The sequence below is a fragment of the Vibrio sp. 1CM8B genome, from assembly GCF_023161685.1.
In the GTDB taxonomy this organism is placed as follows: domain Bacteria; phylum Pseudomonadota; class Gammaproteobacteria; order Enterobacterales; family Vibrionaceae; genus Vibrio; species Vibrio coralliirubri.
The window spans coordinates 173,015-403,700 of the sequence record NZ_JALNTU010000002.1 but is presented as its reverse complement, the minus strand read 5'-3'; the positions used below and the strand labels follow the sequence as shown (position 1 = coordinate 403,700).

The window sequence follows — 230,686 nt, the reverse complement described above, 5'->3', positions numbered from 1 at the left end:
CACCACCATCGTGTTTACGCTGGTCGTTAACTTCAACTGTTTTTACACCGTCTTCAGTCACTTTCTCTAAGCGGTAGAAATCTTGAACACCCGCGCCAATGTCGACACGAGTCCAACCTTGGCCAACAATACCGTTACCATATTCTGGATCTGATAGCTGAGGCATATCAGCAGGCTTTAAGTGCTCTTCGATGAAGTCTTTGGCTGCAGCAATCTTAGAGCCGTCGAAGTGTTTCCAATCACCACCATTAACGCTGACATGAACACCACCGTCATGTTTACGCTGATCGTTTACTTCAACAGTCTTAACCCCATCTTCCGTCACTTTTTCAAAGCGGTAGAAGTCTTGAACGCCAGCGCCAATGTCGACGCGAGTCCAACCTTGGCCAACAATACCGTTACCATATTCTGGATCTGATAGCTGAGGCATATCAGCAGGCTTTAAGTGCTCTTCGATGAAGTCTTTGGCTGCAGCAATCTTAGAGCCGTCGAAGTGTTTCCAATCACCACCATTAACGCTGACATGAACACCACCGTCATGTTTACGCTGATCGTTTACTTCAACAGTCTTAACCCCATCTTCCGTCACTTTTTCAAAGCGGTAGAAGTCTTGAACGCCAGCGCCAATGTCGACGCGAGTCCAACCTTGGCCAACAATACCGTTACCATATTCTGGATCTGATAGCTGAGGCATATCAGCAGGCTTTAAGTGCTCTTCGATGAAGTCTTTGGCTGCAGCAATCTTAGAGCCGTCGAAGTGTTTCCAATCACCACCATTAACGCTGATATGAACACCGCCGTCATGTTTACGCTGATCGTTTACTTCAACAGTCTTAACCCCATCTTCCGTCACTTTTTCAAAGCGGTAGAAGTCTTGAACGCCAGCGCCAATGTCGACGCGAGTCCAACCTTGATCAATAATATCGTTACCAAAGTCAGGCGTATCGCCCCAGTCTGGAATGTCTAAGTCCGGACGGCTAACTTGATCTACTCGGTAAAGCTCGTCTCCATTGATTCCTACTATAAGTTTGCGATCGTTCACGACAATGGTTGCTGTACCATCGTTGTTAAGTGTCACATTGCTTGAATCAACATAAACCTCTTGCCCAGCAAGAGTCACAATATATCCACTGTCATTATCCGCGACTTTCCATGTACCAACACTGTCCATTGAAGTAGTGACTGGAAGTTCTGGGGTTGTATTACCGTTGTCAGATGAACTGGAAGATGAAGAGCTACTTAACAGCCCTGCAACCAACGCAGCCGAAGCCGCACCAACAGCAGCCCAAGTGCCGTTAGATTGTTTTTCGTAAGTGACGTCATCGATTGTGGCTGTCGTGCCCGGAGTTGCATTCGCGTATTGTTCGTTTAACTTATACTGAACAGAAGCATCAACCGCTTTCATTTGTCCATCAATGAGCTGAAGGGTTTGCTGATTTGCTAGCTCTACGTCTACTTGAGGAGCAGTAGCAAAAGCTGGTGCAACTAACACGCTAGAAATTGAAATGGCTAAGAGTGATGCTTTCATAATGTAGGATCTCGTCGTTTAATTAGGCGTCTTGCTATCGGTGCCTCCTTGGCAAGTGCGGCTATTATTTGTTCTGATGAGATTTTCAACAATATAGCCAGCTAGTGTTAATGTATAAATTGGATTTATGCTTTTATGATATTTTGGCTAATCATTAGGCTTTTAAATGATTTGTATGTGTAGTTTGAGTTCTCTACTTTATGTGTTGGCTTTTCATAAGTATTGATAGAAGGCGCGAGGTAAATATGTTCGGTTGGATAAAAGCTTGGGTTAAAAGATACGATAAGTGGTGTGAAGAGCTTGGCTTAACGCCTGAGAACAAGCGCAGTTGTGTTGCTTATCGTCGTGATCCTCAAGGGAAACAAACGGAGAGCAGGGAAGATGACACAGCAAATAAGTGACTTTCCGCTGTTTGATACTCATTGCCATGCGGATTTTGAAGCGTTTGAGCAAGGTTTTGCACCTACTCGAAGTATTGAAGGTTACGTTAAAGAAGCGAAACAAGCCCAAGTTGAGAAGCTGCTGATTCCTTCTATTGGTAAAAGTAACTGGAAAAAACTCGACAAAATCGCTCAATCTCACCCCAATGTTTACTATGCATTAGGCTTCCATCCTTACTTTTTAGAGCAGGCCAATGACGAACAATTTTCGGAACTTCGCCAATTACTCTCTTCAAAAAACAGCCAATGTGTTGCGATAGGTGAGTGCGGACTCGACTTTTTTGTGGGCGTTGAACGAGAGAAACAAGAGCGCTTTTTCATCCAACAAATGGAACTTGCCAAGGCGTTTGAGCTGCCTTTAATCATCCATGAGAGGAAGTCTTACAACCGACTTATTGAGTTGTTAAAGCAACACAAGTTTACTTTTGGAGGGGTGATTCACGGTTTTTCAGGGAGTGAACAGCAAGCTTTAGCGTGGATCAAGCTCGGTTTCTATATTGGCGTCGGTGGAACGATAACTTACCCAAGAGCGCAAAAAACACGCACAACCATCGCAAAATTGCCCCTTGAATGTCTGGTATTGGAAACGGATGCTCCGGACATGCCCATGTATGGAAACCAAGGAAATGTTAATCATTCCAAATATTTAGTTACGATCTTAAATGAACTTTTTTTGCTTAGAAAAGAGCCAAAGCAATCGATTGCAGCGCAAATTTGGCAAAATAGCCATCGCGCATTCGGTATATGTGAATAAAATCGAAGGTTTTTGTTTATCGTTTGCGTAAATTGCACTGAGCTTGTGATATGGGTCACATTTGTGTGTGAATGGTACATGAATCTTCTACGAAAGTGTGAGGACGGCATTACTTTATTAGTGGTCGCATGAGTATAATTGCCTCCGCTTTATAGCCCCATTTTGTAACACGCCAATAAATAACTAATAAGGAAGTCATAAACTATGAGCCTGTTTATGAGCCTAGTCGGAATGGTTGCACTGATCGCAATCGCAGTACTACTATCTGACAACCGCAAAGCTATTAATCTAAGAACAGTGGGTGGCGCTTTCGCTATCCAATTCGCACTTGGTGCATTCGTACTTTACATCCCTTGGGGTCGTGATCTACTTGCAGGTTTCTCTGCTGGTGTAGCAAACGTGATCGACTACGGTAAAGACGGTACTGGTTTCCTATTCGGCAGCCTAGTTAACTTCTCAGTTGACGGTATCGGTTTCATCTTTGCTTTCCAAGTACTACCAACTCTGATTTTCTTCTCTGCACTTATCTCTGTACTTTACTACATTGGTGTTATGCAAATTGTAATCAAAGTTCTTGGTGGTGGTCTTCAGAAAGCTCTAGGTACTTCTCGCGCCGAGTCTATGTCTGCAGCAGCAAACATCTTCGTAGGTCAAACTGAAGCACCTCTAGTTGTTCGTCCATTTGTTCCTAAAATGACTAACTCTGAACTATTCGCAGTAATGTGTGGTGGTTTGGCTTCTGTAGCTGGTGGTGTACTAGCAGGTTACGCATCTATGGGTGTACCTCTAGAGTACCTAGTTGCAGCGTCATTCATGGCAGCACCTGGTGGTCTACTATTCGCTAAAATCATCAAGCCTGAAACAGATACGCCAGACGACAACATCGCTGACGAAATGGACGGTGGCGATGACAAACCAGCTAACGTTATCGACGCAGCAGCAGGTGGCGCATCAGTTGGTCTACAACTAGCACTTAACGTTGGTGCAATGCTACTAGCATTCATCGGTCTAATTGCTCTAATCAACGGTATCCTAGGTGGCATCGGTGGTTGGTTCGGTATGGAAAACCTAACTCTAGAACTTCTTCTAGGTTGGATCTTCGCACCGCTAGCATTCATCATTGGTGTTCCATGGGAAGAAGCAACTATTGCTGGTTCTTTCATTGGTCAGAAGACAGTTGTTAACGAATTCGTTGCATACCTAAACTTCGTACCATACGTTGGTGAAAACGCTCAAGTTGTTGCAGCAACTGGTCAAGTGATGTCTGAGAAGACTCAAGCTATCATCGCATTCGCACTATGTGGTTTCGCAAACCTTTCTTCAATTGCGATTCTTCTAGGTGGTCTAGGTGGTATTGCACCAAGCCGTCGCCACGACATCGCACGTATGGGTGTTAAAGCGGTAATTGCTGGTACTCTATCTAACCTGATGGCAGCAACAATTGCTGGCTTCTTCCTGTCTTTCTAATTAGTTAGAAATCGATATATAGACGCCATAATAATATCGCCCCGTAGCAAGAAATTGCTGCGGGGCTTTTTTGTTTTTAGGCCTAGTGTTTCTTTGGCATAAGCATCAGCTTGAAGTCGATTAATGGGTCTAGAATTTTTTTTGAGATACAAACCGTTTGCGTTCTAAGGAGCACTACAATTTATTGATGGATACCTATAATGTATAAGCTAAAGGGATAGGATGTCTCTGTTGGCAAGAAAGTAACCTCGAAATCAACTCGAACGTTATTCTTCTGGGATTAAGCCAAAATTAGCGATACGCTATAGATGTTAGACACAACATGACTGATTTGTTGTGCCATAGACCAAACTGGTACTGTGCGGTGACAAGGATTGCAATTGGTAGCGAAAGTTATCAAGTCTTCAGGGAACCAAGTCCGTTCATTTGTGGCTACTGAGCATTACTAAAATATCCATCTATACTGGATGGAGGGCGAAGTAGTTAACTATTTGAATATATTGATCGGAGATAGAAATGAGCGATTTAAAAGCAGCAGCTCTACGTGCACTTAAACTTATGGACCTAACTACGCTAAATGACGACGACACGACTGAAAAAGTAGTGGCGCTTTGTCATGACGCGAAGACTGCAGTAGGCAACACCGCTGCAATCTGTATTTACCCTCGCTTTATCCCAGCAGCTAAGAAAGCGTTGCGTGAGCAAGGTACTCCAGAAGTACGCATTGCGACTGTAACTAACTTCCCTCATGGTAATGACGACATCGAAATTGCTGTTGCAGAAACAAAAGCAGCGGTAGCGTACGGCGCAGACGAAGTTGACGTAGTATTCCCATACCGTGCTCTTATTGCTGGCAACGAAGAAGTTGGCTTTGAGCTAGTTAAACAGTGTAAAGCAGCTTGTGGTGACATCACGCTTAAAGTGATCATTGAAACAGGTGAACTGAAAGAAGAAGCACTGATCAAGAAAGCTTCTCAAATCTGTATCGAAGCAGGTGCTGACTTCATCAAAACTTCAACAGGTAAAGTGCCAGTAAACGCGACTCCAGAGTACGCGCGCATGATGCTTGAAGTTATTCGTGACATGGGCGTTGCTAAAACAGTTGGTTTCAAGCCAGCTGGTGGCGTACGTACTGCTGAAGATGCAGCTCTATACCTAGCAATGGCTGATGAGCTACTAGGCGCTGAGTGGGCAGACAACATGCACTACCGTTTTGGTGCTTCAAGCCTACTAACTAACCTTCTTAATACATTAGAAGTGACAGACCAGACTGCTGATCCAGCAGCATACTAATATCCCAATCGGGTGTAACAAGATTTAGTCTGTTTGATGGAGTGGCGTTAAGTCACTCCACATTACCTCTTTCCCTACAAACCATACTCACTAGAGTTTGGGAGGAACTAATGTATCTACCTCAAGAAATTATTCGCAGAAAACGTGATGGCGAAGTCCTAACAGCTGAAGAAATTAACTTCTTCATTCAAGGTGTCGCTAAAAACACGGTTTCTGAAGGTCAAATTGCAGCATTTGCAATGGCTATCTTTTTTAATGAAATGACGATGCCAGAACGTATCGCACTAACGTGTGCAATGCGTGATTCAGGCATGGTGATTGACTGGAGCCACATGAACTTTGATGGCCCAATCGTTGATAAACACTCTACTGGTGGTGTTGGTGACGTTACTTCTCTAATGCTTGGCCCTATGGTGGCAGCATGTGGCGGTTTCGTTCCAATGATCTCTGGTCGTGGTTTAGGCCACACTGGCGGTACGCTAGACAAGCTAGAATCTATTCCAGGTTACAACATTACACCAACCAATGATGTGTTCGGTGAAGTAACGAAAGATGCTGGCGTGGCTATCATCGGTCAAACAGGCGATCTAGCTCCTGCTGACAAGCGTGTTTACGCGACTCGCGATATCACAGCAACAGTCGATAACATCTCGCTAATCACTGCTTCAATCCTATCTAAGAAACTGGCCGCTGGCCTTGATTCTCTAGTGATGGATGTAAAAGTAGGTTCAGGCGCATTCATGCCGACTTACGAAGCATCTGAGGAGCTAGCGAAATCTATCGTTGCAGTAGCAAACGGTGCAGGCACTAAGACAACAGCAATCCTAACGGACATGAACCAAGTTCTGGCTTCTTCAGCGGGTAACGCAGTAGAAGTTCGTGAAGCGGTTCAGTTCCTAACGGGTGAATATCGTAATCCTCGCTTGTTAGAGATCACTCTAGCATCGTGTGCTGAAATGTTGGTGCTGGGTAACCTAGCTAAAGATTCAGACGAAGCGCGCGAAAAACTGATGGCAGTACTGGATAACGGTAAAGCAGCAGAGTGCTTCGGTAAGATGGTAGCGGGCCTTGGTGGTCCAGCTGATTTCGTAACGAACTACGATAACTACCTAGAAAAAGCAGACATTATTAAGCCAGTGTACGCGCTAGAAAGCGGTGTGGTATCAGCAATGGATACTCGTGCAATTGGTATGGCTGTGGTTGGTATGGGCGGCGGTCGTCGTGTAGCAACTGACAGCATTGATTACGCCGTCGGTTTTGATCACTTCATTCGCCTAGGTGAAGTAGCAAGTGAAGATAAGCCATTAGCAATGATTCATGCTCGCAACGAACAACAGTGGCAAGAAGCTGCAACTGCATTACAAAATGCAATCACTGTGGGCGGAGAATATACAGCAACGCCAGACGTTTACCGTCAGATTCGTTCTGAAGACGTGTAAATAACAGATATCGGTATGCCTCGCGTATACCGATAAACAGAGTTCTGGTGCAAAGAGCAATAAGTTGGTGAAGAAAATGAAAAGAGCATTTATTTTAGTTTTAGATTCATTCGGTATCGGTGAAACAGCGGATGCGGACAAATTTGGTGATGTAGGTTCTGACACTATGGGCCACATCGCAGATCATTGTGACCAAGGTCTTGCAGACAATGCAGATCGTAAAGGTTCACTGACACTGCCAAACCTGTCTAAGCTAGGTCTAGCGATGGCTCACAAAGAGTCTACAGGTCGTTTTGCTCCTGGTATGGATGCAGACGCTGAGATCATTGGCGCTTACGGTCACGCTGCTGAGCTGTCTTCTGGTAAAGACACGCCATCAGGTCACTGGGAAATCGCAGGTGTTCCGGTACTGTTTGACTGGGGCTACTTCACCGACAAAGAGAACAGCTTTCCAAAAGAACTGACTGACCGCATCCTTGAGCGTGCGGGCCTGTCTGGTTTCTTAGGTAACTGCCACTCATCTGGTACGGAAATCCTAGATAACCTAGGTGAAGAGCACATGAAGACTGGCTTGCCTATCTTCTATACTTCTGCAGATTCTGTTTTCCAGATCGCTTGTCACGAAGAGACATTCGGCCTGCAAAACCTATTAGACCTTTGTCAGATTGCTCGTGAAGAGCTAGAAGACTACAACATTGGTCGCGTTATCGCTCGTCCGTTCATTGGCCCGGGCAAAGGTCAATTCGAACGTACTGGTAACCGTCGTGACCTTTCTGTTGAGCCACCTGCAGCTACCATTCTTCAGAAGTTGGTTGATGAGAAGGGCGGTAACGTTCACTCAATCGGTAAGATCTCTGATATCTACGCGGGTTGTGGCATCACTCAGAAAACCAAAGCAACAGGTATCCCTGCGCTATTTGAAGCAACCAAAGAAGCGATCAATGAAGCGGGCGACAACACTATCGTGTTCACTAACTTCGTTGATTTCGACTCAGCTTACGGTCACCGCCGCGATGTTGCTGGTTACGCAGCGGCACTTGAGTACTTCGATGGTCGCATCAATGAAATCATCGATATGATGAAAGAAGACGATGTGCTTATCCTAACCGCTGACCACGGCTGTGATCCGACATGGCCAGGTACAGACCATACTCGTGAGCACATCCCTGTGATTGTTTACGGTCAGAAGGTTCCAGCCGGTTCTTTAGGCCGTCGCGATACGTTCGCTGATATCGGTCAAAGCTTAGCGTCTTACTTTGGTACATCGCCAATGGGACACGGTACAAGCTTTCTATAATAGTTAACGAAGAGAGAGGGAAACCTCTCTCTTCTTTTTTTGTTTTGAGATTAAGGATATTTTCAATGGCTACTCCACATATTAATGCTGAAATGGGTGATTTCGCTGACGTAGTTTTAATGCCAGGCGACCCGCTACGTGCTAAATACATCGCTGAAACCTTCTTAGAAGAAGTGGTTCAAGTGTGCGACGTTCGCAACATGTTTGGTTACACCGGTACTTACAAAGGTCGTAAGGTTTCGGTAATGGGCCACGGTATGGGCATTCCATCTTGTTCTATTTACGCGACTGAGCTGATCAAAGACTTTGGTGTGAAGAAGATCATTCGTGTGGGTAGTTGTGGTGCAGTGAGCGAAGATATCAAAGTGCGTGATGTGGTGATCGGCATGGGCGCATGTACTGACTCTAAAGTGAACCGTATTCGCTTTAAAGATCATGACTTTGCGGCTATTGCGGATTACAAAATGGTGCGCGCGGCAGAAGATGCAGCCAAAGCTCTCGGTGTCGGCGTAAAAGTCGGTAACCTGTTCTCGGCTGAGTTGTTCTACACGCCAGATCCAGAGATGTTCGAAGTAATGGACAAATACGGCATTGTTGGCGTAGAGATGGAAGCAGCTGGCATCTATGGTGTATGTGCTGAATACGGCGCAAAAGCTCTAACGATCTGTACTGTTTCTGACCACATCAAGACTGGTGAGCAAACGACATCAGATGAACGTCAAACTACTTTCAACGACATGATGGTTATCGCACTGGACTCTGTGTTGCTTGGCGACCAAGAATAATCTTGATTTGTCTTAGCTTGATAAGTTAACAGATAACAAAAAGCCCCGTTGCTGCCTGAGCGTCGGGGCTTTTTATTGGATTGCGATATTTATTCTCAATCTAGTGTCTTTATTGTCAGCCTAGTGTGATTATGAGCTTACATTCTTCAACAGTAAGTTCTCACCAGACTTAGTCGGTCTTCTGCGAATCAGCATGATGAACAACACGCCACTCACAAACCCCATCAACACCATACCGATCATGTAGCGATCACTTTTTCGGTAGTGGTGATCAGAAATCGCCGTCATCTTCCCGGTTTCAAAAGTCACTCGAATAAAGCCGATGATCGTCTTCTCTGGTGAATAAATAGGTTCAACTAATTGTTGTCTGCCGATACTTGCTGTTGAAAGTGGCGTATCTAAGCCAAGAACCTCACGTACCGAGAGGGCTTTTTCACTCGAAGCCAGTCGAATACCCTCTGCATCATAGATGGTGGTATCGAACACCAGTCGGTCTTGAGATAGCTGGTTAGTCAGATCAAGCAATCGCTCTTGGTCTTGTTGCGTGATCATCTTGCTGGCTGAAAGTGATGCCTGAGAGATAAGCAGCTTGGTAAGAGTTTCCAACTGTTTTGCTTGGATCTTCTCGTTACCTTTACTGATCACGACCGTATTTTTAATCGTTACAACGAACATGGTAGCCAACAAAATGAGGGCTAGCATTCGTAAAGCGTTACGTATTGAGAACAATGATTCATTCATGTTTCACGAAGCCTGAAATAAACAAATGTTATGATTAAGACATATTGAGACTTGCGTTTTCAAATTGCAATAGGTTAACGTTTAGCATAGTTAATTAGGAATCATACACATGGACGCTCAGAAATATCTGCCGATAAAAAGGCATACGACATTATTAACTCGACTCCCCGAGACTCGTTTCGCTTCTCAACTCGCTAAATCCAAAGCCAATTGGATTGTGTTTGGTGAGTACTTATCTCCACAATCTTTCGATGACATCGACTTTTTTACTGGCACTTACAACACCATCCTCGATACGTGGAAGGTTGGGCATTATGAAGTGGCTTTGATGTCAGGCAATCTAACACCAGCACACGAAGAAATCCTCCAAGCGCTAAAGCTTGATTATGCTTGCCTTAGCGAGGTCCCAGACTTATCTAAGCCAGGTTTGATCGTGATGGATATGGATTCTACAGCGATTCAAATTGAATGCATTGATGAGATTGCTAAGCTAGCTGGAGTGGGAGAGTTAGTCTCTGAAATCACAGAACGAGCGATGCAAGGCGAGCTCGACTTTGAACAGAGCCTGCGCCAACGAGTAGGAGCACTGAAAGGTGCGGATGAGTCGATATTAGAGCAAGTGCGTCAGTCTTTGCCATTCATGCCAGACTTGGTCGGGCTGGTGAATACTCTGAATAAGCTTGGCTGGAAAACAGCGATTGCATCAGGCGGTTTTACTTACTTCTCTGACTATTTGAAAGATACCCTTGATCTTGACCATGCTCAGTCGAACACGCTTGAGATCGTTAATGGTAAGTTGACGGGTGAAGTCTTAGGTGATGTTGTTTCGGCGCAGACCAAAGCGGATATCTTGGTAGAGTTGGCTGAAGAGTACGAATTGGAACTGCACAATACTGTTGCCGTTGGTGATGGTGCCAATGACTTGGTGATGATGGGCTCTGCAGGTTTAGGCATTGCCTACCACGCAAAACCAAAAGTAGAGCAGCAAGCTCAAACCGCTGTGCGTTACGCAGGTTTAGGCGGGGTGCTGTGCATCTTGTCGGGTGTATTAGCTAAGCAGCAGAAGATCAGCTGGCAAGCAAAACCTTAGGAGTTCTACCTAAGTGCTATTAGCTATGTATCTTATTTAGCAATAGTGGCTCAGACACAAAAAAAGCAGGCTATCAGCCTGCTTTTTCTATTTTCATGCTTAAGTTAAGGCGCCACTCGAAGCTAGCGTGTTAGCTCTAATCGAATCAGCACTTCATCGGTAATGTCTTCTATCTCGCCATAACCGATAAACGCCGTCACCTCATTCTCTAGCTTCTTAGCTTGATGCATACTGATGCGTGAAAGCTCTTCTAAATCCGACTGGAATAAACTCGTTAGCGGATTAAAGATAGGTGCCGTGGTTACTCGCAATACATACACATCACCTAAGTGCTGCGCTTTCTTAATGAATAAGATGCGTTCCTTTGCTGAGGCGAAGTCTTTGACTAACTTGGTGTGTACCGATTGGATCTTGTCACCAAACTTCACTGCGGCAATGTACACGTCATGATGCTTCGGTTCTGCACCTTCAATTCTTTTCAGTGGTTCAGCCAACAGCGAGTTGGTGTGACCCTTAAAGATTGGCTCCAGTGAGAATTTTTGGTTGTGACCAAGTTTAGCGAGTAACGCTAGATGCTTATTCAGTGGGAAATTCACACCAATGATCTTACAGCGCAGCGTTGAACTTGGCTTATCAATGAATATTGGGTTACTGACCATCTTGCTCAACAAAATGTTGTGCAGTGATTCGAGCAGCGAATGCGTTGGCAGTATCTCTTGCTTCTTAATCAGCTTACTTTGGTTTTGATCGATAAGCCCATTAAGGAAAGCGATAGTACGCATTGTCTTGGCGTTCTCGGCAATAACCAACTGCACGTTGCGGCCATTCGGACTCACTCGAATTACGTGGTAAGGCACGGTGCTCAGTGGCAGGTTCTTGTCATAGAGCTGCAGTTCATTGAAGTTCACTAATACCGGATCATTAATCTTGAGTACCATTGGGTGCTCAAGGCTAATGCTTAGTCCACGTTTCGAGATATCTAAGGTGTGCCCGTTCGCCGCTGCGCCATCTTGTGATGTAAGTTGCAACGGTGACTTAAATTGGTATCTCGGCTCTTTACGACGAGTCTGAGAGTCAAAGTAGATGCTTTGAATATTACCGACGACAGTACGCGGGTGACGGAAGCGGTTCAATTCACTGCTTGGAATGCGTGGCTTTTCACTCAGAAGATAATCAGCCGCACTTTCGTGATCGCCAATCTCTTGCAAGATTCCGCAATGCGTCAGTTGAGCTGAGCTTTGAGCTAGCGTATCCGAGTGTTTAGCTAATGCTTGTCGTTCTGTGTCTGACAGTTCGAAAACCGAGAACTTGAACGCCTTCCAACTTTTACGCTTACCACCGATATGCCAGAACAGTTGTCTTTGTTCACGAGAGGCTTCAGGTAGCATCATTGAATAGAACAAGGTCTTGTTTTGGTGTTCATGGGTAAAAGAGTAGATAACGTTACTGGTTCCCTTCACTCCTGGTTTCGCCAGCAGGTTCATACGTTGCTCGTTGAACAGGGTGCCCAGCGCTTGTTGATTACGCTCGTCGTGCCAGTATTGCCATAAAGGATGGTTATTATCCGTCAGTAGGGCAAGCTTGAGTTCGCTGCCGCTGAAAAACAGGGGAAGGTTACAAGTGTGCTTTAGATAGGTGTGTTCGATTCCTCGAGTACGAGTTCGAATGACCCTATCTTGATTCTCATGGCTGGTTTTCTTGCTGGTGCTATTTAAAGACTCATCGAGTAAGCGAGCCACAATATTGTTGTCGCTTACCTTGATGGTTCTTAGAAATTTGACCGCGTTGTTCTCATAAGATTCGTCGATACCCAAAACACGAAATTCAACCGCTTGGTTAACATCGTTTTCTTGGGACTTTTCGATAAGCTCTGAGAACTTAACGCTGATGATCTCGCCGAGGTTGTATCTAAAGGCACTCGGTACCTTGAACTTTGCACCCGACGGGGAGATATCAACCGTTACACCATGTAGGCTTTGACCTTTCGATGTGGTGATCTCGACCTGCGAGCTAATCTTGAGTCTGTTCTCTTGGCGCTTTAAATCGTAACCTAGGTTAATAGCTTCTGCTTCATACGGGCTATTGGCGCTAGTAATGTCGTGGTTACCTTGAGAAGATGTTTTAACAATGCTCAGTGGCTGAGCTCGCGGAGTCATTACCAACTCCCATGCGCCTTCTGTGTAACCCTTAAACTTTTTCGTACCACGTTGATACGCGTTTAACGCGATGTCATCGAGCCAGTGCTTACGGCCGTCTAACGTGAACTGACGACATTCATTATCAATGCGCCCACGTAAATCAATGCTCTTTGTACACGGAGCCATGATACGATTCAGTTCCATTTTAACCAGCAGTTTTAGAGACGGAGATTCGCCTTCTGTCATTTGAGAAAGAAGGAATTCGAAATCTTCGGCGTGGTAGGCCGGGATAAGACGTTCTGCTACAGATAGAATTTCAGATTGCTGCATACTTTTCTTGTTAGAATGGACGGTGCATTTATGTTATCGACTAGTTTAAATCGATCTTTAAGTATAAGTGGTATGACTGCAACGTTTATTTTCACCCGTACGGTCAAATAAGTCACAAATTGACAACATCATTGTGTAACTGAGTAAATTATTGAGGTTTTATGGCTAAGGCAAAACGAGCTTATGTGTGTAATGACTGTGGTGCTGACTTTCCACGTTGGCAGGGGCAGTGCAACGCATGTGGTGCTTGGAACACGATTACAGAAGTTAGGTTAGCCGCTTCACCTCAAGTAGCGCGCAATGAAAGATTATCTGGTTATGCAGGTGCAGTAACAGAATCGAGCGTTCAGACATTATCTGAAATTAATCTACAAGAAGTACCACGCTTTAGTAGTGGCTTCAAAGAACTCGACCGCGTACTCGGTGGTGGTGTTGTCCCTGGTGCTGCGATCCTGATTGGTGGTAACCCAGGCGCGGGTAAATCAACACTATTATTGCAGACCATGTGTCAGCTCTCTTCTCAACTGCCGACTCTTTATGTAACAGGTGAAGAATCCTTACAGCAGGTTGCAATGCGCGCCTCTCGACTTGGATTACCAAAAGAGCACCTAAAGATGCTCTCTGAAACCAACGTAGATAAGATCTGTCAGGTTGCTGAAAAAGAACAGCCAAAGATCATGGTTATCGACTCCATCCAAGTTATGCACGTTGCTGATGTTCAGTCTTCACCGGGCAGTGTTGCTCAGGTTCGTGAATCGGCAACCGCATTAACGCGCTACGCAAAACAGAATAACGTTGCTGTGTTCTTAGTTGGACACGTAACTAAAGACGGCACCTTAGCCGGGCCAAAAGTGCTTGAACACATTATTGACTGTTCTGTTCTATTGGATGGCGGAACCGATAGCCGCTTTAGAACACTGCGCAGCCACAAAAACCGTTTTGGTGCAGTCAATGAGCTTGGCGTGTTTGCCATGACAGGCCAAGGACTAAAAGAAGTCAGTAACCCATCGGCGATCTTCTTGTCTCGTGGTGAAGAAGAAACCTCGGGCAGTTCGGTGATGGTTGTGTGGGAAGGCACTCGTCCATTGCTTGTTGAAATCCAAGCGCTGGTGGATTATTCCCAGCTGGCTAACCCGCGTCGTGTCGCTGTCGGCCTAGAGCAAAACAGGCTTTCGTTGTTATTAGCGGTGCTGCATAAACACGGCGGCTTACAAATGGCTGACCAAGATGTGTTTGTGAATGTCGTCGGTGGTGTTAAAGTAACCGAAACCAGTGCTGATCTTGCGTTGGTGATGGCTCTACTTTCAAGTTTCAGAGATCGCGCATTGCCAAAAGATGTGGTGGTATTTGGAGAAGTAGGCCTAGCGGGTGAGATTCGACCGGTACCAAGTGGGCAAGAGCGTCTTAATGAGGCATTTAAACACGGCTTCAAGAAAGCGATTGTACCGGCGGCTAACATGCCTAAAGGTGGTATTCCTGGAATGCAGATCCATGGCGTAAAAAAATTATCAGAAGCAATTAATGCTTTTGATGAGTTGTAATTGAGCTCACTTCAGCTACTCTATACAGCAGAAATTCAGTCTAACTTAAAACGCCAATTGCGCTTTAGATTAGCACTAAACTAAACAATCATTTAGATTGTTTCTACAGATTGCCTTTTTCTATATGTTAGAAAAAGGCAAAGTTTTTTAGTCCCAAATGCATGCAAAGCTATCAGTCTTCACAGATTGTGATATACTCTGCGCGCATTTTATATCCTATTAACAGAGTAAGACAATGGCAGATTTATCGAAATACAGAAACATTGGTATTTTCGCGCACGTTGATGCGGGTAAAACAACTACCACTGAGCGTATCCTTAAGCTAACTGGTCAAATCCACAAGACTGGTGAAGTACATGATGGCGAATCAACTACTGACTTCATGGAACAGGAAGCTGAGCGCGGTATTACTATCCAATCAGCAGCTGTAAGCTGTTTCTGGAACGGTCACCGTCTAAACGTTATCGATACTCCTGGACACGTTGACTTCACAGTTGAAGTATACCGTTCTCTTAAAGTACTTGATGGCGGTATCGGTGTATTCTGTGGTTCTGGTGGTGTTGAACCTCAATCAGAAACTAACTGGCGCTACGCTAACGAATCAGAAGTATCTCGTCTGATCTTCGTTAACAAACTAGACCGTATGGGTGCAGATTTCTACAACGTTGTTGACCAAGTTAAAAACGTTCTAGGTGCTACTCCTCTAGTTATGGTTCTACCAATCGGCCGCGAAGATGAATTCGTGGGTGTTGTAGACCTTCTAAGCCGTAAAGCATACGTTTGGGATGACACTGGTCTTCCTGAAAACTACGAAATTCTAGATGTTCCTGCGGACATGGTAGATGACGTTGAGCAATACCGTGAAGAGCTAATCGAAACTGCTGTAGAGCAAGACGATGACCTAATGGAAGCTTACATGGAAGGTGAAGAGCCTTCTATCGAAGACATCAAGCGTTGTATCCGTAAAGGTACTCGTGACCTAGCGTTCTTCCCAACTTTCTGTGGTTCTGCATTCAAGAACAAGGGCGTACAAATCGTTCTTGACGCTGTTGTAGATTACCTACCTTCTCCAACTGAAGTTGATCCTCAACCTCTAATGGACGAGAACGGCGAAGAAACTGGCGAACACGCTATCGTTTCTACAGATGAAACTTTCAAAGCGCTTGCATTCAAAATCATGGATGACCGTTTTGGTGCTCTAACTTTCGTTCGTATTTACTCTGGTAAACTGAACAAAGGTGACACGATTCTTAACTCATTCACTGGCAAAACAGAACGTGTTGGCCGTATGGTTGAGATGCAAGCTGATGACCGTAACGAACTAACTAGCGCACAAGCTGGTGACATCATTGCGATCGTTGGTATGAAGAACGTGCAAACCGGTCACACTCTATGTGATCCTAAGCACCAAGTAACGCTTGAGCCAATGGTATTCCCAACTCCAGTAATCTCAATCGCTGTATCTCCAAAAGATAAAGGCGGTTCTGAGAAAATGGGTATCGCGATCGGTAAAATGGTTGCAGAAGATCCATCTTTCCAAGTTGAGACTGACGAAGAGACTGGCGAAACTATCCTGAAAGGTATGGGTGAACTTCACCTAGACATCAAGGTAGATATCCTTAAGCGTACATACGGCGTTGACCTAACTGTAGGTGCTCCTCAAGTTGCTTACCGTGAAACTATCACTCAAGCAATTGAAGATAGCTACACGCACAAGAAGCAATCTGGTGGTTCTGGTCAATTCGGTAAGATCGATTACCGTATTAAACCAGGCGAAGCAGGTTCTGGCTTCAAGTTCAACTCTGTAGTTGTGGGCGGTAACGTTCCTAAAGAATTCTGGCCTGCAGTTGAGAAAGGCTTCGCATCTATGATGGAAAACGGCGTACTAGCTGGCTTCCCAACTCTAGACGTTGAAGTTGAACTTTTCGATGGTGGTTTCCACGCAGTCGATTCATCTGCAATCGCATTTGAAATCGCAGCGAAAGGCGCATTCCGTCAATCTATGCCTAAAGCTGGCGCGCAACTTCTTGAGCCTATCATGAACGTTGACGTGTTCACTCCAGACGATCACGTTGGTGATGTTATCGGTGACCTTAACCGTCGTCGTGGTATGATCAAAGATCAACAAGCTGGCGTAACTGGTGTTCGTATTAAAGCTGACGTACCTCTTTCTGAGATGTTCGGCTACATCGGTCACCTACGTACTATCACTTCTGGTCGTGGCCAATTCTCTATGGAATTCGCACAATACGCACCATGTCCAACTAACGTTGCTGACGAAGTGATTGCAAAAGTTAAAGCAGAAAAAGAAGCTGGTAAGTAATTAGCCCTTTTCTCAAGTAACTAAAAAAGCCCTGCAAGTGAAAGCTTGCGGGGCTTTTTATTGCTTGTAACATACTGCGAGAGATGCGAGATGTGATATGGTCCCTAAAAAGTAGACACAGGGGTTGTCCCGTATTTAATCAACACGGGACTGATAAAGCAGGGAGAGACTAACGCTTTAAGTCGATGTAAATCTGCTCTACCTTGGTGCGAGCCCAATCTGTTTTACGCAAAAATTTTAAGCTCGATTTAATGCTCGGGTCTTTTTTAAAGCAGTTGATGTTTACCATGTAACTCAACTCTTCCCAACCGTAATGTTCAACCAATTCAGTCAGTAGCTTCTGTAGAGTGATACCGTGAAGTGGATTATTGTCTTGTGTCATGAGATGTTCTCGCCATTTATTTGAGCTAAGTATACCAGTTTCGCTTTATGAATTATCCGACCATTTTAGTTCGTAATCGGTGTGGATAATCGACAGCTCTTCTCTGCCTGTATCACCAAATAATTTAACTTGAGCCTGCATCCATTCTTCGAATCGTTTTATCTTTTCTCGATGGAAGTAACCTGGAGGTGCACATAAAAAATAATTGTATTTAGGCTTCAGTGCTATGTTTCCGATTCGGACGAGTTTCTTTTCCTGCAAGTAGCGATACACCAAGCTGTGCTTAACCAAGGCTACGCCTTGAACGGATAGCGCACCTTCTAACACAAAATGAGAGCCATCAAATTGCAATGATGTGCGGCCAGCTTTTACCCCTGCGACTTGTAACCAGAGATTCCAATCCATATCAGGCCAACGGTCTTCAATCAGTTCCGCTTTATGCAGATCGTCGATGTCATAGATACCGTGTTTGTCTTGATAGATAGGGTGGCAAACCGGGTAAATGACCTCGTCCATCAACCAGCGTGATTCGATGTTTGGGTAGTTTCCATGACCGTATCGAACGCAGATATCGACATTAGAATCTTCAAATGTGACTAGCTTGTTGGTCGGCTCAATTAGCATGGATAGATCAGGGTGGCGATCGCGAAAGTCGCCAATTCTCGGTACGAGCCAATGCTGAGCAAAGGAAGGCACGGTAGAGATCGACAGCTGAGTCGGGTTAGGATCTTGGTTGATGCGTCTCACCCCATCTTGAATATGGGCAAAGCCTTTCTTCGCTTGCAGGTACAGTACTTCGCCTTCATGGGTTAATACTATTTTTCGGTGCTGACGAATAAACAAGTCTGCACCTAACCACTCTTCAAGTTGGCGAATTTGCTGGCTGACAGCCGCAGCCGTGACAAATAGTTTCTGTGCGGCGAGTTTAAAACTGCCTGTTTCAGCCGCCGTGTAAAAGTAATAGATCCCTTGGAATGGTGGAGTTCGTTCTCTCACATTAGTTTTCCTTAACTGAATGCCAGTATCTATCGTTTGTCGATGTTGCTCTGTTGGTCGATTATTGACCATAACAAAGCAAAAGATCAACAGGAGAAAGGCTATGAATACGATCACAGCAACAGGAAATACCAACCATTCATTTTTATCATCATTATCAATTAAGAAATTCTATTCTAAAATATGCCTGTATTTTCAAAATCGTAGAACCAGAAAGCAGCTGTCTGAGCTACCCGATTATTTGCTGAGAGATGTCGGGATTACGTCGGAACAAGTCGAGAAAGAACTGAAGAAGTCATTTTGGGAGTGATTCAAGGCAACGTGGCTTTTAACTCGACGTTGCTTTAACTCAACATAGTTTTGTCGGTGTCGGGAGGTTTACGTTACCGTTCTATGTTGAGTTAGGCACATTGCTTATTTAAGCCTATTCCTTGTTTAAGAAATTAGTAGTTGAGATCTAATTATCCAATAGCTCGTTTACTTCTTCGTGCAACCAATTAGTGAACGCAGTAATACGCTCTTCTCTTGGGGAGTTAGGATCAAAGCATAGGTTGACTTGAACACCAGGTGTCATGCCAATATCAAAGGGCTTCACTAACAAGCCGCGTTCAATGAAGTCACCAGCCAAGCTGTCTGTTGCCAAGCAAACCCCATGCCCCGCCATGACCGTGGTTAACCCCATATCAAAGGTACCGACTTCCATCCACTGAATGGTGCTGCTTTGAGTTGATATGTTTGCTTGCCTAAACCATTCCTCCCACGGGAAACAACCGCTATCAAACTGAATCAGCCAACATTTGAGGAGTTGTTCAGGTGATGTGAAGTTCAAAGAGTTTGCGAGTTCAGGGGAACAAAAAGGGTAAACCGGTTCGTTGATTAGCATCTCAAGAGTCAAGCCTTCTTCAACGCATAGATCTTCGCCCTGCAGAATAGCCACATCAATCTCGCCATGTTTTAAATTTGGGGTATCAGACCCTGTTAGCACCTTAATTGGGATTTCTGGGTGCTTTACCGAGAACTTCCACAGCCTAGGCAGTAACCAACGAGAAGCAAAAGAAGGGGGAGTTCTAACAACAAGCAGCCCTTGAATAGGTTCTGATTGGATCTTGTTTAACCCCAGCAGAACCTCTTGAAATCCATCAGAGACATGTCTAAAAAGTGTGTGCCCTTCATGCGTCAAAGTCATTGCACGCCCCTTACGAATAAAGAGCTTACATCCAATCTGTTCTTCTAACTGTCGAATCTTCTGGCTGACGGCTGCTTGAGTGACGAACAGCTCTTCAGCCGCTTTGCTGTAATTGCTCAAGCGACCCGCAACTTCAAAGTAACGGAGACCTGAAAGGTGACGCAGTCTATTGTCCATAATCTCAGCTTATAGTCCTTGTTAATAATGGTTGTTCGATTATCGAACAGGTTGTTTTCATAATAGCGATAAATAAACAGGGAATACAAGAGAGAGAACATGAAAGCAATAACCTGCTGGGTCGGTATATTTGTTACTCAGGTACTTAAAATCAATGATAATACTAAGGTGAGGAAGCCGACTAAATCTAGACAAGTTGTTTGCTTGGAATCGTTAAGTCATCGAATGAGAAAGGATGTCGGCTTAGATTACGAGAGTAGTGATGCTGCGGATTATACTAAGTACTTATAATGTGAGCTTACAAAAAAAGGAGCCATAATGGCTCCCTCTCTATTTTGGTTACTCTTCCCAAACTACCAATTTATCTTTTGGCCAGTTGTGTCCGACTTCGTGGTACTTTTGTTCAAGTATGTGTCGCTTTATCTTGAGAGTAGGGGTAAGAACACCATTATCGATGCTCCATGGTTCCTTAATCATTAGTACGCCTTTGATCTTCTCATGAGAGGCAAGCTGCTCATTCATTTTCTCGATGACTCGCTTTGTGGTTCTTTCGTAGCGAGCTCGATCAAAATTAGGGAAGTCATGCGGTACGACAAGTAGGATTGGACCTGGTAGGCCAAGCCCTATCAAACACATCATTTCTACACGACTATACTCAAAAAGTTTGTTTTCGATTGGCACAGGAGCCACAAACTTACCTTTCGCGGTTTTAAAGGTATCTTTTTTACGTCCACGAATCGTTAGGTAGCCTTCGCTGTCGATATCACCAATATCACCAGTATGCAGCCAGCCGTCAGAGTTAAAAGACTCTTGGGTTGCAATGTCATTTTTGTAATAACCGGAGAACATGCCTTTGCTTCGAACCAAAATCTCTTCGTCCTCAGCAATTTTGAGTTCGATCCCCGGGCCTGCGTTACCTACAGTACCAATTTTGTCAGCTCTAAAAGGGTGATTAATCGTGCTGTAGGCGAAAGACTCTGTCATTCCCCATGCCTCGGTAATGTGTAGACCAACACTTTCATACCATGCAAGTAGAGCGGGTGATACAGGCGCAGAGCCACATCCAAGAACACGAGCTTGATCCAAGCCTAGGCCATCGGCAAGCTTCTTCTTAATGATGTTGTTGATAAACGGAATCTTAAGTAAGAAGTTCAGTTTCTTCTGTGGCAATTTGTCTTGGATTCGCTGCTGGAACAGCGTCCATAAACGAGGAACTGAAATGAACAGAGTGGGACGATGCATTTTCACATCATCAATAAACGTGTCTAAAGACTCAGGGAAAGCCGTGACCACGCCACCCATTACTGAAGAACCAAAGATATAAACGCGTTCTGTAATATGAGCAAGCGGTAGGTAAGAAAACAGGCGATCACCGGGTTGGATACCAATATGGTCGATCAGCCTTTGAACTGACCATGTAAAGGCGCCGTATGTAAGCATTGCCCCTTTTGGTAATCCAGAGGTGCCTGATGTATACACTAATGACATTAGCTTGTCGTCGTGATGTTGAGGACGTTTAGTGGATGGTTCATGTGTATCGATCAGCTGTTCAAATGTGTGTTGGCATTTGGCTGCCGTATCGTATGGTAGAGAGATGCTGATCAAGTTCGGATTGTCATCCAATACCTTTTGGGTAGCAGTAGGATCATCTAGTTTACCTGCAATCACTATTTTACTTTCACTATGCTCAATACAGTATTGGATGGTATCTGCACCAGCTGTTGGAAAGATTGGGACGCTAACAAAATCTCCTAACATCATGGCAAGATCGCAGATAAACCACTCTGCACAGTTTTTCGAAACGAGAGCGACTCGATCGCCGGGTTGGGCTCCGAGTCCTTCTAACGCTGACGCCAGTTTCAGTGCTTTGTCGGCTACTTCTTTATAAGTAAATTCGACAAATTGGCGGTTAATAATTTGTTTTAAATAGACCTCATTTGGGCGTTCTTGTGCCCATTTTAGGATCATTTCATTTGGTGTTGGGAGAGCTGTTGCGTTTTCTTGGCTAAACTCGTTAGGCTGAATCATTGTCTAACTCCATGTTTTTCGCTAAGTTATTTTTGTTAAAATCATGTTAAATGTACCATGATTTTTTCTTTTAGGGAGTAAAATTAGCGTTTTCTGTTATCTGTGCAGGCACGCCTGTAACTCGCTGGGGTTACACCTGTCCTTTTCTTAAAAATTCTCGAAAAATACGACACATCCTTGTATCCACATTGATAGGCAATTACAGCTATTTTTGACTCGGTATCCGCCTCAATCAACTTTTTAGCTAGTAGAACTCTTTTGTCACAAACAAAGTCTCTAAAGCTTACCCCAAAGTGTAGATGAAACTTTTTCGAAAAGTAGGTTGTTGAACAATGGCACTTCTCGGCGATCTCCGTTTCTCTGATTTCTTTGTTTATGTTATCCATAACATAGTTAACAACCTCAGAAGTAAACAATTTGGTAGGCAGTTGATTGTTGTTATTTATGTCTCTGTCGAGATCGAAGTGGGATTCGAAGATATGCTGTGTTTTACGCTTGAGTTCTTCGAATATACTGGTCAGATGATTACTGTTTGTTTCGATAATGAAAAATATATTCTTATGATTTCGAACGATATTAGGTAACTGATCCGAGCAAATAATGACTATTCGCTTGTTCAAGTTTTCACAAATAGATAATGCCATTGTAAGTAGTTGAAGTTTATCCGGTCTATTCAAGATAAAAAATACCAGTCTGACATCTAAGTTACTGATTATAGATATATCTTGCTTATGATTTTCAATGAGGAAGTAGTGGCTTATTTTATTGATAATAACAGTATTAAATTCACTGTCTTTATCTGATAATAAAGGTGTGACTACTTTCATATAAATACCAACTCTATTTCATATTAAATTGTGAGTTAAAAAATAGATAAATTACGAAGCATAATAATTAGATTAGAAGTACCACAAAAAAGTGCAAGTAAATGGCAAGAAAATCCTAACCTAATATATCTCTCACCTCTAGATTTAGTTTACAGGTAAACAAAGCCTGATATGTAAATCAAGGAGAGGTTCTCATGGATAAGTTTTTGAATAATTGTAAAGAATTCATGAAAGATGAAGAAGGGTTGACTGTTATCGAGTATGTAATCGGTGCAGCATTATTAGTATTAGGTATGACAACTGTATTTTCTGGTTTAGGGAATACCCTTGCAACCAAACTGAATACAATCGTTAGTGGTTTATGACCGAAAAGTAGTGAAGCAGCAAAGAGGGCTTACTTCGGTTTCCTACATTATTGCTGCTGCTTTACTTGTTATTGCAATCGGGTTGGTTTTTTCTGGGATGGCAACAGCCTTACTAAGTAAAATCCAGAGCATTTTTTCGAGTGTATGAATTGAATATATGATTAATGAGCCTTCGGTTTTTTGGGCATTGCTAATTGCAGTTTCGGTATACGATGTTGAGAAACATCGTATACCAAACAAAATATTGATATTGTTTTTGTTTGTGTACTTTTTATCAATGTTTAACAGCAATTACACCTTTAATGTTTTTTTAATGTCCTTAGTTGGATTCGTGGTGTTTTTTTGTTTTGGATTACTCTTATATTTTGTAAGAGCTATGTCTGCAGGAGATGTGAAGCTATTAGGTATTGTGGGGATGTATCTCGGGTGGGGGAAATTACTTGATGCATCGTACTTTATCTTACTTTCTGCTGGAGTGATCGGGACTTTCTACTTGCTATATAACTTTTCCAACTCGAACAGTCTTAGTATCAAAGGCTATTTTGAAAATAAGCTAATTGTGCTTGGTGGAGTAGCACCAGTATCAAATGAAAGTACTAGTTTGCACGCTAGGTATTCAAATAAGGTGACAATGCCTTTTGCACCCTCTGTTGTTATGGGATTAGCGATGTATAGCTACTTTACTTAAACCTGTTGTTGGTTAGCTTTGTGGAGAGGAATAATATATGGATATTATAGGGCGTACTGCTCCAACAACTTTGAAGCCTCAAATTTCAGCCCCGGCCGTTCCTACATCTATTGATATGTTGGGTGTTCCTGAAGTCGTTATTGAAAACCTCGTACTCAAGCATTTGTCTGCTTACCCTAAGTCAGATGTGTTAGAGCTTTCTAATTATTTGTGTGTTGTTACCCATATAGTGGAAAGTGCTCTAGCCGTTTTGAGGAAGAAGTCATTAATTGAGGTGTTTCAACCTACCTCAGACCTTTCTCTTTCATCAGTCTCCCATAGTCATGTCCGTTACTCCCTTTCTGAGAAAGGACTTGAAGAAGCTGATCTTGCCTTTAAACGTGATGCTTATTTAGGGCCCGCGCCAGTTTCGCTTGACCAATACAGTGATGTGGTCAAACAGCAAGACCTGAGAGTAGAGCTAGTCACTAGACCACATGTCGAAGCTGCTCTGGATGATGTATATGGTGTCGACAAAATGATTTCAGTGCTAGGGCCTGCAATCAATTCTGGACGTGCTTTGTTGTTATATGGGCACGCTGGTACTGGTAAAACCTTTGTCGCGAGCCGTATTGTGAATGCTTTGCACACCTCTGTATTTATTCCTTATGCAGTCTATGCATTAGGTAACATTATCAAGGTGTTCTCGGCGCAACATCATAAACCGTTGGATAGTAACGGCAGCGATCAAAGCATTTCCCTCAAAGATCAGTACGACAAGCGTTGGCTTAATTGTGAAAGGCCTAATATTCAGGTTGGGGGAGAACTAACTATGGATATGCTTGAAGTTAATCATTCAGAGAATAGTCGTGTCTGGTTAGCCCCAGTTCAAATGATGGCAAATAATGGGATCTTTATCATTGATGACCTTGGTCGTCAGCCCATGCCGGTGGATGCGCTTCTTAACCGTTGGATTGTACCGATGGAGTACTCATTCGACTATTTGTCGCTGCCTAATGGTCAGCAGATAACGATGCCATTTGTATTAACTCTTGCCTTTTCTACCAATCTAAACCCCAAGAAAATAAGCGATCCTGCCTTTTTACGTCGTTTGGGTTACAAGATTGAATTCAAGCCACTTAATCAGCGAGATTATGAAGCTTTATGGATGAGTGTCGTTGCTGATAAAGAGGTAGAGCTTCAAGACGGGTTTTTTGAGCGTTTGTCTCAAATGCACACGCTTCTAAAAGTGCCACTTTTCCCATGTTTACCGAAAGATCTCGTTGGTATAAGCAAAGACATTCTTTCGTTTGAGCAACTCCCACCTGTTATCACATTCGATATTCTTTCCATGGCATGGGAAGTTTATTTTACCTCTGATGGACACGAGGAAGAGAATAATGAATAAGAGTCAAGTTTTCCTACTGTTTTTGCTGTCCGTAGTATTCGGCTTAGCGGCTGTATTTTTTGCTAAGCAGTGGATGGATGATCAAGTTCAGCCAACCGTTGAAGTTGAAACGGTCGAGCGTCACCCCGTTGTTGTCGCATCACAAGAAATTGAAGCCGGAACTATTATCGAGGATCAGTTTTTAACCACCAGATTGATGGAAGTTGATTGGATTAATGAAAATAACTATTCGGATAAAGCAGAGCTGATTGGCAAGGTTGTTGCGAATACTGTCTATGCGGGAGAGGTGCTTCACAAGTTACGATTTACTGTACCAGGAGAAGGGTCAACGCTTGCAGCTCTTATCCCTGAAAATAAACGTGCGGTAACGATACGTGTTGATGATGTTATTGGTGTGGCGGGTTTCTTATTACCGGGTAACAAGGTTGATATTCTTAATACGGTTTCTTACGGGAAAAATTCTGCAGCGACTCAAACAGTATTAAAAGACATTAAGGTTTTGGCTGTCGACCAAACGGCTAAAACGAAAGAAAACAGTCCGATTATTGTACGAGCGGTAACACTTGAGATGACGCCGAAAGAGGCAGAGAAACTTCTCACGGCTAAAAGCAAAGGCGATATTCAGCTGACTTTGAGAAACCCACATGAAGTTGAGAAAAAAGTGGTTCGTCGATATGTGCCTAGACCGAGTGTCACCATTATCAAAGGTACAGAAACATCTAATGTGCGCGTCAAGGATTGAGGTGAAATATGAGAATATTAATTGCGTGTGTTTTGAGCCTGATTTGTATTTCGACGGCCAGTGTGGCGGCGTTACAAACGGGAAAAACAGTCACGGTTCCACATCATAAATCTACGCATGTCGTGCTGTCGGGAAAAGCGGCGAAGGTTTCTCTTGGTGATCCTGAAGTTTTAGATATTGTAATTTTAAAATCAAATGAAGTGTTTTTAATTGGTAAAAAATTAGGTGCGACAAACCTAATGGCTTGGGACTCTCGAGGTCGGTTAATTGAGTCTATTAACATTGAGGTTACTCATGATCTTAATAGCCTTAAAGCTAAATTATATGAGTTCCTTCCTGATGAAACTATCGAAGTGCACAGTGCGCAAAACCGTCTATTATTGAGCGGTCAGGTCAGCAACCAACAACAAATGAATGTGGCAATGCGAATCGCAGAAACCTATTCGTCAGGGCAGGCTGCTGACGCATCAAAAGAAAGCGGAAGTGAACAAGCTGCAGCGACAGGTGTTATTAATTTAATGTCGATCGGAGGGGCTCAGCAGGTCATGTTAGAGGTGACGGTTGCCGAGGTTCAAAGAAGCTTGGTAAGAAAGTTCGATGCGAACTTCCATTTCTTCCAAACCAGTGGGTCTGACTTTTCTTGGGGGGCGTCTTCAGTCCCTGCCGGAGTGTTAGGTGCAACCCCAATTTTCAATATTCCTACCTCTACCGATTACGGCATTTTAGGTTCTTTCATTGATAGCAATACATTGTTTACTTTCGCATTGGACGTAGCAAAACAAAATGGTGTGGCAAAAGTCTTGGCTGAACCGAACTTAACCGCGCTAAGCGGTTCAAAGGCTGAGTTTTTAGCGGGGGGAGAATTTCCCATTCCGGTGCCTGACGAAGATGGTATTACCATTGAATATAAAGAATATGGTGTGGGTTTAAAGTTCATCCCAACGGTACTGAGTGACAAAAAAATCAACCTAAACTTAGCGGTTGATGTGAGTGAGATTGCCAATAGTAGCTCGTTAACGATTGATCCTGGTACCACCAATGCGACTTACTTTATCCCTCCAATTACCCGAAGAAGTGCATCGTCGACGCTTGAGTTAGCCGACGGTCAAACCATCGGTATTGCGGGGTTGTTGAGTGAGAATGTTAGGGACATCAGTAACAAGATGCCAGGCTTTGGCGATGTGCCGATTTTAGGTCAGCTTTTCAATAGCCAAGAGTATGTATCTGGTGAAACAGAGCTCGTTATTCTTGTTACTCCTCGACTCGCTAAACCTATTGACCGAACGAAAGTAACGTTACCAACTGATGCCTTTGTTGATCCTAATGATTTGGAATATTACTTGTTAGGCCGAAGCGCTTACATCGCTGAACCGTCTGAATCTGATTCAGAACAATCTCAAGCTTCACAGGATATATCACCGACCGATGGTGGTAGCGAAGGCTCATTTGGCCATGATTTATAAGGGGATAGATATGACTAAAATAATGATGATCTTTCTCGCAATGTTATTGGTTGGCTGTGCGAACGATGCTCGTTTAGGGCATTCGGTAGCACTAGTGAAAACAGAGCAAACGTATAACCCTAATGCGACCCAAGAGAATTTACTCGAAGTACCTGATGGTACAGGGGAGCGGATGCAGACTGGTTACGACAGATATGTTGGCAGAGGTGAAAATGATCTGTCCGGAAGTAGTAGCCAGATCTTAGAAGATTTTAACTAAATCTGGAGGTACTCATATGTTGTATCGAGTATCACAAAGCCCTAAGAAACAACAAGGCTTAGTTGCGGTGATGATTACCGCTGCCTTGCTGGTTTTTTTAGCTGTCTCAGCGCTAGCTGTAGACATAAACCATATGGTTGTAAATAAAACGCGCTTACAAAATGCAGTCGATTCTGCAGCGTTGGCTGCCGCAACCATATTAGACAATAGTAAAGATAAAGATGCTGTAGACGCAGAAGTGGGTACGGCACTCAATGCCATGGCAGCTTCAACTGGGAATCAAGAAATTGATTTCTCTACTGCTTCTATAAACATTGATTATTCCAATGATCCACAGGACTTCACTGGCAGTGCAACTTTTGGTGCAAATAATGATGTTTATGTGCGTGTTCGTGTAGATGCACTAGAGATGGATGAATTCTTTATTCAACTGTTTGGTCTTGAAAAAGTGGTATCGGCAAGTGCTGTTGCAGGTCCGAGTTCAGGCTTAGCTTATAATAATGTTGTACCCATTGGGGTGTGTATTGGTGATGGCACCTCAGATAACGACATTTCCCCAGAAGACGGCTTTCATGATGAGACCGGTGAAGAGATAACCAATGTATTTGGCTATGAGGTAGGGACGGTTCATGCCTTGAAGGTGGGAGATAATAGCTTATCTGAAATGGGCAATGGTAATTACCACCTGTTGGACTTTGGTTCCGGTGGTAAAACAATCAAAGAAGGCTTAGGTGGTAGTTATGATCAGCCAGTTAAAATTGGTGAAGATATCACAACCAAACCAGGTGGTACGGTTGGCCCGACAGGTGATGGTTTGAATACTCGTTTTGGTGATTATGGCGGTGGCTTATCGGCATCCGATTACCCTTCTGATTATGTGACCACAGAACCTACCAATGAAATAACGATTGACGCCAATACCGGAGAGATAACTTTCGACGAGAGCTACGATTACGCTCAATATAAGTTAGATACTAATGCTTGTATAGCAAGTGGCGGTTCTGGATGCGCATCTAATGGTGTTGCTTGGCGCAGAATTTTACCTATACCTATGGTGGATTGCTCAGGTAAAAGTGGCGGTGCTACGGAATTTACAGTGAATAAAATTGGCTGCTTTTTCTTGCTGCAAAAAGCACCGACCAGTAACGCAGGTACACCCGCCGTTTTTGGTGAGTTTATACATTCTTGCAGTGTCACTGGTGGCTCTGGTAGTAATCAGTCGACAACCGAAGGGGCTTACAGGATTGTTTTGTATAAAGATCCTGATAGCGGGGAGTCGTAATTATGACACTATCTAATAAACATCAACGTGGTTTTGCTGCTGTAGAGATGGTCATTGCGACCCCCGTGTTACTGTTTTTTTTGGGTTTGGTGATCGAGCTTGGCAATGTTCTGATTCACTACAATGTTATCTCTAAATCTGTGCAAAATGGCGCACGATATGCTGTTAGTGAGGTTTACGATACTAAAGGTGGCACTATTGCACCAACTTCGGAGATTCAAAATGTGGTGGTTTACGGTCAGAGCAGCGTGGGGACGGCAGTACTATCTACATTGACGACATCAGATGTAACAGTAACACCACCCTCTATTGACAGCTATGTGCGAGTAAGCGTGACATATGACTATGTGCCGTTGTTTCTGTCTATTCCTTTATCCGCCACAAGTTTTTCTATTCCGTTAAGTGTCACTTCGGTGATGAGGGTATTGTGATGAAAAGGCTTAAAAGACGAATCAAAGGGCTGGCCATTATTGAGTTCACTTTAGTCTCATCGTTAATTTTTCTATTGCTCTTTCTCATTTTAGCGTTGGGTGCCTATATATTTTCGCTGCAAATGGTCAGTGAGGCGACTAGGAAGGCTGCTAGGTTAGCGACGGTCTGTTACGTCTTAGATAGAGATAATATTGCCGGAATGGTGGTGGATGATATTCCTCTTGTTGGGTTTACTAATGCGAACTTAGAAGTGGCTTACTTAGACGCGAGTGGGGGAGAGATTGCTTCTGATTTTGAAGCGAACTTTGGTGATATTAAATTTGTGCGTGCTAGGGCTACGGGCTATGGCATTCAGTTAATCAGTAACCTAAGCTTTTTAGGAAATAATGGACTTCTTGCAGCCCCTGCGTTTGAAACAATACTACCAGCAGAAAGTTTGGGAGTGGTGAGGCCTCAAACTGAAACCAGCCCTAACATATGGAATAGATGCCCATAAGCGGTTATTTAAAAGGAGATAAATGTATGGGGGAAGCGATCAAAATAACGCCGAATGAAAACGATAAGGATATGACTCGTTTAAGAACGAATCTAAAGGTTTGGTTAGTCCATAGTACTGACGGTTTTCACTCGCATATGAGTCAAGAGCTAAAAAAATGCCGAAATGTTCATGTGACGTCGTTTTCTCTTGCGGCAATGAGTGAAGAGTACTTAAAAAGTGCGGATGTTCCAGAGCTTATTTTCGTTGAAGCTCACGGGAATTGGGCGCAAAAAATGGTTGAGTTGCAAGGGTATGATTTGTCTTTAGAAGACAAGGACTTGTCTTTAGTTGTGCTCGGTGATGAAAGTGATAATGGGTCACTAAAAATCGCACTGCGTTTAGGAGCTTCAGATTTTTTGTCTCACAATGTGACCCTATCAGACCTACTGCCACTCTTGAAGAAAACGGCCTCTGAAAAGCTTGAGAACTCCAGTTACGGAGAGTTTATCTTGTTTTTGAACACTAAGGGAGGGATGGGAGCAACCACCTTAGCGTTAAATACTGCCATTGAAATGGCCACGCAACATCCTAACGAAGTGCTTTTACTCGATATCGATCTTCAATTTGGCGTGATACCTGATTATTTGAACATAACCCCCACTTATAGTGTTTCGGATGCGATCAACAGTTCTAATGATTTGGATGAAATGTCTTTGGGGTCATTGGTAAATAAACACGAATCGGGTCTCCATGTTCTAAGCTTTAAGCATGAAAATAACGCAGATGATTTCGAACAGGCTCAGAAAATTGGCAGATTACTTCCAATTCTGCGTCGTTTTTACCCTTATGTGATCATTGACCTGTCTAGAGGCTTAGACCACGTGTTTGCATCAGCAATATCACCTGCGACGAAAGTGCTTTTGGTTTTGCAACAAAGTTTAGTCTCAGTCAAAAACACCAGTCGATTAATTAAGTCTTTGAAGTTTGAATATGGCCTACAAAGCGACTCAATAGAGGTCATTCTCAATCGTTATGAAAAGCGACATTCAATTAAGTTAAAAGATGTAGAGCAGGCGGTGGGTAATCACAATATACATCTTATGCCTAACGATTTTAAAGTTGCGCTGGAGAGTGCCAACTTGGGGCAGCCGTTAGTTCAGTCGAGAAAGAAAAGCTCTATTACTCGCTCTATCATCGATTTGTCTCATGTTCTATCACCACCAGAACAAGAAGAGAAAGGGTGGCTGAAAAAGTTGTTTTCATAATGGGTTGATGAAAAGTAAACACGAGGGATTGTGATGTTCTTTAAACGAAAAAATGTAAATCCAGAGTTTGAAAAAAAAGTAGAACAGATTTCGCATGATTCAGAAGATGCCAATCCTGTTGACCGCTTATCCAATGTTGAGGTGTCTAGTCACTCTAGGAATACTGAAGCGAGCGTTGAAAAGGAAAAGGCGATTGATGAGGCTCGAAAGATTTTAGAGCAGGAACTGTCAATCAAACACTTCTTTCATAAGCAGTTGCTTGAGACATTGGATTTAGGATTACTTTCGAGCTTGGAGAAAGAGCGTGCGAAGTTAGATTTGCACGAAGCTATCGTACAGCTAATGGCTGAAGATGGTAGCCATGCTCTGAGTGCAGAAGGTCGTAAGCGGGTTATCAAACAGATAGAAGATGAGGTTTTTGGCCTGGGTCCGTTGGAGCCTTTATTAGCCGATCAAACCGTGTCAGATATATTGGTCAACGGCCCTAAAAGTGTTTACGTGGAGCGAAAAGGTAAACTTGAAAAAACACCCTATACTTTTCTTGATGATCGCCATTTAAGAAACATTATTGACCGTATCGTCAGCCAGGTTGGCCGTCGCATAGATGAAGCGTCACCTATGGTAGATGCCCGTTTAGTTGATGGTTCACGTGTTAATGCGATTATCCCACCTCTCGCACTTGATGGTCCTTCTGTTTCTATCCGTCGTTTTGCTGTCGATCGTTTGACTATGGATAACTTGATTGACTATAACTCAGTGTCTCCTCAGATGGCTAAGTTTGTCGAAGCTGCGGTTAAAGGTGAATTAAATATCTTAATCTCTGGAGGGACTGGCTCTGGTAAAACGACAACACTTAACATCTTTTCTGGCTTTATTCCTAGAGATCAACGAATTATTACCATAGAAGACTCGGCGGAATTACAACTTCAACAACCTCATGTCATTCGTTTAGAAACTCGCCCTGCAAACCTAGAAGGTAAAGGCGAAATCAGCCAGCGAGAGCTCGTAAAAAATACCCTGCGTATGCGCCCTGACCGAATCGTGGTTGGTGAGGTTCGTGGTAGCGAAGCCGTTGATATGCTGGCTGCGATGAACACGGGCCATGACGGCTCACTTGCTACCATTCATGCGAATACCCCTCGTGATGCCTTGAGTCGTGTCGAAAACATGTTCTCGATGGCTGGGTGGAACATATCAACCAAAAACTTACGAGCTCAAATAGCTTCGGCTATCCACCTTGTTGTTCAAATGGAACGCCAAGAAGATGGTAAGCGTCGCATGGTGAGTATCCAAGAGATCAACGGCATGGAAGGTGAAGTGATTACGATGTCTGAAATATTCCGTTTTCAGCGTAAAGGTATTGATGAAGATGGCAATATTATCGGTTATTTCACTGCAACGGGGGTTGTGCCTCAATACCACGACCAGTTAGTCAAACGTGGACTCGATCTGCCTTTCGAGCTCTTTAGTGAGACCAAAGGTTAAGGAGAGATTATGGACAATGTAAGCGTTTCATTAGGTCTATTGTTTATCGCAGTACTTTTTATTTCCCAAGCGTTGTTGTTACCTGCTGCAGGTAAGAAAGCGAAGCATAAAGAGCTGTCTCGCCGCTTGAAAGAGACGCAACGTAATATCGATGCAGAGAGTTTGTCATTACTCAAAGAACACTATAACAAAGAACTTTCCCCGCTGGACCGTAAGCTCATCGTCATCTCTTTTTTCGCGGGCTTGAAAAAAATGTTGGAACTTGCAGGAATGAAAGTGGCATTAAGCCGATTCTTACTGATTATTTCTCTTTGCGCTGTGCTGCTCTCATTGATATCGATAATGACTAACCAAGTGTGGTTCATAAGTGTAGCTGCATTCATTTTCGTTTGGGTTATTGCTTACTTGTTTGTGCAAAACCGAGTGACCTACCGAATGGCTCGATTTGAAGAACAACTTCCTGAGGCGTTGGATATTATTCGACGTGCCTTACAAGCAGGGCAACCGCTCGTTCAATCATTTAATGAGGTTGGCGAAGAGCTTCCTGACCCAATAGGTACCGAATTTAAGAACACCTATAACTTACTGAATTATGGTTATGACTTACGTTTAGCGATTTTACAGATGACAGAGCGAGTACCCACCGTATCAATGTTGGCTTTTTCTAGTGCCGTAATGTTGCAAAAAGAGACCGGGGGTAACTTATCTGAGAACCTGCAAAAGGTATCAGAAGTACTTAGAGCGCGTTTCAAACTGGAAAGGAAGGTAAAAACACTCTCTGCTGAAAGTCGTTTATCAGCATGGATATTAACGTTATCGCCTTTCGGTTTGTTTTTCGCATTGAGGGTAGCTAGCCCAGAGTATATCGAGCCACTTTATAAAGACCCACGCGGTTTATCGATGGTCAGTGTCGGTATTGTTCTTTTGGCCATCGGGGCCTTGTGGATTAAAAAGATCATCAGCATAGAGATTTAACTTATGGAACTACTCAATATTGAAGTCTGGAAGCAGATGTTAGAAGAGTTTGGGATCAGCTCTCAAGTAGTTATTTATGCGATGATTTTGCTCACTACTGTCTTGTTAACATTGACTGTTGGGTTTCTGTTTTTAGGTGCTCGATCTCCTTTAGACAAGAAGCTAAGACAAATATCTGAAGAGGGAAGTGTCGGTGGCCGAAAACCCTATGATTTCTCAAATACGCTTGAATCATTAAGCCCTTTTTTAAGTAAAGGTAACAAAAAGGATAATGAAACTTACTCAGAAAAGCTGATGCATGCTGGGTTCCATGAGAAGAGTTCATTATCAGTTTTTTATGCGTTGAAGGTTTTATCTAGCTTAATAGGCATCGTCGCTGCTTTTATGGTCTATTACATATCGTTGGGCGGAGATTACAATAATTTGCTCATCATGACTTGTGTTTTTCTCGGAACATTCACGCCAAATATTGTTCTGAACAAGTTACAAAAAGAGCGTCAGAAAAAAATAAGAAATGGTGTCCCTGATGCGCTTGATCTTCTTGTTGTGTGTACTGAGTCTGGGCTTGGTTTTAATGCAGCCCTTGGCCGTGTCGCATCTGAGCTCTATGTCTCTCAGCCGGAGCTTGCAGATGAACTAGAGACTGTGTTTGCTAAAATCCAAGCGGGTGTCACTATGCCTGATGCGCTTAGGCAGCTTATCGAACGAACCGGTTTAGTCGAATTAGAAGGCTTGGTTTCTTTGCTTTCCCATGCGTCGAGAATGGGGGGGAGTTTAGCGCAAACACTCCGTGATTATACAGAAGACTTTAGAGATAAACGTCAGCAAGCCGCTGAAGAAATTGCGGCGAAAATACCGACTAAGATGTTATTCCCCATGTTGATATTTATTTGGCCTTGCTTTTTCATTGTCGCACTTGGCCCAGGACTATTGATCGTAATGGACGCATTAACTGCGCCGGGAGCAAGTTTATGATGTTATACAATAAGTTTCTTCTACTACTGTTGCCAATTTTGCTACTTGGTTGTGCTTCTTCGGATGAACCGACCAATCAATTTGATGCAGAATTGTATTCTGGCAAACCAATCGATTCTTTAACTAGTGATGATCCACCGCTAAATGAAAAAGAAGCAATTATGCGCGGTGACATTGCTCTGCGAGACAACAATATAGACTTGGCCTTATATGAATATATACGCTCTTTGTCCTTCCCTGAAAAAGAGTTTCACGATAAAACCTTGTTCACTATTGGCCAAATACATTCGTCTCGCGGTAATTATGCGTTGGCCGAGAAAGCTTACCTAGCAGCGCTAGACTTTAACCCAGCCCACACCGAAGTATTGGAGCAGTTAGGTGTTTTGTATACAAAGCAACGCCGTACCGATGAAGGTCGAAGCTATTTCTTTAAAGCGATAAATTCAGACCAAGTTCGTTTAAAAAGTAGTGAAACAATCCAAAATTACCAAGCGTTGAGCCAAAGTGAAGTGGCCAGTTTGAAGGTAGACAGCATGTCTCCAGCATTAGCTTATATGGGGATTGGTGTACTGGAAGATGTTGACGGAAAGCATCAGATCGCACAAGAGTACTTCAAAAAGTCACTAACGATAGATAAAAGCTCAGTCAAAGCTTTGTTGAATATGGGCTACTCCCACTACATGTATGGTAACTACAAGGAAGCGTATCAGTACACGCGTTCAGCTTTAGAGTTAGAGCCGAATAATGAAAAGGCTCAGAATAATCTGGCGCTTATTTACTTGGCCTCAGGGGATATTAAGAAGGCAACCAACGTATTCATGAGGCACATGGACGCCCCAGAAGCGTTGAATAATGTCGGTTATTTCCTGATCTTACAAGGAAAGCCCGATCAGGCTGTTCCTTATCTACAGCAGGCCATAGATAAAAAATCATCTTACTACAAAGTAGCGAATGAAAACTTAAACCGAGCACTAGCGGAAGTGAGAGAGATGGAGCAGTAGTAACTATATGTTGGCTCAATGAAAAGGATATTCATATTGCCTAAAAATGAGAATTTTAACAAAGATACCATTGTTATTTCTGTAGTTTGGCTAATTTGTGCCACTGTGATTTTTATTTATAAATGGGAGAGTGTTTCAATACTGAACCTGAATGATAACGATGATTACATGCGTTTTGTTCAGTTTCAAGAATGGATGAAAAGTGGCCATTGGTATCTTGAGCCGATGAGTAATTTCAATGCCGAGGATGGCCTGATTATTCATTGGTCTCGATTTCCTGACTTAATGCTCTCTTTCGTTGCCTTCCCATTGTTATTTATGGTTGATGATAGCCTTGCTTATACTATCTCAATTTCAATTGTTCCATTGTTTTATTTATTGCTGTATGCATTGTCATGTTTCTATTTATGTGAACATTACTTTGGAGGGAAGTATCGTTTCATAAGCATGATGTTTGCAATTTCCTCGCCTTCAATTATTCATTTCTTACCCGGTTCTATTGATCATCATAATATTCAACTTATTTTAGCAACGCTCTTCTTATCGGTAACACCGACTTCTATCGACAACCTAAGGCAATCATGGCGAGTGTATGCTCAGGCCATTTTTCTGTCTCTATCTCTATGGACTGGGATGGATAATGTTTTGTTGTTTATGATTTTCTTAATTATTTATACAGTGTATTACTGCTTCATTCGTGACGAGTGGTTTAGTTATATCTCTAAGCTATATGTAACTTGTATGATTTTTGGAACCTGTGCAGTTTTATTAAATAGACCTTATGATGAGTTTTTTGTTTTTAAATATGATGAAATCTCATTTATTATCATTATTCTATTTTTTAGTGGTTGGGTTTTTGTCAATGCTTACAACCGATTGACTAATAATATAAAAAACTCAACTCAAAGATTTTTTTTGTTTGTTTTTCTTGGTTTGTTTTGTTTACTTCCGGTTGTTATTCTTTATCCATCACTGACAAGTGCTTTGCTTATTGATTACCCTCCGGTACTTAAGCTGTACTGGCTAGATCAGGTCACCGAGGCCAAATCTGTAGTTGATTATATAGCCATTAAAGGTTTCTTCTCTGTCGAGAACTATGCCTTATTATTGGTCCCCGCTATTTTATACCCAGTTTTTAGGATTAAAAATCACCACTGTGCAATCTTATACCTCATATTTATTTTTAACTTAGCCCTTGCGATTTTTTGGCAGGTTAGAGTAATACGATTGTGCTTTGTTTTAGCGGCACCTTTTCAAGCGTACTTTATTATTAAAATATCTGAATATGTTAGATATCCACTACTGAAAGCGCTGGTTATTCTCTCAGGTGCCCCATTGACGTTAGCGTTTGTCATTCTCGTTTTGTCTCCAGCAGAGGAAGTGACTACCAAACCTGATGAGAGCGACAAGCTACCAGTCATTTTTAAGGTGTTAAAAGATAACGGTATTAACTCTCATACAATTCTTTCAGGAATAGAAACGGGGGCACCTGTATTAGCTCAAACGAACAACAGTATAATCGCCGCGCCTTATCATCGAAATATTGTGGGTAACCAATTTTTAATCGAAGTGATGTTAGAAGAGGACATGCTTCTAGCAAGAAACAAAATAGTCGATAAAAAGGTTGATTATATATTGATCGGTAATGACCCTCATTTAACTCTCCTAAAGGATTCTGGAAGCGAGGACTCTTTAGTTAGAAGACTTCATGGGGATAATATTCCGGCTTGGTTAGACGTTACATATGATGGGATTGAGGATGGTTATCGAGTTTTTAAAGTAAGGAGTGAGCATGAATAAACAGAAAGTAGCAATATTACTCCCATGTTATAACGAAGCCGGAGCCATTGGTGAAACCGTAACGTCTTTTCAACAAGCCTTACCTGATGCATCAATTTATGTTTACGACAACAATTCAACCGACAACACGGTCAACGAGGCGTTACAAGCTGGGGCGATTGTGCGACATGAGCCGCGCCAAGGTAAAGGGGAGGTTGTGAGGCGGATGTTTTCTGATATCGACGCCGATATCTATGTGATGGCTGATGGTGATGATACTTATGACGCCTCAATATGCCCCGAGCTGATCGACCAACTAAATAATGAAAAGCTCGATATGATCATTGGCAGTCGCGAGCGAACTTCAATGGCTTATCCCAAGGGACATATCCTTGGGAACAAGATGTTTTCATCTCTGATTAACTTAGCATTCAATGCGCAATTGAATGATGTGTTTTCTGGCTATCGAATTATGAGCCATAGATTTGTCAAAACCGCACCTATCTTCAGCGATGGTTTCCAGATAGAAACAGAACTTACCGTGCATGCGTTACACCATAATATGTCAATCAAAGAAGTCTCGACTCAATACCAATCTAGACCTGAAGGGACTACCAGCAAACTGAACACCTTGAGCGATGGTCTCAAGATTCTAAATTTTATCTTGTTCTTATTGAGAGATGTAAAGCCGATGTTTTTCTTTGGCTCTCTCTCGATATTGCTAGGTTTTATTTCATTGATCTTGGGTATCCCCGTCATTGTTGATTTTGTTGATACAGGATTGGTTGAGAGGCTACCTACAGCTGTTTTGTCTAGCTCAATAGCTTTGATCGCGGTGATGTCTTTTTTCTGCGGTTTGATACTCGATAACGTATCACGAGGTAGGCGAGAGATGAGAATACTCTCTATTTTAAGATTTAAGGACGATGAATGACTTAGCCGAGATATTTGGCTAAGAGCTCAATCCTCGAGAGCATGAGCTTTGAGATGGCATTACCAATTATATAGCGGGTGCTAGGTAGATTAAATTATGTAAGACGAAAGTAAGAAGCAAGCGACTTGCTCACTTCTTACTATAAATCTTTTAGACTGCTAAACCTGTCATTGCGCCAAAGACCATGAATAATCCGACAAGCCCTACAATAGGTAACTTCACGGTTTTCAATAACCACACACCAACAATGATCAGAGCGAAGTCTATGCCGCTGCTTACTGCGCTTGTGAAGATCGGTTGATACAGGGCCGCAAGTAATAAACCGACAACCGCCGCATTCACACCAGTAAGAGCGCCTGCCACCAAAGGTTTGCTTGCAATCGCTTGCCAGTTCTTCAGTACACCCAGTAGCAATAAGAAGCCCGGTAAGAACACAGCAATCGTTGCGAGTAGTGCGCCTGTTGTCGGTGCCGATGGCATCAATACATAACCTAGGTAAGTCGCAAGTGTAAACATAGGCCCTGGTACTGCCTGTGCTGCTGCATAACCTGTTAGGAAGGCATCTTGAGACAGTTGGTCACCAATACCATTTTGTAGCAACGGAAGTACCACGTGGCCGCCACCGAATACTAAGCTACCAGCTTGGTAGAACAGGCCAAACACTTCAATACCTTGAGAGTAAGCACTGAATAGAGGCAGACCAACCAGCAAAGCAACAAAAATCACGAGAGGTGTTACCGATATTTTTTGTGTTGAAGGTGTCGTTTTTAGCTCTTGAGACGTCAAGAACTTACTACCAACCATCGCTGCAAATAGAAGCACTAAAACTTGAGGCCAGATGCCTGGAATCAGTAGCAGGACAATCGCGGTAATCACACATAAAGCGGTCGCTATCTTCGATTGGCAAAAGTTTTTGTACATACCAAAGGTTGCATCAGCGACAACCACTACTGCTAATAACTTAAGCCCGTGAATGATTGAATTGAAAAGTGGTGCTTCCAATAGCTGATTGCTCACCAACGCCAATATCAGCATCAGAATCACAGATGGGGAAGTGAAGCCGACAAATGCAGCAATAGCACCTGTTAATCCACCTTTCTTATAGCCAACCGCAAAGCCAACCTGACTTGAGCCTGGGCCCGGCAGAAATTGGCTAAGAGCGACAATCTGCCCGTACTCTTCGTCGGACAACCAATTCAGTTTCTCAACAAAGGTTTTACGGAAGTAGCCAATGTGTGCTGCTGGTCCACCAAAGCTAATCCAGCCAAGCCAGAAAAAGGTTTTAAAAATTGAAAGCATGATCGATTCCAGATAAATGTTTAGCGTAATTTAGGTGGAGTTAGACTATGATTCAAATTAATTGTTTTAATTATAACTATGAATGAAATAGGTTGATTGGCATGGCTGATTTTAATTGGAAAGGGATCGACCTTAACTTGTTGATTGCACTGCAGGCTTTGTATAAAACGAATAGCGTGAGTAAGGCTGCTGAGCGTTGTTATGTCAGCCAATCTGCGATGAGCCATAGCTTACAAAGGCTACGAAAGTTGTTTGATGACCCTTTGTTTGAGCGTGTAGGTAGCAAGATGGAGGCGACCGACCGAGCCATTGAACTATCAAGTACCGTGGACGCGCTACTGAATACCATCCAGTCTGAAGTTCTGTTATCTAAATCGTTTGATGCAGAGACTTATAAAGGGACTTGGAAGATTGGTCTCACTGATTATGCCGAGCAGATGTTCGCTCCAATATTGTTTGACCTGATTAAGCAATCCTCTCCTTATTCCCAAGTAGCGTTGTTCAATGTAAACCGTAGTAACTACCAGCAACTCTTTGACGATGCCAAGCTTGATATGACGATAGGCAGCTTTGGTGAGGTACCAAAGCAATATCGAACAAAGCATTTGTATACGGAGCAACATGTTTGTTTACTTGATCAATCGGTTCTATCTATTGAGGAGCCGATGTCGCTAGAACAATTTGTTGCTGTCGAGCACGCGCTTGTTTCCCCGGCAGGGGCTTTAAAGACGGGAGTGGACACTCGTTTAGGTGAACTCGGTTTAAGCCGGAAAGTCGCGATATCTTCCAGTAACTTTTTAACTGTTAAACGACTCATTCGTGGCAGAGAACTATTGTGTATTGTCCCCAAGCTAGTCGCGCGCAAGGATATGGATAGTGAAGAAACCTTACTAGCTGTGAAGCCACCAATTGATGTTCCAGATTTTGATATCCAGCTTGTTTATAGAAAGGCAAAGCATTTAGATGATAAAAATAAACTACTTAGAAAGCTGATTACTAATGCGATCTCATCTGTGATTTCCGAATAGTTTATTGTGTCGGTTAATCGTCAAATTTATATGAATTAATTTTAGAAAAATCCGGTTTATTATAAGAACCCGACTATACTTAATTTACGACTCAAAGCAGTCGTAAAGAATAGGCTTTTTGATTTACCTAAGTAAAAAAATTGGTTATATCTTCATGATATAGCTTAAAAATCTACCAGGCTAAACGGACTTAGTTGGTCTTAAAAGCGCTAGCTCCCCCTAGCGCTTTTTTCTTTCAGTTGGATTCTGGTAATAGGCTCTGAATCTTCTTCAGCAGTTTTTCGATCTCTTGTTTTTCATAACTGGCAGTCACCTTAGACTGGCTACTTTCTCTCGCAAGCAGTGTGGTTTCGATATGATGTTGTAACAAGGCATCTTGCGAGTTGGCGTTGAGCTTCTCTGCAAGTCTCACCGCTTGCTGTCCTATTCTAGTGAAATCTTGTTTGATGGTTGTAAGTGGCGGATTGAAGAATGCGCTGTCTTCTATGCCATCAAAGCCGACGACCGCAACCTTGTCAGGGACTGAAATCTGCAATTCTTGCAGAGCGCGTAAAACCCCTAATGCCATTTGATCACTGGCGACCAACACAGCATCAAACCGGATTTGTTTCGCGACGGCGTCTCGAATGCCAAGGTAGCCACTTTCTGCTTGCCAGTTTCCTTGATGTTGAAATTGTATCTGACAGTTTGCGTCTGCTAGCACACCCAACCAACTTTGAAGACGGATTTGTGAGGCACTGGACTCATTAGGCCCGCTGATCAACAAGTATTCACTGCGACCATTTTCAATAAGATGTTGAGCCGCCAGCTTTGCGCCCTCGGCATGATCGCCGCATATATAGTTAACTTGGCTGTTGGAAGGGACATCAATGAAGATGAGGTTTAAGTGTTGATATTGTTCTACCAGCAATTCGGCGTCTGCACTCTTTAAAGGCACATTGAGAATGATGCTGTCGACCTGTTGGGCGATCAGTTCACGAATGGCTTCGCGGGTGTTGGTGAGATTTGGTTCTGATACCACAGAAAAAGCGGTGCCATACCCCATATCGTGAGCCTGCATTCGCACACCATTGGCGATCATTGCGGCGCCGTGTAAGGCCATGTCGAGAGTCACTAACCCTATGCTGGTGGACTTGGAGCGGCTGAGCATTTGAGCACCTTTATTTGGCACATATCCAAGCTTTTTTATCGCAGCATTCACTTTGTTTCGAGTGGATTCTGCGACATCTTGCGAGCCGTTCGTCACCCTTGATACTGTTTGAGTCGATACGCCAGCCAGCTTCGCTACATCTTTAAAAGTTACACTCATCACACCGTCCATCGAATATTCCCGTCGTTCGATGAGCTTATCCAATTTAGCGAAATGAAACTCTGCTCCCTTTCAAAAAAATGTCATTTGAAACATTAAATATGTTTCCGAAAACATTCGATCTTGTGCAAATTTTAGCAACGAATAAGTGTTTTTAGATCACGTTATTTAGCCATCTTGGTACTAATTTCAGTCTTCAGGTTCACTATTGATCTTAGTTTGTGTTTACGAAAACAATAGGGATTGGCTATGAGCGAATTTATTCATCTAACAAGTAAAAACCACAGTTTGATCATCAAATCGGGCCGTACTCCAGAGGTTCTTCACTGGGGCGCTAAGATCGCCAGTATTGATGAAGATCTTTTGTTATCAACCGAGAGACCGATCTCTCAAGCACGCCTTGATGTCGATGTACCGCTTTCTCTTTGTCCTGAATTGGGTAGCGGTCATTTTAATGCGCCGGGAATAGAAGGGCATCGTGATGGTTTTGATTGGGCTCCCGTTTTTAATACCGTCCGCGTAGAAGCTCAGGATCAGCAAGCCACTTTTGTTCTAGAAGACACCGTGTCTAAGCTTGAATTGACGGTCGAAATTAAACTGGATTACGAGTCTAATGTGGTTCAAAAGCGCATCACAGTAACCAACAAAGGGGGCAGTAAATACTATTTAAATAAGCTGTCATCAACGTTGCCGCTGCCAAACCACGCCAATGAATTGATGACGTTCCATGGTCGTTGGTGTCATGAGTTCCAAACGCAACGTCAGCGTTTTGAGCATGGTGGTTTCATGCAAGAGAACCGTCGCGGTCGTACTTCACATGAAAACTTCCCCGGCATGTTTGCAGGAACGCAAGGTTTTTCAGAGCAGAACGGTTTGGTGTGGGGCTTCCATTTAGGTTGGAGTGGTAACCACCAAATGCGTGCTGATGTCCGCAGTGACGGCCGCCGCTTTGTTCAAGCGGGAGAGTTATTGCTAGCGGGTGAATCGATTCTAGAGCCAGAGGCGACTTATCAGACACCTTGGCTCTACGGCTGTTACAGCAATTCTGGTTTGAACGGTATTGCTCAGCGTTTTCAGCAGTTTGTTCGTGACAACATTATTCAATTCCCTACCGATAAACCTCGCCCAGTGCACTTGAATACTTGGGAGGGTATCTACTTCGACCATAAACCGGAATACATCATGCAGATGGCAACCGAAGCCGGTGCGATGGGCGTTGAACGATTCATTATTGATGATGGTTGGTTTATTGGTCGTGATGGTGAACGAACGGCCTTAGGCGATTGGTATCTCGATGAAGTGAAATACCCCAATGGCTTAGAACCTGTGATTGAACACGTTAACCAACAAGGGATGGAGTTCGGGTTGTGGGTTGAACCTGAGATGGTCAGCCAAGACTCAAACCTATACCGTAACAACCCTGATTGGGTCCTAGGTTTACAAGGTTATCATCAACCCTCTGGTCGTTGGCAGTATGTTTTAGACTTGCAGAATGAAGCGTGCTTTGACTACCTGTTCTCTCGCCTTGATGCGCTTCTGACTACGTACAATATCGGCTACTTAAAGTGGGATATGAACCGTGAATTAGTTCAGCCGGGCCACCAAGGTAAGGCGGCGGTGCATGGTCAAACTCAAGCCTTGTATCGTCTCGTTGATCAACTGAATCAAGCACACCCTAAGGTCGAGATTGAATCTTGCTCATCAGGCGGTGGTCGCATTGATTTTGAAATCCTAAAGAGAACACATCGATTCTGGGCATCCGATTGTAACGATGCATTGGAACGCCAAGCCATTCAAAAAGGCATGAGTTACTTCTTCCCTCCAGAAGTGATGGGTGCGCACATTGGCCCTGCTGAGTGTCACTCAACCAATCGTCGCCACAGCATCAATATGCGTGGTGTCACCGCTTTGATGGGGCATATGGGTGTTGAACTTGACCCGGTTAAAGAGTCGCCACAAGAGAAACAAGCTTTCTCTCACTACATCTCTCTGCACAAGCAGTTCCGTCATATTTTGCACTCTGGCCGTAGCTTCCGTATGGATCCTGCGGACAAAAACCAGAACATCTATGGGGTGCAGAATGATGATGAAATGCTGATCACCGTGTGTCAGTTGGCGATGCCTGAATACGCTCTGCCATCACCACTTCGTATTAGCTGCGTGGAAGACAGTGCGCTGTATCAAGTGACGTTGGTGGAGATGCCACAAACCAGTTTCCAACTCATGAAGCAACGCCCTCAATGGTTAGATAAAACACTGACTTTAAGCGGCGATAACCTCAAAGAGATTGGATTGACCTTACCTATTCTCGACCCGGAGTCTGCCTTGATTGTGCATCTAAAAAAGATGTGAACCTCTGACTCTGAGTACCCCTACAAATAAAAATCTAAATATAAAAATTATAATCGGCAGCGAGGTATTGCTGCCGCAATAACTCAACTTAAGGAAAACAAAATGTCTATTACCGTTCTGCTGTCATTTTTGTTATTTACTGGGTTTGTAGTCGCGTTTACCTACAACAAAGTGAAAAATGACAAAAACACCTCACAAGATGGTTTTTTTCTTGGCGGAAGAAGCTTAACCGGTGGCTTAATTGCAAGCTCACTTATCTTAACGAACTTGAGCGCAACCAGTTTCGTGGGCATGAGTGCGCAGTCTTACACCCACAACATGAGTGTAATGGGTTGGGAAGTGGCTTCTGGTGTCACCTTGGTGATTATCGCTTTGATGTTGGTTCCTCGTTATTTGAAGCAAGGCATCACCACCATTCCTGATTTCTTAGAGAGCCGCTACGACATGTCGGTGAAGAAGTTTGTGACGTTACTTTTCTTGTGCCAATACGTGATCAACATTTTGCCTACCACACTTTACGCGGGCGCCGTTGTTTTGGGTGAAATCTTCGATGTTCAGGCCCTGCTAAATATTTCAGAGTTTAGTTCAATTACACTTATTTCGGCGACGATTGGTCTACTTGGCTTCTTTTACGCGATTTATGGTGGCTTAAAGGCGGTTGTAATTGCAGATACCATTAATGGTGTAGGCTTGATTGTCGGCGGCATGATGATCCCTGTGTTTGGTTTAATGGTGTTGGGCGAGGGGAGTTTCGGAGCTGGCTTGGATATTCTGCTTTATGCGGCGCCAGAGAAGCTTCAATCTGTGGGTACAGAAAGCGATCCACTGCCGTTCTCAACATTGTTTACTGGCCTGCTTCTGGTGAACTTGTACTACTGGGGTACTGACCAATCCATCATTCAACGCGCATTAGGTGCTAAGAACCTGAAAGAAGGTCAGAAAGGGGTCATCCTTGCTGGTGCGATTAAGGTTATCTCTCCGCTGTTCTTGATCATTCCAGGCATCATCGCGTTCCATATGTTTGGCGCTGATGCGGGTAATCCAGACACCATGTACACCCGTTTAGTGAATGAAGTTTTGCCTAAGCCGCTGGTGGGTTTCTTCGTTGCGGTGATGTTTGGTGCGATTTTGAGTACCTTTAATGGTGTGTTGAACAGTTCAACGACTCTGTTTGCATTGAACGTGTATAAGCCATTATTCGGGCAAGGTAAAACGGACGAAGAGCTAGTGGGTAAAGGACGTATTTTTGGTGTCGTGATTGCGATTATCTCGGTATGTATCGCACCATTCATCATGTACGCGCCAGAAGGTCTGTTCCAATACCTACAAATGGTGGCAGGTTTCTTCAGTGTGCCAATCTTCACTATCGTGTTTGTCGGCTATATCTCTAAACGTGTACCCGCTGTAGCGGCGAAAGTGGCGTTGGTGGTGTTTGTAAGTTCTTACGCTGCAATGCAGTTGGTGTTCAAAACTCCGATTCACTTCCTACATCAATTGGCGATTCTGTTCGTGGTGTGTACTGCGTTGATGTTCATCATTGGTTACTTTATGCCGCGTGAATCTGAGTACGTGATGCCAGTCAATGAGAATATTGATGTGACACCTTGGGCGTTCCGTTTCGAGGCTTCGGCTATCATTCTCTACATGGTATTAGGTGCTTACGTGATGTTCTCTGATGTGGGCTTTGTCTCTGATGATCCAACCATCATGCAGGTTTACGGTGTGTGTGGCATCGTGATGTTAGTCGGTATTTTTGGCCGATTAGCAAAGCGTAAGAAAGCACTTGCGACCGCGTAGATGAGTTCGGGCAATTAAAAACAAAAACGCCGTTCTTTGGAAATAGGAGCGGCGTTTTTCGATCTTGTGAAGATAAATGGAAGGCTAAAAAGTCTAAAAAGAGAATCGAGTCCATTTCTTAGCTCGCCAGCGATAGGCCATGATGATTCCGCGGAACCACTCGTCCATCGCGATTGCCATCCATGCACCCAATACGCCATAACCCCAGTGAACGCCAAGCAAATAGCTCATGGCAACCCCAATGCCCCACATGCTGAGAATACCCATTTTGATCGGGAATTTAATGTCGCCAGCGGCCTTTAGACAAGAGATAAAGATCAGGTTAAATACTCGGCCAGCTTCAAGAATGATGGAACCTGCAATCAGTGCAGCAGTTAGCGCAATGATCTCTGGATCTTGAGTGAACAGATCGAGAATTTCAAAACGGAACACATAAACCATGCAGGTAATCGCGGTTGAGGCGATAAAGCCAACCACAAAGTAGCGTTGCACGCGCTTGGTGATCTCGTCGATCCAACCCTTACCAATGTAATAGCCTGTTTGGATTTGGCTGCCTTGACCAATCGCCAGTGCAAACGCAAAAGAGAGGCGAGCGATGTTTTGTGCGTAAGTAAACGCAGCCAGTGAAGAGGTGCCCATCTGCACGACAAAGAAGGTAATGCTGATCTGAGCCATGTTATAAGAGAGCACTTCTCCGGCGTTCATCGAGCCGATCTTCATGATTTTTTGATAGATGGCTTTCGGCACAGATTTAAACTGCTTCACTGGTAGATCAATACCTTTGCTTCTGACCACACCAATCAAGATCAACATCCCTATCACTTGGCTAATGACGGTCGCGGTCGCAACTCCTTGCACGCCGTATACAGGCAAACCAAAAGGTTGATATAAGGCACAGTAGTTACCGAATACGTTGATAACGCCTGCAATCATGTTGATCACCATCGGTGACTTTGAATAGCCATGACTGCGCAAAATAGTGGTGAGAACCACACCTATGGTTACATTGAAGGTGAGAGCACCACTGATGAACAGGTATTCTTGCGCATACTGTTCGACTTGAGGTTCGAGTTGATAAAGCGGGATAAAATATTCAGCAACAAGAACAGCAATCACACTCAGTAACACACCGGCAATAATGGCCAGAATGATACTTGCTACACCCACGTGAGCGCTCTCTTGAGTGCGAGAGGCACCATTGTATTGCGCGATTAAAATACCCGTACCACTGCTGACCATGGTCGAGACAATGATCAGGAAAAAGGATATCTGAGAAATAACACCAACGGCAGACACGGCTTTGTCCGAGTATCCCGATAACATGAATACATCACTGGTGTTGAGTGCGGTTCTTAAAAGAACTTCGATAAAAATTGGCCAGGTGAGCGCAACGATTCCCATACGTTTATTTAGGGTGGAATCAGCATTAGGCATTTAGGTTTTCTCAAAAAAGGGGTAGGCGACACTATAGTTTAGCGATTATTTAGTAAACGACTATCAAATTAATGTCCGGAAGGCTAATAAGGATAAATAAAATTCGAATAAGTCTTCAGAACCCAATATTTCAGTGAGAGTGATGAAATTTTTGAGTGGGATTTCATAAGCCATTAAGAGGAACAAAATGGGAGCAAGTGATTGCTTGAAACGAACGGAAAGTGAGTTTGAAAAGTGGCAAAGCTAGCGACATCGAGCTAGCTCTACCGTTTTAAAGTCTAGTTAATTCGTTGCCCTTGATCATCGAATAGGTGGCAATCTTTTGAGGAGAAATTCAGTTCAAGCGATTGGTATCGAGTCACCTCTTGGTCTCCTGGTAGGTGTACCTTAAAGCTATCCACGCCACAAGACTGGCCAAACATATAAGTGCTGTTCCCTAGTCGCTCGACCACCTCACTTTGAAATTCAATGGTGATATCGGAGCCACTGTTAATCTCTAAATGTTCAGGTCGAATGCCCAGCGTGATGCTTTGTCCCTCTTTTAATCCATCACTTGGTAAGGGGAGGGTAATTTGGCTGACACCGTTAACGGCGAGTTGGGCGTGTGTTTCTGAGGTGCTGTTAACAACACACGGTAAGAAATTCATTTTCGGTGAGCCAATAAAGCCAGCCACAAATTCATTTTGAGGAGAGTGGTATAGATCGAGTGGAGAGCCGACTTGTTCAACACGACCATCTCTTAATACCACGATCTTGTCTGCAAGCGTCATGGCTTCGACTTGATCGTGCGTAACATAAATCATGGTATTTTGCAGATCTTGGTGCAATTTGGCGATTTGTAAGCGCATATCGACGCGAAGTTCAGCATCGAGGTTCGAGAGCGGTTCATCGAATAAGAATACGCGAGGGTTGCGAACTATTGCTCGGCCGATCGCTACACGTTGACGCTGCCCACCTGACAGTTCTTTCGGTTTACGTTTCAATAAAGGTTCTAGTTGGAGCGTCTTTGCCGCACCGGTGACTTGCTTTTCAACGACTTCCTTCGCTACGCCATTCATTTTGAGGCCAAAGCCCATGTTTTCTTCCACGGTCATGTGTGGGTAGAGTGCGTAGGATTGAAATACCATTGCTACACCGCGCTCAGCAGGATCGACATCGTTAACAAGATCGTCTCCAATATGAATCTCGCCTTCAGTGATTTCTTCTAAGCCAGCAACTAAGCGTAAGAGGGTTGATTTTCCGCAACCTGATGGTCCAACGAATACGACGAATTCGCCATTATTTATTTCTAGATCAACACCATGGATGGTCTGTATATCACCATATCGTTTGATGACCTTTTTTAAGCTGATATCAGCCATGCTCTCTCCTTGCTTCGTTGGACTACATCTCTTTGCCTTTAAAACATACGCTTTCATCAGAAATTTGTTAGGTGCCTCGCATGATTTATTGATCATTGTCATATAAATCCTGCGATCTATACTGATTTTTGTGAAAACGTTTACATAAATAAAACATAACTGTGCGTAATGTTATCAATAAGCCTAATATTTGAACGTAATCATTATAAATGCTGAGCTACTGATTGGGATTTATAAATTCAGATGGAAGTTAACCAAGAAGTAAACCAAGCTTTTAATACAAGGAATTTTGGGAAATGGAGCAATCTGTGAAAACGATATACCCAGAAAATCGCACCCCATCAGCGAAGAAGAAAAGGCGCATCAGTTCCAAGGTCTCGCCTTGGCTGTTCTTGGCACCAGCCATCGCTATCTTCTCTCTCTATGTTATCTATCCCATCTTGGACAGTATTTGGCTGAGTTTTTTTGAGTGGGATGGATTAGGTGAAAAAGAGTGGGTGGGGCTTGAGAACTACCGTGAGCTTTTTGACTCAGATGCTTTTTATACTTCGTTAACGAATAACTTCCTTTGGTTGATCTTCTTTATGCTTGCGCCACCCTGTGGCTTGGCGATTGCCCTTTTCCTCAATCAACAAGTGAAAGGCATTCGTGTCGTAAAATCTCTGTTTTTCTTCCCGTTCGTTATTTCTCAAGTGGTGGTAGGCCTCGTATTTGCTTGGTTCTATGACCCCTCTTTTGGCCTTTTCAATATTGCACTTGGGTCGCTTGGCTTCGAGCCAATTTCGATACTTGCTGACGAAGACTATGTGACCTACGGAATCATCGCTGCTGGCTTATGGCCTCAGATCTCTTATTGCATGATCTTATATTTAACGGGGCTGAATAACCTCGACCCTGAACAATTAGAAGCAGCTCGACTTGATGGTGCAAAGAAGTGGCGCATGTTGTGGTATGTGGTGCTTCCACAGTTAAGACCCGCAACCTTTATCGCCGTGGTTGTCACCGTGATTGGTGCTCTGCGTTCATTTGATTTAGTGGCGACCATGACGGCAGGCGGCCCTTGGGGTAGCTCGACAGTACTTGCGTACCAGATGTATGAAGAGTCTATTTTTAACTATCGAATGGGTTATGGTGCAGCGGTTTCTGTGGTGCTATTTCTGATTATGGATATCTATATCGCTTACTTCTTGTGGCGCATGTTAAGGAGTGAAAAATAATGTTTCCGCAACCAATTCAAAAAGCCGGTCGCTTTACCAACATTAGCTACCGAGTTGCACTGCCTATTTCCATTGTGATGTGGTTATTACCACTTATCGCCGTAATGATGACCTCGATTCGTTCGATGGAAGACATCAACAAAGGTAACTACTGGGGCTGGCCAAGCGAGATTCAGTTCATTGAAAACTACACTCAAGTATTTACCTCAACGTCGATGGGGCAGTATCTCATCAATAGTTTAATCATCACATTGCCAGCGGTTGCTGGTGCCGTGGCGTTATCTACGCTGGCTGGTTATGCCTTGGCTAAATACAACTTCAAAGCCAATGTGTGGATTTTTGCGATGTTCATCGCGGGTAACTTTGTTCCCTTCCAAATTCTGATGATTCCAGTGCGAGATTTAACGATTGGACTCGGTTTATACGACACTCACTGGGCATTGATTTTTTTCCATATCGCTTTCCAAGCCGGTTTTTGTACCTTGTTCATGCGCAACTTTATTGTTGGGATCCCTGATGCCTTGATCGAAGCGGCGCGTGTTGAAGGGGTGAGTGAATGGAAAATATTCTGGCATGTCGTACTCCCTCTGGTTCGCCCTGCTTTAGCGGCGTTAGCCGTATTGGTGTTTACCTTTATTTGGAACGATTTCTTCTGGGCTCTAGTACTGGTTCAGAGTGATGACGTTCGCCCAGTAACAGCGGGTTTGAGCTCACTTCAAGGCCAATGGCTGGCGTCTTGGCAGTTTATGTCGGCGGGTGCCGTGGTCGCGGCTATCCCACCGGTAGTGCTGTTCTTTACCATGCAAAAGCACTTTATCGCAGGCCTAACATTAGGTGCGACCAAAGGGTAAATCACGAGATAAGAATCGATACACGAATCTAGCAAGAGCGACGGCTTTAAATCGTTATTGCTACCGACATCCCAAATGGATGAATCATTGAAGAGAAACTAAAACACGAACAACCCTACGAGATAAAACAATAGGAATTGGACTTAGAGAGCTTAGCTCCATAACAAGGACCTCAATATGAAATACGTGAAACATATCGCTGCCAGTGCAGTGCTCGCTGCCTCCATGTCTGCAACATCGTTTGCAGGGACACTCGTTATCAACTCAGATGCTTCTGATCCTGCGCCAAAAGAGGCGTGGGGTGAGATCATTAACCGCTTTGAAAAAGAAAACCCAGATATTACGGTGAAGTACAACTTATACGATCACGAGTCGTATAAAACAACGATTCGTAATTGGTTGGTCACTTCGCCGCCGGATGTGGTTTTTTGGTATGCGGGCAACCGAATGAAAGCCTTTGTTGACCGTGGCCTGTTTGAGGATGTCAGTGATATTTGGGCAGACAACAACATGAAGCAAGACTTTGCGGCTGCCGCGCCTGCGATGACAGTACAAGGTAAGCAGTTTGGTGTGCCGTACACGTATTATCAATGGGGTATCTACTACCGCAAAGACATCTTTGAGCAATATGGAATTGCGGAGCCGAAAACGTGGGATGACTTGAAATCTGCATCTGCAACACTTAAAGAAAATGGTGTAGCGCCGTTTGCGATTGGTACCAAGTATCTTTGGACCGCCGCTGGTTGGTTTGATTACATCAACATGCGTACTAACGGCTTGGATTTTCATATTCAGTTAATGGAAGGCAAGGTGCCTTACTCTGATGAGCGAGTGAAGAAAACCTTCGCTAATTGGGCAGAGTTAGTTGAACCTGGTTATTTCCTAGAAAACCACGCGTCTTATTCATGGCAAGAAGCTCAACCTTTCTTGTACAACGGTAAAGCGGCGATGTACCTAATGGGTAACTTCATCACGCCTAACTTCCCTGCTGAGTTAGATGGCAAGATGGATTTCTTCCAGTTCCCGGTGATCGACCCAAGTATTCCTATGTCTGAAGATGCACCAATGGATACGCTGCACATACCTTCAAAAGCGAAAAACAAAGAAGATGCTCGTAAGTTCCTAGAGTTTGTTGCTCGCGCTGAAAACCAGCAGCTGATCAATGAGATGCTGTTACAGATTCCAACCAACAACAAAGCTAAAGCGAAGTCTGACCCGTTCTTAGACAAAGGCGTCGCGATGTTGGCATCCAGTGATGGTACGGCTCAATTCTATGACCGAGACACCGACCCTGCGATGGCAAAAGAAGGCATGAAAGGCTTCCAAGAGTTTATGGTTCACCCTGAACGAATCGATAAAATCTTGAAAAAACTCGATAAAGTGAGCAAGCGTACCTTTAAGTAATATTTCAATAGCCGCAGGTGTTCTGGCTGCGGCTTTTCTTTCTTCTCTTAAGGGGTTATTGCAAGAGCTGCTTAGTTGGCGTTCGTAATGTTTGAACGCAATGAGGCGCCGAGCATCACTTGCAATGGTTCATGTTAAACGGCTTTTGGTAAGGAACACGTCATGAGAACTTTCTCTCAAATCATCTCAGCCCGTGAGTGGGAAAATCAACACATCACCCATCATAACGTTGTTGAGGCTCATGCCCCTTTAAATAGTTACACCTCGTTGGTTGAGGCTATGACGAAGAGCTCGTCGAGTGTTATGTCTCTCAATGGGACTTGGAAGTTTCAGCTGTTCGATTCACCAGAGTTGGTTTGCGAAGAGGTAGTATCGGAACATTTTGATGATTCTTCATGGAAGTCGATTTCAGTGCCAAGCAACTGGCAGATGCAAGGCTTTGATAAACCGATCTATACCAATGTGAAATATCCTTTCGCTGATAACCCTCCCTTCGTCCCTAGCGATAATCCAACAGGGCTCTACCGAACGCATTTTAACTGTACGGAACCGGAGCTATTAGATACCCATAGGCTGACCTTCGACGGCGTGAATTCTGCATTTCATTTGTGGTGCAACGGCAAGTGGGTTGGCTATTCGCAAGACAGTCGATTACCGGCTGAATTTGACGTGTCTGAATACTTGCAAGTGGGCGAGAACGTGCTGGTAGTGATGGTGCTGCGTTGGTCTGATGGTTCTTATCTCGAAGACCAAGACATGTGGTGGCTCAGCGGCATATTCCGTGATGTGACTTTATTGAGAAAGCCCAAGGTCGCAATCGAGGATGTTGGTATTGAGACTCAGCTAGATGCTTGCTATCGCGATGCGGTTTTAAATATTTCCACGCAAATAACCAAGCACAGCAATGATGTAGAAAGCTGCTTTAAGCTGAAAGCTGAACTTTATGATGCTCAAGGACAGTTGGTTTTCGAACCTCAAATCGTGGGTTTTGGTGAGCGTTATGTCGATGAAAAAGGGCCGTGGTCTGAAGTCGCAGAACACAGCATTTCAGTGATGAACCCGAACAAGTGGAGTGCCGAGTCACCCTATTTATATCGCTGTGTGGTGTCATTGCTCGATGAACATGATGAGCTAATCGATTGTGAGGCTTACGATGTCGGCTTTCGAAGTGTTGAAATTACCGATAGTTTGCTAAAAGTTAACGGAAAACCGTTGCTGATTCGTGGCGTCAATCGTCATGAACATCATCCTGAATTGGGTCACACCATGACTCGAGAGGGGATGATTCAAGACATCAAACTGCTCAAACAAAATAACTTCAATGCCGTTAGAACCGCTCATTATCCGAATCATCCATTGTGGTATGAACTATGTGATGAGTATGGTCTGTATCTGGTTGATGAAGCGAATGTGGAAACTCATGGTCAATTTCCGATGTGCCGTTTATCCGATGATGCGTCATGGTTGAATGCGTACATGAGACGAATGACAAGGCTGGTGGAGCGCGATAAAAACCACGTCAGCGTGATCATTTGGTCGCTGGGTAATGAATCGGGTATTGGTCGCAATCACCATGCGATGTATCAATGGGTGAAACAAACTGATCCAACACGTCCCGTTCAGTATGAAGGTGGCGGGGCAGATACAGCAGCGACCGATATTTTATGTCCTATGTATGCGCGGGTTGATTGGGATTTACCTGTGGTTGAGAGTCAACCACAGGTGACACCTCGCGTGGGCATTCGTAAAGCGATAGCTCTACCAAACGAGCAACGTCCTCTGATTCTCTGTGAGTACGCCCATGCAATGGGGAACAGTCTGGGTAGCTTTGATAAATACTGGCAGGCGTTTAGAGACAACCCAAGATTACAGGGCGGTTTTATCTGGGATTGGGTCGATCAAGGGATCACCAAAACCGATTCGAGCGGCAAACAGTTCTGGGGCTATGGTGGTGATTTCGGCGACGAGATTAATGATCGCCAGTTCTGCATTAATGGCTTGGTATTCCCAAACAGGACGGTGCATCCAACGCTACATGAAGTGAAAAAAGCACAGCAGTTTTATCAGTTTAGACTGGTTTCGACTTCGCCTCTGGTGATAGAGGTGCACAGCGAATACTTATTTGTGGCCAGCAGCATTGAAACGTTGAACTGGACGGTTACCCAGAATGGTGTGGTGACGAGCGATGGTTGTATCGAATTGATGGTTGGTGCGGGCGAGAGTGTTCAGATAGAGCTCAATGGTGTGACTATTCCTCATACGGCCAACGCGCTTAATTACCTTAATCTCGAAGTGGTATTAAACACCAATACTGCATGGGCGGATAAAGGCCATATGACGGCGATTGAACAGCTTAGCTTACCGACTCAACCGCAATTGATGTTGGATGCTAACCTCTCACAATACCCACCGAAAGTGACTGAAACCGACACGCTGCTGACGGTGATTGGTGATGCTTATCAAGTAGAGTTCGACAGATTGTCTGGGACATTAGAGAGCTGGAAAATTAAAGGGGTGGAACAACTTGCTAGTGGCCTTCGAGATAACTTTTATCGTGCACCATTAGACAACGATATCGGTGTCAGTGAAGCAAACCGTGTAGACCCCAATTCATGGATCGCACGCTGGCAGGCGATGAGGCTAGATAGGCTCACTCCAGAGTGCATCGAATTTTCATCCATCACTCAGAAAAATAGGGTGTCGGTGACTGCAAGAATTGCCCATACAGTGGAAGATCAAGTTCGTTTATTGTCGACGTGGCGGTATCAATTATTTGCCGATGGTGAGGTCAAATTAGATGTGGATGTGCAAGCGGCGAAAGGTTTGCCGTCTCTGCCTCGAGTCGGTTTTGAGTTTGCTTTGAAGCATGTGCCTGATGGGGTGGAATGGTTTGGTCGTGGGCCACACGAAAACTACCCAGATCGAAAGATGTCCGCACATCTGGGGCTATATCAGCAACGTATTGAACAAATGCATACCCCTTATATTTTCCCATCTGATTGCGGCTTGCGTTGTGATGTTCGTGAGGCAAAAGTGGGCGCATTCGAATTGCAAGGAGACTTCCATTTCTCAGTCAGTCGTTTTGGGTTACAGCAGCTACAGAAGGCAAAACATACTTGTGACTTAACCGAACAGGAGCAGCTGTTTGTTTATGTCGATGGCTTCCATATGGGGGTTGGCGGTGATGACTCGTGGACGCCAAGTGTCCATGATGAATTCAAATTATTGAAAGAGCATTACCATTATCAGGTGCGCTTCCATTGTGGTGATATAGGCTAACGTGCAGCGAATTAAGTAAAAGGATCATGGTAGACCAAATGGTCTAAGTGCTTGTTGTTCGCTTATTTTGCTTCAGGTGCAAAAAAGGCACTCAGCGAGATACTGAGTGCCAAAGTCTGAAATTTATGAGGTTATCTTTTCATTGAATTCCAGAAGACAGGTATAGGTTCGATTTACTCTGCGTCAGTAAAGAAATCGTTGTAAAGCATGTACAGGTGAGCCGCACTCCAAGAGAAGTTTGGTGCGCCTTGTTGTTCACCGTTCAATGGGTTGTAGTTCTCACGGATAGGACCGTCTTGAACTAATCCATCGGCGTGCTCAAAGAACGCGCCTGCCATTTCAATTGCGTCATCACGGTAGCCGTAGCTGTCCATGCCTTTTAGGCCGAAGTAGAATTGGTCTACCCAAACGCGTCCACGCCAGTAAATGTCTGGGCCGAATGCTGGGCTAGAAAGCGCTGCTGTGCCTAGTGGAACGTAGGTGTTGAACTCTTCCGTATCTTTCATCACAGAGACAACCGCATCAGCGTGACCTTGCGTTGCTGCACCGTTGAACAGTGGTGACCAACCCTCAGGGCCTTTACCACGTTCAACAATCGGTTTGCCTGCACAGCCATTGGCTAGTGGTTTGTCTTCAATGCGAATGTCGTAGAAGAAGTTAGTGCCTTCGTCGAACATACAAGTGTTGATGTAGTTCGATAGGTGCTCTGCTTTTTCACGGAACTCTTTCGCTTCTGCGTCTTTACCTAGAATATCAGCCATTTCTGCTAGGTACTTGTTATCGCTGTACATGTAGCTTGCTTGGTCGACAGATTCTTGCAGCAGAGAGTAGCCGAGTAGTGTGCCGTCTTCAGCGCGGTTTTGAGCGAACTCAACATCCCAGTCGCTGCGCTTACCACCGTTTGCAACGTATGCGTCTAGCTGGTCTTTATCAATGAAGCCAAATGCGGCTGCATCGTCACGACCTGACTCCCAAGATGCGGCTGTTTGCGCTGGGCTTTCGATGTAATCGTAGTTACCTTCTGCAACCACTTTATCCAGTGCTGCTTGGCCTACGACTGTTTCGTGCTTATCGCCACGAACCACGGTGAAGTACATTTCGCCTTCAGGTGTGTTGTGTGCTTTGTCGCGTGCTGCGCCGTATTCAGGAACACCGTTGCCGTTGTTGTCGCGATTACGTAGCCACCAGTCGTGGTATGCCACTAGCTTTGGATACATCTCTTCTAGCCAAGCTTCATCGCTGGTGGTCTTGTAGACTTCCATTACTGCCCATGCTGCTAGGCTTGGTTTGGTATTACGCTCATTCCAGTTACCGCCGTCGCCGCCACGCTCTGGGCTTAGATTGTAAGCGAGTAAGTCTGGCACGTAGCCTTCATCCCAAGGGCGAACGGCATCGTCGGCTTGGATTTGGTAAGCGAACATCGCGCGGATGTTATCTTTCGCTACATCTGGGTTGAAGTGAGCCATCGCGTAGGCTTGTTTCCATGTGTCCCAAGGCCAAGTTTGGTTGCCCGAGAACCAACGCGCCGTTACTGATGGTGTCACAGAGTCAAACTCCATCGCACCTGCTGCGCCACGCCAGTTACCGTTTAGTGTTTCCATCGCTTTTACCGCAACACGCTCTTGTTCTGGTGTTGCGTTCGGGTTGGTTAAGCCCATCTCTAGGTAGCCTTCCCAACGTTCTGCTGATGCAGCTAAGAAATCGGTAGGGTTTGCCATGATCTTTTTGATTTCTGGCTGTTCAGCTTTCGCTTCTTCTGCCGTTAGAACATGCGAATAAGTCGTGTAGATTGTGGTCGATGCTTCGATGTTTGCCGTTGAAGTAAACGCTAAACCATCCACTGTGGTTTGTGTTGGAATCGATTTGTGAACTTGGTACTCAGACTCACCAGAAGTCAGTAGATCCCATGTTGAGCGCACCTTACCAAAGGTTACTTTTAGGCCATCGTCGGTTGCGACGATTTGACGGTCGTACTCAGGGTAAGTTTCAGCGATTGTTTTGTCGGTTTGCGAAACGCCTTCTTTGGCGTGGGTTTTTTCTAGTAGTTCACCATCCCACACTAATTCGACAGGGGAGTCTGTGGTGATTTTAGTTTCTAGTAGAGAGGTACGGTTTGAAGCAAAACGCATCGTCATTTCTACGGTCACATCGTCAGATTTTAGTGCCTGAACCAATGCGCCCGGTAGACTGTAAGCTTCCATAGTGAAAGCCACTTTTTTGCCATCTCTGAACACGCTTAGGCGGTCGAAGTTATCAGCCATGAAGTTGATGTATTCTTCGGTAAGCAGTGCTGTACCTGGGAATCCGCCCATGCCTTCTGCACTGTCTGGCAGTAGGTGACCGTGCCATGCGCCTAGGTCGAAGAATGGGTTAAAGCGTTGGTGGTCATCGAAGTCGTAGTCACGCATGTATTCTGGTGAGCCAGTACGGTCGATAACGTTCTTAAATTGGTTGGCTTGCAGTTGTTCTGTCTCAGAACCTGAGCCAGAGATAGAATTTGATGCACAACCAGTAACGAAAAGGGCTGCACCGATAGCGAGAGCTGCGAATGATTTATTCAGTTTCATGATCAATTCCTGTTATTACCAGTAGAAGTATTGCATTGCGAACACTTGCGCGTCGCCGATTTCAGTGTCGCTGCCTACGCCAAAGCGGCTATCGAAAGCAGTCGCAAATGTGCCGTTTCCGTATTCGTACCAAACGCCCGCGTTGATGTAAGAGGTGATTTCTTTGTCGCCGTTGTCACCATCAAAGTTTGCGTAGTTGTAGGCTGCTGAAAGGTAAACACCCTGTGCCGCTTCGTACCAAGCACTGGTTTGAATACCGGATTCGCTACCAAATGATTCTTGGTTGCCTTTGTCTGTGTCGTGCCAAATACGAGTCGCAAAGTTTTTATATTCAGCACCCAATAGCAATAGTTCACCGCCATCGTTGTTACGTACTTCACCACCACCCATTAGGGTTAAGTCGTCGGTCAGATCGTATTGGAGGTAACCGTTGACCATGGCGTTCTTATCTTTCCATTGGTCTGCGAAGTTGTCGTATTTACCGAAGTGAATGAGAGCATCGTCTTCAGAGAAGTCAGACTCTGGCGCGAATGAAACGCTGTAGCGAAGCTTGCCTTCTAGGTTTTGGATCTTCACACCAAGGTGCACGTCACGTGTGTTCGAGATCGCGTAACCGTATTCAACCGTAGGGTCACCCCACCATTGAACGTCATCCAGTGAAGAGTCCATACGACCAATCATGAATTCTGTTTTATTGTCGGTGCGGTAGCCAGCGTAAAAGCGGTTAAAACCACCTTCAAAGCCGCCCCAGCCATGGCCAGTTGCCCAAGCGTTGCCTTCGTCGTCGGCTTGCACTGTCCAGCCTTCCATGTAAGCAAGACCGAACCAATTGCCATGCTCGATAGCTAAGCCAGCTTCAATGTAAGTGCCGTCTGCATAACGGCCTTTGTCATCACCTTCTAGTGCCACGTGACCACCAAGGCCAAGCTCACCATAAAAGTTAAATAGGGTTTCAGTTTCTGTTTTAGGGGGCTGAGTATCACTGTGGTTTGCTGCGGACTCTTCCGCGTGGGCAGTGGTACTTAGGGCAGCAAGAATACAGCTTGTAATAAGAGTGGTTTTAGTAAAACTACTTTTCATTTTAATCACTTCTGTGTCGGGGTTATCAATGAAGGTTCGTAAGCAGTTCTGACTTCTAATATGGGGTGCTCTTCAAGGCGTATTGGTCAGGTTACTTACGATCGCAAAACCGATATTAATGATAATTTTGGTGTTTAAAATTAACTCAGTCTAAAAGTGTGATCTATTTTTAGTAAATTTTTACTTTGTTTTTATTTTGACTTTAAGTTGAATGTGTAGAGGCATGGTTAGGGTGATAGCTATTCAGTTGGTGAATTGCTTTACAGGCGGTTAGATTGTTGGCTCGAATGTCTTCTTTCTTGAAGGCTTTGGTGAAATTTAGGTGTTGAGTGGGAATGTACCGGCAAATGAAAAGGCACTCACCAAATGCGAGTGCCTGAAGTTTAAATGTAAGTGCCTTAAGCTTTCAATCAGAGTGTAGGGTAAAGCTAAGCGTTCGCCGGTTCAGGCTTTGCTTCTAGTTTTTTCTCTTCTGGAGATAAGCTTTTCTCGTATTGACCGTACTTCCACCATGCGTAGCCAAGGAAGATCACGATACCGCCCACGTTGTAGAAGATGATGGTCATGATGTCTGCGCCTGTTGGGAAGGTAGAAGCGAAGAAGCCAACCGTAAAGATAGCGATAAGAATCGATACTGCAGTAATACCGACCGTACGGGAACCCATGCGGAAATCACGAGGAAGGTGATCCAGTTTTACGCGCAGGTGAAGGTAAGCAATCATGATGAACAGTGGCGGTAGCATAGAAGCGGCTGCAGTCATGTTAATGATGGTGCTCATCAAGTCTTGCACTGTGTCAGAGGCCAACGTTGGGATGAACATCAGTGGAATCACGATGAAGAACTGAATCCATGCCGCGCGCTCTGGAACGCCTTGTTTGTTAAGCGCGACAGTTTTCTCGCCGAAGATGCCTTTAGGGATTTCAGAGAAGAAAATCTTAACGGGTGTTGCCGTCCACATCAGCAGAGAGCCCAGCATCGCCGTGAATGAAACCACACCAACGAAACGGTTCATCAAGATTTCAGATAGGCCAAAGTGTCTTGCTAGCCCTTCAAATACCTGAACAGAGCCGCCTGTAAATTTAAGTTCTTCACGAGCAACGAAAACGTTCGCCAACACAGATCCTACCGAGTAAAGCGCACCGATAAAGATACCCGCGATGATGATGACTTTAACGAAAGACTTGTGACCGCCTTTGATGTCGTTAACGTAAACCGCAACCGATTCTGCACCACCTGCCGCCATGAAGATCCAAGTGATTACGCCAAGGAATGCCCAGTTGAAGCTTGGTGTCATGGCTTCGATGGTGATTGGGTCAGCTGGCTCGATACCGCCTACCAAAGCACCGCCAGATAACAAGATGTAAGACATCGTTAGCAGCAGCATCAGTGAGGATGTTAGTGAAGTGATAGGGCCCAGTAATTTCGCGCCGTTATTCGAGATATGAGTCGCGACCGCAAACAAAATGGTACTCAGAATTGCGGTGGTCATTGGCGTGAATATGTACTCAAAACCTAAGAACGCATACGACGCGTAAGCGATGATTCTAGGGAGCAGAGAGGTGAAGAAGAACAGGTTAACAAACCAGTAGGTGTAAGCTGAAATAAACGCCCAGCGGCCGCCTAGAGAGCTTTTAACCCAAGAGTAAACACCCGCTTCAGAGTCTTTATTCAGTGACACAAACTCTGCAACGATCAAACAAAATGGCACAAAGTAGAAGATGGTTGCTAGAAAGAACATCGGAGCTGAGGAAAGGCCGATCTCGATGTTGTTATTAATGATGTTATTGAAGCTGTATACCGCCGCGAAGGTCATAGACAGTAGGGCAAATTTGCCTATCGTACTGCGTTTATTTTCGGACATGATGTTCTCCGGTGAATCACGTTGATGATCGTTATAACTTGGTCCTAGAGAGGGAAGCTCTAGGCCGCACTTTTATTGTTATGTTGGTTTGGCAAACACCCGCTTTGTTTTGTTAGGGTTGGCTCATTGTTGTTTTTATAGATTTACGATCGGACTTCTTTGGGCTTTTTCTCTCTGGTGTTTCAGTAAAGTTATTACCAAAACAAAGAGTTAAAGATTAAGAAGTTCATTGAAGAGATTGCTGGTTTCATGAGCGACGATTTATAAGGCTTGTAGGGGCTTTTTGTCGCTTTTTTTATATGAATCAGTTTGTCTCTTCAGCAAGAAGATTAAAGATTAAGCGGCGGGAAGTTAATCGAAATTGATCAAATATGTGACCTTGAGTAAATAAATTTAGTTAATGTTTTACCTTGGTTTTTATTCGAGTTTTATTACCCATTAATTGGTGTTTTTCGTGAAGTGAAACCTTGACGGAATGCCGTTTTTATTTTTAGATTTTTTTTAATTGTCTGATTTAAAACAAAAAAAGCGCCGGGTAGGCGCTTTTAAAGTTGGGGGTAATGCAGAGTGCTACGATTGCTTAGCTGTTTCTAGCTTTGCGTCTTTACCTGCCTGCTTTTTTTCAAAGCGAGAGATCCACCACCAAGCAAGACCAGAGAATACCGCTGTCATGAATACGTTGATAAAGAAGGCTTGAACTAGGTCAACACCTGTTGGGAATGCAGATGCCGTCATACTCACAACGAAGATGCCGATAAGTACAGATACAACAGCCATACCTTGAACTCGAGTACCCATGCGGAAATCACGCGGTGTGTCGTCATGCTTCAAGCGGAATACAAAGTACGCCACCATGATGAAGATCGGCGGAAGCATTGCTGTACCAGCAGTTAGGTTGATTGCTGTGTTCATCATGTCTTGTACTGATTCAGAGCCGAAGCCGTTAACCACAAGCATCACGAATACAAACGCGAACTGCCACCAAGCTGCACGCACTGGCACGCCGTGTTCGTTAAGCTCTGTTGTCTTCTCGCCGTAAACACCTTTAGGAATTTCAGAAAAGTGAATTTTTACTGGGGCTGCTGTCCACATCATCATCGAACCGAACATAGCAACGAATAGGATAATACCGACGAAGCGACCCGTTAGAGATTGTGAAATGTCGAAGTAGTTCGCCATACCTGTGAAGATTTCAACCATGCCGCCAGCGTAGGTCAGTTCATCACGAGCAACGAATACGTTAACAAGTAGAGAGCCCACTGCGTACATTGCGCCGATTGCGATACCTGCACCAATGATAACCTTGATGAAAGACTTGTGACCGCCCTTAACATCGTTTAGGTAAGCGGCTGCGGTTTCTGCACCACCGGCTGCTTGGAAGATCCAACACATGATACCTAGCGTTGCCCAGTTGATGGTCGGAGTCATTGCTTCAAGCGTGATTGGTTCTACTGGTTCATGGTTGCCGCCCAATGCCATTAGGGCACCGATAACGTAGATTGCAAACAGAGCGAATACACCGTATGCCACGATCTCTGCAATTTTACCTAGCCAGCTCGCGCCTTTAGTTGAGATGTGAGTTGCTGCCGCAAATAGAGCAATCGAGATAGCTGATGTAACGACTGGCGAGAAGGCGTATTCATAGCCCAACATCGCGTAAGACGCATAGGCGATTACGTTTGGTAACAGGGATACAAACCAGAAAAGGTTTACGAACCAGTATAGGAACGAACCTAGGTAGGCTGCTTTTGAGCCTAGTGGTTTTTTAAGCCAGTCATACATGCCTGACTCAGAATTTTTATTTGCTGATACGAATTCAGCAATAATGAATACGAACGGAATGAAGTAAATAAGGGTCGCAAGCAAAAAGATAGGAGCAGAACTCAATCCCAATTCGATGTTGTTGTTTACAATGTTGCGAACGTTAAATACCGCTGCAAATGTCATGGAGAGTAGGGCAAATTTGCCTAACTTACCGCGTACAGATTCAGACATAGTGTCCTCCAAGGGTCACGTAATTATAGTCGTTATATCTTTAAGCTTCCTTGTAGGGAAGAAGCATAAAGGCGTTTGCAGTGTGGCTGAGTCTTGAACGGCAAGCCTCAGTCACACTGTGAATAGATCTTGTGGTTGCTACTTTCGGCTGTTTGGCTTCGGTAGCTTAATGTCGGTTACTTATTTAGCTTCTGTTACTTACTTATTAAGGAAATAGCCGTCTTCAATGGTCACTTTCAGCACCACTTTGCGAACTCGGTTATCACCGTGGAATCGGTAGGCTTTGCTGTTATCAAAGATCGCCACTTGGCCTTCAACTAACTCACGAGTCTCGCCGTTACCCATGAGGTGTTCACGGTCGGTTTCATCGCTGTAAGCTTGGGTCTGTTCAAGCTGAGACTTATCTGCAAACTCAACCGTTTCACGACCTTCCAAGTAGTAGTGCACATCAAAGTAACGGCGGTTACCGGTGAAGTTTTCTGTGTTACGAGCCACGCCGTCTTCAATCATGTAAGCCAGTGAGTCACCAATGGAATACATCACGCCATCTTTGATTTTGCCGATGTTTTCAATCGCCTCTACACAGCGTTGCCATTTACGACCGTCGCGGTAAACGACTTTAAATTGCTCTAGGTTGTCTAAAACGATCATCGCTTATGCCTCGTTCTGTTGTGGTTGAGTTGTTGGCGTATTTGCCGTGAAGAACTCGTCACCAAAGTTGTGATTGATTAGGTGTTGTGCGTCGCAATCGCCTGCTTTGAATGGAATCAGAGTTAAGCCATAGCGGAACTCGTCCATGTACACGCGGTAAGAATCCAACACTTCGCTGCCCCAAGAGTTTGAGCCTAAGCCCATCACTTGGTGGTCTAGGTTTAGGGTGATGTAGCCACTCTTCTCTAGTTCAATCGTGTGCTGTGCTTGATGCAGGTTTTGGTTGGTGTAGAACCATGCGCTGAAGTTGATTTCTTGCTGTGGTTTTACTGCAATACCATTACCCGCACGGCTTGAAAGCGCAGCCCAACGAACGTGTTGGCGGTTGCCGTTGTTTTGTGGGAACGGGTAGTTCTCGAACATGTCAGCCACGGTTGATTGGTAAACATCAATCATGTTGGCTTGCTTGCTGTCTTGGTAGTTCTCTTCTGGGCCGCGGCCGTAGTATTGAACTTGGTCGAAGTCGCCGTTGATGCCCATGTCGAAACCAATAACTGGAATCACATGTGGATAATCACCGTAGCGTTCGCCGCTCAGTTCAACGTTTAACTGACCTTCGGCACTGATCTGGTAGCGATATTCACAACGCATGCCGAAATCAAATACTGGTGGAGCAATGATGCTGGTGGTTGTGATCTCTACCTTGCCGTTTACCTGCTCGACATTCACGCACTCAAGGTCAATGCTACGGAAGTGTTCCTGCATGATCTGTAGGTGTGCAGGTTCCCAGTAACCATCGTGCTCTTGCTTATGGTTATCGATCATTGGCTTGAAGAAGTTCAGCTTAGGCTCAGACTTAATCAGTTCCTCGCCATTGACTAACCATGACGTCAGTTTGCCGTTCACTTTCGAGAAGTTCAGAGCAAAATTATGGCCTTTGACTAGGTAAGCTAAGCGAGATTCTTCAACATTCAGTGCTGTCGCATTGTTGTTGGTGAAGGCTTCAAGTTGTGCTGTGTTCTCTTTCACTTGGAACTGATAAACCGCGATGTCGTGGTTCGCTTCGCTGTATGAAGTACGAGAATCCTTACGAACCGTAAAGTTTACAAACACTTCACGCTCATCAAACTCTGGCAAGTTAAGCGTCAGTTCACGGCTAGAGTTTTCAGCAAGCTCTTCAACCTTGATGTGTTGCACGGCAATGGTTTCACCTTCAGCGCGGATTTCCGCAGTGATGGTGTAGTCATCGATGTTTGAGAACCAAAGCTTGTTGTCTACCGTGAAGGTGCCGGTTTGTGCATCGAAATCGCGAAGCTTCACTGGGGCAATCACTTGCTTGTACTCTTTCAAGCCAGGGCCTGGCGTTTGGTCTGGGTAGATCAAGCCATCCATGCAGAAGTTGTAGTTGTTCGGATAGTCACCGTAGTCACCGCCGTATTTGTAGAATTCTGTGCCTGCTTCATCACGCGCCAGAATGCCGTGGTCACACCATTCCCAAACATAGTGACCTTGAATTGCGTCATGCTTGTAGAACACATTTTGGTATTCAGTTAAACCACCCGGGCCGTTACCCATTGCGTGTGCGTATTCGCAGATGATGCGTGGCTTTTCGTGTGGGAATTCACCGAAGGTATTCATCAGTTGAGCGCGTGAGTACATGGTTGAAATTATATCGACTACTTCAGCATCACGGTCTTCTTCGTAGTGAACCAGACGCGTGTCATCAATTGCTTTTGCAGCATCGTACATAGAACGGATGTTGCAACCGTAACCAGACTCGTTACCTAGAGACCACATGATGATAGAAGGGTGGTTCTTTTGAGCGTGGATATGACGTTCGATACGTTCAACAAACACCGCTTCCCATGCTGCATCGTTAGTGATGCGGCTTAGGTCGCCAACGTTCGCAAAGCCATGTGTTTCGACATCGGTTTCGCCCATCACGAACAGGCCGTAGATATCACACAGTTCGTAGAAGCGTGGGTCGTTCGGGTAGTGCGCAGTGCGTACTGAGTTGATGTTGTGTTGCTTCATCAACACTAAGTCTTTCTCTACGCGATCCATCCCAACAGCACGACCTTTCAGGTGGTCGTTGTCGTGACGGTTCACGCCGTGCAGCATCACGTATTTGTTGTTGATGTAGAACAGACCATCGCGAACTTTAATGTCACGGAAACCAACGCGCTGTGGAATCACTTCCAACACCTTGCCGTCACCATCTTTCAGCGTAAGCAGCAGTTGGTACAGGTAAGGGTTCTCAGCGTTCCATTGAACTGGGTTAACCACATCGATAGAGAATTGAGTACTCGTATTGCCGTCAGTTGGGACAGATAAGCTATCTACAGAGCCTTGCGAGATAACTTGGCTGCCATCAAGCAATGCGTACTCAAGGGTTGCGTTTGCCGCTGCTGCTAGGTTTTCTAGTTCCACTTTGCACGACAGGGTCGCGCTTTGGTAAGCGTCGTCGAAATCGGTGCGAACGGTAACGTCTTGAACGTGCAGTTGTTCTTTACCAACTAGGTAAACGTCACGGAAGATACCGCCCGTCCACCACATGTCTTGGTCTTCAATGTAGGTGGAATCGGCCCACTGCATCACACGAATAGAAAGTAGGTTGTTGCCTGCTTTTACTTGGTTAGAGATATCGAACTCAGCGGTTAGGCGGCTGCCTTTGCTGAAGCCCACGTACTCGCCGTTTACGTAAACTTCGAAGTAAGTTTCAACGCCATCAAATTTGATGATGGTTTGTTTCTCGTCCCAGCTTTCGCCAAGGAAGAAAGAGCGTTGGTATGCGCCGGTTGGGTTGTCTGATGGTACGAAAGGCACATCAATTGGGAATGGGAAACCTTCATCTGTGTATTGGAGATCGCCGTGGCCTTCCATTTGCCACATGTTTGGAACCGTGATGTTGCCCCAGTCGCTCATTTCCTGAGAATAGAACTCTTCAGGAACCAATAGCGGATTGGTGAAATAGCTGAAATTCCATTGGCCACTCAATAGTTGGAAGTGGCTGCTCAGTTCACGCTGAAACGTTTTTGCATTTTTTTCTGATGCGTACGAGAAGAAGTATGCACGCGGTGCCATACGGTTCTCATGTAAGTTCAGGAAGTTTTCCCAGTTGTTCACGTTGCCTCTCTCTCGGCCTGAATGCAGTTTGCTGACCGACGTTCTTATGCGTAATTGGGTCGTAGTGAATACGAGTATTTTTGGACTGAGGTAATTATTAGTAAAAGTTTTACTAAATGAAATTGGTGAAAACGTTTTACTTTAACTTCATCACGTTTTTTATGGTCTTTTTACGGTGCTGTGTGATCCACTTAAAAGAATGCTATTGGCTGATTTATGCAGTAGGTTAAAGAGGGAGATATGTGTCGATTGATGTATGTGACGGGCACAAAAAAGGCCACCTTCAACAAAGGCAGCCTTTATTTATCTACTTGATATATTTAATTATTTTGTTGTATCGCGCAGCTTAAGTTTGCTTGGTACATAGACGCGTAATGGGATGGTTCGGCCGTCGCGTACTTTTTCAATCAGCAGGTTAACGCCTTGAATTCCCATTAGTTCAGAGTGAATACGAACAGTCGATAAAGATGGGAAGGTAAATTTAGCTGTTGGGATGTCGTTTACACTGATCAGCGCAATATCTTCAGGAATGTTTAATCCGTGCTCATGAACTGCTCGTAAAACGCCAATTGCGATGGAATCTGACGCAATAAACATGGCTTTAGGGTAGTCGCCCGTCGCGAGCATATGTTTTGCAAGCTTGTAACCTGATGAGCTAGAGAAGTCACCACGGTAGATGTCTTGCTCACTGACAACATTTTTGAGGCCACCATATTCAGCAAAGGCGACTTCACGAATATCAGGGGTGTTGACGTCGTCTTGACCACCAATAAAGCCGATACGCTCATAGCCTTGGTTGACAAAGAAGTTGGTGATCTCTTTGCTGATCAAAGTCAGGTCGATATCGACAGAGTCATAAGGTTCTGAGTGATCGGTAAAATCGACATAACAGATATTATCGCTCAGCTTCTTAGCTTGCTCGATAACCTCTGGTGTCATTCTACCCACCAACAAAACACCTGTGATTGGCGCTGAATTTATCTGTATTTTACTTTCATAACAGTTGGTTAGCTTAACTTCCATCTTTTCACATTGGGTTTCAATTCCATGGCGAATCGATAGGTAGTAAGGGTCGTTAACCTCAGCTTCTTGCTTGTAGTTATACAGTGCTAGGAAGTGATGGTTTTGTTTTTTACTGCTAACGGTTTTTCGTGAGCTGCTGGTTTTGTATTCCAACTTCTCTGCAATTTCAAAGATACGCCTTTTGGTCTCTTCCTTGACGCTTAATGTTGGATCTTCATTGAGAACCCTTGAAACTGTAGCCAATGATACATTCGCTTCAGTCGCGATATCTTTTAACGTTGCCATACTCACTTCCTGTTATTGGAACATTGCGCTGCTTTGAAATTGGTATTTAGTAAAAAAGCAATGCACCTCTTTATTCTACAGACCTATTGTAATCAAACTGGACGTCATTGCATTAACTTTTAGTAAAATAAATGCTCAACTCATCTGTGATGTCTCAAATCTAACTATCTATAATTATCTTATTAAAATTCAATGAATTAGAGGTTAACAGCTATACGTTCTCTCTATGTCATGATCAGTACCAATGATGAAAGTCAGTGTAAACGTTTACACTTCGTGGTTTTGATCACAGAATTATAGTCAAAATGGCTGCTACTATTTCTGACATACGGTGCTACTGAGCTGAATGTCAGTTCGAGTTAGCCCACGAATGACGACAAAGAGAGGTTGATTGTGAAAGTACTGGTTACGGGCGGCATGGGTTACATCGGAAGTCATACATGCATTCAAATGATACAGGCGGGTATGGAGCCGATCATTGTTGATAACCTTTGCAACAGCAAAGAGCTAGTGCTGGAACGAATCGAGTCGTTAACTGGCAAGCGACCAACATTTTATCTTGGCGACATTCGTGACCAATCTTTTCTAGATAGCGTGTTTTCAGAAAACGATATCCAAGCGGTGATTCACTTTGCTGGCCTGAAAGCGGTAGGGGAGTCGGTGGCTAAGCCTTTGGAGTACTACGATAACAACGTTAATGGATCATTGGTGTTAGCTCGAAGCATGAAGAAAGCGGGCGTGAAAAGCATCGTATTTAGTTCTTCGGCTACCGTTTACGGCGATCCAGAAGTAGTACCTATTACTGAAACTTCACCAACTGGCGCGACAACCAACCCTTATGGTCGCAGCAAATATATGGTGGAAGAGTGCTTGAGCGATCTGTTCAACGCGGAGAACGATTGGAGCGTGACTTTACTGCGTTACTTCAATCCAGTTGGCGCACACCCATCGGGCACTATGGGTGAAGACCCACAAGGTATCCCAAATAATTTAATGCCGTTTATTGCTCAAGTAGCCGTCGGTCGCCGTGAAAAACTGGCTGTTTTTGGAAACGATTACCCAACAGTCGATGGCACAGGCGTTCGTGACTATATTCATGTAATGGATTTAGCGGACGGTCACGTCGCAGCACTAAAAGTGGTTGGTGAGAAAGCGGGCTTACACATTTACAACCTAGGTACGGGCAAAGGCTCAAGTGTACTCGAGATGGTTGAAGCCTTCGCACAAGCATCGGGCAAACCGGTTCCTTATGAGCTTTGTCCACGCCGTGCTGGTGACATTGCCGAATGTTGGGCAAGCACTGAAAAAGCAGAGCGCGAGCTTGGCTGGAAGGCGACGCGTAGCGTGATGGAGATGACGGCGGATACGTGGAATTGGCAGTCGAATAATCCACAAGGTTACTAAGTAACTTTTAGGTTATTGAGAAAAGAGATTCCAGATATCTCGTACCTCGATTCTGGAATGACGAATTTAAAAACTACGATTTCTGAACGTCATTCCCTACAGCGAGGCACGAGCGTGATAGGGAATCTCCTTGTAGAAGAATTATTCATCTTGGTGAATTGACCAAGACACAAAATTTGAGAGCAATCTAAACATGTCAAAAGTTGAATTTAACCCAGTAGACCACCCGCATCGTCGTTATAACCCATTAACGGGTCAGTGGATCTTAGTATCACCGCACCGAGCAAAACGTCCTTGGAGTGGCCAAGATGAAAAACCATCGACTGCGCAGCTTCCTGCGTATGAGAAAGAGTGTTTCTTGTGCCCAACCAATACACGTATCTCGGGTGACGAAAACCCAGATTACGACGGCACTTACGTATTCAGTAATGATTTCGCGGCGTTGATGCCTGATTCACCTGATGCTCCAGAGTCTGAAAATCCTCTATTCAAGACTCAAGGTGTTCGCGGGTTGAGCCGCGTGATCTGTTTTTCTCCGGACCACAGCAAAACGCTGCCAGAGTTACCAGTAAACAAGATTCGCGGTGTTATCGACACATGGAATGAACAGATTGAAGAGCTAGGTAAAGACTACCTATGGGTTCAAGCGTTTGAAAACAAAGGTGAGACCATGGGCTGTTCTCAGCCACACCCACACGGTCAAATCTGGGCAAACAGCTTTTTACCCAACGAAATTGAACGCAAAGAGAAACTGTTAAAAGAGTACTTCGAACAACAAGGTTCGAATCTTTTAGTGGATTACGTTGAAGCTGAAATGAAAGACGGTTCTCGCACTGTGGTTGAAACTGAACATTGGATTGCTGTGGTTCCTTATTGGGCGGCGTGGCCATTTGAAACCATGTTGCTACCAAAAACACACATCCGCCGTATGAGCGAACTGACTGATGAACAACGTGATGATCTAGCGCTTGCGATTAAGAAGCTGACCAGTCGTTACGACAACTTATTCCAGTGCTCATTCCCTTACTCAATGGGCTGGCACTATGCACCGTTCTTCGAAGAAGGTACGGATATCGATCACTGGCAGCTGCATGCATTGTTCTACCCGCCACTGTTGCGCAGCGCTTCGGTTCGTAAATTCATGGTCGGCTACGAAATGTTGGCTGAGTCTCAGCGTGATTTAACCGCAGAACAAGCGGCGCAGCGTCTGCGTGATTTGAGTGACGTTCACTACAAAGAGCAGGAATAGCCTGTTTCGTAGATAACGAGCGAGATTCCTGATATCTCGTCTCTCGATTCTGGAATGACGGCAGGTGAGAAGCCGATGTTGTCATTCCCTACCGTGAGAGACGAACGAGATAGGGGATCTAAAAGAATTAAAGTGGTGCCGTAAAGGGGCCATAACCAATTGAACAAAGAGTTTAACCAGAGAGTTTACTTATGTCTGATCTAATCCAAAACGTGAAAGCATCTTTTGAGCAAGTCCTTGGTTACCAAGCGACTCATATTATCCAAGCACCAGGTCGTGTGAACCTGATCGGCGAGCACACTGACTACAACGATGGTTTTGTTCTACCGTGTGCCATTAACTACCAAACGGTAGTCGCAGCGGCTAGGCGTGACGACAACATTGTACGCGTAGTATCAGTGGACTACGGCAATGCAGTCGATGAGTTCGACCTAACTCAAGAGATCACCTTCCAACAAGACAAAATGTGGGCTAACTACATTCGTGGTGTGGTGAAGTGCTTAAAAGGTCGCGGCTTTGAATTTACAGGTGCAGACATCTCTGTAACGGGTAACGTACCTCAAGGTGCAGGTTTAAGTTCTTCTGCGGCACTGGAAGTGGTGATTGGTCAAACATTCAAGGTGCTTTACAACCTAGAGATCAGCCAAGCCGAAGTGGCGCTTAATGGCCAACAAGCTGAAAACGAATTCGTTGGCTGTAACTGTGGCATCATGGATCAAATGATCTCTGCAGAAGGTCGCGCAAACCACGCGATGCTTTTGGATTGTCGTAGCCTAGAGACTCAAGCGGTTTCAATGCCAGAAGATATGGCTGTGGTTATCATCAACTCAAACAAGAAACGCGGCTTGGTCGACAGCGAATACAACACACGTCGTGAACAGTGTGAAGAAGCGGCGCGCATCTTTGGTGTTCCGGCACTTCGTGATGTGACTATTGAACAATTCAAAGCGAAAGAGTCTGAGTTAGATGAAATGGTCGCGAAACGTGCTCGTCACGTGATCACTGAAAATGACCGTACCGTTGAAGCGGCTCAAGCTCTGCGTACTCACGACATGAAGCGTATGGGTGAGCTCATGGCTGAATCGCATGCATCAATGCGTGATGATTTTGAAATCACGGTGAAAGAAATCGATACGCTGGTTGATATGGTCAAAGAAGTGATCGGTGAGCAAGGTGGCGTGCGTATGACTGGCGGTGGTTTCGGTGGTTGTATTGTGGCATTGGTTCCACCTGCATTGGTTGATGAAATCAAAACAACCGTTGAACAGAAATATCAAGCGGCGACGGGCCTAAAAGAATCTATTTATGTGTGCCAAGCGAAAGACGGAGCAGGCTTAGTTGAAGTAATCTAACGGCTTCGAGACTTAATATAGAGCTTACCAAGTAAAAAGATCATGGTAGGCCAAATGCTAAAGCCTTTACTTCAGGTAGAGGCTTTTTACTGGCACTAGAAGGAATTTAGAATGACACAAGAGCAAAACCTGCATCAATCCATGACGCAGACTCCAGCCTATGATGGCCAACCCGCTCAGTTAGTGACGCTATCAAATACGCATGGCATGCAAGTGACATTCATGGATATTGGTGCAACATGGTTGAGCTGTATCCTGCCAGTAAAAGGAAACAAAAGAGAAGTTTTGTTGGGTGTTAACTCAATGGAGAACTTCGATAAACAAGCCAGCTATATGGGCACAACCGTTGGCCGTTATGCTAACCGCATTGCTAATGGTCGCTTCAAAATTGATGGTCAGAATTACAAGCTGGAAACCAACCAAGCGGGCAATACCTTACATGGTGGTCCGAACGGATTTGATAAGCGCCGTTGGAATATTGCCGAGCAAACCGAAACGTCAGTAGTGTTCAGTCTAGAGTCTGCTGATGGCGACCAAGGATTCCCGGGGAATTTGAATGTGTCGGTACGTTATGACATCACCGAAGACAATCGAGTGTCCATTAATTACTCTGCAACCACAGACAAGCCGACTGTAGTCAACCTAACGAATCATGCGTACTTCAATCTACTTGGCGCTGAAGCTGGACACGACTGTTTGTCACACATTGTCAGCATCAACGCCAATCAGTTCTTACCGACCAATTCGGTGGGTATTCCGTTAGGTAATCTTAAATCGGTGAAATCGACCAGCTTTGACTTCAATCAGCCTATGATGATCTCAGAGCGTTTGTTGGGCGATGAACAGCAGAAAGCAGCAAAGGGTTACGACCACTCTTTCTTATTGGCTGATGGCTGCAAACGCACTCAATGTGCCGCGACCGTAACCTCACCAGATGCGCTCGTCACACTAAAAGTATTTTCAACCAAACCTGCAATGCAGCTATACACCGGAAACTGGCTTGGTGGCACACCAAACCGAAGTGGTGGCAGCTATGAAGACTACGCTGGTTTGGCGCTAGAAACCCAGTTCTTACCTGACTCTCCTAACCACCCAGAGTGGAAGCAGGACAGTTGTATTCTCAAGCCTGAACAAGAATATAACTACAGTACCTGTTACCAGTTTGAATTTTCGGGGGATTCTTCAAACTAGTACGCTCTAGCTCAAAGCGGTACGCCAATGTCTTTTGCTTGTGAATAGGACGACGTGAATTATCGCGTTGTTCTTGGGGGATGAGCAAAAGTGGCGCTCAACAAGAGTGCGGTTTATTAAGTGCGATTGTTGAGTATCTGAGTAAGGTAGGAAAGCCCTAACAGAAGCGATTCTGTTAGGGCTTTTTTTTGTTTATTGTTTGATGATTAGACTAGAGCTTAGACTTTCTCTACCGAATTGCGGCGTACCAGAGTTGGAGAGAACATCATTGGTTCAGTGGAGGTGTTTTCACCTTTGGCTAAGTGCAGCGCGAGTCGTGTCGCTTTCTCTGCCATCATCTGAATCGGGTAGCGAATAGTGGTGAGCTTTGGATGAACATAGCGGGCAATCAAGCCATCATCGAAGCCGATGATCGACATTTTGTCTGGCGCTTGAATACCGTTTTCATCAAGGACAGACAAAGCACCAGCTGCCATGTAATCGTTGTACGCCACAATGCCAGTGATTGGCAGTGACTTAGTCAGAAGGTTAGTCATGGCGTATTCGCCACCGTCACTAGTGGGCGCTGAGTATTCAATATAGCTGTCAGAGAGCGCTATTTTGTAATCTGAGAGTGCCGCTAAGTAACCTTGGATACGCTCATCGGCATCTTCAATGCTATGAGATGAGGCGATACAGGCAATGTTCTGATGGCCATGGCGGATCAGATATTCCGTCGCAAGATACGCGCCTTTCTTGTTGTCCAAGAAAATACAACGGTTGGCAATCTCAGCAATATAACGGTTGATCAGCACTAAGCCTTTGACTTCTTTTGCATAGGCGATAAGTTCTTCGTCTGTAAGGCCTTTCGAGTGGATCACCAGGGCGTCACAACGGCTGTTAATCAGCAATTCAATCGCTTGTCTCTCTTCTTCACGATCGTGAGAGCCATTACCGACAAGGATATGTTTTCCGTTCTCACGAGCGACATTGTCGACAGCCTTAACCAGCGTGCCAAAAAAGGGATCGGAGATGTCACCGACCAATACACCAACAGTGTTTGTGCTTTGGCTTACCAGCGCTCGAGCATTGGCATTCGGGCGATAGCCGAGTTTAGACATCGCTTTAGTTACAGACTCTACCGAGCTTGCACTCGCCTTGGGAGACTTGTTGATCACTCGAGATACGGTTGCAACAGAAACACCAGCTTCCTTTGCTACATCTTTAATTGTTGCCATTTTTAACCTCTATACATTGCTGCATCTATTTAACACCGACAATGATAGTAAGGCAACGAAACTCTCATTTTACTTCCAGTAATGAGATCTTTACCGCTTGTAATTATTAGGCTTAATGCTAGTGTAAACATTTACATTTTACTTAATTTTAGTAAATGATTTAATGGGTAAAAACAAATCAATATAGGAAGTGAGAAATGGATACTGTCTCTTATGGTGACTTTGCTAAGTTAGAAATGCGTGTGGGTAAGATCATTGAGGTTGTGCGTCATGAAAACGCCGACAAGCTGTACATCGTGCAAGTGGATGTTGGTGACAAGACGCTGCAAACGGTGACTAGCCTAGTCCCTTATTACACAGAAGAAGAGTTGATGGGTAAGCAGGTTGTAGTTCTGTGCAATCTAGCGAAGGCGAAGATGAGAGGCCACACTTCTGAGTGCATGTTGTTATGTGCAGAAACGGAAGATGAATCTGAAAGTGTATTGCTAACACCTGAACGTGCGATGCCAGCAGGTATTCGTGTCGTTTAAGCTCACTTTAGGTTGGTGAGTCAATGTGTTCACCAACCTAAATCAACTAGCTGCGCACGGTCAGTATCAAGCCATCAATCACACTGTGGTGGTGATCGGAAACTCCAGCAAGGTTGCCGTATTTAGGCTGGTGGCGATCATTTTCTAATGGGTGATGCCAACCTTGTGTGTGTTTAACAAAGTGCGCCGCAAAGCTTTCAGACACCTCTAAACATCCTGCCAATACCGTATCGACATAGGTTTGAACGATAGGGCTGTTTTCGCAAGGTGCTTCAATCTCGTCTTTGATGTAAACCCAGATCGATTGATCCTGTTTGAACTCATCTTGGCTTTCTATCTGAGAGGCCTTTAACTCGATTCGGTGATAACCACGCTCACGGCGATCAAACTCAGCCAGTGCAATATCATCCACCTCAAGCAACACACCATTCACTTGTCCCTCGCCGAGATTGACGATCAAAGGTGATAACACATAGCTGTCATCGATCTTGCTCCAATGGCGAATTAAGCCATGAACAATCGCAGGGATTGCTTGCCCTGTCTGACCGGTAAGCTGGCGTGAAGATGAGTTGATTAAGCTGCCATAACCAAAAATATACATCGCATTCCTTGTCTGAGTTGTTCCATTTAAGTCTAGTCTTACTATATGTGGCGAGATACCAAAAGTCAGTAAGTTTCTATTTATACATCTATATGTCTTTATGACTCTTTCGATTGTGTTTTTTTGACTTGTTTATTGGTTGGTAAATCTCGTGAGTCACTGTTTTTACTGGTTTTATCTAATTGGCGCGTTTCATGCAATGTGATCTGCATATTGCATCGGATTTGATGCACACCAAATTTGGTTTAGGTAATACCTTGGCCGCTTATCTGAGAATTAGGAGCGAGTTTGTTAAATATCACAGATAAAAGTGTAGAAGACGCGATTCCAGCCTACCTGCGTTTAGGCTTTCGACCTTTCTTCTTTTTAGGCTGTCTCTATGCCGTGATTGCGATTGTCGCTTGGGTCATCATGTTCCAAAACGGTCAGCCTGAGATTTTAAAAGTTCCTGCACTGTGGTGGCACGTACATGAAATGCTGTTTGGTTTCTCAATGGCGATAGTGGTTGGTTTTGTGTTAACGGCGGTACAAACGTGGACGGGTGTCAACGGCACCAAGCACTATCGATTAGCTGCGCTAGTCGGTTTGTGGCTCGCACCTCGTATTCTATTTTGGACACCCGCTCCGTTATGGCTGATCTCGTCGGTTGAGGCGCTGTTCTTAATCTTCGCCGCCTACGAAATTGGTTTCCGAGTCGTGAAGTCGAAAGGCTGGAAGAACCTGTTCTTTGTACCGCTGTTTATATTGGCTATCGTGGCGAACTTTGCTAGTTATGCGACCATTAAGGGAATGCCTCCATTTCCATCGTCTGCAGTTTGGCAGGCTATGTTGTGGTGGTTTACCTTGCTGTTATCAGTGATGGGTGGGCGAGTTATCCCATTCTTTACGGCGCGTCGTTTTGAGTTTGAAAAAGCTCAGCCCTTGGTTTGGTTGGAATGGTTAGCCAATCTACCTTTGGTTGGTTTATTTGTGTTGAGCTTCTTCCCATTAACCTTTGCTCAAGTCGGCAATGAGTTGATGGTATTTGCAGGTGTGACTCAGTTGGTGCGCTTTATCCGCTGGAAGCCTTGGACAACGCTGTCTGAACCTTTGGTGTGGTCGCTGCACGCGGCTTATCTATGTATTCCTCTCAGCTTGCTGTTACGTGGTCTGTTAGACAACCCGTTCGCGAGCCACAACATGCTGCACTTGTTTGCGATTGGCGGTCTGAGTGGGTTGATTCTGGCGATGATTACGCGCGTTACGATGGGGCATACCGGTCGTGCCATCTACAAAGGGCCAAGTATGGCTTTGGCGTTCTCGGCTATTTTTATCGCGGCACTCGTTCGTAGTTTAGGTGTAACATTCTTCCCGGCGTATTTATTTGAGATGGTCAACATCAGCGCCGGTTTATGGACGTTAGCGTTCGGGCTGTTTATCTGGAAGTTCGGTATGATGCTGTTAACGCCAAGAGTGGATGGTCACCCGGGCTAAGCCAATGGGTTATCGAACCATACTGAAAGGGAAGCTCAGAGCTTCCCTTTTTGATCTTGATAACTTATTAAGTATTCGCAGCAAGGTATTGGCGTACCTGCGTGATGAGATCTTCCTTGGCGTGAGGTGAGATAAAACTGGCTTCGATGGCATTAATACTAAACTGCGCTAATTCGTTTTTCGTCAGTGGATGAGCATTGGCGACCGCGAGGAAGTTATCATTCATATAGCCGCCGAAGTAAGCCGGATCATCGGAATTGATGGTGACGCACAGCCCTTTTCTCAGCAGCTCGACGATGTTGTGCTCTTGCATGGTCTCAAACACCTTGAGCTTGGTATTCGATAGCGGGCAGACCGTCAGTGGTGTACGTTTTGCTATTAGCTTTTCCATCAACTCTTCATCTTCTACACAGTGAACGCCATGATCAATTCGGGTTATGCCTAACAAGCTCAGTGCGTCGACAATATTTTGTGCTGGGCCTTCTTCTCCGGCGTGCGCGACAGTCAGGAAGCCTTGGTTGATCGCTTCTTGGAATACATGTTTAAACTTCTCTGGCGGATTGCCCTGTTCTGATGAATCTAACCCAACGGCAATAATCTTATCTTTATAGGGAAGGGCTTGCTTGAGTGTTTCAAAAGCGCTGTCTTCATCGAGGTGACGCAGAAAACACATGATCAGTTGGCTGCTGATGCCAAGCTCTTGCTCTGCTTGATTCAAAGCTCGAGTAATCCCACCAACGATGACTTCAAAGGCAATGCCGCGTTCAGTATGAGTTTGAGGGTCGAAGAATATCTCAGTATGAACCACATTATCTTGCTGGCACTTCAACAGATAAGCCCACGTCAGGTCGTAGAAATCTTGTTCATGAATCAGTACGTTAGCACCTTGATAATAGATATCGAGAAAAGATTGAAGGTTGTGGAACTGGTACGCGTCTCGAACTTGGTCAGGGGTCTCAAAGGGAATCGACACGGCATTACGCTTGGCGAGTTGGAACATCAGCTCTGGCTCTAGTGTGCCTTCTATATGTAAGTGCAGCTCAACTTTCGGTAAATTTTTGATGAAGCTATCCATAGCAACTCCTTAGCTATTTTAATTATGAGCGGAGTAGGTGAGACAGTAGAGTCTATAAACCTGAGCAAGCAGGTATCTCTTTCATTTATCTCTGTTTGAGCATAGTTCATTTCATTGTTGTCGATAAAATAGGACAGAAGTTGATGGTGAACCGAGAGTTATGAACCGATTGAAATCAGGCGCAAACGATTTGCAGCATTGGAGTGTGATCCGCTGCAAATATTTGCAGCAATATTCATTGATTTGTGCTCTAATACCGCGCTTACCAAGGGATGGTGTTAAAAGATGCTCACTTAGATGGAGTTATCAAAGTTGACCGATCCCTTAATGATCTCCCTTAGGAAAAAATAGAACATGTCTAAGAACAAAAAATTTGATATCCGCCTTACAGAAAAACGCAACGGTTGGTGTGCAGAGATTACTCGTCAAGTAACGTCTCGCAGCACTACAGTATCTAAGCGTGAGTCTGGTTTCGAAACTGAAGCTCTAGCACAAGAGTGGGCAGAGAAAGAGCTAGCATCTTTCATCGCTAACCAAGCTGAACGTAACGAGCGTAAATCAGAGCAGCGTAAAGAGCGTGACGAACTACGTCATACTAAAGAGCTTAAAGCTGAGCAAGCACGTGAAGCGCGCGCTAAAGCTCGTGCAGAAGAGCAAGAAGACGCTGAATAATTCAGTGCATGACTAATTTATAGATCCCTTAATTTTAAGATAAGGGATTTGTGAAAAAAAAGCCCCGATACAACTTTTTTCTTTATAGTTAAAAGTGTATTGGGGCTTTTTAGTTTGTGGAGTTCTGTTTTATTGTGTTTAAGAGCTCGGTTTGGCTTCTTGCTTTTAACGTCGAGCTCTTAAACTGTTAAGCATTGTCTGATCAGTTATTCAGCGCAGTTAGCCAATCGTCTTCTGCCACTTCTTCAATGTAGCTTTCTACTGATTGTCCGACTTCTTCATCGTCTTGCTTGAAGTAAGCGATGTGGAACACAGCATCACCTTCATTGACCAAAGGCAGAGTTTGCTGACCAATCACGATACCGCCTTTGGTTGTGATCACTTGGCCTTCTTGGTGACCCAATGGAGAGCTGATGTAAGCCAGGGTTTGTCCTGCTTCAACCTGTTCGCCAAGTCTTACCATGTTACGTAAAATACCGTCTGACTCCGCGCGGATCCAGCTGGTGGATTTACTCAATACTGGCTCTGGTAACTTCTTACGGTTAGGGCGCAGCATGCCGATTTCTTTCATCACTTGATGCACGCCAAGGTAACCCGCACGAATCGCTAGGTGATCAAAACGCAGCGCTTCACCACCTTCGTAAGTTAATACAGGAATACCCAGTTTTTCAGCTTCGCTACGCAGTGAACCGTCACGCAGTGGAGAATCAATGATCACGGGTGTTGCGAACGCTTTTGCGATGCGCAGTGTTTCAGGGTTCGATAGGTTTGCACGAATCTGTGGCAGATTGGTACGGTGAATCGCGCCCGTGTGTAGATCCAGAATGTAATCACAGTGCTTCGCCACGTTCTCAAAGAAGGTGTAAGCGATGCGTGATGTTAACGAGCCTTTCTCACTGCCAGGGAAGCAACGGTTTAGGTCACGACGGTCTGGTAGGTAACGAGATTTATGGATAAAGCCAAACACGTTAACGATAGGCACAACAATTAATGTCCCTTTCAGTTTCTTTGGATCAATCGCATTGGTCAGTTGTCGTGCAATTTCAACACCGTTTAGCTCATCGCCGTGGATAGCCGCATTTACCATCAGTGTTGGGCCTGCTTGGCGACCGTGAATGATTTCAATCGGGATCGAAAGTGGAGAATGCGTGTAAAGCTGAGCCGCTTGCAGTTCAATCTCCATTCGCTGTCCTGGCTGAACAGTATAACCAAGTAATTCGAATGGTTGATTAGGTTTTAGTCTTGCCATTTAGGTTGTTCTCAACATGGTGATAATTCGTTAACACGGAATGTAGCAATCGTTGATTTTTAGTACGAATCAATCGCTTTACGGTGACGACAAAAGTTTTTTATGAAGGGGCTTCTGAATTGGTTTCAGTTTTTTGTTTGGCTAATTGAAGGGTGTTTCAAATTGTGAATTTTCTGACAATACATTGATTTAGCGCTGATATTTGTCATTCAGTTCGTTGGTATTATCCACCGCCATTTTTTGGCGGCCAAATTTAAATATTGAGATAAAAATGAAAAAAACAATTTCAAAAGTTGTAGCACTAGCGGTGGTATCTGTTGCTTTATCTGGCTGTGTTGGTAGCAACGCAGTAACGGGTTACCTAATGAAGTTCAACATCAAGGCTGTTGATAACCGTTACGCTCGTGGTGGTTTGAACATGCTACTTGCACCTGCATACGGTCTAACAGTTGCTGCCGACTACCTCGTATTCAACTCACTAGAGTTCTGGACAGGTAGCAACCCACTAACAGGTGCTCCGCACATCTTTGATACTAAGACTGATACTTACCTAGACATCAACCACCAACTTGATCCGTCTCTAACGGAAGCGCCAGTGGGTCCTATCACGAGTGCAGATGTGATCGAAAAAGGTCAAATGCAGCAGATTGATGAAAACACGATCCAAATGGACATTACTTACCAGTCTGGTGAGCGTGCGACGTTAATCGGTGTTCGTGATGGCGAGATGGTGACGTACTTCATCGATGGCGAAGTTGTGGCACAAACTTCAATTGATGAGCTAGAAAGCTACGCGGCTTCACGCGCTTAATTGCTTCTTTAGTCACAAATAGTCGATTACAAAGATTAGATACAAAAACAGGTACTCATTGAGTACCTGTTTTATTTTGTGTCGATAAACGGTGTTTACTGTAAAACACCATTTACTGAACAAACATAGCTTATCGAATTAAGCTTTTTCTGGGATCGCTTCAAGCAATGCAACCATTTGGTTCCAGAATAGCTCAACGGTGTCGATCTTCACTTTCTCATCAGGAGAGTGCGGGAACTTGATGGTTGGGCCGAAAGAAACCATATCCATGTTCGGGTAAGGTTCTTTGAATAGACCACACTCAAGACCAGCATGGATAACCATGATGTTTGGCTTGTGACCGTAGATACCTTCGTACATGTCGCGGAAGATATGCATGATTTCTGAATCTGCGTCTGGTTTCCAACCTGGGTAAGCACCAGAGAACGCGATGTTAGCGCCTGCTAGTTCAGCAACAGAGTGAAGCATGCTTTCTACTTGTGAGCGACCTGAATCGATAAGAGAGCGGATCAGGCAAAGCACTGTGATTGAGTTCTCTTCTGTTGTGATAACACCTACGTTTAGAGACGTTTCCACAACACCTTCAATCTCGTCACTCATACGAATCACGCCGTTTGGACATGCGTTAAGTGCCGCGATAAAGCGAGCTTGGTCTGCTGACGCAAGTGCGCCCATTTCTACAGAAGCTTCTTCATTGAAAGTCACGATGCTGTCTTCTACTTTACCTAGCTCTGTTGAAAGCAGCTCAGTGTAGTAGTTGTATAGTGAAGCCAGTTTTTCTTGGTTTGCCGCAGGAACAGCAACCGTTACGAAACCTTCACGAGGGATCGCGTTACGAAGGCTACCACCTTTGAATTCGACGATGCGAAGGTCTAGCTCTTTGGCGTGACCCGCTAGGAAGCGAGCAAGCAGTTTGTTTGCGTTTGCACGACCTGTGTGGATGTCACAACCAGAGTGACCGCCTTTTAGGCCTTTCAGCGTTAGCTTACGTGTTACGAAGTCAGCTGGAATCGCGTTACGAGCAATTTCAAATGTCATTGCGCCGTCGATACCGCCAGCACAACCCATGTACACTTCGCCTTCTTGCTCTGAATCGGTATTAAGAAGGATATCGCCTTCTAACCAACCCGCTTCAAGACCGAAAGCACCAGTCATGCCTGCTTCTTCATCTACTGTTAGTAGAACTTCGATAGGGCCGTGCTGGATTTCGTTTGAAGCAAGAACCGCTAGGCAAGAAGCCATGCCCATGCCGTTGTCAGCGCCAAGCGTTGTGCCTTTAGCTGTAACCCACTCACCATCAATGTATGGTTGGATTGGATCTTTAGCGAAGTCATGAACTGTGTCTTCGTTCTTTTGTGGAACCATATCGATGTGAGCTTGTAGCACGACACCTTTTTTGTTTTCCATACCCGCCGTTGCTGGCTTTTTGATGAATACGTTGCCCGTTGGGTCACGACGTACATCTAGGCCTTGCTCGGTTGCCCAAGCAATAATGTATTGAGCAAGCTCTTCTTCATGCTTAGAAGGGTGTGGGATTGAGCAAATCTTATCGAAGAACTGCCAGATAGGGGCAGGGGATAATTTACTGATCTCAGAATGGAATTCAGACACGGATGACTCCTTTTTTATTTAATAACCATATATTTAGGTTTTGTATAGGTAAAAACCTAGAACAAAAATCTAAAATATGGGTCTGTTTTGATGGCAACAGCATACCACTTGAGCGTTTTGACGAGTAGCGGTTCTAAACCTCAAATAGCTCAAATTTTGAATGCGATCTTGTCCATCTGATCACAATTAAGCGCCTTGATGCTTATAAATGGCGCAAGCAAACGTTTGTTTAATTCTATTTTGTAATTTTATTACGAAAATAAGTTTACAAAATAACCGTAAATGGCAAAAAATGTGACATATAGCAAAAAATACTTGTAATCTTTTTTCTTTAGGGTATATTAATAACCAACTTCTGAGATGAAGAGTAAATGCTCAAAGGATGAGTCCGTTTTATCGCCTCCAAGGAACCGAGAAATCAAATTCGTTTTTTATTGATTTATTAAGGTGATAGTTATGAAAGGTTTACCATCTGCAATGTTCTGGATTAACAGCTCTGTTTACACTAGCAACTTTGCATACCCTACAAGCTTTGGTTACTAATACCGTAAGCATGTAACTCGAACAGTTTTGTTCACCCCTATATATTGGAATTCTTTTACAGCCCTTTTGGTTGACAGATTCTACCGCCACTCAGTTTTGAGTGGCGTTTTTTTTGCCTGCTACTTTTCCAAACCGCTTTCGCTTGTCACTTTCCTTGCTGTTCTGCGTGGTTGTTTTTTAAACGCCGAAATATCAATTTGCGCCTTATTACTGATCCTGTTGAAAAATACATAACTATTGTGGGTTTGAATTCAGAATTTACTGGCTAGATTATCAATGAAAATAACCGATGGTAGAAAAAATAACCAACTAGTTTTAGTGAGTCTATTGTTGTTAATTGTTTGTTTTTAATGGTTATTTATCGATGGTGTCTTTGTTTTTAATCGCTTTGTTTCATACGGCATTCTGATAAATATCGATTAGAGCCTTAATTCTATCTGGAATTTGTTATTTGATAACTTTATAATCCACAGCCAATCGATTACGCAACCGTTTACTTTTTACCCTTATAGGATTCGATAATGTTCGAAAAGCTATTCAAACTCAGTGAAAATGGCACCAATGTGCGCACTGAAATCATCGCAGGTCTAACAACCTTCCTAACAATGGCTTACATCATTTTTGTAAACCCAATGATTCTAGCTGATGCTGGTATGGACCATGGCGCTGTATTTGTAGCAACCTGTTTAGCGGCTGCTATTGGCTGTTTCATCATGGGCTTTGTTGCTAACTACCCAATTGCTCAAGCTCCAGGCATGGGTTTGAACGCATTCTTTACCTACGCTGTTGTAATGGGTATGGGTTATACGTGGCAAGTTGCTCTGGCAGCGGTTTTCGTATCAGGCGTAATCTTCATCTTCTTAAGCATCTTTAAGATCCGTGAATGGATTATCAACTCGATCCCTATGTCTCTGCGTGTTGGTATCTCTGCAGGTATCGGTCTTTTCCTAGCGTTCATTGCGCTTAGCAATGCAGGCATCGTTGTTTCTAACCCAGCAACTAAAGTTTCACTGGGCGATATTACCGCGATTGCTCCTATCCTAGGCTCACTTGGTTTCTTCCTAACGATTGCTCTTGTTCACCGTGGCGTGAAAGGCGCAGTAATGATTGCCATTCTAGCTATCACAGCTCTTGGCATTGTTATTGGTGACGTTCAATACGGCGGCATCATGTCTACACCACCAAGCCTTGCTCCTACATTCATGCAGCTTGATTTCTCTGCGGTATTTGAAATCGGTATGATTTCAGTGGTATTCGCATTCTTGTTCGTCGATTTGTTTGATACAGCGGGTACTCTGGTTGGTGTTGCAACGAAAGCAAACCTAATCAAAGAAGACGGCAAACTACCTCGTTTGAACAAAGCACTGCTTGCTGACTCTACAGCAACATCTATTGGTGCACTGCTAGGTACATCAAATACTACTTCTTATGTTGAGAGTGTTGCGGGTGTCGCTGAAGGCGGTCGTACCGGTCTAACGGCTGTTGTTGTTGGTATCTTATTCCTACTGGCTCTTTTCTTCTCGCCACTTGCAGGTATGATTCCGGCTTACGCAACATCAGGTGCACTTTTCTATGTAGCAATTCTGATGATGTCTGGCTTAGTTGGCATTGATTGGCGTGATCTTACGGAAGCAGCACCAGTCGTGGTAACATGTCTGCTTATGCCGCTGACGTACTCTATCGCTGAGGGTATCTCACTAGGTTTCATCGCTTACGCTGCAATTAAGCTGCTAAGTGGTAAAGGTCGCGACGTTTCACCTGCTGTGTGGGTAATGTCGGCTATCTTTATTCTTAAATACATTTTCGCTTAATCGTCTAGATTTCTGCTTAATCGCTGAAGAGGCTATGTTTGAGATAGCCTCTAATAACATGACAAAATTATTAGGTTTTATACTATGAGCAACAAATTCGTTATCACTTGGGACAACATGCAGACTTACTGCCGTCAACTTGCTGAAAAGCAAATGCCAGCAGAGCAGTGGAAAGGCATCTGGGCTGTAAGCCGTGGTGGTTTGGTTCCTGGTGCAATCTTGGCTCGTGAGCTAGGTATTCGTCACGTAGATACGATTTGTATTTCTAGCTACGACCACGATCACCAACGTGATATGACAGTAGTTAAAGCACCTGAAGGTGATGGCGAAGGCTTCCTAATCGTTGAAGACTTGGTTGATAGTGGTGACACTGCACGTAAGCTTCGCGAAATGTACCCTAAAGCGAAACTGATCGCTGTATGTGCAAAGCCATCTGGCGCTGATTTGCTAGACGAGTACATTGTTGATATCGCTCAAGACACATGGATTGAGCAACCTTGGGATACTAGCCTAAGCTACGTTGAGCCAGTAAATCGCAAGTCAAAATAAGCGTAAACTTAGTTTTTTGAGAAATGACCCTTTATAGGGTCATTTTTTTTTATATTATTAGTGACAACCATTTCTTATTAAGTATCCCAATGTCTGAACCAGAAGAAACGAGCTCGAACCTTTCGGAAACTTTGTTTGTAAAGCACAAGCAGGCGAAAGAGACCTCAATGTTGACACAATACATGCCAAGCTCTGAAGCGTTATTGGATGAGAAGCGTGAACAGCAAAACTCATCATGGTATCGAAACCTAAGACGTCTTCAGTGGGTATGGCAAGGCGTTAATCCAATAGAGCAAGAAGCGGTATTGGCTCGTATCGCGTCATCAGATAACTCTCGTACAATCGACGAGTGGCTTGATACGGTCATGGGTTACCGAAGTGGTAACTGGGCATACGAATGGACTAAGCTGGGTATGCAGCATCAAAATCGTTCTAATGAGAAGAGCGGTGAAGAGATGGCTGAAGAGCTGTTTTCAGCATCGCTGTGCTTCAGTATTGCGGGTTACCCACATCTCAAGAACGACAACTTGGCGGCTCAGGCTCAAGTGTTGGCCAACGCAGCGTATTCTGAAGCGATCAAGCACACTAAGTTGATCGTCAAACAGATTGATATTCCATACCAAAACAAGAAGATTAAAGCGAACTTGCATCTAACCAAGACAGATAAACCACAACCGGTTGTGATTGTCAGCGCGGGTCTAGATAGCTTGCAAACCGATATGTGGCGCTTGTTTAGAGATTATTTAGCACCAAAGAACATTGCCATGCTAACGGTAGACATGCCATCGATAGGGCACAGTGCACATTGGCCGTTAACAGAAGACTCATCTTGTCTTCACCAAGCGGTGCTGAATGAATTGCCTAACATTCCATGGGTCGATCACCATAAAGTTGGCTTGTTTGGCTTCCGCTTCGGTGGCAATGCGATGGTGAGATTATCTTTCCTCGAGCAACATAAGATTAAAGCGTGTATCTCTTTAGGCGCGCCAATTCACGATATCTTTGTTCATGCAGACAAACTTAAGCAGATGCCTAAAATGCATCTAGATGTGTTGGCTTCGCGTCTTGGTAAAGGTGCAGTTGATATCAATAGCCTTTCTGGGCAGTTGATGGCGTGGTCACTCAAGGTACAAGGTTTGCTGTCAAACAGTAAAACCAGTGTTCCTATCTTGGCATTGGCTCTGGAAGGCGACCCGGTTTCACCGCCAATGGATAATCAACTGGTTGCTATTTACAGTGATTACGGAAAAGCGAAGAAAATCAAAGCTAAGTCAATTACACAAGGTTATGAGCAATCCCTCGAATTGGCGATAAAGTGGCTTGAGGATGAATTATTTAGATGACATTTCTCCTAAATTAGTTAAGCATGAAAAGTGTACAAACTAAGTACCTGATACTCAGAGATAATTTATAAAATCCAAATGCGTAGTTTCTACGTATAACAGTCTGAGTAACGTCATTCTTAACATTGAAAATGGAGATTCAATATGTCAGAAGTGACACAACAACCTACGCATTATCGCTTGTTGAATGTTTTAAAGGCTATTGGGCCTTATTTGAGGGAGCCACAATCAGAAGATGGTCATTACATTTTTGATTGCTTGTCTGTATGTGTGAACGATAAAAAATCACCAGAAGAACGCGAGTTCTGGGGTTGGTGGTTAGAGTTGGATAAGTCGGAAGAGGGATATTCGGCGAAGTACAATATCGGTAAGTACAACATCGATGGTAACTGGGATTCTTTGCCGTTACCTAAAAAGGCGGTCGCTGAGGTCTCTCGAACTCAAGAAGCCTTCCACAAAAAACTGGTTGATGAACTTCAAAGTAAGTTTGAAATCAGCATCCAATTAGACGAAGAGTCTGTCGAATTCGTCTGATTTTAAAGGTTACTCTTCTATATAAAGCAAAAAGGTGCGATTTCGCACCTTTTCTGCTTGTGAATTCCCCTTTTGATTGCTAAAACATCACCTCTTATTTGTTTTATCCATAAAAGACTTCATGACAACAAATCATCAAAGCGGGACAACAACACAGCGTAAAACTGTCGTTGTTAAACTGGGTACCAGTGTCTTAACTGGTGGAACATTGGCATTAGACCGCGCTCATATGGTTGAGCTGGTTCGTCAATGTGCTGAATTAAAAAAACAAGGCCACTTTGTGGTTATGGTTTCGTCTGGCGCAATTGCAGCAGGACGTGAGCACCTTGGTTACCCCGCACTTCCCAACTCAATGGCGAGCAAACAGTTGCTTGCGGCAGTTGGGCAAAGTCAGTTGATTCAAGTTTGGGAGTCTTTGTTTGCTATCTATGGCCTTAAGATTGGCCAGATGCTACTGACTCGTGCTGATCTCGATGATCGCGAGCGTTTTCTTAATGCACGTGACACGATCAACGCACTGGTTGAACACGATATTATTCCGGTAGTAAACGAAAACGATGCAGTAGCAACCAACGAAATTAAAGTGGGCGACAATGATAACTTGTCGGCCTTAGTGGGTATTTTGTGCGGTGCTGATAAGCTTTTGCTACTAACAGACCAAAAAGGCCTGTTTACGGCTGACCCTCGTAAAGACCCAAATGCTGAGCTCATCAAAGAAGTGAAAACCATTGATGACACACTGCGTAAGATCGCAGGCGGCAGTGGTACGACGTTAGGTACCGGTGGCATGGCGACAAAACTGCAGGCGGCTGATATTGCTCGTCGCGCAGGTATCGAAGTGATTATTGCTGCGGGCAGTGCCGAAAACGTGGTGTTTGATTCACTGAGTGACAACCCACAAGGCACACGTTTCTTGCCTTTAGCGGAAGCGCTTGAAAACCGTAAACGCTGGATTTTAGCGGGCCCTGCTTCAGCAGGTGACATCGTGGTTGACGACGGCGCAGTAAACGCAGTCAACACCAAAGGCAGCAGCTTGTTGGCGAAAGGGGTTGTTCGAGTTAAAGGCGAATTCTCTCGTGGTGAAGTTACCCAAGTCACAGACAGCAAAGGCAAAGTAATTGCGCGTGGTATCGCCAGTTATTCAAGCCAAGACCTAGCAAAAATTGCAGGCAAGCACAGTAAAGATATTGGCGACATCCTTGGATACGATTATGGGTCAGAAGTCATTCACCGTGACGACCTAGTTGTAATCCAAGAGTAGCTCGTGATGATAAGGTGAATCACCTTTTTGCATCCAAAGACAGACAGAATTTAGGGAGAGTTAAACGTGGATTTAACTAACATGGGTATCGCAGCAAAAGACGCTGCTTTCCACCTAGCGACCGCATCTACGGCGCAAAAGAATAAAGCATTGGCGATTATCGCTGATGAGCTAGAAGCAAACGCAACAACGATTTTAGAAGCGAACGCGAAAGACATCGAATTAGGTCGCGAAGCGGGTTTAACTGACGCACTGCTTGATCGTCTACTTCTTAACGAAGAGCGCTTAACCGGTATCGCTAACGATGTTCGTAACGTGATTAGCCTGAATGACCCAGTTGGCAGCGAAATTGACAGCAAAGTACTAGAAAACGGTATGTCACTGTCTCGCCGCCGCGTGCCACTTGGTGTGGTGGGTGTTATCTATGAAGCGCGTCCGAACGTAACCATCGATATTGCAGCTCTGTGTCTGAAGACAGGTAACGCAAGCATTCTACGTGGTGGTAAAGAGACGTTCTTCTCGAACATGGAACTGGTTAAAGTTATCCAGTCTGCATTAGAGAAAGCGGAGCTTCCAGCCGCTTCTGTTCAGTACATCGAGAAGCCTGATCGTGAACTCGTTTCTCAACTGCTTAAACTGGACGACTACGTGGATATGATCATTCCTCGTGGCGGCGCTGGTCTGCACAAGATGTGTAAAGAGAACAGCACCATCCCAGTCATCATCGGCGGCTTTGGTATCAGCCATATCTTCGTTGATGAAAGCGCTGATCTTGAGAGATCTGTCGATGTGGTCGAAAACTCAAAAGTTCAACGTCCATCGGCGTGTAACTCGTTAGATACACTGCTAGTGCATGAAGCGGTTGCTGAAGCTTTCCTAACTAAGCTGAAACAGCGTTTAGCCGGCAAGGTAACCTTAGTTGCTGATACCAGTGCAAAATCGCTGCTAGCGGGTTTTGAAGACCAACGTGATGCGGTTGAAGGCGACTTTGACACTGAATGGCTAAGCTACACGCTCGGCGTGAAAGTGGTAGCGGATGTGGCAGAAGCGATTGACCACATGCGTGTACACAACGCGAGTCATTCAGATGCGATCATGACCAATAGCCTAGAGAGCTCAGAGCGTTTCATTAACTCTGTTGGTTCTGCGGCGGTTTATGTGAATGCATCAACACGTTTTACTGATGGCGCCCAGTTTGGTTTAGGCGCTGAAGTTGCCGTGTCTACTCAGAAATTGCATGCTCGCGGCCCAATGGGTTTAGAAGAGCTGACAAGCTACAAATGGGTAGGTAAAGCGAACTATTTAGTTCGCGGTTAACGCTGGTCGTTAATTTTACTCCTAAGCTCATTTTTGAAATGGCGATCGAGTAGCAATAATCAATGAATCACCACACAAAAGGGCCTTAATTGGCCCTTTTTCTTTCCTAACGTTTGGCAATTCCGTTACACTGATATTCAATTATTTGGAGGTGATATGCATTGTCCTTTTTGTTCAGAGAACGACACTAAAGTAATCGATTCAAGACTGGTAGCCGATGGCCATCAGGTTCGTCGTCGCCGTCAATGCCTTGCATGTAGTGAACGTTTTACTACGTTCGAATCGGCAGAACTTGTGATGCCTAAAGTCATAAAGTCGAATGGAAACCGCGAACCATTTAATGAAGACAAAATGGTGGGTGGTGTACAGCGCGCCCTAGAAAAACGCCCAGTGAGTGCTGATGCGATTGAACTTGCGATCAGTACGATTAAGTCACAACTCCGTGCAACTGGTGAGCGTGAAGTACCAAGCGAGATGATTGGTAATCTTGTGATGGGCCAATTGAAAGAATTGGATAAAGTGGCGTACATCCGTTTTGCCTCTGTTTACCGCAGCTTTGAAGACATCCGAGAGTTTGGCGAAGAAATCGCTAAATTAGAGGATTAACTCCTCAATCATGTCAAACTTTACTCCCCTAGATTTTCAAATGATGTCGCGTGCTATTCAGTTAGCTAAACGCGGCATTTACACTACTGCACCCAACCCGAATGTGGGTTGTGTCATTGTACAAACCGACGGTCAGATCGTTGGCGAAGGTTTTCATGCCAAAGCTGGTGAACCTCATGCTGAAGTGCATGCCATGCGAATGGCGGGCGACAAAGCAAAAGGTGCGACGGCTTATGTCACGCTAGAGCCTTGTTCTCATTACGGTCGAACGCCGCCTTGTGCTGAAGGTTTGATTAAGGCTCAAGTAGCCAAAGTGATTTGCGCCATGCAGGACCCAAACCCAAAAGTCGCAGGTCGTGGTATTAAAATGCTACGCGATGCGGGTATTGAGGTTGAAATCGGTTTGCTAGAGCAAGACGCTCTCGACTTGAACCCTGCATTTATCAAGCGTATGCAAACTGGCATGCCATTCGTTCAGTTAAAGATGGCGGCTAGCCTTGATGGCCAAACAGCATTGAATAATGGCCAAAGCCAGTGGATCACGTCGCCAGAAGCGCGTCGTGATGTTCAGAACTACCGAGCAAAATCAGGCGCTGTGCTATCAACTAGCCAGACGGTGATTGAAGACAACGCGTCGTTGAATGTTCGTTGGGCAGAGTTGCCAAGCAGCATCAAAGATCATTACGCTGAAGACGAGCTGCGTCAGCCGATTCGCGTGATTCTTGATCGTCAAAACCAACTGCGTCCTGAACTCAAGTTATTCCAGACTCCAACATCCGTGTTGAGAGTAGCGGAAGCGTCTGCTGATATTGAAGTCGGAACCACAGATGCAGGTCAGCTCGATTTGCACGATCTGATGCGTCAATTACCTGCCAATCATATCGACCATATTTGGGTCGAAGCGGGCGCTACATTGGCAAAAAGCTTGATTGAAGAACAGCTGGTGGATGAGCTAATCCTCTATTTAGCACCTAAACTTATGGGCAGTGACGGACGAGGTTTGATGGGTGCATTAGGGCTCACTTCAATGTCTGACGTTATTGACCTAGAAATTAAAGATGTTCGACAGGTTGGTGTGGATATTCGCATCGTTGCGAAACCCGTATTTCGAAACTGATAGTAACGAAACCACAGTAGAAATAGTTACTCCAACTGCATACGTGTCGTTGACAACAAAAAGAGTTTTAAAATGTTTACAGGAATTGTAGAAGCCGTAGGTACATTGAGTGCAATCACTCCCCGCGGAGAAGACATCACCGTAACGGTTAATGTTGGTAAGCTTGATATGGCTGACGTTAAGTTAGGCGACAGTATCGCTACCAATGGTGTGTGTTTGACAGTTGTTGAGTATAACGACCACAGCTACAGTGCAGACCTTTCGCTTGAGACCCTGAAAAAGACGGGTTTTGTCGATTATCAAGCGGGCGATAAAGTTAACCTTGAGAAAGCAATGTTACCAACCACGCGTTTCGGTGGACATATAGTGTCTGGTCACGTTGATGGCGTGGGTGAGATTGTTGAACGTAATCAAGTCGGTCGTGCGATTGAGTTCTGGGTAGAAATGCCAGCAGAAATCTCAAAATACGTGGCTCAAAAAGGTTCAGTAACAGTTGATGGCATCAGCCTGACTGTGAACGATTTACGAAAGAACGCATTCAAGCTGACTATCGTCCCTCACACTTCTTCAGAAACCACCATCGACCAATTCAATGTCGGTCGTAAAGTGAATCTAGAAGTTGATGTATTAGCGCGTTACATGGAGCGTTTACTGCAAGGTCAGCAACAAGAGTCTGAGCCTGAATCTCGATTAACGATGGAATTCTTACAGCAGAATGGTTTTGCCTAACCGTTGATACAAAGTGCGTTAAGCGAGACTTTGTAAAGCGAAGCAATATCATCAGGTTTAAATAGTGTCGGTTCTAGGAAGCAGAACCATTTCAAAGGATATAGAACAATGCCAATTAGTACTCCTCAAGAAATTATTGAAGACATTCGCCTAGGAAAAATGGTTATCCTGATGGATGATGAAGATCGCGAGAATGAAGGCGATCTGATCATGGCAGCAGAACATGTCACGCCAGAAGCGATTAACTTCATGGCGATGTATGGCCGTGGATTAATCTGTCTGACGCTAACCAAAGAGCGTTCAAGCCGTATGGGTCTAGCCCCTATGGTTCAAGACAACAATGCACAGTACACCACGAACTTTACGGTTTCGATTGAAGCGGCTGAGGGTGTAACGACGGGTATCTCTGCATCAGACCGTGCAGTGACAGTTCAAGCGGCAGTAGCGAAAGATGCGAAAGCGGCTGATCTTGTTCAGCCTGGTCATATTTTCCCACTGACAGCGCAAGATGGCGGTGTTCTGACTCGTGCAGGACACACAGAAGCAGGTTGTGATTTAGCTCGTCTAGCAGGCTGTGAGCCAGCATCTGTTATCGTTGAGATCCTAAATGACGATGGCACTATGGCTCGTCGCCCTGACCTTGAAGTGTTTGCAGAAAAGCATGACATCAAGCTAGGCACGATTGCTGACTTGATTGAATACCGCAACAACACCGAAACAACGATTGAGCGTGTAGCACAATGCCATTTACCAACAGAGTTTGGTGATTTCGAGCTGGTGACTTACCGCGATACGATCGATAACCAGATCCACTACGCGATGCAAAAAGGCGACCTATCTGAAGGTGCTCCTTTGGTACGTGTTCACTTGCATGACACGTTCACCGATCTGCTTCATTCAGACCGTGGTACTGAACGCAGCTGGTCGCTAGGTAAAGCGATGAAGTGCATTGGCGACGAAGGTGGTGTGTTGGTTATTCTTGGCAACGAAGAGTCGTCTGATTCTTTGATTCACAAAGTGAAGACATTCGAAGCGCAAGACAAGAACGAGCAGCCAACTATGGCGAAGAAGCAGGGTACCTCGCGTCGTGTTGGTGTCGGCTCTCAGATTCTTCAAGACCTAGGCGTGCACGATATGCGTCTGCTTTCTTCAAGCTCTAAGCGTTACCACGCATTGGGTGGTTTTGGTCTTAACGTTGTTGAGTACGTTTGTGAATAAATCCTGTGTCAGCGAGCAGACGTTTCTCCGTTTGTAGCGACATAATTTACCGATGATTTCAGTGGCTCTTTTGGTGATAAGTTTTGCCAAAAGAGCAAAGTAGTCAAGTTCGACTCAAAACGTGTTCAATACACAAACTTGGTTACTCGCTGTTCCTATATGCTTGGGATCAGCGCTGCATTATCATCTTTACATTGCCGGTGTCTGTTCTTCTAAATTACCATTAGATATTGCTCACAGTTTTGTGCTAGAATCCGGCGATTCTCACTTGATGAAAATAGTTAAAGGAAGGCTTATGAAAGTGATCGAGGGTGGCTTCCCAGCGCCAAATGCAAAAATTGCTATCGTTATTGCTCGTTTCAACAGTTTTATTAACGAAAGTTTACTTTCTGGTGCAATCGATACTTTAAAGCGTCATGGACAAGTAAGCGAAGACAACATCACTGTTGTTCGTTGCCCTGGTGCAGTAGAACTTCCACTTGTAGCGCAGCGCGTTGCAAAAACAGGTAAGTTCGATGCGATTGTATCTCTTGGTACAGTAATTCGTGGCGGTACACCTCACTTTGACTATGTTTGTAGTGAATGTAATAAAGGTTTGGCACAAGTGTCTCTGGAATATTCTCTTCCAGTAGCGTTTGGTGTTCTTACTGTTGATACGATCGATCAAGCTATTGAACGCGCAGGAACCAAGGCTGGTAATAAGGGTGCAGAAGCAGCACTTAGCGCACTTGAGATGATCAACGTTCTTTCTGAAATCGATTCCTAATGGGGGCCAGTGTGAAACCAGCCGCACGTCGTAACGCACGTCAATTTGCTCTACAAGCAATTTATTCTTGGCAAATTACTAAAGAAAATATTGCTACCGTTGAAGAACAGTTCTTATCTGGTGGTAAGTATGATGAAGAAGAGCATCATGCTGCAGAGCCTGCTCTTGCTATGCCAGAAACAGACGTTGCATACTTCCGCGACCTACTAACTGGTGTTGCTCTTAGCCACATGGAACTTGATAGCAAGCTTCGTCCATTCGTATCTCGCCCTATGCAAGATCTGGATCTGATGGAACTAGCGCTTCTACGTTTAGCTATGTACGAGATGACTCGTCGCGAAGATGTACCATACAAAGTGGTTATCAACGAAGCTATCGAGCTTGCAAAAGTATTTGCAGCAGAAGACAGCCATAAGTTTGTTAACGGTGTGCTTGATAAAGCTGCACCGCACGTTCGTAAGAAATAATACGTTCGTATATTGAATCTAAAGGTCAGCTTTTATGCTGGCCTTTTTTGTAACTAAATTTCTGTAATATCCATGATTACAGCGATTTTTATGAGAATAAAGATAGGGCATGTGATGTCTGGCGAATTTAACCTGATTGAAAAATATTTTGTAAATCGACAACCACAACGTAAAGACGTACTTCTGGCTGCTGGCGATGATTGTGCTTTGGTCAAAGCGCCGGGTAATGTTGAGATAGCGATCAGCACGGACACCTTAGTGGCTGGTACCCATTTCTTAGCTGAGGCGAATCCGGCTTGGGTGGCGCACAAAGCGTTGGCTTCCAATATCAGTGATCTTGCCGCTATGGGCGCAACGCCGGCGTGGGTCTCTTTTGCTTTAACCATGCCTGAAATCGATGAAGCGTGGCTTGCTCCCTTCTGTGACTCCTTTTTTAAACTCGCAGACTACTTTGGTATTCAGTTAATTGGTGGCGACACCACTAAAGGCCCACTAAGCCTGACACTGACGGTACAGGGTTTTGTTCCTGAAGGACGAGCGCTGCGCAGAGATGGCGCGAAAGTGGGTGACTGGATTTACGTGACAGGTAACCTAGGTGACAGTAAAGCTGGCCTAGAGGTGCTACTTAACCCAGAGCAGAACAGAACGAAGCCCTATGCTGCTGAGCTAGAAGAGAGACATTATGTGAGCGCTCCACGAGTGTTAGCGGGTCAGGCGCTAGTGAACCTTGCTTCATCTGCGATTGATATCTCTGATGGCGTTATTGCTGATTTAAAACATATCCTTAAGCGTTCTCAAGTTGGTGCGAGTATTGATGTAAGCACGCTGCCTATCTCTGCAGAGTTACGTCAGTTCGCTCCTGATATCACTTCAGCTCAGCAGTACGCGCTGACCAGTGGTGAAGAGTACGAACTGTGCTTTACTGTACCAGAAGAGAATAAAGGGTCGCTGGAAAGTGCTTTGTCACACACAGGTACAAAAGTCACCTGCATTGGCCAGATAAGACCTGTAGAATATTTTGAATTACACAATAATGGTGAACCACTAAGCTGGAACTTAACTGGTTACGATCACTTTAAGGTTAATTGATGACAAACCCACTTTCTCTTATTTCTCTTAAAAACCCTTGGCATTTCTTAGCAACGGGTTTTGGCAGTGGCTTATCGCCTATTATTCCTGGCACTATGGGCACGCTCGCGTCTATTCCGTTGTACCTGTTGTTGGTTCAGTTACCGTTTCCTGCTTACGTAGCTGTGGTGGTGGTAAGCTGCATTATTGGTATTAAGATCTGCCAAGTAACGTCTGATGATATGGGCGTGCATGACCACGGTTCTATCGTTTGGGATGAGTTTGCGGGCTTTTGGATCACCATGAGCTTAGTGCCTATGCTGAATATCCCTGCCGATGACTGGAAATGGCTGCTGACTGGCTTTGTGCTTTTCCGCTTCTTTGACATGGTAAAACCATGGCCGATTGGTTGGTTAGATGCGCGAATTCACGGCGGCTTAGGTATCATGATTGACGATATTGTAGCGGGTATTATGGCGGCTATTTCGTTGTATGCTGTAGCACATTTCGCTGGTTGGTTAGTGTGAGTTAACTGAAAGACCAAACTAATTAGCAGATACTAAAAAGGTTGACCCTAGGGCCAACCTTTTTTGTTTTTATTGCTTACGAGCTTACGAGCTTACGAGCTTACGAGCTTACGAGCTTACGTATTACAGCTACTTAGCAAGATAGTCAGAGATAGACTTCTCAATGCCTTTCGCGTCCAAACCAAGTTCTTCATGTAGTTCGCCTTGCGTACCTTGAGCAATGAACTTGTCTGGTAGGCCAAGGTTCAATACTGGCATCAGCAGTTTCTCTTGCATCAAGAATTCAATCACACCTGCGCCCGCACCACCTGCAATCGCATTCTCTTCGATAGTCACCAGTACATCGTGGTCAGCAGCAAGTTGTTTGATCAGAGCTTCATCGAGCGGTTTTACAAAGCGCATATCTGCAACTGTCGCATCGATGGCGTCAGCGGCTTGAAGTGCACTCTCAAGGAAAGTACCGAAGCTTAGGATCGCGACTTTCGAGCCATCTTTTGCTTTTTCGCTTTCGCGAACGATACGACCTTTACCAATCTCAAGCGCGGTAAATTCACTTTGTATCTCAGTGCCCATACCATTACCGCGAGGGTAACGAACGGCACTTGGACCTGTGTGCTGGTGGCCAGTGTAAAGCATTTGGCGACATTCGTTCTCGTCGCTTGGTGCCATGATCACCATGTTTGGAATACAACGCATAAAGCTTAAGTCGAACGCACCTTGGTGTGTTTGACCATCAGCGCCGACAAGACCAGCACGGTCGATAGCGAACATGACCGGTAAGTCCATGATAGCCACATCGTGGATCAGTTGATCGTAGCCACGTTGTAGGAACGTCGAGTAGATAGCGACAATCGGCTTGTCACCTGCAATCGCCATACCGGTTGCTAACGTCACAGCATGCTGCTCAGCAATCGCTACGTCGAAGTATTGTTCTGGGTACTCTTTCGAGAAACGCACCATGCCAGAGCCTTCACGCATTGCAGGCGTGATCGCCATTAGCTTAGGATCTTGCGCGGCCATATCACACAGGAAATCGCCAAAAATCTTAGAGAAAGTTGGTTTAGAGCTGGTGCTCTTAGGCAGACTTGAGTGTGCTGGATCGAATTTCGGTACGCCATGGTAACCGATTGGATCTTTCTCAGCTGGCTCGTAGCCTTTGCCTTTCTTAGTCATGATGTGCAGGAACTGAGGGCCTTTTAGGTCTCTCATGTTCTTAAGCGTTTTAATCAGCTCATTGACATCGTGACCATCAATTGGGCCAATGTAGTTAAAGCCTAACTCTTCGAACATGGTGCCAGGGACAACCATGCCTTTTAGGTGTTCTTCTGTACGACGAACCAGCTCTTTAATCGGCGGAACGCCTGATAGCACTTTCTTGCCGCCCTCACGAATTGACGTGTAAAGACTGCCAGAAAGAACTTGAGCTAGGTGGTTGTTTAGCGCACCTACGTTTTCAGAGATCGACATCTCGTTGTCATTCAGGATAACCAGCATGTCATTGTGAATATCGCCCGCGTGGTTCATGGCTTCAAATGCCATACCCGCAGTAATCGCACCATCACCAATCACACTCACGACTTTACGGTTCTTGCCTTCTTTCTTCGCACTGATAGCCATACCAAGTGCAGCACTGATCGACGTTGAAGAGTGACCAACAGAAAGGGTGTCGTATTCGCTCTCTTGACGCCATGGGAATGGGTGCAGTCCATCTTTTTGACGGATAGTCGACAAGCGGTCGCGACGACCTGTAAGAATTTTGTGCGGGTATGCTTGGTGGCCAACATCCCAAACCAACTGGTCAAAAGGCGTGTTGTACACATAGTGCAGAGCAACTGTCAGCTCTACTGTACCTAAGCCTGACGCTAAGTGACCACTTGACTGGCTCACTGAGTTAAGAAGATAGGTACGTAATTCATCACAAAGCTGTGTAAGCGTCTCTTTTGGAAGTAGACGCAAATCCTCTGGCTTATCAGCCAAAGCAAGAGTTGGGTACTTTGATATATCAAGAGTCATAGGTAATGCGCGCTTATTGTCTTAGTTCTTGCGCTCGATGACGTATCGGGCGAACTCTTCGAGTAACTGGGTATTGTATGGGATTGCAGCCAAAGCTTGAAGCGCTTCCTGTAGCAGAGTTTGCGCTTTTTCTTGAGCGCCCTCTAAACCTAGCAAAGAAGGGTAGGTGCTTTTGTTCAATTCTTGGTCAGAACCCTGTGGCTTACCCAAAGTTTCAGTATCGCCAGTGATATCTAAAATATCATCTTGAACCTGGAATGCTAATCCAATGGCATCGGCGTACTTGTCTAATTGAGGCATCACTTCAAACGCTTTTTCACCAGCAGCAAGCGCACCTAAACGAATCGCACATTTCATTAGCGCGCCCGTTTTATTGCGGTGAACTTCTTCTAACTCTTCTAGCGTGACAGAGCGGTTTTCAGCTTCAATATCAAGTGCTTGTCCAATGCACATACCTTGTGCACCAGAGGCTTCAGCTAGGCGTTGAATCATTCGAACGCGATTGCTTTCACCGTCAGCACTTAATGTACCTTCCGCAAGTATAGTAAACGCGAGAGTTTGTAGTGCATCGCCAGTTAAAATTGCCGTTGCTTCATCGTATTTGATGTGACAAGTCTGATGGCCACGACGCAGTTCATCGTCGTCCATTGCTGGAAGGTCGTCGTGAATCAGAGAATAGGCATGAATACATTCGATTGCAGATGCTGGAGTGTCGAGTTCTTCAGCGGTGCAGCCGAGCATTTCCCCTGTAATGTAGACAAGAAATGGACGTGCGCGTTTACCGCCTAAAAGTAACCCATAACGCATCGCGTTGATCAGGTTCTGATTTTGGTGTGGCAGGCGATCAAGCCAAAGGTTCAGTTGCTCGTTATTACGTGCTTGATAAGACAATAAAGTCTCGATCATAGGGGATCTCATACAATTCGTTATTCTGGTTGTGGGTTAAAGTCACTAAGTTCTGCGTTTTCATCATTTTGCAGTAGGATGCTAACACGCTGTTCAGCATCGTTTAGTTTGCTTTGACCGGCACGAGCGAGGGAGATGCCTCGTTCGAACTTTTTCAGCGCATCATCTAAAGCTAGATCACCATTTTCTAGTTGATCAACCAAGCCATCAAGCTCTTCGATTGCTGCTTCAAAGCTCATATTTTCAGGTTTCTTAGTAGCCATAATAAATCTGCGTTTGGAAAGATGAACGAACGTTACCCTAGGCCGCTGAGATGGTCAAATGTAACCAAGAAATTTTGCTAGAAAGTTCGTTTTTAAGGGGCTTGAACGCACTTTGCTTGAATAACCTTAGCTTTATCGAGTTTATGCGCTACGTATAAGAGCAAAGTAAGCCAATAGTTGGGATTCAAAAACGAAAAGTGTGATACTTAGGCCAAGAATTTACTAAAAGATCTTATAGTCTTGCCGATACAAAGATTATCGTCGACATAGAGCTACAAAAAAGCATGAGGAGTGCTCAGTGGATTTAGCAACCCTAATAGGTTTGATTGGTGGATTTGCCTTTGTAATTATGGCAATGATCCTAGGTGGAAGCCTCGGGATGTTCTATGACACGACATCCATTTTGATCGTAGTTGGTGGCTCAACCTTTGTTGTTCTAATGAAGTTCACCATGGGACAGTTCTTTGGCGCGACTAAAATCGCAGGCAAAGCTTTTATGTTTAAAGCGGATGAGCCTGAAGATCTTATTGCGAAAGTTGTAGAGATGGCTGATGCGGCTCGTAAAGGTGGTTTCTTAGCACTGGAAGAGATGGAAATTAACAACAGTTTCATGCAAAAGGGCATCGACCTTTTGGTGGATGGCCATGATGGAGATGTAGTTCGTGCTGCACTGCAAAAAGACATCGCATTAACCACAGAGCGTCATGAGCAGGGCGCAAAGGTGTTCTCTGCATTTGGTGATGTAGCACCCGCGATGGGTATGATTGGTACCTTGGTTGGCTTGGTTGCCATGCTTTCTAACATGGATGATCCAAAAGCGATCGGTCCTGCGATGGCGGTGGCACTTTTGACCACTCTATATGGTGCGATTCTTTCGAACATGGTGTTCTTCCCAATTGCGGACAAGCTTGCGCTGCGTCGTGACCAAGAGACCCTCAACCGTCGTTTGGTTATGGATGGCGTACTCGCGATTCAAGATGGTCAGAACCCACGAGTAATCGATGGTTACCTGAAGAGCTACCTAAACGAAGGTAAGCGTACGATTGATGGTGAACCTGCGTAAGAGGAGTTGAAGATGGATGAAGAAAATCCATGTAAATGTCCTCCTCCGGGGTTGCCTCAATGGATGGGGACATTTGCTGACTTGATGTCACTGCTGATGTGTTTCTTCGTACTGCTGCTCTCATTCTCTGAGATGGACGTACTGAAATTCAAACAGATCGCTGGCTCGATGAAATTTGCGTTTGGTGTACAAAACCGCTTGGAAGTGAAAGACATTCCTAAAGGCACAAGCATCATTGCACAAGAGTTCCGTCCTGGTCGCCCAGAGCCGACACCGATTGATGTGATCATGCAGCAGACGATTGATATTACGCAACAAACGCTTGAGTTTCATGAAGGTGAATCTGAGCGTGCTGGCGGTACCATGCGTGACCAAGGCAAGATGACCGGAGGCAAGTCGCCAGAGGTTTCGACTCACGACAATCAAAACTCTGAGTCAGACCAACAGCAACAACAAGCTGAAGCTCAATCGCAAGAGATGGAAACCTTGATGGAAAGCATCAAGAAGGCGTTGGAGCGAGAGATAGACCAAGGCGCGATTGAAGTTGAAAATCTTGGCCAGCAGATTGTGATTCGAATTCGTGAGAAGGGTGCATTCCCATCGGGTTCTGCTTTCCTACAGCCTAAGTTCCGACCTTTGGTGAGACAGGTGGCTGAGTTGGTGAAAGATGTTCCGGGTATCGTTCGAATCTCAGGGCACACCGATAATCAACGTCTTGATTCCGAGCTTTATCGCTCTAATTGGGACTTGTCATCACAGCGAGCAGTGTCTGTTGCTCAAGAGATGGAAAAGGTGCGTGGTTTCTCTCATCAACGCTTGAGAGTACGCGGCATGGCGGATACCGAGCCAGTCGAGTCGAACGATACTGAATGGCAACGTAGCCTCAACCGCCGCGTTGAAATCAGCATCATGCAGGGCGAGCCGCTTTACAGTGACGAAGTGCCTGTTATTAATCAATAGCCGATACGTGCACACGCGGTAGCATCCAGATAGCATCGAAAGCCCAACCTTATAATGAGGTTGGGCTTTTTGTTTGCTGGTCTTCATGGTTCTCTCTGCGGCATTTATGTCGTTTCGAAACCTGCTACTGTTAATAACAAGCGGTTTAATGAGGGTGTTACAGCAAGCACTCTTTTCCTTGCTTCACTTTCTCATGTATAATTCGCGCCCTTAGATTTAGATATGATCTATTCTTGCTTCAAGTGCTGTGTAAATTCTCTAATTTACTTGGCGATGAGCGTTTTCAAAATTTTGAACATTAATGTTGTGAAAGTACTATGAAATTTATTGTTAAGCCCCATCCGGAAATTTTTGTAAAAAGTGAATCGGTGCGTAAGCGCTTCACAAGGATTCTAGAGTGCAACATTCGTAACGTTATTCAACGTCGCTGTGAAAGTGTTGCGGTATTCAACCGTCGCGATCATATCGAAGTGACGTCTGAGAGTGACCAGTACTACGCTGAAGTGTTAGAGGCTCTGACTCACACTCCAGGTATTCACCACTCTCTTGAAGTTCAACAGTCTGAGTTCAAAGACTTGCACGATATTTACGAGCAAGTATTAGAACGCAGCCGTGCTGACATTGAAGGCAAGACTTTCTCTGTTCGTGCTAAGCGTCGTGGTAAGCATGACTTTACCTCTATTGAACTTGAACGCTACGTAGGCGGCGGTCTAAACCAAGCGGTTGAGTCAGCGAAAGTTCGACTTAAGAACCCTGATGTAACCGTTAAGGTTGAAGTGGCTAACGACAAACTTAACCAAGTTCTAGCTCGTCACAAAGGCCTAGGTGGCTTCCCTCTTGGCACTCAAGAAGATCTACTAAGCTTGATCTCAGGCGGCTTTGATTCTGGTGTTTCAAGCTACTTGCACATCAAACGTGGCTCTAAGGTTCACTACTGTTTCTTCAACCTTGGTGGCCCAGCGCACGAGATTGGCGTTAAGCAAGTAGCTCACTACCTATGGAATAAATACGGCTCATCTGCAAAGGTGAAGTTCATTTCTGTGGACTTTGAACCTGTGGTTGCTGAAATCCTTGAGAACGTAGAAGACGGCCAAATGGGCGTTGTTCTTAAGCGTATGTTCATGCGTGCTGGTGGTATGGTTGCAGAGCGCTTCGGTATTGAAGCTCTAGTAACGGGTGAAGCACTTGGTCAGGTTTCTAGCCAAACGCTCACTAACCTTCGCCACATCGACAACGTGACTGATACTTTGATTCTTCGTCCGCTTATCAACTGGGACAAAGAAGACATCATCGACCTTTCTCGTATCATCGGTACTGAAGACTTCGCTAAAGTAATGCCTGAGTACTGTGGTGTTATCTCTAAGAAGCCAACAGTGAAAGCGAAGAAAGGTAAACTGGAAGCAGAAGAAGCTAAGTTTAACTTTGAAGTGCTGGATCAAGTGATCGAGAACGCTCGTGTTATGGATATCCGTGACATCGAGAAAGAGAGCCAAGAGCAAGCGCCTGAAGTTGAACAAGTTCAAGCTGTTGCTGAGCACGCTATCGTTCTTGATATCCGTAGCCCAGAAGAAGAAGACGAAAGCCCACTAGAGATCGAGGGTGTTGAAATTAAACACATCCCATTCTTCAAGCTTTCGACTCAGTTTGGCGACCTAGACCAAGCGAAAGAGTACTTGCTGTACTGTGACCGTGGTGTAATGAGCCGTCTACAGGCACTTTACCTACAAGAGCAAGGCTTCCATAACGTTAAGGTTTACCGCCCATAGTGGTGTGTTGACCAAGCGTTAATCATTTTGCAAAGCCGTTTACTGAAAAGTAAGCGGCTTTTTTATTTTCTATTGTGAATGATTTACAGTAGTCAGACAGAGGCGCGAGTTTGGGCGTGCTATCGTCATGCTCAACTTTAAAATTTTTGATTGATAGAAAGCGTGAGCTCTAAACGGGTTTATGAGTACCGAAGGAGTGTGAGTATCTTGAAGTATTCTGTTACTTTTTAGTGCAACTCAATGGTGCTATTTGTATGTGTTCAGTTGATTATTTGAGTGGGTGTCTGATTCTGTGATTGGCGATGAAAAATAATAAAGATTAATTAGCACAGCTATTGATAAACTTGTTGTTACATTTCTTTGCACATAAAAAAACACCGCCCATAAGGCGGTGTAAACAAATTTGACAGACAGGTCAAAATAAATACAGGAAGTACATGCCTCGTTTCAGTATAAACTGCAACAAAACATTTGGTAGAACTCTACCCAACTCGAAAAGAACGAGTTTGCAAACACAACATCGCAGGAGCTAAGCCAATTGATTCTAGAGAGAATCAAGCCGTTCAGGCTAGCTGCTGCGGGATGAAATATAGAATTTCTCTGGCCGCTAGGCAATGGACAAATTATAATGTTTCAGATAAAAAAAACTAATGCTTATTTAGAGAGTAACTATGTCTCGTCGATTACCCCCATTAAACTCGCTAAGAGTGTTTGAAGCAGCAGCTCGACACTTGAGTTTTACGCGTGCCGCAGAAGAGTTGTTTGTTACTCAAGCGGCGGTCAGTCATCAGATCAAAGCGCTTGAAGAATTCTTATCTTTGAAGCTGTTTCGCCGAAGAAACCGCTCTTTGCTGCTAACTGAAGAAGGTCAAAGCTACTTCTTAGATATCAAAGATATTTTCACATCACTAGCAGAAGCGACGGACAAAGTGCTTGAGCGAAGTGAGAAGGGCGCATTGACCATCAGTTTGCCGCCGAGTTTTGCAATTCAATGGTTGGTACCAAGGCTCGCTGACTTTAATCAGCAAGAACCTGATATTGATGTAAGAATCAAAGCCGTTGATATGGATGAAGGCTCGCTGACCGATGATGTAGACGTGGCTATTTACTATGGCCGAGGTAATTGGTCGGGGCTTAGAGCCGATAAGCTTTACCAAGAATACTTGATCCCTCTTTGCTCACCTTCCGTGCTGCTAGGAGTAAAACCATTAGAATCTCTCAGTGATTTGGCATGTCATACCCTATTGCATGATACTTCTCGAAAGGATTGGAAACAGTTCGCTAAGCAAAATGGCATCGACGGGGTAAACGTTAATCACGGTCCTATCTTTAGTCACTCTACCATGGTGCTGCAGGCAGCGGCTCACGGCCAGGGCATTGCTCTAGGTAACAACGTGTTGGCGCAGCCTGAAATCGAAGCAGGTCGTTTGATTGCACCTTTTGATGAAGTGTTGGTGAGTAAGAACGCTTTCTATGTGGTTTGTCATGAGAAACAAGCCGACATGGGCCGTATTGCTACCTTCCGCGACTGGATGCTAGCGAAAGCGCAAAGTGAACAAGAGGACTTGCTCGATGAATAACGTCATCATTGATGGTGAAGACAACCCGATCACCTTTATCTTTGCCCATGGTGCTGGCGCAGGCATGGATCATGAGTTCATGCAGTCGGTAGCCAAAGGGTTAGCCTTTAAAGGGATACGGGTAATTCGTTTCAATTTCCCTTACATGATCAAGCGTGCTGAAGATGGTAAGCGTCGTCCACCTGACAGAGCGCCTAAGCTACTTGAAGCCTACCAAGAGATTATTGAGCAGGTGGATGCCGATAAGCTTGTGATTGGTGGTAAGTCGATGGGAGGGCGTATGGCGAGCCATTTGTCTGAAGTTGATAAAGTGGCAGCCATGGCGTGTCTAGGCTTTCCTTTCCATCCTCCAGGTAAACCTGAGAAGTACAAAGGTGAGCATCTGGCTGAGTTAGCAAAGCCGTGCCTCATTTTACAAGGTGAGCGCGATACTTTTGGCAAGCGTGAAGAGTTTGCTGACTTTGATCTGTCTGATTCTATTCGTGTTGAATTTATTCCTGATGGCGACCACAGCTTTAAGCCGCGTAAGAGTTCTGGCTACACAGAGCAACAGAACATTGCGTTAACCGTTGAGAAGTTATCAGCGTTTATCAAAGAGGTGCTCAATGAGAAGTAAGTATTTACTCACGTTTGCTGGCATCTCTGGCGCGGTTGCTGTGATGCTTGGCGCCTTTGCAGCTCACGGTTTGAAAGCTATCTTGCCTGAATATCTGCTAGGCGTGTTTGAGACCGGTGTTCAGTACCAGTTTATCCATACTCTGGCGATATTGGCGTGTGGTGCTCTGCTGCAGATGAAACTTGGCGCTAAATCACAAAAATATTTTTTCATTGCGGCAATTTGCTTTATCATCGGCATCCTTTGTTTTAGTGGCAGCCTTTATGGCTTGGCACTGACAGGAATAAAATGGTTTGGCCCTATCACTCCGTTTGGTGGTCTACTATTTATCATTGGTTGGGGAGTCTTCTCCTTCGCTGCTTTGAATATAAAAGAGGTAACTCAGTGAAACACGTACTACTTTATTGTCGCTCTGGTTTTGAAAAAGAATGTGCTGGCGAAATTCAAGACAAGGCAACACAACTGGAAGTGTTTGGTTTTCCTCGCCTAAAGAATAATACAGGCTTTGTATTGTTTGAATGTTACCAAGCAGGTGAAGCGGATAAGTTGATCAAAGAGATCGATTTCCAATCACTGATCTTTGCTCGTCAAATGCTAGCAGTGGCTGTTGAAATCAAAGACCTGCCAACCGATGACCGTATTTCTCCAATTCTTGAGGCGCTTTCTGAGAAAGAAGGTTTCCCTCGTTGTGGTGATATTCGTATCGAAACACCAGATACTAACGAAGCAAAAGAGCTTTTGAAGTTCTGCCGTAAATTTACCGTGCCGATGCGTCAAGCGATGCGTGGTAAAGGCCTGATGACTGCGAAAGATAACGCTAAGAAGCCTGTACTTCATTTATGCTTCATCGCTCCGGGTCACTGTTTTGTTGGTTACTCTTACCCAACGAACAACTCACAGTTCTTTATGGGTATCCCTCGTCTGAAATTCCCATCAGATGCGCCAAGCCGTTCTACATTGAAACTAGAAGAAGCATTCCACGTATTCATCCCTCGTGATGAGTGGGACGAGCGTCTGGCTCCAGGTATGTGGGGAGTTGATTTAGGTGCGTGTCCAGGTGGTTGGACTTATCAATTGGTTAAGCGCTCGATGTTCGTTCACTGTGTTGATAACGGCATGATGGCAGACAGCTTAATGGAAACAGGTCAAATTAAGCACCACATGGTGGATGGCTTTAAGTTTGAACCAGACCGTAAGAACGTAACTTGGATTATCTGTGACATGGTTGAGAAGCCAGCTCGTGTTGCACACCTTATGGGTGAGTGGATCATCAAAGGTTGGGCGAAAGAAGCACTATTCAACCTTAAACTGCCAATGAAAGGCCGTTACGATGAAGTACTGCAAGATATCGAGAACCTAAAAGTGTTCCTTATTGAGAACAAAGTGAAGTTTAAGATGCAGGCTAAGCACCTTTACCACGATCGCGAAGAGATCACGGTCCACATTCAGGCGCTTTCAAATATCTCACCGCACTAATATTTACGTTAGTGTGTCAGTGATAAAAAATGCTCCTTTAAGGGGCATTTTTTGTATCTGCAGTTTGGTAAACGCTGGGTTGAATCTATGGTTATATGTCGCCAGAAATCGCATTCATTAGTCAGGTATTGGTGTTGTTACTATCAATGCAACTGACATGAACATCGCTAAATATCCTACATTAGCCGTGATCTGAGATGAAAAAAGCCGTAAGTGAACGAGACTTACGGCTACCTAATTCAGGGGTGATACGAACAAGGCTTTATTCAATAATTCAGCGGCAAAACAAAGTAAGTTTTACAGCCAGAACATGTTAATCAAATTCTATTTTATTAAAAGTAAGTGAATGTAAGTAAAGAATGTAAATGATAAGAATTATCATTCAAATTATGTAATATTCACGCCTCCTCACTCAAGCTTATGAAATATAAAAATAGAATATGAGACTTAAAGCACTATCAGTAGCCGTAACGGTTGCCTTAACTTCATTTACAGCACTTGCTGCCGACGAACAAGAAACCGTAGTGGTTATCGGTTCCGCTCTTGATCAACTTGTTCAGACTGAAATCAACTCAGACACCCTTGAGAAAAAACAAGCATCAGACATTAAAGATGTTCTGAACACCATGCCGAGTGTGACGGTAGACGGAAACGCACGTTACTCACGTAAAGTTTATGTACGTGGTATGGAAGATAAATTTGCCGTTGTGACGATTGATGGCGCTCGTCAAGAAGGGCAGCTATTCCACCACTCGGGCGATCAGGCGATTGACCCTGCGATGCTTAAGCGTGCTGAAATTGAGCTGGGTGGTAACTCAGCGCTTTCGGGTTCTGGCGCGATCAACGGCTCATTTAGCTACGAAACAAAAGACCCAAGCGATCTGCTTAAACCGGGTGAAAGTGTTGGTGCTCGAGTAAAAACAAGCTACCAAACGGCTTACGAGCGTTTCGCAACCAACGTTGCTGTGTACGCAAAAGTGAACGACAAGCTGCAGTTCATGGGGATTGTAAATTACTCAGAAGATGGCGACCTGCATATTCCTGATCAGGAAGCGGTAACGTCTAAGCAAGGCGAGCTTAAGTCTGGTTTGGCTAAGGTTGTCTTCATCCCGAATGATGCCAACGAATTTAAATTGACCTTCAACCGCTACAACGATGGTGGTAAGCGTCAGCTTTCTGGTGAGAAGGCGGGTGCACTGTATGCTGATGATGAACACAACTACCACTCGCTAAACCGCGATACAGTAACTCTGCAACATGAGTACGATGCGGGCAGTGATCTGGTACATCTGAAAACCAATGTTTACTACAACCGTCAGTACATGGAGCGTGATGCGCTTGTTGATACGGCGTGGGACAAAGACGCGAACGGCAACTGGATCAAAGATGGCACGATTGCTATCCCAGACCGCGAATATAACGTGACGACCATTGGTGGTGATATTCGTAACATCTCTTGGGTTGGTCAGCATGAATTGACCTACGGTCTGGATGGTTACAAGGCTGAACAATGGATTGATGCTGGCGATGGTGTGTACCAAAGTGGTTCGCAACAAGGTCAAACTAAGAAGTACGGCATGGACGGCGGCACTGTGACAGCTTACGGTCTTTACGTACAAGACATGTACGAGTTCAGCGATTTCCGCTTAACGAGCGGTTTGCGTTACGATGTTCATAAACTTGGTGGTGTTTACGATGGTGATTTTGATCAGCTGTCTCCAAAGTTCAAGGGTGAATACCAAACCACGGATAACCTAAAACTTCGTGTGGGCTATGGTCGTTTGTTTAAAGGTGCATCATTGCCAGAAGCATTGACGATGAAAGCTGCACCTGATGTTAACCAGTCTAATACCAAAGCGATGACGGGTAACAACTACGAAGCGGGTTTTGATTACGAGCTGACACGTCTGCTTGCTGCTGATTACGCTATCCTAGGTTTTACGGCTTACACCTACAATCTTGATAATCAGATGCATCCAACTAAGAACAACTCAACATTAGCAAACCAATATGATGTTGAAGTGTGGGGTGTTGAAACCGTATTGAGCTATGAGCTAGATGCGTTAAGTGTTTACGCTAACCACTCATACTCTAATGGTGACCAGAAAGACCTAGAGAATGGCAAGACGAGCCACATGAGTAAAACAGGTATTCACAACTTCAAAGCGGGCTTTAACTACAGCCTAAACAGTGAGTTTGTGTTTGGTTGGGATTCACGCTTTGTACCGGGTAATGACTACATGGATGAAGATGGTGAACAGGTTAAACGTGCTGGTTTCGCTACGCATAACATTTGGGCGGCTTACACTCCAACGTTTGCTAAAGATCTAGAAGTAAACCTTGGCGTCGACAATCTGCTTGATAAGAAGTACGCAGAGCATACTGGCTTTGGTATCTCTTGGGGCTCCGATAAGTACACCAGCTACGAAGCGGGTCGTAACTTCAAAGCGTCTATCGCTTATAACTTCTAATCATCCGACTGAATCCGCTTAGGCGGCAGCCGTAAATAACAAAAAGCCTTAGTGTGAACTAAGGCTTTTCTGCTTCAGAAGCTTTGTGTATCGAGAGTAGGCTCTAAGAGTTTGCTTCGTAACGAATATCTTGCAGATTGAACCCTAAATCAATGTCTGTTTTGAGTGCCGATACTTGCTTACATATACGAGCGGATTCGATGTGTTCGTCGAACTTCTTACGATATTTTTTCGGTAGATCTTCTGCTTGGTAGGCCGCTTCGATATCTGGGTATGTGGTTAATATCTCTTTGGCTGCTTTTGGACCGACACCTGGGATACCCGGCACTTGGCTAGAGCTTACGCCCGTTAATCCCCAGTAATCTGCCAGTTGTTCAGGTTTTACGCCAAACTCAGCTTCGATAAAGGGTTTATCTAACCAGCGGTGCTGGAAGTAATCTCGGATCTGCAGAGTGGGTGATAGCAGCTGGCAATACCCTTTGTCTGTCGAGATGATGGTGACGGTTTCTCCGTGGTCTGCCACTTTCTTTGCCAGTGTTGCGACGAGATCATCCGCTTCATCGCCATCAGACAGCAGTGAATCAATGCCTAACTCCCACCAAGCTTGTTGAATAGCATCAAGGCCTTTCATTAATGGCTCTGGCATCGGTTTACGGTTCTGCTTATAAGCTGGAAGCACATCTGCGCGCCAGCCACGGTCTTGTAAATGGTGATCAAATACCGCGATGATGTGGGTAGGCTTTGATTCATTCAGAATCTTATTGAGAGTGCGAGTTGTGGTGGTAATGGTTCTTGCTATATCGGTTGGGTCCGGCTGAACAGAGTGTACGCGTCGGATGAGGTTTAAGGCATCGATAATAACAAGATGGATAGACATAAGTTTCCACTAAATAGGCAATAAAAAAGGGGCTGCTAGCCCCTTATAGTAACGTATCACTTAGTGAGTTGAAACGTTAGCGACGTAAACGTCATAACCTGATTAACTTTATGTCTACCAATTGGTTATCACTCACTTAGTTACTCGTTAATGAGTGTGTCTAATCGCTCGGTGCGATTTTATAGCAAGGCACGTAATCAGAGCCGCCCGGTAACTTCATTCGATGTTGCTCAACAAAGTCATTAAGCAGTTGGTCCATCTTGGTCATTAGCTCTTTGTCGCCATCAATTAGGAATGGGCCGTGCTTCTCGATCTCCAGAATACCCTCAGCTTTGACGTTACCCGCCACAATGCCTGAGAACGCTTTACGTAAATTAGCCGCTAGGCTCTCTGTTTTTTGGTCCATATGAAGATCAAGCGCCGCCATAGATTCGTGTGTTGGGTCGAATGGCAGTTGGAACTCAGGCTCAATATGCAGTGACCAGTTGTAGCTGTAGGCATCACCGGTCTCTTTACGGTGAGAACGCACATCTGGCATCGCTTGTTTCATGATTTTCGCAGCGCGTGCTGGGTCATCAATCACGATCTCGTAATGTTTTTGAGCATCAGGCCCTAGAGTTTCACCAATGAACTTATCGATTGAGCGGAAGTAGGCTTCGCTCTCTTTCGAGCCAGTTAGGACAATCGGCATTGGCTGTTCGGCGTTATTCGGGTGCATCATGATCCCTAAGATGTACAGCAGCTCTTCGGCCGTGCCGGGGCCGCCTGGGAAAATGATGATGCCATGTGCCATACGAACAAACGCCTCAAGACGCTTCTCAATATCTGGCATGATCACCAGTTCGTTCACGATTGGGTTTGGTGGCTCAGCCGCAATGATCGAAGGCTCGGTAAGCCCCAGATAACGATGATCGGTGTAACGCTGCTTCGCGTGACCAATGGCAGCCCCTTTCATTGGGCCTTCCATTGCACCCGGTCCACAACCGGTACAGATATTCAGTTCACGCAGGCCGAGCTCATTACCGACTTCACGAGTGTATTGGTACTCGCTGGCATTAATAGAGTGGCCACCCCAACATACAATCAGGTTAGGCTCGATGCCCGGCGTCAGCGCACCTGCATTTCTCAAGATACCAAACACAAGGTTGGTAATGTGAGTGGCATTAGTGAGGTTGAGTCGTTGGTTATCGGCTAAATGCATGTTGACGTAAACAATGTCACGCAACACTGAGAATAGGTGTTCTTGAATACCCTTGATGATTTCACCATCGACAAAGGCATGCTCTGGTGGGTTGCTCAGTTCGAGCTTAATACCACGCTCACGGCGAACGACTTCGACATCGAACGACAGATATTTATCGAGCAACTCTTTGGAGTTGTCGGTATGGCTCCCCGAGTTCAGAACCGCTAACGTACAGTTACGATACAGTTGGTACAGATCACTAGACGCGGTTTTCTTAAGACGCTCAACCTCAAGTTGAGAGAGTAAATCCATGCTACCGGCAGGGCTGATATGAGTGATCATAGTGCCTCCTTGTTGAAAAGAGCAGGGGACGTTGAAGTGACCCTCTGGCTCGAGAGTGAGAAGCAAACGTTGAAAGTGTTTGGTTAAAGGTAGGAGAGAGTTAACCAGACGAAACGGATACGACAGCGTTGCTTGCCAAGAATGCTTGTTAAGCGAATGTTAATCATTAGCTTAGCAAACATTGAGGGAAATGGTATGTGATAAGTATTTGAAAAAATGAAATAAATTAAATCTAGGGCTGGCCTAGTGCCAAACAAGTTGGTTGTTACCGCGTTGTTTTGCTTTATTTAGCGTTGTATTGAGTCGCTCTAACACTTCTTCCGGTGTATCTGACTCTTTAAACTGAGTACTTGCCGCACATAAAGTGATCGTGATTTGTTGGTCACGGAACTTAAAGGGTAAGCGGCTTACTTGAGTTTGAATGTTCTGAATCACCTGATGGCAATATTCATCGGTTTGCTCTGGTAGCAGTAACACAAACTCTTCACCTGAAAAACGAGCCACAGTATCGGTGGTGCCGGCTTCTTTGGTGATGGTTCTTGCGATGATCTTGAGTGCTTTGTCGCCCGCGGTATAACCAAAGCTATCGTTAATTGCTTTGAAGTTGTCGATGTCGAGCAAGACTACGCGTAGCGAATGTTGCGCGCGGATCCAGCGGCGATACTCAAGCTCTAAGCGATCAGTAAAGGCAGTGCGATTGTAAACCTTGGTTAGAGGGTCAAGCAGCATACGCTGAGCCTGATCTTCCAAACGCTTACGGTAATCTTGCGTCACTTCATAGAGTGAGTCTAACTGAGTCTTTCCGTAACTCATTCTCTCTATCAGAGCTTGTTCTTTCTGCTCCGCGTGGTTCAGCCTTTCCGAAAGAGAGGCTATTTCACTGAGTATCGGATTAATCGACAGCTTTAAACTATCAATGTCCTTCGCTTTATCTACCGAGTTTTGGCTTCTAGTGACAAGTTCATTTAACTCAGAGTTCAGACCTTGGCGGTGCTCAAAGTAGCTCTGGCTCTGGTCGGCATTTTGGTCTGCCGTTTTGATGCTGGACGCTAGAGAAGCATTAAGCTGGTCGATGAATTGTTCAGATTTTTTACGTTCTAGGTTGGTGCCTTCAATAACCAGTTTGAGGATCTGAAGTGTTAGCTCAAGTAGGTTTTGTGTAGAAACACCAAGCAGCAGTTTTGCTCGAATATCGGTAAGCAGATCACCCGATTCACCCTCGAAGTCGAGTTCAGTGATCAGATGTTGTAATTCGTTTGATAGGTCGGAAAGGAGCTCTTGTTCCGGAGAGTGCGCAGCGTCGGCAAAATGGGTGCGTGAGTTATTCGCCATAATCTTTATGGCACGCTCATAAATACCGAGAAGTTTCATGGCATGGTCGACTTTCTGACTGCCATTGCATTCGGAGAAGCTAAGTAAGTTTCGTAGGTCGCGTTTGAGCTGTGCTGGAAGGCCAGTTATGCGCTGCAGCGTTTCCCCACTGTGCTTAATGCTATCGTCCAGATATCCGTTCTGTTTATCCATAGCCAACGTTTTCTGCTTAAGCATCCTTTCTAATACTGCCAGCTTTGGGATCATCGAGCTAATGTCTTTTTGCTTTTCTAGCTCTTCCCTAAGGGCAATGAGGTTTTCATCTAAATGGCTGTTACTGCCAACACATGCGTCACTTAAAGATGTGACGATACGCTTTAGAACTTTCTGTTCTCTAATAAACTTGAACGAGGTGTCTCTTTGCGTCAAACGGACCTGCTCCAACTGAGATTTCAGCTGGTGGAGTTGCGCCTGAATGTCTTTTTCAAGAATGCCCATAGATGTATTTATTAGCGCCGCGTAGACCGATCTCGATCATTTTGATGAAATTCCGTTACATCGATAATAACAAAACTAAAAATAAGGTCACGACTTGCTGCTCTTAACCGCTCGCAAATCAGTCATCTTTTAGCATTTTTTTGATGTTGTCCTCATTCTGGTACGAGGATTGTATTTTTATTAACCCTTGATTAATCGCATGTTTACACGCTTCTCTTATGTTACCAGTTGCAAGGCTCGCTGCTGGTGCATTATCGATAGCTTTTAGATAGACCCATTGGCTACTGCGCTCTTTGAGACTGATCTCACGAGCTAGATTGGTCGACATCAACAATACGTCTAGTAGCTCTTGATCGTTAATTGCGGTGTAAGCGCGTGGCAAGAATGGGTAGTCAGCGATGCCCATACGGACCGTTCGGTTGATGTTACGCTCTGTTTCGAAGTCATTCACCCATGATTGAATCTTTCTGAACATGGCTTCCGGCGACAAGTCGCGGTCCGCGTTTGGCTCGATATAAAGCAGGTTCGCATCCGAGAAGTGGTAGACACGCGCTGGCCCTTCAAGCTTAGACTTTAGGAATTCACCGAAAGCGTCTTCCAGTTCGAGACCGGCTTTGTAACCGTTCTGCGTATACATATTTCGTAGGAACGGTAAATCAATCATCACGAAGCGTAAACGGTCGTTCAATGGTTCATGAATCAATTCGCCAAGCTGCCACTGTTCGAAGGTCTGGCTGGTTTGTTCCAGTGAATTTGAGAGCTTTGCATTGAGCATTCTTAAGTTCGGAAGCTTTGAACGTGAGTGCGTAAATAGGTCGGTTCGTAGTGAATCCACTTCTTTGGCTAAGGTTTGAATGATGTAGCCTCGGCGCAGCACAAAGAAGAACAAGACAATGCTGAACAGGAATAGGGCGAACGATATCTTTTGGAACTTACGATGCTCCAGTTTGTATTTTTCTAGCTCTTGCGCTTGGCCTGCGTAGTGCAGGGTTTGTTCGGCAAACTCTTTCTGTTGACGGAACGCATCTTCGCCAACACGGTTAAGCTTTTGCTGCTCTAGAGAGACAAGGCTATTGTACTGCTTAAGGTTTGCTAACGCTTGCTGTGGGCGACCAGCCTGCTCATAACCTAAAGAGAGTAAGTAGTATGAGCGTTGTGAAAGACGCATGTTCTCTATCTGACGTGAGATCTCAAGTGCACGTGTCGCATGCTTTATCACGTCTTCGCTTTCTTGTAGGTGATACGCCAACCCTGCCGATAGCAGCGCAGCTTGACCTTCCAGCTTTGGAATGTCGGTATATTCGAGCAGCTCAAGGGCACGGGTCAGGTACTGTTCTGCTAGAGGGTAGTTATACAGACGTAGGTAAGTCGCCGATAGACTTAGTCGGATATCAATGACTTGGTGGATATCTCGGTCAGTGCTTTCGTGATCAAGAACGTTGAAGAAGTGCACCAAGGCAAGGTTATATTTCCCTTGATAGAAGTACACATCACCCATTTTCTTAAGCACTTGTGCTAAGACAGGCGAGTTTTCAAAGTTGTCATAGAAATCAGCAGCTTGAGATAGGTGTTCTAGCGCTTTATCTAACACTTGGCGCTCAAAGAAAAGCTGTGCAAGCAGGCGGTTTACCTTGGCCAAACGTGAACTTAGATTGCCTTCTACTGATTTCCAGTAGCCATACAGCAACTCAGATAATGCGTGGTTGTACTCTTTATGGGTTAGATAAAACTCACCGACTGAGATGTGGTAGTCGATGGTGACTTTTTCAGAGTAACGCTGATCGAGATAGGTTTTCGCTTCTTGATAGAACTTCTCGGCTTCATCGACCTTGTTGTCATAAGAGGCGATGTCGGCTTTCAACATGATCAGGCGATAGGTGATGCCTTCCGTCAAGCGTAAGGTTTTATTCACCGACTCTAGATTTGCTTCAATACCCGCTAGCGCTGTTTTTGCTTTGGCTGATTTTCTATCACTCAGCCAAAGTAAGCGAACTTTGAGGATCTGAAGATCCAGTTTTAGGTAATCAAGCTTATAGGTTTTCGCTAGCTCAGAGGCTTTGTCTATGTGCTGAATCGCAATACGCATATTGCCAAGGTTGTATTCCGCCTTGGCTAAGATCTTATACGCATCAATACTGCTGTTTGGTGTTCGAATCGAAGAGTCTGTCTCTTCGCGAGAAATAGCAGAAGGGCTTTTCTCGCGTTGATCAGAAAGGACACGAAGCGTTAGGTAGCTGTTGGCCATTTGTTTTGCTTGGCTCGGCTCGATCTCAACCAAGTTATTGGCTTCATTGAGTAGCGCCGACGAATAAACCGACGCATTGACCGATGTGCTTAAGCTTAAAATAAATAGACTAACAACGTATAACCAACGCATTTCAATGTCCCTTTAAAGATTTGGTAGGTTCAAATAAGTGTGGGTGGTTCTCGCCTGATTATTGGCGAGCCATACGCTTATTGTGGCTTGGTCTATCTTGCTCTGTTGAACGGTATGGGTTGATATCCAGACCACCACGACGCGTGTAACGTGCGAACACAGTTAGCTTCGAAGGTGCACAGTATTTCATGATGTCAGTGAAGATACGCTCAACACATTGTTCGTGGAATTCATTGTGCTCACGGAAAGAAACTAAATAGCGTAGCAGAGCTTCACGGTCAATTTGCTTACCAGAATATGCGATCTCAACGCTGCCCCAATCCGGTTGATTGGTGATCAAACAGTTCGACTTCAATAGGTGGCTATGCAGTGTTTCTTCAACGTCTTGTTCGCCAGCAGCGCCTTCAAGCAATGAGGCTTCAAAATCGTAGCTAGTGATTTGGATGTCTTGGTTGTCGATACAGTCACCTTCCATCGTCACGATAGGTTGGTTTGTGTAGTCGGTTACTGAGTTTACATTCACAATCACCGTTTCGCCTGCGCATGCCGACAAATCTTGGGTCAGGCGCTCGGTTACTTGATCCCAGTTTTCAAATTGAGTCTGGTTGTAGCTGTTCAGGTACAGTTTGAAAGATTTTGATTCAATTAAATTTGGGCTGGTTGCTGGGATGAAAACTTCACCGACCGCCACTTGTGGTAGGCCATTGGTGTTTAGCCACGAAAGCTCGTACATGGTCCAAATATCATGACCAACAAAAGGCAGCTCGCCGTTTAGCGCAAGATCATCGCGATTAAGGCTACGAGGCACTGGTTGCAATAAACTTGCATCGTATTGGTTAGAGTACTCAGTTTTTTGGCCAAGGGTTAAACCCGCTAGCTCTTTTGCGTCAGAATATTTGCTCATACTTTCGTTTCAAATTCGATTAGAATGGGGTCGATTTTACTGAATCCCCCTTACCCTGTCATTAAGTCATCGCTTAATCGGCGCGGAAAGGGCTCGGATTCTATTTATTATTTTGTGTTTAGGAGATTTTCATGACTCAACGTGCTCAAGACGCACTACTTTCTTTTGGTCAGCGATACGTTGACGCGTGGCAGCAGAAACACCAAAGCTTACCTCGTAATGAGGAGTTGGTGGACATCGTATCGCCATGCGTAGAAGAAAAGAGTGGCGACGCAGTGTTGTGGAAGCACTATCCACGTGAGCAATTCGCGGATTTCACCAACGTTGAGACCGGTATTGAGTTGACTCTGCATGAAGACATCAAGACTTTCTACGGCGCACAATTCAGCGCAGATATGAACGCGACTTTCGATGGTAACGAATTGACCCTGTTACAGATTTGGAGTGATGAAGACTTCGAATGCCTACAAGAAAACATTTTAGGTCACCTAGTAACTCAGCGTCGTTTAAAGCTAAAACCAACGGTTTTCATTGCCGGGACCGATGCAGAGCTGGATGTTATCTCTATCTGTAACCTAACAGGTAACGTGATTTTGGAGCGCTTAGGCACCAAAAATCGTGATGTACTCGCCGAGACATTGGCAGAATTTTTAGAAAAGCTACAACCAGCGGTATAAATAGATGTACGTACTAGAACTTCAATTTGAGTGTTTTGATAACACAACGGTAAGCGCTGTCGACAAGGCTGTTAATGGCTTAATGGATGCACTTCGTTATAACGGACAAGTGTTAGGTCGTGAGTTCCCAATCGTGATGGGCGACGGTGAATTCTATGTTCGTGTTGTGTGCCCGGAGCAAGACAGTTTGCACCCGCGTAATCACTCAGACTTTGTGAAAGTGTGTTTTGATCGCTTGTCTAACGCGAGCCTACTAGCGCCCAAAATGCGTTTGCTAGGTCGAGATCTGAATTCAGAAGAAGTGGCAGAAGATGAGACGCCAAGCTGGCAGGTGTTATACACGACATTCGTGCATACCTGTTCGCCGCTACGTAGTGGCGATAGCTTGCTACCAATCCCTTTGTATCGCAATCCACCTACCTTCAATGGCGATCATAAAGCCGTATTGAAATGGCAGACAGAATGGCAAGCCTGTGATGAAGTACAAATGGGTGGTGGTTGTCGCGCTGAACATGCAACGCTAACCGAGATCAGTGACACTAAGAGTGTGCTGTTTAAACGCGGTTGGGGTCTAAGAGGGCGCATTGAATATCTGACTAAGGTTCCAACCTACTACTACTTATACCGTGTCGGTGGAATCAGCCTGAAAGATGAAAAAGAGCGCAAATGCCCGCAATGTGGTGGTGAATGGCTGCTAGATGCGCCTATCCACGATATTTTCTATTTCAAGTGTGACGATTGCCGTCTGGTATCAAACATCTCTTGGGATCACCTGAAGTAGTCTTCTTGTCGTTATTTAAGCGTCATGCTTTAGATATCGGAGTGCTATTTAGTGCTCCGATGTTTTTTTCCTTTTATATTAAATATTTAGCATCTTGTATCATCCCCGATACTGTGGCTTCGTTACCTGTCTTTGCTCGATCTTTATTACTCTCTTATCGTTACCCTTTTCTCCTTTAAATGCGCACAGAACGTGATATTCAGCTCTTTCTGCAGTACTAATGTATTCATTGAAATAATCCAACACCCATCAACTTTTAGTTACCTCAATAGTTAGCCTGATCACAATAATCAATCAGTTCTCTTTCAATTTATATTCTGCTCAATATAAATGGGATCGATCCCATGGGAATGTTCCCATTTATAAATAATAACCTGATTCTAGATCTGAAAGGAATGGACGATGAAACTGTTACCTATTGCTGCTGCACTCTCTACTGCTTTACTTGCCCCTAATTTATACGCTGATGAAACCACACCATTAGAGTTCAATGGCTACATGCGCGGAGGCGTTGGCCTGAGTAATGAAGGCGGCTCAAACAGCAAGTGGGAGGTGAGTAAAGTTGGGCGACTCGGCAACGAGAATGACCTGTATGGCGAGTTTGGCTTTAAGAAAGAGGTGTATGCTGAGGACGACGTTTCATTTGTAGTTGATTCCATGTTGTCGTACTGGCAAGGCCAAGATGAGAACGCGGCGGATAAAAGCGTTGATGTAGTTCAGCTCAATGTTCAAGCGGTAGGGCTTTTTGAAGACAAGGACATTGGTATTTGGGCTGGTGAGCGCTACTACCAACGTCATGATGTGCACATCGTTGATAACTACTACTGGGATGTCAGTGGTATTGGTGCCGGCGTTGAACACATCAATATGGGCCCTGGTAAATTATCGGTGGCTTTGATTCAAGACACGGTGACTGGCGATGTGTTTGATGGCAAAGAAACCACAGCCATGATTGCTGATATACGTTATGCGGGCATTCCATTGTGGAACAATGCTGATCTTGAGGTTGGTATTGATATGAACTTCGCCAATGAAAAACAAGGTCAAACGGTGGATGCGGATGACAGCGTAATGCTAACGGCGAGCTTGAATCAAAACCTATCAGGCGGTTTCAACAAAACTATTCTACAAGTCGCTAACTCTGGTTATGCCGAGCAGATGACGACTTTTGGAACGGGTAAAGGCATCGTTCGTGATGCAAACAACAATGACGCCGATGGCTTCCGTTTGATTAACTGGGGCGTGCTTGCGATTGGCGAGAATATTGAGTTTGGCCATACTGTTCGTTATGCCATGTCTACGGGTGTCGGCGCGAATAACAGTGATGATGACTCTTTCAGTGCCGTCATTCGTCCGCTTTATAAGTGGGACAAGCGCATGCGTACCATCCTTGAAATTGGTGGTTTTGTAGAAACGATTGATAACCAAGATGGGGCAGGTGGTAAATTCACCATCGCTCAGGCTTGGGTTCCACAAGTGGGGTTCTGGTCTCGTCCTGAATTCCGTATCTTCGCCACTTACCTGAATGATGCTGAAAACGATAATGCCTTCGGTGAAGGTAAAAACAGTGAAATGAGTGTTGGTATGCAAGTGGAAGCTTGGTGGTAAGTTGAACTTTCTGGTAGATCTTAACCAATAAAAAGGGGCTGACATTATGTCAGCCCCTTCGGGTATCTATACAGTGCTGTCGTTTAGTTGATTACCAACCTTTAACGACGCCACCTTGGAAGATGTCAGAAGCTGCGTTGTACACTTCTTCAGTTTGGTAAGCTTTAACGAAGTTTTGTACGTTTTCAGCGTTTAGGTTGTCTTCACGAGAAACGATTAGGTTTACGTAAGGAGAATCTTTGTCTTCAACGAATACGCCATCTTTTTGTGGAGTCAGGTTGATAGAGCTCGCGTAAGTTGTGTTGATGATAGATAGAGCAACATCATCAAGAGAACGTGGCAGTTGAGCTGCGTCTAGTTCAACAATCGTTAGGTTCTTAGGGTTGCCAACGATGTCGCGAACGGTAGCTAGAAGACCTGCGCCTTCACGAAGTTCAAGAAGACCTTGTTGCTCAAGAAGCAGTAGAGAGCGACCTAGGTTTGTAGGGTCGTTTGGTACAGCAATACGAGCACCGTCTTGGATTTCGTCTACTGATTTCACTTCTTTAGAGTAACCCGCAATTGGGTAAACAAACGTGTTACCAGCGATAGTTAGCTTGTAACCACGGTCAGCCACTTGCTGATCTAGGTACGGTGCGTGTTGGAATGCGTTGATGTCGATAGAACCATCATCTAGAGCTGCGTTTGGTGTTACGTAATCTGTGAAAGTTACTAGCTCAACATCTAGGCCGTATTTCTCTTTCGCTACTTTAGCGGCCACTTCAGCAACTTGCGCTTCTGCACCTGCCATTACGCCAACTTTTACTTTAGAAGTATCCACTTCTTTATCACCACAACCTGCTAGAACTAGCGCTGAAGCTGCTGCTGCGATAGTTAGTAAACCTTTAAGGCTAAATTTCATAATAATCTCCTTTTAATAAATCTATTTAATTAGGTTCAGCCGACTCTTGTCTTAGATAGTTTGCGTTTAAACGCTGAGTCTTTATCTGTGGTCAACGCGGCGAACTAATGAATCACCGATTGATTGAATAATTTGTACCAGCACAATCAACATCACTACTGTCACAGCCATGATGGTCACATCGTAGCGGTGGAATCCGTAACGAATCGCGACATCACCTAGGCCACCACCACCTACAGTACCGGCCATTGCTGAGTAGCTCACTAAAGTCACTAGCGTAATAGTTACTGAGTTGATGATAGTCGGTAGTGCTTCTGGGAGCAGAACCTTATTGATGATTTGTGTTGGTGTTGCGCCCATTGATTGAGCCGCTTCTACTAGACCTGTTGGTACTTCAAGTAGTGCACTTTCGATAAGTCGAGCCACGAATGGGATAGCGCCAATCGTCAGTGGAACAATCGCTGCTGTTGTACCGATGAAGGTACCAATCAGCATCTTAGTCAGTGGGATAATCGCAACCATCAGTACTAAGAAAGGTACTGAACGGCCGACGTTTACAACCGCACCGAGAATTTTATTTACCTTGGTGTTCTCTAGCAGACCACCTCGTTTAGTCGTGTGTAGAATCACGCCTAATGGGATACCGACCGCGAAGCCAACGATGCCTGCGACAGCAACCATGTAAAGCGTTTCGCCTGTTGCGCCTAATAGAAGGTTACCGTTAAGGCTGATCCAGTCAGCAATCTCGTTGAAACTAAAGGACATAACCAAGCACCTCTACTTTTACATTGTTGTCGCGTAGGAATTGGATAGCAGCATTATCATCTGCTTCATTACCGAACAGCTCAGCGACCATCATGCCGAACTTCACGCCGCCGGCGTAATCAAGGTCAGAGCTTAGGATGCTGACATCGATATTGAATTTACGTGCGATTTGCGTCATCAGCGGAGCATCAACCGTTGCGCCCGTAAACTCAAGACGCACCAGCGGATAGCTGCTGTTTACGCGAGTCTCTTGCAAACGCGCTTGGTAATCTTCAGGGATCGTCAGATCCAATGTTGAGCGAATAAACTGATGTGCTAGCTCTGTCTTAGGGTGAGCAAAGATGTCACCGACTGTGCCTTTCTCTACCAATTCACCGCCGCCAATGATCGCAACTTCATGACAAATGCTTTTCACTACATCCATCTCATGGGTAATAAGCAGGATAGTGATGTTCAGCTTGCGGTTGATTTCGCGCAGCAGCTCAAGGATAGATTGCGTTGTCGCTGGGTCCAATGCGCTGGTGGCTTCATCACATAGCAGTACTTTCGGGTCAGAAGCCAGTGCGCGAGCAATCGCCACACGCTGCTTTTGACCACCACTAAGGTTTGCCGGGTAGGTGTCACGCTTATCAGCAAGGCCAACCAGTTCAAGTAACTCGCTGACTTTCGCTTCAATAATCGCTTTATCTTTACCAGCAAGTTCTAGAGGCAGTGCTACATTGTTAAATACAGTACGAGAAGACAGCAGGTTGAAGTGCTGGAATATCATGCCGATGTTACGGCGCGCTTCGCTAAGTTCAGATTTGCTGAGTTTTGTTAGGTCGATACCGTCAACAATCACTTCACCAGAGGTCGGAGCTTCCAACATATTTACACAGCGGATTAGGGTACTTTTGCCTGCACCTGAAGAGCCAATGACTCCAAAGATTTGACCTTGAGGAATGTGGAGGTTGATATCAATTAAGGCATTGATTTCTTTAGTGCCTTGATAAAAAACCTTGTTGACTTGATTCACTTTAATCATAGAGAAACCCGTGCAGGTAGAACAGAATAATATGTCGATAGCTCGCTCGATTTACAGATGATGCTATGGTGTTCTATGATCTAAGTCAATAGATATTTTTACGTCTAGACGGCTAAACGTCGATTGTATGGCTAAGCTAGAAACAAATCGTTAACGAACGCAAAACTAAATAGATAGTGATGAAGCAAATAAAGCGTGTAATAATTAATGATTAATAGAGAGTTGATAGAGAACAAAATTTTGTCTAAACCTGCTGTTTTTTTAGATCGTGATGGTGTGATTAACGTTGACCACGGCTACGTACATGATGAGCATGACTTTGAATACATTGACGGTGTGTTTGAAGCGGCGAAAGCGTTTAAAGATATGGGCTATTTATTGGTGCTAGTGACTAATCAGTCAGGCATTGCTCGCGGCATGTTTAGTGAAGACCGTTTTCTTTCTTTGACGCAGTGGATGGATTGGAACTTTGTTGATAACGGCGTTGAGCTTGATGGCATCTATTACTGCCCACACCACGCAGAACACGGTATTGGTGACTACAAGCAAGATTGTGAATGTCGTAAACCAAAGCCAGGTATGTTCATTTCTGCTCGTGACTTTCTGAAGATTGATATGGCTAACTCGGTCATGATCGGCGATAAAGCTGAAGACATGATGGCTGCAGAAGCAGCAGGCGTTGGCATAAAAGTACTGGTAAGAACCGGTAAGCCAATCACTGAAAAGGGTGAAGCACTTGCAAGTGTTGTGCTTGACAGTATTAAAGATGTACCAGCATTCTTAAAAGGTTAAGACACTAAGTCTCTTTCACTTAGATATAAGTGTTGTTCACTATATAAAGATGAGGAACGCAGTATGAAAGCATTGTTGATAGCATCTCTATGTACGGTAGCGTTATTCGGGTGTTCTAAATCCGCAGCGCCTGATGGTGCAGTATCGGACGATCAATTCGTGACTTATCAATGTGAGTCTGACGCTTCATTTAAGGTCGCTTACCTTGGTAATGAAAAAGCGGTATTACGTTTGCCAGAGAATGAATATCGCCTCACTCAAATAGCGGCAGGTTCAGGAACGAAGTATATCTTAGATGATGGAACCTCTGAACTGATCAATAGCGTCACTTTACGCACTAAAGGTGACAACGCACGTCTAGAACTTGGTCGTGTCGTATATAAAAATTGTCGAAAGTAAGTCATAGTTAACTTCTAAGATTTACAAACAGTTAAGTGAGGGAATCTACCCTCACTTTTTATTCTCTTCCCTTTAACGTTAGACTTTTTATGAGCAAAAAACTCACTATTCTTGATATTGCAAAACTGTCCGGTGTTGGTAAGTCAACCGTATCACGCGTTCTGACCAACGATCCAAAAGTGAAACCTGAAACCCGTGAAAGGGTGGAAAGAGTAATTCAAGAATCTGGGTATACACCTTCAAAGTCAGCGCAATCGATGCGCGGTGGCAGCCAAAAAGTCATCGGCGTGATTATCTCTCGTTTGGATTCCCCTTCTGAAAATAAAGCCGTTAGCACCATGCTGGCCGAGTTGTATCGAGCGGATTACGATGTCGTGATCATGGAAAGCCAACTCGACAGAGAAAAAGCCAACGAGCATCTTCAGGTTCTTAAACGTCGTAACGTTGATGGCATTATTGTGTTTGGTTTTACGGATTGTGATATTCCTGCGATCGAAGCGTGGGAGCACAAAGCCGTGGTTATTGCTCTGGATACCGAGAATGTAACGTCGATTAACTACGATAACCAACAGGTGATTAATAGTGCGTTAGCGCATCTATCGGAGCAAGGGATCTCAGATGTCGGCTTTATTGGTGTTGATCCTAGCGACAAATCAACCGGTGAGCTGCGTCTTAAGGCTTATCTCGATTGGTGTGAAAGCACCGGAGTGATTGCGAACTATCGCACTGGCCAACTTCATCACGAAAGTGCTTATCAGCTGGTGGATGAGGTTCTAACTCCCGCGACTCAAGCGATCGTTTGTGCCAGTGATACCCTTGCCCTTGGTGTTATCAAACGTCTGCAAGAGCGACAACGTGAAGATGTGGTCGTCACCGGCGTTGGTGGTAATGATCTTCTCTCTTTCTTATTCCCACGAGTATTTAGCATTGATCCTGGTTACCAATCTGCAGGTAAGTTGGCTGCTAATCTATTGATCTCTCAGCTATTAGGCAATTCAGATATCTCTCATCACACTCAATCTCCGATTCTATAACCCACTCAATTAAGCGAAATTGAACCGCTTAGATTAAAATTAGAGTGTGATCTCTTTCAATTAATGGGACTGTTCCCATTTTAATTTATCATTCATGCGGGCATTATAATAACCGTGATTGGGAATGTTCCCATGAGTCTAAATCTGAGTGGTTATAGCTGCATGGTTTAGATGAGTAATTGAATGAAACCAGGGTGGGGTAGTATGAGTAAGATAGCGAAGCAAGACGTTGCGCGTCTTATCGAGTTAGTCGGTGGTAAAGAAAACATTGCAAGTGTCAGCCACTGTCTGACTCGACTGCGTTTTGTATTGAACGATACAGAGCAGGCAAACAAAGCTGAACTCGAAAAATTGAAGCTAGTAAAAGGCTGCTTTACTAACGCAGGTCAATTCCAAGTTGTGATTGGCACTGAAGTTGATGAAGTGTATGCACTTCTGATTGAACAGACAGGTAAAGAGGCATCATCAAAAGATGAGGCGAAGTTGGCTGCTCGTCAAAATATGAACTTCCTTGAGCGTGGTATCTCCCATTTAGCCGAAATTTTCGTACCACTGCTGCCTGCCATTATTACTGGTGGTTTGATTCTTGGTTTCCGTAATGTGATTGGCGACATTCGCATGTTCGACGGCAAAACTCTAGTTGAAATCAGTCAATTTTGGGCAACGGTTCACTCTTTCTTATGGTTGATCGGCGAAGCCATTTTCTTCTTCCTACCGGTTGGCGTGTGTTGGGCAACGGTTAAGAAACTCGGTGGAACCCCTATTTTGGGCATCACGCTCGGTGTGACCTTGGTTTCACCACAGCTCATGAACGCATACATGATAGGTAAATCGGTACCTGAGGTATGGGATTTTGGACTGTTTGTGATTGAGAAGGTCGGTTATCAGGCTCAGGTGATCCCTGCGATGTTAGCGGGTGTGGCTTTGGCGTTCATTGAAACCAATCTTAAGCGCATCGTCCCTGCTTACTTGTACCTAGTGGTTGTGCCATTTGTATCGATTATTTTGTCTGTGATTCTAGCGCACGCTTTCATTGGCCCATTCGGTCGTATGTTAGGCGATGGTGTGGCATTCGCAGCTAAAGCGGCAATGACAGGTGACTTTGCGATTCTTGGTTCAGTGGTATTTGGTTTCCTTTACGCACCTTTGGTTATCACGGGTATTCACCACACAACCAACGCCGTGGATCTGCAATTGATGCAAGACTTAGGCGGCACACCAATCTGGCCTTTGATTGCACTATCAAACATTGCACAAGCATCGGCAGTAGTGGGCATCATTATCTTGAGCAAGCGTGAAGGTGAACGAGACATCTCGGTTCCTGCGGCAATCTCAGCCTACTTAGGTGTAACAGAGCCTGCGATGTACGGTATTAACCTTAAATACAAATTCCCAATGCTCAGCGCAATGATTGGTAGTGCTGTTGCAGCCGCAATCTGTGGTAGCGCGGGTGTGATGGCGAATGGTATCGGTGTCGGCGGCTTGCCGGGCATCCTATCGATTCAACCTCAATATTGGTCGATTTACCTAGTCGCGATGCTGGTGGCGATAGTACTGCCTATCACGTTAACCCTGTTCTTTTACAAGCGAGCCCAATCCAAGGGTGAGTTAGAAACCGCGAACGCGTAATGCATTTAATAAGCGATGACTCCAATGTGAGTTATCGCTTTTTCTCTTAGGAATGACTCCTATTCGACCATGATTTGCATGGTGATTTTTATTTTATATTTTCTGGTAAGTGAGTGTTAGAGATGGCGATGACTGAACATGATGAAAGCTGGTGGAAAACCGCAACCATCTATCAAATCTACCCAAAGAGCTTCTGCGACAGTGGCAGTAAAGGTACTGGCGACATCAAAGGGATCATTTCGAAACTGGATTACCTCAAACATTTGAGTGTCGATGCGATTTGGCTAACCCCGGTTTACGCATCTCCTATGATCGATAATGGTTACGATATCTCAGACTACTACGCGATTAATCCTCAATTCGGCACTATGGAAGACTTCGACTTATTGCTGTCTGAAGCGCACCAACGTGGTATCCGTATCGTGATGGATATCGTGGTAAACCATACCTCGACAGAGCATGCATGGTTTCAATCTGCTTTGGGCGACAAAAACAGCCCGTACCGCGATTACTATATCTGGAAAGATCCCGTAGATGGCCAAGCACCAACTAACTGGCAGTCTAAGTTCGGTGGTAATGCGTGGGAACTAGATGAGGCGACTGGGCAATACTTCCTACACCTGTTCGCCAAAGAACAGGCTGACCTCAACTGGGAGAACCCGGTTGTACGTGAAGAAGTGAAAGACGTTATCAGCTTTTGGGCAGAGAAGGGCGTTGATGGTTTCCGCTTGGATGTGATCAACCTGATTTCGAAGCAGCAAGATTTCCCTAACGATGATATCGGTGATGGTCGTCGTTTCTATACCGATGGCCCACGTGTGCACGAATACCTGAAAGAGATCAGCGAAGCAGTATTCCAGAAATACGACAGCGTGACCGTAGGTGAGATGTCTTCAACAACGTTGGAGCATTGTCAGCAATATTCAAACGTTGATAACAGCGAGCTATCAATGGTGTTTAACTTCCACCACCTTAAGGTTGATTACACCAATGGTGAGAAGTGGACTAATGCTCCGTTTGACTTCTTACAGCTCAAATCGATCTTCAATCACTGGCAAACAGGATTGAATGGCAAAGGGTGGGGCGCACTATTCTGGTGTAACCATGACCAACCAAGAGTGGTGAGCCGCTTAGGTAACGATCAGCAATATCGCGTTGAATCAGCCAAGATGCTCGCCGCTTCTGTCCACATGATGCAAGGCACACCTTATATCTATCAAGGTGAAGAGATTGGCATGACCAACCCTGGCTACACTGAAATTAGCCAGTATCGTGATGTTGAGAGTACCAATATGTACGACATCATGGTCAACCGTGATGGTGTGGCGCATCAAGATATGATGGCGATTTTGGCGCAGAAGTCTCGTGATAACTCTCGTACACCAATGCAGTGGAACAGTGAGCCTTACGCAGGATTCTCACAAGCTCAGCCATGGCTTGATGTAGCGAATAATTACTCTGAGATTAACGCTGAGCAAGCGCTTGAAGACAAAGACTCTGTTTTCTATTTCTATAAGAGCTTGATTGAGTTACGTAAACAAGTACCAGTGATTACGGATGGCAGTTATCAAGATCTACTGCCTGAACACTCATCCATTTTTGCGTATGCACGTCAGAACGAAGGTCAAACTTTGCTGTGTATTAACAACTATTATGGCGAAGAGGCGGAATGCGTTTTACCGGAACGTTTTGATATGACTAAGGCGAAGAGTTTGTTGTCTAACTATCAACAAGAGAACACTTCAGTCGCATTACATCATCAAGTGTTACGTCCTTACGAGACTCGTATTCTCTTGATTGAAGGTTAACCTTGTTTCATTTCAATAAGCCTAATTCTGATTCCCCTTAAAGAATTAGGCTTTTACAAAGGCTTTGGAGTGCTCCCCAAAGCCTTTTTTATTGTTTGTGGGTAGTTAGCCGTTACGCTCAGGTTCAGTGAATCTAAGTCAGGGCTAGCTAATCGAGGTCAGTACCGCTGCTGATTCTTCGATCGTAGATTGCTCTACAGACATCAATTCAATCTGTTCAATCAAACCGATGCTAGGGTTGAACCAGCGCTCTGATGATGTGCCAAATTGTGTTGAATCCATACCTTCACAGTTGATGTAGTAGGTGTTTTTCTCCGTAAGATTCGCAGCTTCGATGGATTTACCCGAAACAGTGAAGCTTTTACGTACACCTGTTTCATTGATTTCTTGCTGCCAAGTCACTTGGCATGACGCATCAGTTCGCAGGCTTGATACCCACGAGTTGTCTTCAAAGTCATTCAGCATGTTAGCGACTGCTTCGCCATCTAACGTCACTTGCAATGAAACGGTTTCCTCACTGATATCAATGATTGGGTTACTCTCTTTTACGTCAGTTCCTTTCAAACGGAAAAGAGGGCTGCTGCGCATTACGGTTGTGATGTATTGGCTACCAATAAAGTAAGCATTGGTGATTTCATGTAGACCGCGGTCAGGGCCTGCAAAATAAATGCTGCCGTCTTCTTGTGTACCTTCAACATTTGTCATGATGTCTTCAGAAACATAAAATTCGGTGATGCCGTAATTGATCAGGTCATTGATAACTTGAACGACCGCTTCATTGCCAGCCTCCTCTTCTAACCCTGCAATAATGAGCTCACCGCTTAAAGGAGTGAAGTTCATTGTCATTACGCCTTCAGTCTCACCATCTTTGGTAAATGAGTAGCCCAATGTTGTTTCTGGTTTAGGGGAAAATGCAGAGCTCGCAATAGGGTAATCAACCTGACTGCTTGGACCTTTATTACCGTCTGTAGAACCAGAAGAAGAGCCGCCTCCGCCGCCACAACCATAGAGAGCAAAGAGAGAGGTCGCTAGTAGCGTCATTGTTTTTTTCATGTTGAACATTCCTAAAGTTGGGAGCCCTTGGTGGGCTCGATGTTTTTAGGAATGCTATTGTTTGAGGAGTAAATAGGGCAAAAAACGAAGTCACATAAGATCTTAATTTATATTTAAGTTATTTATTTTAAAGGGTTTTTCTTTGTCCTTTGAGAACTGTTGCCCGACAGCGGTGCAGTAGTTAAGCATTAATTTTTCCCACTGCTTTATGATTAAAGGCTCTTTAACGCTTAGCTTTAAGCTCTTCCAAGGTTGTAGGCAGGTCGATTTGGATTCCGGTTTAGATAGCCGAGCGAATAGGTCTTCGGATGGAACCACTCTTAATAACGCAACCAGAGACTCCATGTAGTTGAGGCGGAACTTCTCCATGTTGCCTTGCTTATAAGCAATGTGAGAAACCATCATATAAACCAACGCATTTTCGATCGTAGAGTTTCCTGAGGTATTGGTCAGAAGTTCTTTTGCGGTTTGCAGGTCTCTCAGTTTGAAATGAATGATACCAACCCACAGTTTGAGTTCGTCCGGTAGTAACTTAAATCGAGTTTGAACAAGATTGGTGAACGCAATGAGCTTCTTCTGATCCGTTTCAAATAGAGCAAGTTGTCGTGCAATCAGAGTAGACGTCATGGTGTTGAGCTTGATGCCATCGAACGTGATGGTTTTTCCACTCAGCAATTCGCTGACTTCGGTATTATCGACTGACCATTCTGGCGACAATGGTGCGGGCAGAGCAAAGTAGTTAGCCAACTCTCGGTTGATCTCCATAACGCTGCTGCTGATGTTATTAACATCAATAGAGTAAACCCCACCAAATGCCAGCTTCCCTGAGTTTGGGTAAATCAGGCTTATTTTAGCGACAAGGCGCTTATCTACTTCTTGATCCTTCAACTGAATGTTAAGCAGGTAATCACTGGTACGCATGTTCTTGGCGCCCGGAAAGAAGGGAGAGCTATCTATAGGGTCAAGGAAGTAGCTTGGCGCATCTTGGTTAGCAAGATCGGTGTAGGCGTATTCAATCTGCTGTTGAAGTATTAATGCTTTTACGACTTTTCGGTATTTTCTGGAATTATCGCCAATGGCATCCAATCGATTCAGAAGAAGTTCGACCTTAGGAATCAATCGTTGGTCGCGTTCGACTTCGGAAGCACGAGTCGAAGATTGCCAAAGCATATAACCCATTACCGCTGTGCTGATCAGCAAAACCAAAGACACCACAACAAGCCAAGGATTAACCGGATTGGAGGTAAATCCTTTTTGACTGGTTGGAGATTCTATGGCGGTATCATCTGCTTCGGTATCTGGGGAACTCGCGGCAAAGCTAACCGAGCTTGGATTAAGGAAGTAGCCCTTGCGTGGATAAGTCACCAGTATTTTGGTCGCGTCGCTATCTGGTAGGTGTTTTTGAAGTACTGAACGTAAGGTACTGATTCGGTTTGTCAGAACATTTTTAGAAATGAAGTTACTTTGCCATACAGATTCAATGATGTGCTCAGCAGCGAGCGGTTCACCCACGCTAGTCAGAAACAGTTCGAGTAATTCAATAGAACGAGGTTCTAAATCGATGATCTGCTCGTCGCAGCTTAAGACTCGTGTATTGGGGTTGAATTCCAAGCCTTCAATATAAATAGAGGCTTGTTGGTCTTTGGCGCTAGAGAGGTAATCTTGCATAGAAAAGGCGACGGTTTATAAAACCTAAATTCTAGCTGTTTTTGTGATTAAAAACAGCTAGTAATTCACAGGGTGATTGGTATTAAGACGCGTAATTCACCGAGTAGCGAGTTGGTTTGTGGTTCATTGCCAATACGATGTTTAATACTGCGGTGCCTAATACAGATACGGCAATTACCCAAGGTGACACGAAGAAGAACGATGCAAACAGAATACACGCATCAATACCCATTTGTGTTTTACCTACCGAGATACCGTAGCGGTCTTGGATAAACAAGCACAGTACGTTGAAGCCACCAAGACTTGAGCGGTGACGGAATAGGATTAGCATACCTAAGCCCATTAATAAGCCGCCGGCAACAGCACAATAGATCTCGTTATGAACTTCTAGCGAGATAACTAAGTATAAATGATCGGCAAACACAGATACTAAAGCACCAGAAATCGCACTGCTAATAGCAAAGCTGCGGCCGAATCGTTTCCATGCTAATAAATAGAATGGACAATTGGCAACAAAGTACAAAATACCAAAGGTTACAGGCAAAAATTGACTCAAAAGCAGGGCCAAGCCAGTAGTACCACCGGTAAGCAGGTTCGCTGACTGTAAAAAGAAGACGCCTAACGCCACTAAAAACGTGCCAGTGAGAATCGCTACCCAATCTTCTTTACGTGAGTGTTTTTCCATCGTTTTTATAATTACCTAACCAATAAAGGCGTGCATAGTAGAGAAAAACCTTAGCTTTCGGTAGCTTGAGGTGCAAAATTAAGGTAAACCTATGTAATCTGCGTTTTACAGGGTGTAAAGCGTAAAATTGACAGTAAGCGTCATCTTTGGTTGGATAAGCTAAATAACCATGATGAATCTTATATGTGATTATGAAAAAACTGCATGATAAAATTGCAATTAGCTCTTTATGACCTAGATCAAATTATGTAGAATGCGTCACATCAAAACGGTGACGGAAACGTTTGCTTTCGGTCGTTGTGTGGTTTTTTTGAAACTTTCAGTACAATCTGAGTCAGGAGATACAGATGCTTAAGCGTGACATGAACATTGCTGATTACGATGCGGATCTATTCGCAGCTATCCAAGAAGAAACTCTTCGTCAGGAAGAGCACATCGAACTTATCGCTTCAGAAAACTACACAAGCCCACGTGTAATGGAAGCTCAAGGTTCTCAACTTACAAACAAATACGCTGAAGGCTACCCAGGTAAGCGTTACTACGGTGGTTGTGAGTACGTAGATAAAGTTGAAACTCTAGCAATCGAACGTGCATGTGAACTGTTTGGCGCTCAATACGCAAACGTACAACCTCACTCAGGTTCTCAAGCAAACAACGCTGTATACATGGCACTGCTGAACGCTGGCGATACTGTTCTAGGTATGAGCCTTGCGCACGGTGGTCACCTAACTCACGGTTCTCCAGTAAACTTCTCTGGTAAGCTGTACAACATCATTCCTTACGGTATCGATGAAGCAGGTCAAATCGATTACGAAGAGATGGAAGCGCTAGCTATCGAGCACAAACCTAAGATGATCATCGGTGGTTTCTCAGCTTACTCTCAAGTTTGTGATTGGAAGCGCATGCGTGAAATCGCTGACAAAGTAGGTGCTTACTTCTTCGTAGATATGGCTCACGTTGCTGGTCTAATCGCTGCAGGCGTTTACCCGAACCCAGTTCCACATGCTCACGTTGTAACAACGACAACGCACAAAACGCTTGCTGGTCCTCGTGGCGGTCTTATCCTTTCTAACGAAGGCGAAGATCTTTACAAGAAACTAAACTCAGCAGTATTCCCAGGCGGCCAAGGTGGTCCTCTAATGCACGTTATCGCTGGTAAAGCAGTAGCGTTCAAAGAAGCTCTAGAGCCAGAGTTCAAAGAATACCAAGCTCGCGTAGTTGCTAACGCAAAAGCAATGGTTGCTGAATTCCTAGCACGCGGTTACAACATAGTTTCAGGTTCTACAGAGAACCACCTGTTCCTAGTTGACCTAATCGACAAAGACATCACAGGTAAAGAAGCAGATGCAGCACTAGGTGCAGCGAACATCACTGTGAACAAGAACTCAGTACCAAACGACCCACGTAGCCCGTTCGTTACTTCAGGTATCCGTATCGGTTCTCCTTCTATCACTCGTCGCGGTTTCTCAGAAGCCGACGCGAAAGAGCTAGCAGGTTGGATCTGTGACATCCTAGATAACATGGGCGACGAGTCTGTTATCGAAGCAACGAAAGCAAAAGTACTAGAGATCTGTAAGCGTCTACCTGTTTACGCATAATTTTTCTGCGTAGTAATTTGAACTTCGTTGTCGAGCATGCTCACTTACATCCGTAAGCTCCGCGTGCTCTCCTAGAATTTCAAACGACTACTTTGAAAAACGATGAATTTGAAGGCTCCTGTTGGGAGCCTTTTTTATTGTCTGGTAACTCTCAGAGAGCAAACGGATTTCTGTGTCGCACATAGTCATTTGTTAGCGCAAACTCCGTGTGAGCTCCTTGAACTTCGCTCATCTACTTTGAAAAAGTGTTTAAAAGGTCCCTGTTGGGGCCTTTTTTGTATTCGTAAGTAATAAAGTCGTTGTCGAGCATGCTGACTTACATCCGTAAGCTCCGCGTGCTCTCCTAGAATTTCAAACGACTACTTTGAAAAATGACGATATTAGAAGCTTCTTTATTGGGGCCTTTTTTGTCTTTGAAGATTGGTTATTGCGGGTACTAAAAAGGGCTGATGTTTGCACATCAACCCTTTGTGGTTTTCTTATGTTGGTTTTACTTTCTGATGCTAAGCAGGGTGCCAGATTTACACTTGAATGAGTAATAATGGCGGCTCTCGTTGAATTTACCTAAGCCTTCGCCGTCACAGTAATCGATATTGATATCACGCATCACTTCTAGCGTGTCTTCGTTATTTAAAGCGAATTTAGAGCCATCAGAGCAGACAATACGCACTCTTTCATCATGGCTTACTGAGTAAATATCGACTTCGGTGTTACACAGCTCAAAAGAGGCTTCACGAAAATTGTCTTGCTGTGTATTTGAAGCGCAACCTGCAGTCAGTGTTGCAGCGAAAACTGCCAAAAGTCCGAGTCTTTTCATTGTTAATCCTTCGCTATCATCAGATTTGGTGATGAGTTTTATATGCTATTTTAGGTAGCCTATACAACAATACGCTTTGGTTCAAGGAGCGTTCGTTGACTCTAAGATATAAAAGTATAGATGTAGACAGATAATTTATAACTGGCTAACTACATGTTTATCCAATACGTATCACCAATAAAAAAGACCAACACTGAGGTTGGCCTTTCAAAATCAAGCATGTTCTAAATGACTATCGAAACTGTTTGGCTTCTGGAAGGAATTCAAAACCAGCAGACGCAAGTTTAGCGATCAATGCTGCCTTGTCGATCTCGTAGAAGTTGACCACTCGATCCAAATCACCACCGAAGTCGTCACGTAGCTTCATGTTGACGATACTCATCAACATTACAGGATCCATTTTTTCAAAATTAGCGAGGTTCATATTAGTCCTCGAAATCTGAGATCAGCAGGTTTGCAGCGGCAAATGCTGCACGCTCACGCGCTTCTTTAGGAAGAGATTCATCTGCAGCAAGGTCGTTCAATGTTTTTACCGCGCAGGTGATCGCTTTAGGGATATAGCCTTGGTCGCCACTGCCAATTTGAGAATACAGTTCACGCACCAAATCACAACAATCGTATACTTTCATTTTTATACCTAACCAAATGATAACTGATCTCAATATACACATAGAGATAAGCAAAAACAAAGTGGATCTGATTAAGTTCAGAGTTAGTTTGTTCTTGCTCAATATCTCATTCTGTTGATGTTCAATGTATCACTTTGCTAGCTTGCCGATTAGCCGGATATTGACGGCTTAACCAGAGATTTTCTGTTCAAGTTGATAAGTAACTTCATCAGCAAGGTTGAGTTGCTTGGCTAACTCTTTGAGGTAGGCCTTCTCCATGAAATTTTGTTCATCCGCTACAATCAAAGACGCTAAATAGATCTCACTCGCTTGTTGAGGTGAGGTCGCGAGCTGAGCGATTTCGCTTGGATCGAGCGGTTTGTGCAGCTCTTCAGAGACCAATTTCGTCAGTTGATAATCGGCACCCATATTTTCAACGGCTTGTTCGATCTTAGCCATCTCTTCTTCATCAACATGACCATCCGCTTTGGACGCTGCAATCATCGATCTGAGAATCAGCACGCTATGGTTTGAGTCGTTCTCATCAAATTGAGCTTGTTCGGCATTCGGTGTTTGGCCTTGTTTAGACTGGTAGTCGTTATAGACCTTGTAAGCAAGAGCACCAAGTGCTGCTGCGCCACCAATGCCAGCGGCTTTCTTACCCATTTTCTTGGTTTTCTTAGAGCCCATTAACGCACCTAACAGTCCGCCGCCAACTGCGCCTGCACCGAAGGCTCCGAGCGTATTTTTACTGCTACTCTTGCCATTGCTGCCTTGAGAAAGGCTACTTAAACTTGAAGACCCTTGTGAAAGTTTCTGAGTGCCTTGTTTAACGAGATCTGATTTAAGGGCTTGGTTCAGTAAGCTTTTGATATCCATCGATACCTCCAATGGTGAGCATGTCCAAAAAGTTGATGAGACCAATATACGGATTTGAAGATGAACAGGGGATTAACTTACGTTATTTACTCTACTGATAAATAGAAGGGAGTTTGAAGGGAAACGACAGGCACAAAAAAGGCCACCTGATGGTAGCCTTTCAATGTTTATCTAGTCAGTAATCGGATTACTAAGCTAGTTGAGCCTTAAGGTGCTCGATAACCGTGTCCATTGCGATAGCTTCTTTATCACCAGTACGACGGTTTTTGTATTCGAAGTTGCCTTCGTCCATGCTGCGATCGCCGATAACGATAGTGTGAGGGATACCCACTAGCTCGATATCTTTAAACATAACACCTGGGCGCTCTTTACGGTCATCGAATAAAACTTCGATACCCATAGCCGTTAATTCAGCGTATAGCTTCTCAGCTGCTTCTTTAACACGCTCAGATTTGTGCATGTTCATTGGTACGATAGCAACTTGGAATGGTGCTAGTGCGTCTGGCCAAGTGATACCAAATTTATCGTGGTTTTGCTCGATAGCAGATGCAACAACACGTGAAACACCGATACCGTAACAACCCATTTCTAGGATTACGCTCTTACCATCAGGACCAAGCACGTTACAGTTCATTGCTTTAGAGTAAGTATTACCTAGTTGGAAGATGTGACCAACTTCGATACCACGCTTAAGCTGAATAGTACCTTGACCACATGGGCTAAGGTCGCCTTCAACAACGTTGCGTAGGTCTTCAACTTGAGCAAGCTCAACGTCACGACCCCAGTTGATGCCGAAGTAGTGCTTACCGTCTACGTTTGCGCCAGCGCCGAAGTCACTCATTACAGCAACAGAACGGTCAACGATGAATGGTAGCTCTAGACCAACAGGGCCAAGTGAACCAGGACCAGCACCAACAAGTGCACGGATTTCTTCTTCAGAAGCCATCTCTAGTGGAGAAGCAACCTGTGGAAGGTTCTCTGCTTTCACTTCGTTCAGTTCGTGGTCGCCACGGATGATTAGCGCGATGATATCAGCGTCTACTTCATCAGAAGCTTTAACGAATAGAGTCTTAACAGTCTTCTCGATTGCTAGACCGTGTTGCTCTACCAATTCTGCGATTGTTTTTGCGTTTGGCGTATCAACCAGTTCCATCTCTTGAGTTGGCGCTGCCGCTTCAGTCGTTGGAGCTAGTGCTTCTGCTTTCTCGATGTTCGCTGCATAATCAGATTCTGAAGAGAATGCGATTAGGTCTTCGCCGCTTTCAGCAAGAACGTGGAATTCTTGAGAGCCGCTGCCGCCGATTGCGCCAGAGTCTGCCAATACTGGACGGTATTCAAGGCCCATGCGGTCGAATGCTTTACAGTAAGCATCGTGCATCGCTTGGTAAGACTTTTCTAAGCCTTCTTTATCGATATCAAAGCTGTACGCATCCATCATAGAGAATTCACGTGCACGCATTACGCCAAAACGAGGGCGGCGCTCATCACGGAATTTAGTCTGGATTTGGTACAAGTTTAGAGGTAGCTGTTTGTAAGAGCTGATCTCGTTACGTACTAGGCTCGTTACCACTTCTTCAGCTGTTGGGCTAAGAACAAACGGGCGAGAGTGACGGTCTGTGAAACGAAGTAGCTCAGGACCCATCTTTTCAGAACGGCCAGTCTCTTCCCAAAGCTCAAACGGTTGAACTACGGGCATCAAGATTTCAACGGCACCTGCATTATCGATCTCTTGGCGAACGATATTTTCGACTTTACGCAGTACACGTAGACCAGTAGGTAGCCAAGTATATAAACCTGAAGCTAGCTTACGGATCATACCTGCACGTAGCATCAGCTGGTGGCTGATAACTTCTGCGTCGTTTGGAGTCTCTTTCAGAGTAGAAAGAAGGTAGTTACTGGTACGCATTCTATGGTATCCGTTTCATCATTGATAAAAGAAAACTTGCTGTCGTTCGTGACCACAGCAAATCTGATATAGCCGCATATAATATCAGCCTATTTGGGATCTCAAAAGCGTTCAATGTCAGTTACATTGATGAAAAGCGTTTCAACCACGAATTTCACGTTAAGATCGAACAAATTTACCGCATATTCTTTGTTGTCAGGCTTACCTTTCTTATAGGCAGGGCGAGGGTCTTGGCCTAATACTTCTTTGATCACCTGAATGATATGGCGCGCTTGTGGATGGCTTGCGAGCTTACTTTGCGCTTGCTGCGAAAAGTTAACGTCGAGCACCTCTGGTTCGTCGGCGGCGAACCCTCCCAATGCATCCGGAATCGAATCTGAGTAGGGGATATAAGGCTTGATGTCGATGATCGGTGTACCGTCTACTAAGTCGACGCTGCCGAGATCCAACCAAGTTTGTCCTTTTTCTTGAGACACACCTTTTAGTTCAACCGCAGACATGCCAATTCCATTCGGTCTGAATGTGGCACGAGACGCGAATACACCAATACGTTCATTCCCGCCAAGGCGAGGTGGCCTCACAGTTGGTTTCCAGCCTGCTTCAAGGTTCTTGTCGAACAGAAATAGTAACCAAACATGGCTAAATTGCTCGATATCACGAACAGACTCAAGGCAGTTTGCTGCATCAACCAACCTGACTCTTGAGATGGATGTGGGTACCAACCTAGGCTGTCTTGGCACAGCGAACTTCTCTTTATAAGGAGACTCAATAAAGCCAACAGGTTCAATGGTGTACATAGTTGGGTGTTCTCTGATTACGATTAAGACGGAAAAATATCATAAAATCGCTTGTTTTTCTTTTGATAATAATTATCATTTGAAATGTTATAACATATCAAATTAGTTGTTTAAGGGAAATACAATGAAACCGAATATCCATCCAGATTACCGTCCCGTGGTTTTTCATGACACCAGTGTCGATGAGTACTTCTTAATCGGCTCAACGCTAAAAACAGACCGTACTATCGAATGGGAAGACGGCAATACTTATCCTTACTTCACGATTGAGGTGTCGTCAAAGTCGCATCCTTTCTATACGGGTAAACAACGAGTGCTACATAAAGAAGGACGTGTTGCGAACTTCACTCGTCGTTTTGGTCAATTAGGTAAGGGAGCGAAATAGAATGAAAGTTGTGAAATCACTTAAAAGTGCGAAAAGTCGCCATCCTGATTGCCAGATAGTAAAGCGCAGAGGTCGTCATTATGTTATCTGCAAAACCAATCCGAGATTCAAAGCGGTTCAGAAATAGTCAGTCAAATTGATGTGACGCGAGTGTAAAAACGAGGGGAAAGTCAAACTTCATTCATTTGTCTGTTTTTCTTTTCCCTCGAGAAGAACCTGACAGAATATTGCGTATTAACTTAGAGTATGGCGTGTTTTATTTTCAAGTGAATCAATGGGTTATATTATCAGTTATATTTGTAGTGAATGTGTATTTGTGAATTATAAATCTAGATTTTGTATTTAATGTAGATTTATTTGCTAATTAATTGTTCAAATAGAGTTAAAAATCGTCGTTTGTTACACATTTTGTAACATTTTGAATTTCTAATTGATAATTTTGTCGCGTACCCTTCGCTGGCAATTTGAACATTTTTGTCACAATTGCATAGGAATCACTACAAGGAGGGAACTGATGAGTTCATCAGCTTCAATAAAAAACAACTCGCCAAAGAAACCTATTTTTACCCGTTTTCTCGATGGTGTTGAATATTTGGGGAACCTATTACCCCACCCGATCACTCTTTTCGCAATCTTCTGTGTCGCTATTCTAGTTACTTCAGGTATCGCAGGATATTTTGATGTGTCTGTTATGGACCCTCGTCCAGAAGGTGCTCCAGGTCGTGCTGCTGACGGCATGATCTACGTTGTAAGCTTACTTAATGCTGAAGGCTTACAGCTCATTGTTACTAATCTAGTGACAAACTTTGTTGGCTTTGCGCCATTAGGTACCGTGCTTGTTGCAATGCTAGGTGTAGCGATTGCTGAGCACTCAGGTCTATTATCTGCGGCGATGCGTGGCATGGTAATGGGCGCATCTAAGCGCATGGTTACGGTAACCGTAGTTTTTGCCGGTATTATCTCTAACACGGCTTCAGAGCTTGGTTATGTAGTACTTATCCCGCTTGCAGCAATGCTTTTCCACTCTTTGGGTCGTCACCCATTAGCAGGTCTAGCGGCAGCATTTGCTGGTGTATCTGGTGGTTACTCTGCAAACCTTCTAATCGGTACGGTTGACCCACTGCTTTCTGGTATCACAGAAACAGCAGCACAAATGATCGACCCGACTTACAGCGTTGGTCCTGAATCAAACTGGTACTTCATGTTTGTTTCTACTTTCTTCATCGCGATTACAGGTGCATTTGTAACTGAGAAGATTGTTGAACCAAAACTGGGTAAATACAATGACGAAGAAGCGTCTGAAGATTTATCAAATGATTCAATGGGCAAGCTAACAGACGTTGAGAAGAAAGGCCTTAAGCTTGCGGGTATCGCAGTGCTAGCGGTTTCAGCGCTTCTTGCTTGGACGATTGTTCCAGCTGATGGTGTTCTACGTTCAGCAGCAGGTACGGTTTCAGGTTCTCCATTCCTGAAAAGTATCGTAGCGTTCATCTTCGTATTCTTCGCAGTTCCTGGTTTTGTTTACGGTAAAGTTACCGGCACAATGAAAACAGACCGTGATGTAATCAATGCAATGTCTAAGTCTATGTCTTCAATGGGCATGTACATTGTACTTGTGTTCTTCGCTGCTCAGTTTGTTGCTTTCTTCAAGTGGACTAACTTCGGTCAAGTATTCGCAGTTGCAGGTGCTACTTTCCTACAAGATATCGGCCTAACGGGTCCAATGTTGTTCTTCGCATTCATCCTAATGTGTGGCTTCATTAACCTGATGATCGGTTCAGCTTCTGCTCAGTGGGCAGTAACAGCGCCAATCTTCGTTCCAATGCTAATGCTAGTAGGTTACGCGCCTGAAACGATTCAAGCGGCTTACCGTATCGGTGATTCAACAACCAACATCATTACGCCAATGATGAGCTACTTCGGTCTTATCCTTGCTGTCGCGACGCGTTACATGAAGAACCTAGGTATCGGTACTCTGATTGCAACTATGCTTCCATATTCAATCGTATTCTTGGTTGGTTGGAGCTTAATGTTCTACGTTTGGGTATTCGTATTTGGCCTACCAGTAGGTCCAGGTGCGGCAACGTACTACACGCCTTAGTCTTTAGATTTGTCTGTAGATGACTTGTTCCTATAGACAAATCTTGCTGACAGATAGCTCTCTTATAGAGAACAAAAAAACCTGCGTTTATCGCAGGTTTTTTTTCGTTATGCCGCCGGGAACTAGTAGGAATAGGTCATGATGACATTGACGATTTTTCTGCCCGGGCCACCAATGAATTCAAGGTTTGCTCCGTAAGTTTTTGTGATATTCCAATTTGCTCCGATTATCGCAGAGTAGTCTTCTGCGCTTTGTTGAGATAATTGATACGACAACCCGTCTACACCTAACGCGTTGTTTTCTTGCGTTAACCCTTCGCTGTGCATGTAAGCGGCACCCACATAGGGGAAAATGTTACCCCAGTTTTCAGTTTGAATTAGTTGGCCAACTCGAGGGCTGAACAGCATGGTTTTGGTATTGGTACGCTCATCGTCGGTGCGAGAGTGCGTCATACTGGCCGGAAGTACATAAGTGAAATCCCCAACCTGACCGACAATATTCATCGAAAATCCCCAGTTTGTGCCTTCCACATCCGGGTAAAACTCTGGGGTACTGACGGATTCTTTAGCGCAAGTGGGCAACCTTGGGTGATTATCGCAAGCTTTAAAGAGTGAGGTCGGTATTTCGGCTGTTAATTGAGTACCACCCGAGAAACGCCCAACATGCACGCCCATTTGTAGGAAGGGAAACACCCAAGCCGCAGCGCGCAGCTGCATGCTTTTGCTCTCGATTTCAGGATCGCCAAATGACACCTGCGAAAGGTCGTATCTGTCTCCTAAATCTACGTCGCCAACTTGAACGCCCAAATCATACATTTCGATATTTTGCGCAGAAGCGTTACCGATGAATGAAAGAGAAAACGGTAGAGGCAGGGCATAACCGAGATCAATGGCCTTTTGGGCATGAAAAGGTAAAGCGTGTTCCCACTTCTTATTGAGCTTCTGCTGTGTTTCGGCATCAGGAAAATCGACTCGTGCACTTTCTTCTGCCCAACTTGATGTTGCGCCGATAGCCAATGCGACAACCGCACTTAACGTTATTAACTTTGTCATGCTGACCTCTTAAAACGCTTCGTTGATCGACAGGTAAAGGCCTTGTGCATCATTGGAGCCAAAGCCGAGGTCGACACGAACGTTCATACGAGGTTGGAGTTCATAACGATAGCCAACGCCGTAGCTGTAAATTTTATCCTGATACAGGTCATTGATGTTTTCAGCCGTTGTTGCGAGACCGGCCCACATCGTAAAGCCGTGTTTGGTGTAATCACCATTGCTCATAAATGACTGGCGATACTCCATGGTGTGCTCGACGCTGTGCATATCACGGTAGCGTCCGTAATAGATGCCACGCATGGAATCTTGGCCGCCAAAGGTTGGCAGTTCGTAATAGGGAACATCGCCTGCGCTGAAGTTTGCAGTATTGAGAAAAGCCAAGGTGGAGCCTTTGATTGGTGTCCAGTAAAGACGGTAATCAGCTTCAGCTTTTTCAAAATTGGAATCACTGCCAAAGTTGTCTTGGTAGCTCGCATATTCAAGGCTCAGAAACTGACCTTGACGAGCATTTACTGCGATGTCGCGGGTATCCCATTGTAAGGCTACACCTACCCCGAGCGTGAAGGGGTTATTTTGACCGTAGATAAAATCGGTATCTTGAGCGACGTTTGATGAAATAGATTCTTCAATCGCCTTTTTATACTGCAGGCGAAGTATTGGCCCTAGGTAAATGTTGTTACCCAAGTGCATTCCGAGATCAGCGTTGTAGGTGACGAAGTCATAGTCGACTAAGTTCTCTTCATCTTTACCGTTATTGACCCCTGACTGATAACCAGTACCGAAATAGTACAAGCTTTGTTTACCCATCGATAATTGGCCGAAGTAGCGCAGTTTATTCTGTGGAGAAAATATTTTTTGTTTAGAACGAACACCAAAACCGACGCCGCTATCCATCTCATTAGCGATACCCACTAATGTGATGGAAGACCGTTGAGTTTTACTCGGCTGTTCAGGTGTCGTGTTAAATGAGTACAATCCACCGATGGCTAGCATAAAGCCAGTTTCTGGCATGTAAGCCGGGCCCCCAAGCAGTGAAAATAATCCGCTATCTTTGTTGTCTGGTGTTGAGGGGAGAACGGTATCTTCTTGTGCTAAAGAAGTAGAAGAGAATCCAAGAAGCAGGGGCCAGATCCATTGCAACGAGCCAAAAATAGTCGTTGTTTTACGTAGCATGGTGCACTCATGTGTTCACTAAAAGAGGGAGTATCCATGTCTGCGCTACGAGGAGGTAATGATCCGTTTCAATATCTGATATGTGTTAAGTGTATATCGTTGTAGGAATCAGGCTTGGAGCACCATCTTGACCGATTTCAAAATGGTGCATGTAAAATAGGCTGGCTCTTTTTATTTGGACGAATAAACTCATAATCCGGCGAAACGATAGGTAACCCCAAATTCAATTGACCAGCCTAAGTCTCGTTGTATCAAAGCGCTGTCGCTGTCGTGATGAATTAAGTCTGCTCGAGCAATACCAATCCAAGTTGGCGTGAACTCATAGAGCCCGATTAACCCCGCTTGATAAACAAACGTTGAGCCTGCATCAAACTGGTTTAACCCTGAGGCAGAAGCTTCGGTGTTAGAAATACCATAAAGGTGATTGGACAGTTTCTTGTCACGATAATCGATCTCTAGGTAGGGCGTAATGGTGAATGGCTGCGTCCAGGTTTCTAATGTTCTGCCTAAGTGAAGCTGAACTTCGTAGCCGCTATGTTCTGAAGTCACATCGTGTAAGTAGGTGAGGCGTGCGCCTACCGTACCTAACGTTATTCCCAGCTCCCCATTACCATCTCTGTCTTGAATGCCGTTAGGTAGGTCCACAAAAGTGTCTGACACCTCAGCAAAGCGCCAGTTTCCAGATAGTCCTACGTAAGGGAGCAGTTGCCAATTGGCTAAGCTGCCATCAATAAAGCCTTTCGGGCCGGAATAGAATAGGTTGGGTGTCGCGCCAAATTGAGGGGTACTTTTAGTGGAGAAAACACTTTCACCATAGGTGATGCTGCCTCCGATGATTCCGAACTCTTTATTCGCAAGGTCTTCATCAGCAAAGTTTTCATCGGCAAAGGAAGGTTGAGTGCTGCAAAAAAGAATGGATAGCGAGAGGGCAATTCGACGAATCATAAGCAATACTCCGTTATTGAAATAAATATCAAGAACGGAGTATGTCGATTAAAATTTCATCGGGGCTACAGCTATTAAGAAACGACGATCAAAGGTGTCGTCGTTAGGAAGGCTGTGGTTAACGTTTGGCTAACAGGCGATCGAGGTGGTTGGCAAACTCACGACGGTCGGTTTGAGAAAGGGCACTTGGTCCACCCGTTTGGATGCCACTTGAGCGCATGGTATCCATAAAGTCACGAATGTTCAGACGCGCTTTGATGGTCTCTTTGGTGTAAAGCTCACCACGAGAGCTGAGGGCTTGCCCACCTTTGGTGATCACTTCGTCAGCCAGAGGGATATCGGATGTAATCACCAGATCGCCAGGTTCAGTGCGTTTTACGATTTCATCATCAGCAATATCAAATCCGCTTGGCACTTGAATCGAGTGAATGTTATTGCGTTTAGGAACGGGAACCAGATGGTTTGCCACAAAGGTACATTCAACCCCTGTGCGCTCAGCTGCGCGTACGATTGTTTCTCGGATAACCTTTGGACAAGCGTCCGCATCAACCCATATCTTCATAGTGTTCTATTTCTCTGTTAGCTTATTTATCGTTCAACTTATTGTTCAGTTAACTTATTGTTCAGTTAACTTGGCTTCAAGCGTAGCAACGCGAGCGGTGAGTTCAAGGATTTGCTTTTCTAGCTGGCTAACACGATCAAGTGCCGGCTCTTCTTGTGTCGCGACTTCAACTTTAGGAACGCGATTTGCGCTTTTCCAGCTCTTGATAGTCGTGATTAAAGCGGGCATCGGAACGGATGTGCTCATACGAGCCTTAACTAAAGCAACTGTCGGCTCTTTCCCTTGCGCTTGCAGTCCTTCAAGCACTGATTTCAACTCTTCAGAAACATCTTTTGTCAGCATGTTGACCTCCATTTTTAGTCTTCAGTCATTTTACTCGCTCTAGTGAATGATAGCGAATCATAAAACCGCCCATGGCTTGTGAGAGATCTCTTACAAAGGCTGTGAGATAACACGAATACATCGCTAGAGAGATTGATGTGCATATGGTTAAGGTGTTGAATTTTAATTGTTTTATATAATTAACAACTTTCTTGAATTCAAAGTGTGATGCAAATCTATTGTCCGAAATCCTAAATCGCGTAAATTAAACCTTGTCGGAAGGATTCTGACACGGAACAGGAAAGCACCAAGGATTTGGTTATCTTCAGGATGAAGATTTGGTTACTTAGGATTGAGTGATCAAGCATGGAGCGTAAGGACATTGTAGGGATACAGTCAGTTAACAGGAAGTTAGCTGCAACGGAATGACAATGGACACCTTTAGGATTAAAGGGTTGGATTAGCATCAGGACGATGTAAAGGACACCGCTCACGGAACAAGTGATGTGCGCTAACTAGGATTGTTAGCTTTCAGGATGATTGGACACCGCTAGGACGGCGAAGTAAAGGAAAGAGCTGAAGGATTACAGCCACTATTATGGATGATGCATGGAGCATTAATTAGTAGCCGGACTGCTGCGAGTAAGACCCTAGCCCTGACACTTCGGTGTCGGGGCTTTTCTTTTCCTGAAGCTTCTCTCTATCTAGACGGCTCTTTTTAATAGAGAGCTTTTTCATCTAAGAGCGCAACACCTGCTTTTCTGCTAATGGTCAACACAAGGAGTGTTTTATGACGATAGCAACCTCAAGAACGCTGTTGGTACCTTATACTGAACAGCTAGAACTCGACTTTATCAAGTTAAATTGCTGCCCCATTAATCGTGCTGAAATGAATGGGCCTCACTCTGTCGCCTCTGCGAAGCATCTTTTTCAAGAAATACTGCAAGATAACGTAGGCTTTTGCCGCGCGATCATCCACAACCAAACCCGTGAATATCTTGGACATGTCTTTGTTTCATCGGAAAAGGGTAAGCATGAACTTGGCTTTATTTTGGATAAAGAATACTGGAATCAAGGTTTTGCCAGTGAGGTACTAAAGCCTTTCTTCAGTTTAGTACGTTTTGAAGAGCGTCTAACGAATGTTGTTGCGACTGTGAATGTCGGCCACAACCCATCGATTAAGCTATTAGAAAAATTAGGCTTTGCATTTAAAGAGACCAAACAAGATCAGTTTGGCCCTTATCATGAATATCGTTATACCGAGTATTGCGACGTTACATTCTATGAGGCTGTAGCTCAAACCGCATAGAACGGAAACCCACCATGGTCAGTTTCCCTTGGTATAGGTCATCACCCAACGCTGAAAACTCAAATTGATACACGGTGTGCCAGCGCCAAATGGTGGTGAGCTCATAGCGCATCTTAAGTTTATGACCACTAAAGGCAACACTTAATAGCTGTAGGTCGAGCTCTTTACATTTTCTCGCAATGGCAGCTTTCGCAAGCTCGGATTGCCTGCGCTGCTGCCAAAACAGAAAGCAAAAGAAGCACAGCATCAAAATAGCCAATAAGTTATCTATCATTTAATCCATACTTCCTTTTATCTCTCTATTCCGTTCGTGATTTGAGCTTTTTCTTATGAGCTACTGAGTTGAGCTGTCTGGTATCTATTGCGACTTAGCCGCTTGCTGTAATTCAACAAGTGCATTGGCAAGTTCTGGTGATGGGTTTGAGTTCAGTAGCGGTAAAAATACCATTCTCAGAGTTGGAATCATCACTAAATCTGCAAATAATTGATTGAACAAGTTTTGGTTGCCCGTTTGTGCGAGACGCAGCAAGAACTGCTCAGCAATCGCTGGATCTTGCAGTGCGTGCCAGCTGCGACCAGCTAAACCAATTAACACCTCTTGGTGACTTAAGCGTGGGCTAGCCAATACTTGATGAATCACGGCGTTAGTAGTGGTTTGCTCTGCGCCAGAAAGGGCACGTACTAGTGCTGACAGTAAGAACAGATCCGGCTCTTGACTGCTAATCTCATTCTCTGCCATCTCTTGTAAGCGTTGAGCCAGCTTGTCATTGATTTGCGTGTGCTCAAGCGCCCCTAGTGTTGCGTATAGAGGTTCTGATGGCAGTTTGTTCAATGCTTTGCGAATCGCGACACCATTTTGTTGGCTGCCTAAGCGAGCACACATATCAGTGATGCCTTGTAGGCCAACGGTTTTCCAGTTGTCCCAACCGAGTTCGCCGGTGAAGTAGTGTTGAGCGTGTTCGTAGTATTGGCTCGTTGCAAGGTCTAAACCTGCTCTTACTTGGCTATGGAACACGGCCATTTTGTCTTCTGAAGGCTTGAAAGTATATGGGTTGTTAGACAGCTTTTGTTGTTGCTCTTCGCTGATCTCACCGTTCAAACGTGTGCCCATCGCTTCGATAACAAACTTAAGGAAATTGCCGACATCACCTTGATGTAATAGGCCTCTTTCGTCCAGTTTGAATTTTAGGAACCAGATCCACGGTTGTTTGTGTTCGTTCCAGTAACTAATCGCTAAGTGAGCTTGTTTCTGAAGTGGAAATGGGTACGGCTGTTTCCCTTGCTCAACATCAGAGAATAAGGTGTTGTCGATCTTCTGAATACGGCGACCTAGGTCGTAGATATCGTATTGGCAACCGCTATTCTTTAGTAACTGAGTGAGCGTGTGAATCGTTTCCATAGTAATAAAGCTCCTAACTTTCTTTCCTAAATAGATGGTACTCTATGCCCCAATTTCAAGGTCACTAGATAAATAACTTGGTGAAAAATGACAGCAGCCACAAAGTTACCTCTTTTACTTCAACAATTAGAACAACAAATGCGCCAATGTTCCCTATGGAGCGCGCTTCCGCCTTCGGATGAAGCTCTGGCGAGCGTAGAACCTTTTGCTATTGATTCTCTACAGCCAGAAGAGTGGTTGCAGTGGATCTTTATCGTTAAGATCAACGCAATGATGGATGCGAAAATGCCGCTACCGAAGGGCTTTGCTATCCATCCTTATTTTGGTGAAGTGTGGAAAAATGAGGCAGACAAAGTCGAACTGCTAGTGACAATTCAGAGCATTGATGAGGTATGCGCGTAATGTTAGAGATCATTTATCAAGATGAGTATTTTGTCGCGGTGAATAAGCCCGCTGGCATGTTAGTGCATCGCTCATGGCTGGATAAACACGAAACGCAATTTGTTATGCAGACACTGCGTGATCAAATTGGTCAGCATGTATTTCCATTGCATCGTTTAGACAGACCGACATCGGGTGTGTTGGTGTTTGCGTTGTCGAGTGAGGTTGCTTCACAGGTGATGCCAATGTTCGCTAATCATGAGATGCAAAAAACCTATCATGCGATTGTCCGTGGTTGGATAGAAGAGGGCGATACGCTTGATTATGCACTTAAGGTTGAGCTGGATAAGATCGCAGATAAGTTCGCGAAAGAAGACAAAGAAGCGCAAGAGGCGGTGACAGTCTATGAACCGCTAGCAAAAGTAGAAGTGCCATATTCAACAGGACGCTTTCCTACGAGTCGCTACTGCTTGGTTGAGATGATGCCAAAGACTGGTCGCAAACATCAGTTGCGTCGTCACATGGCTCACCTAAGACATCCGATTGTCGGTGATACCTCACATGGTGATGGTAAGCACAATCGACTGTTCCGTGATGATTTAGATTCGCATCGTTTGTTGTTGCACGCTTCTGAGCTTCGCTTTATTCACCCTTTCACAAAAGAAGAGTTGGTGATGAAAGCCAACCTGGATGAAACTTGGCTAAGGTTGTTTGAAACCTTTGAGTGGGATACCAACTTAATCGATGCTCAAACTTGCTTGTCTAAGTAAGTCACGCGTGTTTAAGCAATTGCGAGTCTAAGTGAATAGAGCAAATAGAATAAAAAAACAAAGGGCTGATAGTGATATCAGCCCTTTTTTTATCTGTATAACCTTAACGGCATAACTAATGTGGGTTAGTTAATAGTTAATAGTTAATAGTTAGTCGCGGGATCATTTTAGCTTTTCTAGATCGGCTTCGATCTCAGCGATCTTGCTTGATACCACTTTCTCTAGATGGCGTAAGTCGGTAAGGATCTTCTGCTTCACATCCACCTCAGCCGTTGGCGTCGGTTTGGTGATCTTGTTGAGCTCATCAATCACAAGAGTGAGGTTGCGGTTAATCTCTGTCACTTCTTTGTATTGATTATTGCCACCGCTAACAAGCACACTTTTTACTTGTCGTGGGTACTTAAACTTAACGCTTTTCGCGAACAGTTCACCTTTCTGCTTACGAAAGTAAATCTTCAGGATATCTTTGTGCGCTTCTTGGCGAAGGGAGTAACGTTCAATCTGTTTAGGTTCGTGGATACCTAAGCCAGTGAGGTTTGGATACATAAGCGACCTCTAGGTTATGAATGTAATACTTTTATGTAATTGACTTGATCAATGTAGCAGCCTAACGACGAGCTAGATAGTTGATATCTGTGAATTGATTGTAAGTTGTGGGCAAGATCGCTCTCTATCTTTGCCCACACTTATTTGGTTATTAAACCTGCTTTTAGACTGAATTCGCTTTCTAAGGTGCGAGTTCCGAAACGTGTTCGGTTAATCGTTCTCTTAGCGCCTGTTCTTGTTCTTCAGACAGTCTTCCACCGGCTTCACTGGTCAGAATAAACAGATCTTCTGCTCGCTCACCTATGGTGGTGATTTTGGCACCGTGCAAGTTGATGTCTAGCTCCGCAAAGGTTGCACCGACTTGAGCCAATAACCCCGGCGTATCAAGAGCTCTTAACTCCATCAAGGTGCGTTTCTTGCTCTTGGTTGGTAGGAACTCAACTAAGGTTTTGACCTTAAAGTGTTGCAAGTTACGTGGCGTGCGACGCGTCTTAATCTTAGTCGGGCGGCCATCAGCCAATACATGAGTCAGATGCTTAGCAACGGCTTTGTGTCTTGCTTCATCAATCGCTTCGCCGTGCTGGTCTAGTACGATAAAGGTATCCAAAACATGACCATCTTTGCTAACCATGACCTGCGCGTCATGAACGTTAAAGTTACGTCTGTCGAGTTCGGCAACCACGGTCGCAAACAGTGCTGCTTGGTCTTTACAGTAAACGAACACCTCTGTGCCACCACGTGTCGCTTTCTTACTGATCAGCACTAACGGTTGGCTTGGGTCTTCTAGGCGAAGTAAGTGCTCACAGTGCCAAGCGATTTGTTTATGTGTGTGACGCAAGAAATAATCGGCCTTAAAGCGTTGCCACAGCACTTCAATCTCACGAGCGGTGAAGCCTTCTTTACGCAGCAGTGCTGATGCCATTTGTTGATTGTGGCGAATACGATCTCTGACATCGACAGGGTTTTCCAAGCCCCGGCGCAGTGCGCGCTGCGTTGAGTGGAATAGCTCAGCTAACAGGGTTCGTTTCCAACTGTTCCATAATTCAGGGTTAGTCGCACAGATATCGGCAACGGTTAAGCAAACCAGTAGCTCGAGTGATTCTTCATCACGCACTTTTTTGGCGAATTCGGTGATCACATCTGGATCGTAGATGTCACGACGTTGAGCTGTTACTGACATCAGCAGGTGATTTTGAACTAGCCACGCCACTTGTTTGGCTTCAGGCTTCGATAGCCCGTGTTCAATACAGAAAGAGTAAGCCTCAACTGCACCTATCTCAGAGTGGTCTCCGCCGCGGCCTTTGCCGATGTCATGGAAGATAGCGGCAAGGATCAGCAACTCTTTCTTCTGTACGCGCGGGTACACTTCACAACAGATAGGGTGTTTATCGTGGTTCTCGATTTGACCAAAGCGGTTGATGTGCTTGAGCAGGCGGATACTGTGCTCATCCACGGTGTAAACATGGAATAGGTCAAACTGCATCTGACCAACGATCTGGCTCCATTGTGGTAAGTACGCCGAGAGTACGCCCAATTTGTGCATTAAGCTAAAGGCTTTGTGCAGAGCATTAGGGTGGCGAACTAGATCCATAAACTTGTCACGCGCTTCAGGAATGGTATGCAGAAATCGGTTCAATCGGCGACGTGCCGTTCGCAGTTGTCGCAATGTTGGGGGACTAACCCCTTCTATAGTCGAGTCATTGGCTATATGGATAAACATATCGAGAATGGTTTCTGGTCTTGCTTGGAATAGTGCAGGCTTACGCGCTTCGATCAATGAACCTCGGCGTTGGAAGTCATCGTCGAGAATCTCTGCGTCCTGGGTCTGACCGCCATTGATGATCGCTTGATCGAACAGTTTAAGCAGCATCTTATTCAGTTCAGCAACACGACGAAGGGTTCGGTAGAACTCCTTCATCATCATCTCAACACCGCGGTTGCCTTCACCACTGTAACCCAGATGTTCAGCGACTTGAGCTTGATGAGCAAAGGTGAGGCGGTTGTCATAACGGCGCAGTTCAATGTGCAGTGCAAAACGGACGCGCCACAGGAAATCTTGGCACTCAACTAATTCACGATACTCCGCATCGGTTAGAAAGCCGTATTTGCTCATCTCTAACAAAGAGGTCGCGCCGAAGTGGCGACGCGCAACCCAGCTCAGGGTATGGATGTCTCTGAGTCCGCCTGGAGTCGATTTAATGTCCGGCTCTAGGTTGTAAGTGGTGTCGTGATAACGAGCGTGACGCTCTCTCTGTTCTTGAATCTTAGCCTTGTAGAAGGTTTCACTTGGCCAAAATGAATCGGAATGAATCTTCAGTTTTAGCTCTTGGAAGGTGTCTTCACTGCCACATAACAATCGCGACTCTTGAAGGTTGGTCGCAACGGTTAAATCATCAATGCCGATCTCAAGACATTCGGCAATGGTGCGCACGGCGTGGCCGACTTCTAATCTTAGATCCCAGAGTAGGGTGATGAACTGGCTGACTTTCTCGCCGAGCGCTGGTGGCAATGTTTTTTGAGAGACGATGAGAATATCAATGTCAGACAAAGGATGCAGTTCGCCACGACCATAGCCGCCCACTGCGACAAGTGAAATATGAGGCAGTTTGTTAAATCCGAAATTCTCCCACAAACGATTGAGAAGCAAATCCATGTATTCGGAGCGCAGTAGAACCAAATCGGTGACGGGGTGGTGGTTCAGAAATTCATTTTTTTGATACTGCGTGAAGATTTCGAGCTGATTTTTTAATTCGCAGATTTCAATTTGTTCGTCATTGAACGTAAGAGGGCATTGATAAGGCATAGTCTGCTATCCGTGCAAGCAAATGAGAATAGTAAACAATTTAACAGAAGCTGATGGAAAATCGAAATTGAGCGGATAAAAAAATATCCTCGACAATGCGAGGATATTTTTAAAAGGCTGATGCGTTCAGTTCGGTGAACTAAGCGTTCTTCATGATACGTGGGATTGTATCATCGCTGCGCAGTGTTAGTACTTCACAACCAGTATCAGTTACAACCAGGGTGTGCTCCCATTGAGCCGAGTTCTTGCTGTCTGCTGTGTATACTGTCCAGCTATCTTCGTCATCAAGACGACAGCCAAACTTACCCGCGTTGATCATTGGCTCGATAGTGAAACACATGCCTGCTTTTAGCACGGTGCGATCGCTGTTCTTGTAGTGAACCACTTGTGGATCTTCGTGGAATTCAGAACCAATGCCGTGACCACAGTAATCTTTAACAATAGAGAACTTAGCGCGTGGGTTGTTCTTGTTGTTTGTTTTGATGTACTTCTCGATAGCAGTACCGATTTGACCAAGTTGAACACCTGGCTTGACTTGGCGCATGCCTTCGTAAAGTGCTTCTTGAGCAACCATGCACAGACGCTTGTTTGCTGGTGAAACCTCACCCACTAGGAACATCTTAGAGGTGTCACCGTGGTAGCCTTGTGGACGAACGCTTAGATCAGCGTTTTCGTCATCAGGAATGATTACCGTGATATCAACGTTAAGAATGTCGCCATCTTTTAGTACCGCCGGTTTGAATTGACCTGTGCTGCCAGTCTCATCTTGTGATGCTGGAATGCCGTGGCACACAATGTGGTTGATAGACGTACAGATTGACTTAGGGAAACCGTGGTAATCAAGTGGTGCTGAGTATGCGCCTCTTTCTAGAGCGTACTCGTGACAGATTTGGTTTAGCTCTTCTGTCGTTGTACCTACTTGGATGTGAGGTTCAATCATCTCTAGAATTTCAGAAGCCAGCTTGCCGGCGACGCGCATTTTTTCAATTTCTTCAGCAGTTTTAATTTTTACAGCCATTGCATATCTCTTAATTTGGTAGCACCTAAGTGTGCATATTGGGGCTATTCTATCAGTGCAGCATTTTAGCGCAACATTCCCATGTCCATACATTGCTGGTGGATACTGCTCAACGTGAGTGAATCGTGAGCGATTTATTGAGACAGAAGTGAATGAATAGCGACACTATTTATAGGTGAAATTCGCCGATAGGGATCAGTATAGCAGTCGCCATTTTTAGAATTTTTTCTAGCCATAGATAGACAAAATATGGTATAAAGCGCGCCGGACATCAGGACTGTTTTCTCCAATTGGCGAAACAAGCTTTATGTTCACTAACTTATTTCTTTAAATCACACACATTCCGACACATGTTCCGGGGTGCCTCAACAACACAGATAACGGCTGAAAAGTGGTTAGTTGTTAGGGGTCGGATTCATGGGGGATGTGGAGGCCTAACCCCATAGAGGATTTTAAAATGGCAACTGTATCAATGCGCGATATGCTTAAAGCTGGTGTTCACTTCGGTCACCAAACTCGTTACTGGAACCCAAAAATGAAGCCATTCATCTTTGGTGCTCGTAACAAAGTACATATCATCAACCTAGAAAAAACTGTACCAATGTTCAACGAAGCTCTAGCTGAAATCGCTAAAGTTGGCGAGAAGAAAGGTAAAGTTCTTTTTGTTGGTACTAAGCGCGCTGCATCTGAAGCTGTTAAAGAAGCTGCTATCAACAGCAACCAGTTCTACGTTAACAACCGCTGGTTAGGCGGTATGCTAACGAACTACAAAACTGTTCGTCAGTCTATCAAGCGTCTGAAAGAACTTGAAGCGCAAGCTCAAGACGGTACTTTCGACAAGCTTACTAAGAAAGAAGCTCTAATGCGTACTCGTGAAATGGAGAAGCTAGAGAAATCTCTTGGTGGTATCAAGAACATGGGCGGCCTTCCAGACGCTCTATTCGTAATCGATGCTGATCACGAACACATCGCAGTTAAAGAAGCAAACAACCTAGGTATCCCAGTTTACGCTGTAGTTGATACTAACTCTAACCCAGACGGCGTTGACTTCGTTATCCCAGGTAACGATGATGCAATCCGTGCAGTACAGCTTTACCTAAACGCTGCTGCAGACGCGGTTAAAGAAGGTCGCAACAAAGATGTTGCTGCTGTAGCTGCTGAAAAAGACGGTTTTGTAGAAGCTGAATAATAGCGGCTCTGAGCCATATTTAGTTCACATTAAGCGGTCATAATCGATGGCTTAACGGACTGAATACAGTCAATATCAGGGGCCAATTAATTAGGCCCCTGTTTTTTATCTTTTTTAGAATTTACTGAGGAATAGAGAATGGCAACTGTAACTGCAGCTCTAGTTAAAGAACTTCGTGAACGCACAGCTGCGGGCATGATGGAATGTAAAAAAGCGCTTGTTGCTGCTGAAGGCGACATCGAGCTAGCAATTGAAAACATGCGTAAATCTGGCGCAGCAAAAGCAGCTAAGAAAGCTGGTAACGTTGCTGCTGAAGGCGCAATCATCATCAAAGAAGCAAACGGCGCAGCTGCTCTTCTTGAAGTTAACTGCCAAACTGATTTCGTAGCTAAAGATGCAGGTTTCCTTGCATTCGCTAACGAAGTTGCTGAAGTTGCTCTAGCAGAACGTCTAGAAATCGCTGATCTTCAAGCTAAATTTGAAGAAGCGCGTATCGCACTAGTAACTAAAATCGGTGAAAATATCAACATCCGTCGCGTACAATTCGTTGAAGGTGTTGCACTAGCTTCTTACCGTCACGGCGAGAAAATCGGTGTTGTTGTTGCTGGTGAAGGCGAAGCTGAAACTCTTAAGCACGTTGCAATGCACGTTGCTGCATCACGTCCTGAGTTCCTAAACCCAGAAGACGTACCTGCAGACGTAGTTGAGAAAGAAAAAGCAGTTCAAGTTGAAATCGCTATGAACGAAGGCAAGCCAGCTGAAATCGCAGAGAAAATGGTTGTTGGCCGTATGAAGAAATTCACGGGCGAAATCTCTCTAACTGGTCAAGCTTTCATCATGGAGCCTAAGCAAACTGTTGGCGCTATCCTTAAAGAGAAAGGCGCTTCAGTATCTAACTTCGTACGTCTAGAAGTTGGTGAAGGCATCGAGAAAGCAGCTGAAATGAGCTTTGCTGACGAAGTTGCAGCGGTACAAAAAGGTTAATCCTTAGCGTATTGTTTGAAAAGAGACCGTGGCAAATGCTGCGGTCTTTTTATGAATAGTGAATTATTTTTTAGCTGTTATGAATGCAAACTGAGCTATTCAGTTTTTATCCATGACTGTTAATCATCAACTCTTTGGAAGGTAAACTCCATGACTACGAACCCTAAACCGGCGTATCAACGTATTCTGTTAAAACTTAGCGGTGAAGCATTACAAGGCGAAGAAGGTTTTGGTATTGACCCGACGATCCTTGATCGTATGGCTCAAGAAGTGAAAGAATTGGTTGAACTAGGTGTTCAAGTAGGCGTTGTTATCGGTGGCGGTAACCTTTTCCGTGGTGCAGGCCTTGCTGAAGCAGGTATGAACCGCGTTGTTGGTGACCACATGGGTATGCTTGCAACGGTAATGAACGGCCTTGCAATGCGTGACGCTCTTCACCGTGCTTACGTAAACGCACGTGTAATGTCTGCAATCCCTCTTAAAGGTGTGTGTGACGACTACAACTGGGCAGACGCAATCAGCCAATTACGTCAAGGTCGCGTTGTGATCTTCTCTGCTGGTACTGGTAACCCATTCTTCACTACGGATTCTGCTGCATGTCTACGTGGTATCGAAATCGAAGCTGACGTAGTTCTAAAAGCGACAAAAGTAGATGGTGTATTTACTTCTGACCCTGTAGCAAACCCAGACGCAGAGTTGTATGATACGTTGTCTTACAACACGGTTCTTGATAAAGAACTTAAAGTAATGGACTTGGCTGCATTTACGCTAGCACGTGATCACAAAATGCCAATCCGTGTATTTAACATGAATAAACCAGGCGCACTACGTCGCGTGGTTATGGGTGAAACTGAAGGTACATTAATCAGCGACGCTGACTAATTTTTCGGGCTTACTGAGGTGTTGTACCTTGGTAAGCTTATCCTTATCACTCCAAATAAAAAGCTTTCTTGAAGAAAGAACATAATCAAGGTGAAATTGTGATTAACGAAATCAAAAAAGACGCTCAAGAGCGCATGGTAAAAAGTGTTGATGCACTAAAAAACAGCCTACAAAAGATTCGTACAGGCCGTGCGCACCCGAGCCTACTTTCTGGTCTTACTGTTGAGTACTACGGTGCTCCAACGCCTTTGACTCAAGTAGCTAACGTTATCGCTGAAGATGCACGTACACTAGCTATTACAGTGTTTGATAAAACACTGACTCCTCTAGTTGAAAAAGCTATCCTGACATCTGACCTAGGTCTAAACCCTATGTCTGCGGGTACAGTTATCCGTGTTCCACTTCCACCGCTAACGGAAGAGCGTCGTAAAGACCTAGTTAAAATCGTTCGTGGCGAAGCTGAAGGTGGCCGTGTTGCTATCCGTAACATCCGTCGTGACGCGAATGGCGATCTAAAAGCACTTCTTAAAGATAAAGAAATCTCGGAAGATGAAGATCGTAAAGCACAAGACGAAATTCAAAAGCTAACTGACGCTGCGGTTAAGAACGTAGACGAAGTTCTAGCTGTTAAAGAAAAAGAGTTGATGGAAGTTTAATTTTCCATATTCTTTTCTTTCCGGAAAAACGCTGTACTCACGGTGCAGCGTTTTTTTATGCTACTCTGTTCGACTATTAGAATTTGATTCACTCTTTTATGCATAATTCTCAAGCGTTCACAGACTCTCTTCCTAAACACATTGCTATCATTATGGATGGTAATGGTCGCTGGGCAAAAGCTCAGGGCAAGCCTCGCGTCTTTGGCCATAAAAACGGTGTTCAAGCCGTTCGTAAAACTATCTCTTCTGCAGCCAGACTTGGCATTAAAGCCGTTACTCTTTTTGCATTTAGTAGCGAAAACTGGCGTCGTCCTGAAGAAGAAGTCGGTATCTTGATGGAACTGTTTATTTCAGTGCTGTCGAGTGAAGTTAAAAAGCTTCATAAAAATAATCTACAACTTCGTGTTATTGGTGATAAAAGTCGTTTCAATGATCGACTACAAAAGAAGATAGAAGAAGCGGAAGCTTTGACTAGCACCAATACGGGTATGGTTATTAATATTGCAGCTAACTACGGCGGTAAGTGGGATATTCAGCAAGCAATGACCTCTATTGCTCAACAGGTAAAGTCTGGCGATATTAATGTAGATGACATTGATGAAGCTATGATTACACAGCACCTGACAATGGCAGATATTCCTGAAGTCGATCTACTTATCCGTACCAGTGGCGAATGCCGCATTAGTAATTTTATGCTTTGGCAGTTGGCTTACGCCGAAATGTATTTCACTGAACAATTCTGGCCAGACTTTAATGAAGACAGCTTAGTAGAAGCTGTGACTTGGTTTGTAAACCGTGAGCGTCGTTTTGGATGCACCGGTGAGCAAATTAAAGCTCTGATGGACAGTTAATAAGGATTTTTTGGTTTGAAACAACGAATTATTACGGCGTTGATTTTAGCTCCCCTAGTTATTCTAGGTATTTTCGAGTTATCACTTCCTACATTTATTCTTTCACTAGCGGTAATCTCGCTATTGGGTTTTTGGGAGTGGACTCAGTTTGTTGAAAGCAAATCGCGTTATTTAGCGTTGATTCCAACGGTTGTGGTTAGTGCTGCAAGTTTTGCTTTTATCCCTTTTGATGCATTTAGCCTTAATAACTTGTCTACTGCTCACTACGCCATTCTAACGATTGGCTCGATTTGGTGGGTAATCGCGAGCGGCATGGCGGTGACTTATCCTAAGTCTATGCCTGCATGGAAAGACTCTTCTCTTCTTCGTCACGCCTTTGGTGTGCTGACTCTGCTGCCATTCTTCTGGAGTGTGGTTATCCTGCGTGCTAACGGTATCGATGCTGATCCTTACCACGGTGCAAAACTGGTGATGTTTGTTTGCTTGCTTGTTTGGGCGGCGGACAGCGGTGCTTATTTTTCAGGAAAGAGTTTTGGTAAGCGTAAAATGGCACCAGCGGTAAGCCCGAATAAGACGATTGAAGGTCTTATTGGTGGCATTATTACTGCGGTGATCGTGGCTTGGATCTTTGCTGACTTGTTTGACATCCAATTCACAAGCCCACTTCACATGATTGTTATTACCCTTGTGACCGTTGTTATTTCTGTTCTAGGTGACCTTGTTGAAAGCATGTTTAAGCGTGTTTCTGGGGTGAAAGACAGCAGTAATCTGATTCCTGGTCATGGTGGTATACTAGATAGAATAGATAGCTTAACGGCTGCATTCCCTGTCTTTGCTCTGCTTTATTTAGCATTCTAATAAAAAAGGGCAGTGATTCTGCCCTTTATTACATTTCTACGGTCATATGTGATGCGAAATCTAACTATCCTTGGCGCCACCGGCTCAATTGGTGCAAGTACACTAAAAGTCGTTGAGCAAAACCCAGATCTCTACTCAGTGGTTGCACTGGCTGCAGGCTCGAATGTTGAAAAGATGCTGGCGCTAGTTGAAAAGTGGCAACCAAGCTATGTTGCTATGGCTTGCTCTGATGCAGCGTCTCAACTGACTGAAGTGTTGTCCGCGAGTTACCCTAACGTAAAAGTGCTTTCAGGCACTGAAGGCATGTGCCAGGTTGCTTCTCTAGAGGACGTGGATACGGTAATGGCTGCGATTGTAGGTGCCGCTGGTTTACTTCCTACTATGTCTGCGGTTAAGGCCGGCAAGCGTATCTTGCTTGCTAATAAAGAAGCCTTGGTAATGTCTGGGCAGTTGTTTATTGATGCGGTAGCAAAGTACGACGCAGAACTACTTCCGGTTGATAGTGAACATAATGCTATCTTTCAATGCTTGCCTCAAAACGTACAAACTAACCTAGGCCGTTGTGATTTAGAAGAGAACGGTATCAACCATATTCTTTTGACTGGTTCGGGTGGTCCTTTCCGTTATACGGACGTTGCTGAGCTGGAGTCGGTAACACCAGAACGAGCTATCGCACACCCTAACTGGTCTATGGGTCCTAAGATCTCGGTCGATTCAGCGACTATGATGAATAAGGGCTTAGAGTACATTGAGGCGAAATGGTTATTTAATGCCTCTCAAGAGCAGTTAAAAGTGATTATTCATCCTCAGTCTGTGATTCATTCTATGGTCCAATACAAGGATGGCTCTGTGCTTGCTCAAATGGGTGAACCTGATATGGCGACGCCAATCGCTTTGACGATGTCTTATCCTGAGCGTACTGAAGCGGGTGTTAAGCCTCTGGATTTCACCAAAGTGGGCGAGCTTACTTTCCTAGAACCCGATTTTAGCCGTTACCCATGTTTAAGATTAGCGATTGAAGCTTGCTACCTAGGTCAGCATGCAACAACCGCAATTAACGCAGCAAACGAAATTGCAGTCGATGCTTTCTTGAACAATCGAGTGAAATTTACCGATATTGCCGTCATTAACGAGCATGTTATGAGCAAAGTATGTGAACAACATAACTCTGAGGGCTTAGATAGCTTGGAAAGCCTCCTCGAGCTCGATAATATGTCTCGTCAATTAGCCAATCAATTTATTAAAGAGCAGCTAGCATGAGTGGAATTCTGTGGAACTTCGCATCCTTTATTGTAGCGCTTGGTATTCTGGTCGCTGTTCATGAGTTTGGACACTTCTGGGTTGCTCGTCGTTGTGGTGTGAAAGTTGAGAAATTCTCGATTGGTTTTGGTCAATCAATCTGGAGCAAAGTTGGCCGTGATGGCACAGAGTACAGCTTGTCTGTCATTCCATTGGGCGGTTACGTTAAGATGCTTGATGGTCGTGTAGACGACCTTTCTGAAGACGAACAACAATACGCTTTTGATAAGAAGCCATTGTGGAAAAGAACGGCGATAGTTGGTGCAGGTCCTGCGTTTAACTTTATCTTTGCCGTCTTTGCGTATTGGCTTGTATTTTTGATTGGCGTGCCGGCGGTTAAACCCGTAATTGGTGAAGTTACTCCGCAATCTATTGCTGCACAAGCCGGAATTGAAACTGGAATGGAACTTAAATCTATTTCGGGAATCAAAACCGCAGATTGGGAATCAGTCAATATGGGTTTGATATCGCATATTGGTGATCAGTCCATGACTGTAACGGTTGCTTCTCAAGACGATATCGGCTTTGAACAACAGATGACATTGGATATTTCAGACTGGTCATTCAATCCAGAAACTGAATCTGCAATGACAACGCTGGGCTTTAGACCGTATTCTCCAGAGATATCGACAGTGCTCGCTCAAGTCATTGATGACGGTGCGGCATACGATGCAGGGGTAGAAGCTGGCGACAAAATTGTTGAGATTAATGGGCAGCCTATTGAACAGTGGCAATCGGTTGTTGAGTTAATCCGTTCAAACCCGATGACACCCTTGGACCTTGTAGTCCTACGAAATGGTACTGAACAGTCATTAGTTATGACGCCAAAAAGCCGCGAGCTTTCTGATGGTTCCACAATCGGCTATGCAGGTATTGCTCCAGAAGTCGCAGAATGGCCAGAAGATTATCGCTTTGAGTTACAATTTGGTGTAATTGAGTCTGTAGGAAAAGCATTTGATAAAACAGGTCAAATCATTGGTTTGACGCTGACAATGCTTAAGAAGCTCATCGTTGGTGATGTTGGCTTAAATAACTTGAGTGGCCCGATTTCAATAGCCAAAGGTGCAGGGACAACCGCCGATTACGGTTTGGTTTACTTCTTAGGCTTTTTGGCTCTGATTAGTGTTAACTTGGGAATTATTAATTTGGTTCCGCTGCCTATGCTTGATGGCGGACATTTGCTCTTTTTCGCTATTGAGGCCGTTACTCGTAAACCAGTCCCTGAAAAAGTTCAGGAAATGGGATACAGAGTGGGAGGTGCAATCCTCTTCTCTTTGATGGCTCTGGCAATATTTAATGATTTTACTCGTCTGTGAATGGTTTCTCACAGGCATTGGTAGTAGCAAGGAATAATTAGAATAAGTATGGCGATTAAGCAAATTCTGTTCGCAAGTCTATTGGCCACTAGTGTGGCTGCGAACGGAGCACAAAACTTTGTGGTTCAAGATATCAAGATCGAAGGTTTACAGCGTGTTGCACTTGGTGCAGCTCTACTGAAAATGCCAGTGCGTATTGGCGATGAAGTGGATGAAAGCGATGTATCTGAGATCATTCGTGCACTGTATGCTTCAGGTAACTTCGAGGACGTTAAAGTTCTTCGCGATGAAGGTGTTTTAGTTGTTCAAGTAAAAGAACGACCGACCATCGCGAGCATTTCATTCTCGGGTAACAAAGCGATCAAAGAAGAGCAACTTCAGCAGAACCTAGATGCATCTGGCGTTCGTGAAGGTGAAGCTCTTGACCGTACTACGCTGAGTAACATTGAGAAAGGCCTTGAAGATTTTTACTACAGCGTGGGTAAGTACAACGCGACAGTAAAAGCGGTTGTGACACCTCTGCCACGTAACCGTTCTGACCTTAAGTTTGTGTTTACTGAGGGCGTATCCGCTAAGATTCAGCAAATCAACTTTATCGGTAATGAAGTCTTCTCAGATTCTGAACTGCTCAGTCGTTTCAACCTGAACGTTGATGTTGCATGGTGGAATTTCCTTGCGGATGAAAAATACCAGAAGCAGGTCTTAGCCGGTGATATCGAAGCGCTGAAATCTTACTACCTTGACCGTGGTTACCTTAAGTTTAAGGTCGACTCTACACAGGTAGCGATCTCTCCAGACAAGAAAGGTGTTTACATCACACTTGGCCTTGATGAAGGCGAAGCTTATACGGTTAAAGATGTCTCTTTCCGTGGTGAATTAATCGGTCGTGAGGCTGACTTCGAAGCGTTAGTGCCATTTGAAGACGGCGATACTTATAACGGTTCTTCGGTAACGTCTTTGGAAGAGAACGTAAAACGAATTCTTGGTGAATCTGGTTATGCGTACCCACAAGTTCGCACGATTCCTGAATTTGACGATGAGACCAAAGAAGTGTCGTTGGTTATCAATGTAGAAGCGGGCAGCCGTATCTACGTTCGTGATATTCGATTCACGGGTAACAACTCAACGAAAGACGAAGTACTGCGTCGTGAAATGCGCCAAATGGAAGGCAGCTGGCTTAACTCTAAGTCAATTGATACTGGTAAGAGCCGTCTTAACCGTTTAGGTTTCTTTGAAACGGTTGATGTACAAACAGTGCGTGTTCCTGGCAGTGAAGACCAAGTTGATTTGGTTTACAACGTTAAGGAAGCGAACTCAGGCAGCATCAACTTTGGTGTTGGCTACGGTACTGAATCAGGTGTTAGTTTCCAAGTTGGTTTACAACAAGATAACTTTGCGGGCTCTGGTAACCGTGTTGGCGTAAGTGCCATGATGAACGATTACCAAAAGAACGTGAGCTTAGACTACCGTGACCCATACTGGAACCTTGATGGCGTGAGCTTGGGCGGTAAGATCTTCTACAACGAATTTGAAGCCTCTGAAGCGGGTATCGTCGACTATACCAACCAAAGTTATGGTACCAGCCTAACATGGGGTTTCCCTATGGATGAGCTGAACCGTCTCGAGTTTGGTGTTGGCTATACGCACAACAAGATCGGTAACGTTCCGACCTATATCCAAGTTGAACAGTTCGCGAGAAGTATTGACCAATATGGTGACGAACACATTCTAACCGATGATTTCGACATCAATATCTCTTGGACTCGTAACAATCTTAACCGTGGTTTCTTCCCAACCGAAGGTAACCATCAACGTGCTTTTGCTAAGGTGACTGTACCCGGTTCTGATGCTCAGTACTTTAAAATGCAGTACGATGTAAAACATTACATCCCGCTGACCAAAAAGCATGAGTTCACACTATTGATGCGTGGCCGATTAGGCTATGGTAATGGTTATGGTCAAACGGATGGTAACGATAACTTGTTCCCATTCTACGAGAACTACTACGCAGGTGGTTTTACAACCCTACGTGGTTTTGGTTCTAACTCGGCAGGCCCGAAAGCCGTTTACGGGAACAGCACGGGTAACAACCCTACTTACGATTCAGCTACTGATGACTCAGTAGGTGGTAACGCAGTTGCTTTGGCAAGTTTAGAGTTAATTGTACCAACGCCGTTTGCTTCTGATGAAGCGCGTAGCCAGATTCGTACCAGTGTATTCTTTGACATGGCGAGTGTATGGGATACCGAATTCGTAGACCGCGGCGCACCTAACAGTGGCAGCCAGTACTACTACGATTACTCTGATCCAACAAATTACCGTTCATCTTATGGTGCCGCTCTTCAATGGATGTCACCGATGGGCCCGCTGGTTTTCTCTCTAGCGAAACCAGTTAAAATTTACGAAGGTGATGATGAGGAATTCTTCACATTTACCATTGGTAGAACTTTCTAATATTTAAAGGACAATATTTTGAAAAATATGATTAAAGCAGCAGGTTTAGGCCTTGTAGTTCTTAGCTCTTCTTTCTTTGCAACAGCTGCTGAAGCTGCGCAAAAAGTGGGTTATGTAAACACTGCACAAGTATTCCAGGCTCTACCTCAGCGTGAAGTTGTTCTTCAAAAGATGCAGGAAGAGTTCAAAGATAAAGCGGCTGAGCTACAGAGCATTCAAGCTGAAGCGAAAACAAAGATTGAAAAGCTTAAGCGTGATGGCGAGCTACTAGGCCCTGAAGAAGTTGAGAAGCTTCGTATCGAAGTAGGCCAACTGGACAGCAAGTACAAAATCAAAGCTCAAGCACTAGAAAAAGCAAGTCAACGTCGTGAAGCACAAGAGAAGCAGAAGCTGTTCAAAGTGATTCAAGATGCTGTAACTAAAGTTGCAGAGAAAGAAGGCTACGACATGATCGTTGATATTCAAGCTCTACAATACGGTAAGCCTGAATACAACATCTCTGAGCAAGTAATTAAATCACTGAAATAAGTTTTATGAAGAACCTGACTTTAGCCGAATTGGCAACGATTACTGGGGGAGAGCTACACGGAGACGGTACGATTACCGTCTCAGCAGTCGCTCCTATGGATAAAGCGCAAGAAGGTAACATTACGTTCCTTTCTAACGTGAAGTACAGCAAGCACCTAGGTGACTGTAAAGCATCCGCTATTATGGTTAAAGAGAGTGAGCGCGAACTGTGTAAGACCAACGTTATTGTGGTTAGTGACCCTTACGTTGCTTTTGCTAAGGTTGCTCAAGCGCTTGATACTACTCCTGCACCCGCAGCGGCTATTGCTGATTCTGCTTCAATCTCTAGCGATGCAACTATTGGACAAAATGTGTCTATTGGTGCGAACGCTGTGATTGAGTCTGGTGTGGTACTTAGTGATGATGTGATCATCGGTGCTGGTTGCTTTATTGGTAAAAATGCAAAAATTGGCGCAGGCACTAAGCTGTGGGCTAACGTAAGTGTTTACCATGAAGTGGTGATTGGAGAAGCATGTCTGATCCAATCAAGTACTGTTATTGGCTCTGATGGCTTTGGTTATGCGAACGAGAAAGGCGAATGGGTGAAGATCCCGCAAGTCGGCTCGGTTCGCATCGGTAACCGCGTAGAAATTGGCGCGTGTACTACCATCGACCGCGGCGCATTAGATGACACAATCATTGAAGACAACGTTATCCTAGATAACCAACTTCAGATTGCTCACAATGTTCACATCGGATATGGTTCAGCTCTTGCAGGTGGTACTATCATTGCAGGCAGCACGACGATAGGTAAGTACTGTATTATTGGTGGTGGTAGTGTGATTAATGGTCACATTGAAATTACTGACGGCGTTACGATTACCGGAATGGGAATGGTAATGCGCAGCATCACTGAGAAAGGCATGTACTCTTCGGGTATTCCTTTACAGCCAAACAAAGATTGGCGTAAAACAGCAACGCGCGTTCATCGTATTGATGAAATGAACAAGCGTTTGAAAACCGTTGAAAAACTTATTGAGAAGAGCGCGGAATCATAATTCCAGCATTTCTAATAAAAGGCTCGCGTACAGCGAGTCTTTTTCGTTTATAATCCTTCTAATTAATTAAATAAAGAATATACATAGGAATACGACTTTGACTACTGAACAGACAACGATGAACATTACTGAAATTCAGGAACTATTACCTCATCGCTACCCATTCTTAATGGTTGATCGTGTGACTAGCTTTGAAAAAGAAAAAACACTGACCGCAATTAAGAATGTCTCTGTTAACGAACCTCAGTTCACAGGCCACTTCCCTCAGCTTCCTGTATTCCCAGGCGTGTTGATCTTAGAAGCAATGGCACAAGCAACAGGCCTTCTAGCATTCAAATCTTTCGGTGCGCCTTCTGGCAACGAGTTGTACTACTTTGCTAGCGTAGATAAAGCTAAATTCCGTAAGCCAGTAGTACCAGGTGACCAACTGGTTATCGAAGTTGAATTCTTAAAAGAGCGTCGTGGCATCGCATCGTTTAATGGTGTTGCTAAAGTTGACGGCGTAGTTGTATGTTCAGCTGAACTTAAATGTGCTCGTAGAGAGTTTTAATATGATTCATGAAACAGCGAAAATTCACCCGGCAGCAGTAATCGAAGGTGATGTAACTATCGGTGCTAACGTGACGGTTGGGCCTTTCACTTACATTGCTGGTAACGTGACAATCGGTGACGACACTGAAGTGATGTCGCACGTTGTGATCAAAGGTCACACAACCATAGGCAAAGAAAACCGCATATTCCCACACGCTGTTATTGGTGAAGAAAACCAAGACAAGAAATACGGCGGTGAAGAGACGACAGTTGTGATCGGTGATCGCAACGTGATCCGTGAAGCGGTTCAAATCCATCGTGGTACGGTTCAAGATAAAGCAACCACCGTGATTGGTGATGACAACTTACTTTGTGTTAATGCTCACGTAGCGCACGATGTTATTGTTGGTAACCACACTCACATTGGTAACAACGCTATTCTTGGCGGTCACGTAACGGTTGGCGACTACGCTGGTGTAATGGCACTTTCAGCGATTCACCCGTTCTGTTCGATTGGTGCTTACGCTTACATTGGTGGCTGTTCTGCAGTTGTTCAAGATGTACTGCCGTACGTGCTTGCACAGGGTAACCACGCGGCTCCATTCGGTCTTAACCTAGTAGGTTTGAAGCGTAACGGATTTGAGAAACCTGAAATTCGTGCACTACAGAAGGCGTACAAAGAGTTATACCGTTCAGGTAAAACACTTGAAGAAGCGAAAGCGGCTTTAGTTGAAATGGCAAAAGAGTTTACTTCGGTAGCGCCTATGCTTGAAATGCTAGAGAACTCTGAGCGCGGTATTATTCGTTAATACTCGATGTGGTTATGTACCAATCAATGTGAGTATGACAATAATTACTTCATCAGAATGGTATAACAAAAAGATCGCTACTCGTTAGGCGGTCTTTTTTGTTTTAGGTAACAAGGGAATTGAAAAACTATGGCACAGCAAGAAGCAGCAACCAATAGCTCGGACTTCGTTTCGAATGAACCATTGCGCGTAGGCATTGTTGTCGGCGAACTGTCTGGCGATACGCTTGGTGAAGGCTTTATCAAAGCGATCAAATCACAATACCCGAATGCTGAGTTCGTTGGCATTGGCGGGCCGAAAATGAAAGCCCTGGGTTGTGAGTCTCTTTTCGAGATGGAAGAGCTGGCCGTTATGGGCTTAGTTGAAGTGCTTGGCCGTTTACCTCGCTTGTTAAAATTAAAAGCGGAGCTGGTTAAGTATTTCACTCAAAATCCACCCGATGTCTTTGTCGGTATCGACGCGCCCGATTTCAACCTAAGGCTTGAGTTAGATCTTAAGAACGCTGGCATCAAAACGGTGCATTACGTGAGCCCTTCAGTGTGGGCTTGGCGTCCAAAGCGTATCTTTAAAATCGACAAAGCAACCGACTTAGTATTGGCTTTCTTGCCGTTCGAAAAAGCGTTCTACGATAAATATAACGTTGCCTGTGAGTTTGTTGGTCACACGTTGGCAGACGCGATTCCTTTAGAGCCTAGTAAACAAGATGCTCGAGAGCTGTTAGGTCTTGATCAAGACAAGCAGTGGTTAGCCGTATTACCGGGTAGTCGTGGTGGTGAGATGGGTTTGATTGCTCAGCCATTTATCGAAACTTGCCAACGTATCAAGCAGAAGTATCCGGATATCAATTTTGTTGTTGCGCTCGTTAACGAGCAACGTAAAAAGCAGTTTACTGATATCTGGCAATCGACCGCACCTGAGCTTGAATTCACGTTAGTCGAAGATACGGCAACCAACGTGATTACCGCCGCTGATTCTGTGCTCTTGGCTTCAGGTACCGTGGCTCTTGAATGTATGTTGCTTAAACGCCCTATGGTGGTTGGTTACAAAGTAAATAAGCTGACGGGTTACATTGTTAAGAAGTTGGCGATCACTGAGTTTGTGTCACTGCCGAACATTTTGGCCGGTGAAGAGATCGTGAAAGAGCATATTCTTGAAGAGTGCCACCCAGACTTTTTGTTCCCGTCTGTCGATAAGATGCTATCAACCGATAATAGTGCCTTGATCGAACGCTTTACCGAGATGCATCACTGGATCCGTAAAGACGCAGACAAACAAGCCGCTAACGCAGTATTGAAATTGATTGACCGACCTTTTGTTGAAGCATAAAGCGCTTACTTACAGAACATTAAGAGATTAGTTATGGCAGTAAAAGAGAAAAAAGAGCTTCCTCCATTTGAATACCCGCAAGGCTACCAGCTGTTTGCTGGCGTGGATGAAGTAGGACGTGGCCCTTTGGTTGGCGACGTGGTGACTGCTGCGGTTATCCTCGATCCAAACAACCCAATCGAAGGCTTGAACGACTCAAAGAAATTATCTGAGAAAAAGCGTCTTGCGCTGCTTCCAGAAATCAAAGAGAAAGCTTTAGCGTGGTCTGTCGGTCGTTGTTCTCCACAAGAAATTGATGAGTTGAATATTCTGCAAGCGACGATGGTAGCTATGCAGCGAGCTATCGCAGGTTTGAGCGTTCAACCTGATATGGCGTTGATAGATGGAAACCGTGTCCCAGAACTGCCGATGGACGGTCTTGCGATTGTGAAGGGGGACTTGCGAGTGGCTGAAATCAGTGCGGCGTCTATTATCGCTAAAGTCGTTCGTGACCAAGAGATGGAAGAGCTTGATAAACTTCATCCAGAGTTTGGTTTTGCTAAGCATAAAGGTTACCCGACCAAAGCGCATTTCGAAGCGATTGAAAAACATGGTGTAACCGAGCATTACCGCAAGAGCTTTAAGCCAGTAAAACGTATTCTTGGCATAGACTAGAGCTTTAGTTTACTAGAGCTTGGCATCGAATAAAGTTGCTAACTTGTATTAGAAAAAAATAGAATACACACAGTTGTAATCCTAGGCTCAAACCTAGAACTCAGGAAAAATAATGTCAGATCCAAAATTTGTTCACCTACGCGTACACAGTGACTTTTCGATGGTGGATGGCCTATCCAAGGTGCCACCATTAGTTAAAAAAGTCGCTGAAATGGGTATGCCTGCTCTAGCATTGACCGACTTTACCAACCTGTGTGGTTTGGTGAAGTTTTACGGTACTGCCCATGGGTGTGGGGTTAAACCTATTATTGGTGCTGACTTCTTGATGCAGTCTCCGGAATTCGGTGACGAGTTGACCAAGCTCACCGTTATCGCAACGGACAATAAAGGTTATAACAACCTAACGCTACTTATCTCGAAAGCTTACCTTCGTGGTCATGTTCAACATCAGCCTGTAATTGATAAAGAGTGGCTAATTGAGAATGCAGAGGGCCTAATCATTCTATCGGGCGCCAAAGAAGGTGAGATTGGTAAGGCGTTACTGAAAGGTAACCGTGATTTGGTTGCAAGCAGCGTCGAGTTTTACAAAACGTACTTCGCCGACCGTTTTTACTTGGAACTGATTCGTACCGGACGACCAGATGAAGAGTCATACTTACACTTTGCGTTAGAGCTTGCTGAACAAGAAGACTTGCCTGTTGTCGCAACCAACGAAGTGGTTTTCCTAACTGAAGACCTGTTTGATGCTCATGAAATCCGCGTGGCGATCCATGATGGTTTCACTATGGTCGATCCTCGTCGCCCTAAGAACTACAGCGCGCAGCAATACTTACGTAGTGAAGAAGAGATGTGTGAGCTGTTCTCAGACATTCCAGAAGCGCTAGAGAACAGTGTTGAGATTGCCAAGCGTTGTAACGTGACCGTTCGTTTGGGTGAATACTTCCTGCCTAACTTCCCTACGGAAGGTTTGGCGATTGAAGACTTCCTGATCAAGAAATCTGAAGAAGGTCTTGAACGACGTTTGGCGTTCCTGTTCCCTGACGAAAAAGTTCGTGCTGAGCGCAGGCCTGAATACGATGAGCGACTCAAGATCGAGCTCGAAGTTGTCAACAACATGGGTTTCCCAGGTTACTTCTTGATCGTAATGGAGTTCATCCAGTGGTCAAAAGACAACGATGTGCCCGTAGGTCCAGGGCGTGGTTCTGGTGCTGGTTCTTTGGTGGCTTACGCGCTTGATATCACCGACCTTGATCCACTTGAATACGACCTCCTTTTCGAACGTTTCTTGAACCCAGAACGTGTCTCCATGCCCGATTTCGATATCGACTTCTGTATGGATAAGCGTGACCAAGTTATTGATCACGTGGCTGAAATGTACGGTCGTGATGCCGTTTCTCAGATCATCACCTTTGGTACCATGGCGGCAAAAGCGGTAATCCGCGATGTAGGCCGTGTACTGGGTCACCCGTTTGGTTTCGTCGATCGAATTTCAAAGCTTGTGCCGCCAGATCCGGGTATGACGCTAGAGAAAGCATTCCTTGCTGAACCTGCATTGCCAGAGCTTTACGATGGCGATGAAGAAGTTCGTGAGCTGATTGATAAGTGTCGCATCCTTGAAGGTTGTACGCGAAATGCCGGTAAACACGCGGGTGGTGTTGTTATCTCACCCACCACGATCACCGATTTTGCGCCAATCTATGCCGATGCAGAAGGTAACTTCCCAGTAACGCAATTCGATAAGAATGACGTTGAAACCGCCGGTTTGGTTAAGTTCGACTTCTTGGGTCTACGTACTCTGACCATCATCGATTGGGCGTTAGGCCTTGTAAACCCTCGCCTGAATAAAGAAGGCAAAGAGCCGGTTCGTATCGAGTCGATTCCTCTTGATGACCAAGCGTCGTTTAACCTATTACAAAATTCTGAAACCACCGCGGTATTCCAGCTGGAATCGCGTGGTATGAAAGACCTGATCAAACGTCTACAACCGGACTGTTTTGAAGATATTATCGCATTGGTAGCCCTGTTCCGTCCGGGTCCTCTGCAATCAGGCATGGTAGATAACTTTATCGACCGTAAACACGGCCGTGAAGCGGTTTCTTACCCTGATGAAACGTGGCAACACGAATCGCTGAAAGAGACGCTAGAACCTACGTACGGCATCATCCTGTATCAAGAGCAGGTAATGCAAATCGCACAGATCCTTGCTGGCTATACGCTTGGTGGAGCGGATATGTTGCGTCGTGCGATGGGTAAGAAAAAACCAGAAGAGATGGCAAAGCAGCGTGGTACCTTTAAAGAGGGTGCTGAAGCCAATGGTGTTGATGGCGAGCTGGCCATGAAGATCTTTGACTTGGTAGAGAAATTTGCGGGCTACGGCTTTAACAAATCTCACTCCGCAGCATACGCACTGGTTTCTTATCAAACGCTATGGCTGAAAACGCACTACCCAGCGGAATTTATGGCTGCGGTAATGACGGCAGATATGGATAACACCGAGAAGGTTATCGGCCTTGTTGATGAATGTTTCCGTATGAAGCTCAAGCTTTTACCACCAGATATCAACTCGGGTCTCTATCGCTTTAACGTCGATGAAGATGGCGCGATTGTTTATGGCATCGGTGCGATCAAAGGGGTCGGTGAAGGCCCTATTGAAGCGATCATTGAAGCGCGAAATAAAGGCGGTTACTTTAAAGACTTATTCGACTTCTGTGCGCGTCTTGATCTAAAGAAGGTTAATAAACGTGTTATCGAAAAGTTGATTCTATCCGGAGCCTTAGATAGATTAGGTCCTCACCGAGCGGCGATGATGGCATCTTTGAAAGATGCGGTGAAGGCGGCGAGCCAACATCACCATGCTGAGTCTTTTGGTCAATCTGATATGTTTGGTGTGTTGACCGATGCTCCGGAAGAGGTTGAGCACAAGTATACCCAAGTGCCTAAATGGCCTGAGAAGGTTTGGCTTGAAGGTGAACGTGAAACGCTTGGCTTGTATTTAACGGGTCACCCGGTTAACGCTTACATCAAAGAGTTAGCGAAATACACCAGCTGTCGTTTGAAAGATGCTACGCCAACGCGTCGTGACCAATCATTAACGATTGCTGGCTTGGTGATTGCGGCGAGAGTGATGACGACTAAGCGCGGTACGCGAATCGGTTTGATGACACTTGATGACCGATCGGGCCGAATGGAAGTGATGTTGTTCTCGGATGCGCTCGATCGCTACGCAGAATTGCTCGAAAAAGACAAAATTGTGGTCGTTTCCGGACAGGTCAGCTTTGATGATTTCAATGGCGGGCTTAAAATGTCCGCGCGCGAGGTCATGGACTTAGGAAGCGCCCGTGAGAAATATGCTCGTGGGGTGTCGATATCTATCGACCAATCCCAAATTAACGGTCAATTTTTTGAACGCTTTAGTCAAATCTTAGAACCTTATAGAGCCGGAACGGTCCCAGTCAATGTATACTACCAGCGTGCCGACGCTAGAGCGCGGTTAACATTGGGCACAGAATGGCGTGTGACGCCAAGTGATACATTGCTAGACGAATTAAAACAGCTGCTTGGAAATAGCCAAGTAGAACTCGAATTTAACTAAAATTTAGCTTCGCGAATGCGGAGCTGAATCAACAAGGATTCATAGATGAGCCTGAACTTTCTAGAATTTGAAAAGCCTATCGCTGAACTTGAAGCAAAAATCGAAGCGCTACGTGACGTTTCGCGTCACGGTGGTGACACAGCGGTAGATCTAGACAAAGAAATCGAACAACTAGAGAAAAAAAGCTTAGAGCTTAAACAGAAAATCTTTAGTGACTTAGGTGCATGGCAGGTAGCTCAACTTGCTCGTCACCCTCAACGTCCTTACACCAAAGATTACCTGGAGCATGCATTCACAGAGTTTGAAGAAATGGCGGGCGATCGCGCTTACGCTGACGACAAAGCTATTGTGGGTGGTATGGCTCGTCTAAATGGCCGTCCTGTTATGGTTATTGGTCACCAGAAAGGTCGTGAGACTAAAGAGAAAGTGATCCGTAACTTTGGTATGCCAAAGCCAGAAGGTTACCGTAAGGCACTACGTCTAATGGAAACCGCTGAGCGTTTCAACATGCCTATCATCACTTTCATCGACACAGCGGGTGCATACCCAGGTGTTGGTGCTGAAGAGCGTGGTCAATCTGAAGCTATCGCTAAAAACCTAAAAGTGATGGCTGGCCTTTCAGTTCCTGTTATCTGTAACGTTGTGGGTGAAGGCGGTTCTGGTGGTGCACTAGCGATTGGTGTTGGTGACTACGTGAACATGCTTCAGTACTCTACGTACTCAGTAATCTCTCCAGAAGGTTGTGCTTCAATCCTATGGCGCGATTCAGATAAAGCACCACAAGCTGCTGAAGCGATGGGCCTGATTGCTCCTCGTCTTAAAGAGCTTGAGCTTATCGACGAAATCATTCCTGAGCCTCTAGGTGGCGCGCACCGCGACCCTGTACAAACGGCTCAGAACATGAAAGACATGTTAGTTAAACAACTAGAAGAGCTAGAGCAGTTTGATAACGAAACGCTGCTTGAGCGTCGTTACCAGCGTCTAATGAGCTACGGCTACTGCTGATAACTTGCCTTAGCGATAAGGCTAGCTATACGAACAAATGATGAAAGGGTTGGACTCAGTGCCAACCCTTTTTTATTATTAAAACATTATCCCTCCACACGCGATCTCTTGGTTTATTAGCCTAATGACACACTTAATTGATACCTTCACATCTGTACTTGATCACAGCGCGCTTAAGCCTTGTCGGTTGCTCGTCGCTTTCAGTGGTGGTGTCGATTCACGAGTTTTGTTGGAGTTGGCTGCCCAATTCGCTAAGTCCCATCACATCGAGTGCTGCGCGGTACATGTTCATCATGGCTTAAGCACCAATGCTGATCACTGGGCAGAGCAGTGCCAAACATGGTGTGATGCTTTGTCGATATCCTTGTTCATTGAACGAGTTTCGCTAGATATCAATAGTGGAGAAAGCGTTGAAAAACTGGCTCGAGACGCGCGATACCAAGCCTTTAAAAAGCATATTAGACAAGGCGATGTATTAGTTACAGGTCAACACATTGATGACCAAGTCGAGACTTTTTTGTTAGCGTTGAAGCGTGGCAGTGGTCCGAAAGGGCTCTCTTCAATGGCGAAAATGATGCCGTTTGCTAATGCTCATATCGTTCGCCCACTGCTGTCGGTGACGAGAACGGATATTGAAGGGGCGGCGCGCGATATGGCTTTAACTTGGGTAGAAGATGAGAGTAATCAAGACGTTCGCTTTGACCGCAATTTTATTCGTCATCAAGTCACTCCGACACTGACCGAGCGTTGGCCTAGTTTCCGAGAGTCGGTCAGTCGCAGCGCTCAGCTATGTGCAGAGCAAGAGTTACTGTTGGATGAGTTGTTAGAATCTCACTTACAGCAAGCTTTAACTGAGAAGCACAGCTTAAGTATTGAGGTATTATCTCAGCACTCTGATTTACTGCGTGCACGCCTATTAAGAATGTGGCTGAGCCGCTGTAATCAACCGATGCCGAGCCAAAAACAGCTCAAACTTATATGGGATGAGGTGGCATGCGCTCAGGCGGACGCTAATCCTAAGCTGGTGTTGAATGAGGTTGAAGTTAGACGTTTTGATCATCAGCTCTATGTCGTCAAAGAGACCAAAGACTTGTCGAACTGGCAAAGCGATATCTCGATGGAAGAGAGCTTAGTTCTGCCTGATGGTTTAGGGGAACTACACTTAACTTCAGCGGCGAGTGATGGTGTATCTAACCACCGTGATGCGCAACATTTTAGTCTCAACACAGCGAGCAGAACATTGCGAGTGATCTTTAACCCTGAGGGATTGTCAGCACACCCTGTTGGGCGCGGTCATAGCAGGAAGCTGAAGAAGTTGTTTCAAGAGTACCAAGTACCCAGTTGGTTACGACGCAGAACACCGATATTAATGGATGGCGATCAAGTGATCGCTGTTTTAGGCTTATTCGTAGATAAAAACTACGAAGGTCAAGATTGTGAAGCGCTTTGGAGCAAGTAGAAAAAGTTTGTGTCACAATTCGACGTCACTTTAATAAAAATAATTAATGGAATATGCAATGAAGAAAATTACACTAGGATTAGTTCTTGGATTTGGACTATTGAGTGGTAACGCACTGGCGGCTGATGTTGCTGCGGGTCAAGCTAAAGCAGCAATCTGTGCGGCATGTCATGGTGCAGACGGTATCGCAGTGATCCCTGGCTATCCAAACCTTAAAGGTCAAAACGAGCAATACATCGCTTCATCAATTAAGGCCTATAAGAACGGCCAGCGCACCGGCGGTTTGGCCGCTGTAATGCAGGCTCAAGCTTCAATGCTGAGTGATGAAGACATCGCGAATCTAGCCGCTTACTACGCAAGCCTTAAGTAAAACCTTCTCAAAGCGCTGATTAAACAAGATGATAAATTTCGAGCCAGAGCTTTAAAGCTCTGGCTTTTTTCATTGAATGTTTACTATAGCTAACCGATAATGAGCCATTCGCACAGTTTAAGGGATGAACATGAAAAAGATTGAAGCCATTATCAAGCCATTCAAACTTGATGATGTACGTGAAGCACTTGCAGAAGTGGGTATTACGGGTATGACAGTATCTGAAGTTAAAGGCTTTGGACGTCAAAAAGGTCATACTGAGCTATACCGCGGCGCAGAGTACATGGTCGACTTTTTACCTAAAGTGAAACTAGAAATCGTTGTGACCGACGAAGTGGCTGACCAATGTGTTGATACCATCATCGAGACGGCTCAAACAGGTAAAATTGGTGACGGTAAGATCTTCATTACTGAAGTTGAACGTGTGGTACGTATTCGTACTGGCGAAGAAGACGAAGACGCCGTATAAAAAAACTATTACCCTAAAAGGAGCGTTTATCGCTCCTTTTTCATTTCTGGTAGGGTGCTGTATGTTTAAGAAAACCATCATTGTTATCACGTTATTGATAACGCTTGCTGTCGTTAGTTTTCATTTTATCTTCGTGATCCCGAATAAACCCAACCTGATCACTTCCTCTCAAAGTACCAGTAACGACATCTACAGTTGCTACCAAAACTCTGCACCGAAAGCGATTGATGTGTCTGATGGCTTAGACATTACGGTGTGGAATATCTACAAGCAAAACCGAAATAATTGGCAGAGTGAGTTAAATAAGCTTTCGGCAGGTAGCGATTTAGTCTTGCTGCAAGAAGCGAGTATGACAGAAGGACTTCGCCAATGGGTAACGAGCGGCCAGTGGGGAAGTACTCGTGTGAATGCGTTTGAGGCCTTTGAGCAAAGTGCAGGGGTACTCAACCTAGCAACTCATTTGCCGATTGAAGCTTGTGCTTATACTCATGAAGAACCTTGGCTTCAATTGCCTAAATCCGCGCTTTGGTCGCGTTACCAACTAAGCAATGGCGAAGAGTTGGCTGTGATTAATATCCACGCTGTGAACTTTACCTTTGGTACGGAAGATTATGAAGCTCAGCTCAAGAGCTTAACTGACAATCTGCAAAAGTATCGTGGGCCGGTTATTTTTGCTGGGGATTTTAATAGCTGGAGTGAAGCTCGCTTTGCTGTATTGAAAGATGCGTTGGAGAAGGTTGGTTTGACGGAAGTTGCCTTTGAGCCAGATAACAGAACTCAGTTCATTACAGGACTGGTACTCGACCACGTATTCTATCGAGGGCTAGAGGTAGAAAAAGCAAAAGCGCCTATTACGGACGCTTCTGATCATAACCCTATGCGAGTGACCTTTAAGGCTAAATAGTGATTAGCTATTAGTCATTGGAGCTTAACCATTCGCACGGTGGTTACCTTGGGAAATCTAACGGAACAATAAGCTAGAGAGTTTTCGCTAGCCTTATTTCTTCAACTTAAAAGATTAAAATGTAGAGCGCCCAGATTAGGTAGTAGCCAACCCATGGTAAGCCTGAAATCACAAGTGCTTGCCCGCGTTCAAACTCAGTCCACGTTAATACAGCAGCATAACCTAGCACGATGTACCATGGCAGAAGCAGTGGTAATGAGCTAGCAAACTGCGACCAATCATTGGTTAACGGTAACTTGATCAAGCCATTTAAGCTGTTCAAGTCGGCAGCGTAGTTCATCACATGTCCATGCTTGAGTATCAGGCTTGCGTAGCTTGCTACATCACCTAAAACAGCTGGGAATATAACAACCGATGCCGCTGCAAACCATCGCCAAAAGCTGTGCTGATGTTGGCTTGGCTTGGTTGCTAGGTTAAACCAGAATGCCAATAGAACGATGGTTAATGTTCGGCCAAATACGTCGCTGATGATTTCACTTGCGAGTAAGGTATTGCTGTCAAGTAACGCTAATTGGTCAGGGTTCGTTTGAGCCAGTTGCTGCGAGAGCTCTGCACTTAACCATGCAAAATCTACATTCGAAAAATAAGCACCCCAAAATAAAAATGGGCTGAGCATTAATACGACGTAGGGTTGCCATCCCCAAGCACTTCGCTGATAAAGCGCTAAGAAACAAGCTGTTGGCGAACGGAATATATCCAACAGCATGACGAGTGGGTTACTTGACGGGTTCATACACTTACCTTAGTTACATCAACATACAGCTTCAGTTTTTGTCCTGGCTGTAAGTATTTCTTGTTCTGCAAAGTGTTCCATTTTACAACATCTGCACTTTTTACTTTGAACTTTGATGCAATACCGCTGACTGTGTCACCTGATCTCACGTTATAAAATATCGTACGGATGATGGCGCCGTCTGAACCATTCTTCCAAATGACCAGTTCTTGACCAACTCTAAGCGTGTCGCGTGGTCCCATGCCATTCCACTTAGCCAGTGATTGGTGAGAGACCTTATTTGCGCGTGCAATCGTCCATAGGCTGTCACCACTTCTTACAGTATGGCTGAGCTTATATTGACCACGACTCTTCGACTGTGTGCTTGCTAGGCGATTTGAGGCGCTTAGGGCGTATGTCTTGTCGTCTTTGGTGGATGTTGGGATAAGTAAGTGCTGGCCGATACGAATATTGTTGTTGCTCAAACCGTTTGCAGAGCGGATCACTTTGCTGGTGGTGTTATATTTGCTTGCCAGTACGCTAATGCTGTCACCAGATTGAACCTTGTAACGCACCAACTTCATGCCTTTGCCTTTATTGGCAGCGACTTCTTTGTTGAATTTCTCAACTGAGTCTAAAGGAAGTAATAGTTGTTGGTGTTTCTCTGGCGCTGTCGCCCATTGGTTGTAAGCCGGGTTATAGCCTTGAAGCTCTTTTACTGGAATGCCTGCGTAGTTCGCAGCAATGGCTAAATCAAGCTGTTCTTCAGGGTTAACCAGAGTCAGCACTGGCTTGTTCGGGATCGCCGGAATATCGATGCCATACTTTTCTTGGTTGGCAATGACATCAGCTAGCGCAAGCAGTTTAGGTACATAGCTGCTGGTCTCTTTTGGTAAGTCCAAAGAGAAAAAGTCGATTGGCTTGCCCAGTTTCTTGTTCTTGCGGATTGCACTGTTTACTCGACCACCACCACTGTTATAGGCAGCAATCGCATGGTTCCAGTCGCCATCGAAACGTCGGTTAAGATCTGAGAGGAAGTCCAATGCGGCGTCGGTAGAGGCGGCAACATCGCGGCGGCCGTCATACCAAAAGTTCTGTTCAAGACCGTAGTCTTTGCCTGTGCCTGAAATGAACTGCCATAGACCTGCAGCACTGCCATGAGAATAGGCAAACGCATCGAAAGAGCTTTCTACAACGGGCAATAGTGCTAGTTCTAGTGGTAAGCCTTTTTCTTCAATCTTAGTGGTGATCAAATATAGGAAAGGTTCAGCACGCTTTGATACGGTTTTTAGATGACTCGGGTGCTTGAGATACCAAGTTCGGTAGTAGTCGACCTTCTTTTGGTCTGGCACTTCCATTTCAAGTTGCATCGCAATGCGTTTCCATACATCTTCTTGTGTTTGTGGAGTAACGACAGGTGCTTCAACTTTTTGATCTTCTTTGGCTGTTGCTTCTGATGAAACGTTCGCTTGAGAAACTTCTTTAGTAGGAGATGTGTTGGTTTGCTCGGAAGCTTGGTCTGGATTCTCTGACTGAGTTAATTGGCAACCAGAAAGTAGTAATACCAAAGCCCAGCTGTACTTAACTCGCATGTTACAGCCTTTTTAATTAACGGCCGATGATAATACTTGCCACCCCCTATGAGTGACAAGTCTGTATTTGTTAAAATTCGTTCTTCCACGCACGTAAAGCGGTGAATACCGATAAAGGATCGGTCTGCTCGGTGCGATTAGACACTGATTTCACTACACTTGGCTCGGTATAGCGCAGGAAGGGGTTCACAAACTTCTCTTGTCTCAAATTTGTGGGGATGGTCGACTTATTTTGAGCGCGAAGTCGGTTCACTTGGTCTCGATATTGCTGCAAATGTTGGTTATCAGGCTCAACTGCTAATGCGAAAGCGATATTGGCTGCAGTGTACTCATGTGCACAATAAACTTCGGTTTCTTGAGGCAGCGCCGTGATCTTATTCAGTGCATCGAACATCTGTTGTGGTGTGCCTTCCATGATTCGGCCACAACCCGCAGAGAACAGCACATCGCCACAAAACAGTTTGGCATCACCCACATAACCAATATGACCCGCTGTGTGGCCACTGAGCCCTAGGACGAGAAATACTTCGCCAAACAGTTCTAATTGATCACCATCATCGACCGGATGAGTTAAGGTAGGGATAGGTTCATTCCTTGGACCCACGACATCCACGCCGGGAAATTGTCTAACGAGTTCTGGAACGCCACCAATGTGATCGTGGTGGTGGTGTGTAATCAAGATTGCATCTAAAGTTAGCTCATGGTGTGCCAAGTACTCTAATACTGGAGCCGCATCACCAGGGTCGACGACAGCACAACGGCGATCGCTATTTTGAATCAGCCAGATGTAATTGTCGTTAAATGCAGGTATGCTTTTGATATGTAACATTATTGGTTCTCCAGTCACTTTTAGTGCGACAGAATAAGTGAGACAGATTATTGATGAAGCCAGCACGTAGCAGAAAGAAGTTTGAACGTCCTTACACTTGGGCGCAATTGCACAATGGGGACTGGTTGAGAGAATCTATTCAAACTCGACTCGATGAGTGGTGCCCAAAGCTATTTGGTTACCATATGCTCAAGCTCGGCGGCCTCAGTAGTGAGATTTCTAGCTGCACATGCAACATTCAACATCAAGTAAACCTAGATATCCAGAACCCATTACATAATGTGATAGCGGATGGCTATAATTTACCCTTTTTGGAAAAAAGCTTTGATGTTGTAGTACTGAGTCATCAGCTAGATTATAGCAATGACCCGCATCGATTATTGAGAGAAGTCGATCGAGTGATGATGGACGATGGCTATATCATTATCACTGGCTTCAACCCAATCAGTGTCACAGGACTTGCCAGTTTGATGCCTTGGCGAAAGAACAGCTTACCCTGGAGTGGGCGTATGTACACGCCAAGTCGAATTAAAGACTGGTTAGGTGTACTTAATTATGAAGTGATTCATTGTGACACCTACGCGCTGTTTCCGATGAGTAAGTATCAAGCGATGTGGACGTGGTTGGAGAACAGTTTAGGTGGTTGTGCGTCCTTCGCCGGAAGCCAATACTTTATTGTTGCTCGTAAACGTACGTACCCGCTAAAACCCATCAAACCACATTGGCACCTTAAGCGACGTTTCTCGCCTGTTGGAGCCAGTTTTAGAACCAATACGCGCCGTACAATGGATTCAACCAAAGCGTCATATCCGCTAAAAACAGAAAAAGCCGACTAGTTGTCGGCTTTTTATCGATTGGTCAGTTTAAGAAATTATAAATCGCTTTCTGAAATGTGCGTCTAATTAAAAAGACGATTAGCTTGGTTGATAGCCCGTATCTTCTTGAGTCGGATTTTCCGCTGCGTTTCTTGCTAAATCATCACACATCTCGTTTTCTCTGTGCCCTGCGTGTCCTTTTACCCAGCGCCAATCTACGCTATGGCGAGCGGTTTCTTTATCGAGCCTTTGCCACAGGTCGGCATTTTTAACCGGTTTCTTGTCGGCTGTTTTCCAGTCACGCTTTTTCCAGTTATGAATCCACTGTGTGATGCCTTGACGCACGTATTGGCTATCTGTGGTCAGAATCACAGAGCAAGGCTCTTTGAGGGCTTGGAGAGCAACGACAGCGGCGAGCATTTCCATACGGTTATTGGTTGTTAGCGTGAAGCCTTCTGCTAGCGTCTTCTCGACTTTCTTGTAGCGAAGTACGATGCCATAGCCACCGGGACCAGGGTTGCCTAAACAAGAACCATCAGTGAAAATTTCAACTTGTTTCGTCATGATTTGATACTATTACCTCAAGCACATTATCGGCATAGTCTGACACAGTTATCCTTATGAATACCAGTAGCACTCCAGAACAAAGCACGAACGAAAAAAACAGTTCGAACGAAAATAAGCGCATTGTTGTACTCGATACCGAAACCACCGGTATGAATACAGAAGGTGGTCCTCACTATATGGGTCACCGCATCGTTGAAATTGGTGCAGTCGAGATCATCAACCGTAGGTTGACCGGGCGTCATTTCCACGTCTACATCAAGCCCGATCGTGCGATTCAAGAAGAGGCGATTGGCGTTCACGGTATTACCGATGAATTCTTGATTGATAAGCCCGAGTACCAAGACATACATAAAGAGTTTCTCGATTTTATCAAAGGGGCTGAGCTAGTGGCTCATAACGCGCCCTTCGATACGGGCTTTATGGACTATGAGTTTGAGAAGCTCAACCCTGCGATAGGTAAAACGGATGACTACTGTAAAGTTACCGATACCTTGGCAATGGCGAAGAAGATATTCCCGGGTAAAAGAAACAACCTAGATATCTTATGTGATCGTTACGGTATTGATAACTCGCACCGTACTCTCCATGGCGCATTGCTCGATGCGGAGATCCTAGCCGACGTCTACTTATTGATGACGGGTGGTCAAACTTCGCTGCAATTTAACGCTGGTCAACAGGAAGGCGAAGCCGAAAGCATACGAAGAGTAGAAAGTGGTCGAAAATCCCTAAAGGTTTTACGAGCTACGGCCGATGAAGTAGAAGCGCATCAAAGTCGTTTAGATCTCGTCGAGAAAAGCGGAAGCTGCCTCTGGCGTCAGTAGGGAGAAAGTATGTTAAGGGTATTGGCTACCGGTTGCTTATTGCTGTTAAGCTTTGGCTTACATGCAGCAACAGAATCCGTAATGAGTTTATTGGACAACCGTTTTCGAGTTGATCCCAGTATTGAACAAGTCACCTTTGTGATTTATCGAGCCGATAACTCTAAACCTGTCGTTTTGGTTCGCCCTGATGGCAAGAAATACTACTCTTGGCGCAATGCTGATAATGTCCGTTGGTACGAAGAATCGTCCATGGACATTATCTCTATCGACAATCCGATGCCAGGCCCTTGGCAAGCGATAGGTAAAGTTTCCCCTAAGAACAATATCAAGCTGCTGTCTCATCTTGTTTTGGATGCTAATGAGTTCCCAGATAAGTTGTATCAAACAGAACGCATCAAATTTACCGCTCGGCTGACTTCTGATAGCAAGCCGCTGGTGCTGCGCGATTTTCTCGATCGCGTGAAGCTTAAGGTCACCTTTACTAAGTTTGTTGAAAACGAAGAGTCTTTGGTGAGAGAAGCGCGCCCGGTGCCGGTTGTGATGGGCGAGTTTGCCGATGATGGCGCTGATCTTGATGAAAAGGCTGGAGATGGTGTGTTCACGGTCTCTTTGCCAATTGATATCGAGCCCGGTAAATACCGAGCGCGTATTACCTCTGGTAATGGTGTGTTCCTGCGAGCGCAAGAGCAAGAAGTCTTGGTTTATCCAACACCGATCACTAACACCTTCATTCAGTCACGAAAAGAGGGCTTACCTCATAGTATTGTGGTGTCTGGTGAGCAGGGGATGATCGCGCCGAGCTCGTTAGCGGTTCATGTTGAGCACAAGGCTCCTGATGAATATGTGATGTACAAGCAGGGGCAAGCGGATGTCGACGCAATGAAAGTCGCTCTAGAGGTGCCTTACAATGGCGATTTGGGGATTTATAATTGGTCTGGGATGGTTTACGCCACTGACGCTTCAAGTCAGCGCCCACTGATCTTTCCTATTACCGAGCAGTCGTACAGCGTTGTTGAAGATATCGACTTATCAGAGTCACGACGTCTTCAAGAAGAAGCACTTGCTGAACAGAAGCGTATCGCAACAGAGTTGATGATCCTTCAAAAACGTGAAGATGACAGACAGCGCAGTATGATCATTATTGCGGTGGGTAATGTGGTCGCGATTCTATTGGGCTTATTGATTTGGTTTGTGGTTCGTAAGGTTAAAGCGAAGAAAAAAGCGTTACCTGAGATGCAGCTCAAGGCGCCGAAGTAATTTGCTTAGATGATTAGATTGTCTAGAGAGAATAAGCCGCTAGATAAAGCATTGGAATTTGTGGCAACGAAATCATGAACAAAAAAACGGGACTCATAGGAGTCCCGTTTTTGTTTCTTTTTCTGGCCTTAAGCGACGTTATCAATCGATTGGTCTGGGTACTGAGACTTTGCTGCAAGCTCCTCTGGTGAGAAGTCATCCACGTTAATCGTGTACAGTCTATGTTCCTCAGCGCTAATCAGAAGATTTGCTTCGTCTTGCGTTAAGATACCTTTCTCAAGTCCCAACTGAGCAACAAGATCAAGTCGTAAGAAGGCACGTTTTTGATGTGTCTCTTTGCAGACTTTGTCGAACAGAGGTTCAGCTTGAAGAATCACTTCTAGCGCTTTTTCAATTTTACCTACTGGGTTGTATTCCGTCGCTTCTAGGTATTGGCCGCGACCTATACGAGAGCGTGTTTCGCTTGGTGTTTGTAGAATGTGCGCAACTTTGCTATCGAGCTTGTCGTTTGGAGCACGACGGATACGACCAAATGGCATTAGCACAACACGAAGCAGACGACCAATCACAGGGTTAGGGAAGTTCGCTAAGAACTCATCAATCGCCACTTCAGTCTGACGTAAGCTATCTTGCATACCCCAATGTACTAACGGTAGATCTTCAGCGTGGCTGCCTTCGCTTTCAAAGCGCTTCAACGTTGCTGAACCGAGGTAAAGTTGACTTAAGATATCCCCCAGTCTTGCTGATAAACGTTCTCTACGCTTCAGTGATCCGCCTAGAACTGCCATTGAAATATCAGACAGTAGCGCTAGGTTTGCACTGTAGCGGTTTAGCTGTTGGTAGTAACGCTGTGTCTGTTTATCCGTTTTATTTGAAGGTGTTGGCGCATCAGAACCACGACCATCGGTTAAACCAAACCACAAGCTGCGGACTAGGTTACTCATCGTAAAGCTAACGTGTCCAGCTAACGCTGAATCAAACTTATCAAGCGCATCGCTGCTTTCAGAATAAGCGGCTTCCATTTCGTTCAGTACGTAAGGGTGACAACGAATCGCACCTTGACCATAGATGATCATTGAACGAGTCAGGATGTTTGCGCCTTCAACCGTTATCGCGATAGGTGAGCCTTGGTAGCCACGAGCTAGGAAGTTCGATGGGCCTAAGCAAATACCTTTACCGCCGACGATATCCATCGCATCAATGATGCTGCGTTGGCCTCGGTGAGTACAGTGGTACTTAACGATTGCAGAGATAACCGAAGGCTTTTCACCAAGGTCAATACCTGCGACGGTTAGGTTACTTGCAGCGTCCATTACATAAGCGTTACCCGCTAGGCGTGCAAGTGGCTCTTCAACCCCTTCCATGCGGCCAATAGGCTGTTTGAACTGACGGCGGATACGAGCGTAAGCGCCTGTTGCGAGCGCAGCAGACTTAATGCCACCGGTTGAGTTTGAAGGCAGTGTGATACCACGACCAACCGACAGACACTCAACCAGCATGCGCCAGCCTTGACCTGCCATTTTCTGGCCACCAATGATGAAATCGATAGGCACGAAGATATCGTCGCCTTGCGTTGGACCATTCTGGAAAGGTACGTTTAGTGGGAAGTGGCGGTTGCCAATCTCTACGCCTTTTAAATCTGTTGGGATAAGCGCACAAGTGATACCAAGATCTTTTTGGTCACCAAGCAGACCGTCTGGGTCACGAAGTTTAAAAGCCAAGCCTAGAACGGTCGCGACAGGCGCGAGAGTGATGTAACGCTTGTTCCAAGTTAGGCGCATGCCAAGTACTTCTTCGCCTTGCCAGTCGCCTTTACAAACCACACCGTAATCTGGGATTGAACCTGCATCTGAACCGGCTTCTGGGCTAGTCAGAGCAAAACAAGGGATCTCTTTACCTTCCGCTAGGCGAGGCAGGTAGTGGTTTCTTTGTTCTTCTGTACCGTAGTGTTGTAAAAGCTCACCAGGGCCTAATGAGTTAGGTACGCCAACGGTCGATGACAATACACTAGAAACGCCCGTTAGCTTCTGTAGAACCAAAGATTGAGCGTAAGCTGAGAACTCTAAGCCGCCGTATTTTTTCTTGATGATCATGGCGAAGAATTTATGGTCTTTCAGGTATTGCCATACTTCTGGTGGCAAATCAGCAAGCTCATGTGTCACTTGGTAATCATTGACCATTTCACACACGGTATTCACAGGGCCATCTAAAAACGCTTGCTCAGCTTCAGAGAGCTTAGGGTCAGCAATGTTCTGAAGCTTCTTCCATTCAGGTTTGCCTTTGAACAGCTCTGCTTCCCACCATACTGTGCCAGCTTCTAGTGCTTCTTTTTCTGTCTGAGACATTGCTGGTAGAACTTTCTTAAATAAAGAAAGTGCTTTTTGGCTGATCAGTGTCTGACGAATGGTCGGTACAGCAAAGATCGCAACGGCTAATAAATAGCAAAGCCAGCCAGTAACAGCCACGTCGCCAAACAGAGTTAATGCTACCATTGCGCCGGTTAATACAACTAATGCACGTACCAGACTAACTCTATGGTAAAGACAGACGCCTAAGATGACGGTCATGCCGAGTAGGGAGAGCAATATGTTCATGATCGATTTCCTTTTCAGAGATCACTTATTGTTATTAAGTTTTAGGTAAGAGGTCTAACCAGTCAAGTGTAAACAAAATATTAAATATTTGTAAAACTCCAAAGTGAATAAAAAGTGATCTCAATAGAGTTAAAGTTCTAATTGTGAGAGGTTGGTGGCGAATATTTGGACGGATCGGCAGTGAGACCCTAATAAAGGTGGCAATCTTTGGGCTTAAGTGTCGACACTATTTCATGTTTGTGGGTAAACTCAGGTAAAAGAGGGGAAAACCCTCAGCTCTCATTTCACGTACTTTAAGTTGCGTAAAAAAATATAAGAGATAAGCCTTATGTACCATGACCTAATCAAAAGTGAATTGAACGAAGCTGCTGACGTTCTGAATAAGTTCCTGAGTGATGACCATAACATCGCTCAAATTGAAGCGGCGGCAAAACTGATTGCTGACTCATTCAAGCAAGAGGGCAAAGTGCTTTCTTGTGGCAACGGTGGTTCACACTGTGATGCAATGCACTTTGCGGAAGAGCTTACAGGCCGATACCGTGAAAACCGTCCAGGTTACGCTGGCATTGCGATTTCAGATCCAAGCCACCTGTCTTGCGTGAGTAATGATTTTGGCTACGACCACGTATTTTCTCGTTATGTAGAAGCGGTAGGTCGTAAAGGTGATGTGTTGCTCGGTCTGTCGACTTCAGGTAACTCTGCCAATATTCTAAAAGCGATTGAAGCTGCTCAAGCTAAAGGCATGAAGACGATTGCATTGACGGGTAAAGATGGCGGCAAAATGGCGGGTTGCGCCGATATTGAAATCCGAGTGCCACACTTTGGTTACGCAGATCGCATCCAAGAGATTCACATTAAGATCATCCATATTGTGATTCAGCTTGTTGAAAAAGAGATGGAATAATAGTTTTACAGACATTTGGAACCCAGGTTTGTGGCTCCATTGGTTTTAATAGGGAGTAGATTAAACCATGTGTGAATTGCTCGGTATGAGCGCGAATGTGCCAACTGATATTTGTTTTAGCTTTACTGGTCTTATGCAGCGTGGAGGCAATACTGGCCCGCACCGCGATGGCTGGGGTATTACCTTCTATGAGGGAAAGGGTTTTCGTACATTTAAAGATCCTAACCCTAGCTGTGAATCTAAGATCGCTGAGTTGGTTCAAAACTACCCAATTAAAAGCCAAGCCGTTGTCAGTCATATCCGTCAAGCGAACCGTGGTGGTGTTAATCTAGAGAATACACACCCTTTTACTCGTGAGCTTTGGGGGCGATACTGGACCTTTGCTCACAATGGTCAATTAACGGATTACGACGATCTGATTAGTGGTCGTTTCAGACCGGTTGGCGAGACAGACAGTGAGCTCTCCTTCTGTTGGCTACTCAAACAACTTGAAGAGCGTTTCCCTGAGCCACCTCAAGATATGGAAGGTATGTTTCGCTTCGTAGCGGAATGTTGTGACCAGTTGCGAGAGAAAGGCGTATTTAACATGTTACTCAGTGATGGTGAGTATGTGATGACGTACTGCACCAATCATTTGTACTGGATTACAAGGCGCGCACCTTTTGGTAAAGCGAGCCTGATTGATGAAGATGTTGAGATTAACTTCCAAGAAGAAACTACGCCTAATGATGTGGTTACAGTGGTGGCAACTCAGCCTCTAACAGACAATGAAGAGTGGTTTAGAATGAAGCCGGGCGAATATGCGCTGTTTCATTTTGGTGAGCTGATTGGCAACAATCATAAAGCATTGGAAGATGTCGCTTATGCGCCGAAGAAGGTAGCAAGCCAAGCGCCAACTGAACCATTGAGCTGAGCTAAGTATCCCGAATAGTATTATTTGAACCCTACAAAAAAGCCGCTTACTGAACTAATGAATCAGTAAGCGGCTTTTTTTATTTGATTTAGTTTCTGACGAATTACTCTTCTGCGTAACCGTGTTTGCCTAATGCCTTACCGTCTAAGACAGCCTGCCCATTTAGCATTGATAAACGACCTTCGGCGAACCATTTGCAGACCATAGGGTAAATGCAGTGTTCTTGAGTAAGCACTCGGCTTGCCAGCGTATCAGCATCGTCATCTTCAAATACCGGAACCTTAGCTTGTAAGATCACAGGGCCACCATCAAGCTCTTCGGTAACAAAGTGGACGCTAGTTCCGTGCTCTTTATCTTGTGCATCAATGGCACGCTGGTGGGTGTGTAGGCCTGGGTATTTAGGTAACAGGGAAGGGTGGATGTTGACCATTTTTCCCGCATAGTGACGAACAAACTCTGAACTCAGGATACGCATGTATCCCGCAAGTACGATTAAATCGGGTTGGTATGCATCAATCTGAATCATCAATTCATGATCGAACTCTTCACGTGAACCAAAGTCTTTTGGATTCACTGAATGTGCGTCAACACCTGCGGTTTTCGCTCGTTCTAATCCAAAAGCCTCTGCTTTGTTTGAGAAGACAGCCTTAACTGAAGCATCAATCATATTGTTATCACAGGCATCCAAAATTGCCTGTAAGTTACTTCCGCTTCCTGAAACTAACACAACGATGTTTTTATTAGAGTGACTGGTTTTATTTGAGTGATTGTTTTTCATAGAGTGGGTCATACGATTGATTAACTGAACTGTTTACAATGTACCTACATAAACTAAGGTTTTCTGCGGGCTAAATAGCAAAATGAGGACCATTAGGTCCTCATTGATTAACTAAGTAAGTGAGCGTATCACTTATTTGATTTCAACTTGCTCTTCGCCAGCTTCAGCGTTTGCGATCTCACCGATAACCCAAGCGTTTTCGCCTTCAGCTTTCAGTAGTTCAACAGCAGCGTCTGCTTGATCTTTAGGTAGAGCAACAACTAGGCCTACACCACAGTTGAAAGTGCGGTACATTTCAAATGTCTCCACGTTACCTTTCTCTTGTAGCCAGTTGAAGATAGCAGGCCATTCCCAGCTCTTGCCATCAATGACGGCTTTAGTACCTTCAGGAAGTACGCGTGGGATGTTTTCCCAGAAACCACCACCTGTGATGTGCGAGATAGCATGAATGTCATGCTCAGCAATCATCTTAAGTGCCGATTTGATGTAAATCTTAGTTGGTTCTAGTAGGTGCTCACCGATAGTGCGACCTTCTAGTTCTTCACTCTTGTCAGCACCAGAAACTTCTAGGACTTTACGAATTAAAGAGTAACCGTTTGAGTGTGGACCACTTGAACCAACAGCGATAAGTGCGTCGCCTGCTGCTACTTTAGTGCCGTCAATGATGTCAGCTTTTTCTACAACACCAACACAGAAGCCAGCTACATCGTAGTCGTCGCCTTCGTACATGCCTGGCATTTCAGCAGTTTCACCACCGATTAGTGCACAGCCAGCTTGAACACAGCCTTCAGCAATACCAGAAACAACGTCTGCTGCTGTATCTACATCTAGCTTACCTGTTGCGTAGTAGTCTAGGAAGAATAGCGGCTCACCACCTTGAACGATTAAGTCGTTCACACACATTGCCACTAGGTCGATACCAATGGTGTCGTGTTTTTTCAGATCCAAAGCAAGGCGAAGTTTAGTACCAACACCATCAGTACCTGAAACAAGTACCGGCTCTTTGTATTTCGTTGGAAGTTCACATAGGGCGCCAAAGCCACCAATACCGCCCATTACTTCAGGGCGACGAGTGCGTTTAACAGCACCTTTGATACGGTCTACTAGTGCATTACCTGCGTCGATATCAACACCAGCGTCTTTGTAGCTTAGAGAAGAAGTATTACCACTCACGGGATAGTCCTCGAACTTAAGTTGGATGTGAAAACGGCGCTATTCTAACAGGGCTTGATTACCAAGAGCAAACGTTTGCGCGGTTTTTTTTATTAGAATAAAGATTCTGAAATAACCTTAGAGTTCGTGTATAATCTACAGGTTTGTTTAAATATTGCCGGAGTTGGAAATGAAAGTTGTTGAAGTGAAACACCCGCTAGTAAAACATAAAATTGGCCTGATGCGTGAAGGTGAGATTAGCACTAAGCGTTTTCGTGAGCTAGCGACAGAAGTGGGTAGCCTTCTAACATACGAAGCGACATCAGACTTTGAAACTGAGCGTGTGACGATTAACGGTTGGAACGGTCCAGTAGAAGTTGACCAAATTAAAGGTAAAAAAGTAACGGTAGTGCCAATCCTACGTGCTGGTCTAGGCATGATGGACGGCGTTCTTGAGCACATCCCAAGTGCACGTATCAGCGTTGTTGGTATCTACCGTGACGAAGAAACACTTGAGCCAGTACCATACTTCAACAAGCTTGCGTCTAACATCGATGAGCGTATTGCTCTAGTGGTAGACCCAATGCTTGCGACAGGTGGTTCTATGATCGCAACTATCGACCTGATGAAAGAGAAAGGTTGTAAGCACTTTAAGATTCTTGTGCTTGTTGCTGCTCCTGAAGGTATCGCTGCTCTAGAAAAAGCGCACCCAGATGTTGAGCTTTACACGGCTGCAATCGATGAGAAGCTAAACGACAAGGGCTACATTGTTCCTGGTCTTGGCGATGCTGGTGATAAGATCTTCGGTACTAAGTAATTCGGTTTCAGCTTAAGTGACTCTAAACAGTTCCTTAACTTGCTGAATTAACCGTATTAATAAAAAGGGAGAGCATTCGATGCTCTCCCTTTTTTGATCTTGTTAGGTTGTGATTCTTTTGAATCTAGCCTTATCGATTCATTAATCGATTTGAGCTTTATCTACCACAGTGTTGTCACCTAGCTCATCTGGAAGTACTAGGTTGAGTAGAATCGCTACGATGCCACATAAGCTTACGCCCTGTAGGCTAAAGTCGCCGATGCCAAATGCCATGCCGCCAATACCAAATACTAAGGTAATGCCCACAATCACAAGGTTGCGTGATTTGTGCAGGTCAACTTTGTTTTGAATTAGAGTATTCAAGCCTACGGTTGCGATAGAACCAAACAGTAGAATCATGATGCCGCCCATTACAGGAACCGGAATCGTTTGAAGTAGTGCGCCTAGCTTACCGACCAATGCAAGAACGATAGCTGTTACCGCGGCCCAAGTCATGATCACTGGGTTGAATGCTTTGGTTAGCATTACAGCACCTGTTACTTCGCTGTAGGTCGTGTTTGGTGGCGCGCCCAGCATAGAAGCAGCAATTGTTGCCACACCGTCGCCAGTAATTGTGCGGTGTAGGCCTGGCTTCTTGAGGTAGTCTTTACCGGTCACGTTAGAGATAGCAAGCATGTCGCCTACGTGTTCAACAGCCGGTGCAATCGCAACAAATACCATAAAGAAGATCGCATTGATGTTGAACTCTGGCGCTGTGAAGTTTGGCAGTGCTAACCAAGATGCTTGCGCTACTGGTGTGAAGTCGACTGCGCCATAAACCAAGCTAGTGATGTAACCCGCGACAATACCACCGAAGATTGGTAGTAGCTTAAGGAAGCCTTTAGAGAACACACTGATGACAATGGTCACCAATAGTGAAATCGAAGAGATCCACAGTGCAGCGTCTGCATCAACAAGCTGAACTGCGCCATCGCCTGTCTTACCTAACGCCATGTTAACCGCAACAGGCGCAAGGCCTAAACCGATAACCATGATCACAGGGCCAACCACGACCGGTGGAAGCAGTTTATGGATGAAGCCAACGCCACGAACTTTAATTAACGCGCCCATTAGTACATACACAACACCCGCCGCCATAAGGCCACCCATGGTTGCACCTACACCCCAAGTTTGAATACCAAACATGATAGGCGCGATGAATGCGAAAGAAGACGCTAAGAAGATTGGCACTGAACGGCGTGTAATAAGTTGGAATAAAAGGGTACCGATACCTGCGCCAAAGAGTGCAACGTTAGGATCAAGTCCTGTTAGTAGCGGCACGAGTACAAGCGCACCAAAAGCTACGAACAGCATTTGCGCACCTTGCAAAGCATTTTTCATGATATGTCCTTAAAAATGGTCGTTATATGAAAAGTGAAAAATAAAATTCGCGGGATTCTATCACTTAGCAATCGATTGCTACACCAGATAGATCAAATTTATTTATCTTAGTGATGTTTTATATCCATCTAAGCCCTAGAAATTCAGTTTATAAGTGAGCGATTTATCATGGCCAGGTGATATTTTGTGGTTATTAAACACAGTGGGCGCTAACGACCTTGCCCCTCAATCCATAGTTGCTTATCATCTAGGCACAAGATTTGAATATTAGGATCAGTATGCGCTACATAGCATTGTTGTTGATGGGACTATTAACCTCTCCGAGTTATGCCTTAACTCAAGTAGATATTTTTAGTGCTGAAGTTGCGATTAACGCTGAAGACAAACAGCCAGAACAAGTGGCAAGAAATACAGGTATGGAGCAGGTATTGATACGTGCGACTGGCCAAACTGATGTCGCTTCGAATGAGACGATTCAAAAGGCGATGCGCAAGAGTTCGCAGTACATGTCTCAAATGAGTTTTGGCGAAAGCAATGACCAATCAACATTGCGTATGCGTTTTAACGGTGCTCAAATCCGTTCTCTACTGACTCAAGCACAGTTACCTTACTGGCCTGATACGCGTTCAAACATCCTTGTTTGGCTGGTGGAAGAGGACAACTACGACAAGAACATCGTATGGGAACACTCTAACTCACAGTTGGCCGCTGGCTTACAAGCGAACGCAAAAGAGCGTGGCTTGCCTCTAACGCTGCCTGTGGGTGACTTTGACGATATTACAGGTATTGCGACTTCTGATTTATGGGGTAGCTTTGTTACGCCAATTAGTAAAGCGAGTCAGCGTTATCCTGTTGATGCTGTGTTGGTGATAAAGGCTCAATCTTCGGGCCTACGTTGGGCTCTATACGATCAAAAGCCAAGTCAATTGACGAGCGCACCAACATCGCCTGTAAGTGGTTCTTTATCAGGTAACAGTGCAACGACCTCTAAGAAGTTAGTCGACCAAATCAGTAACTACTACGCAGGCAAAAGTGCCGTGACGGTAGCGAGTGAGTCATCAGAATCGATTTTAACGCAGTTTATTAGCCTGAATAATGCTCAAGACTTCTTCCAGTTGGAAAACGCACTTAAGCGTCTAAACTCGGTGGCAAGCCTAGATATCCTGAAGATTCAGAACAACGAAGTCACTTTCCGAATTCACTTATTGTCGACTCAACAAGAGTTTGAGCAAGAAGTGGCAAGTATCCGCCAAGTTGCGAAGGTTGAAGAATCTTACATTGAGCCTGAAGTGAGTCCTGAATTTGAAACTCAAGACAACACAATGTCTGTCGGTGATGATTCAACAGACGCTGCTGAAGTCGTTGGTGACGAAACTGACTCAGGCGTACAAGTGATTAAGGGCAACGAGGTATCTGAGGATGCTGAGCTAACGCCTGACACAACGTTAGAGGATTCTAGTACAGAAGATCTAACCATCACTGCGCCAGTACATGCTAAGCCAAGCTTGGTCTACGAGTGGGTTCGCTCATAATTGTCAGCTGACATGACTGATTGAAATGAAAACATGAAAAAAGCCCTGCAAGAGCAATCTCGCAGGGCTTTTTGTTTGTAAGCGGTCAGTTTAAAAGCATGGGTTCAATATTATTGCTCGAACTTAGCTTTCTCTCTCTTTTCTACTTCAGAAAGACGCTTCAACTTGATGCCTAACTCTTTGGCTCTAAAGCGAGTAAATAAGATATTGCCCGCGAAACCTAGAGTCGTCAGAAGCAGTTCTACAGCCGCTAATAAACGTTCACCATCGTCTACATACAAGATAGTTAATGCGTGTAGGAAATAGAGCATCAAGACGAAATTCGCCCATGCGTGCGTATAAGGTTTTCCTGCTAAAATGCCCGGCAGTGGCAGTAACAGTGGGATAGCCCAAGCAATCGCCAGTGTGACATTACTGAGATGAGGGTGCGGTGAAAGCGTCATCTGCCAAGCCACCACCCAGAATAAAAGTGACAAGTTGCCCGCTAAAGCAAGGTAGCGAAATAGCTTGGTTTTGGGAGACATGGCCTTCTCTGGCATATACATCATTGATAAATTCCCTTTTGGTTTAACGCTATGCGCGCTAGGCGTTTACCTAGGTTTTGCGCCAACTCAATCTCTTCTTTGCTAAGCGAAGCGCTCTCTCCAGTACTGCTTGCACCATAAGGCGTACCACCGGTTTGCGTGGTGTGCAGTGCAGGCTCTGAGTAGGGGATGCCCACGACTAACATGCCGTGATGAAGCAGGGGCAACATCATGCTTTGTTGTGTCGTCTCTTGACCACCATGCAGTGAAGAAGAAGAGGTAAAGACACAAGCTGGCTTATCGATGAGATCACCATTGATCCACATTGATGTCGTGCTATCCCAAAAGTGCTTCATTGGCCCGGCCATGTTGCCAAACCAAACCGGACTGCCTAGCGCCAAACCATCACAAGATCGAAGCTCTTGTAACGAGGCAATAGGATCGGTTGGTTGATAACGCGAATCAGGCTGCTCTTCTACTGTGTACACGTCGTTCACCGTTCTTAGCATAGCTTCGCAGTTCGGGATGGATTCAACCCCTCGTGCAATCTGCCTTGCTAAAGCTTGTGTATTGCCGTGACGACTGTAGTAAAGAACAAGAATGTTAATGCTCATATTGGATTACAGAATCTCTAGCACTTGCTCTGGTGGGCGACCAATCTTCGCTTTGTTGTTTGCTACAACCATTGGGCGCTCAAACAGTTTTGGATTGGTTGCCATCGCGGCGAAAAGATCTTCATCAGTAACTGAAGCATCGCCAAGGTTTGCTTCTTTGTAGTCCGCTTCTTTGGTGCGCATCATGTCGCGAACACTGTCAAAACCAAGCTGAGTGAACAGTACTTTCAGCTGTTCAACTGTTAACGGAGTCTCCAGGTATTTGATGACCTCTGGCTGTACGCCGTTTTCCTGAAGCACTTCTAGAGTTTGACGGCTCTTTGAGCAGCGTGGGTTATGATAAATCACGACAGACATGGTTCTTCCTCATTATTATTTTTGATTTAGTTGTTTAGCTGAAGCCACCAGAGGTGACTTCTTTTTTGTGTAACGTTGAGCTTTCTTTTTATTCTGGCAACGAGCTGTTACCAGTAAACATATTATTGTAGCGACAAGAAGCGTTCTCGTTGAATCATCAGCTGATCAATTCGAGCGTCGTAGCGTGCTTGTTTTAGGCTTCCTAATTCTGCGATTTGGCTTGCTTGCGTGTAGTACTGAATCGCTTTGTTCCAGTTGGCTTGCAGAGCCAAAATTTCTGCACGAGCAGCCAGTTCTTCGTCGCTATTACCAAGGCTCGTATTTACTTTTGAAAGTAAGTGCCAGCCATTGGTGTCGTTCGGATTATCGTGCGTGTAACGTTGCAATACGCGAACCGCTTCCTGTAGATCTTCATTTTCAATCAGTGCGTTGGCGTAGTTAATAGTCAGAACTGGGTTGTTTGGTTGACGAACCAGTGCCGATTTAAGTTCTTTAATTGCAACCTCAGGCTGTTTCTTCTCGATGTGCAAATCAGAAATAGCATCTAGATAAAATAGGTTAGTTGGGTCGCTGTTAATCAGCTTGTTCAGAATCGGCTCTGCTTTGTCTAATTTTTTAAAGTCTAGGTAAACCAGTGCTTGGCCATATTCTAATGACGGGACCAAAGCTTTAGGGGCTTTCTTCAGCTGACGCTCAAACCAATCAAGAGCAGCATCATTATTAATGCCAGCATAGCGCGCAACAATGCGGGCTCTTGCTAGGTGGTAGTCCAGAGACGGAGCCAGTTTCAGTGGCGGGTAACTACGAGCACGAGCACGTGAATCGGTGATTCGGTCTTCTGGTAATGGGTGAGTCAGTAGCATTGGCGGTGGTGTACTTGCATAGCGGTATTCATCAGCTAAACGGCCAAAGAAACGTGGCATAGCATTCACATCAAACCCAGCTTTTGCCAGCGTGTTGATACCAAAGCGGTCGGCTTCTTTTTCATTACTACGTGTGTAGTTGATTTGGCTTTGCATATTACCCGCAGTCGTTGCCGTTAGGGCTGCAATGCCGGCTTCAGGAGCTGCAATTGCGAGTAATACTGAGGCCGCAAGGGCTGCAATGGTTGCAGGAGAACGGCGCGCTTGATCTTCCATACTACGTGCTAAGTGACGTTGGGTTACGTGCGCGATTTCGTGCGCTAATACTGAAGCCAATTCACTTTCAGATTGTGCATGCAGGAACAGACCTGAGTGCAAAGCAACGTAACCACCAAAGAAAGCAAAGGCGTTGATGTTGCGGTCACGGATCATAAAGAACTGGAAGGGTGTCTTTACATCATTTGCGTTCGCGACCAAACGATGGCCAAGCGTATCAATATACAGGTTTAGAACTGGGTCGTTTACGATAGGCTGGCTGCTTCTGATGATGCGCATGTAGGCATCACCATAGATAAGCTCTTGGTCGATAGTGAGTGTGCCGCCAGCAGCGGTACCGATATCTGGTAGCTCCAAACTATTGGTATTTGCCATAGTTGGGGTGCTTAATGTGGCTGCGATGCATAAGCAAGCAATTGAGCGAGCGCGTTTAAACATATTAGTCAGTAATACTCCGTTTCTTCTGACAGTAAGACAAGTGCAATGCAAATTGGTTCTTTATCTGATTTAACCTTTGCCAAGTGCGTGCGCTATCATGAAGGAAGATGAATGAATGATGGCGCGTTTTCAAAAACAGATTACAATACGACCCTTATAATAAGCATCGAGCTCAAGAATGACACCTAATATTCTAGATTTACGCCAAGAGCGCTGTCCAATGGCGCTATTATTAGCCAAGCGTCACAGTGTAAAGTTAGAAGTAGGGCAGTCATTGTCAATTTATGTGTCTGATAACAGCTCAATGAAAGATATTGTTACTTATTTATCTAAGCAAGCCTATGACGTCATCACTGAGGTTTGCTCTAATTACCATCACCTCCTCGTCACTAAAAAGGAATTGCAGTCAGATGCTTGAAATGGTCAATCGTTGGTATAAACGACGTTTCTCTGATCCCCATGCTGTCAGTTTGGTTGCCATCATTCTCTTCGGCTTTATTACGATCTACTTCTTTGGTCACCTAATTGCGCCACTCTTGGTTGCAATTGTGTTGGCTTATTTGCTTGAGTGGCCTGTTACCCAACTTCAAAGACTCGGTGTTCCAAGAACGCCTTCGGTGATGTTGGTGATCATGATGTTCTTTAGCGTGATGCTACTTGCGATCTTTGGCTTGGTACCAACCATTTGGGAACAAGTGGGTAACCTAATCAATGACATCCCAAGCATGTATGGCAGTTTACAAAATTTCATCGCGACGATTCCTGAACGCTATCCAGAATTAGCCAACCTGCAGATCGTTGAGTCCATTATGTCTAACGCCAAGAACAAAGCGTTAGGTTTTGGTGAAAGTGTTGTCAAAGGCTCTCTTGCTTCTCTTGTGAGCTTAGCGACCTTGGCGGTTTACTTGATTCTTGTACCACTGCTTATCTTCTTCTTGTTAAAAGACAAAGAAGAGATGATCAGAATGGCGAGTGGTGTACTTCCTCGAAATCGTCGTTTAGCGACCAAAGTATGGGAAGAGATGAACCAGCAAATCTCGAACTATATTCGCGGTAAAGTCTTAGAGATTTTAATCGTTGGTGGTGTCAGCTACGTAACCTTCGCGATTCTGGACCTGCGTTATTCAGTCTTGTTGGCTGTCGCGGTTGGCTTCTCGGTGCTGATCCCTTATATCGGCGCGGCAGCTGTGACTGTTCCAGTAGCGATTGTTGGCTTGTTCCAGTGGGGATTAGAGCCTCAGTTTTACTGGTTGCTTCTCGCTTACGGTATTATCCAAGCGCTAGATGGCAACGTGCTCGTTCCGGTTCTTTTCTCTGAAGCGGTGAACCTGCACCCTGTGGCCATTATTGTTGCCGTGTTAGTGTTTGGTGGACTGTGGGGATTCTGGGGTGTGTTCTTTGCTATCCCGTTGGCGACGTTAGTTAAGGCGGTTTGGAATGCCTTGCCGAGTCACGCATTAGACGATGACCCCGAACATCAAAAGTAATTGACCTTGTTATAGAAAAAGGCCGAACATCCATGATGTTCGGCCTTTTTGATCTTAGCTTAACTATTGGCTTAATGAGTGTTGCTCTGCCTTAGAGAGTGGTGAATCTAAGTCATTAACTCACTCAAATCGCCCTTAAGCTTCTTGATTGAAGTAATCTAGAACCACTTCGTGGTGAGTCTTAGTCTTGAACTTGTTGAAGACATGTTCAATCTGACCTTCTTCATCAATTAGGAAGCTAATACGGTGCAGACCATCGTATACCTTACCCATGAATTTCTTCTCGCCCCAAACGCCAAACTGTTCAGCAACGCTGTGGTCTTCATCAGATAGCAGGGTGAAGTTTAGAGATTTCTTTTCAACGAAGTTTGGTAGACGTTTTACTGGGTCAACACTCACACCTAGAACAACCACGTTTAGTTCATCAAGCTGTGCTTTGATATCACGCAGGCCTTCCGCTTGCACAATACAACCTGGAGTCATTGCTTTTGGGTAAAAATAGAAAAGTACTTTTTTACCTTTGAAGTCACCAAGAGATACGATATTGCCATCTTGATCTGGAAGAGAAAAAGCAGGTGCTGGAACACCAGCCGTTAGCGTATTCATGACATTTCCTTTTTAAAGACTGTTTTTGATAAAGTTGAGCGAGCCTTGGACTGATAGGCTCTGACACAGCGAATCGAATTCTTCTTGTAGCTGCATCAAGTTACATTCTGATTGCACAGAAGCGGTAATAGAGATATGGAATTGGTCGTTGTCGAGTTGAACCTTAGATTTATTGATGGTTCGTGCACTTAACGAATCGAGGCCGATGTTTCGGTCTGCGAAGAACTGGGTAAACTGCTCAGTAAGTCCGATTTTATCGTCTGACTCAACGAACACCTCTACTGTGTAAGAGTTCTCAATAACATCATGAGTTGAGGTTCGCTTCATAATCGTAATCAAGTCGTGCTCTTGTCCAAGCAAGGGCAAGGTGGTTTCAACGCGGGTAATGTTGTTTGCCTTTCCAGACAGCAGCATGATAAGCGTAAATTCTTCGCCAAACAGGGCGATACGGCTATCAATAATGTTACAGCCTGATTGGGTGACTAAATGAACCACTTGGTTGCATACACCTGGGCGATCAGTGCCCACAGCTGTGATTACTAGATGTTGAGTCATAAAATCACGTCTCTTTATATTCCATTGATTCATGCATGTTAGCACAGTTAGCTCGTGGAATAAGCGTGCGTAAGGGGCTTTTTATAAGCCACCTTGCTTCTAACATCTAACCAATGATAAAAATATTGAGCGCGTTAAAAAATGAGATAGAGCGATGAGAGCACAGCTTACTTGTTACTGACATCCAGTGATGTGCTATCCGCTAGATTGAGCGCAGGTTACCCAAATTCTAGGTAGAACGCCGTTAGAAGTCGTTTTACCTCAAACATACGACAATATTTAATGCAGATGTTGCCGGTAAGCCACTTTAATGTCTTGTGTTTATTGATTGGCTTACAGTAACATGCAAAAAGAATAAATTAAGGGAGATAGACATGTTTTCAGGAAGTATCGTTGCGCTAGTTACGCCATTTAATACAGATGGTGAAGTGGATTTCGACAGCCTTAAAAAGTTAGTTGAGCACCATATTGCTGCAGGTAGTGATGGTCTGGTTGCGGTTGGCACAACAGGTGAGTCTTCAACACTCACTATTGAAGAGCATGTCAAAGTCGTCAATAAGATCGTTGAATTTGCTGATGGTCGTATTCCCGTTATCGCTGGTACAGGTGCAAATGCAACTCACGAATCTGTTCTATTCAGCCGTTTGTTGAATGGTTCTGGTATTGCTGGTTGCCTGAGTGTAACGCCTTACTACAACAAACCGACTCAAGAAGGTTTGTACCAACACTACAAAGCGATTGCTGAAGTCAGTGACGTTCCACAAATCCTATACAATGTTCCTGGTCGTACCGCTGTAGACTTGCTGCCAGAAACGGTTGCTCGTCTTGCTGAGATCGAAAACATCGTTGCACTGAAAGATGCGACGGGTGATCTCGACAGAATTGCAATTCACCGTGAACTTTGTGGCGAAGACTTTATCTTACTAAGTGGTGATGACTTAACAGGTCTAGAATTTGTTAAGCGTGGTGGCGATGGCGTGATCTCTGTAACGAACAATGTTGCAGCCGCTGATATGGCAACCATGTTCAAGCTAGCGAAAGAAGGTAAGTTTGAGGAAGCAGAAGCGATCAATGAGCGTTTGATGCCTCTACATAAGAATTTGTTCGTTGAGTCTAACCCTATTCCCGTAAAATGGGCGGTTCATAAAATGGGTCTGATTGCTGAAGGTGGCTTACGTCTACCGCTGACTGAACTGTCAGAGCCAGCTCAACCTGTTGTTGCTCAAGCAATGACTGAAGCGTGCATTTACTAAAACGTATGAAGTGATGCCGAAGCGAACCTTCGGCATTTAGGAGTATAAATGAAGTATTCTCACCAGCTAGTGATTGGGTCACTGGCTGTTTTCGTTCTTACAGCATGTTCTGGCAGCCCGACTCAACGTCGCCAAGCCAAAGATGATTTCGAATACTTAGAAACACCTGAGTTTTCACAATGGCAATTGCCTGAAGATGCTCAGCCTCAGTTCTACCCAAATTTTGACATCCCAAGCGGTGAATTCAGTGGTGGTACAGGTCGTGAAGTGGATATTCGTCCACCGCAACAGGTTCTTGAACTGATCCCGGGTGCTCGTGCTGAGCGTCAAAACGGTGAAGTGACACTATGGCTTCTTCGTGCTGAAGAGGCTGACCGCGTGTGGCAAACGGCTGTAGATATGCTGGCTCAACGTGGCATTGGTATTCGTGAGCAATCAGAGAATGAGATTGAGACCGATTGGGTAACTTGGGTTTCTGAAGATGAAGACGTAGAGATTGGCAGCCGCTACTCTATCTCTCGTTTCCAAGCAAACAACCGTCATGGCTTCAAGATTAACCTGATTGATTGGCGTGAAGGTACTGAAGAGAAACCAGTAACGGCAACTAATAAAGAGCGTTACAACGCGTTCCTGACTAACCTAGTTATGGCTAAGTACGATGAAAACCTTCGTGCTGAAGCGGAGCTGAAAGCGCAAGAGTTGGTGAAGCGCATCCCAATCTCAATGGGTGCTGACCGCAGTGGTTTCCCTGTGATTATTGCTCGTACGCCATACAATGTATTCTGGCAGCGTCTGCCTAGCTTGTTGCCTGAAATGGGCTTTGAGCTTGAAGAACGCAATCAATCTCAGGGTACGGTGAAGGCGAAGTACGCAGCACCAGATGATGAGTTCTGGGAAGAAATTGGCCTACAGCCTATCGACTTAGCGCCAGGCACTTACAACTTCCTATTTGGTGATCTTGGCAACCGTACGTCAATCAACGTAACGGATGCATCAGGTAAGCCAGTAGAAGAAGAGCTGCTTAAATCAATGGTTCCGGTACTGGCGCATATTGCTGACCAAACCAAAGATGACAAAGAAGCGAAAGCTGAGTAGTTGCACTTAAGCCGTCACAGAGCTGAGTTAAATCAGCCTTGTGATTAGCTCAAGCAAATAAAAAAGAGGACACACTGTGTCCTCTTTTTTTGTATTCGTTGTCATCAGGCTATATTAGTCAATCAAGCTGATTAGCCAAAGAAAAAAACTATGCGTCTTTATTGTCTTTGGATTCTTCTTTTTCAGCTTTCTCTTGGTTAAGTTTATCCAAGCGATTGAGCTTATCTAAGTCTCGCTCAGTTTTACCACGTCCCGTCAGATCCATATTGGCGGTCTGTTTGAGCGCTGCGATGTTACCCACCACAACGCTAACCACGATGATGATGATAACCCAAGGGTTTGTAAGCCACTCCAACATAAGCGCTCCTAATGACTGATATTCGCTACGAAGCGCGCATAGATCTCGTCTAGCTGCTCCATAATAATCTCATACCCTAATATTGGCTTAGATTGGAGTTGCTTGCCAAGTAAAGTCGGAGATAACTGTGATAAACACGACTCCGATACTTTGCGATGGCTGATATGCCATGGTTCGACCGCCACACCGCCGAGGTCTTCGCTATAAGGGAAAAAGAACCCAAATTGCGAAGCGTGAACAGATAACCATTGGTAAAACGCTTGCTGGTGGCCAGTAAGGTATTCCCATGGCTCTAATTGCAGCTGTGTGCCTTCAGGTAAGTCGTTTCGAGCAAAGACATCAAAGTCACAACCCCAATGGTGACGGCTCGCTCCAGGAAGGGCAGACCATCTCAGGATTGCCGACAATTTCTGATGTTCACTGAGTGTTGAAGCATCAAGGGGTTGGCTCTCTGAATCCAATATTGGCGCTTCACCAGAAAACTTACGGTTCCAAATCAGAGACTGCCTTGCGTAATCGCGAAAGCCACTGGCAATCTCCATTTTGAAACCAGCAAGTTGAGCAGCTTCAATCAAATTGTTTAGGTCATCTTTGACCTCACTGTGAACCAAGAAGGTTTTGCTGCCAATGAGGCTAGGTTCTAGATGAGAATCTGATTGTCCGGTTAGCTGCTCTGGTGTCATAACGTGTCTCACAATAATTAGATGCTATGAATCGCTGATCAAAGAACTACTTAGCGAACAGGTTCACTAATGTTCTTTCGTACATGTCAGTTAGCTTCTCTAAATCAGCCACTTTCACGCATTCGTTAACCTTGTGAATCGTCGCGTTCACAGGACCTAGTTCTACCACTTGTCCTTTCATGCGCGCAATAAAGCGACCGTCAGATGTACCCCCTGTGGTAAGCAGTGCAGGCTTAACATCATTCACGTGACCGACAGCATCGACAATAGCATCAAGCAATGAACCAGCGTCTGTTAAGAACGGGTCGCCATTGAAGGTCCATTTCAGATCGTATTCGAAGTCGTACTTATCGAGCGTCGTTGTGATTCGTTCAACGATGATGTCGTTGCTTAACTCTGTGCTAAAACGCAGGTTAAACTGAACATTAAACTCACCAGGAATCACATTTGAAGCCCCCGTACCTGCGCTTACATTTGGGATTTGGAAACTGGTTGGTGGGAAGTAATCATTACCTTTGTCCCACTCAGTCGTTGCCAACTCGTTGATTGCAAGCAGCGAGCTGTGTACCGGGTTGTTCGCAAGGTGAGGGTAGGCCACATGACCTTGTGTACCTTTAATCGTTAGGTCGCCAGTGATAGAGCCACGACGGCCATTCTTCACGACATCACCCACGAACTCAGTGCTTGATGGTTCACCAACGATACACATATCGATGTTTTCACCGCGCGCCATCAGAGCTTCAACAACACGTACTGTACCGTTGATGAAAGGGCCTTCTTCATCTGAAGTGATCAAGAAACCGATTGAGCCTGTGTGGTCTGGGTGTTTGGCAATGAATTGCTCGACAGCAACAATCATTGAAGCCAGAGAGCCTTTCATATCCGCAGCGCCACGGCCATGTAGGAAACCGTCTACGATAGTCGGTTCGAATGGCTTGGTATTCCACTGTTCGATTGGGCCAGCAGGCACTACATCAGTGTGACCAGCAAAAGCAAACAGAGGCGCTTCAGTACCACGGCGAGCCCAGAAGTTGGTCGTATCTTCAAATACCATCACTTCGATTTCAAAACCGAGTGCTTTTAAGCGTTCAATCATCAGGTCTTGGCAGCCTGCATCTTCTGGTGTTACCGATTGACGGCTGATTAGGTCTTTTGCCAGAGCCAAAGTTGGGCTATCTGTCATCCTTGAATTCCTTGTTTAAATAAAACGTCTAGTCATTAATTTTTAGGCGCTGATTCACTGATCAACGTCCTGTTGTCTGTCTATGTCAATACAACGATCTAAGCAAAAATAGCCGCGTATTGGTCGGCTTTAAATCCGATGTGAAGCTTGCCCTCAACTTTTAAGATTGGGCGCTTGATCATTGCTGGCTGTTCAACAAGCAAAGTTACCGCTTTTTCTTCTGTTAGGGTGTCTTTCTGTTCTTGAGAAAGTTGGCGATAAGTCGTACCACGTTTGTTTAGCACAAGTTCCCAACCTAGCTCAGAGCAGAAGCCTGTTACTAGCTCTTCTGTGATGCCTTGTTTGCGATAATCGTGAAATTCGAACTCGATACCTTCAGCTTCGAGCCATTTCTTTGCTTTTTTAATGGTGTCGCAATTTGGGATACCAAACATGGTGATAGTCATTATTCTTCCTTTGAGTGATTTTATTTCATTGTTATGAGTTGAATCCTATCAGGAAGCAGCAACTCAGACAAAATAGAGTGATGAATATTTCATAGAGTGAAAAAAAAGCGTAAGAAAATGTCACTATTGGAGACTTATTGATCAGCCTCAACATGTTGTCAGCGAAAAAAGAAATAATTGAGCTGCACATATATAGGAGGTGTCAATGGAGTTGAGTCCTGTTTTTGCAAGGCGGCTATATTTAGCATTGTTAGTGGAAAGCCTTGATAGGCCAAATGTGCCTAAACTCATCGAAAAAACGGGGTGGCCTCGTCGTACTATTCAAGATGTACTCAAGGCGTTACCGGGGATCGGTATCGAACTTATGTTTGTTCAAGATGGGCGACGTCATAATGATGGCTATTACCAGTTATCCGACTGGGGGCCATTTGACAGTCAATGGGTTATCCAGCGTAAAGGCGATATAGCAACAAGCCTTGGATTTAGTGCATAAGCCAGCGAAAGCTGGCTTTCTTTTTTTAGAATAGAAATAGTAGGGAGTATCTCGCTCATTTGAGTGGTGATCTACCTCATTACGTTTCTATTTACTTACACAGATAGGCAGTTCCCAGCATAGTCACGGATGTGGAAAAATCTTGGGGAAGTGTGAATATCACGGTATCTGCGCCTAGCTCAATCGTATTCGACTTGAGTTCATTCATGGCGCCTTGAATCAATGTGTCATTCGGGTAAAACAGGTAGCTGTACCAATGGCCTTCGCTGCCTGTGACTTCCCCTTTATACTCGCATTGCTCGATATTAATCACACCGTGGTAATCCATTTGCACTTTGTCAGCTTCGCTATGAGGTATTGATGTTGGTGTCGTGCAACCTAACAATGCACCACTCATAGCTAAAGCGATTAATTCCTTTTTCATACGATTACCCTGTTATTTCATCAAATAAATCGCGAAGCCTATCCAGCTAGCGATCAGTAGTAGCCACGGTAATTTGTTGCCGTGATTTGATGCTGTTTTAACACTCGTGTCGACATTCTGTTCTTGGTCTTGATTAGTCTGTTGAGTTTGTTTCTCTTTCTGTACACGCTTTTTTGCTTTGTCGGCTTGGCGACTGCGCTCTTTTTGCTGTTTCTTGTACAGTGCGATGCCTTTCTCGATACCTTGAGCAATCAACTTGGTTTGTTCTTTGGTTTGAGCTGGCTTTTGAGTCGCTTTGGCTATCTTCAGTGCTTCTTGTTGAGATTCAACAGACGGCGTATTAGTTTTCTTTTTCATACTGAGTTCGATAATTAAAACGGATTGGCTACTAAGATAACGCAAAGCTAGTTAAGTATGAATGATTTGCGTTAAAGTGTTGGTTTGAAAATAACTGAAAGTGAGATTTGTGCGGTACTCCATAGAACAATACGATAAGCACGGCTTTTTAAAAGCCCCAATCCTATTATGGTTAGGTTGGCTGTTTCTGGCGAAAGCTTTGGTTGTTTTCATTGTCGCAGGAGCAAGCCGAGAGTCGGGCACTGACATACTCGAAATTATCTATCCAGATCATCAAATGTTTTATGTCGGGATCGCGTTGAGTGTGCCTAGTTTGCTACTTATGTGGTTATTTGGACTAAGATCGCCAGATAGAAAACGCCTCAATAAAGTCGTGTCTTGGGGGCGTTGGGTCACCATGACGGCTATCTTGGCGCAGGGCTCACATACGATTTATTTAATCTATTTGGATAATGGATGGTTTCGCTGGTCCAATGGCATCACTTTATTGCTGCTTTTATGGTTATCGCTTTACCTTACCAATAGCCATGCTGCTAGGGACTGCTTTAAAGTGGTTGAGCACGAAGACTGATTCTCATCAAAACATTTGTCCCATTCCCAATTATACTTAGAAGCTAAAAAATGAAAGGATTAATCTATGCTTAACATCTCAAATGAGCAGCCTAAAATTCAAAGCGCTATCTTGCCAGAAGCTGGGCCTTTCGCTCTTTATGTTCAACTGAAAGTGAATGCTAACGCTGCTAATGTTTTAGCGGAACTTCAAAAGCTTCCGAGTTTAATCGACGAACTAAACCAAACTCAACCTGATGCGAACTTAACGGCATCGGTTGCGTTCTCAAAAGCTTTTTGGGATAAGTTCGAGCAAGCAGCGCCCGCTGATTTGATTGACTTCCCTGCGCTGGGTGAAGGTGATATCACCGCGCCGAGCACCCTGTCTGACGTTCTGATTCACTGTCATTCAAACCGACATGATCTGCACTTCTTTATCTTGCGTAAATTGCTATCTGAAGTAGCGGCTGATGTTGAAGTGGTTGATGAAACTTATGGTTACCGCTTCCTAGACTCTCGTGACATGACAGACTTTGTTGATGGCACTGAAAACCCGAAAGATGCACAACGTGCTGAAGTCGCTATTGTGCCTGAGGGTGAATTCGCTGGTGGTAGTTATGTGATGGTGCAGCGTTTTGTGCACAACCTGCCAGCTTGGAATCGTTTGAATGTATCGGCACAAGAGAAAGTGATTGGTCGAACTAAACCTGATTCAATTGAGTTAGATGATGTTCCTGCGGCGTCTCACGTTGGCCGTGTGGATATCAAAGAAGAAGGCAAGGGGCTTAAGATTGTTCGCCACAGCCTACCTTACGGTACTGCTACGGGCGATCACGGCTTATTGTTCATTGCTTACTGTAATGTTCGTCATAACTTCGATGCGATGTTAGAGAGCATGTACGGCGCAACAGATGGTAAAACAGACCAACTGCTTCGCTTTACCAAAGCAGTGACTGGCGCTTACTACTTTGCACCTTCAACTGACATGTTGAGCGCATTAACGATTAAGTAAATCACCTCATCTGCAGTAAAGAAAGGGAGCCTCAGGGCTCCTTTTTTATTAAAGCTTTATATGAACTGGTCGATATAAGAGCAATCGTGGGTTTTATTCATCTTTTTGTAAGCGAAGGTCTATGGCTATCACTGTTAATACGAATGTCTCGGCGTTAGTGGCTCAGAGAAACCTCTCTAACGCTAATAACATGCTGAATCAATCTTTGGAGCGCTTAGCTTCAGGGAGCCGTATTAATAGCGCAAAAGACGACGCTGCTGGCTTACAGATCTCGAATCGATTAGAAGCACAGATGAGTGGCATTGATGTTGCCGTTCGAAATGCTAACGACGGTATCTCCATTATGCAGACTGCAGAAGGAGCGATGAATGAAACCACTAATATTATGCAGCGTATGCGAGACTTATCCCTACAAGCGAGTAACGGCTCGAATAGTTCATCGGAACAAATCGCTATTCAAGAAGAAGTCACCGCCTTAAATGACGAGCTGAATCGAATTGCCGAAACCACTTCATTTGGTGGTAAAAAGCTCCTTAACGGCAGTTTTGGGCACACCTCTTTTCAAATCGGCGGCAGTTCGGGCGAAGCTGTGCAGATTGGTTTGAAAAGCATGCGTACTGATGACATCAACATGGGCGGCTTTAGCTACGTTGCTAATGGCAAGGCCAGTGATTCATGGGAAGTGAAATCAAACCAGAATGATATGACGATGTCGTTTACTGATCGTTTTGGTCAGCCACAAGAGATCACCATCAACGCGAAAGCGGGTGATGATATTGAAGAGTTAGCGACTTACATTAATGGTCAAACCGATCTCGTATCAGCTTCTGTCAATGATGACGGGCAGCTTCAGATTTATATGTCTGGTGAAGATACTGCAGGCACGATCTCTTTCTCAGGTTCGTTAGCCAGTGAGCTTTCGATGTCGGCGGGTTATTACGAATCAGTCGATGACATCAATGTCACTGATGTAGGTGGCGCTCAGCGCGCTGTCTCTATTTTGGATACGGCGATGAAGTATGTCGATAGCCATCGCTCTGAATTAGGGGCAATGCAAAACCGCTTTGATCATGCCATTAATAATCTTGAAAACGTTCACGAGAATTTGGCGACATCAAACAGTCGAATCAAAGATACCGACTACGCTAAAGAAACCACTCAAATGCTCAAGCAACAAATACTGCAGCAAGTGAGCACAACGATACTCGCTCAAGCCAAGCAAGCGCCGAATCTAGCTTTAACGTTATTAGGTTAATGAATTACCTACAATCTTATAAAGGCATTTCAGCTTAGCCAGTGCTTTTTGGCGAATAAAAATACAATTCCCCACTCGACTGAATTTCCGACAACTTTAGCTATTTTCTCATCTTTTTTCGATAATTTTACGACCAGTCACGCTTTCTTCTGTTTTACCGCTATTCCTTTAATTTTGTTGTTTTTTTCCTAAAGGTTTCGCCAATCACGCCGTTATTAAAAGTAACTTAGAGATAACTACTTGGTTTTCCGAGACGTCGGAAACCGCTATACCGGAAAATCAATTGGAGAAGTCACCATGGCAGTGAATGTAAATACAAACGTTTCAGCGATGACAGCGCAACGTTACCTAAACAACGCAAACAGCGCACAACAAACATCAATGGAGCGTCTAGCTTCAGGCTCAAAAATCAACAGCGCAAAAGATGACGCTGCGGGCCTACAAATATCGAACCGTTTGAACGTTCAAAGTCGTGGTCTTGATGTTGCTGTACGTAACGCGAACGACGGTATCTCCATTGCACAAACTGCTGAAGGTGCAATGAACGAGACGACTAACATCCTGCAACGTATGCGTGATTTGTCTCTACAATCTTCAAACGGCTCAAACTCAAAATCTGAGCGTGTAGCGATTCAAGAAGAAGTAACAGCACTAAACGACGAACTAAACCGTATCGCGGAAACGACGTCTTTTGGTGGTAACAAGCTGCTTAACGGTACTCACGGTACTAAATCATTCCAAATCGGTGCGGACAACGGTGAAGCGGTAATGCTTCAACTGAAAGACATGCGCTCTGATAACGCTCAGATGGGTGGTAAGAGCTACCAAACTGAGAACGCGAAAGATAAAGATTGGAACGTTCAAGCTGGTTCTAACGACCTAAAATTGTCTTTCACTGACAACTTCGGTCAAGCCCAAGAAATCGACATCAGCGCAAAAGCGGGTGACGACATCGAAGAGCTAGCAACGTACATCAACGGTCAACAAGACTCTGTGAAAGCGTCTGTAACTGAAGATGGTAAGCTACAAATGTTTACTGGTAACAACAAAGTTGAAGGCGAAGTGGCATTCTCTGGTAGCCTTGCTGGCGAACTAGGCATGCAACCTGGCAAAGACGTAACGGTTGATACTATCGACGTAACGTCTGTTGGCGGCGCACAAGAGTCTGTAGCGGTTATCGATGCGGCACTTAAGTACGTAGACAGCCACCGCGCTGAGCTAGGTGCTTTCCAAAACCGTTTCGACCACGCTATTAGCAACTTAGACAACATTAACGAGAACGTTAACGCATCTAAGAGCCGTATTAAAGATACCGATTTCGCGAAAGAAACGACTCAGATGACTAAGTCTCAGATCCTTTCTCAAGCTTCAAGCTCGATTCTTGCTCAAGCGAAGCAAGCGCCGAACTCGGCACTTAGCCTACTAGGTTAATCGATTAAAAAACCACGTTGACTATATGTTGTTGATCATCATAGGCGTTAACGTAAGGCCTCCACAAATTAGCTCGTGGTGAGAGATGAGCGCTAAACAGACCCAGCTTCGGCTGGGTTTTTTATTGCCTGTTATTTGGTGAAGGCGTATTTGGAAAGGTGCAATGTTGGTAGGTAGGAGCAAAAGCGAGATTCCCTATCGCGTTCGTTCCTCACTGTAGGGAATGACGGGATTGGGTTGTGGAGACTTTATCGCTGATTTGGCAAGGTTGGATCGAGTAAACAATCACGCAGATTCAAACAATAGTTTTCAATCGTCATTCCAGAACCGAGTGGAAGGAGGCATCAGGAGTCTAGTTTCTAACAAGAAGGTACCTTTAGTTCTTGTTTGCGACTGGGGGGAATTACGGGTTAACTATAAGTCGACAAGTCCACATGCCGTCATCCCAGAATCGAGTAGAACGAGATATCAGGGATCTTTTTTTGTGGAGACTTGATTCGAATTAGATGTCAGTGATCTTGTTGTGGTCGACAGACAATAAGCTAGATAAAGCTGATAACCTAGAGCATAGATGAGGAATCAATGATGATTGCCATCTCAGAATCGGACGGAATTAGATACCAAAGAACCGGTGCTTATGGTGGCGTTTAACATGGTTTAATAACAAAGTAGGGTTATGTTGGGAATTTAGAATTGGGTATTAGTGTGGCTTATTGAGGGATTGTTTGCAGCAAGGCGAGGAGTAGTAATCAGAACTGTCTTATAAGGAACTTGAGCAAATATAACAGGCACAAAAAACGCCACCCTTAGGTAGCGTTTTAATTAAAGCAGATAAGTAATCGAGATTACTTAGTTACTTTAAGAACTGGAGTTTCGCCAACAGTTACAGAACCAGAAAGCTTGTTCAGCTCCTTGATTTCGTCCATGTTAGAGATAACAACTGGAGTAAGCGTAGATTTCGCTTTCTCTTCTAGAAGCGCTAGGTCGAAAGTGATGATAGTGTCACCAGCTTTAACAGATTGACCTTCTTCAGCAACACGAGTGAAGCCTTCGCCTTTAAGTTCAACAGTATCGATACCGAAGTGAACGAAAAGCTCAACACCGTCGTCAGACTCGATAGAGAATGCGTGGTTAGTTTCGAAGATCTTACCGATAGTACCGTTAACTGGAGCTACCATTTTGTCGCCAGCTGGTTTGATAGCGATGCCGTCACCAACGATTTTTTCAGCGAAAACTACATCTGGCACGTCTTCGATGTTTACGATTTCACCAGAAAGAGGTGCGATGATTTCGATTGCACCAGCATCAGCGCTGTCATCAGATACAAGCTTTTTCAGTTTGTCAAACAGACCCATTGTGTCATGCTCCTAACGTTTAGTTTTATTCTGTAGAATATACTATACCAATCTAACAAATTAGACGACTATTTTTAGCCGTCTAACGTTATTAAGCGATTGGCGATTACTGAGTTTTCTCAGCGATGAACTTTTCTACGCAAGCTTCAATTTCAGCAGCTGTTGGTAGAGATAGTGCTTCGTCAGCCATAGCTTTAACTTCAGCGAAGTTAGAGTTACGGATTACTTTCTTAACTTTAGGGATAGAGATGCCGCTCATAGAGAACTCGTCTAGACCCATACCAAGAAGAAGTAGCGTAGCACGCTCATCACCAGCAAGCTCACCACACATACCAGTCCACTTACCTTCAGCGTGTGATGCGTCGATCACTTGCTTGATTACTGTAAGAACAGCAGGAGATAGTGGGTTGTATAGGTGAGAAATCATTTCGTTACCACGGTCTACCGCAAGAGTGTATTGCGTTAGGTCGTTAGTACCGATAGAGAAGAAAGATACTTCTTTCGCTAGGTGGTGTGCGATTGCAGCAGCAGCTGGAGTCTCAACCATTACGCCGATTTCGATTTCTTCATCAAAAGCTAGGCCTTCAGCGCGAAGTTCAACTTTGTACTCTTCGATTGCTTTTTTCAGTTCACGGATCTCTTCAACAGAAATGATCATTGGGAACATGATACGTAGTTTACCGTGTGCAGATGCACGTAGGATGCCACGTAGTTGGTCACGTAGGATTTCACGACGATCCAAGCTGATACGTACTGCACGCCAGCCTAGGAAAGGGTTCATCTCTTGTGGAAGGTCCATGTATGGTAGGTCTTTGTCGCCACCGATATCCATAGTACGGATAATCACTGACTCGCCTTCCATTGCTTCTGCTACTTCTTTGTAAGCAACGTATTGCTCTTCTTCAGTAGGAAGCGCGTCACGGTCCATAAATAGGAATTCAGTACGGTACAGACCAACGCCTTCACCGCCGTTACGCAGGATACCGTCACAGTCTTTTACTGTACCGATGTTACCGCAAACTTCTACACGGTGACCGTCTAGAGTTTCAGCATGTAAATCTTTTAGTTTTGCTAGTTCAGCCGCTTCTGCTTCGAAATCTGCTTTGATTTTCTTAGCTTCTGCTAATTCAGCTTCAGAAGGGTTGATGATGATCTTGTTGTTCATCGCGTCTAGCACAAGCATGTCGCCGTTCTTAACTTGCTTAGTGATATCGTTAGTACCAACGATAGCAGGAAGCTCAAGAGAACGTGCCATGATTGAAGTATGAGATGTACGACCGCCGATGTCACAAGCAAAACCAAGAACGTAGTCTAGGTTGATTTGTGCAGTTTCAGATGGCGTTAGGTCGTAAGCAACTAGGATAACTTCTTCATTGATGTCTGCTAGAGAAACAATGTTGATGCCTAGTGCATTTTTAACGAAACGAGTACCGATATCACGGATATCAGTTGCACGTTCTTTTAGGTACTCATCATCAAGAGACTCTAGTGCAACAGCTTGCTCTTCGATCACAGTGTGGATCGCGTTGTCTGCGTGCATCTTGTCTTTCTTGATGAGTGCTAAAATCTCTTCTTCTAGCTCTTCATCTTCAAGCAGCATGATGTGGCCTTCAAAGATTGCTTCTTTTTCTTCGCCAAAAGTTTCAAGTGCTTTTTGCTTAACAACTTCAAGTTGTTGAGAAGATTTGTTACGAGCGTCAAAGAAACGCTGTACTTCTGCTTCAACTTGGTCGTCAGAGATAGATTGAGTGTTTAGGACAATTTCATCTTCTTGAAGTAGTAGTGCTTTACCGAAAGCAATACCAGGAGATGCTAGGATGCCTGAAATCATAGCCTTACCTTAGTTGTTCAACTGTAAACGGGAGAGTGTGTGACTTTAAGTCGTCGACTAATGTCGCGCTTATTCCTATCTATTTCGAACAAAGCCACTTTGCTATGCAAAATGGCTTTGAAAGAAGGAGACCGTATTAGTGTAGTTGATCCATAAGAGCAACTAGGTGGTCTACTGCTTGCTGAGCTTGAGGACCTTCAGCTGAAATAGTAACGTTAGTACCTTTTACTAGGCCTAAAGTTTGTAGTTTGAACAGGCTTTTCGCGCTAGCGCTTTTGCCGTTAGAAGTCACTGTGATGTCAGCGTCGAAAGATTTTGCTTCTTTAACGAACTGTGCAGCTGGACGAGTGTGAAGACCGTTTTCTGCTGTGATTTCTACTTGCTTCTCGTACATTTTATATACCCCAATTAATTTATTTTTTGTAAGTTTGTAACCAGATTAGCTTAACTGCTTTAGCCCAAATGCGCTAGAGGCTAGTACGCCATGTTCGTGTTAGAACTTAGACTGGTTATAAATTTTTATCCAGCCATGGTCGTCTTTTGCTGAGTACTCATGACTTTCAGAATTTGTTTATTGCTTCTTTTATTTTGAAGCGAAAAATAAAACAGACCCGATATTACCAAAGGTGGGGCAGGGATCAACAAAAAAGCCCCTAAACGGGGCTTTTTTGGACGAAAAATTGATTTGACCACATATTATTGTTGGTTCTCTTTTTCCGTAAAGATGCCAGCAAATAGGGCTGTGCTTAGGTAACGCTCACCAGAGCTTGGCAGTACAGTAACGATAGTTTTTCCTGCAAATTCAGGTAGTTCGGCGATTCTGTTTGCTGCTACAACTGCCGCGCCAGATGAGATACCTGCAAGAATACCTTCTTCTTTCATTAGGCGTTGAGCCATTTCAATCGCTTCTTCAGAAGTTACCGATTCAACACGGTCAATAATCTCTAAATCTAGGTTTCCAGGGATGAAACCTGCACCAATACCTTGAATTTTGTGCGGAGCTGGCTTGATTTCTTCACCTGCAAGCGCTTGTGCAATGACTGGAGACTCAGCTGGCTCAACCGCTACTGAAGTAATCGCTTTGCCTTTTTCACCTTTAATGTAACGACTTGTACCAGTGATAGTACCGCCCGTACCAACACCCGCTACAAACACGTCGATTTCGCCGTCTGTTGCTTCCCAAATTTCAGGACCAGTCGTCTGCTCGTGAATCTGTGGGTTAGCTGGGTTGTTGAACTGTTGCAGTAGTAGGTACTTGTCTGGGTCTGAAGCGACAATTTCTTCTGCTTTAGCAATCGCGCCGTTCATGCCTTTTGGTGCTTCAGTCAGCACTAGGTTTGCGCCAAGCGCTTTAAGCAGCTTACGACGTTCTAGGCTCATTGATTCAGGCATAGTTAGCGTTAGCTTGTAACCGCGTGCTGCTGCTACGAATGCAAGTGCAACACCTGTGTTACCACTGGTCGGCTCAACAAGTTCGATACCTGGCTTAAGCGTACCCGCTTTTTCTGCTTCCCAGATCATGTTTGAACCGATACGACACTTAACACTGAAGCTTGGGTTACGAGCTTCGATCTTAGCTAGGACGTTACCTTTGCTTACTTTGTTAAGGCGGACTAGAGGTGTGTTACCAATCGTTAGGGTGTTGTCTTCGTAGATCTTGCTCATGCGATATTCCTTCATTTAATGACAGAACTAAACGTAGTATATCAATCACTTTACCGTCTAGTGTCTTACGATGTTTATTCAGCTTGAATTTAGATTAAACAAGTTGAAAAAAAGGTAAAAGGATTAAAAAGTTATATCATATAGATATGTAGCAGAATTCACGCCTATCTTTATTGAAATCAGAACTTCAAAAAGATAGGCGAGACTAAGGCGTGTAGGAAGGGTTATAGACGAGAACGCAGAGCTTGGTCTTTAAACTCAGCAACCCACATTGCCGTCGCGCCGCAAACGGCAACGGGCATTACGATCAGGTTTAGAATTGGAATTGTGGTGAACACAGAAACAAGCGCACCAAAGCTGTAGCTCTTGCCTTGTTTTTGTTTCAAATTGTTTCTCATGTCATCAAACTTGATTTTATGGTTATCGAACGGGTAGTCGGCGTATTGAATCGCTAACATCCATGCTGTGAAAATGAACCATAAAAACGGTGCAACGGTTTGTCCTAGTGCTGGAATTAACAAAAGCAGGAATAAACCGATCGCTTTTGGCAGAATGTAGACAAGCTTGCGCCATTCTCTCGCTAATATACGTGGGGTATCTTTGAGGACATCAAGTAAACCATCGTCATTAACTTTTTTACCACTCAACAACTCTTCAACTTTTTCCGCGAGTAAGCCGTTGAACGGTGCGGCAATGAAGTTAGCGAGCGTACTAAAGAAATACGAGAACGTGGCCAAGACGGTTAACACAAGCAGTGGCCATAAAATGTATGACAACCACGACAAGAAGCTTGGCAATGCACCAATCCAACCTTCAATCCAAGTATTTAGGTTGGAGAAGATATAAAACAAGGCACCACCAACGAGTAACACGTTCGCGATAAGTGGCATTAGTACAAACTTACGAATGCTCGGTGATAAAGCGATTTTTATTCCGAAAATAAAATAGCCAAAGCCGGAGCGGGGAACAGATTCAATAGTCATATTTAAATTAGGTCACATGTGAATTTGGTTAAATAGCAAACATGTCTAGTGTACTCGACCGAAATTAAGAAAAAAAGCGTGGTGAAAATCACACCATGTAAGGAACTAATTGTATTAAGTTGTTCTAAAACAGTGGCTACTTTTGATAGAGTAGTGAGATTAGCCAAATTAACCCAACTTAGTGACAGCGTGTTTATAGCTAGTTGACTAAGAAAGCTGAGAGCGAAAAATGCAGGAATTGCGATTTGTACTCATTATTGTTGGCGCATTAGCTATCGCCGCATTATTGTTCCATGGTCTATGGACGAGTAAAAAAGAAGGGAAAGCAAAGTTTGGAGATAAGCCGCTCGGTAAGCTTGATAATGACAGCTTAGATGAAGCAGAAACTATTCCAAACCGTTCATTCGCCCCAGAAGATGATTTTGAGATAATCCGAAAAGAACGTAAAGAGCCGGATTTTGCTGTTTCACCCTCTGAGACTGACCCGCTGATCGACTCAGATCCGCTAACAGCGCCACAAGCGAAAGAAGCTTACGAAGATGACATCGAATTGAATGATCTTCCTTCTTTCAGCGTAGAAGACCCAATTAAGGTTGAAAGTGAACCTGAAGTGATTGAGGAAGAGAAGGTCGTTGAGCCTGAAGTTCCAAGCTTTGAGTTGACTGACGAGCAAAAAGAAAACCACGCCGGCTTTAAAGAGCAGTACGGTTCGTTTGAAGAATCTTCTGAGACAGTTGATGAGCCACTCGTTCCAAACGAAACGCTTACTCAACGAGAGCCAGTTGTTGCGAAAGAAGTCGTGACTCCGCAAAGCGTACCTGTTGAAGAAGCAAAACCAGATGAAGAGCTTGGTTTAGAAGTGATCGTTCTTAATGTTCACTGTGCTGGAGAGATCCCATTCGTTGGTACTGAACTTTTCCGCAGCATGGAGAACAACGGTTTAACTTATGGTGAGATGTCTATCTACCACTGCTTTGCACAATCTACAGACGCACCAAAGGTTATTTTCAGCGTAGCAAACATGATGCAGCCAGGAACACTAGAACACGATGATCCTGCTGACTTCACGACTAAAGGCATTTCGTTATTTATGACGTTGCCTTGTTATGGTCAAGCTGATCAAAACTTCAATGTGATGCTGAGTGCGGCGCAGAAAATTGCCGACGATATGGGCGGAAACGTGTTGGATGAGTCACGCAACTTAATGACACCAAACCGTTTATCTGATTACCGCAAGCAAATCAGAGACTTTATGACGGCATCGAATGCCTAGCCGTATTGTTTAGCCTTGTAAATAATCTATATTTATAGAAAAGGGCTCCCAAGGGAGCCCTTTTTGATATTTCAATCACGACAGAGAATGATATGAAAGAATCGATTCAAGTTACCTTAGAGCAGTTAAGAGAAACTCTGCATTATCACGCCGTTCGTTATTACGTAGAAGATAGCCCTGAGATCCCTGATGTCGAGTACGATCGATTAATGCAGCAATTGCTAAAGATCGAAGAAGAGAATCCTGAGCTTGTGACGGTGGATTCACCAAGCCAGCGTGTTGGCGGTCAGCCTTTAGATGGCTTTACGCAAGTGACTCACGAAATCCCAATGCTTTCTCTAGACAATGCATTCTCTGACGAAGACTTAGATGCGTTTAATAAGCGAATGTCTGATAGAGCGCCAACCGCGAATCTCAAAACTTTCTGTTGTGAGCCTAAGCTTGATGGCCTTGCAGTTAGCTTGCTCTATGTGAATGGTACCTTAGTTCAGGCTGCGACACGTGGTGACGGTGCGACGGGTGAAAACATCACTGAAAACGTGCGTACTATCAGCTCTATCCCACTTAAGTTGCAAGGTGAAGGCTGGCCAGAGCGTATTGAAGTTCGTGGCGAAGTGTTTATGCCTAAAGCGGGTTTCGATAAGTTGAATGAGTTGGCGTTGAAGAAAGGCGAGAAAGTCTTTGTTAACCCACGTAATGCCGCTGCAGGTAGCCTACGTCAGCTTGATTCTCGTATTACAGCGAAACGTCCATTGGCTTTCTACGCATACAGTGTCGGTGTTGTACAAGGCGCTGAGCTATCAAATAGTCACTACCAACGCTTCTTACAGCTTAAAGGTTGGGGCTTACCTATGTGTCCCGAGACTAAGCAACTGAGCTCTCTCGAAGACGTGAAAGCCTATTACCAAGATATTATGACTCGTCGTGATGCACTAGCTTATGAAATCGACGGCGTGGTGATTAAAGTCGATGATATCGCGGCTCAAGAAGTACTTGGCTTTGTTGCTAGGGCTCCTCGTTGGGCGATTGCTTACAAATTCCCAGCGCAAGAAGAAATCACTCTGCTTAACGATGTTGAGTTCCAGGTGGGCCGTACTGGCGCTATTACGCCGGTTGCTAAACTGGAACCTATCTTCGTTGGCGGCGTGACAGTCAGCAATGCCACTTTACACAATGCCGATGAGATTGCGCGTTTAGGCGTGAAGGTAGGAGACAGTGTTATTATTCGCCGTGCAGGTGACGTCATTCCACAAATAGTGGCTGTTGTACTAGATCGTCGCCCTGAAACGGCTAGAGACATTGTTTTCCCTGATGCTTGCCCAGTATGTAGCTCTGCGGTTGAGCGTGTAGAAGGCGAAGCGGTAGCGCGTTGTACCGGCGGTTTAGTGTGTCAGGCGCAGCGTAAAGAAGCCCTTAAACACTTTGTTTCTAGAAAGGCGCTAGACGTTGATGGACTGGGCGTGAAAGTAATTGAGCAGCTTGTGGACCGTGAAATGGTCGAAACACCTGCTGATTTATTTAAGCTAAGTGCTGGCGTGATTACTGTTCTTGACCGAATGGGGCCTAAATCGGCACAGAACGTCGTGAGCGCGCTGAATAAAGCCAAAGACACGACATTAGCGCGTTTCCTCTATTCACTCGGTATTCGTGAAGTCGGTGAAGCGACAGCGATGAACCTAGCGCAACACTTTAAGACGTTGGAACTGGTTCAAGCTGCAACTCATGAACAGCTAGTGGAAGTGTCAGATATTGGTGACATCGTTGCTAGCCATATCACCAGTTTCTTCTCACAAGAGAAAAACAGAGCGGTTGTTGATCAGTTAATCGAGCTTGGTGTGAACTGGCCTGTGATCGAAGAAGCTCCTGATGACCAAGAACTGCCTTTGGAAGGTAAAGTCGTTGTGTTAACAGGTTCATTGTCGCAATTAGGTCGAAGTGAAGCTAAAGCTGCGTTACAAGCATTAGGTGCGAAAGTGACGGGTAGCGTATCGAAGAAAACGGACATCTTGTTTGCCGGAGAAGCTGCGGGTTCTAAATTAACCAAAGCACAAGATTTAGGTATCGAAATAAGAACCGAAGAAGATCTAATAGCCCTTATTTCGTAAGTAAATACAGATAAAAAAAGCTCAAAGGCACTTCTTTCAAGGGAGTGCCTTTTTTGTTTCTGATATAAAAATGAGGGCTTTTTAATTGTTGAGAATTTTGTTCCTATACGAACTCTAAAATCAGGACAGTGACGCTGCTCAACATTAATGAAATACCATTGTAGTTGTATCAAAAATGCGAGTCACTTCTATTTTTACAAGAGTGCACTCCATTCAAGTGGTTGATATTTATTGTTTTTATTGTTTTTGGTTGTGAGCTTTACAATTTATCGATCTGGATCACTAAGTACCTACTAAATTTGCACCAACTCATATTTTTTTAGATGAAAATTAAGTTCTCATTGATCTTTTTGAGGGCGAAGTTAGTCTTAATGCCATGGATGCACACGATGTGTATAACCAGAAAGGAAATAGAGAATTCAGAGTTTAGGGTTCTCAAACAAGAAAAGGTATTTCTCTCTACGGCGGCCAACTTTAGGCGGGGAATATTCAAACAGCTATATCCATTTTTAGGAGTTTTATTCCATGGAAAACAAAATTTTCAAACGTACTCTACTAGGTGCATCTGTTGCACTTTTATCGACAGGCGTAATGGCGAAAGAAGTTGGTATCAACTCTGACTTCAACGTTGACGTTTACGGTGTTGCAGCTATCTCTCTAGTGAACTACAACACAACTGACAACAATGACTCTAGCTCTGGTTACGCAGTAGAGAACGAATCTCGTATCGGCTTCCGTGCTCACAAAGATATGTTTGAAGACGTTACTATCACAATGCAGATCGAATCTGGCTACGTAGATAGCACAGACTGGTCTCACGGTGGCGTTTCAGGTGGTGTTCTAGGTTTCCGTGATACGTTCGTTGGTGCTTCTGGCTCTTGGGGTAACCTTCGTGTGGGTCGTGTTCTTACACCACTATACGAAATCGTCGACTGGCCATTCTCTAACCCTGGTTTAGGTTCTGTATTCGATTGGGGCGGCATCAACGGTCACTACGATCGTCAATCTAACCAAGTACGTTACGATTCAGCTAAATTTGGCGGTTTCTCTTTTGCAGCTTCTGTTGGTCGTGATGATAACGACAACGGTGGTGGCGCAGCGACTCGTGATGCAAACTTCGTTGGCGCAAGTGCTAAATACAGCTTTGAGAAAATCACATTCATGGGTGCGGTTGAATCTGGTACTCGTGTAGTTGCGGCTTCTGGTGGTGAGTATGTTGTAGCTCAAGAAGACATTAAAGATGCAAACGGCAACGTAACTACGCCTAAAGGTGAAATTTACCAAACTGATGCTGTAGCTGGTTACGATGACGACACATTCGCATACATCGTTGGTTTTGAAGCTAGCCTACCAGCTGGTTTCGGTTTCGCTGCAGCATATAAAGGCGAAGAGCTAGACAACGGCATCCGTAAAGTGACTCAAGATTCTTACTCAATCATTGGTCAATACTGGAATGGTCCAATCGGTTTCAAACTAGGTTACGCAGCTAACCTTGAGTCTGAAACAAATGGTTCTAAAGATGCTAACTCTGACAGCAACACTATTTCTGGTCAGCTAATGGCTGTTCATAACGGTTTCGTACCTTACCTACGTGTAGCGGGTCGTACTGTTGGTGATGCTGATACAGATATCGTAACTCGCGTTGGTCTTGAGTACGGTTTCTAAGCTAGAATCTTTAGCTTAAACAGTTAGATAAAAATCAAAACGCTGGTAAATTTTGTTTGCCAGCGTTTTTCCATAGTGAACATAAGGAATTAGTCATAATGAATAAAGTTAGTGTAGTTGTATTATCATTATTTTTGGGAGCTTGTAGTTCACTCGATTCACAAAGTAATTTTGCAGACTCAGTCGCAGATGTACAGCCAAAAGGTGGTTACATTCAAGTGACTGGACAATCTTATGTAGCGGAAAGTAAAGCGAACGTCGGTGCTGATATCCTGAAATCGTCACTTTACTTTACATACAACAAAGAAGTAACGCAGAATTCAGCGCCAGAATCTTCAATTATCATGGATGTGAGTTACTTCCAGAGCTATAAAGAATACGAAACTGTAAGCTTTCTTGGAAAGACGATAGACCTTGAAGAGAGACAGGTTCCAAGAGAGAGTTGCAGTGAACACTGCACAAAGACTCAATATATTAAATTTCCGTTGAGCGACGCTGATATCCAACAAGCAAGAGAGAAGAACTTAGAATTTACGCTTGATGGACAAAACTCAGTAATGAGTACAACTTTCATTGTGCCGAAAGCGTATATCGACACAATTTATAACGGTGCAAATAATCATACTGCTATCGCGGTTGCTCCAGTAGTCGTGCCTGCAGCAGCAGCAGCTGTTGTTGCTCAAGAACCAAAAGCGTCTCAAGCTCAAGAGATGGTTAATTACTGGTATGGTCAAGCGACAAAAGAAGAGCAAGCTGCTGTGACTGATTGGACATTCCAAAACCGTAAAAACGCTAACCCAACATCACTGGAAGGCTCAAAAGAGATCGAAATGGTTTCATACTGGTTCAATAAACTCGACAGCGAAGAAAAATCTCAGACAATGATTTGGTTGTTAGAGCAAGAATAAGCCTTTAACCTAAGTCTCAAACTATGTTTTTCAACCGCAGTATTGTATAACAGCAGTACTGCGGTTTTTCATTTTAAGCTTACAGGTAATATTGTGAACATTGGTGAAGTAGCTAAACGTGTTGGTACAACAGCGAAATCCATTCGTTTTTACGAAAGTAAAGGCATGATGAGCCCACCGCACCGATCAGAAAATGGTTACAGGCAATATGGCGAGATACATATCGAACAGTTAGAGTTCGTATTGAGAGCTAAAATGGTTGGTTTCACTCTCGAAGAGTGTAAGTCACTTGTCGAGTTGGCAATGAATCCTAACAGAGAAAGCTACGAAGTAAAGAAGAAGGCCACTCAGAAGTTAGATGAAATAGAGTTGAAGCTTGCGGAGTTAAACAAGATGAAGGCGCAGCTACAATCTTGGGTACATGACTGTCCTGGAGATACTTCAACGGAATGCCCTATCTTGAATAATCTATCTGGCCGCAGTTAGGTTATTCCAGTTCTAAATAATCGTCAGGCAGCAATTACATTACTAGCCTGACTTTAATCACCTATCACAGCACCTTTCCGCCGTAATGTTTACAGATCAACAGTGGTACATGAGTGACTGCGTTACCATCTGAACACTTAACAATTGGCCCCATGTTTCCGTTACCAGGAGACTGACTGCTCGCTAGAGCGCTTCCAAATGACAAGCTGAAAATAGCCGTTAGAATTATTAAAAAATGTCTCATACAAACTCCATTAGGTTTATCTCTAAATGAGATAATTGAAAGTATGGACAAGGAAAATAAAATTTCAAAAATTGGACGGACTTAACATTTTTAATGATTATAAATAAGCGAGAGTAAGGTTAACTATTCATATATATCTTGGGTAAGAAATCTGGCTTTCTTATACCTTTTTAGCTCAATCAAACTTTTTATCTTTACGAAATAAGAACTTATTTTTTTTTCAATTCAATCTATCGTAATGATAATTCGAATATTATTAAGGTTCAAAAATAGAAAAAGCCTGCATTTATTGAAAATGCAGGCTTCATATAGCTCTTGTTTATAAAGGTTCTATTATTAGAACGATTCCGTCTAAAGCGACAATCTTAATTTCGGTTCCAGATGGAATATCTTGACTGGCCTTTGCTGACCAAGAAGAGTCACCGAACTTAATTCGACAGCTACCTTTCTTTATGTCTTCACTTAAAATAACGGTTTGACCTACCATTTGTTTTTCTCTTTGGTTTAACTCTCGCCTTGCATCTGACTGCTTGTCATTAGACAGTTGTCTTCTCCACCACAACCAAGTGGTAATCAGAGAGAAGCTAGCGAAGGACAGCCATTGCATCTGCCAACCGATTGGTAACGCGCCTAATAGAGCACCAACCAGCATGGCAGATATGCCTATCCACAAAAAGTAACCAGCGGTTCCAATTAGCTCAAGCGCTAACAATGCTAGACCAAACGCCAACCAATGCCAGTGGTTTACTTGTTCTAGTAATTCGACCATAAGTTAGTCCTTACTACCTTTGTCATTCTTATGTGCAAACATCTCCGCGATACCCGCTACAGAACCCATAAGGCCAGTTGCTTCGAGTGGTAGCATGATGATCTTGCCGTTTTCAGCTTGGCCTATAGATTTCAATGCGTCAGTGTAACCTTGTGCGATAAAGTAATTGACCGCTTGCATGTCTCCTTGAGCAATCGCCGTTGATACCATTTCTGTTGCTTTAGCTTCTGCTTCTGCAGCACGCTCACGGGCTTCTGCTTGCAATATTGCCGCTTGCTTCTCACCTTCGGCTTTCAGGATCTCTGATTGCTTGTGACCTTCTGCTTTCAAGATCTCAGCTTGTCGTACACCTTCTGCTTCTAGGATATCAGCACGTTTATTACGCTCGGCTTTCATCTGGGCATTCATCGCAGCAGTAAGGTCTGCTGGTGGCTGTACGTCTTTAATTTCGATACGGGTGACTTTTACGCCCCAAGGGTTTGTCGCTTCATCAACGATATTTAGTAGCTTGGTATTTATCATGTCACGCTGGCTCAGCATCTCATCCAGTTCCATCGAGCCAAGCACAGTACGGATATTGGTGAGGGTTAAGTTACGGATCGCATGTTCAAGGTCATTCACTTCATAAGCTGCTTTAGGCGCGTCGATAACTTGAACAAAACAAACCGCATCGATAACTACATTTGCATTATCTTTGGAGATGACTTCTTGTGCTGGGATGTCGAGAACACGCTCCATCATGCTGATGCGCTGTCCAACTTTATCAATAAATGGAATGATTAAATTAAGACCCGGTTTAAGGGTGTGTGTGTATCGCCCGAAGCGTTCTACGGTCCAGTTGTTGCCTTGTGGAACGGTTTTTACGCCAGCGAAGATAAATAACAGTGCGACGGCAGTAAAGACGCCGATAGTAATCAAGGTATCAATAGGCATACAAAATCCTTTGCAAGTTTAAGTTTTTGATAGTTCAGTATTGATACTGGCTCATATTTAAATTCTGAGCAAATTTATAAACGAGAAATGGGCCATAAAACATTGATTTCATGGCCCATTTTACATTCTATTATGCGATAAACTAATTGATTGAATGGTCAATTTTCGATGTTTAATCTACCGCTTTTTAGGTTTAACTAGTAAAGCAGAGAGTACAGCTGTCGGCGGTACTTACTGGCTACTGGGTTACCTTGTCCAAGCGCACTCAAAATATCCATGAACTCTTTTTTCATGTCACCATCGAGAACATTAAGATCTTTGGCTAGGAAAGACCACAATAGATCCATTGCTTCTTCACTGCGGTTCACTTGGTGATATTGCAATGCTAATTCAGATGCCGTTTTAGCGTCGCTCGGGTTTTGCTGAAGAGCGGCTTCTAAGGCTTGTATTTCAGGGCTGTCGGCTGCCTGCTTGTGAAGCTCAAGCTTTGCAACTAAGCCTTTGTAGTAATTGTCATGGTACTCAAGAGGGATGGTTGCTAGCTGAGCTTCAGCAAGGTCAAATTGTTGCGTTTCTAACAAACACTCTGCGATCGCGAGTTTTACTTCACCTTTATTCGTCAGCTCTGCTGGGAGTTGCTGCATTGCTGCTAGCGCTTGTGTGTGCTCGCCAGCTTGCATTTGCTCAAGCGCTTGGCGCAAAGCAAGTTCATCTTGGCTAGGAAGGTGCTTGCTTAGCATATCGACAATCGCTTCTATGCTTTGAGGGCCACCGAGCCCATCGACTGGCTGACCATTAACAAACAGTGCAATAGTGGGCAGTGCTTGAACACCAAACTGGCTAGCAATAGCTTGCTCTTGTTCGCAATTGAGCAGGGCTAAGGTGAAGGCACCGTTGTATTGCTGAGTTAAAGTTTGAAGTTCAGGAATGACTTGGGCGCTCTCTTGGCTCATTGGTGCCCAAAAATGGATGAGTACAGGGGTCTGCATCGAACCTTCTAATACTTGACGAAAGTTCTGCTCATTAAGTTCAACAATATGCGGAGATTGCATTTACGTTCCTTGAGGTTTGTTTTGTGGATACGTTGCAAATATGGGGGGATTAGTCGGTAACTTCAAGATCTAACTCGGTTATCTCAGATAAAAAGAACCAAAAATAGAAAAACGCTATGCTTCGATGTTGATAGAGTTGTTATCTCAACATGGAAGGCATAGCGTTATCATCGAGGTAGTCAGTGAGGCGTTGCGTGAGATACTCAAAACAGAATAAACAACGTAATAGCCAGACCCACACCTACCCAATTAAGGCGGTTTAAAGTCATGAGATTTCCAGAGTAGAACCATCAATTGGGAATAATTGATGGGATAGGATAATCATGACATCTTAATGTTACGGAAAAATTACATCGTTACATTAAAGTTTGCGACTCTGCATTCAAAGTTAGTAATTTATGCAGCTTTTCTCAAAATAGGGTCTAGCAAGCGACTCGGTAGGATCCTTTTCAATACCGCGAACACTTTAGTTGGGGTGGTAACTCGGTATCTTAGCTTGGGTTTGTCGGCGGTGAGAGCATGGAATACCGGCTCAATACAACTTTCTGGAGGCAGAACAAAAGCGTTATTCGATGATTCTTTTTCGAGTCGATCTTTTTGTTGTTGGTACGCGTCTTGGTGAGCGCTGCCAGAAATGTTGATCCATTTATTGAAAGCTTTCAAGGCATTGGTTCTAAATTGAGTCTCAATTGGCCCTGGTTGCAGTAATGAGATCTGTATACCGCTGCCATGCAGTTCTAATCGTAAGGTATCCGTCCAACCCTCAATCGCGAATTTAGAAGCATTATAAGCACCACGATACTTCATGGCTGCAAAACCTAATACGGAACTGTTTTGTATGATTCGACCTTCGCCACGCTCGCGCATGTGCGGAAGGATCTGGCAGACGAGATGATGCCAACCAAAGAAGTTGGTTTCGAATTGTTCTCTGAGTCCTTGGGTTGGTAAGTCTTCTAGCGCACCTGCTTGACCGTAAGCACCGTTATTGAATAATCCATACAATCCATTAGGTGCGAGATCAATAGCAAGCTTGGCGCCATGCTCAATACTTTCTTGGTTGGAAAGGTCTAATTGAATACAGGTGAGGCCTTCATCTTGAAGGCGTTGAACGTCTTGTGGATCACGACAAGATGCAATGACATGAAAACCACGCTTTTGAAGTGCATGAGCACATGTATAGCCAATACCTGTTGAGCAACCGGTAATAAGAATCGACTTGTTCACACTTAATCCTTTATTAGAGTCTCTATCGCTCTAGGGTAAAGAATTAGTCTTGATGTTGTAACAAGTTTTTTAGTGCTGGCTCGATTCTTGAGTAACTAAAGATGAATCCCATCTCAGTGAGTTTCTTCGGCTTGGAGCGAATGCTGTCAAATAGCAAACAAGATGATTCCCCCATGAGAATCGACATTGCCCATTTCGGCGTGAATAAGAAATGCGGTCGGCCTAATTGTTTAGCTAACGTGCTGCTGAACAGTTTGTTGGTCACAGGGTGAGGTGCACACATATTGAATTCCCCTTGAGCGTGAGGGATAGACAATAAGTGGTTGATGGCTCTCACCATATCGAGAATGTGAATCCATGGCATGTACTGCTCACCTGAACCTAGTGGGCCACCGACGCCGAGTTTATAGGGCAATAACATCTTCTTGAGTGCGCCGCCATTCTCGCCAAGTACAACCCCTGTTCGTAGTAGTATCACGCGTGTGCTTTCTGATTGTGCTCTTTTGGCTATCTCTTCCCAGTGGGCACAGACTTTATGAGGAAAGCTTTCATCTTCTACTTGCAGCGACTCGTCAAACGGATGCTGTTGTTGATCGCCATAGTAACCCACGGCTGAACCGCTAATAAAAGCGTGTGGCGGGTTGCTACTGGCATGAATTAATTCGACCAGCTTTTCAGTGATGTGCCAGCGACTGTTACAGATCCTCTCTTTTTGCTCTGTACTCCAACGCTTATCGGCAATCGGTTCACCTGCAAGGTTGACCACCACATCAAAGTCATTGAGATCACTGAGCTCATCAAGGGATTGAATGTAATGAAGGTTGTTCTGGTTGAGGTGATTTAGGTTTTGCTTCGCATTTTCAGGACTCCGCGTCAGCAGTGTCACGTCGTCAGTGTTCCAACTCTTGACCAATTCAGAGCCAATAAATCCAGTACCACCTGTTAACAATATCTTCATACCAATCTCCCTATTAAACATAATTATAGACATGGCTTGTTTTTAGTCGCCAATCAATACGAAAAAATCACTATAACGATCATAAGGTTTCAATCGTGTGATGCCCAAATTACGCCTTTTTCAATTTACAAAGGAGTGAAATTAAATTCATCAAGTCAGGATGTGTACCGTTATCACACTTATGCACTTTACTCGGATATGTTACCAACTGCGTAATATTTGTCACATAAGCAATGATAAGGATTTGCCATGATTATTATTAATTCATAACCAGCGACAAGGAATTGCGATGACGGCGGTGCTTGCTTTGTTTCGATCCATGTTAGGTAGCCTGAGGGATCTATTGCCAATCGTGGCGGTAATCGCTTTCTTCCAGCTTGCTGTCTTACAAGAGCCACTTCCTCATCTTTTATCTATTCTAACCGGATTAGTGCTCGTCGTTTTTGGACTCACCTTCTTTATCTTTGGCCTTGAAATGGGGCTGTTTCCAATTGGCGAATCGATGGCTCAAGCATTTGCCAGAAAGGGGAGTGTGTTTTGGTTATTGATCTTCGCTTTTTGTTTGGGTTTTGGTACCACCATAGCCGAGCCAGCGTTAACCGCAGTCGCTGCCGAAGCCGCAGAAGTGGCAGCTGAGGGAGGTGTAATCCCCAATACGTTAGATGAAATGGAGCAGTATGCCGATGGCCTGCGCTTTACTGTGGCACTGTCAGTCGGTATCGCTATTTTACTCGGTGTGCTGAGAATCTTAAAAGGCTGGCCAATCCAGTACATGATCATCGGTGGATATATTGGAGTGGTGGTGCTCACTGCATTTGCTCCGGAAAACATCATTGGAATTGCGTATGACTCTGGTGGAGTAACGACATCGACGATCACCGTCCCATTAGTGACTGCATTAGGGGTGGGTTTAGCCTCGGCAATTAAAGGGCGTAATCCGATGATAGATGGTTTTGGGTTGATCGCGTTTGCTTCGTTGCTGCCGATGATGTTTGTCATGGTGTACGGGATGGTGGTGACATGATCAGTGTTCAACAATTTATCGACACCTTTCTCGGCACTGTGATGGATGTGATCCCGATTGCGGTCATCATATTCGGTTTTCAGTTGGCGGTATTACGAAAGCCAGTCAATAACCTAGCCAAAGTGCTCATCGGTTTCTTCTACGTCATCCTAGGTTTATCTCTATTCTTGATGGGGTTGGAGCTCGCGTTGTTTCCTTTGGGGGAGACGATGGCAATGCAACTCACCGAACCAAGCTTTTTGACTGAGTTTAAGATCAGTTCTGGTCTTGCTTTGGCTTGGTTTGATTATTATTGGGTTTACCTTTTTGCGTTTTGTATTGGTTTCAGCACCACGATAGCCGAGCCTTCTTTGATCGCAGTGGCGATTAAGGCGAACCAAGTTTCCGGTGGCAGTATTAGCGTCAATGGGCTGAGGATCGCCGTGGCATTGGGCGTTGCTATCGGTATCTCACTGGGTAGCTACCGTATCGTTGCGGGTGACCCGATCCATTACTACATCATTTTTGGTTATGTCGTTGTGGTCATTCAAACCTTTTACGCCCCAAAACTCATTATTCCATTGGCCTACGATTCGGGTGGCGTAACTACATCAACGGTGACAGTCCCTTTAGTGACGGCGCTCGGGCTTGGACTCGCTTCAACCGTACCAGGAAGAAACCCTGTCATTGATGGCTTTGGGTTGATTGCCTTTGCCAGCTTATTTCCCATCATTTCAGTGATGGGTTATGCCCAAATAACACAATGGTTAAACCGTTTACACACCTCTAAGGAGAGCAAAGATGCGCTTTAAACTTATCTTAGCGTTTGTAGAAGAGAGCAAGACCGACACTGTGCTCGATGCCGCGCGTGATGCGGGCGCGACTGGAGCAACGGTGATTAACAATGCCAGAGGGCAGGGTTTAAACCAAAAAACCACCTTCTTCGGCTTAACGTTAGAGGTGCAAAAAGATGTGTTGCTGTTTGTGGTTGAGGAACACTTAGCTAGGCATATTCTTGAAACTATTGGTGAGGTCGGTGAGTTTGACCAAGAGTCAGGACAAGGTATAGCGGTGCAGATCGATATCGAAGACGCAGTCGGGGTAGCGCATCAAGTCGAGACATTAACTAAGGTTGTGGAGGATGAGTTATGAGTACCAGTGAAAAAATCCGAGTAGGTGATGTCATGGCCAATACGTACGTGATTATCGATGGGCTAACCACTGTGTTAGAAGCGATAGAGATGGCGAAGAAGCACAAAGTGAAAGCAATTATTGTCGATAAGCGCCACGAAGATGACGAATACGGCATCGTATTGATGAATGACATTGCCAAGAAAGTACTGGCTAAGAACCGATCTCCGAAGCGAACTAATGTTTATGAGATCATGACCAAGCCAGCGCTAAGCGTGTCTGCTGAGATGAACGTAAAGTATTGCGCTCGCCTGTTTGAACGCTTTGGTATCAGTCGTGCGCCAGTAGTTCATGATAACAAGATAGTCGGTATGGTTAGTTACAATAATATCGTGATCAACGGTATGGTGAGAGATGACGTGTAGCATTTAGATACGTACAATAGGCTCATAAATTTTATGGAGAAGTACGTGTGAAATTATTTTTTGCTTCAGACCTACACGGTTCGCTGCCAGCAACAGAAAAGGTATTAGAACTCTACCAAGCGTCTGGTGCGCAATATTTAGTTCTATTGGGTGACATTCTGAATCATGGACCAAGAAATCCGATTCCAGAAGGATACAATCCGCCGGCGGTTGCAGATAAGTTGAATGCGTTTTCTCAAGAGATCATTGCCGTTCGCGGTAACTGCGATAGCGAAGTGGATCAGATGCTGTTGTCTTTTCCAATGATGATGGATTACTCGTGGGTGCTATTAGAATCAGGTCAACGTATCTTCCTAACGCATGGCCATTTGTACAACACCAATAAACGCCCTGCGCTGAAGGCGGGCGATATCATTGCACACGGTCATACCCATATTCCTGTCGCCGAATACCAAGATGACATCTTTATCTTTAATCCTAGCTCGGTGACATTCCCACGAGAGGGACACGCGGCGAGCTATGGCATCTATGAAAACAATACCTTCAAAGTCATTAGCCTTGAAGGTGATGTTCTCGTGAGTGGTCAGCTTTAAATCATTGGATCGGCTGTGAAAGGCTTATTTTGAGTCTACGTGGCCGAGATCTCTGTCTGGAGCAATGATGTTTCGCACTCTTTGCTTCAGAACTTTCGCCTCTGGAAAACCGTTATCTGCTTTTCTTTCCCAAATCTGCACACCATTACAAAAGATTTCGAACCTGCCTCCGGTGTCTGGGTGTAAGCTCACTTGTTCAACTTCTTCGCTGAAGGTATGCAGTAGCTCTTGGCATAACCAACTAGAGCGAAGCATCCAGTTGCATTGACGGCAATAGTGTATGGCGATTGTGGCTTTTGCTGTTGTTTCTTTCGCTGGCGCTAGATTGGGTTGTTCCGTCTTCATGGTTAATCCTTAAAATGCTACATCCGTAATTTGATACCAACGGCTAACAAAAAAGGGGCTTCATGCCCCTTTTTCTATTGGTTTTCCGTGTCATGGTATTCAGCTATTCATAAACAGTAAATAGCGGTCCAATCTTAGTTTGAAAACAATACGGTAGAGCCATGATTTAAGCTAGTCAGTAGCAGTGCCTTCGGGTTAACGATGTCTATGCGGCGGCTTTGCTCTGCGTCCATCTTAATGACTTGAGTGATAAGCTCTAGCTGTTCTTCTGAAAAGTCTTGGCGCTGAGCCGAAGTCACA

The 230,686-nt window shown here is 44.7% G+C and carries 212 protein-coding genes and 1 pseudogene (2 of these 213 cut by a window edge); 126 read left to right on the top strand and 87 right to left on the bottom strand.

Going from position 1 to position 230,686, the window contains the following annotated elements; translation table 11 throughout:
- On the bottom strand, window positions 1–1,528 hold the 5' portion of the coding sequence (locus MSG36_RS05575; RefSeq protein WP_248366647.1) for a hypothetical protein. 974 nt of this gene lie to the left of the window's left edge; 1,528 of the gene's 2,502 nt are visible here — the first part of the coding sequence; it begins with the start codon at window positions 1,526–1,528; its stop codon lies off the left edge, out of view.
- Window positions 1,529–1,773: 245 nt separating this feature from the next.
- Here MSG36_RS05575 and MSG36_RS05570 point away from each other — a divergent pair, with 245 nt between their 5' ends.
- The 7 genes from MSG36_RS05570 to deoD all read left to right on the top strand — a co-directional run bounded on the left by MSG36_RS05570 (window position 1,774) and on the right by deoD (window position 9,003).
- Window positions 1,774–1,929, top strand: a complete 156-nt coding sequence (locus tag MSG36_RS05570; protein ID WP_248366644.1) for a DUF5363 family protein — start codon at window positions 1,774–1,776, stop codon at window positions 1,927–1,929.
- Window positions 1,910–2,722, top strand: a complete 813-nt coding sequence (locus tag MSG36_RS05565) for a TatD family hydrolase (protein WP_248366642.1) — start codon at window positions 1,910–1,912, stop codon at window positions 2,720–2,722. Before MSG36_RS05570 ends, MSG36_RS05565 begins: the two co-directional genes overlap by 20 nt.
- Before the next feature lie 204 nt (window positions 2,723–2,926).
- Window positions 2,927–4,189: a NupC/NupG family nucleoside CNT transporter gene (locus MSG36_RS05560; protein ID WP_017058833.1), complete on the top strand. Its 1,263-nt coding sequence runs from the start codon at window positions 2,927–2,929 to the stop codon at window positions 4,187–4,189.
- A gap of 516 nt (window positions 4,190–4,705) precedes the next feature.
- Window positions 4,706–5,482, top strand: a complete 777-nt coding sequence (gene deoC, locus MSG36_RS05555; RefSeq protein WP_010436196.1) for a deoxyribose-phosphate aldolase — start codon at window positions 4,706–4,708, stop codon at window positions 5,480–5,482.
- Window positions 5,483–5,592: 110 nt separating this feature from the next.
- Entirely contained in the window at window positions 5,593–6,921 is a 1,329-nt protein-coding gene (gene deoA / locus MSG36_RS05550; RefSeq protein ID WP_048615578.1) for a thymidine phosphorylase, read from the top strand.
- A 76-nt stretch (window positions 6,922–6,997) separates the two neighbouring features.
- Complete coding sequence (locus MSG36_RS05545) at window positions 6,998–8,218, top strand: phosphopentomutase (RefSeq protein ID WP_017068223.1); 1,221 nt, start codon at window positions 6,998–7,000, stop codon at window positions 8,216–8,218.
- A 65-nt stretch (window positions 8,219–8,283) separates the two neighbouring features.
- Window positions 8,284–9,003: a purine-nucleoside phosphorylase gene (gene deoD / locus MSG36_RS05540; protein ID WP_017063285.1), complete on the top strand. Its 720-nt coding sequence runs from the start codon at window positions 8,284–8,286 to the stop codon at window positions 9,001–9,003.
- Window positions 9,004–9,132: 129 nt separating this feature from the next.
- Here the strand turns inward: deoD and MSG36_RS05535 are convergent, their stop codons facing one another.
- Window positions 9,133–9,744 (bottom strand): YtjB family periplasmic protein, encoded by a 612-nt coding sequence (locus MSG36_RS05535; RefSeq protein ID WP_076655999.1) that lies wholly within the window; start codon window positions 9,742–9,744, stop codon window positions 9,133–9,135.
- A 109-nt stretch (window positions 9,745–9,853) separates the two neighbouring features.
- Between MSG36_RS05535 and serB the strand changes: the two genes are divergently transcribed.
- The gene (gene serB / locus MSG36_RS05530) at window positions 9,854–10,834 is read left to right on the top strand and encodes a phosphoserine phosphatase (RefSeq protein ID WP_017058828.1); all 981 of its coding nucleotides are present in this window, start codon (window positions 9,854–9,856) and stop codon (window positions 10,832–10,834) included.
- A 122-nt stretch (window positions 10,835–10,956) separates the two neighbouring features.
- On the opposite strand, the gene MSG36_RS05525 is transcribed toward serB, so the two are convergent.
- Window positions 10,957–13,302, bottom strand: coding sequence for a PilZ domain-containing protein (locus MSG36_RS05525; RefSeq protein ID WP_248366640.1), 2,346 nt, complete (start codon window positions 13,300–13,302; stop codon window positions 10,957–10,959).
- Window positions 13,303–13,463: 161 nt separating this feature from the next.
- Between MSG36_RS05525 and radA the strand changes: the two genes are divergently transcribed.
- Both radA and fusA read left to right on the top strand, forming a co-directional pair.
- Window positions 13,464–14,843 carry a DNA repair protein RadA gene (radA, locus tag MSG36_RS05520; RefSeq protein WP_017058826.1) on the top strand — a complete coding sequence of 460 codons (1,380 nt, stop codon included), beginning with the start codon at window positions 13,464–13,466 and terminating at the stop codon, window positions 14,841–14,843.
- Between the two features lie 235 nt (window positions 14,844–15,078).
- Window positions 15,079–17,166 carry an elongation factor G gene (fusA, locus tag MSG36_RS05515; RefSeq protein ID WP_048612295.1) on the top strand — a complete coding sequence of 696 codons (2,088 nt, stop codon included), beginning with the start codon at window positions 15,079–15,081 and terminating at the stop codon, window positions 17,164–17,166.
- Window positions 17,167–17,335: 169 nt separating this feature from the next.
- Here the strand turns inward: fusA and MSG36_RS05510 are convergent, their stop codons facing one another.
- Together MSG36_RS05510 and MSG36_RS05505 are read right to left on the bottom strand one after the other, a co-directional pair.
- Entirely contained in the window at window positions 17,336–17,548 is a 213-nt protein-coding gene (locus MSG36_RS05510) for a VF530 family protein (protein WP_012604684.1), read from the bottom strand.
- A 45-nt stretch (window positions 17,549–17,593) separates the two neighbouring features.
- Complete coding sequence (locus tag MSG36_RS05505) at window positions 17,594–18,544, bottom strand: LysR substrate-binding domain-containing protein (protein ID WP_248366638.1); 951 nt, start codon at window positions 18,542–18,544, stop codon at window positions 17,594–17,596.
- Window positions 18,545–18,647: 103 nt separating this feature from the next.
- Between MSG36_RS05505 and MSG36_RS05500 the strand changes: the two genes are divergently transcribed.
- Complete coding sequence (locus MSG36_RS05500) at window positions 18,648–18,854, top strand: DUF1127 domain-containing protein (protein ID WP_248366636.1); 207 nt, start codon at window positions 18,648–18,650, stop codon at window positions 18,852–18,854.
- 147 nt (window positions 18,855–19,001) lie between these two features.
- Here the strand turns inward: MSG36_RS05500 and MSG36_RS05495 are convergent, their stop codons facing one another.
- The 3 genes from MSG36_RS05495 to MSG36_RS05485 all read right to left on the bottom strand — a co-directional run bounded on the left by MSG36_RS05495 (window position 19,002) and on the right by MSG36_RS05485 (window position 22,762).
- A complete protein-coding gene (locus MSG36_RS05495; RefSeq protein ID WP_248366634.1) occupies window positions 19,002–19,907 on the bottom strand; it encodes a LysR substrate-binding domain-containing protein in 906 nt (301 codons plus the stop codon).
- 339 nt (window positions 19,908–20,246) lie between these two features.
- Complete coding sequence (locus MSG36_RS05490) at window positions 20,247–21,935, bottom strand: AMP-binding protein (protein WP_061018708.1); 1,689 nt, start codon at window positions 21,933–21,935, stop codon at window positions 20,247–20,249.
- A gap of 83 nt (window positions 21,936–22,018) precedes the next feature.
- Entirely contained in the window at window positions 22,019–22,762 is a 744-nt protein-coding gene (locus tag MSG36_RS05485) for an AraC family transcriptional regulator (protein ID WP_248366632.1), read from the bottom strand.
- Between the two features lie 194 nt (window positions 22,763–22,956).
- On the opposite strand from MSG36_RS05485, the gene MSG36_RS05480 reads away from it, so the two are divergent.
- The 16 genes from MSG36_RS05480 (at window position 22,957) to MSG36_RS05405 (ending at window position 38,272) form a co-directional block, all read left to right on the top strand.
- Window positions 22,957–23,127, top strand: a complete 171-nt coding sequence (locus MSG36_RS05480) for a fimbrial protein (RefSeq protein ID WP_060982604.1) — start codon at window positions 22,957–22,959, stop codon at window positions 23,125–23,127.
- A 157-nt stretch (window positions 23,128–23,284) separates the two neighbouring features.
- Window positions 23,285–23,815, top strand: a complete 531-nt coding sequence (locus MSG36_RS05475; protein WP_060982603.1) for an A24 family peptidase — start codon at window positions 23,285–23,287, stop codon at window positions 23,813–23,815.
- A 37-nt stretch (window positions 23,816–23,852) separates the two neighbouring features.
- Complete coding sequence (locus MSG36_RS05470) at window positions 23,853–25,202, top strand: AAA family ATPase (protein ID WP_248366630.1); 1,350 nt, start codon at window positions 23,853–23,855, stop codon at window positions 25,200–25,202.
- Window positions 25,195–25,944: a Flp pilus assembly protein CpaB gene (gene cpaB / locus MSG36_RS05465; RefSeq protein WP_048605624.1), complete on the top strand. Its 750-nt coding sequence runs from the start codon at window positions 25,195–25,197 to the stop codon at window positions 25,942–25,944. The genes MSG36_RS05470 and cpaB overlap by 8 nt, the downstream gene beginning before the upstream one ends.
- Before the next feature lie 8 nt (window positions 25,945–25,952).
- Entirely contained in the window at window positions 25,953–27,407 is a 1,455-nt protein-coding gene (locus tag MSG36_RS05460; RefSeq protein WP_048605622.1) for a type II and III secretion system protein family protein, read from the top strand.
- Window positions 27,370–27,666, top strand: coding sequence for a hypothetical protein (locus tag MSG36_RS05455; protein ID WP_170960817.1), 297 nt, complete (start codon window positions 27,370–27,372; stop codon window positions 27,664–27,666). The genes MSG36_RS05460 and MSG36_RS05455 overlap by 38 nt, the downstream gene beginning before the upstream one ends.
- Window positions 27,667–27,682: 16 nt before the next feature.
- On the top strand, window positions 27,683–28,948 hold the full coding sequence (locus tag MSG36_RS05450; protein ID WP_048615567.1) for a pilus assembly protein TadG-related protein: 1,266 nt from the start codon (window positions 27,683–27,685) through the stop codon (window positions 28,946–28,948).
- A 2-nt stretch (window positions 28,949–28,950) separates the two neighbouring features.
- Window positions 28,951–29,379, top strand: a complete 429-nt coding sequence (locus MSG36_RS05445) for a TadE/TadG family type IV pilus assembly protein (RefSeq protein WP_048605615.1) — start codon at window positions 28,951–28,953, stop codon at window positions 29,377–29,379.
- On the top strand, window positions 29,379–29,876 hold the full coding sequence (locus MSG36_RS05440) for a TadE/TadG family type IV pilus assembly protein (protein ID WP_248366628.1): 498 nt from the start codon (window positions 29,379–29,381) through the stop codon (window positions 29,874–29,876). Before MSG36_RS05445 ends, MSG36_RS05440 begins: the two co-directional genes overlap by 1 nt.
- Before the next feature lie 26 nt (window positions 29,877–29,902).
- Complete coding sequence (locus tag MSG36_RS05435) at window positions 29,903–31,123, top strand: AAA family ATPase (protein ID WP_048605611.1); 1,221 nt, start codon at window positions 29,903–29,905, stop codon at window positions 31,121–31,123.
- A 33-nt stretch (window positions 31,124–31,156) separates the two neighbouring features.
- On the top strand, window positions 31,157–32,608 hold the full coding sequence (locus MSG36_RS05430) for a CpaF family protein (protein ID WP_048605609.1): 1,452 nt from the start codon (window positions 31,157–31,159) through the stop codon (window positions 32,606–32,608).
- Window positions 32,609–32,617: 9 nt separating this feature from the next.
- Window positions 32,618–33,583, top strand: a complete 966-nt coding sequence (locus MSG36_RS05425; protein ID WP_048615562.1) for a type II secretion system F family protein — start codon at window positions 32,618–32,620, stop codon at window positions 33,581–33,583.
- A 3-nt stretch (window positions 33,584–33,586) separates the two neighbouring features.
- Window positions 33,587–34,558, top strand: a complete 972-nt coding sequence (locus tag MSG36_RS05420) for a type II secretion system F family protein (protein WP_048605605.1) — start codon at window positions 33,587–33,589, stop codon at window positions 34,556–34,558.
- The gene (locus tag MSG36_RS05415) at window positions 34,555–35,559 is read left to right on the top strand and encodes a tetratricopeptide repeat protein (RefSeq protein ID WP_019824863.1); all 1,005 of its coding nucleotides are present in this window, start codon (window positions 34,555–34,557) and stop codon (window positions 35,557–35,559) included. The genes MSG36_RS05420 and MSG36_RS05415 overlap by 4 nt, the downstream gene beginning before the upstream one ends.
- An 18-nt stretch (window positions 35,560–35,577) precedes the next feature.
- Window positions 35,578–37,359 carry a hypothetical protein gene (locus tag MSG36_RS05410; protein WP_248366625.1) on the top strand — a complete coding sequence of 594 codons (1,782 nt, stop codon included), beginning with the start codon at window positions 35,578–35,580 and terminating at the stop codon, window positions 37,357–37,359.
- Window positions 37,352–38,272 (top strand): glycosyltransferase family 2 protein, encoded by a 921-nt coding sequence (locus tag MSG36_RS05405; RefSeq protein ID WP_050644905.1) that lies wholly within the window; start codon window positions 37,352–37,354, stop codon window positions 38,270–38,272. Before MSG36_RS05410 ends, MSG36_RS05405 begins: the two co-directional genes overlap by 8 nt.
- Window positions 38,273–38,422: 150 nt before the next feature.
- On the opposite strand, the gene chrA is transcribed toward MSG36_RS05405, so the two are convergent.
- Window positions 38,423–39,571 (bottom strand): chromate efflux transporter, encoded by a 1,149-nt coding sequence (gene chrA / locus MSG36_RS05400; RefSeq protein WP_248366622.1) that lies wholly within the window; start codon window positions 39,569–39,571, stop codon window positions 38,423–38,425.
- 101 nt (window positions 39,572–39,672) lie between these two features.
- Between chrA and MSG36_RS05395 the strand changes: the two genes are divergently transcribed.
- Window positions 39,673–40,599, top strand: a complete 927-nt coding sequence (locus MSG36_RS05395; protein ID WP_248366620.1) for a LysR family transcriptional regulator — start codon at window positions 39,673–39,675, stop codon at window positions 40,597–40,599.
- Window positions 40,600–40,834: 235 nt separating this feature from the next.
- Here the strand turns inward: MSG36_RS05395 and MSG36_RS05390 are convergent, their stop codons facing one another.
- On the bottom strand, window positions 40,835–41,908 hold the full coding sequence (locus tag MSG36_RS05390) for a LacI family DNA-binding transcriptional regulator (RefSeq protein ID WP_050649690.1): 1,074 nt from the start codon (window positions 41,906–41,908) through the stop codon (window positions 40,835–40,837).
- Between the two features lie 249 nt (window positions 41,909–42,157).
- Between MSG36_RS05390 and MSG36_RS05385 the strand changes: the two genes are divergently transcribed.
- Together MSG36_RS05385 and MSG36_RS05380 are read left to right on the top strand one after the other, a co-directional pair.
- Window positions 42,158–44,260 carry an alpha-galactosidase gene (locus MSG36_RS05385; protein WP_248366617.1) on the top strand — a complete coding sequence of 701 codons (2,103 nt, stop codon included), beginning with the start codon at window positions 42,158–42,160 and terminating at the stop codon, window positions 44,258–44,260.
- Between the two features lie 102 nt (window positions 44,261–44,362).
- A complete protein-coding gene (locus tag MSG36_RS05380) occupies window positions 44,363–46,057 on the top strand; it encodes a solute:sodium symporter family transporter (RefSeq protein ID WP_248366614.1) in 1,695 nt (564 codons plus the stop codon).
- Between the two features lie 93 nt (window positions 46,058–46,150).
- Here the strand turns inward: MSG36_RS05380 and MSG36_RS05375 are convergent, their stop codons facing one another.
- Window positions 46,151–47,491, bottom strand: a complete 1,341-nt coding sequence (locus MSG36_RS05375) for an MATE family efflux transporter (RefSeq protein WP_248366611.1) — start codon at window positions 47,489–47,491, stop codon at window positions 46,151–46,153.
- 278 nt (window positions 47,492–47,769) lie between these two features.
- A complete protein-coding gene (gene ugpC / locus MSG36_RS05370; protein WP_193841559.1) occupies window positions 47,770–48,852 on the bottom strand; it encodes a sn-glycerol-3-phosphate ABC transporter ATP-binding protein UgpC in 1,083 nt (360 codons plus the stop codon).
- Window positions 48,853–49,148: 296 nt separating this feature from the next.
- Here ugpC and MSG36_RS05365 point away from each other — a divergent pair, with 296 nt between their 5' ends.
- The 4 genes from MSG36_RS05365 to MSG36_RS05350 all read left to right on the top strand — a co-directional run bounded on the left by MSG36_RS05365 (window position 49,149) and on the right by MSG36_RS05350 (window position 55,603).
- Window positions 49,149–50,069: a sugar ABC transporter permease gene (locus MSG36_RS05365; RefSeq protein WP_050619981.1), complete on the top strand. Its 921-nt coding sequence runs from the start codon at window positions 49,149–49,151 to the stop codon at window positions 50,067–50,069.
- A complete protein-coding gene (locus MSG36_RS05360) occupies window positions 50,069–50,920 on the top strand; it encodes a carbohydrate ABC transporter permease (protein ID WP_050644910.1) in 852 nt (283 codons plus the stop codon). The genes MSG36_RS05365 and MSG36_RS05360 overlap by 1 nt, the downstream gene beginning before the upstream one ends.
- Window positions 50,921–51,097: 177 nt before the next feature.
- Window positions 51,098–52,324, top strand: coding sequence for an extracellular solute-binding protein (locus MSG36_RS05355; protein WP_050649667.1), 1,227 nt, complete (start codon window positions 51,098–51,100; stop codon window positions 52,322–52,324).
- A gap of 162 nt (window positions 52,325–52,486) precedes the next feature.
- A complete protein-coding gene (locus MSG36_RS05350; RefSeq protein WP_248366608.1) occupies window positions 52,487–55,603 on the top strand; it encodes a beta-galactosidase in 3,117 nt (1,038 codons plus the stop codon).
- Between the two features lie 173 nt (window positions 55,604–55,776).
- On the opposite strand, the gene ygjK is transcribed toward MSG36_RS05350, so the two are convergent.
- The 7 genes from ygjK to ebgR all read right to left on the bottom strand — a co-directional run bounded on the left by ygjK (window position 55,777) and on the right by ebgR (window position 68,192).
- The gene (gene ygjK, locus MSG36_RS05345) at window positions 55,777–58,170 is read right to left on the bottom strand and encodes an alpha-glucosidase (protein ID WP_248366606.1); all 2,394 of its coding nucleotides are present in this window, start codon (window positions 58,168–58,170) and stop codon (window positions 55,777–55,779) included.
- Window positions 58,171–58,185: 15 nt separating this feature from the next.
- The gene (ygjJ, locus tag MSG36_RS05340; RefSeq protein WP_048605573.1) at window positions 58,186–59,250 is read right to left on the bottom strand and encodes a protein YgjJ; all 1,065 of its coding nucleotides are present in this window, start codon (window positions 59,248–59,250) and stop codon (window positions 58,186–58,188) included.
- A gap of 428 nt (window positions 59,251–59,678) precedes the next feature.
- Window positions 59,679–61,112 (bottom strand): amino acid permease, encoded by a 1,434-nt coding sequence (locus tag MSG36_RS05335; protein ID WP_050649663.1) that lies wholly within the window; start codon window positions 61,110–61,112, stop codon window positions 59,679–59,681.
- A 570-nt stretch (window positions 61,113–61,682) separates the two neighbouring features.
- Window positions 61,683–63,107, bottom strand: coding sequence for an amino acid permease (locus MSG36_RS05330; RefSeq protein ID WP_048605567.1), 1,425 nt, complete (start codon window positions 63,105–63,107; stop codon window positions 61,683–61,685).
- A 198-nt stretch (window positions 63,108–63,305) separates the two neighbouring features.
- On the bottom strand, window positions 63,306–63,758 hold the full coding sequence (locus MSG36_RS05325; protein WP_050644914.1) for a beta-galactosidase subunit beta: 453 nt from the start codon (window positions 63,756–63,758) through the stop codon (window positions 63,306–63,308).
- Between the two features lie 3 nt (window positions 63,759–63,761).
- Complete coding sequence (gene ebgA / locus MSG36_RS05320) at window positions 63,762–66,884, bottom strand: beta-galactosidase subunit alpha (RefSeq protein WP_248366603.1); 3,123 nt, start codon at window positions 66,882–66,884, stop codon at window positions 63,762–63,764.
- Window positions 66,885–67,208: 324 nt separating this feature from the next.
- A complete protein-coding gene (gene ebgR / locus MSG36_RS05315) occupies window positions 67,209–68,192 on the bottom strand; it encodes a transcriptional regulator EbgR (protein ID WP_248366601.1) in 984 nt (327 codons plus the stop codon).
- 393 nt (window positions 68,193–68,585) lie between these two features.
- On the opposite strand from ebgR, the gene galE reads away from it, so the two are divergent.
- From galE to galM, 4 genes are all read left to right on the top strand, one after another.
- Window positions 68,586–69,596: a UDP-glucose 4-epimerase GalE gene (gene galE, locus MSG36_RS05310; protein WP_017070355.1), complete on the top strand. Its 1,011-nt coding sequence runs from the start codon at window positions 68,586–68,588 to the stop codon at window positions 69,594–69,596.
- 193 nt (window positions 69,597–69,789) lie between these two features.
- On the top strand, window positions 69,790–70,845 hold the full coding sequence (locus MSG36_RS05305; RefSeq protein ID WP_016784956.1) for a UDP-glucose--hexose-1-phosphate uridylyltransferase: 1,056 nt from the start codon (window positions 69,790–69,792) through the stop codon (window positions 70,843–70,845).
- A gap of 191 nt (window positions 70,846–71,036) precedes the next feature.
- On the top strand, window positions 71,037–72,197 hold the full coding sequence (gene galK, locus MSG36_RS05300) for a galactokinase (protein ID WP_248366599.1): 1,161 nt from the start codon (window positions 71,037–71,039) through the stop codon (window positions 72,195–72,197).
- 111 nt (window positions 72,198–72,308) lie between these two features.
- A complete protein-coding gene (gene galM, locus MSG36_RS05295; protein ID WP_248366597.1) occupies window positions 72,309–73,388 on the top strand; it encodes a galactose-1-epimerase in 1,080 nt (359 codons plus the stop codon).
- Window positions 73,389–73,606: 218 nt separating this feature from the next.
- Here the strand turns inward: galM and MSG36_RS05290 are convergent, their stop codons facing one another.
- On the bottom strand, window positions 73,607–74,605 hold the full coding sequence (locus tag MSG36_RS05290; RefSeq protein ID WP_048612259.1) for a substrate-binding domain-containing protein: 999 nt from the start codon (window positions 74,603–74,605) through the stop codon (window positions 73,607–73,609).
- Window positions 74,606–74,802: 197 nt separating this feature from the next.
- On the opposite strand from MSG36_RS05290, the gene MSG36_RS05285 reads away from it, so the two are divergent.
- Complete coding sequence (locus MSG36_RS05285; RefSeq protein ID WP_017060796.1) at window positions 74,803–75,135, top strand: tRNA-binding protein; 333 nt, start codon at window positions 74,803–74,805, stop codon at window positions 75,133–75,135.
- A 46-nt stretch (window positions 75,136–75,181) separates the two neighbouring features.
- Here MSG36_RS05285 and MSG36_RS05280 read toward each other — a convergent pair whose 3' ends face one another.
- Complete coding sequence (locus MSG36_RS05280) at window positions 75,182–75,736, bottom strand: gamma-glutamylcyclotransferase family protein (protein WP_017063327.1); 555 nt, start codon at window positions 75,734–75,736, stop codon at window positions 75,182–75,184.
- A 288-nt stretch (window positions 75,737–76,024) separates the two neighbouring features.
- Here MSG36_RS05280 and MSG36_RS05275 point away from each other — a divergent pair, with 288 nt between their 5' ends.
- The gene (locus tag MSG36_RS05275) at window positions 76,025–77,209 is read left to right on the top strand and encodes an NnrS family protein (protein ID WP_248366595.1); all 1,185 of its coding nucleotides are present in this window, start codon (window positions 76,025–76,027) and stop codon (window positions 77,207–77,209) included.
- A gap of 67 nt (window positions 77,210–77,276) precedes the next feature.
- Here MSG36_RS05275 and MSG36_RS05270 read toward each other — a convergent pair whose 3' ends face one another.
- The gene (locus MSG36_RS05270) at window positions 77,277–78,284 is read right to left on the bottom strand and encodes an adenosine deaminase (RefSeq protein ID WP_248366593.1); all 1,008 of its coding nucleotides are present in this window, start codon (window positions 78,282–78,284) and stop codon (window positions 77,277–77,279) included.
- Window positions 78,285–78,638: 354 nt separating this feature from the next.
- Here MSG36_RS05270 and MSG36_RS05265 point away from each other — a divergent pair, with 354 nt between their 5' ends.
- The gene (locus MSG36_RS05265; RefSeq protein WP_017056240.1) at window positions 78,639–78,956 is read left to right on the top strand and encodes a DUF3622 domain-containing protein; all 318 of its coding nucleotides are present in this window, start codon (window positions 78,639–78,641) and stop codon (window positions 78,954–78,956) included.
- Window positions 78,957–79,158: 202 nt separating this feature from the next.
- On the opposite strand, the gene MSG36_RS05260 is transcribed toward MSG36_RS05265, so the two are convergent.
- Window positions 79,159–80,205: a succinylglutamate desuccinylase/aspartoacylase family protein gene (locus tag MSG36_RS05260; RefSeq protein ID WP_017060792.1), complete on the bottom strand. Its 1,047-nt coding sequence runs from the start codon at window positions 80,203–80,205 to the stop codon at window positions 79,159–79,161.
- Window positions 80,206–80,476: 271 nt separating this feature from the next.
- Between MSG36_RS05260 and MSG36_RS05255 the strand changes: the two genes are divergently transcribed.
- Window positions 80,477–81,016, top strand: coding sequence for a DUF3332 family protein (locus MSG36_RS05255; protein WP_048605541.1), 540 nt, complete (start codon window positions 80,477–80,479; stop codon window positions 81,014–81,016).
- Between the two features lie 138 nt (window positions 81,017–81,154).
- On the opposite strand, the gene MSG36_RS05250 is transcribed toward MSG36_RS05255, so the two are convergent.
- The gene (locus MSG36_RS05250) at window positions 81,155–82,627 is read right to left on the bottom strand and encodes an aminoacyl-histidine dipeptidase (RefSeq protein ID WP_017060790.1); all 1,473 of its coding nucleotides are present in this window, start codon (window positions 82,625–82,627) and stop codon (window positions 81,155–81,157) included.
- Between the two features lie 1,064 nt (window positions 82,628–83,691).
- On the opposite strand from MSG36_RS05250, the gene MSG36_RS05245 reads away from it, so the two are divergent.
- The 14 genes and pseudogenes from MSG36_RS05245 (at window position 83,692) to pgpA (ending at window position 96,483) form a co-directional block, all read left to right on the top strand.
- Window positions 83,692–84,981 carry an NCS2 family permease gene (locus tag MSG36_RS05245; RefSeq protein ID WP_017060789.1) on the top strand — a complete coding sequence of 430 codons (1,290 nt, stop codon included), beginning with the start codon at window positions 83,692–83,694 and terminating at the stop codon, window positions 84,979–84,981.
- An 84-nt stretch (window positions 84,982–85,065) separates the two neighbouring features.
- Window positions 85,066–85,530: an oxytetracycline resistance phosphoribosyltransferase domain-containing protein Tet(34) gene (tet(34), locus tag MSG36_RS05240; RefSeq protein ID WP_009847475.1), complete on the top strand. Its 465-nt coding sequence runs from the start codon at window positions 85,066–85,068 to the stop codon at window positions 85,528–85,530.
- A gap of 89 nt (window positions 85,531–85,619) precedes the next feature.
- On the top strand, window positions 85,620–86,873 hold the full coding sequence (frsA, locus tag MSG36_RS05235) for an esterase FrsA (protein ID WP_050619967.1): 1,254 nt from the start codon (window positions 85,620–85,622) through the stop codon (window positions 86,871–86,873).
- Window positions 86,874–87,017: 144 nt separating this feature from the next.
- Complete coding sequence (gene crl / locus MSG36_RS05230; RefSeq protein WP_065677578.1) at window positions 87,018–87,407, top strand: sigma factor-binding protein Crl; 390 nt, start codon at window positions 87,018–87,020, stop codon at window positions 87,405–87,407.
- A gap of 76 nt (window positions 87,408–87,483) precedes the next feature.
- Entirely contained in the window at window positions 87,484–88,668 is a 1,185-nt protein-coding gene (gene proB / locus MSG36_RS05225; protein WP_248366591.1) for a glutamate 5-kinase, read from the top strand.
- Between the two features lie 66 nt (window positions 88,669–88,734).
- Window positions 88,735–89,985, top strand: a complete 1,251-nt coding sequence (locus tag MSG36_RS05220; protein WP_248366589.1) for a glutamate-5-semialdehyde dehydrogenase — start codon at window positions 88,735–88,737, stop codon at window positions 89,983–89,985.
- A gap of 156 nt (window positions 89,986–90,141) precedes the next feature.
- Entirely contained in the window at window positions 90,142–90,591 is a 450-nt protein-coding gene (gene nrdR / locus MSG36_RS05215) for a transcriptional regulator NrdR (protein WP_004734394.1), read from the top strand.
- A gap of 40 nt (window positions 90,592–90,631) precedes the next feature.
- Window positions 90,632–91,728: pseudogene (ribD, locus tag MSG36_RS05210) on the top strand (bifunctional diaminohydroxyphosphoribosylaminopyrimidine deaminase/5-amino-6-(5-phosphoribosylamino)uracil reductase RibD).
- A 52-nt stretch (window positions 91,729–91,780) separates the two neighbouring features.
- Window positions 91,781–92,437 (top strand): riboflavin synthase, encoded by a 657-nt coding sequence (locus MSG36_RS05205; RefSeq protein ID WP_010436361.1) that lies wholly within the window; start codon window positions 91,781–91,783, stop codon window positions 92,435–92,437.
- Between the two features lie 108 nt (window positions 92,438–92,545).
- Window positions 92,546–93,655 (top strand): bifunctional 3,4-dihydroxy-2-butanone-4-phosphate synthase/GTP cyclohydrolase II, encoded by a 1,110-nt coding sequence (ribBA, locus tag MSG36_RS05200; protein ID WP_248366585.1) that lies wholly within the window; start codon window positions 92,546–92,548, stop codon window positions 93,653–93,655.
- 295 nt (window positions 93,656–93,950) lie between these two features.
- Complete coding sequence (ribE, locus tag MSG36_RS05195; protein WP_004741508.1) at window positions 93,951–94,421, top strand: 6,7-dimethyl-8-ribityllumazine synthase; 471 nt, start codon at window positions 93,951–93,953, stop codon at window positions 94,419–94,421.
- Complete coding sequence (gene nusB, locus MSG36_RS05190) at window positions 94,421–94,888, top strand: transcription antitermination factor NusB (RefSeq protein WP_004734399.1); 468 nt, start codon at window positions 94,421–94,423, stop codon at window positions 94,886–94,888. The genes ribE and nusB overlap by 1 nt, the downstream gene beginning before the upstream one ends.
- 114 nt (window positions 94,889–95,002) lie before the next feature.
- The gene (thiL, locus tag MSG36_RS05185; protein WP_061038706.1) at window positions 95,003–95,977 is read left to right on the top strand and encodes a thiamine-phosphate kinase; all 975 of its coding nucleotides are present in this window, start codon (window positions 95,003–95,005) and stop codon (window positions 95,975–95,977) included.
- Entirely contained in the window at window positions 95,977–96,483 is a 507-nt protein-coding gene (pgpA, locus tag MSG36_RS05180) for a phosphatidylglycerophosphatase A (protein ID WP_017060782.1), read from the top strand. The genes thiL and pgpA overlap by 1 nt, the downstream gene beginning before the upstream one ends.
- A gap of 129 nt (window positions 96,484–96,612) precedes the next feature.
- On the opposite strand, the gene dxs is transcribed toward pgpA, so the two are convergent.
- The 3 genes from dxs to xseB are packed head-to-tail and all read right to left on the bottom strand — an operon-like array spanning window position 96,613 to window position 99,665.
- On the bottom strand, window positions 96,613–98,496 hold the full coding sequence (dxs, locus tag MSG36_RS05175) for a 1-deoxy-D-xylulose-5-phosphate synthase (RefSeq protein ID WP_019824925.1): 1,884 nt from the start codon (window positions 98,494–98,496) through the stop codon (window positions 96,613–96,615).
- Between the two features lie 21 nt (window positions 98,497–98,517).
- Window positions 98,518–99,402 carry a (2E,6E)-farnesyl diphosphate synthase gene (ispA, locus tag MSG36_RS05170; RefSeq protein WP_048612246.1) on the bottom strand — a complete coding sequence of 295 codons (885 nt, stop codon included), beginning with the start codon at window positions 99,400–99,402 and terminating at the stop codon, window positions 98,518–98,520.
- A gap of 20 nt (window positions 99,403–99,422) precedes the next feature.
- Window positions 99,423–99,665, bottom strand: coding sequence for an exodeoxyribonuclease VII small subunit (gene xseB, locus MSG36_RS05165; protein ID WP_004734405.1), 243 nt, complete (start codon window positions 99,663–99,665; stop codon window positions 99,423–99,425).
- Window positions 99,666–99,963: 298 nt separating this feature from the next.
- Between xseB and pomA the strand changes: the two genes are divergently transcribed.
- The 8 genes from pomA to MSG36_RS05125 all read left to right on the top strand — a co-directional run bounded on the left by pomA (window position 99,964) and on the right by MSG36_RS05125 (window position 109,597).
- Window positions 99,964–100,728, top strand: a complete 765-nt coding sequence (pomA, locus tag MSG36_RS05160; RefSeq protein ID WP_017060778.1) for a flagellar motor protein PomA — start codon at window positions 99,964–99,966, stop codon at window positions 100,726–100,728.
- 12 nt (window positions 100,729–100,740) lie between these two features.
- Window positions 100,741–101,688: a flagellar motor protein MotB gene (locus MSG36_RS05155; protein ID WP_248366582.1), complete on the top strand. Its 948-nt coding sequence runs from the start codon at window positions 100,741–100,743 to the stop codon at window positions 101,686–101,688.
- 317 nt (window positions 101,689–102,005) lie between these two features.
- Entirely contained in the window at window positions 102,006–103,454 is a 1,449-nt protein-coding gene (gene thiI, locus MSG36_RS05150) for a tRNA uracil 4-sulfurtransferase ThiI (RefSeq protein WP_017060776.1), read from the top strand.
- Window positions 103,455–104,125: 671 nt separating this feature from the next.
- A complete protein-coding gene (locus MSG36_RS05145; RefSeq protein WP_012604639.1) occupies window positions 104,126–105,034 on the top strand; it encodes a transcriptional regulator GcvA in 909 nt (302 codons plus the stop codon).
- The gene (locus MSG36_RS05140) at window positions 105,027–105,650 is read left to right on the top strand and encodes an alpha/beta fold hydrolase (RefSeq protein ID WP_017060775.1); all 624 of its coding nucleotides are present in this window, start codon (window positions 105,027–105,029) and stop codon (window positions 105,648–105,650) included. Before MSG36_RS05145 ends, MSG36_RS05140 begins: the two co-directional genes overlap by 8 nt.
- Complete coding sequence (locus MSG36_RS05135) at window positions 105,640–106,038, top strand: DUF423 domain-containing protein (RefSeq protein ID WP_017060774.1); 399 nt, start codon at window positions 105,640–105,642, stop codon at window positions 106,036–106,038. The genes MSG36_RS05140 and MSG36_RS05135 overlap by 11 nt, the downstream gene beginning before the upstream one ends.
- On the top strand, window positions 106,035–107,126 hold the full coding sequence (gene rlmM, locus MSG36_RS05130) for a 23S rRNA (cytidine(2498)-2'-O)-methyltransferase RlmM (RefSeq protein ID WP_017070491.1): 1,092 nt from the start codon (window positions 106,035–106,037) through the stop codon (window positions 107,124–107,126). The genes MSG36_RS05135 and rlmM overlap by 4 nt, the downstream gene beginning before the upstream one ends.
- 440 nt (window positions 107,127–107,566) lie before the next feature.
- Window positions 107,567–109,597, top strand: a complete 2,031-nt coding sequence (locus MSG36_RS05125) for a TonB-dependent receptor (protein ID WP_248366579.1) — start codon at window positions 107,567–107,569, stop codon at window positions 109,595–109,597.
- 103 nt (window positions 109,598–109,700) lie between these two features.
- On the opposite strand, the gene xni is transcribed toward MSG36_RS05125, so the two are convergent.
- The 5 genes from xni to queF form a co-directional block, all read right to left on the bottom strand.
- A complete protein-coding gene (gene xni / locus MSG36_RS05120) occupies window positions 109,701–110,474 on the bottom strand; it encodes a flap endonuclease Xni (protein ID WP_248366576.1) in 774 nt (257 codons plus the stop codon).
- A 160-nt stretch (window positions 110,475–110,634) separates the two neighbouring features.
- Window positions 110,635–111,999, bottom strand: coding sequence for a nucleotide 5'-monophosphate nucleosidase PpnN (ppnN, locus tag MSG36_RS05115; RefSeq protein ID WP_048615532.1), 1,365 nt, complete (start codon window positions 111,997–111,999; stop codon window positions 110,635–110,637).
- Between the two features lie 243 nt (window positions 112,000–112,242).
- On the bottom strand, window positions 112,243–113,808 hold the full coding sequence (locus MSG36_RS05110) for a GGDEF domain-containing protein (protein ID WP_248366573.1): 1,566 nt from the start codon (window positions 113,806–113,808) through the stop codon (window positions 112,243–112,245).
- Window positions 113,809–113,926: 118 nt separating this feature from the next.
- The gene (locus tag MSG36_RS05105) at window positions 113,927–116,185 is read right to left on the bottom strand and encodes a tetratricopeptide repeat protein (RefSeq protein WP_248366570.1); all 2,259 of its coding nucleotides are present in this window, start codon (window positions 116,183–116,185) and stop codon (window positions 113,927–113,929) included.
- Window positions 116,186–116,243: 58 nt separating this feature from the next.
- Window positions 116,244–117,089: an NADPH-dependent 7-cyano-7-deazaguanine reductase QueF gene (gene queF / locus MSG36_RS05100; protein WP_017060768.1), complete on the bottom strand. Its 846-nt coding sequence runs from the start codon at window positions 117,087–117,089 to the stop codon at window positions 116,244–116,246.
- Between the two features lie 131 nt (window positions 117,090–117,220).
- On the opposite strand from queF, the gene syd reads away from it, so the two are divergent.
- The 3 genes from syd (at window position 117,221) to MSG36_RS05085 (ending at window position 120,155) form a co-directional block, all read left to right on the top strand.
- Entirely contained in the window at window positions 117,221–117,766 is a 546-nt protein-coding gene (gene syd / locus MSG36_RS05095) for a SecY-interacting protein (RefSeq protein ID WP_248366567.1), read from the top strand.
- Between the two features lie 4 nt (window positions 117,767–117,770).
- Window positions 117,771–118,547, top strand: coding sequence for a Zn-ribbon-containing protein (locus MSG36_RS05090; protein ID WP_017060766.1), 777 nt, complete (start codon window positions 117,771–117,773; stop codon window positions 118,545–118,547).
- A gap of 402 nt (window positions 118,548–118,949) precedes the next feature.
- A complete protein-coding gene (locus MSG36_RS05085) occupies window positions 118,950–120,155 on the top strand; it encodes a carbohydrate porin (RefSeq protein WP_248366564.1) in 1,206 nt (401 codons plus the stop codon).
- A gap of 91 nt (window positions 120,156–120,246) precedes the next feature.
- Here the strand turns inward: MSG36_RS05085 and MSG36_RS05080 are convergent, their stop codons facing one another.
- The 3 genes from MSG36_RS05080 to metN form a co-directional block, all read right to left on the bottom strand.
- On the bottom strand, window positions 120,247–121,056 hold the full coding sequence (locus tag MSG36_RS05080) for a MetQ/NlpA family lipoprotein (RefSeq protein ID WP_019824947.1): 810 nt from the start codon (window positions 121,054–121,056) through the stop codon (window positions 120,247–120,249).
- 81 nt (window positions 121,057–121,137) lie between these two features.
- Window positions 121,138–121,821: a methionine ABC transporter permease gene (locus MSG36_RS05075; protein ID WP_050649641.1), complete on the bottom strand. Its 684-nt coding sequence runs from the start codon at window positions 121,819–121,821 to the stop codon at window positions 121,138–121,140.
- Complete coding sequence (gene metN / locus MSG36_RS05070; RefSeq protein WP_017060763.1) at window positions 121,811–122,845, bottom strand: methionine ABC transporter ATP-binding protein MetN; 1,035 nt, start codon at window positions 122,843–122,845, stop codon at window positions 121,811–121,813. The genes MSG36_RS05075 and metN overlap by 11 nt, the downstream gene beginning before the upstream one ends.
- A 207-nt stretch (window positions 122,846–123,052) precedes the next feature.
- Here metN and gmhB point away from each other — a divergent pair, with 207 nt between their 5' ends.
- The 5 genes from gmhB to treC all read left to right on the top strand — a co-directional run bounded on the left by gmhB (window position 123,053) and on the right by treC (window position 128,507).
- A complete protein-coding gene (gmhB, locus tag MSG36_RS05065) occupies window positions 123,053–123,637 on the top strand; it encodes a D-glycero-beta-D-manno-heptose 1,7-bisphosphate 7-phosphatase (protein ID WP_248366562.1) in 585 nt (194 codons plus the stop codon).
- Between the two features lie 63 nt (window positions 123,638–123,700).
- The gene (locus tag MSG36_RS05060) at window positions 123,701–124,036 is read left to right on the top strand and encodes an MliC family protein (RefSeq protein ID WP_048664565.1); all 336 of its coding nucleotides are present in this window, start codon (window positions 123,701–123,703) and stop codon (window positions 124,034–124,036) included.
- Between the two features lie 89 nt (window positions 124,037–124,125).
- A complete protein-coding gene (treR, locus tag MSG36_RS05055; RefSeq protein ID WP_061018646.1) occupies window positions 124,126–125,070 on the top strand; it encodes a trehalose operon repressor TreR in 945 nt (314 codons plus the stop codon).
- A gap of 204 nt (window positions 125,071–125,274) precedes the next feature.
- Complete coding sequence (gene treB, locus MSG36_RS05050; protein WP_017063347.1) at window positions 125,275–126,699, top strand: PTS trehalose transporter subunit IIBC; 1,425 nt, start codon at window positions 125,275–125,277, stop codon at window positions 126,697–126,699.
- Window positions 126,700–126,821: 122 nt separating this feature from the next.
- Window positions 126,822–128,507: an alpha,alpha-phosphotrehalase gene (treC, locus tag MSG36_RS05045; RefSeq protein ID WP_248366560.1), complete on the top strand. Its 1,686-nt coding sequence runs from the start codon at window positions 126,822–126,824 to the stop codon at window positions 128,505–128,507.
- A 144-nt stretch (window positions 128,508–128,651) separates the two neighbouring features.
- Here treC and MSG36_RS05040 read toward each other — a convergent pair whose 3' ends face one another.
- The 3 genes from MSG36_RS05040 to MSG36_RS05030 form a co-directional block, all read right to left on the bottom strand.
- The gene (locus MSG36_RS05040; protein WP_086970706.1) at window positions 128,652–129,560 is read right to left on the bottom strand and encodes a hypothetical protein; all 909 of its coding nucleotides are present in this window, start codon (window positions 129,558–129,560) and stop codon (window positions 128,652–128,654) included.
- 102 nt (window positions 129,561–129,662) lie between these two features.
- A complete protein-coding gene (locus MSG36_RS05035) occupies window positions 129,663–131,228 on the bottom strand; it encodes a winged helix-turn-helix domain-containing protein (protein WP_061038720.1) in 1,566 nt (521 codons plus the stop codon).
- 82 nt (window positions 131,229–131,310) lie between these two features.
- A complete protein-coding gene (locus MSG36_RS05030; protein ID WP_017060757.1) occupies window positions 131,311–131,913 on the bottom strand; it encodes a YitT family protein in 603 nt (200 codons plus the stop codon).
- Window positions 131,914–132,260: 347 nt separating this feature from the next.
- Here MSG36_RS05030 and glyA point away from each other — a divergent pair, with 347 nt between their 5' ends.
- The gene (gene glyA, locus MSG36_RS05025) at window positions 132,261–133,511 is read left to right on the top strand and encodes a serine hydroxymethyltransferase (protein ID WP_048612231.1); all 1,251 of its coding nucleotides are present in this window, start codon (window positions 132,261–132,263) and stop codon (window positions 133,509–133,511) included.
- A 490-nt stretch (window positions 133,512–134,001) separates the two neighbouring features.
- On the opposite strand, the gene MSG36_RS05020 is transcribed toward glyA, so the two are convergent.
- The 6 genes from MSG36_RS05020 to tsaA all read right to left on the bottom strand — a co-directional run bounded on the left by MSG36_RS05020 (window position 134,002) and on the right by tsaA (window position 138,518).
- Window positions 134,002–134,328 carry a hypothetical protein gene (locus tag MSG36_RS05020; RefSeq protein WP_019819867.1) on the bottom strand — a complete coding sequence of 109 codons (327 nt, stop codon included), beginning with the start codon at window positions 134,326–134,328 and terminating at the stop codon, window positions 134,002–134,004.
- A 232-nt stretch (window positions 134,329–134,560) separates the two neighbouring features.
- Window positions 134,561–134,752, bottom strand: coding sequence for a DUF4250 domain-containing protein (locus MSG36_RS05015; protein WP_010436438.1), 192 nt, complete (start codon window positions 134,750–134,752; stop codon window positions 134,561–134,563).
- A gap of 1 nt (window position 134,753) precedes the next feature.
- Window positions 134,754–134,957 carry a YaeP family protein gene (locus tag MSG36_RS05010; RefSeq protein WP_008222923.1) on the bottom strand — a complete coding sequence of 68 codons (204 nt, stop codon included), beginning with the start codon at window positions 134,955–134,957 and terminating at the stop codon, window positions 134,754–134,756.
- A 168-nt stretch (window positions 134,958–135,125) separates the two neighbouring features.
- Window positions 135,126–135,815 (bottom strand): tellurite resistance TerB family protein, encoded by a 690-nt coding sequence (locus tag MSG36_RS05005; protein WP_050644938.1) that lies wholly within the window; start codon window positions 135,813–135,815, stop codon window positions 135,126–135,128.
- A 190-nt stretch (window positions 135,816–136,005) separates the two neighbouring features.
- Window positions 136,006–137,721 carry a proline--tRNA ligase gene (locus tag MSG36_RS05000; protein ID WP_019821597.1) on the bottom strand — a complete coding sequence of 572 codons (1,716 nt, stop codon included), beginning with the start codon at window positions 137,719–137,721 and terminating at the stop codon, window positions 136,006–136,008.
- Window positions 137,722–137,822: 101 nt separating this feature from the next.
- Complete coding sequence (gene tsaA / locus MSG36_RS04995; RefSeq protein ID WP_248366558.1) at window positions 137,823–138,518, bottom strand: tRNA (N6-threonylcarbamoyladenosine(37)-N6)-methyltransferase TrmO; 696 nt, start codon at window positions 138,516–138,518, stop codon at window positions 137,823–137,825.
- Between the two features lie 124 nt (window positions 138,519–138,642).
- Here tsaA and MSG36_RS04990 point away from each other — a divergent pair, with 124 nt between their 5' ends.
- The 3 genes from MSG36_RS04990 to MSG36_RS04980 all read left to right on the top strand — a co-directional run bounded on the left by MSG36_RS04990 (window position 138,643) and on the right by MSG36_RS04980 (window position 141,004).
- Complete coding sequence (locus MSG36_RS04990; RefSeq protein ID WP_009847432.1) at window positions 138,643–138,903, top strand: type B 50S ribosomal protein L31; 261 nt, start codon at window positions 138,643–138,645, stop codon at window positions 138,901–138,903.
- Window position 138,904: 1 nt separating this feature from the next.
- The gene (gene ykgO / locus MSG36_RS04985) at window positions 138,905–139,030 is read left to right on the top strand and encodes a type B 50S ribosomal protein L36 (protein ID WP_004734365.1); all 126 of its coding nucleotides are present in this window, start codon (window positions 138,905–138,907) and stop codon (window positions 139,028–139,030) included.
- 387 nt (window positions 139,031–139,417) lie between these two features.
- Window positions 139,418–141,004 (top strand): AbgT family transporter, encoded by a 1,587-nt coding sequence (locus MSG36_RS04980; RefSeq protein WP_048606691.1) that lies wholly within the window; start codon window positions 139,418–139,420, stop codon window positions 141,002–141,004.
- Between the two features lie 122 nt (window positions 141,005–141,126).
- On the opposite strand, the gene MSG36_RS04975 is transcribed toward MSG36_RS04980, so the two are convergent.
- From MSG36_RS04975 to MSG36_RS04955, 5 genes are all read right to left on the bottom strand, one after another.
- Complete coding sequence (locus tag MSG36_RS04975) at window positions 141,127–142,056, bottom strand: hypothetical protein (protein ID WP_082241876.1); 930 nt, start codon at window positions 142,054–142,056, stop codon at window positions 141,127–141,129.
- A gap of 9 nt (window positions 142,057–142,065) precedes the next feature.
- A complete protein-coding gene (locus tag MSG36_RS04970) occupies window positions 142,066–143,229 on the bottom strand; it encodes a BamA/TamA family outer membrane protein (RefSeq protein ID WP_248366557.1) in 1,164 nt (387 codons plus the stop codon).
- A 189-nt stretch (window positions 143,230–143,418) separates the two neighbouring features.
- Window positions 143,419–144,174, bottom strand: a complete 756-nt coding sequence (locus MSG36_RS04965; RefSeq protein ID WP_248366556.1) for a MipA/OmpV family protein — start codon at window positions 144,172–144,174, stop codon at window positions 143,419–143,421.
- 118 nt (window positions 144,175–144,292) lie between these two features.
- Complete coding sequence (locus tag MSG36_RS04960) at window positions 144,293–144,736, bottom strand: YaiI/YqxD family protein (RefSeq protein ID WP_009847429.1); 444 nt, start codon at window positions 144,734–144,736, stop codon at window positions 144,293–144,295.
- Between the two features lie 54 nt (window positions 144,737–144,790).
- Window positions 144,791–145,078, bottom strand: coding sequence for a hypothetical protein (locus tag MSG36_RS04955; RefSeq protein ID WP_017110392.1), 288 nt, complete (start codon window positions 145,076–145,078; stop codon window positions 144,791–144,793).
- Window positions 145,079–145,847: 769 nt separating this feature from the next.
- Between MSG36_RS04955 and MSG36_RS04950 the strand changes: the two genes are divergently transcribed.
- Complete coding sequence (locus MSG36_RS04950; protein WP_048612224.1) at window positions 145,848–146,366, top strand: GNAT family N-acetyltransferase; 519 nt, start codon at window positions 145,848–145,850, stop codon at window positions 146,364–146,366.
- On the opposite strand, the gene MSG36_RS04945 is transcribed toward MSG36_RS04950, so the two are convergent.
- Window positions 146,332–146,640 (bottom strand): DUF3301 domain-containing protein, encoded by a 309-nt coding sequence (locus tag MSG36_RS04945; protein ID WP_248366555.1) that lies wholly within the window; start codon window positions 146,638–146,640, stop codon window positions 146,332–146,334. The genes MSG36_RS04950 and MSG36_RS04945 overlap by 35 nt on opposite strands.
- Window positions 146,641–146,724: 84 nt before the next feature.
- Window positions 146,725–147,765 carry a DUF3549 family protein gene (locus MSG36_RS04940; RefSeq protein WP_248366554.1) on the bottom strand — a complete coding sequence of 347 codons (1,041 nt, stop codon included), beginning with the start codon at window positions 147,763–147,765 and terminating at the stop codon, window positions 146,725–146,727.
- 87 nt (window positions 147,766–147,852) lie between these two features.
- Between MSG36_RS04940 and MSG36_RS04935 the strand changes: the two genes are divergently transcribed.
- Entirely contained in the window at window positions 147,853–148,167 is a 315-nt protein-coding gene (locus MSG36_RS04935) for a YqcC family protein (protein WP_050649630.1), read from the top strand.
- Window positions 148,167–148,916: a tRNA pseudouridine(65) synthase TruC gene (truC, locus tag MSG36_RS04930; protein WP_017060745.1), complete on the top strand. Its 750-nt coding sequence runs from the start codon at window positions 148,167–148,169 to the stop codon at window positions 148,914–148,916. Before MSG36_RS04935 ends, truC begins: the two co-directional genes overlap by 1 nt.
- 162 nt (window positions 148,917–149,078) lie before the next feature.
- On the opposite strand, the gene MSG36_RS04925 is transcribed toward truC, so the two are convergent.
- From MSG36_RS04925 to map, 3 genes are all read right to left on the bottom strand, one after another.
- Window positions 149,079–149,462 (bottom strand): DUF3461 family protein, encoded by a 384-nt coding sequence (locus MSG36_RS04925; protein WP_004734354.1) that lies wholly within the window; start codon window positions 149,460–149,462, stop codon window positions 149,079–149,081.
- Between the two features lie 181 nt (window positions 149,463–149,643).
- Entirely contained in the window at window positions 149,644–152,265 is a 2,622-nt protein-coding gene (glnD, locus tag MSG36_RS04920) for a bifunctional uridylyltransferase/uridylyl-removing protein GlnD (RefSeq protein ID WP_050644945.1), read from the bottom strand.
- A gap of 139 nt (window positions 152,266–152,404) precedes the next feature.
- Window positions 152,405–153,283, bottom strand: coding sequence for a type I methionyl aminopeptidase (gene map, locus MSG36_RS04915; RefSeq protein ID WP_048612219.1), 879 nt, complete (start codon window positions 153,281–153,283; stop codon window positions 152,405–152,407).
- A gap of 457 nt (window positions 153,284–153,740) precedes the next feature.
- Here map and rpsB point away from each other — a divergent pair, with 457 nt between their 5' ends.
- The 21 genes from rpsB to MSG36_RS04810 all read left to right on the top strand — a co-directional run bounded on the left by rpsB (window position 153,741) and on the right by MSG36_RS04810 (window position 176,456).
- Complete coding sequence (rpsB, locus tag MSG36_RS04910) at window positions 153,741–154,472, top strand: 30S ribosomal protein S2 (protein WP_032547152.1); 732 nt, start codon at window positions 153,741–153,743, stop codon at window positions 154,470–154,472.
- 138 nt (window positions 154,473–154,610) lie between these two features.
- Entirely contained in the window at window positions 154,611–155,456 is an 846-nt protein-coding gene (gene tsf, locus MSG36_RS04905; protein WP_048606678.1) for a translation elongation factor Ts, read from the top strand.
- Window positions 155,457–155,606: 150 nt separating this feature from the next.
- Complete coding sequence (gene pyrH / locus MSG36_RS04900; RefSeq protein WP_017630771.1) at window positions 155,607–156,338, top strand: UMP kinase; 732 nt, start codon at window positions 155,607–155,609, stop codon at window positions 156,336–156,338.
- A gap of 98 nt (window positions 156,339–156,436) precedes the next feature.
- Complete coding sequence (gene frr / locus MSG36_RS04895; RefSeq protein ID WP_017060741.1) at window positions 156,437–156,994, top strand: ribosome recycling factor; 558 nt, start codon at window positions 156,437–156,439, stop codon at window positions 156,992–156,994.
- Window positions 156,995–157,092: 98 nt separating this feature from the next.
- Window positions 157,093–157,845 (top strand): isoprenyl transferase, encoded by a 753-nt coding sequence (locus MSG36_RS04890; RefSeq protein ID WP_017063364.1) that lies wholly within the window; start codon window positions 157,093–157,095, stop codon window positions 157,843–157,845.
- A gap of 15 nt (window positions 157,846–157,860) precedes the next feature.
- Entirely contained in the window at window positions 157,861–158,703 is an 843-nt protein-coding gene (locus MSG36_RS04885) for a phosphatidate cytidylyltransferase (RefSeq protein WP_048612218.1), read from the top strand.
- Between the two features lie 51 nt (window positions 158,704–158,754).
- A complete protein-coding gene (gene ispC, locus MSG36_RS04880) occupies window positions 158,755–159,963 on the top strand; it encodes a 1-deoxy-D-xylulose-5-phosphate reductoisomerase (protein ID WP_248366552.1) in 1,209 nt (402 codons plus the stop codon).
- Window positions 159,960–161,318 (top strand): sigma E protease regulator RseP, encoded by a 1,359-nt coding sequence (gene rseP / locus MSG36_RS04875; RefSeq protein ID WP_248366550.1) that lies wholly within the window; start codon window positions 159,960–159,962, stop codon window positions 161,316–161,318. The genes ispC and rseP overlap by 4 nt, the downstream gene beginning before the upstream one ends.
- Window positions 161,319–161,366: 48 nt before the next feature.
- Window positions 161,367–163,772, top strand: a complete 2,406-nt coding sequence (bamA, locus tag MSG36_RS04870; protein ID WP_048606669.1) for an outer membrane protein assembly factor BamA — start codon at window positions 161,367–161,369, stop codon at window positions 163,770–163,772.
- Between the two features lie 27 nt (window positions 163,773–163,799).
- Complete coding sequence (locus MSG36_RS04865) at window positions 163,800–164,300, top strand: OmpH family outer membrane protein (RefSeq protein ID WP_017063367.1); 501 nt, start codon at window positions 163,800–163,802, stop codon at window positions 164,298–164,300.
- Window positions 164,301–164,305: 5 nt separating this feature from the next.
- A complete protein-coding gene (gene lpxD / locus MSG36_RS04860; protein WP_048606667.1) occupies window positions 164,306–165,337 on the top strand; it encodes a UDP-3-O-(3-hydroxymyristoyl)glucosamine N-acyltransferase in 1,032 nt (343 codons plus the stop codon).
- Window positions 165,338–165,434: 97 nt separating this feature from the next.
- On the top strand, window positions 165,435–165,887 hold the full coding sequence (gene fabZ / locus MSG36_RS04855; protein WP_009847408.1) for a 3-hydroxyacyl-ACP dehydratase FabZ: 453 nt from the start codon (window positions 165,435–165,437) through the stop codon (window positions 165,885–165,887).
- Between the two features lies 1 nt (window position 165,888).
- On the top strand, window positions 165,889–166,677 hold the full coding sequence (gene lpxA, locus MSG36_RS04850) for an acyl-ACP--UDP-N-acetylglucosamine O-acyltransferase (RefSeq protein WP_048606664.1): 789 nt from the start codon (window positions 165,889–165,891) through the stop codon (window positions 166,675–166,677).
- Window positions 166,678–166,806: 129 nt separating this feature from the next.
- Window positions 166,807–168,003 carry a lipid-A-disaccharide synthase gene (gene lpxB, locus MSG36_RS04845; protein WP_061038729.1) on the top strand — a complete coding sequence of 399 codons (1,197 nt, stop codon included), beginning with the start codon at window positions 166,807–166,809 and terminating at the stop codon, window positions 168,001–168,003.
- A gap of 33 nt (window positions 168,004–168,036) precedes the next feature.
- Window positions 168,037–168,657 carry a ribonuclease HII gene (rnhB, locus tag MSG36_RS04840; protein ID WP_048606660.1) on the top strand — a complete coding sequence of 207 codons (621 nt, stop codon included), beginning with the start codon at window positions 168,037–168,039 and terminating at the stop codon, window positions 168,655–168,657.
- A gap of 112 nt (window positions 168,658–168,769) precedes the next feature.
- The gene (gene dnaE, locus MSG36_RS04835) at window positions 168,770–172,249 is read left to right on the top strand and encodes a DNA polymerase III subunit alpha (RefSeq protein WP_248366548.1); all 3,480 of its coding nucleotides are present in this window, start codon (window positions 168,770–168,772) and stop codon (window positions 172,247–172,249) included.
- A gap of 45 nt (window positions 172,250–172,294) precedes the next feature.
- Complete coding sequence (accA, locus tag MSG36_RS04830) at window positions 172,295–173,254, top strand: acetyl-CoA carboxylase carboxyl transferase subunit alpha (protein ID WP_008224015.1); 960 nt, start codon at window positions 172,295–172,297, stop codon at window positions 173,252–173,254.
- 124 nt (window positions 173,255–173,378) lie between these two features.
- Entirely contained in the window at window positions 173,379–174,713 is a 1,335-nt protein-coding gene (tilS, locus tag MSG36_RS04825; protein ID WP_248366546.1) for a tRNA lysidine(34) synthetase TilS, read from the top strand.
- A gap of 46 nt (window positions 174,714–174,759) precedes the next feature.
- Window positions 174,760–175,083 carry a cytochrome c gene (locus tag MSG36_RS04820; protein ID WP_170791809.1) on the top strand — a complete coding sequence of 108 codons (324 nt, stop codon included), beginning with the start codon at window positions 174,760–174,762 and terminating at the stop codon, window positions 175,081–175,083.
- A 130-nt stretch (window positions 175,084–175,213) separates the two neighbouring features.
- Window positions 175,214–175,552, top strand: a complete 339-nt coding sequence (glnB, locus tag MSG36_RS04815; RefSeq protein ID WP_017063373.1) for a nitrogen regulatory protein P-II — start codon at window positions 175,214–175,216, stop codon at window positions 175,550–175,552.
- A gap of 61 nt (window positions 175,553–175,613) precedes the next feature.
- Window positions 175,614–176,456: an endonuclease/exonuclease/phosphatase family protein gene (locus MSG36_RS04810; RefSeq protein WP_048612211.1), complete on the top strand. Its 843-nt coding sequence runs from the start codon at window positions 175,614–175,616 to the stop codon at window positions 176,454–176,456.
- A 106-nt stretch (window positions 176,457–176,562) separates the two neighbouring features.
- Here MSG36_RS04810 and MSG36_RS04805 read toward each other — a convergent pair whose 3' ends face one another.
- From MSG36_RS04805 to gloB, 3 genes are all read right to left on the bottom strand, one after another.
- Window positions 176,563–177,249 (bottom strand): YIP1 family protein, encoded by a 687-nt coding sequence (locus MSG36_RS04805; protein WP_017060727.1) that lies wholly within the window; start codon window positions 177,247–177,249, stop codon window positions 176,563–176,565.
- Entirely contained in the window at window positions 177,246–178,820 is a 1,575-nt protein-coding gene (locus MSG36_RS04800; RefSeq protein WP_048606648.1) for a LysM peptidoglycan-binding domain-containing protein, read from the bottom strand. The genes MSG36_RS04805 and MSG36_RS04800 overlap by 4 nt, the downstream gene beginning before the upstream one ends.
- A gap of 70 nt (window positions 178,821–178,890) precedes the next feature.
- Window positions 178,891–179,649 (bottom strand): hydroxyacylglutathione hydrolase, encoded by a 759-nt coding sequence (gene gloB, locus MSG36_RS04795; protein ID WP_017060725.1) that lies wholly within the window; start codon window positions 179,647–179,649, stop codon window positions 178,891–178,893.
- 53 nt (window positions 179,650–179,702) lie between these two features.
- Between gloB and MSG36_RS04790 the strand changes: the two genes are divergently transcribed.
- On the top strand, window positions 179,703–180,485 hold the full coding sequence (locus MSG36_RS04790) for a class I SAM-dependent methyltransferase (protein ID WP_048606645.1): 783 nt from the start codon (window positions 179,703–179,705) through the stop codon (window positions 180,483–180,485).
- Between the two features lie 78 nt (window positions 180,486–180,563).
- Here MSG36_RS04790 and rnhA read toward each other — a convergent pair whose 3' ends face one another.
- A complete protein-coding gene (rnhA, locus tag MSG36_RS04785; protein WP_017069372.1) occupies window positions 180,564–181,028 on the bottom strand; it encodes a ribonuclease HI in 465 nt (154 codons plus the stop codon).
- A gap of 56 nt (window positions 181,029–181,084) precedes the next feature.
- Here rnhA and dnaQ point away from each other — a divergent pair, with 56 nt between their 5' ends.
- Both dnaQ and MSG36_RS04775 read left to right on the top strand, forming a co-directional pair.
- Window positions 181,085–181,852, top strand: coding sequence for a DNA polymerase III subunit epsilon (gene dnaQ / locus MSG36_RS04780; RefSeq protein ID WP_017060722.1), 768 nt, complete (start codon window positions 181,085–181,087; stop codon window positions 181,850–181,852).
- A gap of 9 nt (window positions 181,853–181,861) precedes the next feature.
- Entirely contained in the window at window positions 181,862–183,109 is a 1,248-nt protein-coding gene (locus MSG36_RS04775) for a TIGR03503 family protein (protein ID WP_248366544.1), read from the top strand.
- A 128-nt stretch (window positions 183,110–183,237) separates the two neighbouring features.
- Here the strand turns inward: MSG36_RS04775 and fadE are convergent, their stop codons facing one another.
- Window positions 183,238–185,703 carry an acyl-CoA dehydrogenase FadE gene (gene fadE / locus MSG36_RS04770; protein ID WP_248366542.1) on the bottom strand — a complete coding sequence of 822 codons (2,466 nt, stop codon included), beginning with the start codon at window positions 185,701–185,703 and terminating at the stop codon, window positions 183,238–183,240.
- Window positions 185,704–186,031: 328 nt separating this feature from the next.
- Here fadE and lpcA point away from each other — a divergent pair, with 328 nt between their 5' ends.
- Window positions 186,032–186,607, top strand: coding sequence for a D-sedoheptulose 7-phosphate isomerase (gene lpcA / locus MSG36_RS04765; RefSeq protein WP_248366540.1), 576 nt, complete (start codon window positions 186,032–186,034; stop codon window positions 186,605–186,607).
- A gap of 67 nt (window positions 186,608–186,674) precedes the next feature.
- Window positions 186,675–187,520, top strand: a complete 846-nt coding sequence (locus MSG36_RS04760) for a class II glutamine amidotransferase (protein ID WP_048616160.1) — start codon at window positions 186,675–186,677, stop codon at window positions 187,518–187,520.
- Window positions 187,521–187,623: 103 nt separating this feature from the next.
- Here the strand turns inward: MSG36_RS04760 and purN are convergent, their stop codons facing one another.
- Together purN and purM are read right to left on the bottom strand one after the other, a co-directional pair.
- Entirely contained in the window at window positions 187,624–188,298 is a 675-nt protein-coding gene (purN, locus tag MSG36_RS04755) for a phosphoribosylglycinamide formyltransferase (RefSeq protein ID WP_248366538.1), read from the bottom strand.
- Window positions 188,299–188,430: 132 nt separating this feature from the next.
- The gene (gene purM / locus MSG36_RS04750; RefSeq protein ID WP_008222945.1) at window positions 188,431–189,471 is read right to left on the bottom strand and encodes a phosphoribosylformylglycinamidine cyclo-ligase; all 1,041 of its coding nucleotides are present in this window, start codon (window positions 189,469–189,471) and stop codon (window positions 188,431–188,433) included.
- A 169-nt stretch (window positions 189,472–189,640) separates the two neighbouring features.
- On the opposite strand from purM, the gene upp reads away from it, so the two are divergent.
- On the top strand, window positions 189,641–190,267 hold the full coding sequence (upp, locus tag MSG36_RS04745) for a uracil phosphoribosyltransferase (RefSeq protein WP_017060716.1): 627 nt from the start codon (window positions 189,641–189,643) through the stop codon (window positions 190,265–190,267).
- 141 nt (window positions 190,268–190,408) lie between these two features.
- Here upp and MSG36_RS04740 read toward each other — a convergent pair whose 3' ends face one another.
- Entirely contained in the window at window positions 190,409–191,647 is a 1,239-nt protein-coding gene (locus MSG36_RS04740) for a uracil-xanthine permease family protein (RefSeq protein WP_050619933.1), read from the bottom strand.
- A gap of 278 nt (window positions 191,648–191,925) precedes the next feature.
- On the opposite strand from MSG36_RS04740, the gene MSG36_RS04735 reads away from it, so the two are divergent.
- Window positions 191,926–193,179 carry a DUF2066 domain-containing protein gene (locus MSG36_RS04735; protein WP_248366536.1) on the top strand — a complete coding sequence of 418 codons (1,254 nt, stop codon included), beginning with the start codon at window positions 191,926–191,928 and terminating at the stop codon, window positions 193,177–193,179.
- A gap of 110 nt (window positions 193,180–193,289) precedes the next feature.
- Here the strand turns inward: MSG36_RS04735 and MSG36_RS04730 are convergent, their stop codons facing one another.
- The 4 genes from MSG36_RS04730 to MSG36_RS04715 all read right to left on the bottom strand — a co-directional run bounded on the left by MSG36_RS04730 (window position 193,290) and on the right by MSG36_RS04715 (window position 196,251).
- Window positions 193,290–193,727, bottom strand: a complete 438-nt coding sequence (locus MSG36_RS04730) for a DUF2069 domain-containing protein (RefSeq protein ID WP_017060713.1) — start codon at window positions 193,725–193,727, stop codon at window positions 193,290–193,292.
- Window positions 193,724–194,317, bottom strand: coding sequence for an NAD(P)H:quinone oxidoreductase (gene wrbA, locus MSG36_RS04725; protein WP_065675253.1), 594 nt, complete (start codon window positions 194,315–194,317; stop codon window positions 193,724–193,726). Before wrbA ends, MSG36_RS04730 begins: the two co-directional genes overlap by 4 nt.
- Before the next feature lie 6 nt (window positions 194,318–194,323).
- Window positions 194,324–194,674, bottom strand: coding sequence for an arsenate reductase (glutaredoxin) (arsC, locus tag MSG36_RS04720; protein WP_248366534.1), 351 nt, complete (start codon window positions 194,672–194,674; stop codon window positions 194,324–194,326).
- A 122-nt stretch (window positions 194,675–194,796) separates the two neighbouring features.
- A complete protein-coding gene (locus MSG36_RS04715) occupies window positions 194,797–196,251 on the bottom strand; it encodes a M48 family metallopeptidase (RefSeq protein ID WP_248366532.1) in 1,455 nt (484 codons plus the stop codon).
- A 178-nt stretch (window positions 196,252–196,429) separates the two neighbouring features.
- Between MSG36_RS04715 and MSG36_RS04710 the strand changes: the two genes are divergently transcribed.
- Both MSG36_RS04710 and MSG36_RS04705 read left to right on the top strand, forming a co-directional pair.
- A complete protein-coding gene (locus tag MSG36_RS04710) occupies window positions 196,430–196,669 on the top strand; it encodes a sulfurtransferase TusA family protein (protein ID WP_017060709.1) in 240 nt (79 codons plus the stop codon).
- Window positions 196,662–197,738, top strand: coding sequence for an AI-2E family transporter (locus tag MSG36_RS04705; protein WP_019821634.1), 1,077 nt, complete (start codon window positions 196,662–196,664; stop codon window positions 197,736–197,738). The genes MSG36_RS04710 and MSG36_RS04705 overlap by 8 nt, the downstream gene beginning before the upstream one ends.
- 135 nt (window positions 197,739–197,873) lie before the next feature.
- On the opposite strand, the gene bcp is transcribed toward MSG36_RS04705, so the two are convergent.
- Together bcp and MSG36_RS04695 are read right to left on the bottom strand one after the other, a co-directional pair.
- Entirely contained in the window at window positions 197,874–198,344 is a 471-nt protein-coding gene (bcp, locus tag MSG36_RS04700) for a thioredoxin-dependent thiol peroxidase (protein WP_050649614.1), read from the bottom strand.
- Window positions 198,345–198,356: 12 nt separating this feature from the next.
- Window positions 198,357–198,899, bottom strand: coding sequence for a glycine cleavage system protein R (locus tag MSG36_RS04695; protein WP_017060705.1), 543 nt, complete (start codon window positions 198,897–198,899; stop codon window positions 198,357–198,359).
- Between the two features lie 374 nt (window positions 198,900–199,273).
- On the opposite strand from MSG36_RS04695, the gene dapA reads away from it, so the two are divergent.
- Window positions 199,274–200,152 (top strand): 4-hydroxy-tetrahydrodipicolinate synthase, encoded by an 879-nt coding sequence (gene dapA, locus MSG36_RS04690; RefSeq protein WP_017060704.1) that lies wholly within the window; start codon window positions 199,274–199,276, stop codon window positions 200,150–200,152.
- A 48-nt stretch (window positions 200,153–200,200) separates the two neighbouring features.
- Window positions 200,201–201,247 (top strand): outer membrane protein assembly factor BamC, encoded by a 1,047-nt coding sequence (gene bamC / locus MSG36_RS04685; RefSeq protein ID WP_048616141.1) that lies wholly within the window; start codon window positions 200,201–200,203, stop codon window positions 201,245–201,247.
- A gap of 148 nt (window positions 201,248–201,395) precedes the next feature.
- Here bamC and MSG36_RS04680 read toward each other — a convergent pair whose 3' ends face one another.
- The 4 genes from MSG36_RS04680 to MSG36_RS04665 all read right to left on the bottom strand — a co-directional run bounded on the left by MSG36_RS04680 (window position 201,396) and on the right by MSG36_RS04665 (window position 203,917).
- A complete protein-coding gene (locus MSG36_RS04680) occupies window positions 201,396–201,605 on the bottom strand; it encodes a DUF2897 family protein (protein ID WP_019821638.1) in 210 nt (69 codons plus the stop codon).
- Between the two features lie 8 nt (window positions 201,606–201,613).
- Complete coding sequence (locus MSG36_RS04675; RefSeq protein ID WP_052878922.1) at window positions 201,614–202,288, bottom strand: M15 family metallopeptidase; 675 nt, start codon at window positions 202,286–202,288, stop codon at window positions 201,614–201,616.
- Window positions 202,289–202,334: 46 nt separating this feature from the next.
- A complete protein-coding gene (dapE, locus tag MSG36_RS04670) occupies window positions 202,335–203,471 on the bottom strand; it encodes a succinyl-diaminopimelate desuccinylase (protein WP_048616137.1) in 1,137 nt (378 codons plus the stop codon).
- Window positions 203,472–203,569: 98 nt separating this feature from the next.
- Window positions 203,570–203,917 (bottom strand): ArsC family reductase, encoded by a 348-nt coding sequence (locus MSG36_RS04665; RefSeq protein WP_048612196.1) that lies wholly within the window; start codon window positions 203,915–203,917, stop codon window positions 203,570–203,572.
- 205 nt (window positions 203,918–204,122) lie between these two features.
- Here MSG36_RS04665 and MSG36_RS04660 point away from each other — a divergent pair, with 205 nt between their 5' ends.
- Entirely contained in the window at window positions 204,123–204,410 is a 288-nt protein-coding gene (locus MSG36_RS04660) for a helix-turn-helix domain-containing protein (RefSeq protein ID WP_004734273.1), read from the top strand.
- A 91-nt stretch (window positions 204,411–204,501) separates the two neighbouring features.
- On the opposite strand, the gene MSG36_RS04655 is transcribed toward MSG36_RS04660, so the two are convergent.
- Together MSG36_RS04655 and MSG36_RS04650 are read right to left on the bottom strand one after the other, a co-directional pair.
- On the bottom strand, window positions 204,502–204,834 hold the full coding sequence (locus MSG36_RS04655; RefSeq protein WP_048616132.1) for a DUF4156 domain-containing protein: 333 nt from the start codon (window positions 204,832–204,834) through the stop codon (window positions 204,502–204,504).
- Window positions 204,835–204,846: 12 nt separating this feature from the next.
- Entirely contained in the window at window positions 204,847–205,191 is a 345-nt protein-coding gene (locus MSG36_RS04650) for a DUF2956 domain-containing protein (RefSeq protein WP_248366529.1), read from the bottom strand.
- A gap of 109 nt (window positions 205,192–205,300) precedes the next feature.
- Between MSG36_RS04650 and MSG36_RS04645 the strand changes: the two genes are divergently transcribed.
- The 4 genes from MSG36_RS04645 to MSG36_RS04630 all read left to right on the top strand — a co-directional run bounded on the left by MSG36_RS04645 (window position 205,301) and on the right by MSG36_RS04630 (window position 209,438).
- Window positions 205,301–205,762 carry a DUF2919 domain-containing protein gene (locus MSG36_RS04645; RefSeq protein ID WP_048612193.1) on the top strand — a complete coding sequence of 154 codons (462 nt, stop codon included), beginning with the start codon at window positions 205,301–205,303 and terminating at the stop codon, window positions 205,760–205,762.
- A gap of 66 nt (window positions 205,763–205,828) precedes the next feature.
- Window positions 205,829–206,752 (top strand): Dyp-type peroxidase, encoded by a 924-nt coding sequence (locus MSG36_RS04640; protein WP_048606530.1) that lies wholly within the window; start codon window positions 205,829–205,831, stop codon window positions 206,750–206,752.
- A 121-nt stretch (window positions 206,753–206,873) separates the two neighbouring features.
- Window positions 206,874–208,007, top strand: coding sequence for a flagellin (locus tag MSG36_RS04635; protein WP_248366527.1), 1,134 nt, complete (start codon window positions 206,874–206,876; stop codon window positions 208,005–208,007).
- Between the two features lie 297 nt (window positions 208,008–208,304).
- Window positions 208,305–209,438, top strand: a complete 1,134-nt coding sequence (locus MSG36_RS04630; protein ID WP_048659821.1) for a flagellin — start codon at window positions 208,305–208,307, stop codon at window positions 209,436–209,438.
- A gap of 845 nt (window positions 209,439–210,283) precedes the next feature.
- Here MSG36_RS04630 and crr read toward each other — a convergent pair.
- The 5 genes from crr to cysZ all read right to left on the bottom strand — a co-directional run bounded on the left by crr (window position 210,284) and on the right by cysZ (window position 215,272).
- The gene (gene crr / locus MSG36_RS04625; RefSeq protein WP_004737851.1) at window positions 210,284–210,793 is read right to left on the bottom strand and encodes a PTS glucose transporter subunit IIA; all 510 of its coding nucleotides are present in this window, start codon (window positions 210,791–210,793) and stop codon (window positions 210,284–210,286) included.
- A 106-nt stretch (window positions 210,794–210,899) separates the two neighbouring features.
- Window positions 210,900–212,624, bottom strand: a complete 1,725-nt coding sequence (ptsI, locus tag MSG36_RS04620; RefSeq protein WP_048660880.1) for a phosphoenolpyruvate-protein phosphotransferase PtsI — start codon at window positions 212,622–212,624, stop codon at window positions 210,900–210,902.
- Between the two features lie 136 nt (window positions 212,625–212,760).
- Complete coding sequence (locus MSG36_RS04615) at window positions 212,761–213,018, bottom strand: HPr family phosphocarrier protein (protein WP_004734263.1); 258 nt, start codon at window positions 213,016–213,018, stop codon at window positions 212,761–212,763.
- 302 nt (window positions 213,019–213,320) lie between these two features.
- Window positions 213,321–214,289 carry a cysteine synthase A gene (gene cysK, locus MSG36_RS04610; RefSeq protein WP_017061934.1) on the bottom strand — a complete coding sequence of 323 codons (969 nt, stop codon included), beginning with the start codon at window positions 214,287–214,289 and terminating at the stop codon, window positions 213,321–213,323.
- 224 nt (window positions 214,290–214,513) lie between these two features.
- Window positions 214,514–215,272 carry a sulfate transporter CysZ gene (cysZ, locus tag MSG36_RS04605; RefSeq protein ID WP_029235129.1) on the bottom strand — a complete coding sequence of 253 codons (759 nt, stop codon included), beginning with the start codon at window positions 215,270–215,272 and terminating at the stop codon, window positions 214,514–214,516.
- A gap of 229 nt (window positions 215,273–215,501) precedes the next feature.
- Here cysZ and zipA point away from each other — a divergent pair, with 229 nt between their 5' ends.
- The 5 genes from zipA (at window position 215,502) to cueR (ending at window position 221,709) form a co-directional block, all read left to right on the top strand.
- The gene (zipA, locus tag MSG36_RS04600) at window positions 215,502–216,545 is read left to right on the top strand and encodes a cell division protein ZipA (protein WP_248366525.1); all 1,044 of its coding nucleotides are present in this window, start codon (window positions 215,502–215,504) and stop codon (window positions 216,543–216,545) included.
- 92 nt (window positions 216,546–216,637) lie between these two features.
- Window positions 216,638–218,650, top strand: a complete 2,013-nt coding sequence (ligA, locus tag MSG36_RS04595) for an NAD-dependent DNA ligase LigA (RefSeq protein ID WP_248366523.1) — start codon at window positions 216,638–216,640, stop codon at window positions 218,648–218,650.
- A 525-nt stretch (window positions 218,651–219,175) separates the two neighbouring features.
- The gene (locus tag MSG36_RS04590; RefSeq protein WP_061038745.1) at window positions 219,176–220,315 is read left to right on the top strand and encodes a porin; all 1,140 of its coding nucleotides are present in this window, start codon (window positions 219,176–219,178) and stop codon (window positions 220,313–220,315) included.
- Window positions 220,316–220,413: 98 nt separating this feature from the next.
- Window positions 220,414–221,223 (top strand): DUF2057 family protein, encoded by an 810-nt coding sequence (locus MSG36_RS04585; protein ID WP_248366521.1) that lies wholly within the window; start codon window positions 220,414–220,416, stop codon window positions 221,221–221,223.
- Window positions 221,224–221,316: 93 nt separating this feature from the next.
- Entirely contained in the window at window positions 221,317–221,709 is a 393-nt protein-coding gene (cueR, locus tag MSG36_RS04580) for a Cu(I)-responsive transcriptional regulator (RefSeq protein WP_048606508.1), read from the top strand.
- A 64-nt stretch (window positions 221,710–221,773) separates the two neighbouring features.
- Here the strand turns inward: cueR and MSG36_RS04575 are convergent, their stop codons facing one another.
- The 6 genes from MSG36_RS04575 to MSG36_RS04550 form a co-directional block, all read right to left on the bottom strand.
- Window positions 221,774–221,953: a hypothetical protein gene (locus MSG36_RS04575; RefSeq protein ID WP_017061927.1), complete on the bottom strand. Its 180-nt coding sequence runs from the start codon at window positions 221,951–221,953 to the stop codon at window positions 221,774–221,776.
- Between the two features lie 319 nt (window positions 221,954–222,272).
- On the bottom strand, window positions 222,273–222,722 hold the full coding sequence (locus tag MSG36_RS04570; protein WP_248366519.1) for an NfeD family protein: 450 nt from the start codon (window positions 222,720–222,722) through the stop codon (window positions 222,273–222,275).
- 3 nt (window positions 222,723–222,725) lie between these two features.
- Window positions 222,726–223,655 (bottom strand): SPFH domain-containing protein, encoded by a 930-nt coding sequence (locus MSG36_RS04565; RefSeq protein WP_017063395.1) that lies wholly within the window; start codon window positions 223,653–223,655, stop codon window positions 222,726–222,728.
- Window positions 223,656–223,852: 197 nt separating this feature from the next.
- Complete coding sequence (locus MSG36_RS04560; protein WP_248366517.1) at window positions 223,853–224,707, bottom strand: co-chaperone YbbN; 855 nt, start codon at window positions 224,705–224,707, stop codon at window positions 223,853–223,855.
- Between the two features lie 396 nt (window positions 224,708–225,103).
- Window positions 225,104–225,931 (bottom strand): SDR family oxidoreductase, encoded by an 828-nt coding sequence (locus tag MSG36_RS04555; RefSeq protein WP_122081851.1) that lies wholly within the window; start codon window positions 225,929–225,931, stop codon window positions 225,104–225,106.
- A gap of 43 nt (window positions 225,932–225,974) precedes the next feature.
- On the bottom strand, window positions 225,975–226,889 hold the full coding sequence (locus MSG36_RS04550) for a TIGR01777 family oxidoreductase (protein WP_048606498.1): 915 nt from the start codon (window positions 226,887–226,889) through the stop codon (window positions 225,975–225,977).
- 289 nt (window positions 226,890–227,178) lie between these two features.
- Here MSG36_RS04550 and MSG36_RS04545 point away from each other — a divergent pair, with 289 nt between their 5' ends.
- Genes MSG36_RS04545 through yfcE form a run of 5 tightly spaced genes read left to right on the top strand, consistent with a single transcriptional unit; the run spans window position 227,179 to window position 230,041 of the window.
- Window positions 227,179–227,913, top strand: coding sequence for a DUF1538 domain-containing protein (locus tag MSG36_RS04545; RefSeq protein WP_019820230.1), 735 nt, complete (start codon window positions 227,179–227,181; stop codon window positions 227,911–227,913).
- The gene (locus tag MSG36_RS04540) at window positions 227,910–228,704 is read left to right on the top strand and encodes a DUF1538 domain-containing protein (protein WP_052878934.1); all 795 of its coding nucleotides are present in this window, start codon (window positions 227,910–227,912) and stop codon (window positions 228,702–228,704) included. Before MSG36_RS04545 ends, MSG36_RS04540 begins: the two co-directional genes overlap by 4 nt.
- Window positions 228,694–229,044: a P-II family nitrogen regulator gene (locus tag MSG36_RS04535; RefSeq protein ID WP_017062207.1), complete on the top strand. Its 351-nt coding sequence runs from the start codon at window positions 228,694–228,696 to the stop codon at window positions 229,042–229,044. The genes MSG36_RS04540 and MSG36_RS04535 overlap by 11 nt, the downstream gene beginning before the upstream one ends.
- Complete coding sequence (locus MSG36_RS04530; protein WP_248366515.1) at window positions 229,041–229,448, top strand: CBS domain-containing protein; 408 nt, start codon at window positions 229,041–229,043, stop codon at window positions 229,446–229,448. The genes MSG36_RS04535 and MSG36_RS04530 overlap by 4 nt, the downstream gene beginning before the upstream one ends.
- 47 nt (window positions 229,449–229,495) lie before the next feature.
- Complete coding sequence (gene yfcE / locus MSG36_RS04525; RefSeq protein ID WP_017068995.1) at window positions 229,496–230,041, top strand: phosphodiesterase; 546 nt, start codon at window positions 229,496–229,498, stop codon at window positions 230,039–230,041.
- A gap of 24 nt (window positions 230,042–230,065) precedes the next feature.
- Here yfcE and MSG36_RS04520 read toward each other — a convergent pair whose 3' ends face one another.
- The gene (locus tag MSG36_RS04520; RefSeq protein WP_050651628.1) at window positions 230,066–230,386 is read right to left on the bottom strand and encodes a SelT/SelW/SelH family protein; all 321 of its coding nucleotides are present in this window, start codon (window positions 230,384–230,386) and stop codon (window positions 230,066–230,068) included.
- Between the two features lie 134 nt (window positions 230,387–230,520).
- Window positions 230,521–230,686: the final stretch of a regulatory protein ToxS gene (locus tag MSG36_RS04515; protein WP_017066005.1), read on the bottom strand. It continues 350 nt past the right edge of the window; the window shows 166 of its 516 coding nt (coding positions 351–516); the start codon falls outside the window, past its right edge; the stop codon is at window positions 230,521–230,523.

Excerpts from the sequence above, each read along its gene's own strand:
- MSG36_RS05570 (WP_248366644.1), top strand. The coding sequence starts at position 1,774 with ATGTTCGGTTGGATAAAAGCTTGGGTTAAAAGATACGATAAGTGGTGT.
- MSG36_RS05565 (WP_248366642.1), top strand. The coding sequence starts at position 1,910 with ATGACACAGCAAATAAGTGACTTTCCGCTGTTTGATACTCATTGCCAT.
- MSG36_RS05560 (WP_017058833.1), top strand. The coding sequence starts at position 2,927 with ATGAGCCTGTTTATGAGCCTAGTCGGAATGGTTGCACTGATCGCAATC.
- deoC (WP_010436196.1), top strand. The coding sequence starts at position 4,706 with ATGAGCGATTTAAAAGCAGCAGCTCTACGTGCACTTAAACTTATGGAC.
- deoA (WP_048615578.1), top strand. The coding sequence starts at position 5,593 with ATGTATCTACCTCAAGAAATTATTCGCAGAAAACGTGATGGCGAAGTC.
- MSG36_RS05545 (WP_017068223.1), top strand. The coding sequence starts at position 6,998 with ATGAAAAGAGCATTTATTTTAGTTTTAGATTCATTCGGTATCGGTGAA.
- deoD (WP_017063285.1), top strand. The coding sequence starts at position 8,284 with ATGGCTACTCCACATATTAATGCTGAAATGGGTGATTTCGCTGACGTA.
- MSG36_RS05535 (WP_076655999.1), bottom strand. The coding sequence starts at position 9,744 with ATGAATGAATCATTGTTCTCAATACGTAACGCTTTACGAATGCTAGCC.
- serB (WP_017058828.1), top strand. The coding sequence starts at position 9,854 with ATGGACGCTCAGAAATATCTGCCGATAAAAAGGCATACGACATTATTA.
- MSG36_RS05525 (WP_248366640.1), bottom strand. The coding sequence starts at position 13,302 with ATGCAGCAATCTGAAATTCTATCTGTAGCAGAACGTCTTATCCCGGCC.
- radA (WP_017058826.1), top strand. The coding sequence starts at position 13,464 with ATGGCTAAGGCAAAACGAGCTTATGTGTGTAATGACTGTGGTGCTGAC.
- fusA (WP_048612295.1), top strand. The coding sequence starts at position 15,079 with ATGGCAGATTTATCGAAATACAGAAACATTGGTATTTTCGCGCACGTT.
- MSG36_RS05510 (WP_012604684.1), bottom strand. The coding sequence starts at position 17,548 with ATGACACAAGACAATAATCCACTTCACGGTATCACTCTACAGAAGCTA.
- MSG36_RS05500 (WP_248366636.1), top strand. The coding sequence starts at position 18,648 with ATGAATACGATCACAGCAACAGGAAATACCAACCATTCATTTTTATCA.
- MSG36_RS05495 (WP_248366634.1), bottom strand. The coding sequence starts at position 19,907 with ATGGACAATAGACTGCGTCACCTTTCAGGTCTCCGTTACTTTGAAGTT.
- MSG36_RS05490 (WP_061018708.1), bottom strand. The coding sequence starts at position 21,935 with ATGATTCAGCCTAACGAGTTTAGCCAAGAAAACGCAACAGCTCTCCCA.
- MSG36_RS05485 (WP_248366632.1), bottom strand. The coding sequence starts at position 22,762 with ATGAAAGTAGTCACACCTTTATTATCAGATAAAGACAGTGAATTTAAT.
- MSG36_RS05480 (WP_060982604.1), top strand. The coding sequence starts at position 22,957 with ATGGATAAGTTTTTGAATAATTGTAAAGAATTCATGAAAGATGAAGAA.
- MSG36_RS05475 (WP_060982603.1), top strand. The coding sequence starts at position 23,285 with ATGATTAATGAGCCTTCGGTTTTTTGGGCATTGCTAATTGCAGTTTCG.
- MSG36_RS05470 (WP_248366630.1), top strand. The coding sequence starts at position 23,853 with ATGGATATTATAGGGCGTACTGCTCCAACAACTTTGAAGCCTCAAATT.
- cpaB (WP_048605624.1), top strand. The coding sequence starts at position 25,195 with ATGAATAAGAGTCAAGTTTTCCTACTGTTTTTGCTGTCCGTAGTATTC.
- MSG36_RS05460 (WP_048605622.1), top strand. The coding sequence starts at position 25,953 with ATGAGAATATTAATTGCGTGTGTTTTGAGCCTGATTTGTATTTCGACG.
- MSG36_RS05455 (WP_170960817.1), top strand. The coding sequence starts at position 27,370 with ATGGTGGTAGCGAAGGCTCATTTGGCCATGATTTATAAGGGGATAGAT.
- MSG36_RS05450 (WP_048615567.1), top strand. The coding sequence starts at position 27,683 with ATGTTGTATCGAGTATCACAAAGCCCTAAGAAACAACAAGGCTTAGTT.
- MSG36_RS05445 (WP_048605615.1), top strand. The coding sequence starts at position 28,951 with ATGACACTATCTAATAAACATCAACGTGGTTTTGCTGCTGTAGAGATG.
- MSG36_RS05440 (WP_248366628.1), top strand. The coding sequence starts at position 29,379 with ATGAAAAGGCTTAAAAGACGAATCAAAGGGCTGGCCATTATTGAGTTC.
- MSG36_RS05435 (WP_048605611.1), top strand. The coding sequence starts at position 29,903 with ATGGGGGAAGCGATCAAAATAACGCCGAATGAAAACGATAAGGATATG.
- MSG36_RS05430 (WP_048605609.1), top strand. The coding sequence starts at position 31,157 with ATGTTCTTTAAACGAAAAAATGTAAATCCAGAGTTTGAAAAAAAAGTA.
- MSG36_RS05425 (WP_048615562.1), top strand. The coding sequence starts at position 32,618 with ATGGACAATGTAAGCGTTTCATTAGGTCTATTGTTTATCGCAGTACTT.
- MSG36_RS05420 (WP_048605605.1), top strand. The coding sequence starts at position 33,587 with ATGGAACTACTCAATATTGAAGTCTGGAAGCAGATGTTAGAAGAGTTT.
- MSG36_RS05415 (WP_019824863.1), top strand. The coding sequence starts at position 34,555 with ATGATGTTATACAATAAGTTTCTTCTACTACTGTTGCCAATTTTGCTA.
- MSG36_RS05410 (WP_248366625.1), top strand. The coding sequence starts at position 35,578 with ATGAAAAGGATATTCATATTGCCTAAAAATGAGAATTTTAACAAAGAT.
- MSG36_RS05405 (WP_050644905.1), top strand. The coding sequence starts at position 37,352 with ATGAATAAACAGAAAGTAGCAATATTACTCCCATGTTATAACGAAGCC.
- chrA (WP_248366622.1), bottom strand. The coding sequence starts at position 39,571 with ATGCTTTCAATTTTTAAAACCTTTTTCTGGCTTGGCTGGATTAGCTTT.
- MSG36_RS05395 (WP_248366620.1), top strand. The coding sequence starts at position 39,673 with ATGGCTGATTTTAATTGGAAAGGGATCGACCTTAACTTGTTGATTGCA.
- MSG36_RS05390 (WP_050649690.1), bottom strand. The coding sequence starts at position 41,908 with ATGAGTGTAACTTTTAAAGATGTAGCGAAGCTGGCTGGCGTATCGACT.
- MSG36_RS05385 (WP_248366617.1), top strand. The coding sequence starts at position 42,158 with ATGAGCGAATTTATTCATCTAACAAGTAAAAACCACAGTTTGATCATC.
- MSG36_RS05380 (WP_248366614.1), top strand. The coding sequence starts at position 44,363 with ATGTCTATTACCGTTCTGCTGTCATTTTTGTTATTTACTGGGTTTGTA.
- MSG36_RS05375 (WP_248366611.1), bottom strand. The coding sequence starts at position 47,491 with ATGCCTAATGCTGATTCCACCCTAAATAAACGTATGGGAATCGTTGCG.
- ugpC (WP_193841559.1), bottom strand. The coding sequence starts at position 48,852 with ATGGCTGATATCAGCTTAAAAAAGGTCATCAAACGATATGGTGATATA.
- MSG36_RS05365 (WP_050619981.1), top strand. The coding sequence starts at position 49,149 with ATGGAGCAATCTGTGAAAACGATATACCCAGAAAATCGCACCCCATCA.
- MSG36_RS05360 (WP_050644910.1), top strand. The coding sequence starts at position 50,069 with ATGTTTCCGCAACCAATTCAAAAAGCCGGTCGCTTTACCAACATTAGC.
- MSG36_RS05355 (WP_050649667.1), top strand. The coding sequence starts at position 51,098 with ATGAAATACGTGAAACATATCGCTGCCAGTGCAGTGCTCGCTGCCTCC.
- MSG36_RS05350 (WP_248366608.1), top strand. The coding sequence starts at position 52,487 with ATGAGAACTTTCTCTCAAATCATCTCAGCCCGTGAGTGGGAAAATCAA.
- ygjK (WP_248366606.1), bottom strand. The coding sequence starts at position 58,170 with ATGAAACTGAATAAATCATTCGCAGCTCTCGCTATCGGTGCAGCCCTT.
- ygjJ (WP_048605573.1), bottom strand. The coding sequence starts at position 59,250 with ATGAAAAGTAGTTTTACTAAAACCACTCTTATTACAAGCTGTATTCTT.
- MSG36_RS05335 (WP_050649663.1), bottom strand. The coding sequence starts at position 61,112 with ATGTCCGAAAATAAACGCAGTACGATAGGCAAATTTGCCCTACTGTCT.
- MSG36_RS05330 (WP_048605567.1), bottom strand. The coding sequence starts at position 63,107 with ATGTCTGAATCTGTACGCGGTAAGTTAGGCAAATTTGCCCTACTCTCC.
- MSG36_RS05325 (WP_050644914.1), bottom strand. The coding sequence starts at position 63,758 with ATGATCGTTTTAGACAACCTAGAGCAATTTAAAGTCGTTTACCGCGAC.
- ebgR (WP_248366601.1), bottom strand. The coding sequence starts at position 68,192 with ATGGCAACGTTAAAAGATATCGCGACTGAAGCGAATGTATCATTGGCT.
- MSG36_RS05305 (WP_016784956.1), top strand. The coding sequence starts at position 69,790 with ATGTCAAAAGTTGAATTTAACCCAGTAGACCACCCGCATCGTCGTTAT.
- galK (WP_248366599.1), top strand. The coding sequence starts at position 71,037 with ATGTCTGATCTAATCCAAAACGTGAAAGCATCTTTTGAGCAAGTCCTT.
- galM (WP_248366597.1), top strand. The coding sequence starts at position 72,309 with ATGACACAAGAGCAAAACCTGCATCAATCCATGACGCAGACTCCAGCC.
- MSG36_RS05290 (WP_048612259.1), bottom strand. The coding sequence starts at position 74,605 with ATGGCAACAATTAAAGATGTAGCAAAGGAAGCTGGTGTTTCTGTTGCA.
- MSG36_RS05285 (WP_017060796.1), top strand. The coding sequence starts at position 74,803 with ATGGATACTGTCTCTTATGGTGACTTTGCTAAGTTAGAAATGCGTGTG.
- MSG36_RS05280 (WP_017063327.1), bottom strand. The coding sequence starts at position 75,736 with ATGTATATTTTTGGTTATGGCAGCTTAATCAACTCATCTTCACGCCAG.
- MSG36_RS05270 (WP_248366593.1), bottom strand. The coding sequence starts at position 78,284 with ATGGATAGCTTCATCAAAAATTTACCGAAAGTTGAGCTGCACTTACAT.
- MSG36_RS05265 (WP_017056240.1), top strand. The coding sequence starts at position 78,639 with ATGTCTAAGAACAAAAAATTTGATATCCGCCTTACAGAAAAACGCAAC.
- MSG36_RS05260 (WP_017060792.1), bottom strand. The coding sequence starts at position 80,205 with ATGGCAAGACTAAAACCTAATCAACCATTCGAATTACTTGGTTATACT.
- MSG36_RS05255 (WP_048605541.1), top strand. The coding sequence starts at position 80,477 with ATGAAAAAAACAATTTCAAAAGTTGTAGCACTAGCGGTGGTATCTGTT.
- MSG36_RS05245 (WP_017060789.1), top strand. The coding sequence starts at position 83,692 with ATGTTCGAAAAGCTATTCAAACTCAGTGAAAATGGCACCAATGTGCGC.
- frsA (WP_050619967.1), top strand. The coding sequence starts at position 85,620 with ATGTCTGAACCAGAAGAAACGAGCTCGAACCTTTCGGAAACTTTGTTT.
- crl (WP_065677578.1), top strand. The coding sequence starts at position 87,018 with ATGTCAGAAGTGACACAACAACCTACGCATTATCGCTTGTTGAATGTT.
- nrdR (WP_004734394.1), top strand. The coding sequence starts at position 90,142 with ATGCATTGTCCTTTTTGTTCAGAGAACGACACTAAAGTAATCGATTCA.
- MSG36_RS05205 (WP_010436361.1), top strand. The coding sequence starts at position 91,781 with ATGTTTACAGGAATTGTAGAAGCCGTAGGTACATTGAGTGCAATCACT.
- ribBA (WP_248366585.1), top strand. The coding sequence starts at position 92,546 with ATGCCAATTAGTACTCCTCAAGAAATTATTGAAGACATTCGCCTAGGA.
- ribE (WP_004741508.1), top strand. The coding sequence starts at position 93,951 with ATGAAAGTGATCGAGGGTGGCTTCCCAGCGCCAAATGCAAAAATTGCT.
- nusB (WP_004734399.1), top strand. The coding sequence starts at position 94,421 with ATGGGGGCCAGTGTGAAACCAGCCGCACGTCGTAACGCACGTCAATTT.
- thiL (WP_061038706.1), top strand. The coding sequence starts at position 95,003 with ATGTCTGGCGAATTTAACCTGATTGAAAAATATTTTGTAAATCGACAA.
- pgpA (WP_017060782.1), top strand. The coding sequence starts at position 95,977 with ATGACAAACCCACTTTCTCTTATTTCTCTTAAAAACCCTTGGCATTTC.
- dxs (WP_019824925.1), bottom strand. The coding sequence starts at position 98,496 with ATGACTCTTGATATATCAAAGTACCCAACTCTTGCTTTGGCTGATAAG.
- ispA (WP_048612246.1), bottom strand. The coding sequence starts at position 99,402 with ATGATCGAGACTTTATTGTCTTATCAAGCACGTAATAACGAGCAACTG.
- xseB (WP_004734405.1), bottom strand. The coding sequence starts at position 99,665 with ATGGCTACTAAGAAACCTGAAAATATGAGCTTTGAAGCAGCAATCGAA.
- MSG36_RS05155 (WP_248366582.1), top strand. The coding sequence starts at position 100,741 with ATGGATGAAGAAAATCCATGTAAATGTCCTCCTCCGGGGTTGCCTCAA.
- thiI (WP_017060776.1), top strand. The coding sequence starts at position 102,006 with ATGAAATTTATTGTTAAGCCCCATCCGGAAATTTTTGTAAAAAGTGAA.
- MSG36_RS05145 (WP_012604639.1), top strand. The coding sequence starts at position 104,126 with ATGTCTCGTCGATTACCCCCATTAAACTCGCTAAGAGTGTTTGAAGCA.
- MSG36_RS05140 (WP_017060775.1), top strand. The coding sequence starts at position 105,027 with ATGAATAACGTCATCATTGATGGTGAAGACAACCCGATCACCTTTATC.
- MSG36_RS05135 (WP_017060774.1), top strand. The coding sequence starts at position 105,640 with ATGAGAAGTAAGTATTTACTCACGTTTGCTGGCATCTCTGGCGCGGTT.
- MSG36_RS05125 (WP_248366579.1), top strand. The coding sequence starts at position 107,567 with ATGAGACTTAAAGCACTATCAGTAGCCGTAACGGTTGCCTTAACTTCA.
- xni (WP_248366576.1), bottom strand. The coding sequence starts at position 110,474 with ATGTCTATCCATCTTGTTATTATCGATGCCTTAAACCTCATCCGACGC.
- ppnN (WP_048615532.1), bottom strand. The coding sequence starts at position 111,999 with ATGATCACTCATATCAGCCCTGCCGGTAGCATGGATTTACTCTCTCAA.
- MSG36_RS05110 (WP_248366573.1), bottom strand. The coding sequence starts at position 113,808 with ATGGGCATTCTTGAAAAAGACATTCAGGCGCAACTCCACCAGCTGAAA.
- MSG36_RS05105 (WP_248366570.1), bottom strand. The coding sequence starts at position 116,185 with ATGCGTTGGTTATACGTTGTTAGTCTATTTATTTTAAGCTTAAGCACA.
- queF (WP_017060768.1), bottom strand. The coding sequence starts at position 117,089 with ATGAGCAAATATTCTGACGCAAAAGAGCTAGCGGGTTTAACCCTTGGC.
- syd (WP_248366567.1), top strand. The coding sequence starts at position 117,221 with ATGACTCAACGTGCTCAAGACGCACTACTTTCTTTTGGTCAGCGATAC.
- MSG36_RS05090 (WP_017060766.1), top strand. The coding sequence starts at position 117,771 with ATGTACGTACTAGAACTTCAATTTGAGTGTTTTGATAACACAACGGTA.
- MSG36_RS05085 (WP_248366564.1), top strand. The coding sequence starts at position 118,950 with ATGAAACTGTTACCTATTGCTGCTGCACTCTCTACTGCTTTACTTGCC.
- MSG36_RS05080 (WP_019824947.1), bottom strand. The coding sequence starts at position 121,056 with ATGAAATTTAGCCTTAAAGGTTTACTAACTATCGCAGCAGCAGCTTCA.
- MSG36_RS05075 (WP_050649641.1), bottom strand. The coding sequence starts at position 121,821 with ATGTCCTTTAGTTTCAACGAGATTGCTGACTGGATCAGCCTTAACGGT.
- metN (WP_017060763.1), bottom strand. The coding sequence starts at position 122,845 with ATGATTAAAGTGAATCAAGTCAACAAGGTTTTTTATCAAGGCACTAAA.
- gmhB (WP_248366562.1), top strand. The coding sequence starts at position 123,053 with ATGATTAATAGAGAGTTGATAGAGAACAAAATTTTGTCTAAACCTGCT.
- MSG36_RS05060 (WP_048664565.1), top strand. The coding sequence starts at position 123,701 with ATGAAAGCATTGTTGATAGCATCTCTATGTACGGTAGCGTTATTCGGG.
- treR (WP_061018646.1), top strand. The coding sequence starts at position 124,126 with ATGAGCAAAAAACTCACTATTCTTGATATTGCAAAACTGTCCGGTGTT.
- treB (WP_017063347.1), top strand. The coding sequence starts at position 125,275 with ATGAGTAAGATAGCGAAGCAAGACGTTGCGCGTCTTATCGAGTTAGTC.
- treC (WP_248366560.1), top strand. The coding sequence starts at position 126,822 with ATGGCGATGACTGAACATGATGAAAGCTGGTGGAAAACCGCAACCATC.
- MSG36_RS05040 (WP_086970706.1), bottom strand. The coding sequence starts at position 129,560 with ATGAAAAAAACAATGACGCTACTAGCGACCTCTCTCTTTGCTCTCTAT.
- MSG36_RS05035 (WP_061038720.1), bottom strand. The coding sequence starts at position 131,228 with ATGCAAGATTACCTCTCTAGCGCCAAAGACCAACAAGCCTCTATTTAT.
- MSG36_RS05030 (WP_017060757.1), bottom strand. The coding sequence starts at position 131,913 with ATGGAAAAACACTCACGTAAAGAAGATTGGGTAGCGATTCTCACTGGC.
- glyA (WP_048612231.1), top strand. The coding sequence starts at position 132,261 with ATGCTTAAGCGTGACATGAACATTGCTGATTACGATGCGGATCTATTC.
- MSG36_RS05020 (WP_019819867.1), bottom strand. The coding sequence starts at position 134,328 with ATGAAAAGACTCGGACTTTTGGCAGTTTTCGCTGCAACACTGACTGCA.
- MSG36_RS05015 (WP_010436438.1), bottom strand. The coding sequence starts at position 134,752 with ATGAACCTCGCTAATTTTGAAAAAATGGATCCTGTAATGTTGATGAGT.
- MSG36_RS05010 (WP_008222923.1), bottom strand. The coding sequence starts at position 134,957 with ATGAAAGTATACGATTGTTGTGATTTGGTGCGTGAACTGTATTCTCAA.
- MSG36_RS05005 (WP_050644938.1), bottom strand. The coding sequence starts at position 135,815 with ATGGATATCAAAAGCTTACTGAACCAAGCCCTTAAATCAGATCTCGTT.
- MSG36_RS05000 (WP_019821597.1), bottom strand. The coding sequence starts at position 137,721 with ATGCGTACCAGTAACTACCTTCTTTCTACTCTGAAAGAGACTCCAAAC.
- tsaA (WP_248366558.1), bottom strand. The coding sequence starts at position 138,518 with ATGTACACCATTGAACCTGTTGGCTTTATTGAGTCTCCTTATAAAGAG.
- MSG36_RS04990 (WP_009847432.1), top strand. The coding sequence starts at position 138,643 with ATGAAACCGAATATCCATCCAGATTACCGTCCCGTGGTTTTTCATGAC.
- ykgO (WP_004734365.1), top strand. The coding sequence starts at position 138,905 with ATGAAAGTTGTGAAATCACTTAAAAGTGCGAAAAGTCGCCATCCTGAT.
- MSG36_RS04980 (WP_048606691.1), top strand. The coding sequence starts at position 139,418 with ATGAGTTCATCAGCTTCAATAAAAAACAACTCGCCAAAGAAACCTATT.
- MSG36_RS04975 (WP_082241876.1), bottom strand. The coding sequence starts at position 142,056 with ATGACAAAGTTAATAACGTTAAGTGCGGTTGTCGCATTGGCTATCGGC.
- MSG36_RS04970 (WP_248366557.1), bottom strand. The coding sequence starts at position 143,229 with ATGCTACGTAAAACAACGACTATTTTTGGCTCGTTGCAATGGATCTGG.
- MSG36_RS04965 (WP_248366556.1), bottom strand. The coding sequence starts at position 144,174 with ATGATTCGTCGAATTGCCCTCTCGCTATCCATTCTTTTTTGCAGCACT.
- MSG36_RS04960 (WP_009847429.1), bottom strand. The coding sequence starts at position 144,736 with ATGAAGATATGGGTTGATGCGGACGCTTGTCCAAAGGTTATCCGAGAA.
- MSG36_RS04955 (WP_017110392.1), bottom strand. The coding sequence starts at position 145,078 with ATGCTGACAAAAGATGTTTCTGAAGAGTTGAAATCAGTGCTTGAAGGA.
- MSG36_RS04950 (WP_048612224.1), top strand. The coding sequence starts at position 145,848 with ATGACGATAGCAACCTCAAGAACGCTGTTGGTACCTTATACTGAACAG.
- MSG36_RS04945 (WP_248366555.1), bottom strand. The coding sequence starts at position 146,640 with ATGATAGATAACTTATTGGCTATTTTGATGCTGTGCTTCTTTTGCTTT.
- MSG36_RS04940 (WP_248366554.1), bottom strand. The coding sequence starts at position 147,765 with ATGGAAACGATTCACACGCTCACTCAGTTACTAAAGAATAGCGGTTGC.
- MSG36_RS04935 (WP_050649630.1), top strand. The coding sequence starts at position 147,853 with ATGACAGCAGCCACAAAGTTACCTCTTTTACTTCAACAATTAGAACAA.
- truC (WP_017060745.1), top strand. The coding sequence starts at position 148,167 with ATGTTAGAGATCATTTATCAAGATGAGTATTTTGTCGCGGTGAATAAG.
- MSG36_RS04925 (WP_004734354.1), bottom strand. The coding sequence starts at position 149,462 with ATGTATCCAAACCTCACTGGCTTAGGTATCCACGAACCTAAACAGATT.
- glnD (WP_050644945.1), bottom strand. The coding sequence starts at position 152,265 with ATGCCTTATCAATGCCCTCTTACGTTCAATGACGAACAAATTGAAATC.
- map (WP_048612219.1), bottom strand. The coding sequence starts at position 153,283 with ATGGCTGTAAAAATTAAAACTGCTGAAGAAATTGAAAAAATGCGCGTC.
- rpsB (WP_032547152.1), top strand. The coding sequence starts at position 153,741 with ATGGCAACTGTATCAATGCGCGATATGCTTAAAGCTGGTGTTCACTTC.
- tsf (WP_048606678.1), top strand. The coding sequence starts at position 154,611 with ATGGCAACTGTAACTGCAGCTCTAGTTAAAGAACTTCGTGAACGCACA.
- pyrH (WP_017630771.1), top strand. The coding sequence starts at position 155,607 with ATGACTACGAACCCTAAACCGGCGTATCAACGTATTCTGTTAAAACTT.
- MSG36_RS04890 (WP_017063364.1), top strand. The coding sequence starts at position 157,093 with ATGCATAATTCTCAAGCGTTCACAGACTCTCTTCCTAAACACATTGCT.
- ispC (WP_248366552.1), top strand. The coding sequence starts at position 158,755 with ATGCGAAATCTAACTATCCTTGGCGCCACCGGCTCAATTGGTGCAAGT.
- rseP (WP_248366550.1), top strand. The coding sequence starts at position 159,960 with ATGAGTGGAATTCTGTGGAACTTCGCATCCTTTATTGTAGCGCTTGGT.
- bamA (WP_048606669.1), top strand. The coding sequence starts at position 161,367 with ATGGCGATTAAGCAAATTCTGTTCGCAAGTCTATTGGCCACTAGTGTG.
- MSG36_RS04865 (WP_017063367.1), top strand. The coding sequence starts at position 163,800 with ATGATTAAAGCAGCAGGTTTAGGCCTTGTAGTTCTTAGCTCTTCTTTC.
- lpxD (WP_048606667.1), top strand. The coding sequence starts at position 164,306 with ATGAAGAACCTGACTTTAGCCGAATTGGCAACGATTACTGGGGGAGAG.
- lpxA (WP_048606664.1), top strand. The coding sequence starts at position 165,889 with ATGATTCATGAAACAGCGAAAATTCACCCGGCAGCAGTAATCGAAGGT.
- lpxB (WP_061038729.1), top strand. The coding sequence starts at position 166,807 with ATGGCACAGCAAGAAGCAGCAACCAATAGCTCGGACTTCGTTTCGAAT.
- rnhB (WP_048606660.1), top strand. The coding sequence starts at position 168,037 with ATGGCAGTAAAAGAGAAAAAAGAGCTTCCTCCATTTGAATACCCGCAA.
- dnaE (WP_248366548.1), top strand. The coding sequence starts at position 168,770 with ATGTCAGATCCAAAATTTGTTCACCTACGCGTACACAGTGACTTTTCG.
- accA (WP_008224015.1), top strand. The coding sequence starts at position 172,295 with ATGAGCCTGAACTTTCTAGAATTTGAAAAGCCTATCGCTGAACTTGAA.
- tilS (WP_248366546.1), top strand. The coding sequence starts at position 173,379 with ATGACACACTTAATTGATACCTTCACATCTGTACTTGATCACAGCGCG.
- MSG36_RS04820 (WP_170791809.1), top strand. The coding sequence starts at position 174,760 with ATGGAATATGCAATGAAGAAAATTACACTAGGATTAGTTCTTGGATTT.
- glnB (WP_017063373.1), top strand. The coding sequence starts at position 175,214 with ATGAAAAAGATTGAAGCCATTATCAAGCCATTCAAACTTGATGATGTA.
- MSG36_RS04810 (WP_048612211.1), top strand. The coding sequence starts at position 175,614 with ATGTTTAAGAAAACCATCATTGTTATCACGTTATTGATAACGCTTGCT.
- MSG36_RS04805 (WP_017060727.1), bottom strand. The coding sequence starts at position 177,249 with ATGAACCCGTCAAGTAACCCACTCGTCATGCTGTTGGATATATTCCGT.
- MSG36_RS04800 (WP_048606648.1), bottom strand. The coding sequence starts at position 178,820 with ATGCGAGTTAAGTACAGCTGGGCTTTGGTATTACTACTTTCTGGTTGC.
- gloB (WP_017060725.1), bottom strand. The coding sequence starts at position 179,649 with ATGTTACATATCAAAAGCATACCTGCATTTAACGACAATTACATCTGG.
- MSG36_RS04790 (WP_048606645.1), top strand. The coding sequence starts at position 179,703 with ATGAAGCCAGCACGTAGCAGAAAGAAGTTTGAACGTCCTTACACTTGG.
- rnhA (WP_017069372.1), bottom strand. The coding sequence starts at position 181,028 with ATGACGAAACAAGTTGAAATTTTCACTGATGGTTCTTGTTTAGGCAAC.
- dnaQ (WP_017060722.1), top strand. The coding sequence starts at position 181,085 with ATGAATACCAGTAGCACTCCAGAACAAAGCACGAACGAAAAAAACAGT.
- MSG36_RS04775 (WP_248366544.1), top strand. The coding sequence starts at position 181,862 with ATGTTAAGGGTATTGGCTACCGGTTGCTTATTGCTGTTAAGCTTTGGC.
- fadE (WP_248366542.1), bottom strand. The coding sequence starts at position 185,703 with ATGAACATATTGCTCTCCCTACTCGGCATGACCGTCATCTTAGGCGTC.
- lpcA (WP_248366540.1), top strand. The coding sequence starts at position 186,032 with ATGTACCATGACCTAATCAAAAGTGAATTGAACGAAGCTGCTGACGTT.
- MSG36_RS04760 (WP_048616160.1), top strand. The coding sequence starts at position 186,675 with ATGTGTGAATTGCTCGGTATGAGCGCGAATGTGCCAACTGATATTTGT.
- purN (WP_248366538.1), bottom strand. The coding sequence starts at position 188,298 with ATGAAAAACAATCACTCAAATAAAACCAGTCACTCTAATAAAAACATC.
- upp (WP_017060716.1), top strand. The coding sequence starts at position 189,641 with ATGAAAGTTGTTGAAGTGAAACACCCGCTAGTAAAACATAAAATTGGC.
- MSG36_RS04740 (WP_050619933.1), bottom strand. The coding sequence starts at position 191,647 with ATGAAAAATGCTTTGCAAGGTGCGCAAATGCTGTTCGTAGCTTTTGGT.
- MSG36_RS04735 (WP_248366536.1), top strand. The coding sequence starts at position 191,926 with ATGCGCTACATAGCATTGTTGTTGATGGGACTATTAACCTCTCCGAGT.
- MSG36_RS04730 (WP_017060713.1), bottom strand. The coding sequence starts at position 193,727 with ATGATGTATATGCCAGAGAAGGCCATGTCTCCCAAAACCAAGCTATTT.
- wrbA (WP_065675253.1), bottom strand. The coding sequence starts at position 194,317 with ATGAGCATTAACATTCTTGTTCTTTACTACAGTCGTCACGGCAATACA.
- arsC (WP_248366534.1), bottom strand. The coding sequence starts at position 194,674 with ATGTCTGTCGTGATTTATCATAACCCACGCTGCTCAAAGAGCCGTCAA.
- MSG36_RS04715 (WP_248366532.1), bottom strand. The coding sequence starts at position 196,251 with ATGTTTAAACGCGCTCGCTCAATTGCTTGCTTATGCATCGCAGCCACA.
- MSG36_RS04710 (WP_017060709.1), top strand. The coding sequence starts at position 196,430 with ATGACACCTAATATTCTAGATTTACGCCAAGAGCGCTGTCCAATGGCG.
- MSG36_RS04705 (WP_019821634.1), top strand. The coding sequence starts at position 196,662 with ATGCTTGAAATGGTCAATCGTTGGTATAAACGACGTTTCTCTGATCCC.
- bcp (WP_050649614.1), bottom strand. The coding sequence starts at position 198,344 with ATGAATACGCTAACGGCTGGTGTTCCAGCACCTGCTTTTTCTCTTCCA.
- MSG36_RS04695 (WP_017060705.1), bottom strand. The coding sequence starts at position 198,899 with ATGACTCAACATCTAGTAATCACAGCTGTGGGCACTGATCGCCCAGGT.
- dapA (WP_017060704.1), top strand. The coding sequence starts at position 199,274 with ATGTTTTCAGGAAGTATCGTTGCGCTAGTTACGCCATTTAATACAGAT.
- bamC (WP_048616141.1), top strand. The coding sequence starts at position 200,201 with ATGAAGTATTCTCACCAGCTAGTGATTGGGTCACTGGCTGTTTTCGTT.
- MSG36_RS04680 (WP_019821638.1), bottom strand. The coding sequence starts at position 201,605 with ATGTTGGAGTGGCTTACAAACCCTTGGGTTATCATCATCATCGTGGTT.
- MSG36_RS04675 (WP_052878922.1), bottom strand. The coding sequence starts at position 202,288 with ATGACACCAGAGCAGCTAACCGGACAATCAGATTCTCATCTAGAACCT.
- dapE (WP_048616137.1), bottom strand. The coding sequence starts at position 203,471 with ATGACAGATAGCCCAACTTTGGCTCTGGCAAAAGACCTAATCAGCCGT.
- MSG36_RS04665 (WP_048612196.1), bottom strand. The coding sequence starts at position 203,917 with ATGACTATCACCATGTTTGGTATCCCAAATTGCGACACCATTAAAAAA.
- MSG36_RS04660 (WP_004734273.1), top strand. The coding sequence starts at position 204,123 with ATGGAGTTGAGTCCTGTTTTTGCAAGGCGGCTATATTTAGCATTGTTA.
- MSG36_RS04655 (WP_048616132.1), bottom strand. The coding sequence starts at position 204,834 with ATGAAAAAGGAATTAATCGCTTTAGCTATGAGTGGTGCATTGTTAGGT.
- MSG36_RS04650 (WP_248366529.1), bottom strand. The coding sequence starts at position 205,191 with ATGAAAAAGAAAACTAATACGCCGTCTGTTGAATCTCAACAAGAAGCA.
- MSG36_RS04640 (WP_048606530.1), top strand. The coding sequence starts at position 205,829 with ATGCTTAACATCTCAAATGAGCAGCCTAAAATTCAAAGCGCTATCTTG.
- MSG36_RS04635 (WP_248366527.1), top strand. The coding sequence starts at position 206,874 with ATGGCTATCACTGTTAATACGAATGTCTCGGCGTTAGTGGCTCAGAGA.
- MSG36_RS04630 (WP_048659821.1), top strand. The coding sequence starts at position 208,305 with ATGGCAGTGAATGTAAATACAAACGTTTCAGCGATGACAGCGCAACGT.
- crr (WP_004737851.1), bottom strand. The coding sequence starts at position 210,793 with ATGGGTCTGTTTGACAAACTGAAAAAGCTTGTATCTGATGACAGCGCT.
- ptsI (WP_048660880.1), bottom strand. The coding sequence starts at position 212,624 with ATGATTTCAGGCATCCTAGCATCTCCTGGTATTGCTTTCGGTAAAGCA.
- MSG36_RS04615 (WP_004734263.1), bottom strand. The coding sequence starts at position 213,018 with ATGTACGAGAAGCAAGTAGAAATCACAGCAGAAAACGGTCTTCACACT.
- cysK (WP_017061934.1), bottom strand. The coding sequence starts at position 214,289 with ATGAGCAAGATCTACGAAGACAACACCCTAACGATTGGTAACACACCT.
- cysZ (WP_029235129.1), bottom strand. The coding sequence starts at position 215,272 with ATGACTATTGAATCTGTTCCCCGCTCCGGCTTTGGCTATTTTATTTTC.
- zipA (WP_248366525.1), top strand. The coding sequence starts at position 215,502 with ATGCAGGAATTGCGATTTGTACTCATTATTGTTGGCGCATTAGCTATC.
- ligA (WP_248366523.1), top strand. The coding sequence starts at position 216,638 with ATGAAAGAATCGATTCAAGTTACCTTAGAGCAGTTAAGAGAAACTCTG.
- MSG36_RS04590 (WP_061038745.1), top strand. The coding sequence starts at position 219,176 with ATGGAAAACAAAATTTTCAAACGTACTCTACTAGGTGCATCTGTTGCA.
- MSG36_RS04585 (WP_248366521.1), top strand. The coding sequence starts at position 220,414 with ATGAATAAAGTTAGTGTAGTTGTATTATCATTATTTTTGGGAGCTTGT.
- MSG36_RS04575 (WP_017061927.1), bottom strand. The coding sequence starts at position 221,953 with ATGAGACATTTTTTAATAATTCTAACGGCTATTTTCAGCTTGTCATTT.
- MSG36_RS04570 (WP_248366519.1), bottom strand. The coding sequence starts at position 222,722 with ATGGTCGAATTACTAGAACAAGTAAACCACTGGCATTGGTTGGCGTTT.
- MSG36_RS04565 (WP_017063395.1), bottom strand. The coding sequence starts at position 223,655 with ATGCCTATTGATACCTTGATTACTATCGGCGTCTTTACTGCCGTCGCA.
- MSG36_RS04560 (WP_248366517.1), bottom strand. The coding sequence starts at position 224,707 with ATGCAATCTCCGCATATTGTTGAACTTAATGAGCAGAACTTTCGTCAA.
- MSG36_RS04550 (WP_048606498.1), bottom strand. The coding sequence starts at position 226,889 with ATGAAGATATTGTTAACAGGTGGTACTGGATTTATTGGCTCTGAATTG.
- MSG36_RS04545 (WP_019820230.1), top strand. The coding sequence starts at position 227,179 with ATGACGGCGGTGCTTGCTTTGTTTCGATCCATGTTAGGTAGCCTGAGG.
- MSG36_RS04540 (WP_052878934.1), top strand. The coding sequence starts at position 227,910 with ATGATCAGTGTTCAACAATTTATCGACACCTTTCTCGGCACTGTGATG.
- MSG36_RS04535 (WP_017062207.1), top strand. The coding sequence starts at position 228,694 with ATGCGCTTTAAACTTATCTTAGCGTTTGTAGAAGAGAGCAAGACCGAC.
- MSG36_RS04530 (WP_248366515.1), top strand. The coding sequence starts at position 229,041 with ATGAGTACCAGTGAAAAAATCCGAGTAGGTGATGTCATGGCCAATACG.
- MSG36_RS04520 (WP_050651628.1), bottom strand. The coding sequence starts at position 230,386 with ATGAAGACGGAACAACCCAATCTAGCGCCAGCGAAAGAAACAACAGCA.